Below are 230,686 nucleotides of genomic sequence, written 5' to 3' on the forward strand. Positions count from 1 at the left end.
AGAGATGGCGTCAGCCTCTGCGTCGGGGGTGGGAAGGTCGTCGGCGTTCATATCGTGCACTCTCCTCTACTGGGCGGTGATACAAAAATATTTGCATAGTAGTTCTAAAACTGCACAATACAGCACCAGGCAAGAAACGAACTGATCTCCGTGCGTGCGTACCCTATAGAAGACGCAAATCAGACCAGAGGCGCAGAAGTGGTTGAAAGAGATCTACTCCACTACGACGTTGGAGACCGGTATTCTTTTAATTGTGGCTCCAATATTGTAGAGTAGCTCCAATACGAATCACGGAGCGGATACCCAATGAGTGTTGAATTCGATATCGCGGAGACGCTGGACGTGAAAGGTGCATCGTGCCCAATGCCTGTTGTGCAGACGAAGTCTACCATCGACGACCTCGCAGAAGGTGAGGTGCTCGAAGTACTCGCGACCGACCCCGGCAGTATGAGCGACCTCGACGGCTGGGCGGACGGAACAGACGGCGTCGAGATGCTCGACCAGGTCGAGGGCGACGACGTCTACAAGCACTACGTCCGCAAGACGGAGTAATAGGGATTCTCGTAATTCTTCATAGATTCTCGCCGCATCGTCCGGCGAGAAATCTATGAACGGTTACGACACCCCTATAAACAGTTGACTGCGACTTCCCGTACTCTCCCCCTAAGGTAGCGTTTCCCCGCCTTCGTCGTGCGACCGCCCACAGTGTCCGCTCGCCGAACGACGGCGGGAAACGCTGCCTCCCGGCCCACGCCTGCTGTGGTGCCCCCGTGGCGCGCCGTTGTGCCCGTCCGGCTACCGCAGCGTTTCGATTTTACTGCCACTTTTCGGTCGACGCGGGATCGGTACTGTGCGAACTGAGTCCGTCCGCGGGCCGCTGCCGCTCAGTCGAACCACTCTATATAGCGCCGCTGCCGTTCGCGAGGATGTGGCTACGACCGTCTTTATCCTCGCTTTAGCTCTCCCAATTTTTTGTGTCTCGCACACGCGAAGCGGGATGTATGGTTGACAAAAGTTTTCGGATTCAACAAATTACTTCGCCTATCGCCAATACACACTTAGCTACTTAGGCAATATTTATATGCGAAAGCAACAACTACCAATTGATGATACGCTCCAACCAAGACTGGTGGCCGGACCAGTTGCAGGTAGAGATCCTCGACCAGAACGCGCAGCAGGTCGATCCGATGGGGGAGGAGTTCGACTACGCCGAAGAGTTCCAGAAGCTCGACTTCGAGGCGGTAAAAGCGGATATCGAGGAGGTAATGACGTCGTCGCAGGACTGGTGGCCGGCAGATTACGGCACCTACGGGCCGCTCTTTATTCGGATGGCGTGGCACAGCGCCGGCACGTACCGCACCTTCGACGGCCGCGGTGGCGCATCCGGCGGTCACCAGCGCCTCCCGCCGGTCGACAGTTGGCCGGACAACGCGAACCTCGACAAGGCTCGCCGACTGCTCTGGCCCGTCAAGCAGAAGTACGGCCGCCAGCTCTCGTGGGGCGACCTGATCGTCCTGGCCGGAAACGTCGCCCTCGAATCGATGGGCTTCGAGACGTTCGGCTTCGGCGGCGGACGCGAGGACGACTACACGCCTGACGCGGCGGTCGACTGGGGTCCCGAAGACGAGTTCGAGATGTCCTCCGAGGAGCGCTTCGACGAGGAGGGGAACCTCAAGTGGCCGCTCGGCAACACCGTGATGGGGCTCATCTACGTGAACCCCGAGGGTCCGAACGGCGAGCCGGACCTCGAAGGCTCGGCGAAGAACATCCGAGAGTCGTTCGGCCAGATGGCGATGAACGACGAGGAGACGGTCGCGCTCATCGCTGGCGGACACACCTTCGGGAAGGTCCACGGCGCCGACGACCCCGACGAGCACGTCGACTCCGAGCCCGCAGCAGCACCCATCGAGGAGCAGGGTCTCGGCTGGGAGAGCGACTTCGGTGAGGGCAAGGGCCCCGACACCATCACGAGCGGTATCGAAGGTCCGTGGAACACCACGCCGACCCAGTGGGATATGAGCTACGTCGACAACCTGCTCGACCACGAGTGGGTGGCGGAGAAAGGCCCCGGCGGAGCGTGGCAGTGGACAACGGAAGAGGGCGAACTCGACAACGCCGCACCAGGCGTCCAGGACCCGTCGGACAAAGAAGACGTGATGATGCTGACGACGGACGTCGCGCTCAAGCGCGACCCGGACTACCGCGAGGTCCTCGAGCACTTCCAGGAGAACCCGAGAGACTTCCAAGAGGCCTTCGCGAAAGCGTGGTACAAACTCATCCACCGCGATATGGGCCCGCCGGAGCGGTTCCTCGGCCCCGAGGTTCCGGACGAGGTTATGATCTGGCAGGACCCCGTCCCCGACGCCGACTACGACCTGATCGGCGAGGCGGAGATCGCCGAACTCAAAGAGGAGGTCCTCGCCTCGGAGCTGTCCATCTCTCAGTTGGTCAAGACCGCCTGGGCGTCGGCGTCGACCTACCGCGACAGCGACAAACGCGGTGGCGCCAACGGCGCTCGGCTTCGTCTCGAACCGCAGAAGAGCTGGGAAATGAACGAGCCGGCGGAACTGGAGTCGGTGCTGTCGACGCTCGAAGAGATCCGCGAGGAGTTCAACGGTTCGCGATCCGACGACGTTCGGGTCTCGCTCGCTGATCTCATCGTGCTGGGCGGCAATGCGGCCGTCGAGCAGGCGGCGGCGGACGCCGGCTACGACGTCACCATCCCGTTCGAGCCCGGACGGACGGACGCCACGCAGGAACAGACCGACGTCGAGTCCTTCGAGGCGCTCAAGCCGAACGCCGACGGGTTCCGGAACTACCTCGGAGACGGAGCCGAACGTCGGCCGGAAGAACTGCTGGTAGACAAGGCCGAACTCCTGAACCTGACGGCTAACGAGATGACGGTTATGGTCGGCGGAATGCGCGCTCTCGGCGCGAATTACCAGGACTCCGACCTCGGCGTCTTCACCGACCAGCCGGAGACGTTGACCAACGACTTCTTCGTGAACCTGCTCGATATGGACTACGAGTGGGAACCGGTCTCTGACTCGAACGAGGTCTTCGAGGTGCGTGACCGCGAGACGGGTGCGGTCGAGTGGGAGGCCTCCCGCGTGGACCTGATCTTCGGCTCGAACTCCCGACTGCGGACGATCTCGGAAGTCTACGGCAGCGACGACGCCGAGGAGAAGTTCGTGCAGGACTTCGCGGACACGTGGAACAAAGTGATGATGCTCGACCGCTTCGACCTCGAGTAACCTCGGCAGCGAATCCCCGGACGGCCGTGGAAACGACTGCTGGCCCCCACGGCCGTAGTCCGATTCCACAACTAACTCGTGGCGACGTCACGAACGCCGCGGACTGAGGTGTGTCCGATATCTGTCGGTTCTCTCAGTTCACTATCTTTCTGATACTAGGAGACGTCTCGCCCGGTCGTTGCGCGCGACGGCTGAGTGGACAGAGCGTGACAGAAAACGCCAACCGTTGTACACTGACCGCCCGCCGACCGCCTCCCTACTGTCGCTTTCGCAGATCCTCGGTGCGTAGTTCGCCTTTCGCGTGCCAGGTCCGCGATCGAAGGGCCACGAGGACTGCGCCAACGTAGAAGAGCGTGACCACTCCGACGACGACTGTGCCGGGGATCATCCCGATGGCGGCGGTCTCGATCCAGGAACTCGGCGAGAATGCCGTGATGCGGACGAACCACGCTGCGAGCAGCACGGCGAACAGCGGCAGGTACACCCGCCGTAGCCGGTGGGCGATGGCCTCCTCGGTGCTGATCTTCAGCGTCGGCGTCCGGTAATCGTCGCCGAGCCGTTTGCGCCAGTTCTCGTCGACGAGACCACCTTCCGGGTCGAGGCCGTACGCCCAGACGTTCTCCTGAAGCGTCCGGACGCGCGTTCGCCAGATGTCGTAGCCGCGATAGCGACGGGCTTCGATCGTCAGGAAGACGGTCAACGTCGCGACGCCGATGAGGATAATATAGTGTGGGTTCCCTGGGCTAGAGAACGCCCAGGTGACGATCGCCGCGATGACGACGACAGCCCAGTTGGTCGTCTTGTCGAGGCGCTCGCGCCAGAGCTTCATCCGGTGCAGTTCGCCGCGATAGAGGTGAGCCATCGCGGAACTCGGCCCCATATTCTCGTCGAGAAGGCCTTTCCCGACGTACGGTGAAGCGTCGGCGGTCGGGTCGGGCTCTTCCTCGTGGTCCTCGGTTCCTGTCTGGTGATCGTCCGCTGTAGAGGTTGTCATCGTCGTAACCGAAGGTGAACTGACGTGCTGTTCGATCGCCCCGCTTTCCTCACGCCGAGGAAACTCGTCGCAACTCGTCGCATCGGCTAGCGGCGTCGCCTCCTGTCGTCGATTCTGAGCGCTCCGTCGGTCATTACTGTTTCATCACTACTGAACGTCTTAGGAGTTGTGCCACGAGGGAGACCGTGAATACATCATACAAAATTTATTCAGAATTTATACATCCCTGAAATATTATCTTAAAATAAACAATGCTCTTTTTAGGACAATAGAGAGGATATAATCCGAGTCTAACGAAACTAAAGTAGTATAATAAATATTATACTATCCAGTAATATACTAAATCAATCACTTTCTGATGCGTCCCGCTACCGACGCGGGCCGCTGATGTAGTTCGTTCCGTGCTCGTCGTCGTCGGTTTCCGGCACGCATATAGTTTTTTTATGTCGGGTTCCTAGGTCCACATCAGATGAAATCAGACGATTTCGATCTCAAAGCAGATCTGGAATACGGTGCCGAACCGGGTGTGAACTCGTTCCGGAACAACCGGATGCTTATCTTCAACGCGAAATCAATGGGGCTCCTCCGCCAGCAGTTGATCGACACGCTAGGACTTGAAGAAGCCCGGAAGACGCTGTTCCGATTCGGATTCCAGTCGGGGTACTCGGACTTTTTATCTATCGACAAGAACTACGATTTCGACAGCGAGAAAGAACTACTCGAAGCCGGGCCCAAGATCCATACAGACAAGGGACTCGTCAGCGTCGAAACGACCGAATACGAGTACGACGAGGATGCCGGCGAGTTCCGATATGGGGGCCTCTGGCACAACTCCTACGAAGCAGAGCAGCACGTGATTTACAACGGCGAGGCCGAAGAGCCGGTCTGCTGGAGCCTGACTGGATACGCGTCAGCGTGGTGCAGCGGATTTGCAGAGATTCCCGTTTTGGCGATGGAATCGAAGTGTGCCGGGATGGGACACGACGACTGCGAGTGGCGGGTGAAACCGATCGACGAGTGGGGGGAAGAGGCCGCTCCCTACATCCGCGCGATTATGGACTTCTTCCGCGGTGATAAGCTGATGGAGTACTACAGTTATATGGAGGATCAGGAGGGTCTCGAAGGGAAGATCGAGCTCGCTAAAGAGACGAACCTTCCCGAGACCAAAGCGTCGACCGCTGTGGACTCGAAAGAGAACATCGAGATGTTCCGCGAGGCGATCGAAGATATTCTCGGCGAGCGGCCGCCGAAACTGTAGCGTGAGTTAGGAGTTTCCGATTTGCGACTCTCTTTTTCGCACGCTGATTCACACTCTCGGACACGAGTCTGTACAGCACTTCGTTGCGTCGAGTGACTGATCACCTGGCGCAATTGTGTTCGACAGTATTACGAAACTAACTGCTGTTCGAGGTCACGCATCGATTGCGCTCGAACCTCAGAGTAGATGGGACAGTTCGTGGACGTCTCGTCTGTGAGTTCCTTGATGATTGCTTGTCGTAGACTGTGTGTACACGCTCGCCCGAACTCATCGAAATGTGGGCACTTGACACAGCACTCTGATGGGTGAAACTGCTCGTCGGCCATAGTAGCACGTTCGAAAGAATATTATAAATAACTTTTGGGTGAGTTACAACGTTTGACTGCGGACCCCTCGCTGACTTGTCGGGGTCCACTGTCGGTTCCGTCGCTCACTACGCTAGTCTGTTTTTTCGACCTCGAGATTCGACACCCTGATAGAGTGGGGCGTCCCTTCTAAGTCCTCGAAGACCGCTCGATGCTCGTCGGTCGGATCGGTGCCGTCGTAATTCGGACATCGAACGGTTGGTTCGCCGTACAGCGGCGGTGGACCATCGAGGATGTCGTCCTCGGTAAATTCGTATCCACATGCCGGGCACTCGCCTAGGGACTCTTGCTCTTGACTCGTGGGAGCCATTGACACTCAATACTATCTAATAGTAATTAAATATATCGCAACCACCGGTCAAAAAGTACCGGAAGCGATCGAATCCTGCGGTCTCGACGCGTATCGCTCCGTTCCACCGTTGCTTCTCGCCGTGTCTGCGGAACGCCTCTGTTTAGGTGTTAGCTGGATAAAGGCGCTAAGCCCCCGTCCTCAACGAGCAACGCAGGGCGAAGCCCGAGTAGCACAGTAGGGCGGGGAGACAGTGCCGTCATCGTTTTCCATACACTGTTTTGTTGCAGACTCACAGGCCTATGTCTACCGTAGCTATTATACGTGTGACGTGCACACCGCGCATTACAGTGAAACGGAAGACAATCACCATCCGGGAAGACCAAGACGAGTGGATTGAGGACCAACACCTCAATCTCTCCTCGTTCGTCCGTGAGCAGTTGGACGAGTTAATCGAGGAACGAGAGTAGCGGATGTACTACACCTACAAGTACCGTCTCAAGCCGTCCGACGCCCACCGCGAGGAGTTGGACCGCCACCGAGACATTTGTAGGCAACTGTACAACCACACGCTCTACCGCCTCAACGAGTACCAAGACGAACACGGCGAACTGCCGTCTATGACCACGCTTCGGTCGGAGCTCCCCGACCTCAAGAAGTGGTGGGAGGACCTCTCAGACGTGTACTCGAAGGTTCTCCAAACCGTCGTCGAACGCCTGTTCGACAACCTCAACGGACTCTCCAAGCTCAAGGAGAACGGCTACGGCGTCGGCCAACTCAAGTGGAAGCCACCACGGGAGTTCCGCAGTTTCACGTACAGTCAGTCTGGCTTCAAGCTCGACAAGAAGGGCGGTCAGACTGTCCTGTCACTCTCGAAACTTGCGGACATACCGATTCGGCTCCACCGCGCCATCCCTGACGACGCGAAACTCAAGCAGGTCACGGTCAAGAAGGAACCGACGGGCGAATGGTTCGCCACCTTCGGCGTCCAAATGGACCACGAACCGCCCGAACCCCCCGAGAACCCCGAGAAGTATGTTGGTATCGACGTAGGGATTCTGAAGTACGCACACGACACCGACGGAACCGCAGTGGGGTCGCTTGACCTCTCCGCCGAGCGGGAGCGACTGGAACGCGAGCAACGGAAGCTCTCGCGGAAGCAACACGGTTCTGCGAACTACGAGAAGCAACGGCGACGGGTCGCGGAGTGTCACGCCGGTCTCCGACGGAAGCGCCGCGACTTCCTCCACAAGCTCTCGAACTACTACGCTCGGGAGTACGACCTCGTGGCGGTCAAAGACCTGAACGTGAAGGGGATGCTGGAATCGCCATCGAACAGCCGCAACACCGCCTCCGCCGCGTGGCGGACGTTCCTCTCGTTACTCGAATACAAGTGCGAGCGCGAAGGGACGCACTTCGTGGCGGTCAACCCGAGAGGGACGACCAAAGAGTGCGCGGCGTGTGGCGTCTCGACAGAGAAGCCGCTATGGGTCCGTGAACACTCTTGCCCGGCGTGTGGGTTCGAGGCGGATAGGGACGCGAATGCGGCGTGGAACATTCTTTCTCGCGGTCTCGAAGACGTAGGAGTGGGACACTCCGAACGAACGTCCCCAGAAATCGAAGATTTCTGGTGTGCGAACGAATCGCGCAGCGATTCGTTAACGCCTGTGGAGACTGCGCTCCCTACAGACACCACTCAGGTGTCTGCAAAGCGCGTCGTGGAAGCAGGAAGCCCTACCCTCAAGGAGCGAACGGCGTCAGCCGTGAGCGAGTAGGGTAGTTCACGTGTTAGTCGTCGCTGGCGGCACTAGTCGGCTCTGCGGACGGTGGATTCCAGTCGGCCCAGTCGTCTCCCCACTCGGGCGCGCGGAAGTCGATGCCGCGCTCGTGGACGTTCTCCTCGCCCATACCCATATGCTCGAGCGCCCCTTCGAGCGTCTGCGGCTGGATGTCGCCAGCCAGGAAGCGGCGCAGGATGGATTTGTGCTCCGCGTAGCGCTCGGGTTCGTTCTCGAAGATCCACTGACACGGCTCCGAGCAGAAGTAGTACGTCTCGCCGTCGTGCTCGTGAGAGTGGAGGCGGTTATTCTCGCGGTCGGGGTCCGCGTGAATCGCGGGAAGTTGACAGAGGTCACACAGCACGATGAGGTCGTCGGCGACCGTCTTTTTGAGGTTGTCGTTCCGCATCGCCTCTGCGTGTCGATCCCACTTTTCGCCCCAGCGGTCCTCCCAGCCGGGGTATTTCTCTTCGAGCCACTCGCGGTCTTCCTCGGTGACACCCGGCGGCGCGATGGGCAGCGTCGGCCGCCAGTGGTAGTGTCCGCCCGCCATGTAGTGGCTGGTGCCACCCTCTCGTACCAGCTCGATGAACTGCTCCCAGTACCACGGTTTTTCGAGACCGGTGCTCTCGATATTCTCGAGGAACTGGTCGACGATCCACTCTTCCATAAATTCGCCCCAGGACATCTCACGGTCCTCGACGGGCGTGTAGTAGTCCATACTTGGCCCCGTCAGCGCCGAGAACAGTTTGTAACAGCGCCAGAACGACTTATCGACCAGATACTGTGCACGGTCGAGGTCGTCGTACTCGTCGAGGATCTCGATGATCGCATTGCCCTGCTGGGCGTGTCGGGCCTCGTCGGTCTGGATCGACGAGATGGCCTCCGCAAACTCGATGTCACCGACGTCCGCGGCGTCGGAGGCCAGCGCGAGGAACTGCATATTCGTGAATCCGGTCTCGAACGCGAATGTGACCTGTAGCGCGGAGTCGATCGCGTTAGAGGCTTTGAAGTCGTCAAACAGGTGGCGTGCCGCGACCGACGCCCAGTCTTCGGTGTGATAGAGCTTCTTACTCCAGTCGTACTGGGCGTCCTCCTTGACGAAACTGTGAGGGATCCGCAGCTGCAGTTCGGTGTGTCGCAGTTCGTCCATCGCGCCGAACTGCGCCATATGTCGCCACGCGCTATCCGGCGCGAAACGAGCGTACTGCGACTCACTGGTCACGGCGGCGCGTTCCAGCAGCGGGACCGACGCAAAGTGGAACTTCAAGACGTCTTCCCAACCCATCCCGAGGGAGTGTGGAAGCCCCGACTGCTCCATCGCCGAACTGACCGAGTAGACGCTCCCGTCTTTCTCGTGTTGAGTCTCGTAGTACTCTCGAGCCGTCTGTTTGTAGGTCTCCTCCCAGGCTTCCCAACCGCCTTCGGGAATGTCGTACGCGTCCTGCCCCGTCATCTCCGGTGGGAAGGCCTCCTCTTCGTCGACGTAGGACAGATCCCAGTTCGTGTTCGTCGCCGTCTGGTACCAGTCCTCACGCCTCACGTTTGGTAGCATATGCACTGGAGTAGTTTAACCGAACTATATTAAAATTTGTCCCGAAACGCCACAAAACAGCCGATAGAAGGCCTGTACCTGCAGCTACGCGCGACGCGAAAGCGGCGTCGGCGAGGTGGATCTCGAGTTAGGCGGGGCGCGACACGGGGAGGTCCGCGAGCATCGCGTCGTACTTCCTGCGGATGTCGTCCAGTACGTCGTCGAAAGCTATCGTCTCCGGCGGCATCGACTCGAACGCCGGTCGGAACGCCTCGACTGCCTCCTCACTGGCCGGGTAGTACTCGTCGACAGTCTCCTGTACGACGGCCTCGTTCGACTCGTCGATCTCGATGACGTGATCTGCAACCGAGGCGGCGACCTCCTGGCTCCGGTCCGCGTCGAGATAGAAGTTGTCGAGGACCTGTGCGTAGAGGTTCGAGTCGTTCTTGTCGAAGAGTTCCGAGTAGTGTGCCAAGAAGAGTTCGTCGAGCAGCGGCTTCAGGACGAGGTTCGTGCCGACGAACGACTTGCCCCAGTCGTACTCGACGAGGAGTTCTTCGAGGACCTTCCGCAACGGCTGCCACATCTCGTCTTCTTCCCAGATTTCGCGCTCCTTCTCGGTGAACCCTTTCTCCGGGAACTCCTTGTGCAGCTGGGTCGCTCGACGCGCGAGACGCTCTTGTCGTCTGATCTCGTCCGTCGCTTGGAACGTCATCGCCGTGCTGATGGTACTGGACGGCGCGAACATCGTGAGATACGACGCGATCATCTGTAGCCCGTGACACGGGTATCGAAGCGGTAGGAACGCCCGTTCTTGGAAGTCGAGCCACGGATCGTCGCTCCGCTCGGTTCCGCGTTCGAGTACTTCCGCCTGCTCGTACAACGTTTCGATCGTGCTCTCCCGCTTGTCCATCAACTCGTTATACTTCTCGTAGGTAAGCTCGCGGGGGTCTCGCCACGAGTCGAAGTCGTCGGGGTACTCTCCAGTGATGGCGCTTCCTTCTCGGTACTGTTTATACCACTGGGGGAGCGCCTCGTCCGAGGAGACAGCCAGCCGGGGAACCGTGCCGTCGTATCGCTCGCCGATGTCGTAGTTCGTCCGGTGGGCGGCGATGTCGTACGTCGTCGGGACACGCCGCTGGTTCCAAGTGCTGTACGTCCGATACGTCTCTTGCTTCATCGGGTAGTCCTTTTCGCTCATCGATCTATTGGTCTGAGTGGGTCTCTTTGATGTCGCTGACGAACTCGATTCGATCCGACTGGGGCTTGATGTACCCCTTGAACGAGGAGATCTGCTCTTCGATCCCACCAGGGACTTGGATTGCCCCTCTTCCGAGGATCTCGTCCAGCGTCTCCTTCGTCACGACGCACCTGTCTTCGGCCTCGACACGGAGGTACGCGCGCCGGTCGGTGACTTCGACCTCTCCGTCGGTATCACGCCTCAGCGCCTCGATGATCGCTTCGGTCTCTCTGTTGTTCCGGAGGACGGGTCCAACTTTCCCCATCTTCAGCTCCCCTCCGGAATCACGACGTAAATCTCGCCGCCGTCGACGCCCGCTTCGTACTCGTTCAGGCCGTTTCCGGTGGGGTTTAGCCCCTCGCCCGACTTCAGGTCGAACTCCCAGGTGTGGGCCCTACAGGTGAGTGTCGTGTCGTCGTCGTGCGGTCCGCACACGCATCCTCGGTCACCGGTCTCCTCTAGATCTCGGTCCTGATGGGGACAGATCGCGTCGTAGGCGTGAATCCGCTCTTCGAGGTCTCGCCAGATCAGGACTTTCCGGTCGCCGACCTCAAAGAACGTCACCTCGTCGGCCCAGATGTCGTGGTCGTCGCAGATGTAGTGCTTTTCTCCGTCGCGCGTGTTCGCAGTTTCTCTTGGCATACTTACTCTTGAGGTTTCGCGTGTTCGGGGTGTGCTTCGAGCATACTTTCATCGTTCCACGCAGGATGTGACTCGCCGAATCCTTCGGGGATCTCCTCGCCCTCGTATTGGATCTCGACGTACTCTACGGGTTCGAGGGCCTCCGAGACGCGCTCGTCGCCTGGAACGACGTCCCCTTCGTAGATCATCTCCAGCGGTCGATCGTGGTCGATGTGGACCCGACTGTCCACGATATGTGAGATCTTGTTCGCCGCCTCCTCGACCGTGTCTTCGGAATCGACGGGCACGAGAGTCGGATAGTCGTCCGTACGGAACCGTACGAGTAACGGAAACTCTGCCATGGGAATCCAAGTCACGATATAATAGCATACAATAAATAATTACCGATGGTGGCTATCGTGTTATCTGCACAGTACGCTGTTCGGGGCTGTTCAGCCTTGACAGGCACGACGTCGACCGCGCTACCTACCAGCGGCCGACGTCAGGGGGGAACCAGATCTGTTATGCTACGGTTGCTCGTGTACGGACGTTTCAGTCGTCGGCTTCAGCAGGTGGTTCCTTCGCTTCGTGCCGTTCCCGAAGCGGCCGACAGCTATGTTCGCTTCCTTGGTCGCTCCAGTCTGTCTCGTCGGTGGGGACGAAGTCGTACTGGCGGCGGGCGTGTGAGCCGGCTTTGCCGCCCCACCAGACGAACGTGTCCGAGCCGTCTTCGGGCGTCCAGGTGATCGTCTCCCAGTCAGGATCGAAGATGAGGTACCCGCCTGCAAAGATCTCGATCTTGTTGCCAGAGGGTTCGACGTAGTAGTTGAAGTGCGCTTGACTCACGCCGTGGCGGGCGGGGCCGCCCACCATCTCGATGCCGCGCTCGCGAAGCAGGTCCGCCGCGCGTTCGAGTTCGCCCGACTGGCCGCCGTCCATATAGTAGGCCACGTGGTCGATCTTGTCGTTGACGTTCGCGTCCGGTGGCGCGTTCACGAACGCGATCTCGTGGACGAGCGGGGAGACGCTGAGCCACGCGCCGACCTGGTTGCCATCGGGATCGACGCCCTCCTCGCGGAGGTTGAATCCCAGGACGTCCTCGAACCACTCGACGCACTCGGGGACGTTGGTGACGTTGAAGTTTACGTGGTCGATGCGTCGGAGTCCGGCACCGCGTTCGGGTTTGCGCGCGGGTTGGTTTTTGAGTCGGGCGCGGTTTTCTTCTTTGACCGTGTCGAAGGCGCGGTCGACGTCGTAGACGAGTTCGAAGTACTCGGGGGTCTCGCCGGGGTAGTCGAACTTGAGCGCGCGGCCCTGGCCGGGTTCTTTGTCCTCGTCGGCCCACTCGGTCTCGTAGCCGGAGTCTTCGATGCGCTGTTGTAGTACCTCGAAGTCGTCTTCGTCTTCGAGCATCCAGGCAACGTGGTTGCAGCCCCACTCGTCGCCCTCGCGAAGGATGAGCGTGTAGTCCTGCCAGTCGCCGTAGGCGGCGAGGTAGTAGGCGTCGTCCTCCTCGTGGCGGACGTACATTCCCATCGTGTCGCGGAAGTGTTCGAGCGACGCTTCGAGGTCTGGACAGTACAACTCGGCATGTGCAAGGGTTGCAATACCCATATATCGGGAAAATTTATCATCGGTAATAAAGTTTTGGTTAAATTGTGACAGATATCGGTCAGCGCCGAGAGGAACGCACCGCTGCGAGCAGTTGTGTGTTGGACGCTGAGGTGAGGGGACGACCGGTGATTGCACTCACGAGAGTTTCGCGTTTACCTCGATCACGTTGGTCGACTGCAACAGTTGATCGCGGAGTTCGTTCTCGATCCGATCATCGCTCATCCGGCGAACTGGCCCCGAAATGCTGATCGAACCCAGCACGCGACCCGTGTCGTTTCGGATCGGCGTCGCGATACACCGGACGCCACGCAGACGTTCCTCGTTGCCCATCGCGTACCCACGCTCGCGTACCGTATCGAGATTTTGCTTGAACGTCTTGCGGTCGGTGATCGTGTTTTCGGTCTGCTTTGGCAGCCCGTGTTTGTCGATGATCTCGTCTACGCGATGATCTGGGAGATACGCCAGGATCGCCTTCCCGGAAGCGACGCTGTGCGGATAGACGTACTGCCCGATCGAGAGCGTCGTCGGAATCGCGTTTTCGCCTTTCGACCGATAGATGTAGATCACGCTGTCGTCTTCTAACATCGCAAACTGCGCGCGTTCTTTGGTCTTTTCGGCCAGCTCGTCTACTTCCTGCGTTACGAAATCGTAGATACCGATCCGGTTTTTCACCCGTTCAGAGAGGCTGAGATACCGAAGGCTCAGCCGATAGCCGTCGTTGTGCTTGGTGATCAGTCCTTCCTGTGAGAGGGTATAGAGGTACGTGTGGACCGTACTCTTCGATATATCGAGATCGTTCGAGATCTCCGAGAGGGTCATTGCCCCCTCGTTTTCGAGTTCCTCGATTATCCGAGACGCCCGCTCGACGGCCCGAATCGTGCGGGGTTTATTGTTATCATTCATACTCTCAGGTAAGACTCATCGACTATAAGCGTTCACACCGATCGGCCGCCGGTATATCAAATAACAGAACGCAACTTTCCCGCGACCTCGGCCAGTAGCTTTAACGAAAATATCGTGGCTACTTCCAATCCATCTTTTTATCTGCAACATTTGTGTACAGATACAGGTCCGGCGGTATCACCGACGGCATTCACATATATCACATTGGGTCCCGCCGGAGACTTCGTAGTTAGTGAGCAACCACGGAGACCGGGTCGCTACGGGTAGTGTATGTTGGCGAACGGTCGTTTTCCCGCGTCGAATCCGCTGACAGCGGCGGGGTCGACGGCATATAACAGGCGTACTATTGTTACCTCCGGCCGCTCCGGATCGAGAACAGCGTTGTGCTATTTTCAGAGGGAATAGATGCCAAGGCCGTCAGAAACTTTTGGCCACCAGTCTAACATTAGGAGGAAAATTCACTACTACTTCTGTCAGCACTCCCGTCGACGAATCGATTTCAAGAATAGGTTTTGTCCTTGATGGTTTGTCGATGACTTACATCAGTATCCGTCTTTATCAAAAATGTACGATTTTGTTTGATTATGAAGAATTCCTCCTCAGCGCGTTCAGTCACTGCATTACAGTACGTTTAGGACGCCTAATAATAATACGTTACGCTGAAATCTGTCGGTGGCTATCGTCGCTGTTGTATACCCTCGCGCGCCCGAGCGCGCGATAGCGTGGAATCAGCTGCGTGAAGACGTGCAACCCCTACCGTCGACGTTCACGGTGTGTTCGGACCGAAGCGATCAGGTATAAGACGGTTGAAGCCAACGCTCCCGTATGGACCGAGCTGATCCTCCGAACCGAGCTATCAATTCGGCGGTGCGGGCGTTCACGATCGTGGAGACGATCCAGGAACTGGACAGCGCGACCTTCACCGAACTCTCTACGAAAATTGACGTCTCCGACAGCACGCTCTACGATTACTTGGAGACACTCACCTATCTCGGTTATCTCTCGAACGACGACGGCACCTACCGGCTCTCGCTGCAGTTCTTCGATCTCGGTATCTCCGCCCGCAAGCAGTTCCCCGTCTTCGAGAAGTCCCAGTCGGCACTCAAACAGGTCGCAAACGAGAGCGGTGCGGCGGTGTGGCTGATGGTCGAAGAAGCAGGCAAGGCGGTCTATCTCGCCCGGGAGATGGGCGAACAGTCGATCGAGACGCACGAACGGCTCGGGAAACACGAGTATATGCACTGTCTGGCGTCGGGAAAGGCGATGCTGGCGTTCGCCCCCGAGGAACACGTCGACAACGTCGTCGAGCGATACGGGCTGCCGGAGAAGACGCCCGCATCGATTACGACGCGTGCGAAACTCGACGCGGAACTCGCCGAAATCCGCGAACAGGGGTACGCGATCAACGAACACGAGACCGCCGAAGGGGTCTCGGCGGTCGCCGCGCCGATCGTCGCGAACGACCGTGTCTACGGTGCGATCGCCGTCGCGGAACCCGTCGCTCGGATGCGCAACGAGACTCGGCGACAGAAACTGATCGAACTGGTCACGACGGCGACGAACGAAATCGAACTCAAACTGACCTACGAGTAATTGGAACCCCTAATACTGATTCGGACTGGCTGGGTCCCGTGAGTTCTATTTCTCGGCTCCTTTCGATAACATAGGTACGATTGTTATCCTATGCCGTTATTCACACCTATTTCGGATATGACGAAGTAGACCCGTACTCGACGACGTCGGGCTGCGCCGGTCTGTATCCAAACGGAAGTTGTCCACCCTACCGGATCGACTGACGCGCACGCGACTCGCGGCGCTCCTTGCGTTCGAGTGTCGAATAGATCTCAGTATAGAATTTCGGATATAACGAAATTCGACTAGAAACGAGAACAGATTCGAGAGTGGGCCTGCAGGGTGGTGTGCGTCAGATACTGACGTACACGTCGCCGTCGGCGACCTCGACGTCGAAGGTGCTGATGCACTTGCCGGTCACTTCGTGTTCACCGGTTTCGAGGTCCCACTCCCAGAGGTGCCACGGACAGCTGACGGTGGCGTTCTCCGCGTCGACGCCGCCGCGTGTGTCTGTCCACGTGTCCTCGGCGTTGATCTTCTCTTCGCCTGCCTTGTACAGCGGTGCCTGCTGGTGGGCACACCGGTTGAGAATCGCATAGAAGTCGTCGCCGGTGTTGAAGACGGCGACCTCGATGCCTTTGACGTCCACGGCGATTCCAGTTCCCTGTTCGATCTCGTCGGCGGCTGCAACCTTGGTGAAGTTGTCGCCGACTGGGGATTCAGTGCTCATTGTTCTGTTATAGTCGCAGGATGTCCTCTGCGTTTTCGTGGAGGACGGCCTGTCGGGTATCGTCGTCGAACGCGCGCGAGGTGTAGAACCACGTCGGCGGGTCAAGCGTCTGGTGCGGCCAGTCACTGGAGTAAATGAACATATCCTCCGCGAGGCTTAGATTGAGCATTCCTTCGGCTTCGCCTGCGTTGCGAGGCATCGCGAACGGTTGCGTGCAGAGATAGAAGTTGTCGCGCAGGTACTCACTCGGGGTGCGGTCGAGATACCGCTCGCCTGCTTCGTGCTTCCGGGGCGTGATCTTCACGTCTTCGGGGTGCATCTCGTAGAACTCGTCCATTCGGTAGCGGAGGAACGGGACCCACCAGTGACCGGCCTCCTGCAGGACGACGTTGAGATCCGGGAAGCGGTCGAATACGCCGCGCATAATCATATTGACGACGTTGACCATTCCGTGGATCGGCCAGTCGAAGCCGAGCACCTCGGTCCAGGTCATCATCTCGTCGCCGATGTGGGTGTGCTGGGGCCAGTAGGCCAGCGACCCGTGGAGCAAGAGCGGGAGGTCGTGCTCGACGAGCGCCTCGAAGACGGGGTCGAACTGCTCTGCGCCCCACGGGACCTTCGGATCGAACCACGAGTACGCGGCCGCGATGTTGTCCTCGCTGCCGACGCGTTCGATCTCCTCGACGGCGTATTCGGGGTCCCACTTGGGGACCATCATCGAGGTGTACATCCCCTCGTCGGCGAAGTTGTCGAGCATATAGTCGTTTGCCGCCTGGGTGACGCCGTTCTTCAGCAGCGGATGGTGCTGCTGATTCAGATTGTTGATCCCCGGGTTGACGATCGGCTCGTCGATCGCGAACTTGTTGCAGGCCTCTCGCACGTCCTCGGCGTACTCGGCGCGTCCCTGTGTGAACAACCCTTCCGTGCCTTCCTTGATCGCGTAGGCTGCGTCCCACTTCCCGACGACGGGCGTCGGGCCGAATTCGGTCGTGAGTTTGTCTCGAATGACGTCGTCTTCCACGTACGACATCAGTTCGTCTGTCATCGGGTTGACGTGGAAGTCCAGGTCGATGATGTAATCCTCGAAGGCTTGCTCCGGTACTTCTGCCTCAGGATCTAGCTGCTCTGTTGACGATCCCATACGTGATCTATTGTGAGATACTATATAAAATACTTTGCTGTATTCCCGTGGCAACTGACCCCTGAAACACCGTTGAACGGCGTGCACGAGCCCTCAAGCGAACGATTGATGCTTCGGTTTCTTGCGCAAACAACTTCGACATATCCGAAACAGTCCTTCCTTCGTCGTTCGTACACGCACGGCACGAGTTGGGAACACGGAAAGTCCCCGCTATGTTTCGCGGTGTCGACGATAGACCTCGCCGTTCGGCCGTATCTATCTCTCGGAGTCGCCTCCGGTCGTGTCGAACAGACGACCGATAATGTATTGCCTACCGAAGTATCCTCTTAGTAACAATATTCAAAAGTAACCACCTTCCGATATGGTAATTCAAAATACCATAACTGTATTACAGATTGGCAGCGCAGTCGAACAGGCAGTCGCGGACGCTATCGCCTATCTCCCAACGGTCGTGGCCGCGCTCGTCATCCTCCTGGTGGGGTATCTCATCGGACGAATCCTCGGTGGCCTCGTGACTCGCATCGTTCGCCGACTCGGGGTAGACCGGTACACCGATGGCACGGCGATGGGGGAAGTGAGTGATGGTGATGGCATTGCTCGTGCGCTGGGAGCCATCGTCGCGTACTACGTCTACTTCGTCGCGATCCTCGCGGCCGCGGACGTGCTACGCATCCCGCAACTCACGCAACTCCTGTCGGAACTCGGTGCATTCCTCCCGGTAGTCCTCGGTGCACTCGTCGTCTTGGTCATCGGCTTTGTCGCCGGTCGGGTCATCGGCGACATCGTCGCTGACGTCGTTGGCGGATTCGGTATCGGGTCGTACCTCGACGAAACGCCGCTCGAACAACTCGGCGACACCGAGGGCGAGTTCGGCCGCATCGTCGGTCAGTTGGTCACGTACTACATTTACTTGCTCACTCTGCTCGCAGTCGCTGATATCCTCGCGATCGACGCGCTCTCGTCGCTGTTAGATCTCTTCGCCAGCTACCTCCCGGCGCTGATCGGTGGCCTGCTGGTGCTTCTGGTCGGTATTTGGATCGCCGAACGAGTCGCCGATCTGGTCCGTGGAATGGGCGATGGGCGCACCATTCACGCAGTGAGCCTCGTGGTGAAGGTTTTCATCTACTACATTACCGTCACGATCGCCGTGGCGACGATCGGCTTCGACGTGTCCGTACTGACGAACCTCTTTACCGCCTTTGTGGCGGCGTTCTTCGGCGCACTGGCGATCGCGCTGGCAATCGGTATCGGTCTCGCTGTCGGCCTTGGCGGGCAGGACTACGTCGCCGAGAACATCGATGGCTGGGTCGACGCAGTTCGTGAAACGACCGCAAGCGACAGCTCGGACACGGAAGAGGGAGACACCGACGTCTAACACCTCTGCCTGCCGGAGGGTAGACCTATCTTACAACCTTCGTTCGTTGTGTTCCGGTGCGCGTCTTCGTGTTCGAGGCCGGATACTGGTTGACCTGTCCTGGCAGTGACACACTCGTTACGGCGGCGAAACTATGAGTACTAATCCCGTCATTTCTGAGCAATTGTATCGAGTGCGGAAGATCTATGCCCTCGATCGTAGACGTAGTCCAGTCTCCAGAACGGCATCGACTTCCGTCAGCACTCGTCAGTCAGTGTCGCAGCCGTTCGGACGTCAGTCCCGGCGCTCGAACTGGTAGGTCAGTACTTCGTCGCTGTCGTCCCACTCGAAGTCGCCAGGATGGACTCGCTTCATTCGCTGTTTGTAGGCTTCCAGCGACTCTGAGCCTTCTCGCTGGGCGTCGGCGTCGGTGAAGTCGCCCAACGTCCGCCGTTCGACACTTGTCACCTCGAAGGTATCGCCCTCGCTGGCGTAGCGGTTGCTCGCGCCACGAGTCAGCTGCGTCACGTCGCCGTTCAGCACGGACTGCTGTACACGGTCGTTGGGTAGTAGGTCGCCGGCGTCGATTTCCGACATAACTCCTCTTTCGGCCGCGGCCGTCAAAATCCCATCGCGTCGATATCGCTCGCTGACAGGGCTGTTTCGCCCGGCGACGAGACTGCACCACTGCGCCTAGCGACAGCGCAGCGGCTCGGATGGATGGCCGGTCGGCACCTTACCGATGTGCTGGATCACCGGAGTGAGAACTCGTGGCTTCGATTGAACGACTCGACGGGCTCGTTTCGGATATCTATTGTACTACTATATCTGACAAATGCGCGAATACAGTGCCCACAGCACAGTGCGACTCTGGCAGAACTGCTCTTCCTGCTTACTCGAATGTCATCCCGTATCCCCACTCCTCCAGTTTGGCCTCGACCTCGTCGAGGTGGTCGAGTCCAACCATCACGAGTGCCTCGCGGAGGTCCGTCAGCGAGACGTCGTCGTCGAAGTGGTCCTCCAGGTCGCGAAGCGTATCGCGCTCTGCGGTTTTCGTCTCCGGTTGGAGAAAGAGCGGGACGCGGTTCCGACCGTCCTGAACGCCATCGCGACGGAATTTGTACGGAATCTGCATCGACCGCTGCGACGAGGTGTCTCGGCCTTCGGACGCAGGCGACGATTCCTCGCTCGCTGCGGACTCCGATGATCCGCTGGCTTCCGGCTCGGCAGCTTGATCGGTCGTGGCGTCGTCGCCGCCGTCGTCGGCGAAGGGGTCTTCCCCGGCTCCGCGCTTCATTCCCGTCATACGGTCATCACCTCGTGGTCGACGTCACCGGGCTCTGGTGGGTTCGGCGCGTCGATGCCGACTTCCGCTTCGAGGTGTCGCGCCAGCCGATCGAACTTTGCGAGCGTCTCGATCTCGTAGTCGCGGCGCCGGTCGCGGTGTTCGCGGATGTACTCGAAGGCCGAACACTGCTGCATCCAACAGCCTTCCATCAACGACGCGCGCTCGCCGACGACTTCCGGCACCGGGTAGTCGATACCCTCGAGGATCGACCGCTGATCGCGCGTGTTCTTGAATCCGATCGGGATCGCAGCCAGCACTCCGACTTGGACGTCCAGTTGCTCTTCGAATCCAGAAACGAGCTCTTCGAGACCCTCGACAGCGGCCTCGCCTTTCGCGCTCGGCTCGACCGGGATGACGAGCGATCGCGTCGCGTTGATCGCGTTGTAGAGGTGCGGCCCCTCCGTCGCCGGCGGGTCACAAATGAGGACGTCGTACTCGTCTGGAACGCCTGCCTCTCGCAGCACCCGAAGAAGTTGCGCGTGGATCCCGAACGCTTCGCCCATCGCTTCCGATTGGTCTTTTTCTCGCTGGAGGTACTCCGCGAGGTCCGAGAGCATATTGTGCTCTGGGACGATGTCGACGCCTTCGACGGTCCGGATCAGTTCTCCGAACTCGCCCTTCGGCCGCCGGATCATATGCCGAACGATGTTGTCTACCGACTCGGTACGCTGATCGTCGACGCCGAAGAGGCGCGAGAGGTCGCCGTCCTGGGGGTCGAGTGGCACGACGAGAGGCTTTAGTCCCGCCCGTGCGTGCGCGACGGCGAGGTTCGCGGCCGTCGTCGTCTTGCCGACCCCGCCAGCCTCGCTATACGTCGAATACGCGAGCATATCGTGTTCATTGTGTGGCCTCGTCTTGAATGTTCGTCAGACGCGTTCCAGAATGTAGTTACTGAATACACGTCTTCCTTGTATTTGATGAACGTAGACACTGAACTGCATTCGAGAATGTGTTCAATGAAATTCAGTAGTGAACACATACAATGAATTAACACAGTGAACATCAACAATGGATGTTGTTTCTGGATGTCTGTTATGGGTTCTCTCACTGAATGCATACGACGACTGCAGGTCGTGAACTGTTTCGCTGACTGTGAATCGTTACGGACTGTAATTGTTGCACCCGACGTGTTCACGTCGTGACTGCGTACGACGAGTGAGCAGGGAGACGTTCATTCACTGTTGGGGGTTACATTGTCTCCCCCACGTTCCGAATCGGAGGCCGTGTCCACCGCCGCCGATCACTGGCCAGGAAAACACAACAGTCGCCCCACAACGAAGGCGAAGTACAGACCTAACAGATAGCCGCTTCGGTCCGCGTGAGGTCGCCGCCTGGTCGGTAGATCTTCCTCCCGAGCAGTCCCACCCAGGCGGCGATCTTGAACGGCAGGTCCCACAGGACGACCGCCGAGGTGACCTGATAGTCGAGCACACCCGAGAGAATCCCCCGCGAGGCGATGAGGTGTGCACTGATCTCCGGTAGGCTCGTTCCGAGTGCGAGAATAGTCAGCCCCACGAGAACCTCGTCGACGTCGTAGTATTCGGCGAGCGCGAGTAATCGGTCGATCGCGCGACTCGCTGCCGTCACGAGCGTGTACAGCGCGACCGCCCCGATCGAGACCTGCGTCAGGAGGTCGCCTGCGACTGCCATCTCAACGCTCGGCCAGCCAGGTGTCTACCCAGGGCGTTTCGTGGTCGGGGTCGAACGGCTCGACCGACCACGCTGGACACCGTTCGCACTTCCACACCCTGCCGATCGACCCCTCGCGGTTTACCACTCCGACCGAGGCCCAGGCGTGCGTTTCGCAGGTCTCGTCCGCGGTCATACGTACCGACCGACGGTCGCCGCGGTGAAAAGTTTACTCTCGATAACAGAACTGCCACTACGCGGACGAACCTCTCGAGCGGGAGATCAGATACTCCCGAAAGGGTAATCTGATACACCAATTAGCGATTTATCATCTCGCTTGGAGACATTCCGATCGAGACGCGGGAGCCCCACGCTATTACAGTCCGGTACGCAAATTGGGGGTATGGAACTCACCGCCGACGAAATCGACATCGGCACGCGGTCTCCCACGGTCTTGCTCAACTCGATCGACGCGAGCGAACTGGGTGTGCACCCGCTCGATCGGATCCGAATCCGACACGACGGGCGGGTCACGACCGGAATCGTCGAGGTCACTGACGAACTCGTCGATCCGGGATCGCTCGGTGTGACGCGCCCGCTCGGCCACATTACCGGCGCCGTGGAAGTGTCGATCGCGCCGCGGCCGGACTCCGTTGCGTACCTGATGAAGAAACTCGACGACGTCGAACTCGAGATGGGCGAACTCGACGCTGTCGTCCGCGACATCAACAACGACCGCCTGAACGACGTCGAACTGAGCGCGTTCGTCTCGGCAGTCTACACCCACGGCCTCTCTCGCGAGGAGACGATGTGTCTCACGAATGCGATGGTTGACGTCGGCGAGACGATCGAGTGGAACCGCGACCTGGTCGTCGACAAGCACTCGATCGGCGGCGTGGCGGGGAATCGGGTCACGCCCATCGTCGTCGCGATCGTCGCCGCTGCGGGGCTCACGATCCCGAAGACCTCCTCTCGGGCGGTGACGTCAGCGGCGGGAACCGCCGACACGATGGAGGTGTTCTGCGACGTCGACTTTTCGGTCACAGAGATCAAGTCGATCGTCGGCGAGACGAACGGCTGTGTCGTCTGGGGCGGCGCGGTCAACCTCTCGCCCGTCGACGACAAGATCATCCGCGCGGAGACGCCGCTGTCGCTCGATCCCCCGGGACAGGTCATCGCTTCCGTCCTCTCGAAGAAGAAGAGCGCCGGCGCGACGAACGTCGTCATCGACATCCCGTACGGTGAAGGCGCAAAAGTCGAGAGCCTCTCGGAGGCGCGCGAGATGGCCGAGGACTTCAGTCACGTGGGCACGAACCTCGGGATGGAGATCGACTGTACGATCACGCGCGGCGAACAGCCGATCGGGCGCGGGATCGGGCCCACGCTCGAAGCCCGCGACGTCCTGTCGGTACTCGAAGGCTCCGGCCCGCCGGACCTCCGCGTGAAGAGCGAGCGCCTCGCACAGGTCCTCCTCGACGCGGCAAGCCTCGACGAGACGGCGGTCGACATCGTCGAGTCGGGACGGGCGGCCGCGAAGTTCCGCGAGATCGTCGCCGCACAGAACGGCGATCCCGACGTCGCAGTCGAGGACCTCGAACCGGGGGCACACGATTCGACGGTCCTCGCCGGTCGGAGCGGCGTCATCACGCACGTCGACAACCGCCACGTGAACGAACTCGCGCGGCGGGCCGGGGCCCCGAAAGACCACCGCGCCGGTGTGCGTCTCGAGCACCGCGTCGGCGACGAGGTCCAGGAGGGGGATCCGCTCTTGACGGTTTACGCCGAGAAAGAGGAGAAACTCGACCAGGCGCTGTCGTTCGCAACCCAGCGGAAGCCAGTCCGTGTGCTCCCGCCCGACGAGGCGCTCATCGAACAGATGTAGCGCCCCCGGTCGCGATCTCGGTACGAGCGCTTTTATCCGCCGCACCGCAATCATCGTCGGGTATGAGTGCTCTCGAAGACATCGACCTGGATTTCGTCCCACTCGGCGACACCGGCTTGCAGACGAGCGAACTCCAGTTCGGCACGTGGCGCTTCGGCAAAGAGACCGAAGAAGGGAACGTCGAAATCGACGCGGACCGCGCGCACGAACTACTGGACGCCTACGAAGCCGCCGGCGGGCGATTCATCGACACCGCGGACGTCTACGGCGGTGGCGCGAGCGAGCGGTGGATCGGCGACTGGCTCGCCGAACGGGACCGCGAACGCTTCACTATCGCCTCGAAGATCTACTGGCAGATCCGCGCGGGTGACCCCAACAGCCGGGGGACGAACCGTAAAAACGTCCGCCACCGGATCGACGCCCTCCTCGACCGACTCGACACCGACTACGTCGACGTGCTGTACATCCACCGCTGGGACGACGACACGCCGACCCGAGAGCTGCTGAAGACGCTGAACGGTCTCGTCGAGGATGGCAAAGTCCACTACCTCGGCGCGTCGACGATGCGACCGAACGCCTGGAAGGTCTCGAAGGCGAACGAGATCGCCCGCGCGGAGGGTTGGGAGCCGTTCACCGTCCTTCAGCCGCGGTACAACCTCGTCGACCGCGAGATCGAGGGTGACTACCTGGAGATGGCGCGCTCTTACGGCGCGGCGATCTGTCCGTGGAGTCCGCTCGGGCAGGGCTTCCTGACGGGCAAGTACACCCGAGAAGAGGGGCTCACAGGCGAGTCGCGGTCGGCCGAATCGAGCCGATTCCGCCAGACGTACCTCACCGAGACGAACTTCGACGTGCACGACGAACTCGACGCCGTCGCCGAGGAGATCGGCGCGACGCCGGCACAGACGGCACTCGCGTGGCTGATGCACCGCGACGGCGTCACCGCGCCCATCGTCGGGGCGCGGACGGTCGAGCAACTCACCGAGAACCTCGCCGCCGCGTCGATCGATCTCTCGCCCGACCAGGTCGATCGACTGACCACGGCGAAACCCGGCCCGTACGCTGGCCTGTGAGCGGACCTACCAGGTCGTGATGTAGAAGACGATCAGCCCGAGACTCGACAGGAGTCCGCCGACGGCGGTCAACGACAGCTTTCCGACGTTGAACGGCGTCCGAAATCCCCGTTCGGCCTCGGGCCGCGAATACCGAAGTTTCAGCAGCGCCGCGTTCACGATCACGAAGACGACGAGCAGCATCACGTTCGCCAGTCCCGCAACGAGGCCGATGTCGCCGAGGAAGACGAACGGGATCGTGCCGAGGCCGACCACTCCGACCGCGTAGTGGGGCGTCTGCCGGTCGGGATGAACGCGCGAGAAGACCTCGGGGAACACTTGATACTCGGACTTCGAGACGCCGTAGAGCAGCCGCGACGTCGATATTTGGAGGATCAACACCGTGTTCGTCGTCGAAAAGAGCGCGATGACCGCAAGCACCGTCGAGCCGACAGGTCCCCAGCCGGCCTGAGCGACCTCCGCGAGCGGCGACGTAGAGCGGCCGAGCACCTGCCAGTCGACCAGGGAGACGGCCGACAGGCCGACAAGGACGTAGAGTACCGTCGTGATGCCGATCGCGAGGACGATCGCGCGCGGAATAGTCACCGTCGCGTTCTCGGTCTCCTCAGAGAGGTTCACGATCGAGCCGAAGCCGAGATACGCGAAGAATATCAGGAACGACGCCTGGACGACGCCGAACAGCCCGTTAGGCGCCTGAAACACCTGCGCATCTCCCCAAGAGCCCCGCGCGATCCAGATGATGATCAGCAGCCCCAGCACCTCGATGCCGGTGAAGACGACGTTGATCTTCGTCGAGAGTTCGATCCCCCAGTAGTTGACCGCGGCCATCACGAGGACCAAGAGTACGGCAACTGGCACTGCCGGGATTTCGACGAAACTCGAGAGATAGCCCGAGAACGCCAGCGCGACCGCCGCCGAGGAGATGACGCCCATAAACAGCCGCCCTGCCGCCGTGACGTCGGAGACGAACTCGCGATCGAACGCTTCACGGGCGTAGATGTAGTCGCCTTCGGCCTTCGGAAAGAGCGAGGCGAGTTCGGCGTAACTCAATCCCGTCAGCGCGGCGATCACGGCAGCGAGCAAGAACGAGAAGACGATCGACCCGCCGGTCACGCCCGTCGCTTCGCCGAGAATCGCGTAGATCCCGGCGCCGAGGATCAACCCGACGCCGTACACGACCGTCTCCGAGAGGCCGAGTTCCCGACGTAGCTCTGACATCGGTTGTTATGTCATTCCCCCAATGTATAAAACACGCTGCCGCACCACGCCGTTTCCGTCGCTTCCCCCGATTTCCCGTACCTTCTTTTGCCATCGAGTCAACATCGAACCTGAGCCGCCCTGAACTCGGCTCAGTGATTCGATGAACGTCGAACAATTCAAATCCGAACACGTCCCCGAAACGTCCGACGAACGGTTCCAACTCGAAAACAGCTACACGCTCGATGTCACCGTCGACGACGACGTGATGGCGAAAGCCGGATCGATGGTCGCCTACACTGGCGATCTCTCGTTCACCGGCCGCGCCTCCGCCGAGGGCGGCATCACGGGCTTCCTCAAGGAGGCCGCGTCCGGCGAAGGTACGCCCGTGATGACCGTCGAGGGCGACGGCCACGTCTACCTCGCAGACAGCCAGAAGAAGGTCCAGGTACTCGAACTGGACGACGACGACGCGATCACTGTGAACGGCGAGGACGTCCTCGCGTTCGAGTCGCGCGTCTCCTACGAGATCAGCACGATCGACAGCCTCGCCGGGTCGCTCGCTGGCGGTTTCACCAACGTCTTCCTCCAGGGACCGGGTTACGTCGCGATCACGACGCACGGTGACCCGATCGTGCTCGAACCGCCGGTCGCCACCGACCCGAGCGCGACGGTCGCGTGGAGCAAAACGTCCCCGAACGTGCAGGTGAACCGGAGCCTCTCGGATATGGTCGGGCAGGAATCGGGCGAACGGTATCAGATGAACTTCGAGGGGCCGGACGGCTTCGTCGTCGTCCAGCCGTACGAAGAACTGTAACGACTGCCCGAAGCCCCGGTCTCTCGCCCGCGATCGATTTCTCTTGTAGCACGCTTCGACTGCTTCGACAACCCCCTCTTGACTGCCGGGTCTGGCTATCGGAGTTGATTTCCTTCCGAGTCAGTCGTGAGATCCGTGTCCGCCTGCGCTTTCCATTGCCCTGAATATCGGGCCCTCCGACCTGTTGTGTCAGATTTCCGCACCACTCTCAAAATTATCAAAGTCTGTAACCAGGGATCAACTGATAAATAGAGGTACCTTTCCCTTCCTATTATCGTGTCTCGAAACGGCGACAGCGAGGTTTGGGGGAGCCATCCGGCCTGGTTCGACTTGCAGTCGGCGGCCGGCGACGTTGCAGGGGATGTCGTCGGTGCCAAGCCTCACAGTTCGAAAATGAATCGACGTGCAACCATCCAGAGCACAGCGCTCTTTCCGAGGAATCAGATAGAGAATGCGCGATAAGGTTCGCGGTATCACCAACCGATTCGAGTTCAAAATCGTTCTGGTCATCCTCGTCGCGAGTCTCCTTCCGCTGGGCGCGACGACTGCGATCGCTCACACGCAGGCATCGGACGCACTGGCGGAGAAATCCACGACTGCGCAGCAAAAGCAGTTAGAGGGCGTCTCGAACAACCTCCAGACGCGCTCTGAGTTCTACAAGCGACAGGTGCGGGTGGTCGCGACGAACCCGTACGTCCGGGAGTTGGCGCGGCATCGGTATCAGAATGACACTATCGACGGCCGCACTGACGCATTCGAACGGGGGGAAGTCTACCCACAGCTACTGGGCGATACGCAGTCGTATCAGAACACCCAGCAGTTCTTCGCGAAAGTCGCCTCACAGAACCCGAATATCGATATGATCCGCGTGTTCTGGAAGGACGGCAACGTCCTCTCGGGCTATAAACTCGGCGAGGAGGACGCGTCGGACTACAAAGGCGACAAACAGTGGTTCGAAGACATCGTCGTCGAGCAGACTGTCGAAAGCGACGGCGTGTACGTCTCGTCGATCAATATCGCCCGCGCGACGGACTCGCCGGCGATCCGGTATGCCACCCCGCTGGTTGTCGACGGCGAACGTGTCGGCCTCGTGATCATCAACTACGAGGCGACACAGATCACCCAACCCGTCCGTAGCCTCGGAACTAACGGCTCCGGGTACGGAATGATGGTCGACCCGGCGTACACGAACGCCGAGGGTGAGAACATCGGCGCGGCGTACGTCGCGAACGGCCGCGACTCCGAGCGCGCGTTCAACACGTCGATCGCGGGCAATCTGACGGTCCCGATGGACGCTGTGCAGGGTGCGTCCGGTTCGGTTAGCTTCGAGCGGAACGGCCACACTTGGATCGCGCAGTACCAGCGTGTCCAGCTCGCCAGCGGCATCGAGTACTACGTCCTGCAGGCCGTCCCGCAAGCGGAGATGGTCGCGGCCTCACGGACGCTCACGAAATCGATCCTCGGCATCGCCGGAATCGCCGCTCTCGGCGTACTCATCGGCGGCACCTTCATCTCTCGTCGCCTCTCCCGGCCGATAAAACGGCTCGCGACCGACGCGAACGCCGTGGCGGACGGCGATATGGACCGAGAGATCCGAATCTCCGAGTACAGCACGGAGACTCAGATGGCGACCGAGGCCGTCCAGTCGATGAAGACCAACGTGGTCGACGCGCTTGAGGACGCCGAATCGGCGCGTTCGCAGGCGAACGAACTCAACACGCACCTCGAAGCGAAAGCGACGGCGTACCAGCAGGTGATGGAGGACGCCGCCGAGGGCGATCTCACGCGACGAATGGACCCCCAGAGCCGCAACGAGTCGATGAGCGACATCGCAGAGACGTTCAACGCGATGATGGCGGATCTAGAAGACACCTTCGCACAGATTCGCTCGTTCGCCGACGCGGTTGCGACCTCCAGCGAGGAAGTCACCGCTGGCACCGAAGAGAGCCAGAGCGCCAGCGAACAGGTCAGTCAGTCGATTCAGGAGATCTCCGCAGACGCCGAGGCGCAGTCGGAGAATCTCAACGAAGTCGCGAGCGAGACCCAGAACCTCTCGGGGACGATCGAGGAGGTCGCCTCCTCGGCGAACGAAATCTCTGCGACGTCACAGCAGACGGCCGACCTCGGCCAGGAGGGCCAGGAGGCCGCCGTCGAAGCCGTCGAAGAGATGAGCGCGATCGAGTCCAAGTCCGAGGAGACGATCGAGGAGATCGAGTCGCTCGCCGACGAGATTGCGGAGATCAGCGACGTCGTCGAACTCATCACAGACATCGCAGAACAGACCAACCTGCTGGCGCTGAACGCGTCGATCGAGGCCGCGCGGGCCGGCGAGGCCGGCGAGGGCTTCGCCGTCGTCGCCGACGAGATCAAGCAGTTGGCCGGCGAGGTCGACGACGCCACTGACGAAGTCGAAACGCTCATCGACGGCATTCAGTCTTCGACCACGAATGCGGTGACGGACATCCAACAGATGGGTGAGCGCGTCACCTCGGGGACGGAGACGATCGAGGATGCGCTGGACTCTCTGGACGCCATCGCCGCGAACGTCGAGGAAGTGAACCGAAGCATCCAGGAGATCAGCGACGCCACCGACGACCAGGCGGCCTCGACAGAGGAAGTCGCGAGTATGATCGACGACGTCGCCGAGCGGGCCGAACAGGTGAGCGGAGAGTCCGCCAACGTCTCCGCGGCTGCCGAGGAGCAGGCTTCCTCGCTCACGCAGGTCGCACAGAGCACCCAGACGCTCGCACAGGAGGCCGACGAACTCCAGCACCTGCTCTCGCAGTTCACTATCGGTGACGAACGGGGCGACAGCAGCGCCGGGGACGCCGACGTCTCGGCTCGCATCACAGACGCGACGTCGGCCGGGACTGACGAGTCGGCGGGGGGTGGCGCCGATCCAGCGGTGTCCGACGGCGGGTTCGACTTCTCTGCCGGAGCGGTCGACGACCGGTAAGGTAGCTCATCCCACCCTGCAGTGTAGCACTTCGCACACTGGAACCGGTAATTTATCCGTCCTCCCGTCGTACCTCCGTTGTGACTGAAGAATCAGGGCGTCGCAACCTACGGATGCCCCACGGAGAGGAGCTGTTTGCTGTCGTCACCGAACACAACGGTGGCAACCACGTTCGCGTTCGCTGTGCCGACGGTGAGAATCGGATGGGCCGGATTCCCGGCCGAATGAAGTACCGAACGTGGATCAACGAGGGCGACGTCGTCCTCGTCGAACCCTGGGACTGGCAGGACGAGAAGGCCAACATCGAGTGGCGCTACTCCGAGCAGGACGCCGAGCAGCTCCGCGAAGAAGGCCACATCGAGTAGTTACCGCCCTGGCGCCGATTCCGGTCGGCGATACAGCACGACCAGGACGGCGATCAACAGTAACTGAACGACTTTATCGAACAGTCCCGGCGGTGAGAAGTCCGGGGCGTTGACGAAGTACCACGCGACGATCTGTCCTGCGGTGAACGGAATGCCGAGCAGATACATCTGCCGTCGATGGAAGTCCGTCAATACGGCCGCGATGCCGCCCGCGAAGCCGATGCCGGCGATGATGAACGACCAGGCGAGCGGATTCGTCAGCGAATCGGAGGCGAGGAACGCCACACCCAGCGCTAGGTGGAGCAGGCCGGTCACCGCAGCCAGTCCGATGCCGAGCCAGTGCATACCGGTGAGCGAGTCGGTGTGTAGTGAAGTCGCTCCCGCTGTTTGTGTTGCCATACCTTCACAATGGTCGCAGATGGACTTCAATGTAGGGCTCGGTCGACGACACGGCGGATTTCACCACGGAATCGGGCTGCAGCGAAGCGATCTGCTGGCAGCGCTGGCGGGTCGTCGACGTCGGCCGCGGCGACGAGCAGGTCGACTGCCTCAGTTTCCGACCCGAACAGCCGATCGTCGCGCTCGTCCAGGATCTCCCGCTGTCCGCCGCTATCGGGGGCGAACGCGACCATTCCGGCGGCGACGTACTCCGCGACGGACATCCCGAAGTGCTCCTCGGGTTTGAGGTTCAGCCCGTACTTGTGCGTCCCCAGCAACGATTCGAGCCGCTCTCTGGACGCGTCGCGTTCGACGGTGACGTACGGCCGCTCGGCCGCGGCGGCCGCGACCCGCCTGGCGTACTGCCGATAGGCGCGCGGTGCGGACCCAACAATGTGGAGATGCAGGTCGCGGCCCCGCTCGCGGACGCCGTCGACGACCCGAATTGCCGCCAACGCCCGCTTGTCGGGGGCGAGCCGGCCGACCACGACGACGCCGTCCTCCCGGCCGTGCCAGTCGCGGTCGGCGTCGATGGGATCGACCGGCGGGTGGAGGACGGTCGGCGTGACGCCGTAGCGATCGGCGACGACGTCGGCCGTCCACGCCGAGTTCGCGAGCAGCGTCACGTTGCCGGCGAACGCTGCACGCTCTCGGTCGACGAGCCCCGCGCGTTCGGGGCCGGCGAGATAGCTCCAGAGCCGGTCGAGCGGGCCCGCAGCCGCATCTCTCGATCGGTGTGCGCCGAACTGCGGGTAGTGTACGTACTGGACCGACGGGATCGACAGCGACAGTTCGTTCGCGGTGCTGACAGCGAGACCGAACTGCGCCGCGTCGCGCTCGAAGACCGCACGCAGCAGCACGCTCCGAAACGCGAGCTGTGGACCGATCGCCGGTGCGGCGGCCGATAGGGTGCGCGCGACGGTGACGCCCCCGCGCGGCACCCGCACGTCGAGCGCGTCCGCGTCGAGATCGATCTCGAACCGCTCTGCGAGCGCTCTCGGGGCCGTCTCCGAGAGCGTATACAGCGTGACGTCGTGATCGCGCTGGAGTGCCGCACAGACGGACAGACAGACGACGTCGGCACCGCCCTGGAAGTCGAGCGTGTTGTGCAGGACGGCGATCCGGGCCATAGGCCACCTTGGCTCGGCTTCCGTTATAATCCGTTGGGCCGAAGTACCGTTTCCGGCCGCCTGCTGGGCGGCCCAGTTCCCGCTGCCGCCCGTCGAATCGCCAGCGCGCTTTTGACCCCTCCCTCCGAACGGCCGTCGATGGAGTGCGCGTTCGTCGGCGCCGGCGCAGTCGCTCGAAAGTACGCCGCTGGTCTCGCGGAGTCGTCACTGGAGCTAGCCGCCGTCTGCGATCTCGATTACTCCCGGGCCGAAACGCTGGCGAGCGTCCACGGAGCCACGCCGTACGCCGACGTCGGAGAGTTGCTCGCCGCCGAGTCAGTGCCGCTCGTCGTGAACCTCACGAGCCACGCCGCCCACGCCGACGTGACGGAACACTGCCTCCGCGCAGATCGTCACGTCTTCAGCGAGAAACCGCTCGCACTCGACGCCGACCGCGCCGCCGACCTCGTGGCGATGGCCGCGGAGCGAGAGGTGGCGCTCGGCTGTGCGCCGATCAATCACCGCTGTGACGCCCAGCGTCACGCCCGGTCGCTCCTCGGCGACGGCCGTTTCGGGCCGATCCGACTGGGGTACGCCCACGCCCACGTCGGGCGCGTGACCGAGTGGCACGACTCGCCCGGTTCGTTTCTCGCTGTCGGCCCGCTGTACGACGGTGCCGTCTATCCGCTGTCGCTCCTGGTGTCCTGGTTCGGTCCAGTCGAGCGCGTTCGGCGCGCCGACGCACTCGACGTCTGGCCCGACCGTGAGGAGCGCGAACCCTCCCGACCGGCGCACGTCGAGGCGACGGTCGCCTTCGAGTCCGGTCCCGTGATCCGCCTCACTGCGAGCCTGTATGCGCCCCATCGAAGCCGCGAGTTCAACAGCCTCGAACTCCACGGCGACGACGGCTCGCTGTATCTCGCAGACAGCGGCGCGCTCGCCGCCGAGCGCGGCACCGTCTCCGTCGGTGGCGCGGGTCGCTCCTACGTCGCGGCCCCGCACCCGTCACCCCGTCGAGAACGGCGGTACCTCGCGGGGCCGGAACGGCTCGCTGCGGGTGTCGAACGCGGCGACCGCTCGACTGCAGGGGCCCGTCGTGCCGCTCACGTGGTGGCTGTCTGTAACGCCATCGAGCGCGCGGCCGAGGACGGCGGCCCGATTCCCGTCGCGGGCGAGTGGACCGCGCCTCCCGAGACCGAGGCACTCTCGGCTCCGCCGGTCCGGCCGATCGCGCGCCACGCGGGCGCTCTCGATTCAATGTCCGGGCCGCGACGCGCTGACGCTTCGACGTCTGGGACGCGGCGCACTGACGCTCTGACTCCCGGATTCCGACAGGCTGACTCCGACTCGTCCCCGACGACCCGTGACGCCGCGATTCGACTGCCGCCGGTCGGCTTCGGCTGTTCTCGCTACCGCGACGGCGAGTACGTCGATCGAATCGAGTCGATCGCGACCGCGCTTGATGCGGGCTACCGGCTGTTCGATTCGGCCGAGCTGTACGGCAACGAATCGCGGATCGGCGACCTTCTCGACTCGCCCGGCGCGCCCGACCGCGAGGGGCTCTTTCTCCTCAGCAAGGTCTGGAACACGAATCACGAGCACGTCGCGGAGGCCTGCGAGGGAACGCTCGCGGAACTCGGTATCGACGCACTTGACGCGTATCTGCTTCACTGGCCCGACGCGTGGGCCTATCAGGGGCCGCTCTCGGACCTCGCGTCGCTGCCGCCGGCCGAACAGGAAGCGCTGACGTTCCCGACCGACGCCGACGGGGCTCCCGAAACCGCCGACGTGTCGCTCACGGAGACGTGGGAACGGATGGAGGCCCTCTACGACCGTGGTCTCACCCGATCGCTCGGCGTCTGCAACGTTTCGCTCCCCCAACTGGAGACCATCCTCGGATTCGCGCGTGTGCCCCCAGCCATCGTACAGGTCGAATCGCACCCGTATCGCCCCCGCACCGACCTGATCGAGGCGTGTCACGCCCGCGGCATCCGGGTACTCGCGCACTCGCCGCTGTCCGCGCCGGGACTGCTCGACGAGCCCGTTCTCGCCGAAATTGCGGACGAACACGACGTCTCGCCCGCAGCAGTCGCCATCGCATACCACGTCGACCGCGGCGTCGTCCCGATCCCCGCCAGCAACGACCCCGACCACGTCGCCGCCAACCTCGCGGCCGCGCGGCTCCGGCTCACCGACGCCGACCGCGACCGCCTGGCGACGCTCGAAGATCCGGAGTTCGAACGGTGACTGACGCGCGGACGGTCCCGGCGGCGCTCCAGCGCGAGTGGGCTGCGGTCGCCGTGACGACCGTCGTCCTCACCGCCGGCGGCGCAGCGGCGCTCGCACTCGGTATCGAAGACGCGGCAGTGTTGTTGGCGGCGCCGCTCGCTGCGCTTCCGCCGGCCGCGATCCAGTGGGTCGTCCCCGCGTCGACCATCGCGGGCTTCGAACTGTGGTTCACTTACCGGCACCTGGACGCGAATCGACCTGACGAAACCGCAGGCAGGGAATCAGTGTACGAGTCGCTCGGTGCGCCGAACCTCGTGACGCTCGCCCGCGGCGTGCTGTTCGCGGCGCTCGCTGGCTTCGGCGCGGTCTCGTCCACGCCACAGGTCGCGTGGCTGCCGGCGCTCCTCTACGGCGCCGGCTGTGCGCTTGACTTCGTCGACGGCTTCCTCGCTCGGCGGACCGGCCGGACGACCCTGCTCGGCGCGAAACTCGATATGGCGTTCGACACGACGGGCTTCCTCGTCGCGCCCGTCGTCGCGGTACTGTGGGGACAACTCCCGATCTGGTACCTGTCGCTGTCGGCGGCGCGATATCTGTTCAAACTCGGTCGCGGACTGCGTCGTCGGCGCGGCCAGCCCGTTTACGACCTCCCCGACAGCGTCGTTCGCCGGCCGCTCGCGGGTCTCCAGATGGCGTTTATCACGCTCGCGCTCTCGCCGCTGCTCTCGTTCGCGCTCGTCCGTCCACTCGCGGCGGCCGTTCTCGCGCCCTCGCTCGCCGTCTTCGTCCGGGATTACCTGGTCGTTTCCGGGCGGCTGCCACGCGGCGCTATCTATAGTAGCGTTTGCAACTGATCACACAGCCAATCGCACGACTGCGTGCGATTCGGTGCGTGAAGACTTGCCAACGCTACTATAGCGATGCGGCGCTACGCTATCCGACGGCCCGGATGAGCACGAACAGCGAGCCGACCGACGCGAGCGTCGTGAGAAACACGTTCAGCGAGGCGAACTCCGCGTCGCCGCCGAGTTCCGTCGCGAACACGTACGTCGACACCGCGGTCGGGGTTCCGAGCATCACGATCGCGGCCGTGAACGTGGCGGCCTCGACCGGCAGCAGCGAGAAGACGAGCCAACCGAGCGCCGGCATCAGTGCGATCTTCAGTGCGACGACGCTCCCGGTCGCGCCGAGATCGACGTTGGGCATATCGATCTGCAGCGACGCACCGACACACAGGAGTGCGATCGGCAGCGCGAGCGTCCCGAGCACGTCGAGGCCGGCGGTGACGGTCGCTGGAACCGGCAGTCCGAGCGATCCGATCGTCAGCCCCGCGATGAGCGTCGCGAGGACGGGATTGCGGATGAGGCGGTTCAGTTCGTCGCCGAGGGAGGCGTCCGCCTCGTTGATCGCGGTGAGGACGACGACAGTGAGCGGCACCTGCGTCAGCGACATCACGCCGAGGACGACGCTCGCGATCGCGGTGACCTGTTCGTCGAACGTCGCCGCGACGAGCGGGAGTCCCAGATAGCCGATGTTCGAGTGATACGACTGCACGATGGCGACGCTCTGGCGGCCGCCTGCGGACCGCCTTCGGTGGAGCCCCCACGCGACCCCGGCGGTCGCGAAGAGTACTGCGAGCAAGCCGGCGACCAGTCCCGGCGTGAGCAGTTCGTCGATCGCGCGGTCGTACGTCGAGACGAAGATGAGCGCCGGCAACGCGACGTAGTAGGCGAGGTCGTTGAGACGCTGCGTCCGATGAGTGTCGAGGACGCCCGACAAACGCAGTCCGGTCCCGACCAGGAGGAGCGCGAGCAGTCCGAGCAGTCGGCCGAGGACCTCCATACGAAGGTCGAGTCCACAGAGCGTTTTACGCTGTTCGACTCGACCGTCCGTTGCCCTGTCAATCCCTTGCGTGCCTCGTTTGCAGACTCAGCACATTGCCGTACGCGATTTATGCCTCGTCCTCCGAACTGGCAGTATGGATCTGCCAGACTCTCCGACCACGCGGCGCGCCCTCCTCGGCGGGATCGGGACGATTCTCGCCGGCGGCGGCGTCGTCTACGGGGCGTCGCGTCTCGATTCGGCGTCGTCGCCGCCGCCCGACGTTCCGCTCTACAGTAGTTCAGAGACTACCGGATTCGGTATCGACCTCCAGGGGCACCCGGTGATGGGTGAGTCGAACGCGTCGGTCGATATGTACTACTGGAGCGACTACCAGTGCCCGTTCTGTCGGCGCTTCGAGCAAAATACGCTGCCGGATCTGATCGAGAACCACATCGAGACGGGCTCGATCCGGTTCGTGTTCATCGAGTATCCCTATCTCGGCGAGGCGTCGATGACGGCCGCCGTGATGGACCGCTGCGTCTGGCGAACCGTCCGCGAGGAGACGCCCGCCCGCTACTGGGAGTGGCACTCGGCCGTCTTCGACGCGCAGTCGTCTTCGAACTCCGAGTGGGCGTCGCGGGCGAACCTCCTCGACATCACCCGAGAGGTCGACGGGATCGACGCCGACGCCGTCGACGCGTGTATGCGCGAGCGCCGCGACGATATCGAGGCGTCCATCGAGACGGACGTCCAGCAGGCCAGACAGTACGGGATCCAGGGCTCGCCCGCGTTCATCGTCTACAACCGACAGACGAACGCGGCGGGACAGATGGTCGGCGCACAGCCGTACGAACGCTTCGACGAAGCCATCTCGAAGGTCAGAAACGCCTAACAAATGTCCGAGACACCACAAGACACGCATCTCGGCCGATTCGTCGCCGCGATGGCGTATCCGTTCACGTCCACCGCGCGAACGGTCGGGACGGTCGCCGTCGCGGCCGCGACGTACTGCCTGCTCGTGTTGAGTTCGTTTCCGACATATACGATGCAGATGCTCGGGGCCGACCTCGCGTACGCCGACGACGCGCTGCTCGCGCTCACCGCGAACACCTACCAAACGATCGGCGCGCTCGGACTCGGCTTGATCGTCGTCTACGCCGTCGTGACCGGGATCGCGCTCACGACTGCGATCGGGCGCGTTCGCTACGTCGGCGTCCGCGGCGCTCGCGGGCTGTCGAGCGTCCTCCCGGGGCTCGTCGCGTCGGGCTGTGCCAGCTGTGGGGCCGGCGTCCTCGGACTTCTCGGCTTCGTTGGCGCCCTCGCGACGTTGCCGTTTCACGGGAATCTGCTCCGTCTGGGCGGTCTCGTCCTCCTTCTCGGCTACCTCTCGCGGATCGGCGATCCGCGGCAGTGCTCGATCCCTGCTGCGTCGGGGTCAGAATAACGCGGGCGTCGGCCCCTGTACGACGCTGGGCTGTCGCGCACTCGTCACTCACCGCCGGCGTTCGGTCGTCACTCACCGCTGGCGTTCTGGTCGCACGCGCACGAGCCGCCTCGATACCGAAGGGCCAGCCCCAAGAGCCCGACCGTTAGCGCCGAGACGAGAATCCGAACGACGCCACCGCCGAGCGCGGCCGTCGCGCCGCCGGCGACCGTCCCGCCCACCGCGCCACCGGTCGCCGGTGCCGCGAAGAGACAACAGAGACTCACGGCGCCGCCGAGACCGAGGAGCGACCAGCGAGAGTCCGAATCGGCGCTCTCGTCTTCGCTGGCCTCACACGACGGCCCGGTCATTCCGAGGGCGACCCCGACGGTTGGTCGACGCAGACCTCACACGTCCGCTGGGAGCGGACGTACAGCAGCCCGCCGAAGAACGCGACGCTCACAACGCCCAGCAGTGGTCTGAGCGGATCCAAGTAGGTCATCAGCGCCGAACTGCTGAACAGCGCGAGCAGCAGGGCGTTGCAGATCGGACAGCCGAAGGCGAGAAACCCGAGGGCGGCGCTCGCGGTCGCGGCCCCGTCCTCGCGCTGGCTGGCGGGCGTCCGCTGGAACGTGTAGAGGCCGAGAAAGCCTGCGGTGAGGGCGAGAAACAGGTAATCGAGCGGCGTCCGCGGGACCATCCGTACGTAGAGCGGATTGGGGATCAGCCCGGTGACGACGCCGAAGAGGACGAACGAGCCGGCGCCGACCACCGCCGATTTGGCGATCCGCGTTCGCGATCGGTTCATATCACCCACTCTCCGATACGGACCACATAAAACGCCCCGGCTTTTTGCACCGCCGGAGAAAACGCCGCGGCCGACGTCTCCGTTCGTCACCGCCGACACGCCGAACCGTCGATGCTTTGCATCTGGCCGAAATACGGCCGATATGGAGTGGGGAAAGAGCGCGAACGCGCCCATCTTCGAGCTGCTTGCGGACGAGTACGCGCGGCGAATCCTCCTCGCGGCCGATCGGGAGCCGCGAACGGCCAAAGAACTCCGTGAGGTCTGTGACGCCTCCCTCTCGACGGTCTATCGCCGGCTCGAAACGCTCCAGGAACACGACCTCATCGACGAGCAGTCGACCGTCGGCGCGGACGGCTCACACCGACGCCGCTTCGAGACGACGCTCGAATCGATCCACGTCGAAGTCGTCGACGGCGACCTCTCGCTGTCGATCGAGACGCGTGACGACCTCGCGGACAACTTCACGTCGCTGTGGAACGACATCCGAGACAGCACATAATGATCGACCCGCCGATCTTGGTCGTCAAACTGATCACCCTCGTGCTCAGCCTGCTCGTCGCGTACCTGGCGTATCACGGTTATCAGCGCAGTTCGAGCAGTCCGATGCTCTACGTCTCGGCCGGCTTCGTGTTCATCGGGATCGGCGCGATCTGTGAGGGCCTCATCTATCGTATGTTCGACACGTCTCTCCTCTCGGCGGCCCTCGTGCAGGCGCTCATCGTCTCCAGTGGAATGCTACTAGTACTGGCGTCGCTGACGGTGGACACGGAGTGACGTGAGCCGTCTATTATACTGCCGGACAGCAGTTCGCGAATGCTGTTGGCACCCAGGGGTGCCGATAATTTCCACATCGTTCTATCCGGTAGTATACTACACCTTCGACTTGCTGGACCTGGATCTCGACCTCGGCCGCGACGCCGGCGCGGACGACCAGTTCGACTAGGTCTTTTTGCGCCCGCTGCGTACTCTCAAGCTATGAACGCAGCGGGATTCACGTTCGACTTTCGTCCGGGCCGAATCGTCACTGGCGCGGGTTGTGTCGACCAACTGGGAACGGAACTCGAACGCCAGGACCTCGACAGCGCGATGCTCGTCAGCGGACGGACCGTCGGGACGACGCCGGCCGTCGTCGATCCGATCCGGAAAGGTCTCGGCGACCGCCTGGTCGCGGAGTTCCCCGAGACGACGCCCGCGAAGACGCTCGGGACGGCGCTCGCGGGCCTCGAACGAGCCCGAACGGAGGGCGTCGACGCCGTCGTCGCCGTCGGCGGCGGGAGCACGCTCGACACGGCGAAAGTCCTCGCCGCGCTCTCGTCGCACGGGGACTCAGCGGCTGCCGTCGCTCGGGACGCCGTCGAGACCGGGGACTTGCCTGTCGCGACCGACGGTGATCCCCTCCCGATCGTCGCCGTCCCGACGACACTCGCCGGCGCGGACCTCTCAGATCTCGCTGGCGTGACGCTCACTCTGGATCGCGACGCCGACCTCGACGGTGAACAGGCGGACGACGGCCCTCCGAGTGGAGGCGTGCGCGACCCGCGGCTGATGCCCGACGCGCTGTTTTACGACGCCGATCTCTACCGGACGACCCCGCAGTCCGTCCTCGCCGCGTCGGCGATGAACGGCTTCGACAAAGGACTCGAAATGCTCTACTCCCCGCTTTCGACTCCGATCACCGACGGGACGGCCGCGCGCGGACTTCGATTGCTCCGCTCGGGTCTTGGGACAATCCGCGAGGACCCGATGGACGCTGACCGCCTTTCCGACGCTCTCGCCGGCATCGTGGCCGTCCAGTACGGTCTCGCCGGCGCTGAAGGCTACCGGGCGTCGATCGTCCACGCGTTCGGCCACGGCTTCTCGCACGGCTACGACGTTCACCAGGGCACGATCCACGGCATCGTCGCTCCCCACGTCCTGCGCTACGTCTTCAGCGAGGTCGACGGTCGCCGGGATCTCATCGCGGAGGCGCTCGGTCTCGACGTGGCCGGACGGCCGGCCGACGTCGTGGCCGAGGCGATCGTCGACGCCGTCGCGGCCGTTCGCGACGAACTCGGCCTGCCGGGCCGCCTCCGCGACGTCGAGGGCGTCGCGCAGGGGGACTTCCCCGAGATCGCCGACGCGATCCACGCCGACGACCTGCTGGGGGTCGCGCCCGACGGCGTCGACCCGAGCGTCGCTGAAATCGCAGCAATTCTCGAACGCGCGTGGTAGTCCACTGTCGTGCGCGTGGTCGCGCTCAACTGTCCTCAGTTCCGTGGGTGGCGTCGGATTCGATCTCGGCCTCGCGGAACGCGTCGGCCAGTCGCGACTCCGTCGGGACGGCCCGACGAAACGCGGGATCGTCGATCTCGACCTCGCCGTTGACCGAGAGGAATCCGAGGCCGCCCGTCTGGGCCGCGTCTAAGTTCACGAGAAACGCGACCTTCCGCTCGGCGGCGACGCCGTCGACGGCCAGGTCGGGATCGATCGAGCCGTAGAGCCGGCGGTTCTCGAAGACGTGCTCGACACACCGTTTCGTGGGGGCAAAGAGCAAAAGCAGGTGGAGGCCCGGACCGTCGCGACCGAGTCGCGTCCGGAGGTCGTGGGTCTCGTCGGCGTAGAAGTACCGCTCCATCCGGCGGTACTGTCTGAGGATCTCGTTTGCTCCCGACGCCATCCGGACTGCCGGATCGGCCTTCAACTCGGCGAGGTACGAGACGCGCTCGGGCGGCGACGTGCGGGCGTACACGTCCACGACGCCCCGGTTGCCGTAGTGGTCGTAGGGCTCTTCGAGGCGGACCTCGGGGTCGTCGAAGGCGGCCTCGAAGTGTTCGATCAGGGCCGTCGCCAGTTCGTCCTCCCGCATCGTCCGAGAGGACTTTCTGGGCGGATATATGCGCTCCGCTGTCGGTCTCCGGTCTGTCTTTGATGCTGTTTCCGCGCCACCTTCTTCAGTCCTGCCCGGATACTGCCGCGTATGCCCGCAGCACTCGTTCTCGCCGGCGGTCGCTCGACGCGGTTCGGCGACCGCGACAAGGCCGTTGCCGACCTCGCCGGGACGCCGATGATCCGCCGCGTCGTCGATCGGATCGCGCCGGTCGTCGACGAGGTGGTGATCAACTGCCGCGCCGAGCAGGTCGATCCGATCGCCGACGCGCTGGCCGGGAGCGACTTCGACGCGACGTTCGCGGTCGACCGCGACCCCGACGAGGGACCGATGGCCGGCATCGCGCGCGGTCTCGAAGCGGTCTCGGCCGAGTACGCGTTCGTCGTCGCCTGCGATATGCCGTTCGTCGATCCCGACTTCGCCGCGTACCTCTTCGAGCGGGCCGCAGGACGCGACGCCGCCGTCCCGCGTCCCGACGAGTGGTATCAGACGACCCAGGCTGTCTACCGGACCGAACCGATGGCCGCCGCCTGTCGACGCGCGCTCGACCGCGGCGAGCACCGCATCGTCGCGCCGCTCTCGGAACTCGACGACGCCGTCGTCGACGCGACCGAGATCGAACGGGTCGCGTCGCTCGACACCTTCGAGAACGTCAATACGCCCGAAGAGTTCGCGGCGGCGACCGAACGCCTGCGCGATGAGTGACCCCGAGGTCCCGGCTAACTCGGCGGAACGGTCTAACGATTTTCTCATAGGGACTATCGTAAGTCCTCATAGATTTCTCGCCGGACGGTACGGCGAGACTCTCCGAACAGTTACGATAATCCCTATCAGACGATGTCGACGAGGGGCTCGTCGGCGCGCATCTCCGCGAGTACGACGTGCGGGACGTCGACTCGTTCGTGGATCTCCGCGGCGATCTCGCGGGCCGTCGCTTCGAGACTCTCGTCATCGACCATATTGAGTAGCGGAATCATCGTCGCGCCGTCCGGAAGCCCCTTCCGTCCGCCCTCGTCGCTCGCGAGCACCGTCGCGACGTCGGCCGCGGTGATCTCATCGCCGGGCTCCAGTCCGGTGAGCCTGGCGACCTCGTCGACCCGGTGGACGATCTCCTCGGAGAGCGGTTCGCCAACGACGTGCGCGCTCGCGATCGACACCACCGTGTCCGCTGTTCTCGGCAGTCGCGGCTCGTGTTCGTCGGGCGCTTTGAACTTCCGCATCCGCGCGCCGTCGGCCTTGACGAACACGGGAAGGTCGAACTCGCTTAGGCGGTCGATTTCTTCCGGGTCGTAGCCGTAGTATCGGTCTTCGCGCTCCCGTTCGGGCACGACGCCGAGTGCCCACTCACCGTCACCCTCGCGTTCGATCTGCGATCGGACGGCGTCGACCGGATCAGGCGTGACCGCGACGCGGTCGACCCACTCGTCGAAAATCGGGATGCGAACCGTCGCGGTGACGATCGACCGGTCGAGCCGATCGGCGAGGGTCTTCATCGTCGTCTTCTTACCGCCTGCGCCGACGACGCAGGTCGTCCCCGTTGCCGCGTCGAGTGCCGTGACGATGTCCATACGTGGTTCTCTCGGTGTGGGATGATCAATCGTGCGCTTCGCTCGGTCGGCCGCGGGATCGACGGCTGGATTGTAGTGCTGCACGCCCCCACCCCAGCGACGCTTCGGCCGGTTACGAAAGCTGTGCGGCGATGTCCGTCGAGGAGACCATCCCAACGGGGTCGTCGTCGACGACCGGCAGGTGACTGATGCCGAAGTTCTCCATCATCGCCGCGGCCTCCGTCAGGCGAAGTTCCGGCGGTACCGTCTCGACGGACTCGGTCATCACCTCACGAACGGACGTTTCGGCGGGGTCGTGATCGTTGGCGATCGCATCCAGAACGTCGGTGCTCGTGACGATCGCGATTTCGGTCGTCGGGACGAGCAGCGCGTTGATATCCTTCTCGCGCATCGCTTTGGCCGCCTCGACCAGCGTCGCGTCCGGACTGATCGTCTCGATCGGTTTCGACATCACGTCTTCGACAAGCGTCTGCCCAGTTGCCATACCCTTCCAAACGACCACCGGGGATTTTGACCTTTCGTCACAGACGCGCCACGTTTTGGCGGTCTCTCATAGTGATTACTCTCACTGTGTACCGTCGAGCGCCACTCCCGGTGGCGATGGTCGGCGGTAAGAGACGAGAGTAATCATTATGACTCCTCGGTCGCGCTCAGGGCAACGCGTCCGAGAGCATATGCCGGAGCGGACCCTTGGCCGTCTCGTTCTGTAAATTCAGCGCCGGGCAGTCGGTGAGTTTCTCGACTAAGTTGATGCCTGCGGTCGTGTTCGTCGCGATGCCCGCCACGAGATCGGGCGAATGTCCGAACGCCTCCTCGATTCCGACGACGGCGTAGGGATCCGACGCACAGAGTAGCGTGAACGCGACCTGATCGTCGAGCAGATCGACCGCGGCCGCTCCGTTGTACGGTTCGAGCGGGCTCGCGCCGACCTCCGCGACGATCACGTCGGCCTGCCGCTCCTGGATGCGACTCAGCACCGACTGGATCGACTCCCGGAAGGTCTCCTCGGGGACGACCGTCGTCGGGAGGCCGGCGTCGACGAAGTCGTACACGGATTCCGCACCTGCGACGCTCATCGAGAGCGCGTCGTTGTACGTCCCCGCGCCCGTCAGTTTACAGCCTGCGACCTCGTATCCCTGCTCGATCAGGACGCGGATGATCACGCGGGCGCTCAGCGTCTTGCCCGCGGACATACTCGTCCCGAGGACGAGGATGACGGGCGTGTCGAGTTCGGCCTGCGGCGCGTCGATCCGGTAGTCCCGCATTCGTACGACCTCCTCGTCGATCGCGACGTGGCCCTCGTATTCGATTTCGATCGGCGTCGGGACGTACGCCGAGACGGACGTGGCACGCCCGAGGACGCCGCCGCCGGTCAAGATGTCCATCTGTCCGTCGTCGCCGACGTCCTCCCAGCCGCCGACGAACCCGCGGGTCGCCCGTCGCGTGCCGAGCGCGCCGACGATCGTCTCGCCTTCCATCAACTCGACGCGGCGACCCTGTGGATTCTCCAGTCGGGCCTCGGGCGCGGGCCGGCGGGTGACGCGCGCGAGCACGTAGTCGCCGGTCTCCCACGCTGACTGTGGCCGCTCTTCGACGTCGTACTCTCGGTCTTCGAGGTCCGCGATCCGCGTCACGGACGCGTGCACGTCTGCGTTCATCGGTTGCCCCCGTCGTCGCTCTCGCTGGCTCCTTTCGCGGCCCCTTCGTTCCCGTCTATGTACTCTGCAGGGTCGTCAGGAAGCGGCTCGTCGAGCAGGCAACTCGTCAGCAGCGCGACCCGATCCGCGAGCGCGTCGAGGTCGACGTACTCGAACGTCTGGTGGGCGCCGTCGCCGACGGCCCCGAAGCCGTCGATCGTCGGCGCGTACTGGCTGGCGTCGTTGCCGTCGCTGGCTCCGCCCGAGCGAGTTCCTTCCAGATCGAACCCGAACCGCCGCCCGATCGCCTGCACGCGCTCCCAGAGCAACCGGTTGCCCGGCGTCAACTCCATCGGCGGCCGCCCGAATCCGCCATCGATCGTGAGCGTGGTGCCGGGCGTCGACGCCTCCAGCGACCGTATCTGTTCCTCGACGGCCGTGGCGGCCTCCTCGGTCGGGGCGCGCACGTCGACCACGGCCTTCGCCCCCGGCGCGACGACGTTCGGGCGGAGTCCGGCCTCCACCTGCCCCACGTTCACGGTGACTCCGGAGTCGATATCGGTGAGTTCGTGGAGTCGTTGGATGACGCTCCCGAGTTCCTCGGTCGCGCTCGCGCCCTCCTCGGGTTCGATGCCGGCGTGCGCCGCTTTGCCCTCGATCGTCACCGTGAAGCGGCCGACTGCCTTCCGCGCGATCTTGATTTTGCCCTCGGGACCGCTCGCGGGTTCGAGCACGAAAACCCGGTTGGCCTGCTCTGCGAGTTCGCGGATGCGCGCTTTGGACTCGGGGCTGCCGATCTCCTCGTCGCTGGAGACGAGCACGTGCACCGGCAGCGACGGCTCCAGTGAGAGCGAATCGAGGGCGCGCAGCGCGAACACCGCCTGGGTCAGCCCGCCCTTCATATCCAGCGCGCCCGGACCTTCGAGCACGTCCGTTCGACGCTCCGGCGGGTCCTCGTCGATCGTCCCGAGCGGCCAGACCGTGTCCGCGTGCCCGAGCACGAGCTGGATCTCGTCGGCGGGCTCTCGGTCGGGCGTCCACGCCTCCAGTCGCCCGCCTGTCTCCCCGCCGGGGGAGCGCTCGGTCTCTAAGCCCGCCTCCCGGAAGTCGTCCCCGAGTCGGTCGAAAAACGCGTCGAACGTCTCGGGGTTCTCACTCGGCGTCTCGATCTCGACCAGGTCGAGGAGGTGCTCGGCGACGTCGTCGCGGTGGCCTCCTACCCAGTCTTCGATTCGTTGCTCGACGGGCCCGTCGTGGTTTGATGCAGATGCAGTCATTTCTCGAACCCCTCCGGGAACGGGAACGCCTGCGTCTCGCTGACGCTCGCGAAGCGGTCGGGATAGAGATACGTCATCACCGGCGCGCGTTCGAGCACCGATTCGGGCTCCTCGTCGGCGGCGTGGTAGGCGTCGCTGTGGACGTACTTACCGACGATCTCGCCGGCCACGAGCGCATTCTCACCGAACTCGTCGACGGTCTGCAGCAGCTCACACTCCAGTACCGCGTAAGCGTCTTTCACTGCGGGCGCGTCGACGGCGTCGGCGTCGACCGTCTCGATCTCGGTGAGCGAGGGCTTCGAGCCGTCGTCGTCCCGGGGTCCGGCAGCCAGACTGGCTTCGAGGACGTTCTCCGGTCTGGGATAGCTGACGGTGAACTCTCCCGTCCGCTTGGCGTTCTGGTACGTGCTGTGCGCGGGCGTACAGACGAACCCGAAGTAGTCCGACCACCCCAGCGGGAAGGCCATATGCTTCGGCGCGAGGTCGCCTGAACCATCGGGTTCGCGCGTGCCGACGATCACGAGGGGCGACGCTGTGTACACCGTCTCGAAGAACGGTTGGTCGGGCTGTAACGCGCGGAGGTCGGGATCGTCGGACAGAGTCATCGGCGGTCTGCCGTAATATGTCACTCACGGGAAAAACCGGTTTCGGTGATTCTTACCCACGTGGTTTCGCTGGCGTCGAGAACACTCTCCCTCCGCCAGCGGCGACGCCTCGGCGCCGCCACGTCAGTCGTCGTAGCTCTTGCGTTCCTGCGTCGGATGGTCTTTGATGTAGACCTTCGTCTGGTCGGGGATGTCCTCGGTGATCCAGGAGTTCGCGCCGATGCTGACGTGGTCGCCGACCTCGATCGCGCCGAGTACCTTGGTTCCGGCGCCGATGACGACGTGGTCACCGATGTCGGGATGTCGCTTGTAGCCCTTCTTCAGCGCGTGTTCGTCACCCTCTTCCTCCTCGAAGTGGAGCGCGCCGAGCGTGACGTCCTGATAGAGGCGGACCCACTCGCCGACGGTCACAGTCTCGCCGATGACGACGCCGGTGCCGTGGTCGATGAAGAAGTACTCGCCGATCTCCGCGCCGGGGTGGATGTCGATCCCCGTCTGGGTCTTCGCGTACTCGGTCAGTTCGCGGGCGTACTCGGCCGCGCCGATGTCGTAGAGCACGTGAGCGACCCGCTGGATCATAATCGCCTGGAATCCGGGGTACGACCGGATGATCTCCATATACGTCTTCGCTGCCGGGTCACCCTTGTACGCGGCCTCGACGTCCTTCTTCAGCAGTCGTCGGATCTCGGGGAGGCTGTCGAGCAGCGCCGCGACGGTCTCGTTCGGCCGGCCGTCCGAGTAAGGGCAGACGCCCGACTTCACGAGGCTCCCGAGTTCGTCGAGCCGATCGACGATCGCCAGTTCGTCGCGGACGAGTTCGGGCGCGTTCCAGGCGGTCGGAAAGAACAGTTCCTGCAGCAGCGAGATCTCCCGTCGGGAGTGATCGCGCTCCGGGAAGCACGCCGTCACGCTGGACGGGAACGGGTCCGTGTCGTCGTGATACGAGGCGAACAACCGCTCGTGGGCGTCGCCGGCGTACCGGTATTCCATAGTGCCGATTGTCGCCAGGTGCCTATTATAGTAGCGCTTGCCGACAGACAGACCGTTATTGGCGCTCGAAATCCAGTTCCTCGACGCGCTCGCGCGGGGAGTTGGTTTCGACGTCGCGGTCGTGTCATCTTTCGGCGTCGGGGTGTGTCCCACCCCTGTCCCACGGTCGTGCGTAGACGACCGCAGGCCGCACAAGTGTTTTTGTTCGGTGCACACAATATCGACGTGACTGCGCGACCGACCAACCCTCTCTCACTCAAATCAATGGACCCAGAAGACGAACGCGCGTGGAAGCAGGCCGTAGAGCAGAACCGAGAGCGGAAGGAGCGGTACTTCCGTGAGAATCAGCGCTCGCCGATTCCGCCGGAACTTCGCGGTGCGGACTTCCCCGGCCTCGATTACTACGAAGTCGATTCCGACTATCGGTACGAACTGGAACTCGAACGCTACGACGACCCCGAGACGGTCACCGTCGAGACCACGGCCGACGGCGAGCAGACGTACCGCCGCGTCGGCCAGTTCCGCTTCGAGGTCGACGGCAACGAGGTATCGCTCGACGCCTTCGAGCCGACAGACGGGAGCGACCGACTGTGGGTGCCGTTCCGCGATGCGACGAGCGGCGACGAGACCTACGGCGCCGGCCGGTACATCGATCTCGAACCGGAGGAGAACAAGATCGGCGACGACACCTGGGTGCTGGACCTGAACCGGGCGTACAACCCGACGTGCGCGTACAACCCGGCGTACGAGTGCCCGCTCGTGCCGTCGTCGAACTGGCTCGACGTGCCGGTCGAGGCCGGCGAACGCGACTTCCCGGCCGATATCTACGGCGATCACTGAGGCACTGCGGCCACCGCTGACGGCTCTTTTCGAGGGCGAATTACGCGCCCTTCGACCACTACGCGCTCGCTGACCGGTCGTCGTCGCGGGCGCGTCGCGCTCGACCCGTGAGCGCCGTCGCCGCGAGGAGGAGACACGCCGTCGGGAGGACGAAGTACCAGCCGATGCTCATCAGTCCGATGACCGAGACGACCGTCCCGACGAGGGCGGTGCCCCAGAGCAGGCGACGACGGCCGGTCCAAACCGCTCCGACGCCGACGACTACAACCGCGAGGAGCACCATCGCCCACGCGAAGAACGTGGCGGCGTTGCCGCCGCCGTTTCCGAGCAGGTAGTCGATCCCGGAGCCACAGGTGCGACTGACGGCGCTCGTCCCGTCGCTCGATGCCATTCGTTCGGTCCGGCAGTAGATCGGACCGAACGCGCCGAGCATACTGAGTACGCCAGCGAGACCGCTGAGGGCGGCGGCGACGCCCGCACCGCGGGCGACGCCCTGGAGGGAGGGGCGGAGACCCATAGCCGGAAATTCTCAAACGAGAGATAAATACGTTCGCCCCAGCGGCAGATTGATATCTGGATTACACGAAGTCTCTACTTCTTGAGTAGCACCGCGGCGAGGACCGCGCCACTGACGAGGAACGCGCCGCTGACGATGGCGCCCATCGCGATGGAGCCGAAGCCGGTGCCGGTCGTTCCGGTCGCGGCCGGCGTCTGCGTCGCGGGCGAGGCGTCCGCGGTGTCTGCTGCCGACGTCGTCGGTGTGTCGGCCGCCTGAACGACGAGACTCCCCACGTCGGCGGGCCGGGCGGTCCGTTCGCCGCCGGCGTACAGGGATACGTCGTACGTCGCCGGGTCGAGCATCGAATCGAGCGACGTCTCCGAGCGCACCTCCACGCTATCGCCGCCGGAGGTGCTGAGCGTCTCGCCGCCGCGCCCGGCGAGCGAGGTGTCGACGTAGAGGACGGCCTGTCCGTCGCCGTCCTCGTCGCGGACGAGCGCTTCGAGTTCGTAGTTGGATTTGGTCTCGTTCCCGAGCACCACGACCGCTTCGTCGCGCTCGTCGAAGGTGAGCGGGATCGCTGCCACGCCGCCAGCGTCGACGACGAAGATGTTCTCACCGAACGCGACCGGAGCCGTCGCCTGGGCCGTCTGCGTCGGCGTCGGCGTCTGTTCGGGAATCGGCGTCGGCGTTCCGCTCGGCGGGGTCTCGGCGCAGTCACCCTCGCAGGCGACCACCTCGCCGTCGACCGCTGCCTCGGCGGAGCCGTCCTCGAAGGCGGCGCGCAGCGCGAAGGTGTTGCCGGCGTACTGTTCCGAGAAGTCGAACGCGACCGCCCACGTCCCGTTCTCGGTCACGACACCGGTCGCCGTCTTCAGGAATCGCGGCGTGGTGTCGCCGGACGAGCGGACGCGAACGAGCACTTCGGTCCCCACCGGGGCGTCCGCTGTTCCGCGCACAACCTGTGACGTTCCGTTCGCGACGGTCACGCGGTCGCCGTCGTGCTCGACAGTGATCGCCGAGTCCGCGGTGGCAGACGCCGTCGCGGTCGACTCCGCGGCGGCCGGCGACGCGAGGACCGCGGGTCCGAGTGCCGCTGTCAGAACGACGAGCGCGAGCAGTATCGGCCGGGTGCTACGCATCTGTTACCTCCGCTGGTCGGGCCGTCTCGCCGCTCGACGGTTCAATCGACTGCACTGCAACGTCCGTTCGAACTGGTCTGGAGGGCATACAGGCACACTGACGTGTGCATCCGATTAAGAACGCCCGATTGCTTCGAGAGCTATTTACGCTACCCGTGGTTCCGGGAGATTCAAACGTCAGCGGACTGGAGTATCGACGTCGTGACGAGTGACCGACGGGACGGATCCGGGTTTCGCGTCAGCCGCCGCCGCGCGCTGACGGTCGGCGGTGCGGCGGCGTTGAGCGTGTTGAGCGCGCGCGGACTGTCCGTCGCCACAAGTTCAGCGAACCGTTCGGATGACCGCCCAGAGCGCGGTGCGCCCGGGGACGACGCCGACCCGATCCGCCGCGTTCACGACGCTGGCGTCACCGGTTCGGGGGTTCGCGTCGCCGTTCTCGATCCGACCGGATTCGACCCTACGCACGCGGCGCTCGCTGGCGCAGTCGCGGACATCAGACAGTTCAGCGCCGAACGCGCCGTCGTCGATCGGACGACACACGGCACTGCCGCGGCGGCGTCGGTTGCTCGCCTCGCGCCCGACGCGCGCGTCCTCCTCGCCTCGTTCCGCACGCCAGAGGAGTTCGTCGCGGCCATCGACTGGTGCCGCACGGGCGATGTCGATGTCGTACTTGCGCCGGTTGCGGCCCACGGAACCGCGGCGACGCCACAATCGGACGTGTACCGTGCGACGCGACGGGCGATCGACTCGGGAACCGTCGTCGTGGCTCCGACCGGAAACGCCGCGCTCGGACACTGGCGCGGGCCGTACGCCGCACTGGCCGGCGACGGCCCGGACAGCCGCCGGCGACTTCGAATCACGGCGCTGTCGGCCGCCGATTCTCTTTCCGGTCGTTTCCTCGCGTGGCTCGTCACCGATCCCTCGCTGGGCGTCGATCTGACGCTCGCACTCTTGCGCGCCGTCGACGGCGGCGAGCGCTGGAACCTCGTCGCCGTCTCCCAGCCCGTCGCGTCGCGGGCTGGGCAGCGACTCGTCGCCGACCTCTCGGACGCCGAGTACGCGCTCGTTGTCCGCCCGGCTGGCCGAGTGTCCTCGTTTTCGCCGTCTGCAGCGGGGGACTCGGCGGCCGGCACCGGTCGCGTCGAAGTGACGACGCCCACGCACGCGCTCTCCCGCGCGCGACCGCTCGGGAGCATCGCCGCCCCAGCGAGCGTCCCTGGCGTCGTTGGCGTCGGCGTCACTGAGACCGATCGCGACGCAGCGCCTCCGGGGCACGCGACCGCGACTGCCTCGGACGCCGCGCTTCCCGACCCCGTTTCGCCGTACAGCGGCCGTGGACCGACGCCCCAGGGTGGTGTCGGCGTCGACGTGGTTGCGCCGCCGCGCCCGTGGGTCGCTGACGGTCGCCCGGGAACGTCGGCGGCGGCGGCACGCGCCGCCGGCGTGGCGGCGCTGCTTCGCGGTATCGACCCGGCGCTCTCGCCCCGCGACGTCACCGAGGTGCTGCGTCGCTCGGCCGGGGATCTCGGCCGTTCAGGTCGGGACCTCTCCAGCGGCTGGGGCCGACTCGACGTCGTCGCCGCCGTCCAGCGGGTACGCGCTCGGTAACGGCGGGGACCGCATCGCTCGCCCCTGCTTTTCTACGACTCAAAGAGCCGCTTAAGTTACGCGGACATTGATGCACCCGGTCGCCGTACGTCTACTCAAGGATGTCCTCCCCGATCGCGCGACTGGGCGACCGGACTCGCTCGCCCGACGCCACGCCGGCCGTCGTCGACGTCGCCGACGAGGACGCCGGCGAACTCGTCGACGCACTGAGCTCAAAAACGGCACGCGAACTGTTCAGTGCGCTTCACGACGACCCCGCGCCACCGTCCGAACTGGCCCGTGACCTCGATACCTCCGTGCAGAACATTCACTACCACCTCTCGAAACTCCAGTCTGCAGGCGTCGTCGAGTCGGTCGGGACGCGTCTCTCGGAGAAAGGCAACGAGATGACCGTGTACGGGCCGGCGGCCGATCCGATCGTCTTCGTCGGGGACTCCTCGCCCGCACAGCGCGGGACGCTCAGACGCTCGCTCGCGGACTGGGCGACTGGAATCTCGGTTCTCGCGTTGACGAGCCTCGCCGTACAGATCGCTGCCGAACGCTTCCTCGGCGGCCCCGCTTCGTCGCTCTTCGAGCCCGCCAGCCTCGGTGTCGCCAACGGGAACGCGCTGCTCCGTGGCGTCCTCCTTCTCGCCGAACCGGGGCTGCTCTTTTTCCTCGGCGGTCTCGCCGTCTTCGTCGCTGTCGCGTTCACTCGGGCTTGAGGGAAGATGGGGCGGTCCGGGGACCGACGCGCGCTCACAGCGCAAGCGGTATGCTTTGGGGGTCCTGCGCGGCGTGCTCCCGAACGAAATCCCCGTCTCGGAGTTCACCCCCCCCGTCGCTCACTGCGGCGGTTCACTTTCTGCCCGTGCTCGTGGTGCTCGGCGGCGTCGCCCGCAAGAAGATCCAGTCGACGGCCGACGCGTAGCGTCCGCCTGCTTGTCTCACGCTTTCGCGTCGCGTCCGTCGTTCCAGACCTCACTCCGCGCGTGCGTCTGCGATCGCCTCACGGAATGCCGCAGCGCGTTCGGTGATCGCCTCGTAGTCGCCCGCCGCGACGGCATTTGAATCGACGAGGGAACTGCCGACCCCGACGCCGTCGGCGCCGGCCTCGATGAAGTCCGCGACGTTGTCAAGCGAGACGCCGCCGGTCGGCAGCAGCGGCAGGTGTGTGAGTGGCCCCTTGAGACTGCTGACGTGGCCGGGCCCGAGCGTCGACGCGGGGAAGATCTTCAGCAGGTCAGCGCCCGCCTCGTAGGCGTCGACGGCTTCTGTCGGCGTCATCACGCCAGGCGCGACGACGGCACCGTACCGATTGCAGGTCGCTACGACCTCCGGATCGAAACTGGGCGTGACGACGAACTCCGCCCCCGCCCGGAGCGCCGCGCCCGCCGTTTCGGCGTCGAGAACGGTCCCTGCTCCGACGAGCACCTCAGACCGGTCGAAAGCGTCGCTCACACGGCTGATCGTCTCCAGTGCGCCGTCCGTGTCGGCGGTCACTTCCACCACGTCGACGCCGCCAGCGACGAGCGCGTCGACCACGTCGACCGTCTTCGGCGCCGGCACGCCCCGGAGAATCCCCACGGTTCCGGTGTCGAGCAGGCGCGCGAGGTCGGTATGTCGGTGTCGGCTCATACGCCTCCCTGTCGAGTGACGGTGATAAATCGACCGACGAACGGCGCGTCCAGTTCGCTCTCTGTTCGGCTTTAGTGAACAAAAATTGAAAGCCAATCTTTGTTCAGCATTACTGAATATCCTAGTCAGCGAGATCGAGCTCGACCCGTTTGGCCGCGCTGAGGACGAGTCCGGGAAGGTCCTCTTCGAGGCGCTTGCCAGAGAGCCGCTCGGCGGGGCCGAGGACCGCCACTGCGCCGGCGAGTGCGTCACCACGTTCCCCCTGTCGAATCGGTGCGGCGACAGAGCGCATATCCTCCCAGACCTCGCCGCGGTCGAACGCGAGCCCGCGGTCGGCGATCGACCGCAGTTCGTCGCGCAAGTCCGACGGCGACTGGACCGTCCGGTCGGTCAGTCTGTCGAGCCCGTGCGTCTCCACGTACGCCTCGACCTCGTCCCGCGATCGGTACGCGAGGATCAGCTTTCCGGCGGCGGTCGCGTGGAGCGGGAGTCGGCTCCCCAATTTGATCCGGCGATCGTTGCGTTCGGCGTCTTCGACGGCCGCGTGGACGGCCTCTCCGTGTTCAGGAACGACGAGTGCCGTCGACTCGCCGGTGGATTCGGCGAGCCCGTTCACTTCCGGATATGCCGTCTGGTACAGTGTCATCCCGTCTCGGACACCGATCCCGAGGTCCAGAAATCGCAGTCCGAGTCGGTACCGACCGTTCGATGAAAGCACGACACCCAGCCGTTCCAGCGTGACGAGGTGGTTGTGCACCGACGCTTTCGAGACCGACAATTCTTCTGCGAGTTCCGTTACCCCGGCCTCCCGCCCGCCGGCGAGTGCGCTCACGATCCGAGCTGTGGTGTGCGTTGCGCCGACTGGATACTCGGTCACGAATCCGTCTCAGTTCCGGAACTACTTAAATACTGTTCAGCAATGGAAAACAAAACGAGCGAATTTATGATAGATTGTGAAGGTTAATCGGGCGGCAGAATTTGCGATATCGACCGGGTAGAGCGCCTCAAACAACCGTAATTCGACTTCGGTTCCTTTCGCTACCGTTCACTATTAACAAACAAGTTTGTTATGAATACATACTTCCACCTATGTAAAAACAGCTTTAGAAGCCTCCTAACGGGGTTTCTCAGACCAATATACCAAACTTTTAAGTATATAATCTCCTATGTGTGATGTGAGACTCAGTATGACAAATGATGACAGAAGATCGGTCGGTCGTCGTAACGTCCTCAAGGGTGCTGGCCTCGCGGGCCTCGCGGGTCTGGCGGGCTGTGTCGGCACGGGCGATCCCTCGTCCGACTCGACGGCGACGCAGGCGAGCGGCGGCAGCACGGACGCGGGCGGGTCGACGACGACGGCCGCCCAGGCGGCGATGGCGCAGTCGGCCGAGGTGTGGGGCTGGGACGTCGCGGCGAAGGCCCTGAACCTCCTCGATGAACCCTACGAGGAAGCCAACGGCGGCGACGTCTCGATCAACCAGATCGGTCGGTCCGACCTGAAAGACAAGTTCAAATCGACGCTTCTCTCCGGCTCTGGCGCGCCGGCAGCCTCGATGATGGAGAGCGTCGACGCCGCTTCGTGGGTCGACACGGGCGGCCTGCGCGACATCTCCGGTTGGCTCGACGAGGCGGGTATCAAGGGCGACTTCGTCTCCGGGAAGTGGGGCCCGCTGGAGAAGGACGGCGGCACCTACGCGCTCCCGTGGGACATCGGCCCGGTCGGGACGTTCTACCGCCGCGACGTGATGAACGAGTACGACATCGACGTCGAGAGCGTCGAGACGTGGGACCAGTACATCGAGGAGGGCAAGAAGCTCCCGGACGATCAGTATCTGCTCAACCTCCCGTCGAACGACTACGACGGCCTCTGGCGGATGATGTTCCGGCAGATCGGCGGCCAGCCGTTCACGCAGAACGGCGCGGTCAACATCGCCTCCGATAAGAGCCTGCAGGTGGCCCGCATCCTCAAGCGCATCCGCGACTCGGGCGTCGCAAACGACCTCGCCTCGTGGTCGTCGTCGTGGTTCACGGCGTTCGGCGACGGGACGACTGCGAGCCTGACCGCCGGTGCGTGGATGGAGGGCACGCTGAAGGCCGAACTCGGCGACACGTCCGGAAACTGGGGCGTCTTCAAGCCGCCGGCGGTCGAATCCGGTGGCTCCCGCGCGACCAACTGGGGCGGCTCGAACCTCACGATTCCCGCGCAGGTCTCAGAAGAGAAGGCCAAGCGCGCGTGGGACTATATGGCCTACGCCCTCGGTCGCGAGGAGAGCCAGCTCACGATGTACCGCGAGTACGGTCTCTTCCCGGCACTGGAGACGACCTACGAATCCGAGGCCTACGACGACCCGCACGCGTTCCTCGACGGACAGCCTGCGGGCCGTATGTTCGCGGAGATCGCGCCGAACATCAAACCCTACCGCTACACGATCGACACGCCCGAAGTCACCAAGGCGATCAACACGCACTTCCGAGATATGATGGCCGGCGACAAGACGCCCAAAGAGGCCGTCGACGCCGCGGCGTCACAGGTGGCTGACCGAACTGATCGCGACCTCGCCTGAGGACGACCGATGGCCACTCGCGACTCTCTCTCGGGGACGGAGCCGTCGTTACGCGACCGCTTGCGGTTCGCCCGCCAGTCGGTCGGCGAGCGACTGCCAACGCCGGGTGAGGGGATCGTCGGGTATCTGTTCTTGCTCCCGGCGTTTCTCCTCTTCGGGATCTTCCTCGCGTTCCCGATCGTCTACACGTTCTACCTCTCGTTCTTCCGTTTCGAGGGGGTCGGCAACGACACGCTCCTGTGGATCGATACCGGCTTTTTCAGCTACCGGTTGACGAGCATCGCGGACCTGCGATTCATCGGCCTGGAGAACTACATCGCGATGTTTTCGGACACGCTGTTCCACCAGGCGCTTTTCAATACGACGTTCATTCTCGTCGTCCAGGTCCCGCTGATGGTGGCGCTCGCGCTGCTTTTCGCCGTCGCGCTAGACGCCTCGTTCGTCCGACTCCGCGGCGTCTTCCGGACCGTGCTCGCGCTGCCGGTCTCGGCCAACCTCGTCGCGTACTCGACGGTGTTCCTCCTGATGATGCAGGATGCGGGACTCATCAACTACGTCCTGACGTCGATCGGCCTCCCGGCGATCCCGTGGCTGACCAGTTCGTTCTGGTCGCGAATGACGATCGTCGGCGCGGTCACGTGGCGCTGGACCGGCTACAATATGATCATCCTGCTCGCGGGGCTGCAGAACATCCCCCAGCAGCTCTACGAGGCGGCCGAAATCGACGGCGCGACCCGGATCCAGAAGTTCCGGTACGTCACCGTCCCGCAACTGCGCCCCGTCCTGCTTTTCGTCTTCGTGACGTCGACGATCGGGACGTTCAAACTGTTCAGCGAACCGGTCATCATCAACGGCGGCGGCGCGCCGCTGGACTCGACGATCACCATCGTCCAGTACATCTACCAGACGGCGTTCATCGACTTCCGTCTCGGGTACGCCAGCGCGCTCACGTACGTCCTCATCGGCGTGGTGAGCGTCCTCTCGGCGATCCAGCTCAACGTCGGAGGTGAGAGCGATGCGTGAAGAGACTCGCCGCGAGGCGGTCTGGCAGTTCCTCACGTACGCGTTCATCCTCCTCGGTGCGATCCTGACGCTCGTGCCGCTGTACTGGATCTTCGTCGCGTCGACGCTCAAGGAGTCGCAGTTCCTCTCGTCGACGTCGCCGCGGCTCGCCCCGGGCGATAGCTTCTTCGCGAACTTCCAGTCGTTGCAGGCGCGCGAGAACGTTCAGTTCGTCGGCCACGTCGGCGAGATGACCCACTATATCGATCTGGGACCGTTCTACATCGCCTACGACTTCTGGAACCTCTGGAATATGGGTGCGATCGAGAGCAGTATCTTCGTCGCGGGCGTCTACACGCTGCTGTCGCTCTTGCTCTGTTCGATGGCCGGTTTCGCCTTCGCGAAGTACGAGTTCCGGTTCAAGAAGCCGATCTTCTACGCCATCCTGGCGACCCTGATCCTCCCGATTCAGTTGCTCGTCATCCCGCTGTTCCTGCTTATGAGCCAACTCGGGCTGACGAACAACTACTGGGCGATCATCCTCCCGTGGGCGGCGAACCCGCTCGGGATCTTCCTGATGCGCCAGAATATGCGCTCGATCCCCGATGCCCTCTTGGAGTCCGCGCGAATGGACGGCGCGACCGAGTTCCAACTGTTCTACAAGATCGCGCTGCCGACGATGAAGTCGTCGCTGGCGGCCCTGTCGATCATTCTGTTCTTGTTCCAGTGGAACCTCTTTCTGTTCCCGCTCGTCATCCTCGATCAGGGCAAGTACACGATCCCGGTCGCGATCAATCAGCTCGTCGGCGCCCAGCGCGTCTACTACGACCAGATTATGGTCGCTGCAACGCTTTCGATCATCCCGATCTTCATACTGTTCCTGTTCCTACAGAAACAGTTCGTCAGCGGGATCCTCGCAGGATCTGTCAAGGAGTAAACTATGTCAGGCATCACATTAGATACGGTACGGAAGGAGTTCGGTTCCGGCGAGGAGGCCGTCCTCGCGGTCGAGGACGTCGATCTAGAGATCGAGGACGGCGAGTTCCTCGTCCTCGTGGGGCCGTCCGGCTGCGGGAAGACCACCACACTGCGCTGTATCGCGGGGCTCGAAGACGTCACGAGCGGTCGGATTCTGTTCGGCGACCGCGACGTGACCGAGTTCAGAGCCCGCGAACGCGACGTGGCGATGGTCTTCCAGAACTACGCGCTCTACCCCCATATGGACGTCCGAGACAACATCGGCTTCGGGCTGAAACTGTCGACCCAGCAGTCGGCGGCCGAGATCGACCAACAGGTCGAAGACGTCGCCGCGATGCTCGGTATCGAGGACTTGTTGGACGACAAGCCGAAGGAACTCTCCGGCGGCCAGCAGCAGCGAGTCGCGCTCGGCCGCGCGATCGTCCGTGATCCGGCGGCGTTCCTGATGGACGAACCGCTCTCGAACTTGGACGCGAAGCTCCGTTCGCAGATGCGGACGGAACTGCAGACGCTGCAGCACGATCTCGACGTGACGACGGTGTACGTGACGCACGACCAGACCGAAGCGATGGCGATGGGCGATCGGATCGCGGTGATGAACGATGGCCGACTCCAGCAGGTCGGGACCGCCGAAGAGGTCTACCGGTCCCCGGTCAACGAGTTCGTCGCGGACTTCATCGGCTCGCCGAGCATCAACGTCTTCGACGCCACCGTCGACGGCTCGCGCCTCGACGGTCCGGGAGGGTTCACCTACCACCTCTCGGACGCCTCGCCAGTCGAGGGCCTCGATACGGTCCGCGTGGGAATCCGTCCCGAGGACATCACCCTCGTTGACGACGGTATTCCGATGGTCGCGAACGTTCTGGAACCGATGGGCAACGAGAACTTCCTCTACACCACGCTCGGTGATCACGATATCACGGCCCGTATCGACCCCACGAAGCGTCCGCAACCCGACGAGACGGTCGAGTTCGCCTTCGAGGAATCGGCGCTGTATCTGTTCGATCCCGACACCGGCGATGCCTTGAAGACGAAAGACGACGGCGAGATTCCAGACCGGGGAGCCGACACGGACGCCCGGCCGAGTGAGACCGACGAGGCGCTCGAGGAGGCGGTCGAATGACCCGCATCGTCGACTACGATCTCTATCAGGTCCCGCCGCGGTGGCTCTTCCTCCGTCTGGAGACCAGCGACGGCCGCGTCGGCTGGGGCGAACCCGTCGTCGAGGGCCGCGCGCGAACGGTCGAGACGGCCGTCGAGGAACTCCTCGACACCTACCTCCTCGGTGAAGACCCCGCGCCGATCGAGGACCACTGGCAAACGATGTACCGCGGCGGGTTCTACCGCGGCGGGCCGGTCCTGATGTCCGCCATCGCGGGCATCGACCAGGCGCTGTGGGACCTCAAGGGCAAGGAGTTCGGTGCGCCCGTCTACGACTTGCTCGGCGGTCGCGCACGCAATCGCGTACGCGTCTACCAGTGGGTCGGCGGCGACCGGCCCGAAGGCGTCGCACAGGCCGCCCAGGAGAAGGTCGACGAGGGGTTCAGCGCGCTCAAGATGAACGCGACGGCGGAACTTCGCCGGATCGACACCCCCGGCGCGATCGACGCCGCGCGCGAACGGATCGCCACCGTCCGCGAGACCGTCGGCCCCGAGGTCGACATCGGCGTCGACTTCCACGGTCGCGTCTCGAAGTCGATGGCCAAGCGTCTCGCGAAGGCGCTTGAGCCGTACGATCCGATGTTCATCGAGGAGCCGGTACTGCCCGAACACAACGACTGTCTACCGGAGCTCGCCGAGCACACGACGACGCCCATCGCGACCGGCGAGCGGATGTACTCCCGCTGGGACTTCAAGGAGATCTTCGAGGACGGCGCAGTCGACGTGATCCAGCCGGATCTCTCACACGCCGGCGGCATCACCGAAGTGAAGAAGATCGTCGGGATGGCCGAGGCCTACGACGTGGCGATGGCCCCGCACTGCCCGCTCGGACCGATCGCGCTCGCGGCCTGCGTGCAGGTCGACGCCTGCTCGCCGAACGTGCTCATCCAAGAGCAGAGCCTCGACATCCACTACAACGAGCAGAGCGACGTCCTCGATTACCTCGCGGACCCCTCGGTGTTCGAGTACCGCGACGGCTACGTCGAACTGCCGACCGATCCCGGCCTCGGGATCGAGATCGACGAGCGGCGCGTCCGCGACCTCGCCGACGAGGTCGACTGGCACAACCCCGTCTGGCGGCACGAGGACGGCAGCGTCGCGGAGTGGTGACTGTGGGGATGGAACGATTCACCGACCGCGTCGCCGTCGTCACTGGCTCGACCCGCGGCATCGGCGCGGGCGTCGCGAAGCGACTCGCCAGCGAAGGCGCGAAGGTCGTCGTCACGGGCCGCACCCGTGACGCCGGCGAGGCGACGGTCGCCGAAATCGAGGCCGACGGCGGCGAGGCGGCGTTCGTCCGCGCCGATATGCGCGACCCCGACGACATCGCCGCGCTGTTCGATGCGACGGTCGACACCTACGGCGGCCTCGACGTGCTCGTGAACAACGCCGGCGTCGAGACGAACACCGGCGTCACGGAGGCGACGCGCGAGGACTGGGAGTTCGTCGTCGAGACGGACTTCCGGTCGTTCTGGCTGTGTGCCAAGGAAGCGGCCGCGCGGATGGACGAGGGAGCGATCGTCAACACCTCCTCGAATCACGCGTTCCTGACGATGCCCGGGATGTTCCCGTACAACGCCGTGAAAGCGGGCATTAACGGAATGACGCGCGCGATGGCGCTCGATCTCGGCCCGCACATCCGGGTCAACACCGTCAACCCCGGTTGGGTCGCCATCGAGCGGACGCTCGCGGAGATGGACGACGCCGACCGCCGCGAGATCGAGTCGATCCACCCCGTGGGCCGAATCGGTACACCCGAAGACGTCGCCGCCGCGGTGGCGTTCCTCGCGAGCGAGGAGGCCGGCTTCGTCACCGGCGCGAACCTCTTGGTCGACGGCGGTCGCACGGCCGTGATGCAGGACAATACGTTACCTGATTATCGCGCTCGCCGGGAGGGACAGGAGTGACGCGGGTCGACCTCGGACACTCCGCGGTCGCGTACGATCCCGACACTGGTCGGCTCACGATCGAAGCTGGTGCCGATGCCCTGGATTCGGACGTAACTCCGAAAACGCTCTTTTCGGGGTCCCTCGGGATCCGACTCGCCGACAACGAGGACGCCCACAGCGACGGCGACCGCGATGGACTCGTCGTCGACGTGTCGGTCGAAGCCGCGGATCGAGATCGTGGCGATCACGGCGGCGATGCTATCGACCTGACTGTCGCGGTCGAGAACCGCACGAGAGAGCCCGTTCGCCTCGACGCGATCGAGGTGCTCGACGGGACCGTTCCGTTCGGCCCCGCCGACCGCGTTTTCGTCCACGGCTACCAGTCGTGGTCGCCGACGGCGACGCTCCGGATCGACGAGCGGTTCCCCGCGGAGACTCCAAAGAGCCGCCCGCAAATGGTCGATCTCGCCGCGCCGGACGACGCGCTGACGAGCCACGCCGTCACGGCGCTGACTGGCGATCCGGGGACGCTGACGCTCGGCTTCCTCGATCACGACGCGTCGCTGACGCGGTTCGACCTTTGCGCCGACCGCGACGCAGACCAGACTGCGCTCACGGCGCTCTGCCCGCTAGACGGGGTCGCGATCCGCCCCGGTGAGCGACGCGAGAGTGCGACGCTCCGGATCGACGCGGGTCAGTCGCTCTCGGCGGGGCTCGAATCGCTCGCGGCCGACGTCGGCGAGCGGATGGACGCGCGCGTCCCCGAGACGGTACCCACTGGCTGGTGCTCGTGGTACCACTATTTCACCGACGTGACTGCAGACGACGTCCGAACGAACGTCGCGGACCTCGACGAGTGGGACGTCGACCTCGACGTCGTCCAACTCGACGACGGCTACGAGACCGCCTTCGGCGACTGGCGGACGCTCGCCGACGGCTTCGAGTCGATGCGCGACCTGCGCGACGACGTCGCGGCCGCGGGCTACGAACCCGGACTGTGGCTCGCACCGTTCTACGTCCAGGCCGACTCACGACTGGCACGCGAACATCCCGAGTGGCTGCTGACCGACGAGGGTGACCCCGTCGACGCCGGCGCGCGCCACGGCCCGATGTACGCACTGGATACGACGCACCCCGAGGTGACCGCCTGGCTCCGCGAGACCTTCGCGACCGTCGTCGAAGAGTGGGGCTTCGAGTACCTCAAACTCGACTTCCTCTACGCCGCGGCCCTTCCCGGCGACAGACACGGCGACGTGACGCGAGCCGAAGCGTATCGGCACGGTCTGGGGACGATTCGCGAGGCCGTCGGCGACGCCTTCATCCTCGGCTGCGGGGCACCCGGCTTCCCCAGCGTCGGCCTCGCCGACGCGATGCGGATCGGGCCGGACACCGCGCCCTACTGGCGGCGCGAGGGCGACAGCGCGAGCCAACCCGCCCACGAGAACGCCGTCCGCAACGTCCTCAATCGGCAGTTCTGTCACCGCCGGCTGTGGGTGAACGATCCCGACTGCCAGCTCGTGCGCGAAACCACGGAACTCACCGTTCCCGAACAGGAATCCTTCGCCGCGCTCGTCGCACTCACGGGCGGGTCGAACTTCCTCAGCGACGCCGTCGCGGAGATCGACGACGCAGGCCGGCGGCTGTTCGAGCGCACGCTCCCACCAGTCGAGGACGGCCGCGTCCACGGCGTCGGCGACGGTGAGTTCCCCGACCGCGTCGTCTGCGAGCGCCCCGCTGACGGGGCGGTCGCCGTCGCGGCGTTCAACTGGAGCGACGAGCCGCGTCGGGTTCGCGTCGACCCTTCAGCGTACGTCGATTCCGGTGACTCACAGGACTCGGACCGACCGGCGTTCACCTGGACGGCGCTTGGACCGACCGACTCGCCGAACGGTCTCGCCCGTGGGCCAGTCGAGCGCGAGGTCGCCCCGCACGGCTGCCTGCTCGTCCACTGTACGGCTGCCCCAACCGATCCTCGCCCGACGGTCGTCGGCGCGGATCACCTCGCGAACGCCGGATCGCAAGTGACCGACGTCACCTGGGCCGACGGCACGCTGTCGGTGCGGCTCGACGCCGACAGGCCGATGGAGTTGGTCGTTGCTGTACCGGAGCCGTGGCGACTGTGTGAGTCCGACCGGAACGACTCCGACAGTGAGCGCACCAGCGCCGGCGCCGCTGGCGGCGTCGATACCATCACATTCACCGCCGCACCGGGCACAAACGAGTTCGAATTCGAGACACGAGAATGACTGACGACACAGACGGAGATTCCGAGGAGCACAGCGACGAGGCCGCCCGCCCGACACCCGCACTCACTGCGTCGGACGCGTCGGCGACGGCGACGCCCCGCATCGGCGTCTGTTACTTCCCGGAGCACTGGCCGCGCGAGCGCTGGGAGACGGACGTCGAACAGATGGCCGAGGCCGGCATCGAAGTCGTGCGGATGGCCGAGTTCTCGTGGGGGCGGCTCGAACCCGAACGCGGCGCGTTCGACTTCGAGTGGCTCGACACCGCCGTCTCGCTGCTCGGCGACGCCGGCATCGATGTCGTCCTCTGTACGCCGACGGCGACGCCGCCGAAGTGGCTGATCGACGAGTATCCCGAGATCCTGCAGGAAGAGCCCGACGGGACGACCCGCGAGTTCGGCAGTCGCCGTCACTACTGCTTCAACTCGCCGGTGTATCGCGAGGAGAGCAAACGGGTCGCTCGGCGGATGGCCGAGCACTATGCGGACGTCGACGCGGTGGTCGGCTGGCAGACTGACAACGAGTACGGCTGTCACCACACCGTCCGCTGCTACTGCGACGACTGCGCCGCGGCGTTCCGCGAGTGGTGTCGCGACCGCTACGAGAGCGTCGACGACCTCAACGAGACGTGGGGCACGACCTTCTGGAGCCAGCAGTACGGCTCCTTCGCAGCACTCCAGCCGCCGCGACACACCGCGGCCGAACACCACCCCTCGCGACTGCTCGACTACGCGCGCTTCGCCAACGCGAGCGTCGTCGACTACAACGAGATGCAGGCGGACGTCCTCCGTGAGGCGAACGACGAGTGGTTCGTGACGCACAACTTTATGGGTCACTTCGACACCCTCGACGCCTTCAGCGTCTCTGAATCGCTAGATTTCGCCACCTGGGACTCCTATCCGACTGGCTTCGCACAGGACCGAAATACCGAATCAGTCACCGAGGACCGCCTCCGCGCGGGCGACCCCGACCAGGTGAGCCTCAACCACGACCTCTACCGCGGCCCGGCCGGCTTCTGGGTGATGGAACAACAGCCCGGCGACGTCAACTGGCCGCCGCGCTGCCCGCAACCCGGCGAGGGCGCGATGCGCCTGTGGGCCCACCAAGCGGTCGCCCACGGCGCGAACGTCGTCTCGTACTTCCGGTGGCGTCGCTGTCGGCAGGGCCAAGAGCAGTACCACGCCGGCCTGCGGAAACACGACGGCTCGCCCGATCGGGGCTACGAGGACGCCACCCGCGCGGCCACGGAGTTCGAGTCGCTCGGCGACCTCGACGGTGTCGACGCGCCCGTGGCACTCACGTTCTCCTACGACGACCTGTGGGCGCTCGCCGAGCAACCCCACGCCCCCGACTTCGACTACTGGGGGCTCGTCGGCGCGTTCTACCGCGCCCTCCGAGCGCGAGGCGTACAGGTCGACGTCGTCGAGGCCGCGACTGACCTCGACGGCTACGAGGCCGTCGTCGCCCCGACGCTCCACCTCGCGGACGAGTCGCTTGCGGCCCGACTCGAATCGTACGTCGACGACGGCGGACACCTGCTTCTGGGGCCGCGCTCGGGGTACAAACTGCCGGGCAACCGACTCCAGTCCGACCTCGCACCCGGTCCGCTCGCGTCGCTCGTCGGCGGCCACGTCGACCAACACGAGAGTCTCCCCGAGTCGGTCGACACCACGCTGACCTACCGCGGCGACGCGTACGACTACCGGACGTGGGCCGAGTGGCTCCGCCCGGAGACAGCGGATGCGGTCGGTGAGTACACCTCCGGAACGGCCGGTGGGCGTCCAGCCGTACTCGACCACGTCGTCGGCGACGGCTCGGTCACCTACTGCGGCGTCTGGCCCGAGTCGGATCTGGCGGACGCGCTCGTCACCGACCTCCTCGACCGCGGCGGCGTCGCTTACAGCGACCGGCTCCCGGAGACTGTCCGCGCCGCCGAGCGCGACGGCCACACGTGGGTGCTCAACTTCGGCGGCGACCCCATCGAGGTGGACGCCCCCGACGACGCCGAATGGCAGGTCGGCGATGCGTCGATCCCCGGCTACGGCGTCGGCGTCGTCGGTGCTGCAGTGACCGAACTGTCGGTCCAGTAGCGGCCGCGCACGGCCCTCCTCGGGAGCCCGAGCCCTCCGTTTTCAGCGCCGGAGAACGACCACTCGCCTTATGCCTCCGTATCGCTGAGATACGACAATCAGTATGCAGCGACGGACCTACCTTCGCGGCGCGGCCACCGCCGGCGTGCTTGGCACAGCGGGCTGTCTCGGATTGGGGGACTCGAACCCCGACGTCGCCCTGCCTGAACCGGACCGCGAGTACACGAGCGAGGAACTCCCGTACCCTGCGTGGGGGCAGCGCATCCCGGACGCGACGCTTCCGAACCCAATCGACGGTGGCGAAGTTTCCGTTCGGTCCGTCGGGAAACCTCAACTGCTGACGTTCTTCTACAGCCACTGCAACACGGTCTGTCCGGTGTTGATCCAGTCGATGCGGAACGTCCAGGCGCACTCTCTCGAACAGGAGTACGCCGACGCAGTCGCGTTCTTCCCGGTGACGTTCGACCCGCAGCGTGACGACGCAGAACGCCTCCGAACCTACGGCGAGGAGATGAACGTCGCGCTCGACGCTGGCAACTGGCACTTCCTCAGGCCCGAGTCGAAAGCGCGGGCGAAAGCCGTGGTGCAGGAGCAGTTCGGCGTGAACTTCCAGCGGACACACCCCGATAATATGGATATGTATATGTTCGCGCACTCGGCGATGACCTACCTCGTGAACAGCGACGGCTACGTCGAGCGGGCCTACCGAACCGACTCGCCGGACCCCGAACAGATCATCGACGACCTCGAAACCGTCAGAAACCGATGAACCGCCGACAGCTCCTGACCGCGCTCGGCGGGCTCGGGCTCACGGGAGCCAGCGTCGCGGCGCTCCGCGGCGACCTGCCGGGCACAGGCGGCGACGAGTCGGGGCTCCCGATGCGCCTCGAGACGCTCGACGCTCGCGGATCAGAGGCCGGCGAGACGGCGATTCCCGTCCCCGAGACGCCGACGGTAATCGACCTGTTCGCGACGTGGTGTGCGCCCTGTAAAGAGCAGATGAACGAACTCTCGACCGTCTACGAGGAGTACGGCGACAGCGTCGCGTTCGTCTCCGTCACCAACGAGCGGATCGGCGGGACACTGTCGGCCGACGATATCCGGGCGTGGTGGCGACGACACCACGGCGAGTGGACCGTCGCTCTCGACCCCGACAGTGACCTGATGGCGGCACTCGGTGCCGGCGGGATCCCGTATCTCGTCGTCACCGACGCCACAGGCACCATTCGCTGGCAGGACGCCGGTCTGACCCGCGCACCGGACCTCCGAACCGAACTCGACGCCGTCCTCGCAGAGACGTGACGTCGGCTGCCTTCCTCGGAACCGTTGCGTTCGCCGCCGGCACGGGCGTGACGACGTTCTTCGCGCCCTGTGCCTTCCCGCTGCTGCCCGGATACGTCGGGTACTACGTCCGCCGGAACGACGACACGCCCGGGCTCGTCTCGGGACTCGCGGCCGCTGCGGGCGCAATCGTCGCGCTCGGCGTTATCGCGTCGCTCGCGTTCGCCCTCGGCCAGCGACTCACCTCGTTGTTGCCGCTGTTCGAACCGCTGATCGGCGCGATGCTGGTCGTCTTCGGTCTGTTGGTCCTTTCGGGGTGGACGCCGCCGACGATCCCACTCCCGAAGCGCCCGGAATCGCTGCTCGGATTCGGTGTTTTCGGTGCGGTCTACGCGGTCGCCGCGGCGGGGTGCGTCGTTCCGCTGTTCCTCGGCGTGATCGCGCAGGCGTCGGCACTCTCACCCGCGCGCGGCCTCGTCGTCCTCGGAGCCTACGCCGGGGGCGTCTCGATCCCGCTCGTCGGCGTGACGCTGCTCACCGACGCCGGCGTGACCGCCTGGCGCGGGGCGGGCCGGTACGCGGGCTATCTGAAGCAGGCCGCCGGGGTACTCCTCGTCCTTGCCGGTCTCGGGCAGTTGTACCTCTCTATCGTCGTCCTCGACGTGCTCTGAAGTTGGCGGTCACGCCACTTCTCACTTCGTGTCTCACACCGTGACGTCTTGCTTCGGAACTCACAACCGCTGTGCGAGCGCCTCGAGCGCGTCGCTGCCGCCGTTCCGGAGCGGCGTTCCGTGTCCCATACACGCGACCTCGAACGGCGGTGCGTCCGCTGCAAGCCGTCGGATGCTCTCGCGGACCTGGGCCGTGTCGTAACTCATCGCCCAGCCGGACGCTTCGAGCGCGCCGTCGGATTCCGCGACCAGATCGCCGAGCAATCCCACGTCGAGCTCGGTGCTCACGTACGCCACGTGTCCCGGCGTGTGACCGGGCGTGTGGTAGGCGGTGAACGTCCCGACCTCCTCGCCGTCGTCGACGGCGGCGACGTCGAGTGACGGATGGGTCGTGAAAACGCTGGCGAGCCGCTGGAACGCGCCCTTGTGATTCGTGACGGGCGGCGACCGCCGGTTCGTCAGAATGTCTGCGTCGAACGGTCCCGCGTGCACAGTCGCGTCTAACTCCGGCGTCAACGCGGCGAGCGCCCCGATGTGGTCGAGGTCGTAGTGGGTGAGTAGCACTCGTTCGATATCGCTCACCTCGACGCCAGCCGAATCGAGTCCGTTCTGGATCGCGGACCCGTCTAAGGGCGTCCCCGCGTCCACCAGCGTGGGCACGTCGTCGAAGACGAGATATGCGTTGACGCCGCGCAACGCGAACTGCCACACGTCGTCGGTCAACTGCGTCGCCATACTCGGTGTAGGCCCCCTGATGGTTTGAACGCTGGTGTGACGGCGCACGCGGTTGCACGTATCGCTCGTCCCGGCACGAAACTTCTCGGGTGGTGTCGCCGACACCGAAACGCTTCAAGCGCCACATCTTCGACGTACTGATACCGAATGACGAACACCGCCTCACCCACACCTCTCCCGGACGCGACCCGACTCGGCCGATCCGCACTTCGCGTCGCCGACCTCGACGAGATGATCGAGTTCTATCGGACAGTCGTCGGTCTCTCCGTCCAGTCCCGCGGCGAGACGCGCGCAACCCTCGGCGCCGACGACACGCCGCTTTTGGTGTTGCTCCGCGACGCCGACGCCGCGCCGCGAACTGACCGGCAGGCCGGCCTCTTTCACACCGCGTTCAGAGTCCCATCGCGCACAGCGCTGGGTGCGGCTCTCGAACGGGTCCGCGACCACTGGACGCTGGAGGGCGCGTCGGATCATCTGGTGAGCGAGGCGCTCTACCTCAGTGATCCGGACGGCAACGGGGTCGAAATCTACTGTGACCGTCCGCGCGAGGAGTGGCCGCGTTCGGACGACGGTACGGTCGAGATGTCGACGCTGCCTCTCGACGTCGACGCCATCGTCACCCAGTCCGACAGCGCTGCGGACGCACCCGCCGGAACCGATCTCGGCCACGTGCACCTGGAGACAACGTCACTCTCGGCCGCCCGCGAGTTCTACGTCGAGACGCTCGGCCTCGGCGTCCAGATCGACAGCGACGCCGCGCTCTTTCTCGCCGCCGGCGACTACCACCACCACGTCGGGATCAACACGTGGAACGGACGGTCCGAGCCAGCGGGCGGCCGCGGACTGGCGTGGTTCGAGATCGTGGTTCCGAGTAGTGACGCGCTTGCGGCCCTTCGAGAGCGTCTCGCGGACGCAGGTGTCGCCGTCACCGACCGCTCTGACGGTGTCGAAATCGCCGACACTGATGGGATCGGCATCCGTCTCCGCGTGGAATAGCGATCCGAGCGGTGTTCGCCGCCAGGGAGCATCTTACTCGCCCTCGGGCCGCAACCGCGCGAGCCGCATCGCGTTGCTGGTCACGCCGACAGTCATCCCGGCGTCGCCCGCCAGCACTGCCAACCAGATCGGAACGTAGCCGAACGGCACGGCGACCGCCAGGAGCGCCTTGATGCCGAGGCTGGCCCAGATGTTCTGTCGAATGACGCCGTTCGCGTCGTTCGCGAGTTCGTAGAGGTACGGAAGTTTCGCGAGGTCGTCGGCCATCAGCGCGATGTCGGCGGTTTCTAGCGCCGTGTCCGTCCCCGCTGCGCCCATCGCGATTCCCACCGTGGCCGTCGCCAGCGCCGGCGCGTCGTTGATGCCGTCGCCGATCATCGCGACGCCGCCGTCCTCGGAGGTGTCGATGAGTTCCCGGACCGAATCCACCTTCTCCTCGGGCAGGAGTTCGGCGCGGTACTCGTCGACGCCGACCCGCTCGGCGATCGCGCGCGCAGTCCGCTCGTTGTCGCCGGTCAGCATCACCGTCCGTGAGACGCCGAGTTCTTTCAGTCGGGCGACGGCGCGCTCGGCTTCGGGTCGGACCTCGTCGGCAACGGCGATGACCCCCTCCAGTTCGTCCGCTGTTCCGACGAGAACGACGGTCTTTCCTTCAGACTGGAGTTCGGGGACGGTGCCGTGGAGGAGGTCGACGCAGTCGTTGCGCTCGCAGATCTCCTGGGCCGTCTGGGTCACGACGCCGCCGTCCGTGGTCGCGTGGACGTGTTCGAGGTCGAAGCCGAGTTCCTCGAACAGCCCCGGTTTGCCGGCGATGTGGGGCGTTCCGTCGAGCGTCGCGCGGACGCCTTTTCCAGTGAGACTCTCGAAGTCGTCGACCGTGCGCCCGTCGACGCCAGCCGAGTTCGCTGCGGCGACGATGGCTTCCCCGACCGGGTGTTCGCTGCGCTCTTCGAGTCCGCGAGCGCACCGGAGGACCTCCGCCTCGGAGTTCCCGTTCAGCGGGACGACGTCGGTGACGGTGAGTTCGCCGCTCGTGAGCGTCCCCGTCTTGTCGAACGCGACGACGTCGACCGCGCCCATCGCTTCGAGGTGTGACCCGCCCTTGATGAGCACGCCGTTTTTCGCCGCGCTCGTGATTCCAGACACGACGGAGACAGGCGTCGAGATGACGAACGCACAGGGACAGGCGAGTACGAGCAGCGTCAGGCCGTAGACGACGGCCGTCGGCCAGCCGACGCCGAAGACGAACGGCGTCCCGAGCGTGACGACGACCGCGAACGCGACCACGACCGGAGTGTAGTACGCCGAGAAGCGCTCGACGAACTGCTCGCGCTCGGTCTTCTTCGACTGGGCGTCCTCGACCATCTCGACGATGCGCGAGAGCGTGTTGTCGCTCGCCGCCGCCGTGACGCGGATCTCCAGGTAGCCGTCTTCGTTGATCGACCCGGCGTACACGTCGTCGCCGACGGTCTTGTCTACCGGCACGCTCTCGCCCGTGATCGGGGCCTGATTGACGGCGCTTCCGCCGGTCTCTACCGTGCCGTCCATCGGGATCTTCTCGCCCGGGCGTACGACGACGACGTCGCCGGGTTCGACGGCCTCGACGGGCACCGTCTCGGTGCCGTCCCCACGCTTCACCGTGGCTTCGTCCGGCGAGAGGTCCATCAGTTCTCTGAGCGAGTTGCGGGCGCGATCCATCGAGTACCGCTCCAGCAACTCGGCGACGCTGAAGAGGAACGCGAGCGTCGCCGCCTCGAAGTACAGCGCCTCGCCGAACGCCAGACTCGCCAGCAGCGCGCCGACGATCGCCACCGACATCAGGAAGTCGATGTCGAGATTCAGGTTCCGCGCGGAGTAGTAGCCGTTTCGGAGGATCGCCTGCCCGCCGGTGGCGACGGCCAGGAGAAAGAGCACGTCCGCGAGCAGCAACTCCGTTCCCAGCGCGCTCGCGACTTGCGCGTTCGATCCCGGGAGGAAGAACTCGAAGGCGAGGCCGATCGTCAGGAAGACGCCGCTGATCCACGTTTTCACCGCGCGTGAACTCGTCCAGATCGAGTCTCGACCGCGCTCGTCGCCGCTCACGCTACCGTCAGTATCTCCGCCCTGTCCCTTCGCGTCAGTGACCTCGTAGCCAGCACCCTCGACCGCGCTCACGAGGTCGTCCGGCGACACCGCGCGCTCGTCGTAGGCGACGCTCACGCTCCCGGTCGTCGGTCGGGTTTCGTGTGTTTCGACTCCTTCGACGCGGTCGAGCGCGCTTTCGACCTTTCCGGCGCAGGAGGCGCAGTCCATACCCGGAACCGAGAGGCTGACTGTCGCCTCGCTGCGTCCTTCGACGCGGTAGCCCGCTTTCTCGATCCGGTCTTCGATGTCGTCTGCGGTCGTCGCGCCCGCATCGTAGGTGACGGTGAGGCGTCCGCTCGCGATACGGGGGTCTACGTCCTCGATCCCGTCGAGTTTCGATACGCTACGCTTGACCTTTCCCGCACAGGAGGGACAGTCCATATCGGGGACGTCGAACGTCGCGGCCGCACCGTCGCTGCCCGCGGACGCCCCACCCTCTCGTCCGCCGCCTTCGTCCTGCGAATTCGGACGACCGGCGTCCCGGCCGCCGCGCGCCGAACCTGTCATTACTAGATCGGTGGGATCCACGTCTTATTAATTCATCTGCTATTTACACGGGTAAAATTCACAGTGATTATTAAAAAATAAGAGATGGATTAACACTTCTGCACAGCAGCTTCGATATCTCGTTTCGGTACTGCATCGACATAGGCGTCTCGGATTCCGTCCGGCGGTCTTCGACGATCCTACCACATCGGCTTTCAGGGCAGCGACGCTACGTTCGTCTATGTCAGATTCACACGACAACGACGGACTGACTCGTCGCCGCGCGCTCGGTGCGGGCGGGGCGGTACTCACACTCGCGCTTGCAGGCTGTAGCGGCACCGGCGACGGCGGGACGACGGAGACTGAGACGGCCACCTCGACGCAGACGGACACGGCGACGCCGACCGCGGAACCGACGACGACCGAGACCGGCGAAGCCTCACTCAGCGCGCTCGAAGTCCCCGAGGACGCAAACTGTGCGGTCTGTAATATGAAGCCCGCGAAGTTCCCGGACTACAACGCCCAACTCCAGTACGAGTCCTCCGAGCCGAAATTCTTCTGCTCGAACGGCTGTATGGCGTCGTTCGCGGCCGATCCGGGGCACTTCGAGGAGGCGTACGCCGATGCGTCGATCGCGGCGGCGTTCGTCCACGACCACGACACCACCGACTGGATCGACGGTCTCGCGGCCTCTTACGTCTTGGAGATGGACTCAGAGCGAGTCGACGACCCGATGCGGATCAATCCGCTGGCGTTCGATACTGAGGCTGACGCGACGGCGTACGTCGAGCAGTACGACGACTTGACGGCCGAGGACGTCGTCGGCTTCGACGCCTTCGACCGCGACCTCGCCGAGCAGTACCGCGCGAGTTTCTTCGAGTAAACTGATGCGTCGGGACGCCGCCCTCGCCGCCGCCGTGCTCCTCCTTGTGACCGCGTACGGCGGCGCGTTCGTGGCGGACGCGACCCACGACCCCGAGCCCGTCTCGTTCGGCACCACAGCTAGCTCCGGTCTGACGGCGGAGACTGTCCGTGAGACACAGGCTGCGGGGGCTGTCGTCCCGAAAGCGCAGGTCTCCTACGCCCAGTTCGAGACGGTCGTCGGCTACTACGGTATCGGCTCGCTCGTCGCCGCGCTCGGTCGCGAGGGCCACACTCAGCGGTTCGGTCCGCCGCTCGGCGTCTTCGTCAGCGACTTCGCCGGGACGTCGCCGACGGTGAGCGACGCCGGGTATCCGGTCCCCACTGCGGGCCGCCCGGGGTGGACCACAGCGGCCGATGCACACTACGTGATCGTCCCCGAGCGCTCCGATTCGGCCGGGCAGTCGCGTGGGCGTGCCATCGTCCCGTTCAGCGACGCGGCGGGCGCCCGGCAGTTCGCCGAGCGCGTCGGTTCCGACGCGACAGTCTGGTCGTGGGCGACCGTCCGCGAGCGAATCGACGGCCCGTCTCGCACACGTTCGTGGCCCGAGACCGTCGAATCCAGGGACCAGGCGGCGAATCGGACCGCTGCGGAGGTCAGGTCACTCGCAGACCGCCCCGTCTCGCAGGTCGTCGGTGAGGACGCACCCAGCATCCAGCGCGCCGTCGACGCCGCGCCACCGAATACGACCGTCTACGTCCCACCCGGAACGTATCGAGAACGCGTTCGGATCGACCACCCCATAACGCTCCGCGGGGCGGGCCCAGAAACCGTTGTCTCGGCCGGGTCGAACGGGACCGGCGTTACAGTGACGAGCGACCGCGTCGCCGTCGTCGGCCTCGCGGTGACAGAGGTCGGGACGGAGACTATCGACGTCGGTAACGGGAGCGAGGCGTGGGACACGCACGTCAGGCAGACGTACGGCCGCGGCGACGCCGGCGTCGCGTTCGTGAACACTTCCGGGGCTCTGGTCGCCGACGTCACGGTGCGGACGCCGTCGAACGGCGTCTTGCTCCGGCAGACGAACGAGACGCTCGTCGAGGACGTCACCGTTCACGGAACCGCGACCGACGGCGCGGGCTATATGGGCGTGATGGCGATGGAAGCGACGTCGGCGGTCGTACAGCACTCGACGTTCAGCGGGACGCTCGACGGCGTCTATTCCCACCGGTCGAACGGCCTCGTCGTCCGTGACAGCCGTATGCGGGACGTCCGCTTCGGGACGCACCTGATGTTCACCTCCGGGACGCTGCTCGCCGAGAACGTCGCCCGCGACACCGACACTGGTCTCGTCGTGATGACCCGTCCCTCGGGGAACGCGCTCGTCGGCAACGACGTTCGCGAATCGGGTCGGGGGATCGTCACGGCCGGCAGCGACTCCTACGTCGCGCGAAACCGACTCGTCGGTAACGAGGTCGGCCTGGAGATCGGAACGCGGCGCTCGCTGTACGAACACAACGTCCTCCTGCGGAACGGCGTCGGGGCCGACGCGACCGGGATCGTCGCCTCCAACCGCGTCCTCGCCAACGACTTCGTGGACAACGACCGGCCCGCGGATGCAACCGGTGGCGCAACGCGCGTCTGGTCGAGCGCCGGGGGCGGGAACTACTGGGCGCGAGCGGCGGGCGGCCCAGTCGACGCCGTCGATCGCTCGTATCGCCCGACGAGCGCCGTCGACGCACGGTACGGTGCGCCGGGAACTCGTCTCCTCTCGGAGTCGCCCGGTCTCGTCGCCCTCCGCGAACTTCGCGGCACCGTCCCCGGGATGCGCAGCGGCGGCATTGTCGACCAGCGGCCGGCCGCCACGCCCGTGAACCCCGACCTGCTGGCGGGCGCGCGAAACGACTCTCAACGTATGATGAACGACTCACTCGTGACCACGAACTTCGATAGATGACGGACAACCCAGTCGTGACCGCCTCGAACGTCGCCTGCGAGTACGGCCCTGTCTCGGCACTCGCCGGCGTCTCCGCGTCGATCCATCCGGGATCGGTGACGGCTGTCGTCGGCCCGAACGGCGGCGGCAAGTCGACCTTCTTACGGACGCTCGCGGGCGTCGCGACCCCGACGAGCGGCACGGTCGCGTATCCGGTGACGGAGGGAACGCACGCGGTCGGCTACCTCCCGCAGTCGTTCCGCCCTCGGGACGACCTGACGGTCGGCGAGACGGTCCGGTACTACGACGCGCTCGTCGGTGACGGGCCGACGCCCGAGGAACTGCTCGATCGGGTCGGCTTGGCGCACGTCGCCGACCGACGCGTCGGCGCGCTCTCCGGCGGTATGTTGCGCTTACTCGGCGTCGCGGTCGCGGGCGTCGGCGACCCCGATCTCGTCGTCCTCGACGAACCCACGAGCGGCCTCGATCGCACGATGACCAGACGGGTCTTCGAGAGCTGTGCGACGCTCGCCGGCGAGGACTGCGGCGTCGTCGTCGCCACACACGACTTGCCGACCGTAGAGCGCGTCGCCGACCGCGCGCTGCTCCTCGACCGCGGGCGGTTGCAGGCCGACCGAACACTCCCGATCGAGGGAACGGCGTTCGCGACGGCCTACGACGACGCTGTCGACGGCGAGACGACCGTTCGGAGCGGTCGAGAGACGGCTGACCCCGGTCGCGCCTCTGGTGGTGAACCCGTATGAGCGCGGTCGACCCGCTACGCGCAATCGCCCTCGACCGGGGCCACGTCGCCGCCATCGCCCGTCGCGAGGTCAAGACTGTCACGCGAAACCGGGGCACGCTCGTCCTCTTCGTCGGCTTTTCGCTCCTCCTGCTCGGATTCACGTGGGCCGGCGGCGGCCACGCGTCCGGCTACGTCCCGACCGTCGTCGACCTCCTCACGCCGGTCGAACTGCTGGTCCCCGTCCTCGCATTCGCGATCGGCTATCGCGTGTTCGTCTCCGATCGGGAACGCGGAGAACTGGCCGTTCACGCCACGCTCCCACCGTCGCGGTCGTCGATCGTTTTGGGGACGTTTCTCGGCCGTGGCGTGATCCTCGCGCTCGGCGTCGCCGCCGCAGCGCTCCCCGCGCTCGTCTTCGTCGTGCTCTCGGGTGACGGCACGTCGCCGATCTACGCCGCCCAGCGCGGTGCGGACTCGCCGCTGTTGTTCGCTCGGTTCGTCGCCGTCGCGACGCTTCTGGGCCTCGCCGCGCTGGCCGGTGCACTCGCCGTCTCTGCAGTCGCTCGCAGTGCCAAGAGCGCCGTCGGCCTGGCGCTCGGTCTCTGGGCGGTCCTGGCAGTCGGCGCTGACGTCGGGGCGCTTGCGGCCCTGCAGCGGGGCTTTCTCGACGTTGGCGGCCTGCCGACGGCCGTCGCACTCGGTCCTGGCGGCGCGTATCGCGGACTCGTCTTCGCGACCGTCCTCGACGCGGCGACGGTCGAGGCGACCGCCGCGGTCGCACCGGCTGTCGGAGTGCTCTCACTCGTCGGCTGGACCGTCGTTGCTCTCGCTGTCGCTGCCTACGCGCTCTGGTGAGTTTTCGGACGCGGTCGTCACGGAACGCCTGTTACGGCGTCCCTTTCGCGGCCTGAGTATGCGGAGCAACCACTAGAGCGAGCGTGCTGATTGGTGAATTGCCCGGGAGTCAATCCCCGTGGCATTCGCCTTGGCGGCCTGTAAAGGGACGATTCGTGTGCTATGACGTATTGGCCAGCGGCAATTCGACGGCAAACACAGCACCTTCTGGATTATTGTCTTCGACCCAGACCTCACCGCCGTAGTGAGTGACTAGCTCTTGGACGAGGTAAAGGCCAAGCCCCGTTCCAGAGCTGTCGAGCCCTTTCTCACCCTCCCCGAAGATTTCTTGTTTCTGGCTGTCAGGCACCCCAGGGCCGTTGTCTGCAATGCGGACGACAGCTCTCATATCGTGGGTCGTTGCCGACACCGAGACCTCTGGTACTTCTTTATCGTTGTGCTGGACAGCATTCGACAGGAGATTCCGGAATACTGAGTCTAACATCTGGTTGGCTTGGATCTGCACTGCGGGCAGTGCCCCTTCGACCACGATGTGTGCGTCTGGATACTCAGATTCGATCTTCTCAAGTTCCTGCTCAAGTGTGTTGCGGAGGTTGACCTGACCCTGCGGCTGTGCATCCTCCCGTGAGAGCATCACGTCGGCCATATCTCGTGCTGTCTTGGTCAACTCAACTGAATGGTTCGCGCTCTCCCGTAGCGTGGTGAGATATTCAGCTCCGTCCTCATCAACATAGTCCGTCAGAAGGTCGCCATACCCAGCCACTACCTGCAGGTCATTCCGGATGTCGTGTCGCAAAACCTGATTTAGCAACTCGAGGTTGTTGCGTTGCTCTTCCAATTGCTGTTGGGCCTGTTTGCGTGTCGTGATATCCTGGATTACCAATAATGTACCCAGTGTCTGGTCAGTCTGAGTGGTGAAATTAGAGGAAGAGATCTCAAGGGTTCGTGTTTCGGTTCCCGTCTCGACCTGCGTTTCAAACGATGGGGTGGTCTCTACTTCCCCCAGCACCTGTCCGTCTCTTGTAGGGATCAGATCGGAGAGTTGCATCCCAGTAAGTGGGCTCTCAACGCCAAGCAATGACCGAGCACTCTGATTGGCATCGATAATTCTCCCAGTGGTGTCGACAAGTAAATACCCCTCGCGCATATTCTCGATTGTTCGGGAGCGAGCTAGTGCCTTCGTGTCGAAGGTCTCGTAGCGGAACGCTGCGTAGCCAACTCCTGCCATCCCCACAGAAAATGAGGTAGGTGTCAAAATCGTTCCTGGCGTCTCGAACGGAAGGAGTGAGAACGTATGTGCGACGGACAACAGCATTGGAGCAAAGATGGCGGAGACAAGAATCGCAGTCTGACTCGGACTGAGACTCTGGTCAGACCACGTCTGGTAGACGATATAGGAGAGTCCGATTGTCGCGATGATGTAGAACGCGGATAAATACGAAATATACAGGAGGCTGTTCCCGTGGTCAATGACCGAGAACGCACCAAACGACATAAGATGGGGATTTTCAAAAAGGGCGGGCGTCGGATCGGTGAACAACAAGACAAAGACCGGTGATAACAATAATACGATAACAGCGGTCGTCTTCCAATTCACCCATCTGCGTGCATTTCCCATCGAAAGCCCGTACAAGAGCACCGCAGGTGCAGTGGTGAACGACCCGAAGTGGAGCATTTTGTACGCCCAATAAGACTGACCGTAGGTAGTTGCAGTCAACTGTAATAGGGCGAAAAATGTCCATATCGTTATCGTTGTTGCTAAGACAGTAAACGTCACCACCTGTTTAGTCCGCTCATATCTGTTGAGATAATACGCGGCATAGACTGTTGTCAGTACCCCCACTGAGGTTGCCAACACAATGAGAATAAGAGGCAGATGGAATTGAAAACCATCCATACGTTAGTTCAACTATCGGCACACATATAAAATGAAACCACTATTCTAGATTTGATAGAGATACGAGCGCACACCCCCGTCTTCCCGTGAGTGACGAGTGTTCCGACGTGCTGTCGGAACCGAGGAGCGAACAGGCGGGGGTCAAGCGGACACTCTGTGGGAAAAACCACCGGACTGTGGTCGGACTGGGTGACCGACCGAAAGTTTTTGCCGTGGCCCAACCTACCAGAAACTGCTACGGAATCGGTGAGATGCTGGCCCCCAACAGACAAGGGGCGGTGACGAACGCGGTCTGTTCGTCACACGGCAATGACATCGATTCCGATGGGGTCGTCCGAGAGACTCCGTCTCTCGTGATCACGAAAATCTCCGATTTTCGAACGACCTGCGTGACCGGGCCACAGCCCTATAACGAGGGCGAAAACGAGAGTTCCGCCGGTATGCTGCCGGTTCCCTCTGAGTGCGGGTTGGAACCAGAACGGTCTGTTTCGGCAGGCCGGTCATCCGGTGGCCGGATGCCACGGCCTTCAGGCCGTGGAGGAGGTCACTTTCTAGTCTGCTGTGAGCTCTGACCGCCTTCTTCGCGATACTAGGTGGGATCGCGCTCATCGTCCTCGGCCTCCTCGGATTCGGTCCCTGAGGTGCGATTTCGTCGACGTCTCTTTGCTTCACAATCCGCCCGTCATTCCTGCTGGAGTACGCGGTACTGTGCGTACACGGGTACGGTCATCTGGTATTCTTCGGCGTCCAAGCGGTACGTCACGCGGACGTTCGCGGGCGTTGCTGCGACGAGTGCATCGAACGTAACTGCGGTCTCACTGACTGGGTCGCCGTCTCGATCGAGGATCGTCTGGACCGAGACGACCGCGACGAGGTCTTTACCCTCCACGGCGCTCGTGATGCCGCCGCCGACCTCGTCGGTGTCGAGTTGCTCGTTGACGTGTTCGGCGGCCGTTCGTGCGGCGGCACTGGTACACTGCGTCTTCGCCCACTGTTCGAACGGCGTCGTCTCGTAGACGGGTTCACGCTCGGGCGGCTCGCCTTCGTCGACTTCGTCGTGATTCGTATGTCGCCACGCGGCGACGTACCGGACGGCGTGTTCGTCCTCGACGTACGTCACCTCCTCGTCGTCTTCGACTTCCTCGACCTCGAGTTCGACGTCGCTCTCGCCACGGGCCGGACCCTGTCCCTCCATAATCGGTGGCGGCTCCTCGTCCGTCGTGTCCGCGGACGACGTAGCCAAGCGAGCGGTTCCAGTGGGCGCTTCGGATGAATCGGACTGCCGAGAACTGCCGGGACTCCTCGCGATGCACCCTGAGAGAAAGAGCCAGGAGATCCCTGCCGTGGTCAGAACGCTCCGACGTTTCATACCTTTGCCATTTCCAGACCAACGTAAGTGCCTTCTGTCAGGTCTGGCCCGCTTCGACAGGCCCAGTGATATCGTGTCACAGCGACTCTCTCCGGTATTCGAGGAACGTACCAGACGGCCTTTCATCGGACAGTACGTGGTAGCATCCAATGCGACGACGCACATTTCTTGCGACGGCAGGCGGGGCCGGCCTCGCTGCGAGCGCTGGTTGTCTCGGCGGGGTTTCAAGCGTCTTCGGCGGCGGTGGGAACACCGTCCTCGGAAAGCCTGACGACCAGACTATCCGCAGTGCGAACCTCCCGTATCCGGCCTACGGCCAGGAACTCCCGGACGTCACCCTCCCGGCGGCCACTACCGATCAAAGCGTCTCGGTTGGCGACCTCGACACCGCCGTCGTAATGACGTTCTTCTACAGCCACTGCAACACGGTCTGCCCGTTCCTCATCTCCTCGATGCGAAAAGTCCAGACGAACGCCATCGAAGCCGGCTACGGCGACGACGTCACGTTCCTCCCTGTCACCTTCGATCCGAAGCGCGACGACGAGGCGCGGCTCGAAGAGTACGCCGAGATGATGAACGTCGATCTCGACGCCGGCAACTGGCACTTCCTCCGCCCCGACGATCACGACCACGCAAAGGAGGTGGTCCAGGAGACCTACGGCGTCACCTTCGAGAAGACGAGCGAGACCGAGAGCAGTATGTATATGTACAACCACCTCGGCCTCCTGCTCTTGGCGAACGCCGACGGCTACGTCGAACGGGCCTACACCGGCAACGACCCGGCGGGCGACCGCGTGTGGTCGGATCTGGAGACCGTTCTGCAAGCGTGATCGTCGACGCGCTCCTGCAGACCGGGGGGACGTGCGTCGCCCCGGGGGCCCAACCGCCGACGACGCGCACGGTCGAACTCGGCCTGTTCGTGCTCGTCGGCCTGTTCGGAACCGGCCACTGTCTCGGGATGTGCGGACCGCTCGTGTCGATGTACGCCGATCGGATGGACGGAGGCGGCGCTGGCGGTTCTGGCGGACCCACTAGCGCCCGCGACGACGACTTCCTCTCGCTGTATGCGGTCCGACAGCACCTGCTTTTCAACGCAGGGCGCGTCACGATCTACACGATCCTGGGTGCGGCGTTTGGACTGCTCGGGAGTCTACTGTTCGCGTCGGCCGCGACGACGGTACCCTTCGGCGACGAGATCCGGGCGGTCGCGGGCGTCGCTGTCGGACTCACAATCGTCGCCGCGGGGGTCGGCTATCTTACTGGGAGTGGCACGGCGATCGTCGATCACCTCCCGCTCGTCGACCGACTGTTTCGACGGATTCACGCGTTCTTGTCTCCCCGCATCGACCGGTGGGTCGGCTCCGAACGCATCTTCGCGTTGGGATTCGTCCACGGATTTCTCCCGTGCCCGCTGCTCTATCCCGCGTTCCTCTATGCGTTCAGCCAGGCCGACCCCGCCTTCGGCGCGATTTCGCTCGCTGCACTCGGGATCGGAACCTTCCCCGCGCTGTTCCTCTACGGGACGTTGTTCCAGTCTATCGGCTCGCGCCGCCGACGCCTCGTCCACCGGCTCTTGGGGGCCGTTTTCCTGCTGTTGGGCGCACACACGCTCCTCGCGGGATTACGTCTGTTCGGCATCGCGGTCCCGCATCTGTTCAGCCTCCCGCACTATCAGCCATTGTAGTGGGTCGCGATCGCTCGCGAGAATCGGAGCCCCCTTCGCCCCCGCTTACTCACCGAAGATGTCGTCGAGGAGGACGACGAACCGATCGACCAGCCGATCGGGGAGCGACGGCTCGATCGCGACGAGCAAGTCCGCTGTCGCTTCGGGATCGACGACCGAGAGCGTCACGCGGTTGTTTCGGCCGTACTCCTTCTCGACGATTTCCTGCTCAGTGAGGTGGTCGACGTGGTGTTCGAGCGTCGCTCTCGCGACGCCGACGGCCGCAGCTACCTCGTCGGGATGGGACGGCCCGCGTTCTAACAGTGTGACGAGGATCTCCCGCGCCGTCTCGCGCCGGAGGAGCGCGAGCGCGCTCTGTTCCCACTCGTCGTACGTCGGTGGGTAGTAGTGCGTCCGGCCGTACAGTTGCTTCTGCACGAGTGTGTTGCGTTTCAGCAGTTTCCGGACGTGATACTGGACTTGCCCTGCTGCCAGGTCGAGTTCGCGGCTGAGTTCGCTGAAGTGGGTCCCGGGATGATCCGTAACGTAGCGTTCGATCCGCTGGCGTTGGTGTTGCATAGGTAGTGAGTCGAGATGGCCGTCGTCGGATACCGATTACTGGACGTCGTAGCTATCGAATCGACGTACAAAACGCAGTCGCCGAATCTCACTCTCTGGGATTCGTCGGTCGCTCCGCTCACCGCGTGCTGTAGACGGCGTACAGCACGAGCGCGGAGACGAGAAAGTCGAGCGCGTGGCCGAGCAGGTGATGCATCGTCATCGGCACAAGTCCGTACACCGTCGCGAGACCGATTCCCGTCCGGACGACGAGCGCACCGAGCGCCAGCGTGATGAGCAGGTAGTGAAACTCTCGGCGGCGCGCGTAGGCGGCGACGCCCAGGGCGAACACCACGACTGTGCCGATCCCGGCCAGGAGAATGCCTGCGAAGAGGAAGACAGCGTACTGCCGGTCGACCCACTCTGCCGGCACGAGTGCGAGTGTTCGAATCACCGACTCGGAAACACCCAGGACCACGTCACAGTGTACAGAAAGCTCGGTCTAAACCGTTCTGGTTGGATCGGCGAAGGCTACGGTACGGTTTGCTTATACGCCCGGCTCGATAGCGCCGTAATCGGCTCCATCGGCGGCCGAAAGCGCCGTCTTCTGGTATCCTCCCTGGAACGAACTACGTTCCATTTAACAATGCCATTCCGTGAGGTACGTCCCCTTCTGGGAGGCCCTGTGGAACCGTCCGACGCCACAGGCACGTTCATATGACCAACTCAAACAGTAACTCACGCGCGACCGGATCACACAGAACACGTCGATATTACGACTTTTTCGGCGACCTGCTGGTAGCCGTCGTCGGCGACGGTGGACGTACATCGACCCAGTACCGCCAGATGTACGACCAGTTCCTGACCGATTCGCCGTCCCGTGACCCCGACCTCGTCATCGAAGAGGCACCCGGGGAGGTCGACTCCGAAACCGTTCTCGGCGATCCGACGGATCACTACGGGTGGACCGGCGAGGAGTTCCTCGTCTACAACCGCGGTGACTATATGGCGGTCGAACCGGGCTGGGAGCACATCCGCGTGACGCCCGGGTTCGAGCCGTTCTACTCGATCTATCCGATGGAGTTCGAGATTCGCCGGCGACGCATCGAACAGGGACAGGCGCTGATTCACGCCTCCGGCGTCACACTGGACGGTCAGACCACGCTGTTCCCGGCCTGGCGCGGCGCTGGCAAGACGAACACGCTCTTGGCGTTGCTCCGCAACGGGGCGGACTTCCTCTCGGACGACCGCCTCTGGGTCGGCGCGGATGGTTCAGCCCGCGGGTACCCTCTGGGCGTGAATCTCCAGCCCTACAATCTCGACTCGTTCACCGAGATCGAGCCCGAGTACGACACGTTCCAGGACCGGCTCCGCCACGACGTCCACGCGTTCATCGACAAGCGTGTCAGCCGTGGTCATTCGCTCCCGCATACTGCTATCGGGTATCTGAACAACGCGTATCTCGCCGATAACGACCGGGACTTCGTCGACGTCACGACGCTGTACTCCGCTGCGAACGACGTCGAGCGAGCGAGTGTGGACAACGTGCTGTTTCTGGAGGCGGCGCCGAACGCCGAGACGGTCTCCGCCGCGCGGATTTCGACCGAGGCGGCGATGGCCGCGACGTCGGCCATCTGCAACTACGAGTGGGACGGCCGGCTCCGAGAGTACTTCCACGCGTACGATTCGCTCGTCGAGGGCGGCACGATGGTAGAAACGCTCGACGAGGTCGTCCGCAGCGAGCGCGACATCTTCCGTGAACTGTTCGACGACGTGGTGACGTACCGGGCACAGATCCCACGAGAACGGGACTGGACCGAACACGGGCTGGACCGGGCTATCGTCGAGACTGTCCGATCGCTCGAATCCGCCCGGACGGTCGAGGCAACCGACTGAACGCGCAGTTCCGTCTGCCCTCACGCGGGACACGAGCCACACCACCGGTAACGTCTCCGTTCCTCGATAACGCGTTACTACTGGGCACACAACTGGTCTATACTTATTTGCGAAGCGACGGGTTTCTCTCTCGTTTGGTGGCGACAGTATGTCCCATTTTGATCCCCCCGTAGACGGTCCGGACGTTCGCCCGGGCGTCGTCTCGAACGCGTCCGATCGGTTCAGCATCTCGCGACGGACGCTTCTCGGCGCTCTCGGGGGTGGCGTACTCGCGGCCCTCCAGCCGACGCCAGCCGCGGGACAGACAGACGACTACTGGACCGTCGTTGCGATCCCCGACACCCAGAAGTACGCCGAGAAAGAGCGGCTGATCTCGTATGCGATCGACCAGACGGACTGGATCGCCGACAACGTCGACAGCGAGTCCATCCGCTTTGTCACACACGAGGGCGATCTGGTGGAAAACGGCTCCAAGGAGGACGAGTGGGACCGCATCGACGGGACGATGTCGACACTCGATGGCGTCGTCCCGTACTCGACGCTGCCTGGCAACCACGACTGGGCCGATACGAACGACAAATCCTCCTCGGTCGAGAACTACGCCGCGTACTTCGGCCCGGAACGGTTCGACGACTATTCGTGGTACGGTGGATCGGGGCCGCGAGCGGAGGGCCTCAACTCCTATCAACTGTTTTCCGCCGGTGACTACGACTTCCTCCATCTCGCCCTGGAGTGGGAGCCCTCGGGCACTGTCGACGACGACGCCACGCCGCTGGGGTGGGCACAGTCTGTCCTCGAGGACTACCCCGACCGGCCGACGATCCTCACGACGCACTCGTACCTCCGCGACGACGGTAGCCGCGCGAGCAACTCCCAGGACGACAGCGACGAAGGGAACCCGGGCGAGGTGGTGTGGCAGGACCTGATCGAGCCGAATCCCCAGATATTCCTCGTACTGAACGGCCACTGGCACGAAGAAGACGGGGAGTACCACCAGGTCTCCGAGAACGCGGCCGGCGAACCTGTCTACGAAGTCGTCGCGGACTACCAGGATCGAAGCGACGGCGGCAACGGGTGGCTCCGGCTCGTGCAGTTTCATCCCGGAGGCGGCGATGAGGCACCCGACCGAATTCAGTTCCGCACCTATTCGCCGAGCCTTGGCGGGTACGAGAACGGCGGCGACAGCGAGTTCGCGTTCGACCTCGATTTTGACGCTCGGTTCGATCCGGCTGCCAGCGAGGGCACGCGCACGTCGTTCCAGCAGGGCGTCGACGGCTACGACGGCACGGTCGATACGAACCTCCGTGAAGCCGACCCTGAGAGCAGCGATCGGACTGCGTCAACGGTCACTGTCGACACCAACGACCCGCAGAACTCGGAGAATCGAGCGCAGGCACTCCTTCGATTCGACGACATCGTCGGCGACGCTGACGGACAGATTTCGTCTCAGGCGACTGTCCAATCAGCAACGCTGACCGTCGAGACGATCGACGAGGGTGACGGCGCAGCGGTCCATCGGATGCTCTCGGAGTGGCGTGCAGACGACACGTGGACTTCGATGGATGGCGGCATACAGGCGGACGGAAGCGAGGCCGCGACGACGCCCGATGCGAAAACTGGTAGCGTCGCGTCCGGCTCGACACGGATCGACGTCACCGACAGCGTCAAGCGCTGGGCCGACGGGGCCGCCAACTACGGCTGGGCGTTCCTCCCGCTCGGCGACGACGGCTGGGACTTCGAGACGGCGGAGGGCGAGACGCCGCCGACACTGACTGTCCGGTACGTAGACGACGCCGACGGGTCGCCCGCCGACGGCTCCGACGAATCGCTCGCAGGTGATGCCGACGGCGACGGGGACGTCGACGGCGACGACGTCGAACAGATGCAGCGCTACGTCAACGGCGACGACGTCACTATCGACCGAGACGCGGCCGACGTCGACGACGACGGTGACGTGGACATTGGGGACATCGTTACCGTTGCCGACAGCGCCGGAGGGAGCTGATCGCGGATGCGTGACTCGCTCTCTGTGTCGGTTGTCGTCGTGTGCGTCGCTGGGCTCCTGGTCGTCGCGGCGGGCGTCACCCCCGCCGCATCGGGTGCCGACTCGTCGGTGACGCTCAGTCAGGAAGCGGGCGATGCGCCCGCCGACTCGATCACGGGTGAGCCCGGCGAGACGGTCACGCTCACTGTGTGGGCCTCCGCCTCCGACGTTCGAGGTTACCAGACGAACCTCACCTACGACCCTGCGGTGCTCCAGGTCCAAGACGTTGCGGGCACGTCCGACTTCGAAGATCCCGTCTCGACCGTGAACGACGAGCAAGGCTGGGTCGCGTTCAATCAGTACCGGTCGGCGGCGACCGACGATCCGATCCTCGCGACCATCACGTTCGAATTCACCGAGAACGCCGACACCGAGGGCGAGGTCGCCTTCGTCGCGGCCGATACGAAATTCGCGGACGGGGACGGAGGCACCTTCTCACCGGCCACGTACCGGTCGCCGTCAGCTGTGCAGATCGTCGAGGATTCGACAGGGACGCCGACTCAGACTGCAACACCAACGTCGACGGAGACGGCCACCTCTACACCGAATTCGACCACGACAGCGGCCCCTACGCCGAATTCGACCACGACAGCGACCTCCACGCCGACTCCTGACTCCTCGGACGGTGACGACGATAACGACGATAGCAGCGGTGGCAGTAGCAGTGGCGGTGGCGGCGGTGGCAGTTCCTCCGATTCGTCGCGAGCGGATATCACGTTCATCAACGCCAGTGTGTCGAATGGCTCAGTGGCGCCGAACGCGAGCGTCGATGTGACCTCCACGATCGAGAACCGCGGCCGCGCGACGGGCAGTACGTCGCTCGAACTCTTGGTCAACGGATCACGGACCGCCGACGGGCCGACTGTCACGCTCGATCCGGGAGAGACGGAGCACGTCACGATGACCGTCTCGTTGGAGCAGTCCGGGAGCTACGAACTCAGCGTCGGCGACGCACTGGGTACCAAAGAGACGGTCGCCGGACTGGTCGTCGTCGAGCAATCCCAGATGACTCCCTCCGGTACCTCTGACCCTCGCTCTAGGACCCCGACGACAGCCCCACGCCTCACCACCGAGACCACGCCGGCAATCGAGGCAGCCGATGGCGGGAGCGACGTCCTCGGTGCTGACGGAGACGACCGAACTGGAGCCACGACCGGCGGGTCGGACGCTTTCGGCGACGGCTTCGGTGCCGTTCCTGGACTGCTGGCTGTTCTCCTCGTAGCTTCCGCTCTCCTGGCCCTGACGAGTGCCCGCCGCGGGTGATTCGCTACGGCTCGTCCGGTGTGTGACGCGATTCTCCCCGGCCGATAGTATGATAATCGTATAGCTCGCATCTGCTGGTATCACCCCACTCGATCTCTCCCGACGGCCCGGCTGTCGGGCGGCTTCCCGGACCTCTGACAGGGTTGTGAGCCGGCGATGCGGCGTGTCCTCTCTGCTCGCTCAACGATGAACCGACGCTCTCTCTACTTCACCGGCCCGTTCGAGACGGCGATTGAGGAGACGTCCGTCGAGATGGCCGCCGACGAAGTGCTAGTCGAAACGCGCGTTTCGGGCGTCAGTGCCGGAACGGAACTGCTCATCTATCGGGGCGAAGCCCCCGAAGAACTCCCTGCCGACGAAACGCTCGAAACGATCGACGGCGACCTCTCGTTCCCGCTGCGGTACGGGTACGCCTCCGTCGGAGACGTCGTATCGATCGGCGAGGCGGTCGACGACGACTGGCTCGGGCGAACGGTTTTCGCGTTCGACCCCCACGAGACGCACTTCTCGATCGCGCCCGAGCAACTCATCGAAGTCCCCGAGGACGTGTCCGTCGAGGAAATGGTGCTGTTTCCCTCCGTCGAGACGGCAACGTCGCTGGTTCTCGACGGACGACCGCGGGTCGGTGAGGACGTCGTCGTCTTCGGTGCGGGCGTCGTCGGCCTCTGTACGATCGGCGTGCTGGCGTCGTTCCCACTCGGGCGACTCGTTGCCGTCGAACCGATCCCGGGCCGGCGAGAGCGGGCCCGACACCTGGGGGCTGACGTCGCAGTCGCGCCCGACGAACTCGACGACGTCCTCGATCGTGGGCCCGACTGCGACGGTGCTGACCTGGTCTATGAACTCTCCGGACACCCGGAGACGCTCGACGACGCGGTCGGGGCTGCCGGCTACGACAGCCGCGTTATCGTCGGTTCCTGGTACGGTGACAAGCCGGCGACGGTCGACCTCGGAGCGTCGTTCCACCGCGATCGGATCTCGGTCGAATCGAGCCAGGTGAGCACGCTCGCACCGGAAACCCGCGGTCGCTGGACGCGCGCTCGACGGGCGGAGACGGCGCTGTCCCGGCTTCGCGACCTCGACGTCGGATCGCTCATCACACACCGGATCCCGTTCTCCGACGCGCCGGACGCGTATCGCCTCCTCGACGAGCGCGCCGACGGCGTCCTCCAGGTACTGCTCACGTATCCGTGAACAGCTTTCAGTAACAACCGCAGCTCTCACTTCCACGAATGGCCCCACCCACCGACGACACGTACGAACTGACTGTCACGCGGGAGTTCATCGCACAGCACTATCTCACCGTCCCGGACCCCGGCCCCGAAGGCGAGATCAACAGTCACCACTTCACGGTCGAACTCCGGTTCGCAGGCCCGGAACTCGGCGCCTACGGGTACCTGGTCGACATCGACGCCGTCGAGGCCATCCTCGACGACCTCGAAGACCGGTATGGGGACGCGCTTCTCAACGACCTCCCCGAGTTCGAGGGCCTGAACCCGAGCATCGAGCACTTCGCGCGCCTGTTTGGCGACCGCGTCGCGGCGGCGCTCGACGATCCCACGCCAACGAGTCTGACTGTGCGGATCTGGGAAGACGACGTCTCGTGGGCGAGTCACAGCCGCGTCCTCGAGGAATGACGCACGCGCTTCCCCGGTATCTCGAATCGAAGCGGTCCGTCGACGAGCGGGCGCTATCTCGGTATGTCCGCGACCGGTTACTGGACGCGCTTCCTGCGGAGCCGCGGATCCTCGAAGCCGGGTGTGGAACGGGCGTCACCGTCCCACGCCTGCTCTCGTGGGGGCTCGACTCCGGCCGGTATCGCGGCGTCGACAGCGACGAGTGCATCGTCGCCTTCGCCCGTCGGGTCCGCCCGGCCGCGCTCCAGCGGGCGGGCTATGAAACTGTCACTGGCCCGTCACCGGTGTCGTCGGTGTCCGAGCGCGACGAGATGACCGCTGCGGCCGACTTCACCGTCTCGGATCTCGCCGTCTCCTTCGAGACCGGCGACGCGCTCGACGCACTCGACAGCGCGTCGGATCTGGACCTCGTCATCGCCCAGGCGTTCGCCGACCTGGTTCCACTACCGCGTCTCGTCTCAGCCGTCGAGTCGGCGCTCACCCCGGGGGGACTCGCCTACTTCCCAATCACGTTCGACGGCGGCACGATCTTCCAGCCGGACCACCTCGCCGACGACGCGGTCGAACGCGCGTACCACGCTGCGATCGACGAGCGATCCGGACGTGATGTCCGGGCCGGTCGCCACCTCGCGGATCTGCTCCGCCGACGGGACGGTGATCTGCTCGCGATCGAAAGCTCCGACTGGATCGTTCGCCCCGTCGACGCCGTGTACCCGGCCGACGAGCGGTACTTCCTCTCGCGGATCCTCCGGTTCGTCGAGGAGACGATCTCTGATTCGGACCAGACCGTGCCCGCCCTCGACGTCTGGCTCGACGCGCGGCGCGACCAGCTTGCGGCTGGAGAGTTGATCTACGTCGCCCACCAGTACGACTTGCTCTATCGCGCCCCATAGAGCGGGACTCCCTGCGGAGGGGCGCCCACCGCGGACCGATACGTTCACGTCGCTCTCTCGAGAATTCGTTCGGACGCTATGGCACTGTTCGGTCTCCTCCCTCACACGCCGGTCGTGGATGTCTTCGTCGTCTTCGTCGCGACTGGGCTCATCTGGATGGGTAGCGGCTGGCTCGAGGGGTCGGCTGAGCAGCTCTCGATGTACTACGGGCTTCCGGCGGTCGTTCAGGGATCGATCGTCGTCGCTGTCGGATCGAGCTTCCCCGAACTTTCGAGCGTCGTCTTCGCTGCCCTTTCGGGCGTTTTCGATATCGGTGTCGGCGCAATCGTCGGCTCTGCGATCTTCAACATCCTTGCGATCCCTGCTTTTTCGGCGCTCGTGTCGGACGAACCGCTCGAAACGAACCGGACGCTCGTCTACAAGGAAGCGCAGTTCTATATGATCGCCGTGTCGGTGCTCGTGGTCACGTTCGCATTCGCTGTTATCTACGCTCCCGTTCCCGATGGCCCGCCGCTCCTCGGACGGATCACGAGACCGCTCGCGATGCTCCCGCTGCTCCTGTACGGCCTGTACCTGTTCATCCAGTGGCAAGACGTCAACGACCACGATGTCGAACGTCTCACGGATGACATTCAGATCGAACGACAGTGGCTCACGCTGGTCGCCGGTCTCGCCGTCATCCTCGTCGCCGTCGAACAGTTAGTCGGTAGCGTCGAGTCGTTATCGACCACGTTCGGGATTCCGGAACTGCTCGCCGGGGTGACGATCGTCGCTGCGGCGACCAGCCTGCCGGACCTCCTCGTGAGTGTTCGCGCCGCCCGCAGGGGGAAGAGCGTCACGAGCCTCGCGAACGTATTAGGTTCGAACACGTTCGATCTGCTCGTCGCGATCCCGCTCGGAGTGCTCATCGCGGGCAGCGTCGTCATCGATTTCGCGACGGCCGTCCCGATGATGGGCGTGCTCACCCTCGCGACCGTGCTGCTCTTTGCGGCCCTTCGAACTGACCTCTCGCTGACGAAATACGAAGCGTACGCGCTGATCGTCAGTTATCTGTTCTTCGTCGCCTGGATCGTCGCAGAGGTGCTTGGGGTGACTGGCGCTCTCCGCTGAGGCTGTTTCCCAAACACCTCGTGCTATAGGCCTTGACGCTGGACTCCGGAGATGCCCCATCCGCATTCGTTCTTTCGGGCGAATGGTTTTCGTTATGACTTCTTCCAGTTCGGGTCCACGCCGTCGGACATCAGCCCGCGAGCTACCGAAAAGCAGTGATTGTTGTGACGGTACTGGCTGAGTCGTCTCCACAGCCCCGACCCCGGCGGTTACCAATTGCACTGATTCCTTCATATGATCGCCCGCCGGTGTGCGATCGACTGCGCACGCAGCTGCAAACGCTGTTCTAGGTGCGATATACCTCTCTTGGGTAACGAATATTACACCCCGCCGTATTGGTTTTCATAAGACAGTTTATGGCCAATGAGCCGGAAGACGATGTTCTAAGTCTCTACGAACTCGTCCGCGACGGAAAGACGAAAACCCTCATCAGGTACCTGAAGCGATCCAACAGCCCACAAACCAGAGAGACAGCGGCGGAGCGACTCGGCGACTTCGCGGACATCGCTCGGAGCGGTGATGAGACGCTGATCATTCGGGCGCTCATCACCGCTGTCCTCGAGGACGAATCGTCGGACGTCCGCGCCCGCGCGGTCGACTCCCTGGATCGGCACGGTCGGGAGGCGATCGATCAGTTGATCACCGAGATCGCCGACTTCGACGCGGGACAGGCGCCGGACTGGCTGACGAGCAAAAAGCTCGTCGAGTGGCTCGACTCGGAGCAAGTGGAGTTCCAGCTGGTCGCCGCGTCGGCACTGGGGCGCATCGGTGACGAGCACGTGGTCCCGTACCTGGTCGAGGCATTCGACGATCTAGATCCCCGTGTCCGGAAACGGGCGGTCAGTGCCTGCGGACTCATCGGCGATCCACGGGCGATCGACGCGCTCGCGGACCGACTCGACGACAGCGAGCGGATCGTACAACGGGCGGCGGCCGAGGCACTCACGATGATCGGCACTCAAGCGGCGCTCGAGCGACTGATTCCGGCCGCCCAGTCGAACAACAAACGCGTCCGCTACATCGCCGTCTCCGAACTGAGCCAACTCCGGAACGCCAAGCCGCTGACCGTCCTCGTCGAACGGCTCACGGACGAGTCCTCGGACGTCCGGCAAGCGGCGACGTTGTCGCTGATCGAACTCATCGCTGCCGACACCGATGCCGACGACGAGGTCCGCCAGGCCGTGACAGATCAAATGCGCACGATCGACGACGCGGAACTGATCCCGCGGTTGCTCGATATCCTCTCCGACACTTCGCGGACGTCGATCAAACGAACTGTCGTCTGGCTACTCGGACGCGTCGTCGATCCCACGGCGGCGGACATCGATGCGGTCCACGAGGCCCTCTTGGGCCTGCTCGATGCGGAAGCGTTCGCCGATGAGGCTGCAGACAGCCTCGCAGAACTCGAGAGTAAACCCCTCGAGAACCGCCTGCTGGCGTTCATTCGGCAACAAGACGGATCGACGGAGGCAAAAGAACGCGCCCAAGAACTCCTTGAACGGATCGATGTCGACAGAGTAGACGACTCCGTCCGCGACTCCGTCGAGTACACCTACGTTCGGGACCCCGCAGACTACACCCGACAGAAAGAACAGGAAAAGAAAAACGAAGGGAACTGAGACGGCCCGTCCCGCACGCACAGTTCAGCCTTCTGACTCGAACACCAGGCCTTTCGCTTCGACTTGCAGATCGAATAGCTGTTCGAAGACGTTCATCACCGACTCCGACTGTGCCTTCGGGTTGACGTAATAGTGTGATAGTGCGTCTGATCGATCACATCGAGCGGTGAACCCACGGAGGAACTGGAGCACGTCCTGAACCTCGAACTTCTTGATGATCTCCGAGAGGATGTCGAACTCGAGTGAGATCTTCCCCGTCGATTCGTGTTCACTGAGGACGCGTGAGACGGTTTCGCCCAGGCTGGAGAGGCCGAGACCTTTGTTCAAGTGAACGATCTCGAGGGGAATCGTTTCGAGGTCGATGCCGTCGACTCCCGAGAACGGTTGTGATTTGGTCGTGATGACGATCGTCGACGCCGGCCACTCTGCAAACTGGTCCCGTATGAGTTCGATCCGCTGCTTCGGATCCCGCGTGACGAATATGTAGATGTTCGCCGGCGTGAGCAAGTGGATCCGAGCGCCGTTCGCTCCGGTGCTTTCCAGTGGTGCCTTGACCAAGATGCTCCCAGTTCTGTCGATCCCGTCCGCGAGGTGGACGTCGGGCTTGAGGTGTGGTTCGACGTGGTCGAAGAGGTGGTCTTTGAATTCGGTTACTGCTTCATCGCGTTCGTGATGGTGATTTTCCGCCTCACAGTACGGACACGACCATCTGTAACTGAAATCCTCCTGCCCGATGTTTCCGTGGTAGTGGCTGAGGAGATGTGATTTGACTGACTCGGCCGCTTGCTCCCGACTCGCTGCCCACGACGAGAAGTCGCAGTGTGGACACCGCCAGCGATATACCATACGGTGTCATTCCGCTGAGTTGATATAAGCGGTGGGAATCACTTGTCGTCGTTCAACAGTTTCGTCCGCCGAGGCGAGAGACATCTCGCGTCTCATATATCACTCAGCACAACTATGTGTACATAGACTTGGTTTTTAAAATATGATTTCTACTATCAGGATACGCGAGATTTGGCAACAACCGAAGTTCCACGAACAGTCTCCAGAACAGGTATTACGGTGACAGAGCTGTCTGTCTTCCGGCTGCGACTGGAAATCCAAGTACGAACGTCTAATAATATCATATTATAAAACTATATTGAGAAAAGATAATTTAGCGTACTACAGCCCCTGACTCCGCTCAGATGCCACACCACTGCCGCGTTCGACCACTTCGCTTCGGCTTGGGCGTGTTATTGCAAGGTGTGCGGTTCCGCTCGAGCGCCCGCAAGCAGCTACAATTATATAAATGCCACCCTTAATGTTAAGTATTGCCGTGAGTAGTTGTAGCACGGAGGTACGAGAGATGTCAGGTGACGATACCTTATTCGTCCGAGAAGCGACAGGATTGGTCAGAGACTGGTCATCGTACGACGCAGGAATCTACGCGTTCCTGTCGGTGAACATCGTCACGTTGGGCTTCTACATCTGGACGTTCAACGCGTTCATTCCCCAGGGAAGCCCGATACTGGCGACGCTCATCGCCGTCGTCGCGCTCACGCTTCAGAACCTCGTGTACGCGACGCTCGTCGCGTCGATGCCCCGTGTCGGTGGCGACTACGTCTGGCAGAGTCGCCTGTTGAGCGGCTTTTGGGGGTTCTTCCTCTCGTGGCCCGGCTGGGTATTCATTCTGTGGCTGTGGGTCCCGATCTACGGATCGATCCTCTCGTGGCTCGTGTTGGGTCCGGTTTCGGCGCTGTTCGGATTCGTCGAACTGGCGAACTTCTGGAACTCCAGTCTCGGTCTGTTCGTCTCCTCGATGATCGTCGTCGCGTTCGTGTTCGTCTACGTCAGCCTCGGAATGAAGTGGTACGCGCGCATCCAACAGGCGCTGTTCTACGTCGGCGTCCTCGGGTTGCTCATCTTCATCGGCGGGTTACTCACCACGTCGCCCTCGCAGTTCCAGACTGCATTCAACACCCAGATGGACGCGTGGGGAATGGCAGGCACCAGTTACAACGGCATCATCCAGGGGACCTCTGTGAGCTTTGCCCCGCTGTGGAATCTCAACTGGGGGGCATCGTACAAGCTCTTCCCGATGTTACTGTTCTGGATTATGTGGACGGTATGGGGCTCCACGCTGTTCGGTGAGGTTCGCGAAGCCGGTGAGGTCAAGAAGATGTTCGGCGTTTTCGAGGGCGCGCTCCTCGCCGCCGCTGGCCTCGCGATCGTCCTCTGGCCGCTGTTCGACGCGGCCGTCGGCTACACGTTCTATCAGGCGCTGAATTACAACTACTTCGTCGGCGCCGGCGCACAGCAGTGGCTGTCCGCCCCGACGACGATCGCGGCGATCGCGATGGGCAACGGCGTCCTCGCGAAACTGATGGCGATTCTGATGGGCGGCTGGTTCTTCGCGTGGTCCGGAACGGTCTTCCTCTCGTCGACGCGGGTCATCTTCGCGACGGCGTTCGACCGGACGATCCCCGAGGTGTTCTCCGAAGTCCGAGGGCGCTACAACACGCCGCTCAACGCCATCCTGCTGATGGCGATCCCCGCCGCGATCCTCACGGTGATTTACTTCTTCGCGCCCGGCTTCCAGACGCTGACGCTCGCGGCCACCTTCGCGATCGCCGTCACCTTCTTCGGGACGACGATCGCGTGTATGCTGTTCCCGTGGCGTCGACCCGAGCTGTTCTCGAAAAACCCCGTCTCGAAGTACGAGGTCGCCGGCGTTCCAGTCATCTCGATCGTCGCCGGCGTGTATGCGGCCATCCTGTTGTCGGTGTTCTACCTCTGGGCGACCGAGAGCGTCTACGGCCTCAACAATCTACGATCGATGGGCTTCCTCGGCGTGCTTTATCTGCTTTCTGCGATCCTCTACGTCGGGATGAAGTACTACCGCGCACAGGAGGGCGTCGACCTCGACACCCTCCACGCGGAGATCCCCAAAGACTGATAGGGAGTATCGTCACTGTTCGGAGATTCTCGCCGTACCGTCCGGCGAGACATCTAGGAGGACTTACGACAATCCCTATGACGCCACTGAAAACTCGTGTCTTCTCTTTTTGACGACGCCTCACGGTGACCGGCGTTTCTCGAATCGTGCCGGTCACCCGAGCTCTGGGCGCTTGTACCACTGCTTGTGTTCGCCGACGACCGAACGGAGCTTCCATCGAAGCGTCTTCGGCCGGTCGTCGATCGCGTCTCGCAGTGCTTCGACCCGCGAGAGCACTTCGCGTTCGTCGATCGGCAGGTCGTTTGTCTCGACGTATTCGCTGACCCGATCGAGGCTCAGCGTCACCGTACGCCACAGTCCCCAGTCGCTGCTGCAGAGTTCAGCGACGTAGGTCGGGTCGATAGCTTCGTTGTCCCCGGTCGAATCGACCGGGTGATCTGTGAGCATCGCGAGGATGTCACGGATGTCGCGGTCGCTCACTTCGACGATCTGGAGCTTCGAAAGCAGGAGGTCTTCGATCGGAACCGTCGGGTAGTCCTGATCGATCCGGTCGCGGAGGCTCCAGGCGTGACAGAAGTCGAATCTGTCGATGATGTAATCCGCCTTGCGCTCGTTGACAGGATCGAAGAACTCGAGCCGGAACCGCCGCATCGTGTTGAAGCGCTCGTTCGCCTCGTAGCCGAGATCGAGCATCATCTCGACGATCTCCGGTTCCTCCTCGCGCGTTCCGACGAAGTCGACGTCCCTGTATCCCCGCTTGAACGGTTCCTCACGTGCGGCTTCGGCGTGGCGATTGATCGCCGTTCCGCCGATCAACCTGACCGTCAGATCCCGCTCGTCGGCCGTTTCGACGACGCGCTTTCCCTCCTCGATCGGATCGGGCCGCGGTTCGGGCTCGTTCACGGGGCTTTCACCTCTCGGTGTGATAACACTCATCAAGCAACGTAAACTTATCCCCGAACGAGCCCGACGACGTCGACGTCCGAACCCAAATCGACGACGGCCCCCTGGAGCGAGCCTTCGGAGTAGACGCTCCCCGGGTTGATCGCCGTCGTCTCGCCGATTTCGGTCTGTCCGCGTGACTCGTGGATGTGCCCGTGTAGCGACAGCGGCGGCTGGTACTCCTCGATGACTTCGCGGACGGCTTCGCTCCCGACCGGCTCGGTCGACTGTGCACCGAACTTCGGCCGGAGGTCCTCGTCTAACTCTGGTGCCTCGTCTAACTGTGAATCGTACGGGGGCTCGTGGAAGTTGAAAATCGCGTGCTCGTAGTCGTCGACCTGCCCCACGACGGCCTCTAAGCGCTCGCGGAGTTCGTCTTCGGATTCCTCTCGGTCGGTGTCCCAAGGCGTCGGATGGGTCCACCCGGAACTGGCCATCTCGTATCGGTCCCCGATCTCGACGACGTCGCCCTCGACGAGTTCGATACAGCTCGCGGATTCCCACACCTGATCGATCTCGATGGGGTCGTCGTTGCCCGGACAGGCGTACACAGGTGTGTCGTCCAATCGTGCCTCCGCGAAGTCGATCCACTCTTCGATTCGCGCTTTCATCTCCGAGAGGAAGATCTCGTTTTGTCGCTCGTCATCGTCGGCGCTCTGGAGCTGTTCATACTCCGCTTGATCCATCACATACGGATAATAGCCCGTGTTCTCAAGCGACTCCAATAGATCTTCGAGTTCGCTCTCCTCGGTGATCGTGTGCTCGTCACCCTGTCGCGTGTAGGTGTAGCGGTCGCCCTCGTCGACGATCGGGAAAATCGCCTTCCCGGTCGTGTCGCCACCGAGGACCAGCACGTCCGCGTCGTAAAAATCCGCGCTGTTGATGAATTTCTTCCAGCACGCGGTCGATCCGTGGACGTCTGTCGCGAAGAACAGCCTGGTCACACCCTGCGGCTTTTCCATTCCTGCGTCCTCGTCCGTGGATGTCTCTTGATTGAGCTTCTCTTTGAGCGTGTTAATGACACTCATTGTCGATCCCATCGAATTATCTCCCTTCTCACAGAAAAAATTGCTGGGGATTAGACCGCTTCGTTGCGACAGGCCTCGTTACTTTGCCATCAGACCAGCGTCGACCGCCAGCGCCGTCCCCGTGACGTAGCGTGCGGCGTCGCTAGAGAGCCACAGATAGGCTTCGGTCACGTCTTGGGGCGTGACCGGCCCGTCGTCCATCACGTTCCAACTGCCGGTGTACTCGTTCAATTCTCCGATCGCTTCCTCGCCGTACTTCTCGATCAGGCCGTTCGTCATCGGGGAGTCGATCCCGGTCGGTGAGACGCAGTTGACGTTGATGCCGTACTCGCCGAGTTCGATAGCGAACGACCGCGTCAGGCCGACCACACCGTGTTTCGCGGCCGTGTAGTGACCGCCGCGATAGCTCGCGCCGTGTCCAGCCGTCGAGGCGGTGCTTACGATCTTCCCGCCCTCGCCACGCTCGATCATATGCTGGGCGACGTGCTTCGAGCAGAGCCAGACGCCTTTCAGATCCGTATCGATCATCTCGTCCCACGTCTGTTCGCTCATCTCGTGGAGATATTCGAGATTCCAGATCCCCGCGTTGTTCGCGAGGATGTCGATCCGGCCGAACTCCTCGAGCGTCTGTTCGACGGCGGCCTGTACCTGCGCCTCGTCGCGGACGTCCATCTCGATTCTGAGCGCGTCCTGTCCGGTCTCTTCGACCAGTTCGGCCGTCTTGTCGAGATCGCCTCTGGACGCGAGTTCGTAGTCTGATGTTTCGAGGGTTTCACAGATGTCCGTGACAACGATGTCTGCGCCGTGTTCTGCGTACGCGACTGCGTGTGAGCGTCCCTGTCCACGGGCCGCACCCGTGACGAACGCGACCTGTCCGCTGAAATCGTAGTCTAGCATTGTTGGTATCTTGTTTCGGCGGTCACCGCGACGGATCGTCGAGATTGACGTACACCGTCTTGGTCTGCCGGTAATGTTCGATCGCCTCTTCTCCCAGGTCTCTGCCGATTCCGGACCGCTTGAACCCGCCGTATGGTCCCTCGGGTCGGATCGGACCGTAGCCGTTGACGTAGACGACGCCCGCATCGACGTCTGCGGCCGCCGCGTGGACGCGGTCGGTCGACTCCGTTGCGATTCCGGCGGCGAGTCCATACTCGGTGTCGTTGGCGAGGTCGATGGCCTCCTCGTAGGTCTCGAACGACTGGACGGTCTGTACGGGGCCGAAAATCTCCTCGCGTGCGATTTGCATCCCGTTGTCGACGTCCGTGAACGCCGTCGGTTCGACGTAGTGTCCGTCCCCAAGCGCCGGATCGTCGGGCTGTCCGCCACCGACCGCGAGGGATGCGCCTTCGGTTTTTCCCGTCTCGATGTACTCCACGACCGTCTCGAACTGCTCGGCGGTCGTCAGCGGCCCCATCGTCGTGGACTCCTCTAAGGGATCGCCCAGAACGTAATCCTGCGATCGCTCGACGAACCGGCCGACGAACTCGTCGTGGATCTCCTCGTGGACGAGCACCCGCGAGAGCGCGTCACAGATCTCGCCGCTACTGTAGTAGACGCCGTCGGCGGCGGCGTCGACGGCCGTTTCGAGGTCGGCGTCGGGGAAGACGACGAGCGGCGACTTCCCGCCGAGTTCGAGAGTCACCGGTGCGATCCGTCCGGCGGCAGCACGCATCACCTCGGCTCCGATCCCTTCGCTCCCCGTGAAAGAGACCTTTCGAACGTCGCCGTGCTCGACGAGGTGAGAACCGGTCGTCGACCCCCGCCCGGTGACGACGTTCACCACCCCGTCGGGGAGAATTCCCTTCGAGAGTTGCACCATTCGAAGGGTGCTCAGCGGGGCGTGCACCGATGGTTTGAGAACGGCACAGTTGCCCGCAGCGAGCGCCGGGGCGAATTTCCAGGCCGCGGCCCACGCCGGGAAGTTCCACGGCGTCACCTGCCCGACGACCCCGTACGGTTCGCTGCGAGTGTACAGGTGTAACTGTCGATCGACAGGGATCTGCTCGCCGGTCTGAGCCCTGACGACGGAGGCGTAGTATCGTATCGTGTCTATGGCGCCCTCGACTTCGCTCCTCGCGTCGGCCAGCGGTTTTCCCGTATCGAGCGATTCGAGCCGCGTCAGCTCGTCGAGTCGGTCGTCCAGCACGTCGGCCCACTCGGAGAGTCGCCGAGAGCGCTCCGAAGGTGTGCTCTCACTCCACTCGCGTTCGTAGGCCTGCCACGCCGCGTCGACCGCGTGGTCGACGGTCTCCGCATCACAGGCCGGCACGTCGACGATCGCCTCGTCGATCACTGGATCGCGTGTCGCCACGCGCTCGTCGCGTTCTCTCGTCTCCCCGTCGATCCACGGCCCGATTTCGACCGTGAGGAGCGCTTCGGTGTGCGCCTCCCGGTGTCGCTGTCGGATGGCGCGCTGTTCTTCACTTTCAGACATACTCACGAGAGCGCACGGGGGAGAGATACTCGGCGTCGGAGCGCGGGCCGCTGACAGTCCGTCCGCAACATAGGTACCCTCGATCCTTGCGGGGTCTCCGTCGATTTCGGTCCCTCCCGCCGACACGTGACAGTGTGAGTCAAATCGGCTTTCGGCCGCTCGGTGCTCTCAACGCTGCATCGATTTCCGGATTGTGCACGTACAGCTACATACATACGATCGAAACGTGTGTGATCACATACCAAAAGCTTTCGGCCGAGCCGTTCCGGTCCGACTCTTCCCGATGAGTTTCCGTGCGCGGTATGTTAGGGGACCGTTTCCGCCAGTTCCGATTCGAGAGAGTCCACGACGGTCGCGAGTGCACGGGGAATCTCCGTATCGAGTACCGAGCCGTCGATCCGATACGTCGGGCCCGACACGCTGAGTGCGCCCAAAACGGTGCCGTCTGCACCGGTGACTGCCTTCCCGACGCTCCTGAGCCCCTCGGCGTAGTACCGATCCCCGATCGAGTAGCCGCGCTCTTGGATTCGGTCGAGTTCGGCGAATAGTTCGCGTCGGGAGGTGATCGTGTGCTCTGTGGGTGCCGACAAACCCCACTCGTCGATGATCGTCTCAACTCGCTCCCGCGGGTAGGAGGCGAGGATCGCGAGTCCTGATCCCGTCGCGTGCATCGGATAGTACGTGCCGATGTTCGCCCGGTAGCGTTTCGATCCGTCCCCGGCCCCGTATTTCGCCCACTTGTGGTAGGACTCCGAGATTGTGATGACGCGCCCGTGATCGTCGACGACGAAGTCACACTCCTCTTCGGTCCGATCTGCCAACTCCTCGACGGCTGCTTTGACCGGCGCGAACCACGACCACCGCTCGCGGGCGTACTCGCCGAGGTTCAGGAACTTGAATCCGATGTGATAGATCTCGCCGTCCTTGCGGAGATAGCCGGCGCGCTCTAATGTGGTCAGGTGTTTGTGTGCCGTACTCTTGGCAACGTCGTGTTCAGCGACGATGTCGGTCGTTCGCGCCCCGTCCAACTCCTGGATCGTCGAGAGGATATCTAACGACGTCTGCGTCGTCTGCACTGTTGGGTGGTCGCGCTGTGACATTGGTTACATTTCTCACGACGACCTCTTAATAGTTTGGCACAATCGAACGTTCTGTGTTCGCCAGTCGCGTTCCAGATCCGATCGAAATCGCCGTCTGTCGCGCTATCCGCCGCTATTGGCCTATAATGGAATATTATATGAGCATCTGTGCTAATATCACCGATTTTTGTAAATATCTTGTATTTTTGCTCACTCGTCTTCTCCGAGGTGACGGCGTGCAAACCGCAGTCCTACGGCAACTTCGCGACCGGAGTTCGCTTATTCGATTCTTTTTTAATGAATATGCGGTCTGTATAACAGTCGTACGGTCGTTATTCTGCTTTGGCCAGATCGCTCGGGCGGTTTCTCCCGTCTCGCAAAACGTATCAAATAAATATACTTATTGGCGTCAAATACAAAAATACAACAACTATAAAATTAATAAAATTGCTGTTACTATCGGTATAATATATCTGTATGTACTGCTAAAATGTTGTGAGAGAAGTCGATTGTGACCTCAAAGTGCGCAAAAAATTATTTGATCTAGCTATTTACAATATCTCCCCTTAGAATTTTTCATTACAAAATAAGTTTACTATTGCATCAAATATATATTTTTATAGTAATTTCTTTTCTCACATAAGGCGTATCGAATAACTCGTACAGATAGTTGCCACTCGCCGAGTGTGAGACGACTATCGTAGCGTTTGCAACTGATCGCGCACCGATCGCACGCCGTCGTTCGATTGAGTGCGTGAAGACCTGCAACCGCTACAATAGTTTGATCGATTCGAGATCACCAGTCGTCGGGGAGCTCGTCGCTGTATTCGTCGAGTCGCTCGATGAACGGTCTGACTCTCTCGAAGTTAGATCCCCGTGTGATCGACCCGGACTTCTCGTCCCACTCGATGATGTTTTGATCCGCTAATCGAGGAAGGTGATTGTGTCGTAACTCGACTTCCAGTCGCTCGATATCGACGTTGGCGTTCGCGCCGGTGTCTGCCGTCTCTCTCCTCGTCTGCTCGGCGATCTCACGAAGCGTCTCCGCTTCCAGGAGGTCCACTCTCTCGCCGGGACCACGTTCTAGGAGTTCCTTGAGGATGTGGCGCCGTTCGTCGCCCGCCAGCAGTCTGAGGGCTTCGGCGGTCCCGAACCCGCCCTCGTCGTCGTCAGGGTTCATCCTTGGTCCCACCGTGGACGGGTCCGAAGTTGTCTCCGGGCACCGTGCCTTTCGATTCGAGTCGTTGGATGCCGCCGATTCGCTCCGAGAAACACGTTGTCGGGTACATATCCTCGCTACGTTCTTTTCGATTGAACGTCATTAGTAGGCGCAATCTACGCGCAACAAACTCTCTCCAAGCCGACTCATATGGTTGATTAACACCGCGTAGGTACCATTTACGACCGGATCGTTTGTTTTCACAGAGTTGCCACAGTTGGCAGAGACGGCTACTGTGGCTTTCCGATACGACACCGCGGATGTCACGCTGCGGCTTTCTCATATTTTGGTTTTGTGACTATCTCTTCGGCTCAAAACCGCAACTGCAAACAACGAGAACGACGAACTGCCGTGATGATGATCTACCTCGCCAACTCTTCCCGCCACTGCACGACTCACTACCGCCCCTCAGAGAGGTGGTCCCGATGACCGACGATCAGGAGCGGGCCGTCTACCAGCACGAGTGGAGCCACGTCTCGCCGTCTATCGCTGTCGTGGAATCTCTCAGTGATGCGATCCGCTGCGAACCGACAGATCTCCCCGCACTAGGGGACGCGGTCGACGCCGACGCCCTCGACCGACTCTTTTCGGGACCGGGAGCTGATCAGCCGGTCCGCATCTCGTTCACCTACGCCGGACATCCAGTGACTGTCAGCAGCGACGGCACCGTAACCGTCGATCGACTGACCGGCGACTCGGTGTAACCGGCTAATTGATAGAGATTATCGTACGTCCGCATATAGTAGCGTTTGCAAGTCTTCACGCATCTAATCGCACGCAGTCGTGCGATTGGCTGTGTAATCAGTTGCAAACGCTACTATAGATGTCTCGCCGGACAGTACGGGGAGAATCTCCGAACAGTTGCGATAATCCCTATGAGTGTACTGTCCGCTAGATCGTGTAAAAATCGCCCGAGACCCGACGTCTGTGTGGGGGCCAGTGAAGGGGGGTGGGGGCAACCGTCGGGTGTCCGGGCACTTGGAGGTGGACTCGCCAACCCCTTCGTTATGATCCTGTTAGCACGGGTTTGTCGCTTACTACACCCCACGACGACATCGACGTGCATATTGGCCTGATATACTGTCCGGTCCCGAGTGATTATCTCCCATATAACCAAGATGATGTTAGGCAATCCCAGCCTGTATGTCAGAACGGACCACCTCGACGAACTCGAATCGGCGCTGTGAACGCTGCGGTGCGGCTGTCAGCAAACAGTTCGTACGCGTGTTCGGTTTCGATAACACCGTTCACGGGTGTCTGAACTGCCTCACGCGGACGCAGTTGGCCGTCGGCGAGGCGGCGCTGCGCGAGGAGAGCGACGAGACCGGCGCCACTCGGGTCAAGTGGCCTGCCCGCGGGTCGCCCTAACTTCCCGCTGCACACACGTCCGCTATTCGGCCCTCCAGCGCGACACGCCCGCAGGCACCGACTCTGATCCTCTCACTTTCCAATCCCTGATCGACGTCGAGCGACAGCAACTGCATAGCGCTTGCGAGTCTTTACTCACCCGAACGCACGAAGTCGTGCGATCGGCTCTGTATTCTGTGCGCACGCTACTCTCGTATAGAAACAGCACGCGTTGGATGGATCCCACCCGACCGACAGATTCGGTCTGTTACTCTACGGTGACGCTCTTGGCCAGGTTCCGTGGTTTGTCGATCGCCCGATCACGGATCTCGGCGGCGTGATAGGCGAGCAACTGGAGGTGCACGTTCGCCAGGACGCCGGCGAGGTTCGGATTCACGTCGGGGAACTCGAGGTAGTCGTCGACGGTCTGTCGCACCTCGGTCGCCGACGCGGGGCCGACTCCGATCACCGGCGCGCCACGGCTCTGGGCCTCCCGGATGTTGTGTAGCGTTCGCTCGTCGTTCCGGCCGGTTAACACGGCCACGACGACGGTAGCCGGCGTCACGAGCGCGAGCGGGCCGTGTTTCAGTTCGCCCGCCGCGAACCCCTCGGCGTGCTCGTAGGTGATCTCTTTGAACTTGAGTGCGCCTTCGAGCGCGACGGGGTAGCCGACACCGCGACCGATGAAGAAGTACGACTCCGCCTCCGCGTACTGGGTAGCCAACCGCGCTGCACTTCCGTCGCTGACGACGGTCTCGACTGCGTCCGGGAGCGTCCCGAGTTCGTCGATTTGAGTTCCCTCCACGCCGCCGTCAGCTGTCGCTTCGGTCGTATCCGGCCACATCTCGCGGTCCTCAGACTGGGCCGTCCGCCCGGTTTCGAGGTGGTCTGCGAGAAGTGCGAGTGCAGCGACCTGCGAGGAGAACGTCTTGGTCGCGGCGACGCCGATCTCCGGACCGGCCCGGATGAACAGCGCGTCGTCGGCCTCGCGTGCAGCGCTCGATCCGACGACGTTCGTGACCGCCAGCGTCCGCGCCGGCGACTCCTTCGCCGCACGCAACGACGCCAGCGTGTCCGCCGTTTCACCGCTCTGGGTCACGGCGACCACGAGGGTCCGATCTGTCACCGGCATCGGATCGTGGGCGAACTCGTTGGCGCGCAGCGCGGTCGCCTGGATCCCGCGTCGGCGAAGCAGCGTGCTCCCGTACATCGCAGCGTGATATGAGGTCCCGCAGGCAACGAAGACGACGTCGGATACATCGTCGAGGTACTCCGGCGGGAACTCTTCGAGCACGCTCCGGCCGTCTTCGATCCGCCCGTCGACGGTCTGTCGGAGCGAGACCGGCTGCTCGTCGATCTCCTTTCGCATAAAGTGACTGTACACGCCTTTACGAGCGTCGCCGGCGCTCCACTCGACAGTCTCGACCGTTCGATCGACGGGCGTTCCGTCTTGGTCGGTGATCTGATAACCGTCGGCATCGAGCGCGACCACGTCGTCGTCTTCGAGGTAGACCACGCGGTCTGTGAATTCGAGGAACGCGGGAACGTCGCTGGCGAGGTAGTTCGCGTTCTCGCCGATGCCGAGAACGAGCGGGGACCCGTTGCGGGTTGCGTAGATGGTGTCCTCGCCGTCGACGACCATTGCGATCGCGTAGCTTCCCGCCAGCCGCTCCGTCGCCTCGTGGAACGCCGCTTCCGGGCCGGCGCCGTCTTCGAGCGCCGCCGCGACGAGGTGGGGAATGACCTCTGTATCGGTCTCGCTCGTGAACTCGTGTCCGGCATCGCGGAGTTCGCTTCGGAGGGCGTCGTGGTTCCGAATGATACCGTTGTGGACGATTGCGACGCGGTTCGTGTCGTCGGTGTGCGGGTGCGCGTTGGCATCGGACGGCGCACCGTGGGTACTCCAGCGCGTGTGACCGATGCCGACAGCGCCGCCGAGTCGACGATCCTCGAGGGCGGCTTCCAGGGCGTCAGTCTCGCCTTCGCGCTTGCACACGGAGATCCCGCCGCTCTCGTCTCGGACGGCGACACCCGCGGAGTCGTACCCCCGGTACTCCAGGTTCTGGAGGCCGGCGAGGAGCTCGTCGATGGCGTCACCGAAGCCGGCGCGGGCGACGATCCCACACATCGCTACCGCCTCGCTCGATCGGGTATATCGGCGCGGTACGATCGCGGCTCCTCGGATCTATTTCGTCGAGTCATAAGTGATCAGAGCCGTCCCGAGCGGGGCCGGAACGACCTGCCCTATCTCACACCCCTCTGTGCTTTGTTATGATGACACAACCGTTGCAGAAACTGACTAACGGCTGGCAGTGCAGGGTTCGAGGTACCTCCGTACGTCCCGTTTTCCGGCGTCAGAAGGCGCCTAGCGTACTGCGATAGAGTGTCACTCGGACGAACTGGACCAGTGGTACGCTGCGAGTGCACCGATGAGCACCAGCGCCCCCATCGCGACGATCGGTTGCGGGCCGGCAAGGATGACGACAGCGGCGTAGGAAACGGCTGCCACCGCGGAGACGCCACCGTAGTAAATCGGCCAGCCGGACTTGGCGTCGACATCTCGTTGCAGGTACTCGTGATATCTGTCCCCCATCTCGCCGCGTTCGACCGTTCCGCGGTTCTTGTCGAACTCGATCGCGTCGGCGTCGTCCATCTTGGGGAGGTGGCACTGATACAGGCCGACGTAGACGCGTTTTCGTTCCTGGGCGTTGAGTGCCTGCGGCGGCTTGTCGTTCTCGATGCCCCCGATGTGTTCGGCGAGATCGCTGAGAGTCGTCGAGCCGTCGCGTTCCTCGAGTGCTTTCATCACGAGCCGTCGGCGACGATTTCGGAGCACGTCGAAGACGACGTCCAGCGATGGTTCGGGCGGCTGGGACTCCTCCGTGTCGGTGGTCTGCGACGATTCTGTGTCGGAACTCGATTGCTCTTTGTGGTCTTGTTTGGACACGCTCATGGTTTGTTCGGTAGTCGCGACGGATGCCCAGAGAGCGCATCGCACTCTGTGGCGCTGTCAGATCTGGTATCTTCGGATGTTGTCTCGTTCAAGCTCGGCGTAACTGCCTCGCTGCGATACGGGCTGTCTTTATTCGGGCCAGCGTCCCTCGGCGGGCCACCCCAGATTCGGGAACTGCACTGCGTCACGACTGGCGTTCCTCGCGCTAGTAGCTCATCACCGCACGAGCGCGCCCCGTCTCCCCTGGTAAATCCTTGCATAGCCTCGGTATGTCTTATTTGTGACCGGATGCCGCGGGCGGTAGGCCCCGACTCATCCGGTCACAATCAGTTGCTGTTTGTCGTATGACAGGCTCATAATTTAGAAGGAGGATATTAAAACCATACGACGCTTTTGGCGAATTATCCTGTATTATGACGTTCCTAAGACTGCTATATGGTTTCATAAACTGCCCTCAGTGTGGCAATTAGGGTATTCTGCGGAACTGATCGGTATGACCCGCGTTGTTCGAGTCGGCGAACGATCCCGTCGATCGCGCACGTCCGATGATACGTACTTGCCTACCGGCCACGCGGCCCCATCGTAGCCGTGACCCTGGATCGGTGCTGCGTTACCTCTCTCATATCGAGATACGTCCGGACAAAAACTCTCTGCGCTGTCGAAACCGGCCGTTAGTCAGGCGCGGTTGCGGACGCCACCGGTTTCAACGCAGCCCCGAGCGGATCGACGGCGTCCAAATCAGTGTGACGTCAGTGCACCGAACACTTCGCGGACGCCAGGTGCCCCGTCGAGGAGCCAGACGACGAAACACCCTGTGAGGGTGATGAATCCGATGAGCGTCGCCGTTTCGGGGGTTCCGGCGAGAATCTCGCCGACGTAGCCGCTGAGATACTCCTGGAACGTCGTGATGAATCCGCCTTCCGGGGTCTCCCCCACCGGGTCAGCGATGCGAACCGGCCAGAGGACGTTCTCGATGGGAATTCGTCCCTGGTTCAGGTACCCGAGGAGGAGATCTCCCGGTAGGTGACACAGATAGCCGATCGCGAACGCCGCCCCGAGATGGCCGCGGTCGTAGACGTGGGCCACGTAGACGGCGCCAATCGACAACGGAACCGCGAAGAGAACCGAGTGGGCAGCGCCGTAGCCGGTGCTCACGATGCCGAGCTCCCAACTGAGCGGCTTGTCGACGACGTCGGGAAACTGCGACGCGAGCGCGACGACGATCGCTTCGCGTCCCGTCGGTGAACGGCCGCGGAGGACGTGAACCACGATCGAGTAGACGAGATAGCCGACGGCGGCGTGTTCCCACGGCCACATCGTTACGTCTGCTCCCGTCGGTCCCTGACCTTCCAGTTCCGGTTCCGCTGCCCGCTGCTCTGGTCGTTCTTCGCACAGTGCCGAGAGTCCTCCTCCGAACAGGATTCGACTCGTCGTCGATGTGTCGGTTCGACTCGTCGCCACGGATTCTTTCGCCAGCGCGGACGACCGACCAGTTGGTGGCACCCCTGTTGCATTCGGTGAAGGTGGCCCACACACGAGCAAAGTAATGTCCAGACTACGAGGGGTAGGATCATCCAACCGTCGCATAACATACACCTAACAAAGCAGATACCTCCGGAAAGAAATACCACCTCCCCGTCGTCGCGAGATTCTGATGTCACCCAACGAACCCCACACGCTGTCGCAGGACACCGCGTTCGACCTGCTGAGCAACGCCCGCCGGCGGTTCGTGCTTCGCCGGCTCCAGAGCGATCGCGAGGGAATCGAGCTGAGCGACCTCGCCGAGGAACTCGCCGCCGAGGAGAACGAGATCCGACCCGACGAGTTGTCCGCACAGCAGCGAAAGCGAACCTACGTTTCATTGTACCAGACACATATCCCGAAACTCTCGGAGGCCGGTGTCGTAGAGTACGACTCGGAAACGGGCATCGTCTCGCCCACACGGCACGTCGACGAACTTGCACAGTACTTCGAGGAAGAAAGCGAACCATTCCCGTGGCAACTCGTGTACGCGGGCGTCGCTTTGGTTGGACTTCTCGTATACGTTTTCTCGATTGCCGTCGACATACCCTTCTTGTCGCCACAGTACGTCGGCATTGCTATCTTGATCGGTCTCGTGGTCGTCAGCGGAGTCCACTACGTGTACAACGAGCGAGCGATGACCAACGGCGCGCGCATCCCGGTCGAATATGAATGAGCAACGATGACAGACACGTGGGACCACATCGGATTCGTGATCAGTTCACAGTACCGCGTCGCGGTGCTGTCCCGGCTCGCCGAGGGGCCAGCGACGCCTTCACAGATCGCCGACGACGAGGACATCGGTATCGCTTCGGTCTCTCACGCGCTGACGAGTCTCCGTGAGCGCGGTTTCGTCGATCTGTTAGTCTCCGAAGAGCGCCGCAAAGGGCGCGTGTACGGTATTACCGACGACGGCCAGGCACTCTGGGACGAGATCGAAGAGCAAGGGCTGCTCGACGAGTAGCCAACGCGTGCGGACCGAGGGCTTCGACGCGCGTGGTGAGAAATATTCTCAGTCGAGCCGAGGAATGCCCTCGTTACTCGCTTGTCGCGTTCGTGTCGTGACCGTGACCCGATGGCTCACTACTCTTGTTGTTCGCCGTCTTCGTCCGATTCAGCCTCTTCCGGGAGCAGCATCGTCGGATCACGAGCGTAGCCCGACGACTGTGCGAATCGAGCCATTCGGTCCATCTCCTCTTCAGTAAACCAGTCTGACATTCGTAACTACGTTGCAAGAAGATGGTAATAAATATACCGCTGGTTACAGGTCTGCGACTTCGATCTCCCCGCGCCCTCGGACAGTAACCTGATACTCACCTAACTCGAACGACACGCTAACCCCGTCGCCGCCTGATTGGATTAATCGTGTAAGAGCGTCGGGGTCGATTGCCTCGTACAATCGCGGTTCGAACTGTTGTGCCTCTACACCTGCGATCGCCGAAACCGCCTCGACGACGTCGACGACGATGGTTTCCCGTCCTGGATCGAAATCGAACGTCGTACCGCTACTCGCCGTCGCAGAGTCAGAAATACCGTCTGGTTGTGCTCGTTTCATCCAATCGTCATCGATGCTTGCGTGACCTAGTTTATATATTTCCCGTTATTCCGCGATTCGTGTCACACGTGTGACGCAGCTTCCTCCTCCGCGTTTCGTAGCCGCCGTTCGGCTTCAGCCCGATCTTCGGGGTAGCCCACGTCGATCCGCCATCCTTCGAGTTCGACCGCGTCGATCGTCCGTCCGGACTGTATGAGCAAGTCGATCGCGTCCGAGAGTTCGTACTCGCCGCGATCGGAGGGCTGGACGAGTCGCGTCGCGTGGAAGATCGCCGGCGAGAAGGTATAGAACCCTGTCATTACCAGGTTCGTCGGCGGATCGTCCGGTTTCTCGACGACCTCGACGATCTTTCCGTAGTCGTTCGTGTTGCAGACGCCGTAGCGGGATGCCTCCTCTTGGGGCACTTCTTCGACGAGGAAGGCGGCGTCGACGCGGCTCTCGCGCTGCCGGCGAACCACGTCTTCGAGGTTGGCTCGGAAGACGTTGTCACCGAGCATCAGCATAAAGTCGTCCGTGATCTGGTCTTCGACCGTATTGAGCGCGTGTGCGAGTCCGAGTTGTTGTTCTTGGTGTGCGTACTGGATCGGCACGTCGGCGAACTCCTCGCCGTAGTAGTCGACGATGTCCTCGGCGCGATAGCCGACCACGACGAGCAGTTCCTTTGCGCCCAGGTCGGTCAGCTGTTCGAAACAGTGGGTCAGAATCGGTTTCCCGTCGACTTCGACGAGTCCTTTCGGTTTGTTCTCCGTCAGTGGACGGAGGCGGGTCCCTCTTCCGGCCGCGAGCACGACTGCTTGCATACCTGATTCGGGGCTCTGACGTCCTTTTGTTATGCTCCGGTTTCGGTTCTGGTGGCCCCCGGAGACGCTCTGGACGTCGCGTGCGGCACGTCCCACGGCCGCCGTATGGTGGGGAGCGCGCACCTGCCTGATACTGTCGGACAGAAGTTCGTGAACTATGTTGGTGCCCACGGGGTGCCGAGACTCTTCACACAGTTCTGTCCGACAGTATGAGCGGGAGCAGTGACTCCCTTCCACGTTTTGCGGGCGCTCTGTCCTGCGTTCGAACCTGCAAGTTCTGCATAACAAAGCCCGTATCCGCACAGGTGGGGAGTATGAATCTCTGTGTACACGGTCTCGGCTACGTCGGTTTGGCGACGGCTTCTCTCTTTGCGAACAACGGACACGACGTGACCGGCTACGACGTCGACGACGGCGTCATCGAGGCGATTCGAACCGGCGAGCCGTCGATATCGGACCCCGAGTTCGAGACGTACGTGCTGGACGCCCTCTCGTCCGGCCTGACGGCCAGCGACCGGCCGGTCTCTGCGGACGTTCACTTCATTTGTGTGCCGACCCCCTACGACTACGAGGCGGACCGGGCGAACCTGACGTACGTCGAGCAGGCCAGCGCGGCGATCGCGGACGTGCTCGAACCCGACGACGTCGTCGTACTCGAATCGACCGTCCCGCCGGGGACGACCCAGAAGACGCTTGCCCCGATCCTCTCTGACTCGGATCTCTCTCCCGGGGTCGACTTCGACCTCGGGTACACGCCGGAGACTGTGATGCCGGGGAACACGGTGACGGAGATTCGGACGAACGACCGTATCGTCGGCGGCGTCGACGACGACTCGACCGCCACTATCGCTGCACTGTACGAGGACATCATCGACGGTGCGGTCCACACCGCACCGGACGCCACGACCGCGGAGTTCGTCAAACTCGTACAGAACGCCCACCGGGACGTGAACATCGCCTACGCCAATATGCTCGCGCTCGTCGCCGCGGACTACGGCGTCGACGTGCGGACCGCGATCGACCTCTCGAACAACCACCCCCGCGTCGACATCCTCGACCCCGGCCCCGGCGTCGGCGGGCACTGTCTCCCGGTCGATCCGCTCTTCCTCGGGCAGGACTCAGAGGAGACGACGCTCATCGACTGCGCCCGACGCGTCAACGACCGGATGCCCGACTACGTCATCACTCGTCTGGAAGACGCACTCGGCACCGTCCGGGGAGCGACGATCGCCGTCCTGGGCGTGACGTACAAGGGGAACGTCAGTGACACGCGAAATAGCCCGGGGCTGGCCATCGCTCGCCGACTCGCCGGCCACACGCGCTCGGAGCGGCCTCTCCCGGACGGCGGCGACAACCTCGACGTACGCCTCCACGACCCGGTCGCGACGGACCCGACGCTCGCGCTGCAGTCACAGACGGAGGCACTCGACGGCGCTGACGCCGCGGTGATCGCAGCATCACACGACCAGTTCACCGATCTAGATCCCGAACGAGTCGGGGAGCTCCTCGAAAAACGGCTCGTCGTCGACCCGCTCGCTCTGCTGGACGCCGATCGGTGGGTCGACGCCGGGTTCGAGGTCGTCGGACTCTAGCGCGCGGATTCGATCTCGTATTGTCGGACAAAACGATGTGCAACGCATCGGCACCCCGTGGATGCCAACATCATTCACGAACTGTCGCCCGACAGTATCAGTCCGTCGCCGACTGCCGAGACGTCGAATCTGCCCGCTCTGTCTCCTCGACGTCCGCTTCGACCGGATTCAGCCACGCGTCGACCCGAGCGTTCGGTTCGTAGGACTTCCCGACGACGTCCACCCGTCCGTCGCCGTCGAGGTCGACGGCCTTCGCCTCGTGGGTCGGAATCCCCTGGGAAACAGTCTGGCTCTCGAACTTCCCGTCGCCGACGTGGCTGAACACGTAATGCGTCGGCAAGTCGTTCTCGCTGAGGCCCATCTCGCCGACGAAAATATCCTGGGTGCCGTCACCGGTAAAGTCCGCGAGCTGAAGACTGTGCGGGCAGTAGAGCCCCTCGGCGACGACGTGCTCCTCCCAGGTGTGCGGGTCGAACCACCCCACACGCCCAGGGTGGGTCCCGTACTTCGGCGAGTCGCCCTCGCTGAGGACGACCTCCGGACGTCCGTCGCCGTCGACGTCGCCGACGGCGACGCGCACGTCGTCCCAGCCGGCGGCGAACTGTTCGCGCGTCCAGCGTCCGTCTTCTAGCCGATAGAGCGAGGTTCCAGCGAGGAGTTCGTTCGCGCCGTCGCCGTCGACGTCGCCGATGTAGATCCCTTCGACCGCGTTGTCGTCGTCGACGACCGTACAGTGGTCGTCCGGCCACGGCTCGACCGTCGGATCGTCCGGGATGTCGTAGTAGAACACCGACGCGGATCTCTGTGAGAGTCCGACGAGTTCGGGCGCTCCGTCGTTGTCCACGTCGCCGACGGCGAGGTCGTGGTACTTCTGGAAGCGGTCCGTGACGAGGCGTTTCGTCCACTCGTCTCGGGGATCGGCGGGCTGTTGAAACCAGTAGACGTCGTTGTGTGCGTACCCCTGACCCGCAAGGAGGTCCGTCCGACCGTCGCCGTCGATGTCGTAGAGCGTCGCCCCCACGTCGAGGTGGAGATTCGACTCCGAGGTGATGTCGTGACGCTCCCATCCCGGGTTCTCGTACCAGAACGCGTACGTCTCTGTGCGCGCGTACAATTCACCGAGTACCGGCAGTTTCCGGACGTTGATCTCTTTGTCAGCGATAGATATGGTCGGAACCGCGCCCATTCCGGTCACGACCACGTCCGGACGACCGTTTCCTGTGAGATCTGTCACTTCACACGATCCCAGGCGGCCGCACGGCGGGTCGGCGTCGATCGTCTGATGGTGGAAGCCCATACCAGAGACGCCCTTCGAAAGCACTTCGTTATATCCGCGATACTATCTGTGAACGGCGACGAGGGGGGACTGATAGGGATTATCGTACGTCGCCATAGATGTCTCGCCGGACGGTACGGCGAGAATCTCCGAACAGTTACGATAAGCCCTATGAGCTGTGCCCGTCCCGTCGCTGTCGACAGTAAGCGGATAACTACTTTAGCCGACGGCCCACGTTGTCCGTCATAGGAGTCTGTGAAAGGCTAGTATGGCCCACCCTGAACCCCCCGGGGAGTCGACCACCGCGTCGGCCGCCCGTTCGAGTGCTGACACAGCTGCGCTCGCAGACGAGAATCGTTCCGAGTTGTCGGTGTTGATGTATCCCGATTCGACCGATTCGAACCCATACCAACGGGAGTTACGTGACGGCCTCCAGTCTCACAATGTCGCTGTCGAGATGTCGGGCTACGGGCGCTATGTCTCGCTTCTCCCGGCGGTACGCGAACACGGTCGCCCCGACGTCGTTCATCTTCACTGGCTGAGCAAATCTTTCGTGACGGAGCAGTCCTGGCTCACCGCGCTGTTGGGCCTGCGGCTCCTCGTCGAACTCCTCGTCCTTCGGCTGTCGGGCGTCCGGGTAGTGTGGACAGTCCACAACCTAGGCGAACACGCCCGACGCTCGCCGCGCGTCGAACTACTCACGAAACGACTTGCCACGCGGCTCATCGATGGGATCATCGTCCACTGTGACGCCGCCCGCGACACCGTGATGGAATTGTTCGACCTCTCGGCAGACGAGCGGCCGGACGTCCGGACGGTCCCACACGGCAATTACCTCGACAGTTACCCGAACGAGATAGACCGCGCGTCCGCGCGAGCAGATCTCGGCTATGGACCCGAGGAAACAGTCTTCCTGTACTTCGGGCTCATCCGGCCGTACAAGAACGTCCCGGAACTCGTCGATACGTTCCGCGAACTCGACGCCCCGGACGCCCGGCTGTTAGTGGTCGGCAATCCCTGGAGTGACGAGCTGGCTGCCACGGTCCGCGACCGCGTCGCGGCCGACGACCGGGCACGTGCGGTTCTGGAATTCGTCCCCGACGACGAGATCCAGCTGTATATGAACGCGGCGGACGCCGTGGTTCTCCCCTACGAAGAGGTGCTCACCTCCGGGGCGGCCATCCTCGCGATGTCGTTCGGAAACCCGGTCGTCGCACCGAACCGCGGTTGCGTCGGCGAGCGACTCGACCCGCGGTGGAACGTCCGCTACGATCCCGACGAAACTGATGGGCTGCGGGCGGCGCTCGCTGACGCTCTGGATGCCGATCTCCGAACGATGGGCGAGGGGAATTACGAGGCGAGCACGCGGCTCGATTGGTCCGATCTGTCGTTGCGTACCCGGCGGCTCTACAGTAGCATTTGCAACTGATAGGGATTATCGTACGTCCGCATAGATGTCTCGCCGGACAGTACGGCGAGAATCTCCGAACAGTGACGATAATCCCTATGAGTGCACACTCGATCGTACGACGGCGTGTGATCGGGTGCGTGATGACTTGCAAATCTACTGTACAAGTCGACGATGGACCATCAGGTGTCGCGGTAACCGATGGGCCAGGTCCGGTCCTCGTACTCGAACGACCGTAGGCGACCCATAACGCACGGTACGGAGAGTATAGTATTGACGCGGCCAGCGAAATCCCATCTCGTATGGTACTCAACGCCGCCGTCATCGGGACCGGCGAGGACCCCGAACAGCGGGATCGGACCGGGTACGCGATGGCGTATCGACACGCGCCTGGATACGAGCGACGCGACGACGTCGAACTCGTGGCCTGTGCGGACATCGTCCCAGAGAATGCCCTGGCGTTCGCCAATCGGTTCGACGTTCCGAAAGGCAACGTCTACGAGGACTACGAGACGATGCTGGAAGAACTCGGAATCGACGTCGTGAGCGTCTGTACGCCCCCCTCAGTACACGCCGACATCGTCGTCGGCTGCGCCGAGAGCGGGACGCCGGACGCCGTCCACTGCGAGAAGCCGATGGCAACGACCTGGGGCGACTGCCAGCGGATGGTCGAGGCCTGTGACCGAAACGACGTTCAGTTCACGATCAACCACCAGCGTCGGTTCGGGGGGCCGTTCCTGAAAGCGAAGGCACTGCTCGACCGCGGTGAGATCGGCGACCTCGAACGGTTGGAGTGGGGCGAAGCGAACCTCCTCGACGCCGGCGTGCACCTGTTCGACCTCTGTGGCTTCTACACCGACGGGACGCCCGTGAAGTGGGTCCTAGCCAACGTCGATTACCGCGAGGAGAACCTGTGGTTCGGGACGCACAACGAGAACCAGGGGCTCGCGCAGTGGCAGTACGAGGACGGCGTTACCGGACTCGCTATCACGGGCGAAGCCGACGGGCTCGGTGCCGACGTCGTCGGGTGCTACCTCCGTCTCGTTGGGAGTGACGGCGTCATCGAACTCGGCGTCGAAGACGGGCCCGACTTGCGGTACCGGACCGGCGACTCGGCGTGGAAAACCGTCGACACCTCCGAGACGATCTACGGCCCCCAGACCGGGCTTGCGAGGGCTGGCGTGCAGAAACTCTTCGAGCGGGTACCGGTCGTCGACGAGAGTCGACTCGACAAACCCAGTTTCCACGAGCGGTCGATCGACGAGGTGATCGAGTCCCTTCTCGAAGGCAGGGAGCCGTCGATCCGAGGTGCCGTCTCGCTCAGAGCGACGGAACTGGCCTTCGCGTCGTGGGAGTCGGCCCGTCGACAGGGACGCGTCGACCTCCCGCTGGACATCGACGACAATCCGCTCGAAGCGATGGTCGAAGCGGGCGTGTACGACGTTGGGGTCGAGGCCGAGTAGTCGTTTTTCCCGTTCCGATCGCCAACGCCGCACTCAGAGCGTCGACATCAGTTCTCGCACGTTCTTATCGATGTCCCAGCCGAACTGCTGGGTGAAGATGAGCGTCACGACTCCGTAGATTATCGCGCCGAGACTGACGAGCACGACGAACTCGGCGATCGGCGGTATCTCGAGCACGAGATTCACGTACCAGACGATCGCACCCATTATCGCGCTGGCGGCCAGCGGGTAGACCAACTCGGAGAGGAGCGCGGAGTAGCTCGTTCCAACCGACCGGGTGATGATGTAGAGGTCGATCGGCATCATCGGGAAGACGAAGATGCCGGTGGTGAGAAGCGCCGTTCCGGTGATCCCCAGCGTCGACGTCGCCGGATAAATGAGAAGAGCGAGCAACGCGACGCGGAGCACCGAGAGTTTCGTGATGTAGTCGGGGCGCCCGATCGCCTTCCAGAAGGCGCCGAACACCTTCCCAAGCGAGCGAAACAGGCCGAACAGCGTGAGTATCTGCATCGCCGTTATCATACCCGTCCAGTCGCTGCCGAGGAAGCCCCGAACGAAGGTCGGAGTGACGACCGCGATCCCGATCGCCATCGGGAACGTCACGAGCGAGACCAGTTGCACCGTCTTGAGGAAACTGCTCCGCAAGCGTTCGGGATTGTCCTGATACTCCGAGAAAGCCGGAAACATCACTGAGGAGACGACCTGCGAGATCTCTGTCGCCGGCGCGTTCGAGAATCGGTAGGCGTACTGGTACCACCCGAGCGCGACGGGGCCGAGCAGCCAGCCGACGAACGCGTCGTCGCCCTCGCTGTAGATGAAGTACAGAATCGACGAACCAGTTATCCACTTCCCGTAGTTGATGAGCTCGCCGGCGACCTCACGATCGAACTGCGGTCGCGGTCGGTAGTCGTGGATCACATACGAGACGACGAGTCGAATGACGTCTGCGGTCAGAAACCCCGCGACGTAGGCCCACGCGGTCGGCCAGACGAGTGCGTACCCGACGGCGACGATAAATGATCCGATCGAGCCGGAGATTCGGTAGACGAACTGCTTGTGAAACTCCAGGTTCTTCTGGAAGTAGACGACGCCCGGGTTCCGCAGTCCCAGAATGAGTGGCGAGAACCCGATCGCCTGTAGTAAGGGCTCTGCACGCGGCGTATCGAATAGCGACGCGATCAGCGGCGCGCTGGCGAACAGCACGACCGTGATGAGGGCGCCGCGTCCGATCTCGAGCAGCCAGTTCGTGTTGAGGTAGCCGTCGACGTTCGACTCCTTCCGCTGGACGATCGCCGCGTTCAGACCGATGTTCGTGAACTTCCGTGACGCGCTCAACGCCAACAGTGCGATTCCAACCAACCCGATCTCGCGGGGCCCGATCAGCCGAGCCAACACGAGTAACATTGCGAGCTGGATGAGGCGGCCGATCACGTTCTGGCCGGTCACCCAGATGACGCTCTTGACGATACGCTCTGTCGTTCCGCCTGTCGGGGTTAACCGCTGAACCGCTTGTTTGAGTCTATCTAGGTCCATCGTGCGCTATCGAGAGTGCGCCCAGTGTACGAAAACGGACACACGATCCGGTATGTCTCTCTTTGGTTTAGTTATGTGAGTACTACGCGCGTGACTGCGTGACCGTAAGAACAGTCTACTTCGGGCTGGTGACAGTCTGGGACGGCGACCCGCCGGTTCGACCCGCTCCGGGTTGTGACCGTGGCCGAAGCCGCTCGTACAACTCCTGGAGTTCGCGGCTGATCCGCGTCCACGTGTACTGCTCGCGTACGAGCTCACGGTTCGTCTCGCCCATCTCCCGCCGCAACTGGCCGTCAGTGCGAAGCGTATCCAGCGCGTCGACGAGCGCATCGACGTCGACCGGCGGGATCAGGATGCCGTTCTCGGAGCCGACAACCTCCGGGATCGCCCCGACCTCCGTCGACACGACGGCGTTGCCGCCGGCCATCCCTTCCAAGAGCGAGATCGGTAACCCTTCAGCGTACGTGGGCAGCACGTAGATCGATCCGTCGGTCAACAGCCCGTACTTCCGACTCTCCGAGACGTACCCGTAGTACTCCACGAATTCGTACTCGGCCGCGAGTGCTCGCATCTGCTCGGACTCCGGACCGTCCCCAGCGATGCTCACTCGAAACTCGGGTCCGTCGCGTGCGCTTAAGCGTCGGATCGCGTCGGCGAACTCGGCGACCCCCTTCCGCTCTATGAGGTTGGAGACGTAGACGATGTGTGGATCTTCTGCACGCCCATCCTCGGAGAACGACGACACGTCGATGGGATTTGGCAGCACCATCGCCTCGTCCAAGTCGGTCTCCGCACAGAGCACCTGCTCCCAGTACGAGGAGAGGACGATCACTTCCGCGGACAGATTCAGCACCCACCCGACGTACCACGAGCGGAGCAGACCAGACGTGCGGAGGAACTCGTCGAAGTCGGAGCCGTGAATGTGGACCACAATCGGTCGCCTCCAGACCAGCGCGCCGAAGACGACGAACACCGATTCTCGGTAAAACGAGAGGTACGACGACGCGTGTACGTGGACGACATCGGGCCGCTCGTAGAACGGAAACTCCAGTACCCTCCTGACGGCCGAAAGCACCGCGAGGAGCAGCCAGCGGTACTTGGCGACGCCACCCTCCGAGAGCGCCGCCTTCCCTGGCGGCGAACTCGTGCTGTGCGTCGTGACGTCGACCGAGTCAGCGATGTGCTGGGACTGCCCCCGGATGTACTGAGCGATGCCGCCGGTATCCCGACTGCAGGCCCCGACGACGAGGAGATTAGTTGACACTGCGTCACTCATCGTGCGCTTCTATCTTTTGAGGACGCATTGTTAGCAGGGTCGTACCGGCGGACGCGTCTGCTGATGCTGTCTGCTCACGCCACTGTCGCGCCGCTTTCACGACCGGCCGCCCGAGACCGACAAACCGGATTTCGACATTGTCTCGCTTTGCACTTCCCGGTAGTATATACCCCCATCGCCGTGAGAAGGCGCAGTATTACAATCACCGATGCTACTGATAAGACGACAACAAAATGACAGACGAGACGAAAGAGCGGGTGCGCCGTGCGGGGGCACAGTTGGAGCGGTCGCGCGGGACCATCTCTCGCCGCGCGCTTCTCACGACGGTCGCGGGGAGTTCGCTGCTCGGGGCTGCCGGGTGTGTCGGCCGCAAAGAGTCGCCCCAGGTGGAGCGCGGCGCAGACCACGACGGTGCCGACGCGTCGGACTCGACTCTGACGCCGGAACCTCCCCGCGTGGGACTCGGCTCCGACGCTTTCGAGCGACTGTCCGACCTCGAGGTCACGGATGGCGAACTGTACGCCAACAGCGAGCGGCACGTTACGGGCACACAGTGTGCCGAACTCCACACTGGAGCGGACGGAGCCTGGCTCCACGTTCCACTGGACGAACCGATGGACTTTCGCAACGCTCGCCCCGCGTGCTACGTCGCGATCGACGGCAGCGCTCCGGGGACGTATCCGTACATCGACCTTCAGGACCGCGAGGGCAACCGCCTCCGGACGCGCGCCGTCTCTCGCAGTCGCGGCGCGTTGGTTCGGCTCGACTTCGGGCTGTTGGATCCGCAGGTCGACGACGCCCCCGTCGATCTGGCGCACATTACCCGTGTCTCGTTTCGAATGGCACCGGGCGATGAGTCCGGAACCGAGAAGCTCTTTCTCGACTGTCCTGTCCGCGTCTCCGCCCCGGAGACTCCAAAGGTCGCGTTTATGTTCGACGACGGCAACGAAACCGACTACACGAAAGCGCTTCCGTATCTCGCACAGCACGACTACCCGGCGATCACGTACGTCAATCCCAGCACGATCGGAACCGAAGGTAAACTGACCGAATCACAGCTACGAGAACTACAGGCAGAGGGGTGGCTCGTCGGTTCGCACACGACGGACCACCTGAACCTCCGTGAGCTATCCGATCCGGCAGAGGTCGAAGCGCAGGTCCGGAGCGCGAAGCAGTGGCTCCTCGAACGGGGGTTCACCGAAGGCGCTCGACACTTCGCGTACCCCTACGGCGGCGTCGACGAACAGGCGCTCGAAATAGTCTCTACGGTCCACGACAGCGGACGGGTCGGCGGGTGGCAGCCCATCGCGCGCCCGTCGAACCCGCAGTTGATCCCCGGTGAGGGTGAGCCGACTCCGACAGAAGCCCGGCAGCTCTTAGATCAGACGATCGCGTACGGTGGCGTTCTCTCGCTGTTTTTCCACGGGCTCTCGACTGACGCGGGGCTCGACGAGTTCCAAGGCGTCGTCGACGAGGTTCACCGGCGAGAGCAGGCCGGTGAGATCGAGGTGGTCCGCGTGGACGAACTCGTTGCGGCGGCCGAGAACGGGTGACGTCGCCGCTGGAAGCCGCACCGCACGATCACACTGCAACCGCTCTGTTCGCCGACTAACCACGGTTCTCCAACGTAGCCCACTCGCCGAGTAACTATGCCTCGCCGACTACTCACGCCTCGCCGACTTACCACGCTACTCCTGTGCGACCGGTGTCACGGTCGCGCCCGCCCGCTCCCCGCCGAGTGAGAGCGTCAGATATCGGTACGCGTTGTCCATTCTCGGCTGTGCCGGTGGTTCGCCGCGGTAGATTAGGTAGACGACTCGCGTCCGCTCGCCGGCGTACCCTGGCGGCGGGGCGATCTCGTGCTCGTACTCCCACGTCTCGCCGTCGGCCAGTTGCTCCTGTGCGGTCAGATGCTGCTCGCGAGCCAGGACGGACGGGTCGTCGCCGGCGGTGAGCCGCTGTAACTGCACGACGACGGAGTACTCGACGGTCGCCTCCTCGTCGTTGCTCACGGCGAGTACCAACTGCTCTCGCTGTCCTGGCTCGATCGTCGCCGGATAGCCGCTCGCGACTAACTCTCCCGACGGTGCCCGCGTGAGTAGCGACGCTTCCGTCGATTCGGACTCAGCACTCGGCGCCGTTACGGCCAGCGCGAAACTGCCCACTGCGGCAGCGACCACGATGACCAACGCCGCTGAGAGTGCAACGCTTCTCGTCGACTGTGTACCAGTGTTCCGTCCCCCGTCGACGAACGCCGCCACCGAGGGTATTGGCGGCTGGTATCGGACCGATTGTGGGTACTGCCACCGTCGTCCGATACCGGCACCGAGGGTAACCAATGTGAGGACGGCGACGGCACCGAGAGCCGTCACGGCAGTGATTTCGACCCCGAGTGACGACAGCAGCAGCCCGAGGAGGGGCAAGAGCGTCACGCTCACGCCGAACGACAACCCGGCCCGCTCCCAGTGTCCGATACCGCTGGTCCCGTCGTGCTCACCGGTGCCGTTGGCCGCCGAGAGTTGCGTTGTGGGGCCCGACGGCGGTTCGGAACGCGTCGGAAACAGCAGCGTCGTGAGCGCGTACCCCGGGAGCAGAAACAGCGTCGGCAACGCGATGAGCAGCCGGACTCGATCAGGGACGGGCGCGACGACACCCACGCCCGCGACGACGAGCAGCGCGAGCGCTACGTAGACGTCGACGAGCTGTCGGGTGCCGGAGCGTCGCTCCGCGTTCATCGCCGTTCCCCCTTCGTGTTCTGATACCGTCGGACGTACGTTCGGGCCTGATCTCGGCCCCCGTGAGCGCCGAATATCGGCACGGAGCGACGTCCGACAGTATGCCTCCCATCGGATCGAAGTAGATCGACCATCGACTCGCGGGCTCTTACCCGCGTACGTGTATTGTTATAGCTCTCCTACGGTGGTCTCCCCACGTCGCACGCGGCGTCGCCGTCAGATCCTCTTGTGTCGTTATCGCCGTGTTCGCCGCCTTCGACTCCCGAAATACGATGTATAACAAAGACGGTTCTGGCCGAGAAGTCGACGATGGTCCTCGCTGAAACGACCCCGCTGGTGAGCGTCGTCATTCCGACGTACGGTCGCCCCGACTACCTCCCCGAGGCCGTCCGATGCGTCGCCGAACAGACGCACGAACGCGTCGAACTGGTGGTCGTCGACGATCACTCCCCGGAGCCGATCGAACCCGCCGTGGCCGATGTCGACGTCGACGGGCTCGCGCGTGCGGAGGTCGTTCGCCACGAGGAAAACAGGGGTGCGAATGCCGCCCGATGTACCGGAATCTCCCGGTCTGTGGGCGAGTTCGTCGCGTTCCTCGACGACGACGACCTCTGGGATCCGAGATACCTCGAACGGGTCGCAGACAGGTTCGAAGAGGGCGGCTCCGACGTCGGTGTCGTACTCGTCGGGGCCCGCGTCGTCGACGACGACGGTGAGCGAATTGGATCAGTCACGCCGGCCGCCGACGGTCGCGTGACCGAAGCGATCCTCCGGGGGACGGTTCAGGCGGGGTCGTTCTCGCGGTTCGTCGTCCGGCGCTCGATAGTCGATGCGGCCGGGGTCCCCGACGACCGGCTCCCGAGTTTACAGGACAAAGAGTGGCACATCCGATTGTCGACGCAGTGCCGCTACGCGTCAGTCCCCGAGCCGCTCGTCACTCGTCGGTACACGTCACACGATCAGATCACCGACGACTACGAAGCCAAGCGTGACGTTTCGGTACCACTCCTCCTCCGGAAACACCGTGATCTCGCAGCGGAGTACGGGCGCGATACCGAACGGCGGTTCGTCGCGTCGCTCACCCGTACCCTGGGCTTCTCTGCGCTCCGAAACGGCTACTACAGATCCGCTCTCAAACACTTCCTCGCGGCGCTCGGACGCGACCCGACCGATGCGACGTCGTATCTGTATCTGCTCGTCGCACTGGGTGGGCCGATGACGTACAAACCGGCGCGGCACGTTCGGCGAGCCGTTCGTAATTCCCGGACGTAGCCGCTATTCGAGGTGTTGCTGTAGCCAGGACTCCACAGTGCTCACAGCCGCGAGCGGGCCGAGGTTGTTGGCTTCTCCAGCGTCGTGGGCTCGTCGCAGCGTCTGGAGAGTATCGGCGTCGAAAACCGGCCGTGTCGCGGCGTCGTCTAAGAGTCCGTCGACGAGGGCCCGTAGCCGATCGTTGCTCTCGTACCAGCGGCTCTGCATCCGTCGCCCCCCGTAGGCCGTCTTACCGAGGAGCCGTTTTGACCCCGTGTCGGCGACGAATCCCACGGTGTGCAGCCAGTGTGGATACGACGGCGGGAACTTCGTCCGCTCGTAGGGGATGTCCGAAAGGCCGTCGTCAAGCGCCCGCGTGAACTCGAACTTCCCCTTCGCCGCCCCTGCCGGAATCTTCCCGCCGGTGAAGGGGATCGCCCGCTCCCGGTACGACAGCGGGAGGTCCGTCGCTGCCGTCAGGAACTCACCGTCGACCAGCGGGACGCGACTTCCCACTTGGCTCCGGGCGATGCGGTTGCTCGCGAATTCCCCACGAGCGACGTAGTTACGGTAGTACGCAGTGAGCGCTGTCTCGGCTGGGTCGGTCGACGGCGCGTCCGCGACGACCGTGCGGTAGGTCGCCATCGGATCGACATCGGGTGCGAGCACCGACTGTACTGTCGCCCGGTCCGTCTGGTGCTTCGCGTGGTAGAGCACCTCCTCGGGCATCTCGTGCTGTCCGAGGAGCGTCTGGCCGATCCCGGCACCCATCAGCGTCCCTTGGCCGCAGCCTTCGAGGATCAGATCCGTCGGCTCGTCGATGTTGAACACGGCCGTCAGGTTGAGAAACGTCCGCCACGTGAGCATCCCGCCCGTCAGCGAGACGGCCGTCTCGAACACGTCGACGAACCGATCCGGAGTGAGCGGGACGAGCTCGTTCTCGGCGCCGACCCGCTCGGCTATCCGTTTCGCGATTTCGATGTTGCCGCCGCCGGCGGGGTTCGCGTCGTAGGTGTAGGTGACCAGTGAACTGAGGTTCCGTGAGAGTTCGCTCGCCATCGTCCGACTGTCGAGTCCGCCTGACAACCAGAGCCCGACGGACCCGTCCATCGTGGCCGACGTGTCCGCCATCGCGCGCCGGTAGGCGTTCACGATCGGCGTGAACGGGTCCTTCTTCGGGCTGACGTCGACGTCCAACTGCCAGTACGCTTCGGTGGAGACGCTCCCCTCTTGGGACTCGAGGACCGTCGCCGGTGGAAGTGTTGAGACCTCCTCGACGAGCGTCTTCTCGCCCCAGACCTGACCCAGCATCACCATATCGCTCACGCCTTGGACGTCTACCGTTGGATCTTCAACGCCGGCGAGCGGGGATGCGGCGTTCGATCCGAACGCGAAGCCGTCTTCGGCTGCGTAATAGCAGGGCCGCGCCCCGAGTTTGTCGGTCGCGACGAGTAATCGCTCTGCTCTGTCGTCGACGGCGGCCAGCAGGAACGGCCCGTCGAGTCGACGGAGCGTTTCGGCGGGCGCCTCGAACACGCGCGCGAACAGGCGTTCGTACCGGCCGTCGAACGCGTCCAGGTTCGTGATCGCACCGTGGATCACGCCAGCGCGTCGACCGTCCTGCCAGCAGTGCCAGCCGCCGGGGTCCTTCGTGCCGTGATGGACGATCGCGAGCCCGTAGTCTCCGGCTTCCGCTCGGTCCGTCTCGTACCACGGCTCCTGGTGAACCGGTGCGAGAAGCGCTGAGAGCGACGGGCCATCCGGACCGACCCCGACGATCCCGGTCATCGATCCTCCTCTGCGGGTACACACTGCAAACTGTCCGGCACGATACCCATAGCTGTGTCTCTAAAGCCGACCGACGAGGATTGTTATATCCTGGCTACATTCTGTCTCCTCCCACAGCGGTCCCCGCTACCGTGGGTATAACAATATCCAGCAGACACCACAAGCGGGTATGTACGGACTGCACCAGGTCCGCCAGGTGATTCGGGAGCCGTCGCTCGCCGTCCGTGAGGCAAACCGGCTGTATCACACTCGTTTGGGACGGCGGCGAGGACCGCCTGGAGGCGTCGATATCTTCGAGGAAGACTGGGATAGTCTCGTCATTCTCGACGCGTGCCGCTACGACATTTTCGCTCAGCGTTCACTCCCGGGTCGCCTCGAATCGCGGATCTCGAAGGGCTCTCACACGAGCGAGTTTCTGGCTGCCAACTTCGCCGGGCGGGACCTTCGAGACACGGTCTATGTGACCGCGAGCCCGATGTATTACCGCAAGCGGGACGCGCTCCAGACGAGGTTTCACGACGTGGTGAACGTCTGGCGCGACGTCGGCTGGCACGAGGACTTTCGAACGGTGCTCCCGGAGACGATGGCCGACTACACCGTCCAGGCCGCCGAGACGTACCCGAACAAACGAATCGTCGCGCATTTTCTCCAGCCGCACTATCCATTCATCGGGTCGACAGGACGCAAACACTTCGACCTCGATAAACTGAATTTCGCCTGGAGTGACGTCAAGCGCGGCACGTTCGGTGTCTCTGACGACGTCCTCTGGGAGGCGTTTCGAGAAAACCTAGACGTCGCCCTTCCGCACGTCCGACAACTCCTCGGGGATCTCTCCGGTCGAACGGTCGTGACCGCGGACCACGGACAGATGATCGGCGAGCGAGCCTCACCCCTGCCGATCCGCGAGTACGGGCACCCGCCGGGCATCTACACGGACGAACTCGTGCGCGTACCCTGGCTCGTCTCCGACAACGGCGAGCGGAAGACGATCGTTGACGGTGGCGCTACCGCAGCCGACGCAGACGTTAGCGAAGAGGTCGTCCGGGACCGACTGGAGAGTCTCGGATACGTTCATACTGTCGGACAGAAGTTCGTGAACCATTCTGGCACCCACGGGGTGCCGACACTTTTCACATAGCTCTGTCCGACAGTATCAGTAGCGGGCGCGCACCGCGACCGTCGGACTATCCGTCGTTGTCCGAGATGGAGACCGACGCGTCGCCGTTGATCGATAGGCTAGTGATCTCCCCGGAGTACCGATAGCCGTCGACGCCCTGGGAGATGTATCCGTTGACCGTTCCATCGGAGGTCGAGTCGGTCAGCGAGTCGATCGTGGTCGAACCCGTTCCCGAACTCAGCTTGTCGCTCCGAACCACGTCGCCCGAGACGCTGAAACTGTAGGTGGTCGCCCCGGCGCCGTCCCCGTCGATCGTGATCGTGTTCGGGAGCTTCGTGGCGTCGTCGGTCGACTCGTCGGTTTGTTCGTCCGTCTCTTTGTCTGTCTGCTCGTCCGTTTCCTCGTCGGTCTGCTCGGTCGCCGGATCGTAGGTTGCCGGATCGATCTGCTTCCCGTTGAGGTACATCGAGCCGTCGCCTTCGAGCAGCTCGATCGATTCGACCGATCCAGAGAACTGGATGGCGTCCATCTCGTCTGTGGCCCACCCTTCGAGCGTCCCGTCGGAGATGGTGTCGTACTCGCTCAGCGACGTCCCGAGGGCGGGGTGGTCGGCGATTTCGCCGGTCACGCTGACCCGGTAGTTCTTCGTGCTCCCGTTGCCCGGAATCTGTAGGGTCGAGGGGAACTCGCCGCTCGTGCTCAGCGTCGCAGGATCGATCTGCTGACCGTTGACAGACACTTTTGCCTCTCCTTCGAGGAACTCGATGCGCTGGAGCGGCCCGGAGAACTGGTAGGTGTCTGCTACTCCTTCGGAGGTGATCCAGCCATTGACGGAGGACTCGGAGACTTCATCCCACGCTTCGACGTCGTCCGTCGCTTCGAGTTGGCCGCCGACGGCGAACTCGTAGTTCGTCTTCGTGCCGGTTCCGGTGACGGTCAGCTCGTTCGTCAGCGTCGTGGTGGTCGTGTCGCTCTCCGTTTCCTCTTCTTCGGTCGACTCCGCCGGTGCGTCGGTGTCGGGGATCGTACAGCTGTCCCGGGAGACGCTCTCGTCGACGTCGACGCCGGAGACGGGACTGGAGATACAGCCGCTTTGCATCGTGGCCGGCCGGTCGTTGACCGTAACCTCGCCGCTGCCGGAGAACTGGCTCTTGCGGATGTCGATCGACTGGTCGGGTGCGGCCTTCCACCAGCGGGGTTCGCCGCGTGCGAAGATGGGCTCGACTTCGCTATTCTCCGAGCGGAACCGGCTGTTGACGATTTCGATCGGTCCGGCGTTGCCGTCGGCAAACAGGAGCCGACCGCGGTCGGGGCCGGACTTGTACATAAACTCACAGTCCTCGATGCGAATCGGCCCGGGCGTCGTCTCGTTCGTCTCACAGACCACGCCGTGGGGGTTGATGAACTCGCCCCCGTTGTCCGGGTCCGCGTTCTCGGTGTCGACGACGAACGTACAGTTCTGAATGGTGTTTTGGTTCCCGTCGCCGCCGCCGATCCGGATCGACGTCTGATTGTTATTCCTGAACAGACAGTTCTCGTAGTGGACCGTCCCGGAAGTCCGGGAGGCGTATACGGCGTTCGTGCCGGTGTTTTCGATGTGGGAGTTCCGGATGACGAGCTCGCCTTCGTGACGGTCGCCGAGCCAGATACAGCTATCGTTGGAGTTGCCGTCGAGGTGGCCGTGCGAGACGATGTCCGTCGGGCCCGTTCGCACCAGACCATCGATGACCGCGCGGCCGTTCGGATCCAGCGCCATCGGCACGACGTTGATCTTCGAGCCATCCGCGTGAACGGGGTTGAACCCGACGAACTCTACGTCCTGGACGCGGATCTTGTCCTCGCCACGGAGGACGATTCCGAGCCCGCCGTCGTCTTCAGCGCTGTAGTCGAAGGTGACGTTCTCGACGAGCTGTCCGGAGCCGCCGTTGGTCTTTGTCAGATACCGTCCTTCACCAGGCGTCGTCACGAACCGCACGTCCGAGGGACTGCTTCCCAGACCACGGATGCCCCAGTTGTCCGGCGAGCCGAAGTCCAGCTGGCCGTCGAAGTAGTAGGTCCCAGCCGGGAACTCCACGAGCGTGTCGCCGCTCGCCAGCGCGTCTTCCAACGTCGAGTCGATCGGATCGTTGCCGTTCGGATCCAGGCCGAGGTCGTCGACTGCATCGACGACAGTACTGAATTGGATCCCGTACCGTTCCGTCGCTGCTGCCGCGCCGCCAACGAACGCCGACGACCCCGCGGCGAGCATCGCCGCCCCCGCTTTGAGGCAATTACGCCGATTAAGGAGTCCCTTACTAGAGGTTTCAGACCCCATACTCGGCGTTTCGTCATCTGAGCCGGCCGATTCTTCCTGCTCCGCAAATTCACTCGTAGATGCCACAGTAGGATCTTCCTTCTCACCACTAGTGTCGTCCATTGCTTCGTCGGGATCAGTAGGAGATATCTAATTAACCGTACCGACCAGTAGGATTCTCTTAGCAACCGTATGATTGTTCTTTACCTAGGTCTCACTTTGTTTGGTTACGTTTTGAGTATACACCAAGAGATCTCAGCCAGAAATGAGGCGTTTTGCTGGCCTGCGCGCCACTCTTAGCAGGTGTGGTAATAGTTACCTACTATGTCGGCTACGATTGTAGTACAATCCTGCTAGTAGTAGTGTAGTATTACTAACTGATGTGGGAGAAAACAGACGTTCCGACTGGATGTCGAGACCTATCGGGCCGCTACGCTTCGGTACTTCCCCCGCTCGAACGGCTAGAAGTATCCGAGATCTTCCAGTTGCCGTCGCATCTGCGCTGAGAACTCTGCGCGGTCTGTACTCTCCTCACGCGCGTGTTCGGCGAGCCACTCGTCTGTCACCCGACGGAAGCGCTCGGTGATCGCCGGTTCGCTCTCTGCACGATCGACAGTCTCGTCAGGGAGGACGAACAGGTCTTCCTGACCGTTGCACCGCTGATATCGATAGTCGGCCGTCCGAACGCTCGTGAGGTTGCCCGGACAGAAGTGCGATCCACTCTCGGGATCGTGATCCCGGATCTGGTCGATCTTCTTCCGGGCCCGCTTCCCGCCGCGCTGGGTGACGGCGACGGCCCGTTCGCCAGCCGAAACGTCCTGTCCTGCCGGCACGGAAAGCGAGAGTTCACACCGATTCGAAATCGTCTTCAGAACGTCGGCGGGCTGTACGAGGCAGTTCCCACCGTCGAGCCCCTCGATGCCGGAAATTACCAGCGGAACGTTCGTCACGGCAGTGTTCGCGACGAGCATATGTGCGAGACACCCTTCTTCCCCGAGCAACTCGCCGTGGTCGGCCGTGACGACGACGATGGGATCGTCGAGATACGATCGCGCGGTGTCGACGATCGTGCCAGCGAGGGAGTCTACGTACCGGATCGCGGTGTCGTAGAGGACTTCGATCGCATTCCACTCGGCGTCGGAGAACGGCAGTCCGGCCGCCATCTGTTCGATCAGCCGGTCCGACATCTCCATCGCGACCGACAGGGCCGCAGCGAGATCTAACTGGAGGTCGTCGACGAACGCTTCCCGCCACCCTTTCGGCGGATAGTAGGGATGGTGGCTGTCTCCGATGTGCACGTACAGAAAGAGGGGGTCATCCTCGTCAGCCCGCTGTCGTATGTGTCGGGTCGCGATCTCGGCGACGAGATACCCGATACTGTGCTTTTTGGTGTCCATCGTCAGGCCGGCGGAGTGGTGACGAATCTGTCGCAGATACCGGACCATCGACCGCAGTCCCGCTTCTTCGAGTAGCGTGCCCCGCGTGAGGTAGTGGAAGTCGTCGAACCCGCGGTCGAGACCGGTCGCCTCGCTCACCTGCGCGATCGGCGACACGGCTGCCGTCCGGTACCCTCGTTCGGAAAGCTGTTCGGGGACGGTCTCGATGTCCGCTGGTAGCTTCGAGTCGAACGACAGCACGCCGTGGCTGGCGGGTGCGCTGCCAGTGAGCATCGATGCGCTGGACGTTCGCGTCCAGATCCCGTGAGCGAAGCAGTTCGAGAACGCCGCACTGTCGCTCCGCGCTGCGAGCCGGCGCACGTTCGGCGTCGTGTCGCGCTCGTGGCCGCTGAGGGAGGTGTGATCCTGACGGACACTCTCCAAGGTGATCCAGATGATATCCCGGCGCGGCATCGTGTGGGCGCACGCGATCTATACGGTTAATTCATTACCAATTACCCCCGATTGCGCCCGATTACAGAGGCTACTATTCGCCGGTATCGACCGCTGATTTGGCCGCTGCCGGGTAATCTCGGCATAACAAAGTCGATACGCTGGGCTGTATCGATTCACCTGTAATGAACACGATCAGTCGCCCCGAGAGCCTGGATCGAACGCGCGCCACGGTTCCCGTCTGGGTCGATCTGGTGAGCCCTTCGCACCCCTTCTTCTTCGCCGCGCTGATGGATCGCCTCGACGGCGTCGCTCTCGACGTCACCGTTCGTGAGAAGGGCGAGACGGTCCCGCTGGCCCGGGAGGTCGGATTCGACTTCCGGGTCGTCGGTCGAGATTTCGACCACGAGACCCTGCGAAAGGTCGGGATTCCGCTTCGAACGGGACAACTCGGCCTCGAAGCCCCTGACGCCGCCGTCGCGCTTTCGGCTCGGAACGCGATGTCCGTGCTCGCTGCCAGGGCCAACGGCATCCCGAGCATCCACTACACCGACAACGACATCACCGCCTACGTCGACGGCCTGTGGGCCGAACAGCTCTACAACCGCCTGGAGGCGCTGGCGACCCACAACGTCGTACCGGCCGCGTTCGAACGCGACGAACTCGAACGGTGGCCTGCGAGCGGGGCCGTACACACCTACGACGGGATCAAAGAGGACGTCTACGTCGCCGACTTCGAACCAGAGCCGGATTTCACTGACAGATTCCCGTTCGAGACGTTCGTCGTGATCAGACCCGAGGCTCTCACGGCCGCGTACGTCGACGTCGAAGCGTCGATCGTTCCCGACCTGCTAGAGGGGTTCGTAGACCGTGACATCCCGGTCGTCTATCTCCCTCGCGGCCGCGGCGACGAGGAATTCGCGGACCCCTACGACCGAAGCGAGGTGTTCGTCCCCGAGAATCCGCTCAACGGCCTCGATCTGGCCTGGAACGCTCGGTGTATGCTGACCGGCTCCGGCACGATGGCCCGCGAGGCCGCCAGTCTCGGCACGCCGGCGGTCTCGTTCTTCCCGAACGAACTGCTCTCTGTCGACCGTCACCTCGTCGAGGAGGGCCGGATCTTCCACTCGCGGCACCCCGACGACATCGTCGCGTACGTCACCGGCCTCGACGCTGCCGACGCGGTGCCCGATACGAGCCGCGCCGAGCGCGTTCAAGAGGAGGTCGCCCGACTGACGGCTCGGCTCATTAACTCGGAGGTCGACGCCTGATGAGCGAACCATTGCACGCGGACTCGCGGATCGAGGCTCGGCCGGCCGAAGGGGACCTCTCTGACCGGGACGCGTATCTCCAACAGGTGATGCTCGACGCACTCTCGTATGCCCGCCAGCGCAACTACACCGGCTACGACTACTTCGACGGGATGAGCAGCCGCCTTCTCCGGGCGCTTCCTGTCGAGAACAAGTGGCTCAACATCGCCGTCCAAGAGAACATCAAACGCGCCCCAGTAAACGTTCGGCCGCTGTTCCTCGTCGAACAGCGTCGCAATTTCAAGGGGTCTGCGTTGTTTACGATGGCCAACGAGACCGCCTACCAGCTCACCGGAGACCGGACGTATCTCGATCAGGCCCGTCACCTCGCCGACTGGCTCGTCGACGAGCAAAGCGAGGACTTCGCCGGGTTCTGCGGCGGGCACCGCCACCAGATGCAACAGCTCCGGGAACTGCGTCCGGCGAACACGCCGAACGTAGTCCCTACCTCCTACGGCGTGAAGTCGTTGCTCCGGATGGCGACCTACGACGACGACTACGGTGAGACCGCACACACCGCCGAACGCTTTGTGGTAGACGAACTGGACTACACGGAACTCGACGGCGGGGCGCGGATCGTCTACCAACCGCTGTTCGACGGCGACTTCTACACGCTCAACGGGGGGGCGGTGGGTGCTCGCTTGCTCGTGGATCTGTACGACCACTTCGGGGCGGACCGACACCTCGATCGGGCGCGCCAGTTACTGGACTACATCGCGACAAAGCAGGCCGCTGTCGGCGGCTGGGCCTACCGCGACCCCCCGTCCGCGTCGCATCTCTCGATGGACAACCACCACAACGGCTTCATCGTCGAGTCTTACCAGCGGTATCACGAAGTCGCTGGCGACCAACGGTACGAGGAGACGCTCGACCGCGCACTGTCTTTCTACCGCGACCAGCTGTTCGAGGCCGACGGCGCGCCGAACTGGGACGAGCGGAGCTCCTATCCACGGGACATTCACGCCGCGACGCAGGGGATCATCGTCTTCTCGAAGGCCGGCGACTTCGAGTTCGTCCGCCGAATCGTCGACTGGGTGCTCGCGAACCTCTACGCCGGTGAGGGGCAGTTTTACTACCAGCAGCGGCGCTTCTACACCAAGCGCTTCACGCTGATGCGGTGGTGTCAAGCGTGGATGGCGTACGCGCTGTCTGTGTACTTCGAGGAGCGATACGGCGGAGGGGGGACGTAATATGGATCGCTCAGTACTCCTGCGGAACCTCCGAAAGCACTGGAACGACGCTGGCTGGTGGCGCGACGTTGCTGTCCCCTTTGCGGTGCGAACCGCCTTCGTTCAGCCATACTTCAGATACGTCGCCGACGACAGGGGAACCGACGTGATGGCCGAGGACTGGGACACGCTGGTCATCCTCGATGCCTGTCGGTACGATATGTTCGCAGCGACGAACCCGCTGGAGGGCGATCTGCAGACCCGCCGTTCCCGAGGCTCCAACACCGCGGAATTCCTCCGACGCAACTTCGAGGGCCACTCGTTCGAGGACACAGTCTACGTCACCGCGAACCCGCAGGTGAACGTCAACCTCGACGACCCCTTCTACGAGACGATTTCGGTGTGGCAACGCGCGTGGGACGACGACCTGAACACCGTGTTACCGGAGACGATGGTCGAGGCAACTATCGAGGCCCACGAGACGTACCCGAAAAAGCGCATCATCAGCCACTTCGTCCAACCACATTATCCGTTCGTCGGCGAACTGGGTCAGTCGCTCTTAGACGAGCAGGCCGGCATCGAGTTCTCGAAGCGGCAGGCGACGGGCGAGGCCGCCGAGAGCGACCACTACAACGTCTGGGATCTGCTGAAACGCGGTGTCGTCGACGAGACAGCGATCTGGGACGCGTATCGGGAGAACCTCGAACTCACCTTCCCACATATCGAGCGCCTCCTCGCGGCGGTCTCGGGACGGACGGTCGTGACCGCCGACCACGGCAATCTCGTGGGCGAAGTCCCCGAACCCTTCCCGATTCCATTCCGGATGTACGGCCACCCGCCCGGGGTGTACGCCGACGCGCTCGTCACAGTGCCGTGGCTAGTCGTCGAAGCCGACGTGCGCCGAGACATCGTTGCCGGCGACGCGAGCGGGACTGCCGAGGATGCGCCTGAAACTGACGGAGACGACGAGGAAGCCGAAGACCGGCTTCGAGCCCTCGGGTATCTCTCGTAACCGCCGCCCGATCGGCCGTCTCATAATGATTACTCTCGTCTCTTACCGCCGACCATCGCCACCGGGAGTGGCGCTCGGCGGTACACAGTGAGAGTAATCACTATCAGAGTGTGACGAGATAGTACGGATCGTCCCGCAGTTTGTCTCCGATCACGTCTTCGACGTCCCCCAGAGTGAAGAACAGCACCTGGAGCCCGTTCAGATCGTAGGCGTCCAGTACGCCGGCGTCGGCCAGTTCTCGTTGTATCTTCGGTTTGTTCCACGAATAGTACTTCGAGACGTACTGCCCACAGGTCTGGTTGATCGGCTCGCACGCCGACTCGGGGCCGCACTGCACTCCTTCGTACGTTCTGTCGGTCATATAAGGGACGTCGAACTCGTGCTCGAAGTAGTGCAGATGCGAGCACGTGATCCAGGGCACGCCGACGTCCATCACGAGGACGTCGTCGTCGACGAGCTTCGCGAAGCACCCATCGGGATGATACGAGTCGTCGTGGACGCACTCCTCGAATCGGTACGGTCCGTCGACGAGGATCGACTTGATGGCGTCGTCCGTTCGGTACTCGGCGTCCCTCAAGAACAGCCTGCTGAACATCCCGTGCTTGGGCCGCGAGTGTTCCTTGTGATAGACTCCGGACATTTTGAAATAGTCGGTGAACCCGGGAGCGAGGACGCTCTCGAAATTCGCTTCGACCTTCGAGAGAAGGAACTCGTACGGGTTCGTGTCGAACGCACACTTGATGTCGCTCAATCCGACGTGGAGAAAGACCTGATTCTCACCGCTGGCGTGAGTCCGCAGAATCTCCTCGAACGTCCTCTCTGACACCGCCGAGACTGACCGGCGCTGATTCCGTTGTTTCAGCACCTGATGCTTGATGAGGTTCGCAGCCCAGCTTGTCGTTCGTAGCGGATCAGAGCGCATACTCTGTCACCTCCGTTTCGAACCACGACGGCGGGATGCTGAGAATCGCTCCGTGGTCGCGTGTCGTATTGAACGGATTGAGCAACAGTCCGAGATCGGGGTCCCAGCTGATGAACACGTAGGCGTTCGTCGTCGGGATCGACGACACGTATTCACCGATCGGCGTCGACCGCTCGAACTGCGCGATCCGGTGCCAACGTCCGTACCCCGTGCGATCGGACGCAGCGAGTACTTCGACGGTCTTCGGATTCTGCCGTCGCGCGCCCGGCGGTGCGGTGCTATCGAGCCCAGTCGTGGCTGCTGTCGAGAGCACGACCCAGGTCTCTTTACCCCGCTCGACGGTTTCAGCGTAGAACACCGGCGCGTCAACGGTCGCCACGACGTCTGGCTCCGGTGTGCCGTCCGATTCTGTGGCCCGTATTGCGTCACGATCCAAGCGCAGGATTTCGACGCGATCGGTGTAGGGACAGTCCATCCCCCAGAATACCGCGTCCGGAGTGAACGCGAGCTCGACGGCGCGCCACCGCTGACTCCCACGACCGACGGGCCGGAACTCCTCGCTCTCGAATCTCCCGATCGCGCTTTCGCCGTCCGTGTCGCCGGTCGTCCCCCACAGGTCGCCGGAATAGGGGTCACGAAACACGCCGTGGAAGTGTCGCACGTCGGTTCGGCTCACGAACGGCGACCATGTAGCCCCATCTTCGCTGACCAGCACGCGAGCAGGTTCCCCACCGAGTGGATACTCAGCGAGATATACGCGGCCGTTGTGTCGGCACACAGACGTCGGTAGCACTCCCATCGGCCCCGCAGAGGCCGGCAACGAGTGGACCCGACTCCAGGACTGTCCACGGTCGGTCGACAGATAGACGCCGTCGCTATTCGTGGCGAGCAACCGACCAGCGCCGATCGGCCACAGATTCGCGAGTGTCACGTGACCAGTGACGTGACTCAGGAGTCGCCTCGTCGGCCGCGCATTCAGCAGTACCTGCGCGGGTGATTGACTTCCGGGGACACGTCCCCGACGGTCGAACCCACTCTGTGGACGCCACTGGCCGACGTCGAGTCCAGCAGTGACGTACACTCGACCGTCGTCTACGCCGCCGAGTTTCATCGCGCCACGATTGCGGACACGCCGTATTAAGTACCGACTGGATAACTGGCGCGCCGCTCACGTCCGGTCGCTGCTGCGGTCGTTTACGCGATTGCAGGTCGTCGGACAGTCGCGGACGACGAGGCGTAACCACTCCTCTACTAGCGTTCTGTCTCCGACGACGACGGAAGTACCCTGGTTATAACTAAACCCGTCGAACTGGAACGGAGGAAGCATATGGGTACGAGCGGAGGGCCAGACGCGGCAATACGTCGTAAGATCGCCTTACTGATCGGCTACCTTGGGCTCACGGGCGCACTCGTCGGTGTCTCTTTGGACCGCGCCACCCAGTACGAAGTGTCGATCTACGCGGCGACGACGCCGCTGTTCTGGGCCGGTGTCGCTGTCGCAACTGTCGTTGGCGTCGCCGTCTCGATCGTCTCCTACCGCGACCGGTACGGCGGCTTTGCCCTGTTTCTCGTGAGTCTCGCGATGGTGAGCGTCTTCGCGTTGCCGTCGCTCCGTGGGTACTACTTCTTCGGACACGGCGACTCACTGATCCATCTCGGGTGGGCGAAAGACATCGCCGACGGGCTGTTAGTCCCGACCGACCTGTTGTACCCCGCGTCGCACCTGATTTCGGTCCTGTTGAGTGCGGCGACAGGGATCGAGATCCGGCAGTCGATGCTGCTCGTAACGCTCGTGTTCAAGCTCCTGTTCGTCGTGTTCGTCCCGCTGAGTCTCTACGTCCTGTATCGTGACCGACGGATCGTGTTCTTCGGCGTCGTTTCGGCGCTGTTGCTCCTTCCAGTCAATCAGGTCAGTGTGCACGAACACTTCCATCCGTTCTCGATGACGGTGTTCTTCACACCGTTCTTCTACTACCTGGTCTTCGCTCACATCACGGGACACCACACCGACAGCGTCCTGCCCGATCGACTCTCTCCGACGGCGCTCGTCCTCCCGCTGGTCTCGACGACGCTCGTCCTCTTGCACCCCCAGGCCGCATTCGACGTGCTCTTGGTCTTGGCTACGATCGTCGGCGTTCGGTTCGTCTACCGACGATGGAAACCCGAACACTCGGTCAGTGAGTTCCGTGGGGTGTACGGACAACTGCTCGTGCTCGCTCTCGTGTTCGCCTTCTGGGCCAGTCAGTTCGAGAACACTGTCCGGGTTTTCGAGAGTATGGTGACCGGGATCCAAAATGCGATCGCCGGAACGGGTGAGACGGCCGAGATCGTTCAACAGCGGGGAGAGTCATCTTCGGCAGTCGGCGCGAGCCTCTTCGAGCTGTTCGTGAAACTGTTCGGCGTTTCGCTGGTGTACTCGCTTCTCACCGTCGGCCTCGTTTTGACCCGGTTCTGGGGAAACCTCACTGAACCAGTCCGCCGTGGCGACGGCGTCGTCGTCTACTTCGCGTACAGCGGCCTCGTCTTCTCGCCGTACCTCGCGGTCCACTTCCTCGGCGACATCGACGCGTATCTCTTCCGGCAGGTCGGGTTCGCGATGGCAGTCGTCACGCTCCTCGGTGCACTCGCGCTGTTCTTGCTATCGAACGACGACCTCGGCTCTGTCGTCCCGTTCGACCTTCGTCCCGTTCTCGGGACGGCGACCGTCATCGCGCTGGTCCTCTCGCTGTTAGTCGTCTTCTCGTCGCCGTACATCTTCCTCCCGAACAGCCAGGTCACCGAAACAGAGATGGAGGGGTATCAGACGCTGATCGAACACCAAGACGACGACGTCCCGATTCTGGGCGTCCGCGTCGGCCCGTACCGGTTCGTCGAAGCGCTCCAGTATGAGGAGGGCGGCGTCCCACTCGGTGATTCGCCCAACGGCACCGTGTTCGGCGGGCAGTTGGGAGGATACTACGACGGTGACCGGTATCTCGCGTACAGCGCGTACGACCGGCAGAGCGAGACGGAGGTGTATCACGGGCTCCGATACTCCAGCACGGAGTTTCGGCAGGTGGGAGCCGCCCCCACCACGCACCGGATCCAGACGAACGGTGACGTCACCGTGTACTACCTCGATTGACCCGATCACAGACCGATAGGACACTCATAACGTTAAGATCACAATATGGAGGAAGTAGTACGGTGAACCGTCGTAACCTCATCAAACGGAGCGCGGCCCTGGCGGGCATCGGATCGCTCGCCGGCTGTAACTTCGGGGCTGGCCAATCGGACAGGAAGCCAGCGGACGACGGATCAGAGACTCCTGCCGGGACTTCCACGACCCCAGACGGGGCGGAGCCGTCACGCTATGGAATCTCGTTCGGGAACGTCGTCGATGCGGTCGCGGACCTCGGGATGGACCCCGAAGGTAACGAACCGATCGACGACGCCCTCGCGTCGACGCTCGATCGGGGTGACACGCTCGTCGAATTCCCACCGGGGACCTACTACTTCGCCGAGGAACACCGCGTCGACTCGGTGACGAACTGGGGCATCCGCGGCCTCGGAGACGAGCCCGGGGACGTACGATTCGTCACGACGCCCGGCGAGGGGCGATATCTCGTCCGGACCGACGGGGGACTCGGCCAACTGGTCGAGAACATCACCCTCGACTACAGTGCCGAACGGAAGGGGAGCACGGGCCTCGTGCTCCGTGCGGACGACAAGATCCGCGTGCAAGACGTCGAATACGTTGGGTACAACCCTCAACACGGCGACGGATCGAAGATCAGCCTCGTACCGATGGCCCTCAAACCGGATGGGAAAGCCGTCGTGGACGGACTGGTCCGGACGGGCCCGACGGACATCGTCTCGCACGGCCACCTCGACGGCAACTCCAACGACAGCTGCATCTGGCTGGGGAACCGACATAAGGGCGAGCTCGTCATCCGGAACTCCCACATCGAAAACACTGGCACGAACGCCATCTACGCCTCCCGAACCCCCGGACCAGTGAAGATACTCGACAGCACATTCCGCAACAACAACCAGACATCGCTTCGTATCGGCGGTAGCGGGGCACTCGTTCGCAACTGTCAGTTCGTCATCGATATCGAGAACGCTCACCCCGACAGCAGCGACTTCATCAATCCCCACTCGATTGTCTGGGAGACCGGTGAACTCGGCCAGGCTGGCGGTCGAATCGAACAGTGCTCGTTCACCTGCCGGAGCGCGCCACAGCAGACGATGGCGGCCGTGTGGGTCGACGGCTCTGCGGGCGCGTTCGAGATTCGCGATTGCGAGTTCGACATTCAGGCCGACGGCGTTCAGGCGATCCGTATCGACGATCCGCGGGATCCCCGACTCGGCGCAGTCCCCGAAAAACCGTGGCGTGCGACGCTTCGAAACGTCACCGCGATCGGTTCTTCCTACGCCGAACCGGCTATTCAACTGACGGGCCGCCCCCAATCGAAGTTCGTGGGGCTCTACGTCGACTGGTCGCCGTACCCGCACGGCATTCTCCTCTTGAACACCGAGGAGATCCTCTTCGAGAACAGTACGATCCAGACGATGGGCTCCGAGATCATCACGATGGACGCGACCTGTCACGCCCCCAAGGGAACGTCCCTGAGCACGTGCTCGGTCGCGAGTCGCGACTCCTCGTAGCGTCCGGACGGTGGTTTCTCACCCGACGGATTCGTATAGAAGCCCCTTCCGGCCACAAGGACTCAATAACGAAACCGGTTCACGGGTATCGTCGGCTATGGCACGGACGACCACGAGCGCGACGCAACCGATGACGCGGCGTGAGGTGGCGCGATGACCGACACGGAACTCGCGTTCGTTCTCGGGACCAGACCTGAGATCATCAAACTCGCCCCGGTTCTGAAAGAGTGTGACCGGCGCGGGCTGTCGACGCACGTCGTCCACACCGGACAGCACTACTCCGACTCTCTAGACGAGATCTTCTTCGAACAATTGGAGCTTGATCCCCCTGACGTGAATTTGGCCGTCGGCTCCGGCACGCACGGCGAACAGACCGGTGAGATGCTTGCAGCCGTCGAAGCGGAACTGCTCGAACACGAGCCCTCGGTCGTCTTAGTGCAAGGAGACACGAACTCGACGCTGGCGGGCGCACTCGCCGGCGCGAAGCTGAATATCAAGGTTGGCCACATCGAGGCCGGCCTCCGGAGTTTCGATCGGGAGATGCCCGAGGAGACGAATCGGATCGTCGTCGATCACGTCTCGGATCACCTCTTTCCCCCAACGACGGAGATGGCCGCGTTGCTTCGGAAGGAGGGGCTCCCCGACAGTCGCATCACCGTCACCGGGAACACCGTCGTCGACGCGATCACGGCGTACGACGGCGTCGCAGCCGAGACGAGCGAGGTGCTCTCGGAACTCGATCTCCAACCGGGTGGGTTCGCGCTGCTGACAGCGCACCGCGCCGAGACGGTCGACGACCGCGAGAGTTTCGCGAACGTCCTCGACGGTGTCGCCCGTGCGGCCGATCGACTCGACTTAGACGTCGTCTACCCGATTCACCCACGGGCCCGGGAACGACTCGAGACGTTCGGGATCACGGTCCCGGACGCCGTTCACACGGTCGATCCGCTCGGCTTCATCGATTTCCTCCGTCTGGAGAGCACGGCTGCTCTCGCATTCACGGACTCCGGGGGTGTCCAGGAGGAGACGTGCGTCCTCGGGACGCCGTGCGTAACGCTCCGATACGGCACCGAGCGGCCCGAGACGGCGTTTGCGGGGGCCAACGTCATCGCGGGTCACGACCCCGCCGACATCGTCGACGCCGCGTCGCTGATGCACGGGAGAGTCGGCTCCTGGGACCCACCCTTCGGCGACGGACAGGCGTCCGGGCGCATCGTCGACGCGCTGTCGCTGGCACGACCTGCTCGGGTCGCCGACGAGGCCGACTGACCATAGCAGCATTTGCACCTGACACCCTCTGAGCGCGAGGCAGACTTCGGTCGGGTGTGTGAAGACTCGTAGCGATTCTATCCTCGCAGACGTTTCCATCAGTCAGATACTAGAGCAGTCTGAACCAACTTGACGTGTTTGGCGCTCTATACTCACGTTCCCTGCGTCGATAGGAAGTAGCTATACGTTACCGCGGGTGTCTCGCGTGTTCCCAAGCGGCACACGCTCAACATAACAAAACCCGAACGGTGTGTGACTCCGTCTGCGATGGGACACTATTCCTCTCTCACGAGTGGTCGGCGGGCGCAATCCGCTGTGGATACTAGTCCTAACTCGGGGCTCATCTGACGATGTACAAGCAACACTCCGTCGGCGTCGTCGTGCCCGCCTACAACGAAGAAGGGCTCGTCGGCGACGTCCTCGAGACGATGCCGGCAATCGTCGATCGGGTCTACGTGTTCGACGACTGTTCGAGCGACGGCACGTGGGCGGAGATCCAGCGGGCGCGTGCTCGCCTGAACGCGTCGCGATCGAGCCACATCGACGACGGCCGCGAGGAGTTCGTGATCGCCGAACGTCACGAGGAGAACCAGGGGCGCGGCAGGTGTGTCAAGGAAGGCTACCGTCGCGCGCTGGCGGACGGTCTCGACGTCGTTGCCGTTGTCGACGGGGACGGGCAGATGGATCCCGACGAACTCCATCGCATCCTCGACCCCGTCGTCGACGGCCGCGCCGACTACGCGAAAGGGACCCGCCTGAAGAACCGCGGCGACACGAACGGAATGTCTCGCTGGCGCCTGTTCGGGAACGTGGTGCTGTCCTTCCTGACGAACCTCTCCAGCGGATACTGGGGTCTCGTCGACTCACAGAACGGCTATACGGCGATCTCGCGGCAGGTGCTCCGCGAGCTTCCGATCGAGAAGCTCTACGACAGATACGGGTTCCTCAACGACATCCTCACCGAACTCAACGTCCACGGATTCACGATCGCCGAGGTCCCGCACCCCGCCGTCTACGGTGACGAGGAGAGCAACATCCGGTATACGACGTTCGTGCCCTTCGTCTCGCTTCTCTTGCTCTGGAACTTCCTCTATCGGATCCAGAAACGGTATCTAGTCCGGAACTTCCACCCGGTCGTCCTCTGCTATACGGTCGGCATCACCGGCCTTATGCTCGGTGCGGTTGGCGGAATCATAGGGTTGCTCACGCAGACTCCTGCCGTCTCTCCGGTTACTGTTCCTGCCGCCGGAGGGTTCGGTATTTTGCTGTTCCTGCTGGCTATCGTGCTGGACATTCAGCAGAACTCGCGGCTCACCTACCAATCCGAACCGCACCCGGAACCGAACCGCCAGCGTCAGTGAGGCTCCCGCTGGCGCGTGGTGGTCGGTGAGACACCACCACGACACCGGATCCCGCTGATACTGTCGGACAGCAGTTCGTGAATGATGTTGGCCCCCACGGGGTGTCGATGATTTTCACATCGTTCTGTCCGACAGTATGAAACGCCTGCGGCGGCCTCACCGGCCGTTCGTCGAGATTACGTTTCGCTCGTGAGGCCGGCCGTGTTGATAGTGCTCCAGGTCTGTTCCCCTTTGTCGGTGAGGTCGTACTGCCGATTCTTCCGTTGTTCTTCGGGCACGATCAACTCGACGAGCGACCGGCTTCGGAGACGACCGAGTGCCCGCGAGACGTGCGACGGCGAGAGCCCCTCGGCCTCGGCGATCTCGGTCGTCGTCGCCGGCCCCTCAGTGAGGACTGTGAAGACGGCGATGCGGTACTTCGAGGAGATTACGAATCCGATGGCGTCCCACTCTGACATTGCGAGGTGATTACTGCAGTGTGACCTTTGGTATACGCTTGCTATCCGTCCGTATGGTCACGATTGGAACCGACGCGGTAGGTACGTCCGCGCTTATCGAGTGAACGTTCGAGGAGTGGCGGGAAAGCCGTTCCGCTCTCTCCTTTCGATGACGTTGCTATCTGTATCGATGCCGAAATCACCGAGTGAATCCCGCGCTCGCGTCTCAGGCCTGACCAGATCGAACGCGACGCGCTACCCGCTGTTGTGGCGAACAGCCCTAGCCGCAGCCACCGACCTAGCGTCGATCAGTCGCCACTATCTACCTGCGACGTTATACTGGCTGTATATCTCACAAATATCCTTTACCACTCAGATCTCTCAAACCGGGGCTCAGAGCGTATTTCGCACTCAGCGACAGAGAGTTTTTACCTAGATCACCGGGTGTCTTTGTGAAATATACGAGATTACTACGAAATTTCTGTGGTGTGGATAACAATATACTGACAATAGGGAAGAAATAGTGGGTGCAGACCCGCAATGAAACGACATAGGTTAACACAGTTGATGGTCATCGTCGTCGTTCTCTCGCTCACATTGAGCGGGATCGGCGCAGCACAGTCGTCGAACGCCTGTGCTGTGAACGAGAACAATGACCGCACACAAGACCAAGCGTTCGAGCGCGATCAATCACAATCGCAGACCGGTGATAATAATTCCCAAAGCCAGAGCCAAGTCGCGGTGATGGTCGCCGGTGGCGATCAATGTGGTGAAGACAACACAGCCGATCAAGAGCAGTTCTTAGAACAGCTCCAAGAGGAGATTCAGGAGGGCCAAGCGAACGCCCAGTCCCAGAACCAAGATTCGGGACAGTCTGAGTCTGCCACTCAGGCTGGTGAAGACAACGAACAGAACCAGGGTCAAGAAGTTGCACAGGACCAGTACCACAGCCAGGTCGCTGAAGAAAGCGAACAAGAGAGCGACCAGGACGCGGGACAGTCCCAGATGCAGACCCAAGACGGAGCCGACAGCCGACAGTCCGTCTACCAGTACCTGACGCAGATCCAAGTGCAGGTGCAACAGGCCATCGAGAACGGCTTCCAGGACATCTCCCAGGCTGGCGAGCAGACGCAGACCGCCAACCAGGACGGAGATGAGAGCACGCAGGACGTCACCCAGAGCCTCGATCAGGATCAGTACCAAGAGCAGTGGGCTGACGACAGCGATCAGACGGGCGACCAGGAAGCGAATCAGAACGATACCGTCAATCAGAACGCAGACGAGAGCTCCCAGGACGTCCTCCAGGAGATCGACCAGGATCAAGAACAGTACCAGTACGGCACTAACGTGGTCCAGGACTACTACCAGTGGGCCAGCCAGCAGGCGGACGTCCACCAGCAGGGCCTGGACAACAGCCAGACCGTCGAAGAAGAGATCAGCCAAGGTCAAGATCAGTTCCAGGACGCCGAAGATAGCGAGCAGTACCAAGAGCAGTGGGCGCGTCAGCACTCGGACGTGCGCCAGTACGGCGAGGACAACGACCAAGACCTCGGCGAAGAGGTGACCCAAGGTCAGTCCCAGACCCAACTCGCGAACGACAGCGAGCAGGATCAAGATCAGTGGACGCGTCAGCGGTTGTACGTTCGTCAGTACGGCGAGGACAACGACCAAGATTACTACGTGACCAGCATCCAGGGTCAGTCGCAGTCGCAGGTCGGTGACGAAAACGACCAAGAGCAGTCCCAGGAAGCTCGTCAGTACCGTGGTAACCAGCGTCAGAGCGGCGAGGACAACGTCCAGTCGCGCGACCGGTCTTCCAGCCAAGATCAGTCGCAGTCGCAGGACGGTGAGATGAACGAGCAGGCGCAGATGCAGGACAGCGACCAGCGTGGTCAACAGATGCAGGACGGCGAGGACAACGAACAGACTCGCACGCAGGACGCCGCGCAAGACCAGGGACAGACCCAACTCGGCGAGGACAACTCGCAGGACCAGGTCCAGTCTAACGAGCAGAGTGGAGACATAGAGCAGTCCGGCGAGGACAACGTTCAGACCCAGGACCAATCCAGCGACCAGACCGAGAATCAGAACCAGGCTGGCGACGATAACTCCCAGGAGCAGACGCAGGACAGCGACCAGAGTACGAACGCACAGCAGTCCGGCGAGGAAAGCACGCAGTCGCAGGACCAGACCTCGACGCAGGGTCAGGGTGAAGACCAGGCTGGCGAGGACAACGATCAGGACCAAGACCAAGAGAGCAGCCAGGACAGCAGTCAGACGCAGACTGGTGACGACAGCGACCAGTCCGGCACGCAGACCTCCGGTCAGGAGCAGGCCCAGACCCAGGACGCCGAGGACAGCGACCAGGACAGCAGCCAGGACAGCAGTCAGTCCCAGGACGCGACGCAGTCTGCAGACGACAGTAGTCAGTCCCAGGACCAGACTTCGACGCAGTCCGAATCGCAGTCGCAGACTGGTGAAGACAACGAACAGGAACAGACGCAGGACAGCGACCAGGACCAGAGCGCGACGCAGTCTGGCGAGGACAACACTCAGTCCCAGAGCCAGGCCTCCGGTCAGGGTCAGTCACAGTCGCAGTCCGGCGAGGACAACGACCAGACGCAGTCCCAAGAGAGCGACCAGGAGCAGTCCCAGACTCAGTCAGGTGAAGACAACGACCAAAGCCAGAGTCAAACGATCAGTCAGACCCAATCGCAGGATCAGTAACTGAACGAAGCGCTTGCCGCCTGACGGCGGCCAGTTTTTTCTTCGATAATGAATACACAGCTCAACCGTAGCTCGCTGGTAATTGTTGCCATAGCGATTGCTGTTGTTCTCGGAACGTCGGGAATGGCGGTCTCGCTGCAGGGCTCAGGGAGTGCCCTCCTGGATGGCAGCACCCAACAGTCGAGCATAGACATAGTTGGATCGGGCGCCGACGCCGGCGGAGGTTCCTCCGCAGCAGTCGGTGAGAACGACGGTGATACCGGGTCAAATTCAAATGGCGAGTCGGGCCCGTCGACGACCGAGGATTCCAGTGATTCCTCCGACGGTGCTTCCGACGCGGCAAGCGATAACGGAAGCACGCAGACACAGAACAGTTCGCTGATCGTCTCGGGCGACGACGAAGACGAAGAGGAGAGTTCGGACGGCGACGATAGCTCAGACGACAGCTCAGACGACAACGATGACAGCTCGGACGGCGACGACAGCGATAGCGACAGCAACGATAACGACAGCGACGATGGTGAAGACGGCGCCAACGACGAGAGTGACGCCAACCAGAGCGGCGACGACGACGGTGAAAGCGACGGCGACGACACGTCCAGCGACCACCACTCCGCCGACAACGATGTCGACGACGCGGACGGTGCCGATGGGAACGTCGACGCCGGTGACGACCCGGTGAGCGAGGACAACACCCAATCGAGTAGTCAATCCGCCGACCAATCACAGGACCAATCGCAGTCCGCCACGGACAGCGACCAGGGTCAGGATCAGGCCATCGCTCGCGGACAGACCCAAGAGCAGACCGGTCAGGACAACGACCAAGACCAGAGCCAAGACGCTGGCCAGAGACAGGCGCAGAACCAGGCTGGCGAGAACAACACCCAAGCGCAGGGCCAGGAATCGACGGCCTCTCAGCAGCAGGATCAGGCCGGCGAAGACAACCGCCAGAACGAAGAACAGAGCAGTTCCGATCGGCAGGGACAGGTCCAAGGCGGTACGGAGAACGCCCAGGCACAGAACCAGACCTCAGAGCAGGCAGCAGAACAGGCCCAGTCCGGTACGGATAGCCAGCAGAACCAGGGTCAGAACTCGGACCAGGACCAACAGCAGGCCCAAACTGGGACCGACAACACCCAGGCGCAGTCGCAAGCGGACGGGCAGTCGCAGGACCAGACGCAGTCCGCCGCGGACAGCGATCAGGAACAGCGGCAGTCCGACGCACAGTCGCAGAGTCAGACGCAGTCGGGAGCAGACAACGCTCAAGCGCAGAACGCAACGAGCGAGCAGACGCAAGACCAGACGCAGTCTGGTGACGGCGCTGATCAGGACCAGAGCCAAGACGTCGGCCAGTCCCAGGATCAGACGCAGTCCGGTGACGACAACGAGGAGACGCAGGATCAGAACGCAGAGCAGAGCCAGAGTCAGAGCCAGTCGAGTGCGGACGGCCAGCAGGGCCAGTCTCAAGACACCGATCAGTCGCAGGATCAAGAGCAGACCGGCGAAGACAACGAGCAGGACCAGACGCAGAACAGCGATCAGTCACAGGCTCAATCGCAGTCCGGTGACGGCGCTGATCAGGGTCAACAGCAGACGGTCGATCAGGACCAGGCACAGGCGCAGTCGGGTGACGACAACGACCAAGACCAGAGCCAGAGCGCAGACCAGGATCAGACGCAGGATCAGAGCGACGGCGACGGCGAACAGCAGCAGTCCGTCGATCAGTCGCAGAACCAAGAGCAGTCGGTGTCTGAAGGCTCCGGTCAAGGACAGGGTCAATCCCAGGGCACGACGACCTCCTCAGACGGTCAGATCTCCACCAGTGTGCAGGTGACGATCGAGACGACCGTGAACGGGCAGTCATTCCAGGACCAGACGCAGGTGTCCAGTCAGACGCAGACCCAGCAGACCGGTGAGGTGATGACCGACGGCGGGCAGTCCCAGAGCCAGGTCGTCATCCAGAATCAGGTTCAGGTCCAGGTCGGCGACAACAACGAGCAGAGCCAGAGTCAAAGCGCAGACCAAGACCAGAGTCAGAGTAGCGGTGACTCTTCGGACGGCGGTGACGCCCAGCAGCAAGAGCAATCCACCGTCCAGAACCAGGGTCAGACGCAGGTCGGCGACGACAACGAGCAGAGTCAATCGCAAAGCACCTCCGGAAGCCAGCAGCAGAACACCGGATCTGACGGCGACGGTGCCGACAGTTCCAGTGACAGCAACTCCGAAGACTCGGATGGCGACGATGCCAGTACGTCCAGCGACAGTAGCTCCGGGGACGACGACGACAGCGATACCAACACGTCCAGCGACAGCAGCTCCGAAAGCTCGGACGGCGACGATTCCAGTGAGTCCGGTGACAGCAGCTCCGAAAGCTCGGACGGCGACGATTCCAGTGAGTCCAGCGGTAGCGACTCGACGCAGAGCAGCGACTCGTAACGCCGAGACACCGACCATTCGGTCGGTCTTCGGACGCCATTTTTTGCGGTCTCCATCAGGAGCCTCTGCCGTCGCACCCACAGCGCCGCTCGTAGTAGCCGCTGGTGAGGATGTCGAATGCCTCCGGGGAGCGACGAGAAACAGAGCCACACCCAGTTTCCAGTTTCGAGTGCTCTCCTCTCAGGCCTCCTGCGGGTTTCGACTGTCTCCTCAGCGAGAACGTGACTGTGCTATTGGCCGAGATCGCCTTGACCTGACCCGCTTCGATTAGAATTTGGGCGTCGCGTCTCGGTCCTCGACTGCCGACTCTCGGGGTGATCGGAGAGGTCCCTGCTCCTCCGCTGGCCGTTCGTTACTCTTCGGGTGCCTCGGTTGCATCGGATTCCTCGCCCGACTGGTCTCCGTCGGGTTCGGCCGGCGGCCGATACGTGTAGAGGTAGCCGTCGTGGACCACGTAGTAGGCCTCCTCGTCGGGGTCTTCGACGACGCCGTTGTCGGTGTCGATGGCGAAATCCACGAGCGCGCTCAGCGATTGCGCCTCCGCTCGCGGCAGGTCGAACGCGTCCGCGGGGAGTTGGATCTCGGAGATCCACTCGTCGAAGTCGTTGCGGTCGTCCTCGAAGGCGAGACGTTCTCGCTCTGCCGGGGTGAGCTCGATCCGATCCTGGCTTCGCACGTACGCTAGCCCGCCCAGCGCGACCAGTGACCCGAGGAGAAGGGCGGGGCCGCCGAAGCTCCGAAGTGGCCCGTAGGTTCGGTCGACCCTCACCGTCTGCGTCGACTCGTACCGGTCGGTCATACTCCCCATCTCGGTGGGTCGGTAGGTGCCGCCCTGGAGTCCGACTGCGAGCGTGTAATTCCGAACGTCCTCGACCTGCTGGTTGTTCACCGATCCCTGGAGGTCGACGACTGCGCGGACGAGCACCTGAGTCTCGCCGGGAGGATTCCCGAGTCGTTCGGTGATCTGTTCGGTCCGGTTCGCGGTCGCGTTCATATCTAACTCGAACGGCACGCGCATTCGTTCACCCGGCGCGAGCGACTCCGCCGATGCCGTCTCCAAGTCTTTGGAGGTCTGCCAGACGACGGTCGTGTTCTCCTGGCCTTCTTCGATCCCCCGCTGGATGAGTTTGAGCGAGACCGTTCCATCCAGGTCTCCGCTCTCGCTCGCCTCGTAGGTGAAGACGTACTCCCCTGTGAGCACGGGCGTGACTTCGGTGAAGTAGATCGACCGATCGCGGAGCGTCGTGCCCTCGGGATACACCGGGTTGTCCGCAGTAACTGTCGCGGAGTGGTTGAACCACGCGGCCGTTCGCCAGGATGGCCCCGGGCGCTCTTCGGTGGTCGTCCCGGGATCGACGTGCGTCGTGTAGGTGACCCAGCCACCGAGTCCGGCGAGTAGCACGAGCGCGACGACGACCACGAGAAACTGCTGGTCGAGAAACGCCCGCACCCGAAGCGATCGTTCACTCATTAAACATTTCTCCCGGTGTCTCCCCCTTCGTTATGGCGCTCGTGAACGTCCCAAACGGTCTTTACTGGCTGATTAGCGGACCCAAAGAGCGCGACGAAACGCCGCGTCTCTCGATAGCACTACGCTATCCGAATCGCCCAGTGTCTTTACCGAACAGCCTCGAACCGCCGTTTCGAGCGACGCCGTGCTTACTTCGAGCGACCCTCTCTTGCGGGCGTATTCGCTGTTCATAACCTTATCCCTGGATCCCGAACCCGTCGCACGGAGGCGAACTGATGAAACCGATTACGAAACTTCCGAGTCGACCCCTTCGACCCCCGGATCTCGCGGTACTGGAAGACGAACAGATCGAGGTCGTGCCCTACGGCGGCGTCCCCGCGAAGAACGATATGGGCATCTACGCGCTGAAACTGCTCGTCGGGGAGACGGCGCACGCACTCGGGTACGACGACGAAAAAGCGGAGTGGCAACACCTCGCGATCAGCGACGGCACGAAGCTCGCCGCCGCGGACCGCCGCCTGGACGCGGTCCTCGACGACTGGGTGCAGGACATCTACGGCGACCAGTTCCAGGTACTGAAGAAAACGTGAGCGGCGCGGCGGGACAGTTCCCTTTGGCTAGTAGAGGTTCCTGATCGCGCGCCGGATGCGAGTGAGCGTCGAGAGATCACGGCTGCGCGAGCGGTTCCGGATTCGTCCGGTGCCGAGGAGCGTGATGCCGAAGATGTAGAACGGGATCCCGATGAGGGCGTCGATGGCGACGATCGGTGCCCAGGGATGGATGCGGTACAGTGAGTCGATGACGCTGGGCGGGAGGATCGCGAGATAGCGGTGTTCGGTGACGAAACGGCGGTAGTAGCCCGTTTCGTCGGGTGCGTGCAATGTTACTATTGCATTCGCTACACTCTGTCCCTCTACGTACAGCTCGTGGGGCCGAATCTCAACACCCTCGCTCGCGGGCTCAAGATACGTCACAACTGGGAGGAACCCACTGTTCCCGACCGTATACCGCTGACTCTTCGACTCGCCCATCGGAATGACGTTCGGACGCTCGGACGTGAACTCTGCGCTCACGACCCCGTACTGCTGGGTACCCGCAGGTACGACCATTGCTGCTGTCACCCCAACCACAAGCATCGCTGCGAACGCACCCATCACGAGTCGGCTGTCGATGCCTGTCATCCGCGACGTGACGCGGTCGGGTCTCTTGCCGTCCTTGGCACGCCACTCTCCCACAACGTACCAGAGCACCGCTCCCGCGAAGATCAGATACGCGAGGCCCTTGGTTCCAAGGAGCGCGGATATACCTAGGAGGATAGCAATCTTGCGCTGGACGACTGAAAGGACTGACTGTGTTCCCTCCACGACTGTCCCGAGATACGGGATGACGACCACGTGGCCGTTCACTTGGAGAGCCTGCGCCACGACCTGCGCGCGCTTCACCGGTGGTTCTTCGTCGCTCTGGTCCGTGAACGGATTCGCGTCCCCCTTCGTGATGAACCCGTGCTCTGTATTGTCAACAATTCGGTGAGTAGTCAGGCCTCCCCCGTTAAGTTCCTCCGCCCGGAACACCACGACGTCACCCTCCTCCGCCGAGGAATCGACCTGCGCCGGCACGGCGATGAACCCGTCCCCCGGTTCGAGCGTCGGAGACATACTTCCAGTTTCGACGTAACTCAGGAATATCGGCTGACCGAAAACGGAACCGAGTACGAGGGAGAGGGCGGCGAGCACGACCACGAGTTGGACTGCGACCATCCCGAAATTACGGAGTCCCATTAGTCGCAGGAGATACCTATTAGAGTTTTGTTATACAGATATTGAATCGAATGTTCACCAGTTGTTGCGAGTTCTCGCTGCAATAACTAGTTATGTCCAGACGGAATTTAGCGGTGATAACGGAGCTTGATGTGATCGACGACTCCAAACCGTTCAAGTCGTTATATGCGACCGTCGCCAAACGGACTCGTTGTGTCGGACAAGAGGTTCGAGATATCTCCTTTGGCGGTAGCGACAATCATCGCCGTCGCTAAGTGTACTTCCGACCCAGATTCGTAGTAGGTAGAGTTGGTAAACTTTCTTATTGCTGAGATCTGAAATCTACTCGATTATTTACACGAGGCCAGGAGCGGACTGTAGCGGTGGGGTTAATTAAAGATACGTATTAATAATCCACAGAAAATAAAATATTATTAATAATGTGGAGTATATTTATTGACACATCCCGGTACCAGCCTATTTGTCTTTCTTTTTAATCGACGGGTTACACTGCGTTGGCGTCAGCTCTCACTTCCATATTCCCGATGAGTCGCTCAATACCATTTGGCATATCCGAATGGGACAACCCCATAGTATCAATATACATACTCACATCAACGGCGTTTCCAACACCTAATTCGACGTATCGGGATGAACCGACATTAGAATCGTTAGGTCCTACGTCGATTCTAGTAACGTTTGATTGACTATCGTCGTAGGGGTCTGTAACTGGAGTATCTGCAATTGGAGACGCGTAGAACTCCACGCGTTCGTGCAAGCCGGCAGATTGAGCCGTTCCGGAGGTAGGAATCTTTCGGATGTCAACACCAACTGCTTGCGTACCCTTGTTCGTAATCTTGAACAGATAGTCGACAGTTGATTCTGCGTTGAACGGGAACCCATTTCCATCAGGCTTTGAATTCCCGTTCATATCAATCAATAGCTCTCCATCTCCGGTACCGTCATCTTTGATGTATCCCGAATTACCTCCACTATTCCCCTCAAGCGCAAGAAATGCCTGGGCGTCACCAGACGTACCGACTGAGGTATATCTCTCTGATTCTACGGTAGTAAACGCACCTGTACCCATTGCAGCCGCCCCACCGGCGGCGAGCGATCCGAGTCCGACTACGAATTTGCGTCGTTGCATTGGTTTTCGACCTCGTTTGCACGCGCCCACCTGCAGACGTCGACGACGTCGGCACCGCCCGTCACACTGTCGTCCGCCGCGGCGCGTATCCAATCCATCAGGTGCTACCCACTTTGGAATATACGACCAGTGGATCCGGGAAAGAGACCCCGCGGATTTCGAGGAGAGTGTTTGACACTTTCTGGGGGTCTCTTTGTGGGCTGTTCAGCCGTGATTTCGACGCTGAACGCTATTGAGCGTGTAATCACCTAATTATGTCAATTTAGTATCTATTATAGCTCTCCCGATTATGGTGGACGTACGGGGGACGCAGCCACGACTCCGGGATTTGTCCCGCTATTAACTATCGAATGTATGATTAGTTTAGTAGACACTGCATAGAGCCTTTGCTATGGTATGTGGAGTCTATACTAAAGTGAAAGTCAGTTGACCCGAAGGATGGATCGGCAATGGGAGGATACGTGTTGCGGCTCGGGACGGAAGGATGAGTAAGGCACAACGAAGCAACGGGCAGTTGTCGTCGGTTGGGGGACCGGAGTTCTCGAACGACGAGCTGCTCGAAATGCTCAGTAATCAACGCCGTCGATTCACGATTCACTATCTCAAACAACGGGAGGGAGAACACGTCTCAGTTTCCGAACTCACCGACTGGGTCGCGAGCTGGGAGAACGACACGGAGATCGAGGCGCTCACACATCAGGAACGAAAGCGCGTCCGCAACGCGCTGCGGCAGTTCCACCTGCCGAAGATGGACGACTACGGGTTCATCGAGTACGATGCGCGACGCGGGACGGTCACGCTCACAGACGAGGCCGCCGACGCGAATTTCTACGTCGACTCGCTCACCGGCGGCGACATTCCCTGGGGGATCTACTATCTGGGCCTCTCGGCTTTCTGTGGGCTCTGTCTGCTCGGCTACTGGGCCGGGCTGTTCCCGTTCACGCTAGTCGAACCGTTCACCTGGAGCGTGTTCGTCCTGACCGCGCTGACCATCTCGTCGGTCGGCCACTTCTACGACAACTACTACCGGATGCGACTGGGCGCACGCGAGAAGCCGCCGGAGGTGGACGAGGGATGATCGACCGTCGCCAGGTAGTGCTCGTGGCCGCGCTGCTCGCCTCGCTCGCGCTCGTTTCCAACACCGCGGCGTACAGCTCGGTACACGCAGACCGGGGTGTTCAGGTCCAGGTCGTCGACGACGAGGACGCCTACCTCGGCCTCCAGCGCACGACCACAAATGCGAGCAACGGTACCGCTGATCTCGAAGTGACGGTCGCAAATCAGTTCGCTGCGGGGACTGATCTCACGGAAGTCGAGACCACCGTCGATGGCACCGCGGTCGACCTCGCCAGCAGCGGCTCGCTCGCCCCGGGCGAAACCAGCTCCCACACGTTCGCGAACGTCTCCTGCGGCGACGCCGTCGCGATCGACGCCTCCGGAAGCGGCGTGCGCGTGTCTCTGAACCGAAGCGTCCCCTGCAGTAATACGAGCTTAACGACTGAAGAGCCGACGAACGAAACGACGTGAATTCAGTAATATGACCTTACCAACCGCAGGCGCGTCCGGTTCCAATGCGATCCGGAAACGCTATGATCAGGCGTTGAAAACCCAGAATATTCGGATTGTAAGCAACTGAGAACGGTCTTGATGTAGTCCCTCCTTCGATAGGCGGGCAGTATTACAAGTATACTACTGTAAAGGAAACCAAAACGGAGCAGGCTGTCACCACGCTCCGACGAGTAGCCGCTCCCGTATGAGGGTATGCGACATATTACAAGGTCCTGTCACCACGGATGAACCGACGAGATGTCATCGAAAGGGGACCTCGATGAGGGGCTCACTCCTCTCCGTGCGACGGTGGTCGAATACGAACACAAGCCGAGCGAGTGCACGATCCACCCGGTCGACCCCCCCGAAGGTGGCCAGACCACGGCCTGGATCACGGCCGAGGAAGGGTCCTACGTCGCGTTGGCGACCACGCGGTGAGCGCGCCGCGCGAAGCTCCTACCCCGGCGATGAGACGGCGACTCACCTGAGCTGTTCCGAGAGCACTTTTTGTATCCCTCGCCGCAGGCGCTGGGAGGCGGCCGTATCTGAGATGCCCAGTCGGTCCGCCAGCGTCTGAAGCGTCGCGCCCCGCGGGACGTCGAAGTATCCGCAGGCGAGCGCCTCGTTCAGGGCCTCGCGCTGTGGTTCGGTGAGCATCGATTCGACGCCGTAGTCGGCGATGCCGGCGGAACTCCGGACGCTCTCGACGGAGAACTCGATGTCCTCGTCGCTACAGCGGTGATACGAGGCGGTGAACGCCTCGTGAGTCGGGTAACGGAGCGTCAGCGACCAGCCGTCTGCGGTGCCGATCCCCTTGAGACACGTCGCGTCCGCCTCGGCGATCACGTCGAGAAACGGTGTCGAAGTCGCGGCCCAGTCCACTTGGAGTACTAACCCCTCGTCGACTGCATCGAGGACTTCGACTTCGTCAACGGTTTCGTCGCCGCCGACGGCCTGCGTTACCCACGGCGCGTCCTGGCTAGCGATCCAAAGCGTGGGCGTCGTCCGTTCGCGAAACGGCACCACCCGTTCGAGTTCGATTCGGACGTCGGGCCGTTCGCTCAGTGCGTCGGCGAGGAGGAACTCGTCGGGCGGGACCCGCACTCTCGTACAGACGACCATACTGATAGATGAACCTTCGCACACTCCTCGTCTTGTTATAATTCCAGTTCTCTCGGTAGTCGTCCGTTACGCCGCTCCGACGTCCTCTTCGATCAATCGGACGCTTGGCGAACCGGACGTCTCCGGCAACTGTCGGAGGCTCTCGAAATACGTCCCATCTGGGAGTCATACAGTAGCGTCTGCACGTCTTCACGCCCCCGTCTCAACGCCGTCGTGCGAGGTGCGTTATCAGTTGCAAACGCTGTCCGTCTCAACGCTGATTTATGTACTGCTTCGCCCATTCGGACAGATACTATTGTATTCTAGTATATAACAAATATATTATCTGAGTCTACTCGTCCGCCTCGTTGACGTAGAGCCCGTATCGGAACAGCGCCTCGTCGTACCACAACAACTGTCCGTTCGCGGCGCGGTCTACGGCCCCGAGTTCGAGGGCATCCAACAGTGTCTCGAAGTCCGCCGAGAGCGGAGTTGTCTCTTCGTGTCTCCCCCGTTCAATTGCCTGATCGAGCAGGTCTCGGACGCCTTCAGCGAGCGCGTCTTCCGTCAACTCGGCGTCGATTCGGGAGCCGAACACGACGTCACGAAACGCCGCCCGTGAATCGGCTACGTCGATTGCCAGCGCCGTGTATGCGGTCTCCATAATGCGCTCACGGCTCACGTGCACGCGGTAGGCCCACGTCCCGCTCTCGGTCATCGTGACGACCTGGCCGTCCAACGCTCCCGTCGCGAGCCGGCTCTCCAGTTCGGCTGGTCGGCGAAGCACGTAGGCGTCGTCGCGCAGTAACTCCGCCGTGCTGGTCTCGCCGCCGGTCTGTGTGTAACTGTGGAGGATCTTGAGCACCCGCGCGCTGGGCTGTTCGAGCGAGTCGATCAGGATTGCGCTTTCGGGGACGTCTTCGGACGGTACGGACTCGACGCGCACGAGCGGGCGGGACAGTTCTTTGCGCCCGGTCACGACCTGTTCCGTCTGATAGTACGATCCGTCGTACTCCACGTAGGCGTCGTCCGGGAGCGGTTCGTACCCGTAGGTCGTATAGCGGCCGTCCGGGAGGATACGATCTAGTGCGGCCCGTGCCGGATCGCCGAACAACGCCCCGTCGTCGGGCTCGTAGAGCGCATATTCCGTAGGGGTGGCTTCGACACGGTCGACGTCGAGCGTGTACGTTCGTGCCGGGTCGTCGGCGCCGATCGAGTCTGCCGTCGAACAGCCTGCGAGGGCGCCCACTGAAACTGCACCGGCGGTCTGGAGGAGCGTCCGTCGGGTAGGGACCATAGGGAACGAACGCGGCGCGACGGATTTGAGTCCATCGAACTTACGATCTACTGATGCTAGTCTAGAATGGTCTGGTTAATTATATGATTCTGAAGCACTCGCTTGAAGTATAAATAGATCGGCTGACAGCCGTACGAGGAGAGCCGCCTCGGCAACAGAGAAAGCGGAGACACGGAAAGCGTCGTTACAGTCGCGAAGGTAGTCCCTCAGCGGGACGTCGACACGTGGGTCGATCGCCCCGCAGTCGGTGAGCCGACGCCACCGACGTGACGAGTGCGTCCCTGTCGACCGACCCCGGTGAGGGGACCGACCACGTCGAGAAGGCCGTGGCCGCGGGGCCCAAGAGCCTAGCGGATCGAGTCGACGAGGACCGACGTGGCGTACGCACCGCGTTCGGGGGCGTCGAACGTCGGGATGCCGAGGTCTTCCATCCGCTTGCGGTCAGGTTCGAGCGCGTCGTACGGTCCAGCGACCGTGAAGACGATCGGCTTGTCGAGGTCTTCTCTGAGCTGTTCGAGTTCTTCGACCGGATAGCCGAGCGAGTGCTCGAAGATCTCGTATACGAGGACGATGTCGACGTTGTCGTCGCGGGCGACCGCGTCGATGACCTCGCCGAACTGCGGCATCGGACGCCCCGTGTCGACGGGGTTCTGATCGTAGGTGAATCCGAGGAGCAGATCGTCGAGTTTCTCGTGGGTCTCGTCGGTCAGTTCCGGGAAGTTGACGCCTTGGTCGGCGAGGTAGTCGGCCATCATAATCCCGGGGCCGGCCTGCGCCGTGACGATCCCGACGTTCGGGCCGTCCGGAACGGGCGACTTTCCCAGGACGCGGCTCGCGTCGAGGAGTTCGGTCACGGAGTCGGCCATCACGCCGCCGTTGTTGGTGAGGATCTCCTCGTAACGCTCGTAGTCCTGGTTCGGGGCCGCCGTGTGCGACTGGACGAACTCGTGCATCCGGTTGCCCGACTTGAGCGCGACGATCGGCGTATCGGCGTCTTCCACGACGGTCTCGAACTGATCGATCTCGGAGGTCCCCTCGATGTGGAGGCCGATCGCCTTCGTCTGGGGGTCCTCGTCGAGCATCGGAATGATATCGTCGAAGTCGGTGTTCACGCGGTTCCCGAGACCGTACATCCCGGAGATGCCGTAGCCCTCCCGCTCGAGCTGGAACGTCGAGGTCACGCCCACGCCGCCACTCTGGGCGACGATGGCGACCTCGCCCGTCTCGATCTCGTCGAAGCCGGGGACGAACGAACTGAAGATGTTCTTGTGCGGAATGATGTGGCCGGCCGTGTTGGGGCCGAGAACCGCGATGTCGTACTCCTCGGCGATCTGGCGGATCTCCTCTTGTCGCTGCTTGCCGGCCTCGTCGGCTTCGGCGAACCCACCGGCGAAGACGACCGCGGCACCGACGCCCGCCTTTCCACAGTCCTCGATGACGCCGGGTGTGGCGGGCGCGGGGACACAGCAGAGCGCCAGATCTGCATCAGTATCTGCGACCGAGTCGACGAACTCGTACCCGTAGACCTCACCCTCACCTTTCGGATTGACCGGGTAGACCGGGCCGTCGAACTCCTTCGCGTTCGCCATCGCGTCGTTACCCAGTTTGCCTGGCGTCGCAGACGCGCCGATGACCGCGATGCCGGACGGATCGAGTAAGTCTGAGATTCCCATACCTACACACGAGTCTAAGATTGAGATATAAATTTCGAAAAGACCGTAATTGATTTTTAGTGATTATTCGATGGAGTTTCACGTCGGCGCGGTCTGCCGACTTTTCGAGTGGACGTCGTGGAGAGCACAACAACAAGCTCGCGTCGGCCGACCACCATACGTTTTTTATCCAGAGGCTACTGAGGTTAGGTATCTCTTATTTGTGAAATGAACTCCTCGAAGGCTTCCGGGCTCCACACGACGCTGACTGCTCTCCTCGCTGCGGCACTGGTCGCTTCTCTTATAGTCGGACCCGTAGGTGCTACAACACCCGAGGAAGACGTGACGTTCGTCGAATCGACGATCACGACGGACACGACGTGGACTCCCGAGGGGGGTCCCTACCGAATTATCCAGGATATTCGCGTCGAACCCGGCGCGACGTTGACGCTGGAACCGGGGACGAGGGTACAGCTCGCTGAACAGATTACACTCACCGTGAGCGGGTCGCTCAACGCGACCGGAACGGAAGCGCGCCCCGTGACCATCTCCAGAAGTGAAGGGGCGTCTCCCGACCGCCGGTGGGAGAGCATCCGGTACAACGGCAGCGACGACTCCCGATTCGTGGTCCGCAACGCGACGCTCACTGGCGGAGTGCACGGCGTCACCGTCGCGAGCAGTGCGGGATCGATCAAAATCGTGGATTCGACGATGCGGGACTTCGAGACGGCGGCCGTTTCGGTCGGTGAGATAGGGGCAACACCGGAGGTCACGATCCACCGTTCGACCTTCGAGGACGTAGAGGGCCACGCGATCAGTGCCAGTCCGTCGTTCGGCGCGACCGACCGCGCCTCGCTCACTGCCGTCCCGGACGAGCGGACGGAACAGTCGGATCACACGCTATCGCTCCACCCGGGAGTCGGCGTCGCGTTCGACACCATCCGACTCGAGTATTCGTCCGCCGACACCGTTGCGGGAGTCGAGCGAGAGACGCTCGACCGAATCGGCCTCGACCGTAACCGCAACGGGACGATCGATCGATCGTACATCGACTACGTGCAGAACGTCTCGACGACCGGCGGCGACGTTCGGATCGCGCTCAACCGCACGTTCCGAATCCCGAGTGATGGACGTCTCACGGTCGAATACGGCGGCGCCGTGAATCCGCAGACGCGTGGTATCTATCCCGTCGACGTCCGGCTCTTTCACGATGGCGTCTCTCAGCTCTCGGATGGCGTGCAGGCCGCATACGTCGTTGGCGGGGTGACGTCGCCCGTTCGGTCTTCGGGATCGGCGACGACGCACGTTCGTCGCCTCACCGTCCGACAGTCGCAGTTCCGCGATATCGCGGGCACGGGTCTGTTTGTCGCCGCCGATCGCGTCACGAGACTGCGGGCCGTCGACAACGACGTCGCACAGGTAGGCGGCGACGGGATCGCGGTCCGGGCGAAAGACAGCGAGAGCGCCTTCTGGTACAACGACATTGCGGCGTCCGCCGACGGGATCTACGTCGAAACGTTATCGCGAGCGAAGGTTACGGGCTACGAGAACCACATCAGCGGCAGCGAAACCGGCATCAAAATCCGGCAGTCGGGTACGCGAATCCGCAGGGAGGCGAACGTCACGCTTCGACGCAACCACCTCACGGACAACGACCGCCACGGCATCGACGTCACGACGCGAACGCTCGAAGTGCGGCTTCACCTCGCGAACAACACCGTCCGCGCGAACGGTCGTGACGGGATCCACCTCTCGAATTGGATCGTCCGACGGGGGGACATCTTAGACAATCGGATCGCGGCCAACGGCGACGACGGACTGGCGCTCGATGGCACGCTCGCCGCAGATCTGCGAATCGCCCGCAACGACGTCAGATCGAGCGGCGGCGACGGTGTCACGCTTCGAACCCAGGCCGCCGTCCGCGACCTCACGGTCCGCAACAACACACTCGTCGACGGTGATGGCCACGGGCTCGCGGTCCAAAGTAACCTCCTCGTACACGACGTCGACATCGACGAGAACCGACTCGCGAACAACGGCGGCGCCGGTCTCCTCGTATCGAGTCCGATCACCCACCGGGGCGCTCTCACGCTCACGGACAACGTCGTGGGTGCCAACACGTACGGCATCGTGGTCCGGGGACTGGTCCGGACGACCATCCGAGACAACGATGTCGTCTTCAACACGAATGCGTTCACCGACGCCGTCCCTCTCCGAGGAGTCACCCCGGGGACGGGAGTGTACGTCACCGAAGGCGCCAGCGGCGTCGTCGTGAATCAGGCGAACGCGGAGATATCGCTCTCGGACCTCGTCGCCAACCCGACGTTGAATCAGGAACTCACGATCGCTCGGCTCTGGGACGACACTGTCGTCGTCCTGCGGAGCGACGGCGAGAGCGAAGCGCGCGCTGCGGAAGCGAGCGCGGTGACAATTCGGCGGGTCGGTGACTCGCTCCCTACCGGCATCGCGGTCCCGAAGACGGGGACGGCGAACGAAACGTTTCGGGTCGTCGGAAACGACGTGTACGGGCAGCGGCGCGGGCTGACCGTCGATATCGCGCCGCTGATCGCCGCGAACACGACGGCACGCATCGTCACCGAACCGGTCCGAACCGTGCACGCGGAATCCAACTACTGGGGCTCCGACCGCGGGCCGTATCACTCCTCGATTCTCCCCGAAGGCGAGGGGAACGCCGTCGTGACGGAACGGGGCTGGGCCGACTTCGTGCCGTTCCGAACCGAGCCCACTGGGACACGATATGCGCGGCCGACGCCCCGGATCGACGCCCCCGCAGGTGCTATCCCCGACCGGCGGGTCCGGGTCTCTGGTGGGGGATCGACGAGCGGCACCGACCGCTTCCCTGTGGACCGCTATCACTTCGTCGTCAACGGGACTGAACGAGCTGCCCAGTCGGCACCGGATTGGAGTCTCGTGATGCCCACAGAGCGGCTCCGCATCGAATTGGCTGTCGAAGACGCTCTCGGCATCGATAGCGCCAACGCGACAGCCGTCACGGTTGAACCGCAGTCGGAGACGACACCGACAGCAACGTCGACAGCAGTCGGCGGGACGCCGTCGCCGACGCCGTCCGACGTGACGCTCCTCGGCAGTCTCGGGTCGCTCTGGGGACTGCTCGGATCGCTGCTGTACCTGTCTGCGCTGCTCCTCGGTGGCGTCGGGATGGCGTATACGTTCCGGAATCGGTCGCCGCCGGTCGGTGGACTGCAGGTCCAGGGTCTCGCCGCCACCGGCGTTCTCGTCTGGCTCGTCAGCGGCCTGCTGGGCCCTGGACCGCTTGTCAGTGTCGGGCTTGCTGCTGGCCTCGTGTGGGGTCTCCTAACTGGTGTCGCATACGTGTTAGCGGTTCGGTGATAGAGATACGAGCGCATACCCCCGCCTTCCCGTGAGTGACGAGTGTTCCGACGCTCTGTCGGAACCGAGGAGCGAACAGGCGGGGGTCGAGCGGACAGCATAGTGTGACAGTCCACCGTTCTATTGCAGGGCTGGGTTCCCCACCGTTTCCACAAAATATTTGCTATGATATAACCATAGTGTGTAGCACGGATGAAGACCACACGGCACGCAACCTACAACCTCAACTACCACATAGTGTGGCTCCCGAAGTACCGCAACGCGGTACTGACGGGAGAGGTTGCCGACCGTGTGGAATCCATCCTCCACGAAATTGCCGACGAGAAAGGCTTGGACATTCAAAACCTGACTGTTCAGCCCGACCACGTTCACCTGTTCGTCAGTAGCCCGCCCAAACACAGCCCATCACTGCTCGCCAACTGGTTCAAGGGCATTTCCTCGCGGAAGTACAACCACCGCCACGCCGACCACGACGGCGAGAAAATCCGGTGGGCACGCGGCTACTACGCCGGAACAGCCGGCCACGTCTCCAGCGAAACTGTCGAGAACTACATCAACCGACACAAGGAGGCCCAAGCGTGACCGAACTCACGAAAACGCTCGAACTGAAGCTTGTGGACCCGAACGTCCACAAGCGACAGAAGCTTCGTGAGACGCGGGACGCCTACCAGCAGGCGCTTCAGGCCGCCTTCGCCGCTGACTGTGACACACAGTCAGCCGCCAACGACGTGGTTGTCGAGTACGACCTGAGCGGCTACGCCAAAAACGCCCTCAAGAAGTACGTCCCACAGCTCTGTGGGAACAGCTACAACGCCGACGAACTGCACGATGACCACCCGGTACGGTTCACCAACGAGGGACTGCAACTCGACCACCAGCCACAGAACGCTATCGAGTGGTACGTCAAAGTCCCGCACCACGAGGATTACCACCTCTGGATTCCGGCACGCGCCAATCCCGACCAGCGGGAGTGGCTTGAAGCGTTGTACGCAGACGACGCCGAAATGGGTGAGAGTCGGCTCTTCGAGCGGAACGGAACGTGGTATCTCCACGTCACCGCTACCCGCGACGTGGCCGAGCAATCTGAGGCGTCCGCCGACGAGCGGACGCCGCCAGACGAGTCTGGCGAGCCCTGTCTCGCTGGGCTCGACAGGACGCCGATAGGCGTGGACATTGGAGAAGCGAGTCTTGTCACGGTGTGTCACCGTGACAGGTACGGTTCTCCGACCGCTCCCGAACTGTGGGCCGACGAGGGCAAGACTGTTCGTCGGCTTCGCAAGACCTACTTCACCGCCAGGAGGCGACTTCAGACTCGCGGAAGCGAGCGTATCGCGGAGTCCTTCGGTGACGACCTGTGGAACCAGATAGACGACGTGTTCCACCGCGTCACCCGCGAAGTCGTGGAGTACGCCGAGTCCGTTGAGAATCCCGTTCTTGTTCTGGAAGACCTGACGTACATACGGGAGAATATGGACTACGGCGCGTATATGAACCGTCGTCTCCACGGATGGGGATTCGCCAAACTCCACGCGCAGATACGCTACAAGGCCGTCGAGAAGGGTATCCCCGTCGAGACGGTGAACCCGCGAAACACCTCGAAAGAGTGCCATGCGTGCGGTGGGGTAGGATACCGCCCACAACAGGCGACGTTCAAGTGTACGAACGATGCGTGCTGGATGGGCGAGTACCAAGCGGACGTGAACGGAGCGGTGAACATCGCAGACCGCTACCTCAGCGGAGAGAGTCGTTTCAAAGAACACGAGAACGACGATGACTCGGCTGAGGATGGGGGGCGTTTGACCGCCCCACAAGACAGCCACACGGATGCTGAAACCCAGCAAGTGAAGCGTGGAACGTATGCGTCTTGAAACCGTAGGGCCACGCTCGGCCTGAAATCCCGTGGTGGAATTCCTCCGCGTTCACGCGGAGGAGGAGGTCAAGCTCGCTCGACTCGCTCCGATCTTTGCGATGCCGGCGAAGAAGGTGAGGACTGGCACGACCGTCGCGAGGATCGCGATCGCCAACACGGACCCCCAGGCCGTGGCTCCGACCGGCATCGCAAACCGCCCCGTTCCGATGCCGAATACAAAGAAGCTCGTGGCGGCCGCAGGTAACACGAACGCCGTCAGCGTCTCGGCGTCGACCGTCGTGAGTGCTCGCTGGCTCACGATGATGTACAGCGAATACGCGAACGCGGCTCCGAGAACGACGAGGACGCCACGCGGGTCGACGCCGACTGGATCGACGCCGGTAACGAGGGCGACGCCGGTAACGAGGGCGACCCCGCCGATCGAGAGTCCCAGTGCACCCATCAGTGTCGGTGTCACCCGTTCAGGGTGGAGAAGCGCAGTCAAACAGACGACGAACGCCGGATAGGTGTAGAGGACGATCGCGACCATTCCCGCGGTCATAAATTCGAGGCCGAAGAAATACAGGGCGCTCTGCGTCGCGTATCCACCGGCTCCGAGAGCGAACGCGATCGCGAGAATTCGGCCGCTGGGCAGTCGGAGCGTGCCACGGTGCCAAAGCACCGCCCAGACGACGACCGATGCGAGGCCGAACCGGAGCGCGAGAACGGTCGGGATTGTGAGTCCCGCATCGGCGGCGATGACACCGAATATCCCGAGTGTTCCGAAACCGACGGCAGAGGCGACCACCAGTGCGATGCCGACTGTCTCGTCGTTCATACTCCTCTGCTGAGTCAGTCTCTCAAAATACTATTGGATCGGATATATTTCGCTTCGAAATCTGAGTTATGCGAGGTACTACGTCTCGGGCGTAGCACAATATATAATTTGAACAGAATATATTAGAATAAAATTATTTCTATTCTTAGTTTCTAATTTGAATAGTATAAGGGGCTGAAACCTATAAAATAAGGAATCTGAGGTACAAATAACAGACTGATTAATATATAAATATTATTTTACTATACTAATTAGTATAGATTAATTTACTGTATGTGGTCTATCCCCGGAAAAGTGCACTCGTAGTTATCTTTTGAGTGTGATTTCACGACTATGCTGCCAACTCCGGACTGTCACTCGTAGACGATGGACGACACTCGAAAGACGAGAAAGAACGGGACTCTTTCCAAGGTCTTCCGTGTTCGAAAGCCGACTGCCTCAGCTACGCAGCGCTGACTCGAATGCGAACTCGCGAATGTCGGAGGACCGCGCCTGTTGAGCCCGATGGAAGGACTCCGCGATCGAGATGTCGAGCGAACCTAATCCGATCGGCACGAAGATCGTTCGGTCGTCCTCGGAGATCTCCTCGTGGTAGCCGCCGGTGAGGATCTCCCCGACAGTCGCATCCAGGTCCGACAGCGTCAGTTCGCCTCGATCGGCCGCATCGGACAGTGCGCCCCGCTGGAGACATTGCTCGGGGTGATCGACGACGAGGTGATCCGAAGCGCGGATCGTCTCGTCGGTCAGCTCCTGATAGGAACCCAGCGCGATGATGAACGCCGAATCGTCGAGCCACCGTTCGGCTAAGACCGGCGTTTTCGAATCGGTGACCGTGACGATCGCGTCGGCGTTCGATGCTGTTTTCGGGGAGTCGGCGACGAGCAATTCGGCGTCGGTCTGAGAATTCAGATCCGCAACGAGGGTCTCTGCGGCCTCCTCGTCGACGTCGAAAACGCTGATCTCGTCGACGTCGAGTAGGCTGTCGATCACGGATACCTGAAACTCTGCCTGGAATCCCGCTCCGAACAGCCCGACCGTCTTCGGCTCGGATGGATAGACGTGCTTCAGCCCGACGACGGACTGCAGTGCAGTGCGCACGCCTGTGATGTACATCCCCTCCATCACCGAGGTAAACTCGCCGCGGTCGAGGTCGAACAGGAGGATCTGAGAACTGATCGGAATCTCTTTGTCGGCGTCCCAGGTCGCGACCGCCCACTTCACGCCGGCGACGTCGAGCCAGCCGACGTACGCCGGCATATCGATCGCAAAGGCGTTCATATCCGGCCACTCGCCGTCGTCGCCGAGGTGCATCGTCAGTTTCGCCGGATTCAACACGCGATCGTTCGCGGTCTCGACGTACGTCTTCTCGACAATCTCTAGCGCAGAATCGTACTCCAGATGCTGCTGAATGTCGCGCTTCGAATACAGTTTGGTAGGCATTCTCAGTCGGTACCAGTGCTTCCGAATATTTACGTATAATTCTTTTGCTCTTTCGAATACAGGAACGGGGTAATATGGGACGACGCTCCTGTTCATTCCGACAGCAATTGGCTATGTACTGGGTAGCTGTCGGAACCGTTGCTCGCGAATCGTCGTTCGACGTCAGGGATCCGATCGGTAGACGGATTTCTTGTGCGTGTAGAACTCGTAGGCCTCCTGTCCCATCTCCTTCTTGGTTTCCGACGACGACGCCTTCATTCCGCCGAACGGCACTTGCACCTGTGATCCGGAGGTCGTCCCGTTTACTTTGACGACGCCGGCCTCGACGCGATGGGTGAACGCCCGGGACTGTGCCATATCAGAGGTGAAAATGCTGGCCGACAGCCCGTACTCGATGTCGTTGGCGACCTCGACGGCCTCGTCGAAGTCGGAGACTTCCAGAATGGAGAGAACCGGTCCGAACACTTCTTCCTGTGCGATCCGCATTTCGGAGTCCACACCGCCGAAGACGGTTGGCTCGATGAAGTATCCCGATTCCGCGTCGTCTGGACGGCCCCCACCGGTGAGCAGTGTCGCGCCCTCGTCCTTCGCGATGTCGACGTATTCGAAGTTCGTCTCGTCTTGTCCGGCTGATACGGCTGGCCCCATATCCGGGTCCTCCATACCAGGTCCGAGCGACATCGACTCGGCACGCTCGACGACGGCCTCGGTCAGTTCCGCCGCGACGTCCTCGTGGACGAGGAGGCGACTCGTCGCCGTGCAGGCCTGTCCGGTCAGGCCGAACGCGCCAGCGACAGCGGCGTCCGCGGCGGCATCGAGGTCCGCGTCGGGCAGTACGACCAGTGGGTTCTTCCCGCCCATCTCGGTCTGCACGGGAATGCCTCGGTCGACCACCGACTTCGCGATGTGCTGGCCCGTGCTCGTCGATCCAGTAAAGGAGACGCCGTCGATTCGCTCGTTGGTCGTGATCTCGTCACCGACTGTCGATCCGGCGCCCACGACGAGGTTCACGACGCCGTCGGGGACGCCGGCCGCTTCGAGGATTTCGACGAGTCGCTTCGCGATCATCGGCGTCTCGGAGGACGGCTTGAAGACGACCGTGTTCCCGGTCGCGAGGGCGGTCGCGAGCTTCCAGGCGGGCGTTCCGATCGGGAAGTTCCACGGCGTCACGAGCGCGACGACGCCGAGCGGTTCACGGAACGTGTAGGTGAACGTCTCCGGATCGTTGGAGGGGATCGTATCCCCGGTGGCAGTCCGCGCGTAACTGGCGCAGAAGCGGAACAGTTCGGCCGCGCGGGCAACCTCGCCGCGACTCGACGAGATTGGCTTGCCTTCCTCTCGTGTAAGCGTTTCAGCGAGGTCGTCGAGTTCGTCTTCGATGAGATCGGCGACCTCGTACATAATCGTGTCGCGCTCGTCTGGCGCCGTCGAGCCCCAGCTCTCGCTGGCCCGGTCAGCCGCCTGGACTGCCTGTCTTGCTTGTTCTTCGCTGCCGCCTGGGAAAGAGACGATCGGTTCGTCGGGATCTGCGGGATTCCGAACCTCCATCTCGCGGTCGCTTTCGCCTTCGATCCACTCGCCGTCGATGTACTGATATCGTGTGTCTGTCATTGCTGGAGTCGGTCTACGGTAGAGAGATGCGTTCAAACGCTCGGGCCGTCTCGGCGCTGGCCCACGCGCTGGCCAGCCATCGAACGCCCCACACCTTCGTCAGTGCGCCACGCCCGACGGACGACCGCGTCGTCACTACGGACAGTAGTCGCTGGACGAGGGGCAGTTGCTGGCACTGAAATTCGGTACTGTGCATAGCCTGGTAAAAATTTCGGTGATTGATTCGAGCAGACCGGACCGAGTTTAGTCGTTCAGTCCGAATCCGGCGTCCTGTCTGGACCCCTCGAAGGGGGGCGCGAGGATCCCGCTACTGTACTCGAAGATGTCCCGCCAGACTTCGTCGGCGACCACGACGCCATCGTGAATCAGCGTCTCGATTTGCTCCTCCATTTCCGTCGGCACGTACACGTCTGTGAACGCCTCCTGTTGCCGGTCGACGAACCGTCGCATCACTCGCTGCAGGTCGTCCGGCTGTCCGGGATGCCGCGGGTCGAGACAGACCAGGACGAAACTCGGATCGACGGTGGCGTTCGACTCTTCTTCCGTCGACTGTTCGAGGAGTCGATGGAACATACACGTCTCTGCCGTGGCGTACTCGTCGTCCCCGTCTCGCTCGAAGAACGCCTGTATCAGCGGTGAATCCGCTGCGTCGTGTAGGTCACTCCGGACCAGGTCTGCGATCTTCTGATGGCTGACTGCGGGGGCGTCGAGGTTGGCTTCTGCGACGAGAGGGCGTGACGCTGCGGGCATCCCGACTGTGACACCCGCATCCGCGTTTCCGTCTGTCTGCAGGACGACCGAGACGAACCCGCGTTCGGCCGCCTTGTGGGCGAGGTATCCGAGCGTTCCTCGCGTGTCGTCTGCCTCGTCGATCGTTGCGTAGGCGAATCCGCTGCCATCGTGGTTTGCCTTCGAGCAGCAGAGATCTAAGACCGGGGTTCCGGCGACGAGACTCGGTTGCTCACCACAGTCGACGGCGGCGGCCATCGAACGCTGCTTACGGAGCGTCAACGCTTCCGTCTCGCAGTTTTCCAAGTCGTCCAACAGGCTGTGAAGCGTTGTGAGGCCTGCCTGTTTGTACGCTTCTGTCCACCAGACTGCTTCGGCGGAGGCTGTCGCCATCCCCGCAGAGAAGTCTGCAGCCGAGAAGCACCGGTCTGCTAGCTGACAGATCTCGCGTGCGCTCAGACGCATCAGTCCGCCCTCCAATGCGCTGCCCGATCCGGTTTCGACGGGTACAGCCAGTACGACTCGGGCCCGTCCGTCAGATCTTCCGCCAGGGGTGCCCCCTGGAAGAACGTTCCCTTGACCCAGCCCTTCGATTTGGGATGTTTCTTCTGGACGCCCCAGATCGCTTTGAGACTGGAAATAAACGAGAGCGGAACGAAATCCGCGTCGAGCGGGTTCGCTCGAACCTCCGCGTAGGACAGTCCGTGCACCGTCTGCACGCGTTCGACGACGTCCCGATGTTCGGGGTGCTCGAAGAGGAACTCAGCGACGGTCTGTGTGGCGCCGTACTCGTCGAGGTCGTCTTCGAGTTGCTGTACCTGATTCGCGATGCCGATCGGGAGGCCGTACTCCTCGTAGTCCTGTTCGCCCCGGACCCCGATCCGCGGCTCCTCTTCCTCGATTGACCGATACCAGAAGAATCGGCGGGCATCGGGATCACTCATATCGATGTCGAGTGCCCACTGGTACTCCGACGTGAGAAGCGACTGTAGCTCTCCCAGCGACATCTCCGGTGCGACATCGCTTCGCTCCGAGGCAGTCAGCGACGAGACGAGTCCCTCACACGTCTCCGGATACACGTCGAGTAGGAGCGAGTGTAACACTTCCTGGGTCTCTTTTTCGAGGTGACGCTCTGCCCAGTCGCACAGGTCCGTCCAGAACGATGCTCCCATTTCCTCGGTTCGTACCGTCTCTACTCTGTCTGCAATCTCCTGCAACTCGCGAGCGATCCGGTCTTTCGAGACGAAGAACTCCTCGGTGTCGCTGTCGTCTTCGGCGAACCACGTCGTCGCCTTGTCGAGTACTGCCCTGAACCGTTCGACGTCTTCGGGCGACGGCTTGACTGACTTCGCCCGGGCGAGCGCGACTTCCCGCGCACGGAGCCACGCGTGCATCAGTTGCGGATGGTTGACGACGTAGTGGATGATTCCGACGCCAGAGGAGTTTCCGGTGCCGAGATATCGTTTGATGTCGTAATCCAGCGTCGCGGCGTCGGAGTCCCTGGCTTCGGCCATTCGCTCTGCGAGATCGTAGCCGAACACTCGTAGCATATACACTGCCAGCATCTGGGCCATATACGGGCCCTTCAGCGGGTGGTCGCCGTCCATCGCGCGGAACTCTTTGGTGCCGTTGAGCCCGTTCCCGTAATATCCCGAAGAGCGCATCAGATAGCCACCAGTAGAGAGAAAGTCGATGTCGGGCTGGTGGCCGGCCGCCAGAGAGTCGACGATGTGGCCGAAGAAGCGCCTGCTCCGGTTCGCCCGTGTCCAGATCAGTATCTCGGGCGTGGCTCGACCCTCTCTTACGTGCGGGAGTTCCTCGAACTGGTCGTCCATTAGGTCGTCTGTGATCTCGCCTTCACAGAGGAACGCCCACAGGTCCCAGTCGTTCGCGATGATCCGATCCGTGTTCTCCCCCTCTCCGGAGTTGTGTGAGAAGACGCCGAACGAAAGCAGTTGCGACGGGGTTTCGATGGTGTACACTGCCCGGCCAACGCCATCTCGGTCCAAATCAGCCCGGTCGAGCGTGATGTCCCACTCCTCCGCCGTCATTTTCTCCATCAGCAACCGGGCGAAACTCAGTCGCGTCTGCTTCAGCGACCCGAGACGCTCGGGTTGCATCAGGTCCGATGGATCGCGGAGGGAATCCACGTCGAACCGATATTCTCCACTGTTGGCTGGCATTACATAGCAATCTGTACGTTCTGCAAATTAAAATCTTTGGTTATAATTCATAGACGATACCGCACGCCCCGTAATCGAGTCGTTGCCAGACACGGAACTGCGGCTATAGAGTCGACGGAGAGAGTTGCAGGTGCTCAATCGTCACCGTGCGTTCTCGCGGCCTCGTCACTGGCGGACTGGCCTGGTTTGCTCGCTACCTCTGGACTCCGGAACATCGAACGGCTTTCGTCGACGATCATTCCCGTGTGGTCCGCACCGAGTTTCTTGATGAACACGACGAGCGAGATCACACAGACGATCGCGAAGGGTGCACCGGTGATAATCACTGAGGACCGAAGCGCGCTCGCGCCGCCCAGAACGACGAGGATCGACGCGATGAGTCCCTGCAGGACGCCCCAGAAGACACGATTGAGGCTCGAAGGGCTCGCTTTCCCGCCGGTGGTCAGCATTGCGACCGCCAGCGTCGAGGAGTCCGCGGAGGTCGCGAAGAACGTGACGACCAACACGAGAAAGAGCGGCTGCCACAACTCTCCGAGCGGCAGTGCGCCGAACAGTGCGTACCCAGCGACGCCGTCGCCGAACTGGGAGACGGCCCCCAGAATGTCGACGAGACCTGACTGCTGGAGCCACATCGACGTGCCACCGACGACGGTAAACCACACGACGGAGACGGCAGTCATCGAAACGAGAGCGGTAAAGAGAACCTCCCGAATCGTCCGACCTTCAGATATGCGGGCCAGGAACAGGCCGACGAACGGCGCCCACGCGATCCACCACGACCAGTAGAAAACTGTCCAAAACGACGACCAGGCTGCGCCGCCTTCGGTTCCGACGCCCGTGAATAAACTCATCGCGAAGAAGTTCTGAACGTACGTGCCGACGGCGAGCGCACCCGTATTCAGCACGGCGAGTTCGGAGATCCCCGAGAGGAGAATGCCGCCGACGAACGTCGCCAACAGGAGGACCGCCATAATCGCGATATTGAAATCCGAGAGCCGCCGAATCCCGCGGTCGACACCGGCGACCAGCGAGAGCGTGAAGATGATGGTGATTCCGGTGATCGCTAGCACAGTCTCTGCGTCTCCGAACTGGATCCCGGTTCGGTACGTGATTCCCGTCAGGATCTGCGTCGCGATGAAACCAAGTCCCGTCGCGATTCCGCCCAGGGTAGCGATCACAGCGAGCGTATCGATCGTCCGTCCGATGATTCCGTTGAGATTATCCATACCCAGAACGGGCATCAGCACGGTCGACGTGCGGAACGGTGCGCCGTGTTCGTAGACGTAGTACGCGACCGGAATTCCGATCGCGAGATAACCGCCCCACGCGGACACGCCGTAGTGGAAGATCGAATACGCAAGTGCCGGTACCATCGCACTCGCCGTTTCGGCTTCGGCCCCGCTACTGAACAACGGAGGGACCGTGCTATAGTGCGTCAAAGCCTCGACGGGGCCGAAGAAGACGATTCCGGCCGAGAGACCTGCCGAGAAGAACATCGCGAGGTAGGAGAAGTTACTGTACTCCGGGGTCCCCTCGCCGAGTTTGATGCGTCCATAGGGGCTGACCATCAGGTACACACAGACCACGAGCATCAACAGCATCGTCAGGAGGTACATCCACGCAAGTCCTTGCCCGAAGACGCTGAACGCGGTCGTAATCTGGTTCGAGACCCACTCCGTTCGGAACGCCGCCAGTCCGATAAACACGAACGTGACGAGCGCGCCGAAGATGAACGGAATCGGGTCGAGTTCATCTACGAACTCCGTAAGCACACTTGAGCCGCTTGATTGAGCCATTGTATCGCTCCATTGTTCACGTTTTATTCTATGTAAATATATGTTGTGGTTATGATTACCAAGGTAGGTAGTACCGTCGATCCGAGTGCAGTCGGGCGAATGTACGCAATCGTGTCCGATCACAACATAGAATGAGTTGCTGAGCTCCTTGCCAGCGACCCGCCCATTCCAGCACGAATGCCGCTGTACCAAACACTTAAAATCTGTTGCACCAACGCAAACGTATGGCCGACGACCGACCGGTATTCGATTATACATCGTCAGCACCGTGGGCGCAAGCGATCAAATCGTACGGGAGCACCGAGGACGTGAACCGAGCCATCCGGGAGATGGTCTCGGATGGGAAGACGAAAGACGAAGCCTGGGAAGCCATCTGGGACCACGAGGTACGTCGGTTCGAAGCCGACAGCGAGTTCCGGGAGGGCGTCCGGGAAATCTACGAGGAGGCCGGCGTCAATCTGCTGAGTGTCACTCCGTGGACGCACGAGTCGGGCGTCTCCGAACGCGCTGGTCAGCGGCGTGACCTCGCACGGTGGCAGTCTAGATTCGACTCGGCTGATTGGCTGCACAAAGTGACCTCGCCAACAGAGGCGCGACGTGTCGCTGCCGACGGCGACACTGGAATTATTCTCAACACCCAGAACGTCGGGGCCGCGATCGAAGGCTCGCTCGACAGGATCGACGTACTGTACAACGAGGGTGTGCGACTGTTCCAACTCACGTACAACTACCAGAATTTGCTCGGGACCGGTTGTAACGATCCGTCTGAGGGTGGTCTTTCAACGTTCGGACGGTCGGCAATCGACCGCATCAACGAACTCGGCGGTGTCGTCGACGTTTCTCACTGTGGAAAGCAAACGACGCTCGACGCGATCGAATATTCCAGCAAGCCTGTCGCCGTGACGCACGCGACCTGCCAATCGGTCTCGCAGCATTATCGTGGCAAATCCGACGAGGAGATCGAGGCACTTGCCGACGCAGACGGCTATATGGGCATCGTGACGCTGCCGTGGTTCATTGCACCCGACAGAGAGGATCCGACGCTCGACGTCTTGATCGAGCACCTGGACCACGCGAGTGCTATTCTCGGACCCGACAACGTCGGCCTCGGGACAGACTTCTACCCGGCAGACGAACTGTTCCCCCAGGAACTTCTGGAGTACTACAAAGAGCACATCGTCAGGCTTGGATTCGATCGCGAAAAGGTGGAAGCACGAGACATCGCAGCTGGACTCGGTGATTTCAAAACGTATCAGGACTGGCCGCTCCTTCGTGCGAGACTCGAAGAGCACTTCTCCGACGTCGTGGTAGACGGCGTCCTCGGCGAGAACTTCCTCCGGTTCTGGGAGCGCTCGATCTGAGGGACTGCTGAAACCACGGGCTCGCGCCGTCGCTGTGTTGTACTCTTTCCGGGCCCGACGGGTAATCGGTCCTACGTCGTTGGTGTCTGAACGGATTATACTGATGCCGAACACACCTTCATCAGAGCCGAAAGTTTGAACGAAGTTTTATTACATCTATCCCTGTAGGACATCAGTATGAACGGTGATCAAGAAAGCGAGTCTGCAACGGTCGGAGCGACCGAAACCACGTTCGCTATCATTGAGCAGTTACGCGACGACGGGACAAGCGTTACTGACCTGGCTCACGCGCTCGATCTATCTAAGAGCACGATCCACAATCACCTGCGGACGCTGACCCAGTTGGGTTACGTGGTCAAAGAGGGACACACCTACCACCTGGGGTTGCAGTTCCTGGATCTGGGAGATGCCGCGCGCGATCGGTGGAATCTCTACGAGGTGGCCAAGCAGGAACTCGACGGACTCGTATCGAGTATCGGTGAACACGGATACGTGATGGTCGAAGAGGAAGGAAGGGGGATCTACATCTACCAGTCCAAGACCGAACAAGCCGTACAGACCGACTCTCACATCGGAACTGCGGTCGATCTCCACGCCACGGCAGTTGGAAAGGCCTATCTCGCGTACCTTGACGACGAGCGACGGGACGAATTACTCACTCAGCTCGATTTGGAAGAACTAACCGAGTCGACGTACTCGGACAGAGAAGCGCTCGAGGCGGAGTTGGATTCGATCAACGAGCAGGGATACGCGTTCAACGACGAGGAACGCTTCGTCGGTATGCGTGCAGTCGGTGCACCAGTGCTCGGACCCGACGGACAGGTTCTAGCCGCAATCAGCGTCTCAGGCCCCACGACTCGGATGAAGGGAGAGCGGTACCGGAGCGAAATCCCGGAGATGGTTATGCAGGCCGCTCGGATTATCGGGATCAGAGTGACTTACTCGTAACGAGGCAGTGTACCGATAATGACGGCCTGTTCTGTATTACTCCAAACGTCAGTTCGTCTCATTTTTGCGGTACAACCTCTTGCTACACGATTCGCTCGGTATAAAATAACACCTGTACATATGTTATGGTGACAGATCCAGGCGAGATCGAACGGTCGGAGTGCGTCTCCGACCAACAGGCCCCCACTGAATTATCTATATTTGATTATATAACATTTGAATTAGTATTTGGTCTAAAATCTAACCGTATTGAATTTCATTTATTCCCTCTGAGTCCCATTACAGGGCTTGAAAATGCAGTATATAAATCTATTACATAAATACTTATATTATAAATTAATTGGTGGTTTTTATATTATATTCTATCGCCGGACCCTCCCCGGTGTGCAAAAATGTTATTTGGATGTATTTTATGATGGTATATTGCAATGCTACGGATTGGTTCCCCACACGCGACCTCCAACGATAGAGGCGGGCCACGCCATCAACCGAGACACGTCCCGGTAGACCGACCGACGCCGACGCACGAACGGCACAAACCAGGACAAACGTCCGAGCCGGATGCGCTCTTGGCGCGGAGGCAGCGACGATGACGCTCTACGCTGTCGAAGCGATCGACGACGCGATCAAAGCGACGCGAGCCTTTCTCTGGCCGTTCGACCGAGGCCGGTGGCTGCGGTTGGCAGTGGTCATCTTCTTCGTCGGCGGTACCGGCGGGTTCGCACCGTTTCAGTTCACTGGTAGCGCGCCGACCGGCCCCGGTCCCGGTTCCGAAGCCCCGCTCCCCTCGGGGGCACCGTCGCCGGAGTTCGCTGCTCCCGGCGGCGTCGAACTGCTCGTGATCGCGGTCATCTTCGCGCTTATCGCTTCGATCCTCCTCGGATTCCTGTTCGTGGGATCGGTGATGGAGTTCGTCTTCGTCGAATCTCTCCGCCGAGAGGCAGTGTCGATTCGAAGTTACTGGCGCGACCGCTGGCGGTTGGGCGCCCGACTGTTCGGATTCCGACTTTTATTCGGCCTACTCACGCTGGCCGTCATCGTCGCCATCCTCGCGGCGATCCTGTGGCCGCTTCTCGTCGGAGACGGCGGCTTCGCACTCGGGTTGGTGTTTCTCGCGATTCCGGTTTTCGTCGTCGTTGGAATCGTCAGCGGTCTCGTCGGTGGGTTCACGACGAACTTCGTCGTCCCGATTATGCTCCTCGAGGACCGAGCGTTGCTCGCTTCGTGGCGGCGATTTTGGCCTACGCTGACCGGGCAGTGGAAGCAGTATCTCGCCTACGCAGTCGTCTCGTTTATCCTTCAGATCGCGGCAGGTATCCTCGCGAGCATCGCGACAGTTCTGGGCGCCCTCGTGGCCGCGATCCCGCTCGGAATCGTGGGTCTCGTGGGCGTCGCGCTCCTCTCCGTGGCCGAAATTGTCGGGTGGATTCTGATCGCCGTTGCGGCCCTGATCTTCCTCCTCGCGATCTTCGTCCTCGGTCTGCTCGTCGCCGTCCCCGTGCAGACGTACCTCCGGTACTACGCGCTGTTCGTTCTGGGCGATACCGAGGGCGACTTCGATCTGATCGCCGAGCGCCGGGAGGCAGTCAGAGAGTAGCTCTCCCCGCTCGGGCGACGCACGCTGCGCTGTGTTGGACGTTCCGTGTCCGACGACGAGACGAGTGGACTGTACCGCGATCAGCCTGATTTAATATGGCATTCGTTGCCAAAGATATAATTCTCTCCGGGTTGAGACCCGGATAAATGAGCGACGTATACGATTCCATAGAGACCGAACCGTGGACAGAGATTCAAGAGCGTCACAGCGAACTCCTCGATCAGCAAGTCGACTACCTCGCCGCGGAGTCCGAATACTACCAGCGGAAATTCGACGAGTGGGGTATCGATCCGGACGACATCGCCTCGATCGAAGCGCTTCGTGCTGTGCCGTTCACGACGAAGGACGACGAACGGGCCTGTCAGGTCGAAACCGACCCTGAGAGACCGCTCGGCGAGCACCAAGCCGTGGCGACAGAGCGACTGAACCGGACGATCTCTTCGTCTGGGACGACGGGTAAGCCGACGTACTTCGGCCTCACCGAGCAAGACCGAAAGAAGTGGAACCAGGTCCTCAAGCGGTGTTTCTACGCTGCGGGCATCCGACCGGACGACACCCTCATCTTCGGCGTCGGCCAGACGATGGTCCCCGGCGGCACGCCCTACTTCGAGGGGCTGACGAAACTCGGCAGCAACGTCGTCCCAGCGGGCGGTGGGACGACGGAGCGACTCCTTTCTGCCACGACCGACCTCGACGGCGACGTCCTCTTCACGACGACGTCGCATCTCCGATACCTCTCCGAGCGCGCCCCCGAACTGCTCGATCACGACGTCGACGAACTCCCTGTCACAAAGCTCATCGGCGGTGGCGGCCCCGGTATCGCGAACCCCGAGATTCGCGAGGAACTGTACGACGTCTGGGACGCCACAGACGTCCGTGAAATAATGGGTCTGGGGGACGTCGTGGCGTGTCTGTGGTCCGAGTGCGAGGCCGAGAACGGGATGCACTTCCACGGACAGGAACACGCCCACGTGGAACTCGTCGATCCCGAGACCGAGGAGGTGGTCCCCTTCGAGGACGGTGCCGAGGGCGAACTCGTCTACACGCCGCTCCAGCGCGAAGCGACGCCGCTGCTCCGGTTCCGCTCTGGCGACGTCGCCCGGGTCACCGGAACCGAATGCGAGTGCGGGCGGACCTCCCCGAAGATCCAGTGCATCGGTCGCACCGACGATATGCTGATCTACAAGGGGATGAACGTCTTCCCCTCCGCGGTCCGCGACATCGTCTCCGACGTCGACGGCGCCCAGCCGCACGTCCGCGTGGTCGTCCCCGATTCCGACAAGGTCCACTTCGAGAAGCCGATTCCACTGGAGGTCGTTGTCGACCCAGACAGCGCACGGAGCGAAGACGAGATCGCCGGCGACGTCGTCGATGCCGTCCGATCGCACCTGAAAGTCCGCGTCGAACCGCGACTGGTCGATCTCGACGACATCGAGCTCTCGGAGTACAAAGCCGACCTGGTGGTGATCGAAGACTAACGGCGACAGAAAGTAGAAAACCACAGAGGAAAACAGAAAGCCAGAGGCGCGGCGTTACTGCCGCAGTACGGGCGCTTCCTTCTCGCCGTCCGGCCAGGAGCCGTAGTGGTTGAGAATCTCCTCGGGCGGTTTCTTCTCCTCCCACTCGTCGATGAATGCGTCGAACGACTGCGCCTCCTCGAGGCGTTGCTCGCGGAACGCCTCGCGCCGCTGTTCGGTCGCGTCTTCGTCGACGGTTAGCGTGTCCTCGTCGTACTCGATCTGGTAGAGTTCGTCGGCCGAACGGTGCGTCACGCGGTTGTCTTCGATGTCTTTCATCACGTCCTCGGGATCGCGTTCGAGGACGTCACCGTAGCCACACCCGCCGCCGGAGTGCCCGATGAACAGGTCCCCGTTCTCGTAGGGCTGGGACTCCCGCACGTGGCTAGTGATGTTGTAGTCAGCGTCAAGGGTCCGTTCCTGGAGCAGTTCGATGAGGTCGTCGGGGACGTACTCCCCGTTTTTCATCCGGTCTTTCAGGTCGGAGTTGGTGATGGTGATACCGGGAATCGTCCGGGGTGCGTACCCGCCGAAGAGCCCCTGGCCCGTCACGAGTTTCGAGTTGTGACAGATCGAGAGCCACTCGACGACGGGGACGTGATGCATCATATAGCCGATCTGCATCCCGATCCCACCCCGGTGCTTACCGTGCCCGCAGGAGTCGGTGCCGTGCCGGAAGAATTGATGCGTGAACGGGTACTCGTTCTCGACAAACTCCATATTCGAGGCGTGGCCGAAGGGACACCACGGGAAGATCGCCTCGTCCTCGCCGTCGCGGCGGGCCTGTCCGCCCGTCCCGTCGGTATTAAGCCCGTGTGACATCAGGTCGGCAACCGGTTCGCCGTGCTGGCTCACACCGCCGAAGGCGTACCCCGGGCCGGTGTTGGCCATCGGCGCAGTGACGTGTTCGTTCTCGGTCTCGTCGTCGTACATCGATCGCGAGAACATCGTCGTCGTCGAGTCCATAATCACCTGATTCACCATCACGGCTTGGACTGTCGACGCCTCGGCGTCCGGGTAGAGAATCGTCCCTTTCGGAATCTCGAAGTCGATCAGGTCGTAGGTCCCGTTGCTTTTCGGGAGGTCGTGGAAGGGGACACTGAACAGGTAGTTTGCGGTGTGTGCGATCGAAGCGACCGGCTGTGAGTTGTACGCCCCGTCGTTCTCCGGCGACGTGCCGGTGTAGTCGATGAGGATTTCGGGGCCGTCTTTCTCCATCTCGGCGTTGAGACGCCAGAGGCCGTCCTCGTATCCGACCGAGTCAGCGAAGTGAACGGTCCGGAAGGTGCCATCGTTCCACTCGTCGACGCGCTTTTTCGCGCCCTCCCGAGACTCCTTGATGTTTCGACGGAGCAGTCCTTTGAAGAAGTCCGGACCCTGTTTGTCGATGATAAGTTCCTTAATGCGCCGGCGGACCCGGTCGCAGGTCGTGACGCGGGCCCGCAGGTCGATCTCGTGCATCCGGGGCGCACGGGAGATGAAGTTCTTCTGCATCTCTACCATATCGCTCTTTAGCTGGTAGTTCTCTCCGATCTTGATCGGCGAGAGCTTCATTCCCTCGTCGTGGCGGGTCCGCGCGGAGATCGGCATCCCGCCCGGTTCGATCGCGCCGGTTTCTGTGGTGTGGGCTGCAGCCGACACCCACGCCATAATCTCGCCGTCGTCGAAGACGGGCATAAACGCGATCTGGTCGGGGTTGTGAATCCCCCCGTACAGGGCGTCGTTCGCGTAGAAGACGTCACCGGGTTCGACGCCGACGGTCTCGTCGTCGGCGAAGTTGTTGATGACGTACTTCAGCGGCGGGATGCCCGTGACGACGTGGAGGTACGCCCCTGCCGCCGAGTCGACGAGGTCCCCCTCCGGAGTGTAGATCGCGACCGCGAGGTCGCGGGCGGCGATGAACTGCGAGACGCCCGAGCGGACGAAGACGTCCATCCCCTCGTCGAGGATGAGCCGCAGTCGCTCGGAGTAGATCTCGTAGTCGCCGTGCTCCAGTTCGTCCATACAGGCCAGTTCCTCCGCGGACGGTTCTTCGAGGTCGAGCCAGTCGATCAGCTGATCGCGATTGACAGTCATTGGGTGCCTCCGTTTTCGAGGATGCCGTTCCGATATTCGTCGAGTCGGTACTCCCAGCCCTCCGGCACTGCCGTCGTGGTGTAATCGGCGTCGACGACGGCGGGCCCGTCGATCTCCATCCCGGCGCGCAGGTCCTCGTACTCGAAGACCGGCGTCGAGACGAAGCCGTCGGCACCACTCCAGCGGATGTCGCGGGACCCCGCCCGCGCGGGCGACGGATCGGGCTGCTGCATCGACGCAGTCGGCAGTTGGATGTCGGGACTCTCGACCCGGGCGCGGAGCGCGAAGTTCTCCACGGTGATGCCGTGACTCGGCGTGACCGAGTACGGGGAGAATCGATCTTTGTACTGGTCAATGAAGTGATCACAGACGGCTTCGACGTCTGATTCGTCCGTGAGTTCGATCCGCGGCGACCGGATGCGGGCCACGTGGATCTGCCCGCCGAACCGCATATCGAGTTCGAGATCGTAGACGATCTCGTCGGGGTCGTAACCCTCACTCTTGATGTCGCGACGACCCTTTGCCTTCAGTTCTGCGACGACCTCGTTGAACGTCTCGTAGTCCGTGCCGTACTCCGCTTCCTCGCCGGAGTCGCGGAGGTACATCGATTCGGACTGCTCGTAGATGTGAAGCGTGTCCATCGTCGCCGACCCCATCGCGCAGAACACCGGCGAGTACGGCGTCGTGACGACGGTGTCGATGTCGAGATACGAGGAGTACGAGGCGGCGTGCAGCGGGCCAGCCCCGCCGAAACTGTAGAGGGCGAACTCGCGGGGGTCGTGCCCCCGGAGCATCGTCTCCTTCCGTACGGTGTTCCCCATATTCCCGTCGGTGATCCGGCGGATGTTCGAGGCCGCTTCGGCGATGTCCATTCCGGCCGGGTCGGCGACGTGGGTCTCGATCGCTTCCTCGGCTCTATCGACCGCCAGGCGCTGATTGCCCGCGTAGAACTTCTCGGGATCGATGAATCCGAGCACGACGTCGGCATCGGTCACCGTCGGCTGCGTCCCGCCGCGGTTGTAGCAGGCCGGGCCCGGGTCGGCGCCCGCGCTCTCGGGACCAACTTCGATCCGACCGCCCAGCTCGTCGTTGACGGAGGCGATCGATCCGCCACCGGCCCCGATCGACTTCGACTCGATCATCGTGCCAGAGACGCGCCAGCGGTCGATGACTGGCTCGAACTCGTAGGACTGCACGCCGCCGCGGGTGAGGATGCCGATGTCGAAGCTCGTCCCGCCCATATCGGTCACGACGGCTTTGTCGTAATCGAGCACGTCACAGAGGTACTCGCCGCCCTTCAGGCCGGCCACCGGGCCGCCGTTGAACGTCTCGACGGCGGTCGTCTTGTAAGATTCGGCCATTCCGCCGGTGTTGTGGAGCATCTGGATGTCGCCTTCGTAGCCGTGGGCCTCCAGGCGGTCTTTGATGTCCGCGATGTGCTCCTGCATCAGCTCGGAGAGGTACGCGTCGAGCAGCGTCGTGTTCGTGCGCTCGTACTCCTGTTTCGTCGGCATCACCTCCGAGGAGAGGAACACAGGGATGCTCCCGAGATACGACGGTGGGTACTCCTCGCGGACGAGTTCGCGGAGGCGCTGCTCGTGGTCGGGATAGGCGTACGACCACAGCAAATTCACCACGATAGCGCGTGCCCCCTTGTCGACGAGGTCGCGGATCTGCTCGCGTGCGTGTTCTTCGTCTAACGGCCGGAGGACGTTGCCCTCACTATCGACGCGCTCGCGGATCCCGTTCGTGCGGGAGTCGGGCACGAGGTACTCCGGCTTCTTCGCGTCCGAGATGTTCCGCTGTTCGCTGTCAGTCAGCCCGTCTGCCCAGCGCGGTCCGCGGCCGATCTGTGGGTAGTCCTGCACGCCGGCGGTCGTGAGCAATCCGAGTTTCGGTCCCTTGCGCTCGATAAGACGGTTCATCGCCGTCGTCGTGGAGTACCGAATCGAGTCCACATCGCCGATGAGGTCCTCGAGCGACAGATCGAGCTGGCGGGCGCACTTGTCGATCCCCTGGAAGAAGCACTCCGACATATCGTGCTCCGTCGTCGGCGTCTTCGCGGAGACGACGTCACCGTCGTGGAGCGTGAAGCAGTCGGTGAACGTGCCGCCCGCGTCGATGTTGATTCGCGTCGTCATTTGACGTCCTCCTTCAGGCTCTCTAAGTCCAGTTCGGTATCGTGCGTGATCGGGTGTCCCGGCGGGAGATACTCGTTCTCGATCATTGTGCCACATCCGGGGCAGTAGAACTCCACGATCCGGACCCAGTCGGGATCGGGCGCGAACGTATACTCTTCGCCCTCGATCAGCGGCGGGTGGACCTCGCGCGGATCGCGTTCGTTCACGAGACAGTGCCGCTTGTAATTCTCCGCTGCCGGCCCCAACGCCTCACCGCAGTTGTGACACTGCCACTGTTCGGCGTCGAGGTCGACTGCGAGGTACTCTGCGACTCGTTTGGTCGTTCCGGTACCGGTGTCTGATTCTACCATCGTCGTTCCTGTCGTGTGTTCGATCGCTGTCGCGTCGTCGTTCGACCGTCGTACGCACCCGTGTGAGGGGGCACGTGTTCGTTTCGCGAGCTATGCATCCGCGTATCCCTCCCGAACCGCGTGGACCGCAGTCGGATGGACGTCGGCTGGGAGTTCCCGACCGCTGGCGAGGAACGCAGACTCCGGCAACGCTCGACAGCGGGCTTCGACCTGGGCAGTGATCTCTGCGGGCCCCGAAGAAAGCAGATCGGCTGTGATGCCGCCCCCGACGCGGACGTCCGGGTGCGCGTCGGCCGTCGCGGTTGGGTCGTCAGTGTCCAAGAGCAGCGCGGCTGGCTCAGCACGGTCGAGTACGGCGTCCACCATCGCTTCGGAGTACCCGTTCGGGGCCAACGCGAGCGGCGTATCGTAGAAGCCGGTGATGTTCCCCAGCACTTCGAGCGTCTCGGCAGTCACGGCTGCCGCCGTCTCGCCGTCGAACGCCGCAGCCTCCTCGTATACGAGGAGGGCGTCGACTCCGGACTTGCCGAATTCGCGACCGAGTTCGCCGATAGCCGTACGGACTGGCTTGGCGTACGTCTGATCGAGCGCGGCGGCGTCGCCGAACGTCGCTTCGAGCGTCGTGAGTGGTCCGGGGACGACGCCCACGACCGCCGCCTCGTCGAGGCCCGACACGAGCCGTTCACCGACATCGACCACGGTCGGGAGCCGACCGCGGTCGGTGGCCGTCGTCGGATCGACAACGTCTTTGGGCGAGTCAAGCGCCCGTTCGATCTCGAAGCGCGTGTCGGCGTCGTCCCACGCGACGTCCGCGCCGAGCGCTTCGGCGACGAGTGTCGTGTCGATACCCGTGCAGACCGCGTCGGTCTCGAACAGCCGATAGGCGGACTGGATCGCGTTCGCCTGCTGGGTCGCGTTCGAGAGGAAGATATCGGCCGGGACCTGGTTGACCGCCGCGGCCAACCGCCCGACGAGCGGGACGTACGGCTTCGGCTCCGCGCGGCGTCCGCTGAGGTACTCGACAGCCGATGGGGGCCCGAAGCTCATCGTTCGATGATTCCGTGACCGTACTCGTCTACCTCGAACGTCCAGGACGCCGGAATCACGTACGTCGTGTCCTCGGCCTCGATGATAGCACGCCCGGCGACGACGTTCCCCGGCTCCAGTGATTCGCGCTGGTAGACGTCCGTCGATACCCAGCCGTCTTCGGGCCAGTACGCGTCGCGTTCGCCCTTGCGCGCGTGGCTCGGGTCCTCGACTTGGAGTTCTTGCTCGCTGAACCCCTCGGTAGCGACCGGTCCGACGGCCGTGAGAACCATCGTGTCCAGGTCGATCCGCTCTTCCGGATCCGTCGCGACAGCTTCGAGCGTGTCCGTGAGATCTGCCGCCTCGTCGAGGCGTGTCGGAACGGAAACTTCCTCGACGCCGGTGTCCGAGCGGACGAGCATCGTGAGGTCGAACGCGATTTCGTCGGCCTCGAAGCCCTCACCGCGCATATCTTGCGTGGCCTCTGCCTCTAAGTCTTCAACGAGGTTGTTGTACTGTCGGACGTCTACGTCGGGTTGATCGACCGACGCTCGCCCGCCGAACGCAGCGGTGTATCGGTGCTCGACATCGAGTGTCGCACCGCCGAACGCACTGAACTCCGCGGCGGCCGGCGCCGTGATGACGCGCTCGATTCCCGCTTTCTCCGCGAAGTCACAGCAGTGCATCGGACCAGCACCGCCGTAGGCGACGAGCGTGGCGTCGCTGGGTTCGGTGTCACCGAGTTGGTCGGTGATCGAATCTGCGATGTTCTGATCAACTCGCTCTCGAATGCGAAGGGCAGCATCGGCGACCGATGTGTCCAGGGGATCGGCGACAGCCCGCTCGATGGCGTCGTCGGCGCGGTCGGCGTTCAACTGCTGGTCGCCGCCGAGGAAGTACTCGGGGTCGATGTATCCGAGTGCGACGTCGGCGTCGGTCGTCGTCGGTTCGAAGCCACCGAGGTCGTAGCAGGCCGGTCCCGGTTCTGCACCCGCGCTTTCGGGGCCGACCGTGAGTTCCCCACCGTCGACGGAGGCGATCGATCCGCCGCCCGCGCCCGCGGTGTGGACGTCGACCATCGGGATGTGGACCGGCATCTCCGCGACTTCGGGGTCGAGGTCGCGTTCGACCGTTCCGGCGCTGATCTGTCCGATGTCGATGCTCGTCCCACCCATATCGGTACTCAGGGCCGCGTCGAGGTCGTACAGGTCGCTGAACGCCTTCGTTCCGAGAACGCCGGCGACCGGCCCGGAGTTGTAGGTGTGGAGCGCGACGGTCTTCGAGACGCCCGCGACGCCGCCGGCTGACTGGCCAATGAGAAGCGGATTGCCGTACCCGCTGTCGCGGACGTCGTCCTCGGCTTTGTACAGTGATCGCGCCATCGGCCGGTGGATGTAAGCGTTGGTCAGGGCCGTGTACGAGCGGGCGAGATAGCCCGGACGGCTACTCACTTCGTTCGCTGTGAGGACCTGATTCGGCCCCAGGTAGTGCGGTGGATACTCGGACTCGATTATGTGGCGCGCCTGTTCCTCGTTGGCCGCGTTGTGAAAGGAGTTCGAGAGGCTGATGACGAGGAGTTTCGCACCGCGGTTCATCAGCGTCTTCGCCGCCTCGAGGACGTCTTCCCGCTCGACAGGGTTGACGATGTTCCCGTCGGCGTCGATCCGTTCGTCGATGCCGGCGACGAGACTCTCGTCAGTGAGCGCTGTGATGCCACTGTTACCGTCGACGGCCGTCTCGAAGAGGTCGTCTTTGCGGCCCGATGTCACGATCATCCCGATCTGTGGCCCAGATCGCTCGATGATGGTATTCGTGCCGATAGTTGTCGAAAAGCGAATGACGTCGGTGTCGACGAGGAACTCCTCGGTCGATTGATCGAGGCTATCGGCCGCTTTGTCGATGCAGTTCCTGAAACAGACGGTCAGGTCGTGGTCTGTCGTCGGTACCTTGACTGTCGTGGACCCGCCCGGATACGAGACGTATCCGTCGGTGAAGGTCCCGCCAGTGTCGATACTGACGTAGTAATTGGTTTGGCTTGACATACCACGTGACCTTCATCGTTAATGCTCATAATAAATGTTCTGTGCAGAAGCATATTTGCCATTGTCAAAAATTTCTCCCTGAAAAGGTGGAAATAAAATACGATCGCCGAGGTCGAGATAGCAGAGAACAATTGGTATGCATTAGAACAGTGTATGGGTGAGTAGGCATCGAAGGACCGCAGTTTGCAGTGTGTCGATATCGAACGCTCTGAAGCCGCGAATTGCGTCTGACCTTCTTTTTGGTATCATCAAAACGAATAAAATCGTGGCTATCACTCACAGTCACTGCCTTGTCGGACCCGACTGGAGTGCAATTTCCGCGTTGTGGGCGGATCTCGTCACCAGTTCCGGAAGTTCGTCACGGAAGTACGACCCACGCCAATTACTCGCCGGTCCCGACACGCTCAGTGCGCCGATGAGTCCGTTCTTGCTGTCGACGACAGGCGCGCCGACAGCGCGGATTCCTCGCATCTGCTCTTGATCGTTCAGTGCGTAGCCCTGGTCTCGCACCGTCTCTAGTTCGTCCAACAACTCCTCGCGCTCGGAGATCGTCTGTTCTGTGATCGCCGGCAGCCCGTGTGCCTCGATTACTTCCTGGACTCGCTCGGGCGGTAGTCTCGCCAGCATAGCCTTCCCGCCCGCCGTACAGTGAATGTGCTCTTGTGGCTGATCGCGTTTCGCCGCGTGAAAATCTTTTCCGATGGCTTTCTCACCGAACACCTCATAGAGGACTAACAGTTTCCCTTCGTACTCGATCAGAAGATGTGCGACGCCGTTGCTCGCGTGTGCGAGTCGGTCGACCTCGTCTCTTGCCACCTGATAGAGTGGATTCTGGCTCCGAACACGCTCACCCAGCGGGAGGAGTTCGAGGCTCAAACCGTACGCACCGTCCCGCTGTTCGACGAATCCGGCTTCCTGCAGCGTTGCCAGATAGGTGTGCACCGTCCCAGGAGAGAGACCCAACTCCGCGGCGAGTCCGGATACCGTGCTCGGCCCTTCCCTCCGGAGGTAGATCAACAGCCGACACGCTCGCTGTACCGACTTGATCCGCCGCGGCGCGGTATCTGTTCCCATACAAGAACGACACTCACGATCTTACTTAATTTTTTGTGATTATCAAAATGCTTTGCGAGAGCCGTAAGTACGGATCCGTGATCGCCCGCCCGCCACGGTACCTGAATCAGGGCCATAGATAAATAACAAATGTACCGGTGTTATCGGGCCACATACCTCGCCTGCAGGAGATGGGTTAGCTCAGGTCGAGATACGCCATTTGGATAGTCAGTTCCAAGTATATTAAATAAATACTTTCAAATAAGTATAGTATATCTACATACCCAGAACCAGTTCCAAAACAGATCTAGAAGCAGCTCTAAGCCAAATCCAGACTAACCAACAGATAATTTTATATAAATGTTATCTGGTAATTATGGTGCCGAACGAGAACGGAGAAACACAGAAAGACTCAAGGGACCAGTTATTGGTTATCAGAGATGAGATAGATGACCTCGGAGCAGCTTACAGCGGGAGTCACACTCAACGAACAGGACGGGAAAGCGGAATTACAGCAGAAGCTGGACTTCTGGCGGCAGATGTTCGATACCGTCGTCAACGCGTTTCCGGAACCGGTCGTTGTCGTCGATGATAATGGAGTTATCACTCACTGGAACGATCGGATGGAGTCGCTCATCGGTTACACGGCCGAGGAGGCGATCGGCCAACAGGCCTACGACGTGTTCCAGACCGAGGGCGAGAGCGAAATACTCGCAGAGAAGGTCGCCAGAACGGGCAAGACCATTCGCGAAGACGACATCCGGACCGGCACGAACGCCGATGGAGACACGTGGCACATCCGAGCAGCCGCCTTTCCACTGACAGATTCGGACGGGACCGTGATCGGCGCGTTCGAGGTCACGCCGCAGGTCACCGAACTCGTCGAGCAGCGACTGTTGCTCGAAGACCTCCAAGCGCAGATGTCCGACGAAGTCGGGGCCGCAGTTGCGGAGTTACAGGACTCCGCCGAAAATGTCGCTGCAAGTTCCGAGGAGATCAGCGAGTACACGCAGGCGCAGGTGGACGACCTCGAAGAGGTCTCAAGCGAGATTGCGACGTTCAGCGCGACCATCGAGGAGATCGCTTCGAGCGCCGAGGAGGTGAACACCCAGAGCGACGAAGCACGGAAACTGGCCGAGGAGTCTCAAGAGGCCGGACAGGCTGTGTTGGACGTCACACAGCAAGTCGCGGAGGCCGGCGAAAACGTCGGCAGAAGTACCCAAAGTCTCGTCGCAAAGCTCGACGAGATCGACCAGCTCGTCGAGGTCATCACCGACATCGCAAACCAGACCAATCTCCTCGCGCTCAACGCGAACATCGAGGCCGCGCGCGCCGACAAGGACGGCAACGGGTTCGCCGTGGTCGCGAACGAGATCAAGGAACTCGCTGAACAGTCGAAGTCCGAGGTCGACGAAATCGAGCGAATCGTCTCGGAAATCCGCCAGTCGACAGACGAAGTGACGACGCACGTCGGGACGGCGAACACGCACGTTCAGGACGCCGTCGAGCACACCGAATCCCTCGTCGAGAACCAGGTCGCGATCGTCGAGACGATCCAAGAGACGGCTTCGGGGATGGACGAGATCGCCGACGCAACCGACGAACAAGCGGCGAGTGCCGAGGAACTCGCCGCCACGGTCGACACGGCGGTCGGTCGTGCGGAGACGATCTCGACAGAGATCGAAGACGTCGCTGCGGCCAACGAAGAGCAGACGGCGATGGTACAGGAGATCCGCGAGAGCATCGATCGGGTCGAACGCCAGCTCGATTCGAACTGATAGGGGTTATCGTAAGTCTCCATAGATTTCTCGCCGGACGGGACGGCGAGAATCTCCGAACAGTTACGATAACCCCTATGAGTCGCAAGCCCGTTCGTTTGCGGCGTCGCCGGACGCGTAGGTCATCGACGCTGATCTGTATCCCGCCAATTATTTCCGCTATCTCTGACACGGTAGAGATACCTGTAAGCGATGTCGAACGAAGACTCCTCGAACACGGCGGCCGGACCGGACCCGATCGATCTGGCGTTCGACCGGTGGACGGCACTGGATCGTGACTGGAAAGCAGTGATCCTTGGAACTCTCGTGCTCTCGGTCGTCCTTGTCTCGTAGCCAGGAATATAACTGATCTGACTGTACACAACCAATCCTCTCAATGATAGCTCGAAACACGGCGCGAGTGGTCCCCGGAGTGGCAGTTCTCGTTGCTGGGGCGGCCGTCGCACACGTTCTCTCGACGGTCGTCGGCGTCAACAGACTGATTTTGGCCGTCGGGCTGGGCGTCGTCGTCGCCAACTCTGTCGGGACCCCCGAGTGGGCCGAAGACGGCCTCGCGACGCACAAACTCTGGCTGGAGACCGGCATCGTGCTGATGGGTGCGCGGATCGCGGTCGACCAGCTGCTCTCGGTCGGTCTCTCCCTACTGGTGCTCGTCGTGGGCTTCCTCGGCTTCAGTCTCCTGTTCGTCGAACTGCTAGCGCGGAACGTCTTCGAGATCCCGGACCGGTTGGGGTCGCTGCTGGCCGCCGGATACTCCATCTGTGGCGTCTCTGCGATCGTCGCCGTCTCCAGCGGCGTCCGCGCGAAGAGCGAGCAGATCGCCTACGCGGTGGCGACGATTCTCCTGTTCGACGCGGTCACGCTGGCGGCGTATCCGGCGATCGGTCGCCTGCTGGATCTCCCGGACATCGTCTTCGGTATCTGGGCCGGGATCAGTATGGTGAGTACGGGGCCGGTCGTCGCGGCCGGATTCGCGTACTCGCCGACGGCCGGCCAGTGGGCGACGGTCACGAAACTCGGACGGAACGTCTTCATCGGCGTCGTCGCGATCCTCTATGCGGTCTACTACGCCCGGCAGAACGGCGGCGACGGCGAGACGTCGGTAGCGAGTTGGCGGTACTTCTGGGGCCAGTTCCCGAAGTTCGTCCTGGGATTCGTGCTCGTGGCCGGCGTCGCCAGCGCCGGTCTCCTCTCGGACGCGGAGGTTGCCCTGCTGGAACGCGGCTACCAACTGCTGTTCCTCGTCGCGTTCGTCGGTCTCGGAACGAGCATCGAAATTCAGGGGATGCGGCGAACCGGTATCAAACCGCTCTTGGTCGTCCTGAGCGCGCTCGTGACCGTCAGTGTGCTGTCGCTCGGCGCGACGATGCTCGTCTTCGCGTAAATTGCCTCGGTGCCACCTCACGCGCTCGTTGCGATCCGCCCCCTACGAGAGTTTCCAGATGAGCGAGCGGAGCTTGTAGCCCAGGGAGCCCTTCTGATAGCCGTTCCACCCGCCCATCCCGCCGAGGAGCGTCATCGCGTCGTACCCCTCCTCACGGAGGATGCTCGTCGCCCGTTTCGCGACCATCCCCTGCTTGCACACGACGACGACGTCCTTGTCGGCGGGGATCTCGTCGAGGCGACCGCGTAGCGTGGAGTCGTCACCACTCCGCAGGTCCTCGTAGACCGGGACGTTCCGACTCCCGTCGATCGAACCTGCCCGATAGGCAGACGTCGGGCGGATGTCCACCATCAAAAGGTCCTCTGTCGACCCGGAGTCGAGTCGTTCGTCGAGTTCGGCCGGTCGGATCGTACTCATTGGATGTATATTGCGCTCAGAGTACAAAACTAATCTGCTTCGGTAGATCGACAGTCCGCGTCGGCGGCGAGTCACCCGCTCGCGAGGATTAACAGTAAGCACGGGCTAACAAAACGACTTCCCCGCCTCTCGTCAGCCAGCGATGCGACCATCCCAGCCGGCGAACCGACGGCAGCACCCAGCGCGTGGGCAGTCTTCCTAGCCCGTAATCACGCAGGTCCATCTATGTACGACGACATCCTCATCCCGACCGACGGAAGCACTGGCGCAGAAAACGCAATCGCCCGGGCTCTGGACTTGGCACGGACGAGCGAGGCCACAGTCCATATCTTGCACGCCGTCGACACCGGTGCGGAGCCGGCAGGGCTGGAAGCAGCCGCTCGCGAGAAACTCCGGGGACGGGTCGAGAAACGCGGGCGGGACGCGGCCGTTCGAATCCAAGAGCGAGCCGACGACCTCGGACTCGAAACGGTCCGGGTCGTCGAAACCGGGCGTCCGCACCGGGTAATCCGCCACTACGTCGACGAGAACGGGATCGACCTGGTCGTGATGGGAACGCACGGCCGCGCGGGTGCCGAACGGTCCCGGCTCGGGAGTACGACCGAGCGCGTGGTGACGGCCGCCAGCGTCCCGGTGATGGCCGTCCGGCTCTCTGGGGAACCGGCTCCGGAGTCGGGCTACACGATGTACGACCACGTCGTGATCCCCACCGACGGCAGCGACGCCGCCGAGCGGGCGGCGGAACACGGTCTCGGCATCGCCGAGCGGTACGGTGCCGACGTCCACGTCGTCTACGTCGTCGACACGACGACCTACGATTTCGACGACGTTCCGCAGAGCATCGTCGGGATGCTCAAGCAGGGTGGCGAGAACGCGGTCGAATCGATCGCCGCAGCGGCGCGTGATCGAAACCTTCCCGTGACGTCGAACGTGCTTCGCGGGGTCCCCCACGAAGAACTCCTCGACTACGCCGACGGGGTCGACGCCGACCTGGTCACGATGGGAACGCGCGGCCACGGGGAGGCCGACAGGTACCTCGGCAGTACGACCGCCCGCGTGCTCAGACGCTCGGAGATGCCGATCCTGACCAGCAATTGAACGATGAGCGTCGAAGGCCTCTGTCAGATCTGCGAGTCGGCTCCGGCCGAACACCAGTGTCGCCGGTGCGGCGCGCTCGTCTGTGATACGCATCACGACGCGGAGACAGGACTGTGCACGGACTGTGCGGCGGCAGTCGACGGTGGCGAGTCCGACTCGATCAGGTGATGTGGACGACACCGTCTCAGGCACTGGGACATTGATTAGCACGGCGCGCGTCTGTAACGGTATGGCGACTGTCTACTTCCGTGACGACGCCGAACCGGTCGAGAGCGAGCGCGTGTTCGTCGCCGAGAACGGTTGGGTCGCGGTGACCGACGAGGGTCGGGAACCAGTGATGTATCCGGCGGACCGAGTCGCGCGGATCGAAGGAACCGACGACATCTACTACGACACAGCCGTCCTCACCGAGGAGGTCGGGTCCAGAACCGTCGACGACGAGGGACACGTGCTGCAGGAACCGACTGTCGTCCGGCGAATGGTGACCGAAATCGAGATTTACTGAGCCCAACCGGACACTCCTCGACGACGTCAGCGATCCGGCGGTTCGAGGTACGCCATCGCCTCCTCGTCCGACACCTGGCTGAAGTTCTCGTAGAAGCCGCCGACGCCGATGCACCGACTCGGCGTTTCGAGACAGACGACCTCGTCGGCCATCGACTCTAACTCTCGGACCGTTTCGGGCGGTCCGACTGGAACCGCCAGCACGATCCGCGCTGCGTCTCCGTCTCGTAGCATCTGGAGGCAGGCTTTGGCGGTCGAGCCGGTGGCGACGCCGTCGTCGACGACCGCGACGGTCTTCCCCGCGAGATCGGGAGCCGGCCGGTCGCCCCGGTAGCGCTCGGCCTTCTGCTCGGCTTCCTCGGCGATTCGCTCGCGCTCGCGCTGGAAGTACTCTTCGTCGTACCGGTGGCGCGCGTCCTCGTTCCGCCAGACGGAGCCGTCGCTGGCGACGGCGCCGACCGCGAACTCCGGATTTCCCGGTGCTCCGATCTTCTTCGCGACGACGATGTCTAGGGGTGCACCGACCGCGTCGGCGACGGCCCGTCCGAGCGGGAGGCCACCGCGGGGGATGGCGAGCACGAGGTCGACGTCGATGTCGCGCTCTTCGAGCGCCTCACCGAGCAGTTCTCCGGCCTCGGTGCGGTCTGCGAATCGACGGGTGGACGTCATAGCTATGTTCGAACTACGAACTCCACCAACCTGTAATGTGTGGGTAAATTCACAGGATCGGGATCCGGATGGAGACTAGTGCCGGAAGCCCGGCTACCCGCCGTTACGACAGGCGGTTCTCGGCTTCGCTGACCTTCTGGATCGTTTCGAGCGCGACGTCGGGCGTGACAGAGATCGAATCGACGTCGGCCTCCAGTAGGAGGTCGACGAAGCCGGGAACGGTCGAGGGAGCGTCGCCGCAGATACCGACGGGTCGGTCGTGCTCGTGCGCCTCCTTGACCAGCGACTCGATCGACCGCGCGACCGCCTCATCGCGCTCGTCGAACAGCGAGGCGAGTTTCTCGGAGTTGCGGTCGACGCCCAAGAGGAGTTGCGTGAGGTCGTTCGAGCCGATCGAGAAGCCGTCGAACAGCTCCGAAAAACGATCGGCGAGCACGACGTTCGACGGCACCTCGGCCATCACGAAGACGTCAAGGTCGGTCTGAGAGAGGCCGTGCCCGTCCATCATATCGAGGACGCGCTGTCCCTCCTCCGGCGTCCGGCAGAAGGGCACCATTACCGTCACGTTGTCGAGGCCGACTTCCTCGCGGACGCGTCGCAGCGCCTCGCATTCGAGGCGGAACGCCTTCCGGAAATCCTCGTCGTAGTACCGCGAGGCACCACGCCAACCCAGCATCGGGTTCGCCTCGTCGAACTCGTACTTCCAGCCGCCTTCGAGCCGCTGATACTCGTCCGTCTTGAAGTCACTCAGTCGGACGACGACCCGATCGGGGTAGAATGCCGCCGCGATCTTCGCGATCCCGGTCTGGAGCGCGGTGATGTACTGCTCGCCCTCGCCGCGTTCGAGCATCGCGAGCGGGTGCGTGCCGACGTGCGAGGTGATGATGAACTCCTCTCGGACGAGTCCGACCCCGTCGACCGGCAGGCTGGCGAGCGAGAAGGCGCGACTGGGATCGCCCAGGATGAGCATCACGTCGGTCTCCGTCTCCGGCACGTCGGTGAGCGTTTCCTCGCGGGTCTCGAATTCGAGTTCGCCGTCGTACACGTACCCCGTTTCGCTGGTACAGTCCACCGTGACCGCGTCGCCGTCCCGGAGGACTTTCGTGGCGCGCTGGGTCCCGACGACCGCGGGCACGCCCAACTCCCGCGAGACGATCGCCGCGTGGGAGGTCTTTCCGCCACGTTCGGTCACGATCGCGCTCGCCTTCTTCATAATCGGAACCCAGTCGGGAGCGGTCATCTCGGTGACGAGGACGTCGCCCGCCTGGAAGCGGTCCATCTGGCTGACGTCGTCGAGCAGTCTGACCCGGCCGGTGGCGATCGCACTGCCGATCGCGACGCCGTCGAGGAGCGTCTCGCCCTCCTCGAGGAGTCGATACGACCGGATCACGTTCCCTTCAGCCGCGCCGTGGACGGTCTCGGGACGAGCCTGCACGACGAACAGTTGCCCGAGGTCGCCGTCCAAGAGCCACTCGACGTCCATCGGACGATCGAAGTGGTCCTCGATTCGCTCGGCGTACGCCGCCAGCGTCCGTATCTGGTCGTCCGAGAGCGCGTACTGGTTTCGTTCTGGCACAGGAACGTCTTCGACCACTGTGTCGCCGTTCTGCCGGACCATTCGCTGTGCTTTCCCCCCGAGCCGTTTTTCGAGAATCCCGCTCGTCGGCTTGAAGACGACGTACCGATCGGGATCGACCTCTCCCTGGACGATCAGTTCTCCGAAACCGTACGCGGCTTCGACGACGACGACGTTCTCGAAGCCCGAGTCGGGGTCCAGCGTGAACAGCACGCCCGAGGAGCCGAGGTCCGCCTGACCCATCTTCTGTACCACACAGGCGAGTCGTACGTCGAAGTGGTCGAAACCCTTGTTCTCCCGATAGACGATCGCCCGATCGGTAAAGAGCGAGGCGTAACAGCCCTTGACAGCGTCGAGTAACTCCTCCCGGCCAGTCACGTCCAGAAAGGTGTCCTGTTGGCCAGCGAACGATGCGGTCGGCAGGTCCTCTGCCGTCGCCGAGGACCGAACGGCGACCGCAGGATCGCGTGTGTCGAGTTCTCGCGCGACGGCCTCGTACTGTTCGACGATTTGAGTTTCGAGGTCTGGCGGCATCGTCGCCTCCCGGATCAGCCGTCTGACCCGCTCGCCGCGCGACTGGAGGTCACTCACGTCGTCCACGTCCAGGCCATCGAGCGCCGATTCGATGTCCGAGCGGATGCCCGTCTCGTCGACGTAGTACTCGTAGGCCGCCGCAGTCGTCGTAAAGCCCGGCAGAACGGGGACGTCGAGGCCTGCGAGCTCGCCGAGGTTCGCGGCCTTCCCGCCGACTGAGCCCACGTCGTCGCCGCCGACGTCCTCAAGTGACCGAACGAATGGTTGGCTAGTCATCACTTGAGACTACGTGGTCATCCGTGTTAACGTTCGGCAGGAATCAACAGGAGCGTCGCCGAGGCCACAGCGGACGAGACACGGACTGTCGTTACTGATTTGTCACAACGGACGAAACACAGAACCAATATGCCCCCGCAAGACGACCTCGACGCCGACCTCAGCGCACTCCGTGACCTGCCGGTCTTTCTCGCGTACAACGCGAACGTCGACGCGGTCGTCGATGTCGGCCCGGCCCTCGAAGCCGAACTCCCGCGGCCTGACGAACCGGGCACGGCGGCCCCGCCCGCCCGCCTCGCTTCGGCGTCGGACCTCGCGACGGCGATCACACACACGATGGCGACGGGGGAAGGCGACGAAGTCGCGATGACGTCCGAACTCGCGGCCGAACTGGAGACGCGACTGGAACCGGATGCGATGCAGATGGGCGGACAGGCGGGGATTATGACGAATCTCCTCTCGACGCTCGACGCCGCCCCGATACTGTACACGTATCTCCTGTCTGAGACCCAGCAGTCGATGTTCGAGCGGCCCGAGCGCGTCAGATATCCACGCGTCGAAGACGGAACGGTCTCGTTCGTCCCGGTCGCCGAGGCGACGAACACCGAACGGACCAAGATCAACTGGATCTTCGAGTTCCGGGAGGGAGCAGAGTTGTTCGGCGTCCGCGCGACCGGCGACACCCGATTCATCGCGGCGTCGCGACCGCCGGAGTTCGACTTGCACGCCGGCGGCCTAGATCCGGTCGTCGACCAGGTGGGTGCTGAGATCGACGGAGCCCTACTGGCGGGCTATCACAACCTGACGCCTGAGAACATCGACGACGGCTACGTGGAGACGCTGCGACACGCCCGCGAGACCCTGGCTCGACTACGGTCCGGCGGCGACTTTCCGGTCCACGTCGAGTACGCCGTGACCCACGACGACGACCTCCGCGCGGCGATCACCGAGATAATCCTCCCGGAGGCGAACGTCATCGGTCTCGATCCGAACGAACTGGGGTTGTTGCGGGGTGACGTCGACCGCGACGGTGCGACGACGGACTCGCCGCCCTCGGGTGGGGATCTGCCGGGTCGGGACTCGCCTGCGGCGGAGATCCTCGAACACTACCGAGTCCTGCACTCCCTCGTCGACCACCTCGGCGTCGACTGCATCCGACTGCACGCGATGGACTACCATCTCGCGGTGATGGACGAGTACCTCTCTCCGGAGGCCGTCCGCCGGGGGCTCGAATTCGCCGCGATCAACGCGGCGACGAAGGCGGCCACCGGCCGTATCAGCGCCCCGGAAGATCTCGAAGCGGGGCTCGACTACGACCCCTCAGAGTCGGGAAAGCACGCGATCGAGACGCTCGCCGACGCTGTCGGTGCCAGCGCCGAAGACGGCGTGTTAACGACGCCGAGGGTTGTGGCCGCCCCCAACCGAGTCGTCGCAGATCCCGCGAGCACGGTCGGCATCGGCGACATCGTCTCCGCGGCCAGTTTCGCGCTCGAAGTGGCCGTCACAGGTGAGAAGAGGTGATTCGAGGTCGCTAGCTCGCCTGGGCGGTGGAGTTGTTCGCCGTCCGATCTTGGACATTGACCGAGACGCCACCGCCCTCGGGGACAGTGACGTTCCGCGTGCCCACGATCTCGCCGTCGGCGTTCGTCACCACGACTGTGACTGTGGTCCCACCGGCCCGGTCGTCAGTCTCGTCCTGGACGTTCTCGAACTCCGACTGCGTCAGGAAGGCGTAGATCGGTTCCGTGTCTTCGACGAGCGTGACGTCGCCGCTCTCGGCGTTCACGAACGCCGTGTACACGACGCCGGAGCGGCTTCGCGGCACGACCTTGACGTGCCAGTAGAGAGTCTCTCCCTTCACGACTGGCACGGGCGCAATCGCGTCGGCGTTCGAGAGGCGATTGACCTGCGGCCGACGCTCGACGAAGTCGACTGCCTTCTGTGGTCCGATCTGGGACTCGTCGTAGCCCTGCACGCCGATCGCTCCGGTCTGGCCGTCGATCGTCCAGACCTCGTACACGCCGTTGCCGCTCCCGGTGGGTTCGGTGGCGACGAAGTACGTCAATTCGGGGTCGTCTCCGTCGGTCGGGACGACGATCGGCCACCGGTTGCCCGCTTCGGGGAGATCGGCGATCGCCAACACGTCCTCCTTCCAGAACCACTTGTTGAGGGCGCCGTTGACGTACTGCATCGACTCGACTTTGAACATCGTGAGTTCGTAGGGGTAGAAGTTCTGCCCGCGGAGGAGCGGGGACGACCGAGCCTCCCCGGGTGACAGGCTCTCGATCGACCCGTCGGAGCGCATTAGCTCGACGGACCCGTGTCGGGGGATCGCATAGAGCTGCGGGATGGGTGCGAGCCGGAACTTCCAGTCGTAGACGGTCGTCGAGTGCGCGATGTAGGAGGTCCCGTTCGCCCGGGCGTTGAACGTCGTCTCCCAGTTGTGGCGCTTCAGCGGGGAGTGCAGCACCTGTTGGTACTGATAGGAGTCGAAAAAGAGCTGGCCGCGGCCGTGGGTGAACGTCCGCTCTTCCACTTGGACCCGCTTCTGCGTCGTCGTCATATCGACGTACAGCGCGCCTCTCTGTGTGCCGAACCACGCCACCATAAAGTTGTCAGGCGCGAGTCCGTGCGACCACGCGTACGAACCGTTGTGGTAGGCGATGTCCGAGCCCGTGAGCCGGTACTGCGGATACTGCATCGACGATTGCGCGTAGTTGTCGGAGACGCTCCGGGGCAGCACACGCACGTTCTCCGTGGACGTATTTGGCAACGTGTCCAACCGCGTCGCGTCCTGCTGCACCTGCGTCGCCATATCGGTGTGCGCGTAGACGCCGCCCACGACCGGGCCGACGAAGACGCCGAGGACGACGAAGACGACGACGCCGAGCAGCAGCAGTTCCTGCCGCTCACGCACCACCCCGACGGCAGCGATCACTGCCGACACTATGCCCCACTGGAGAATGCTGGGCGTGCCGACGAGAGCACCATAGAGTACGGACTGTACTGCTGGGAGGGTGAGTACCGCGCCGACGAGGGCGACGACCGCAGCGAGCCCCAACTGGGCCCGCGTCAGGTCGGAATCGAAGGTATCGGGGACACTCATACCCACGCCTCGGAGTGCCAGTTTTGAGTGCTTACTGGTATCGCGATCCATCAACCCGAGGCGAACGTCTGTCTGAGGGGCACCGCGCTCGCCCCTATGAGAACACGGTATTATGCTTCCTGACGTAATCAACGTATGGGTACTTCCCGTGCCGCAGGAACTGCCCGCAGCGGTAAGCCGATTCCAGCCTTCTGTGTGAGTATGGCAGACGGAAACGGTAACTCACGTCGACGGTTCTTGCAACTGACCGGCACGACAGCAGTGGTTGGTCTCGCTGGGTGTTCCGGTAACGGCGGCGGCGACGGAGGCGGCGAGGAAACGACCGAAGCACCGACGACGACGGCGCCGCCGTCTGACGACGACACCGTGCCCGAGCAGTACGCCACGGCAACGTCGCTGGGCGGGCAAGAGCGCGACCCCGACAGCCTGTCGGCTAAATCGGACGTACAGTACCAAGAGGAACCGAAAGAGGGCCAGCAGTGTTCCGGCTGTACGTTCTACATCGAGGACAAGAACGACGACGGATTAGGGGCCTGTGCCATCGTCGAGGGGACGATCGACCCCGAGGCGTGGTGTATAAGCTACGCACCGTACCAGGAGTAGTAGCTACGCCGGCGACACGACGAACCCCACGTCGGTCTTTCCGCGCCGACACGTCGAGAGCCGCTTGAATTCGGCCCCGCACCTTCCAGCAGGACCGCTCAGTGGGACAACGGACGATCGCGGGGCGACCGAGAACACCCGCAATGCTATTTCCGGCCCGGACTGTACCTCAGTTCGATGACTGCCGATCCACGCGTCGAATTGTACGAGGCACTGGCGGCGACGGCCGAACTTCCGGTCGACCGGACACCCAGTCGTGTGCTGGGTGAAGCTGAAGCTATCGCGTCGGACCTCCGTGACATAGACGATCCGACCGTCGCCGCCGACCGGGCACAGACCATCGTCGATCTCTTAGCTGAAATCGACGAAACGGGCAATTCAGAAGCGGACGCACACGTCGACCGGGCTCGTGAACTGGCCATCCAACTGTCCGACCAGTGACCTCGTCGATTCGAGAAAACACGCCGGGGCAACCCATCAGCCCGTACGGGACGGTCAGATCCGGCGTCTGCGTCGAGTGAGAGGTTCGACCCGTCTATAGGGTGCGTCTCGACAGGGCCGGGAGTCGAGAGGCACCGCGAGCAGGTCGGCGAATTCGCTCTGTGCGACGCCGATCACTCCCGAGCGCCCCTCACGTGCGTCCGACTCTGTTCGCGCATAAACTGCGGGAGGTACCAGTAGCCGCCGGCGAACTTCCCGGTCGTCCCCGAGAACTTCCAACCGCCGAAGGGCTGGGCCTGGACGAGCGCGCCGGTCGTCGCGCTCTGGGCGCGATTGACGTAACACATCCCGGAGTCGATCCGATCGAACCACGTCTCGATCTCGCTCTCGTCCTCGGAGAAGAGGCCGGCACAGAGGCCGTAGTCGCTGTCGTTGGCCTTGTCGATTGCCTCCGCTAAGTCCGTGACCGGATGAACCGTCACGAACGGGAGGAAGTGTTCTTCACGCGCCAGCGCGTGGTCGTGCGGGACGTCGCTGACGACGGTCGGTTCGACGTATCGTCCGTCGGGGAGGTCGGAGGCGTCGACGACGTCGCCGCCCGTGTGGATCGTGCCCTCGGACGCCGCCTGCTCGCAGATGTCGGCGTACCGTTCCAGTGCCCGGTCGTCGATGACCGGGGAGACGACTGTCTCCTCGGCCTCGGCGGGTCCGATCCCGAGCGACTCCGTTTTCTCGACTAGTCGGGAGAGGAACTGATCGAACACGTCTTCGTGGACGTAGACGCGGGAAGTCGCCGAACACTTCTGCCCGCTGAACGAGAACGCACCCATCGCCACGCCGGAGACGGCCTCCTGTATATCTGCCGCGGTGGTCACGATCACGGAGTTCTTCCCGCCGAGTTCGGCGATGACGGGGCCGCGCTTGCCGAGGTCTTGGAACGCCCGCTCGATCGAGAGCCCGACCTCTCGCGAGCCGGTGAAGACGATGCCTGCGACGTCCTCGTGTTCGACGAGGGGTTGGCCGACGGTGCTGCCGCCCCCGGTGACGAGATTGATGACGCCGTCGGGCAGGCCGGCGTCGGTCAGGATCTCGACGAATTTGTGCGCGATCAACGGTGTCGCACTCGCGGGTTTGACCACGGCGGTGTTGCCGGTGATGACTGCCCCCGTCGTCATCCCGGCGAGGATCGCGATCGGGAAGTTGAACGGCGCGATGACGCCGAACACGCCGTACGGTCGCAAGAGGTTGCGACAGTGCTGTCCCGGCGTCGGTTCGCCGGTATCGAACTCGTAGCCGTCGTGTCGTTCGAGTTCGCGGCTGTAGAACCGGAGGAAGTCGATCGCCTCGTCGACGTCCGCGATGGATTCGGTGCGGTTCTTGCCGTTTTCGAGCGAGACCGTCGCAGCGAGTTCGAACTTCCGTTCACGGAGCTCCTCGACAGCGTCGCGGAAGATCTCGACGCGCTCCTCGACAGCGGTGTGCCGCCACTCGTCGAACGCGGCGGCCGCCGCTCGGACCGCGCGATCGACGTCGTCGGGGGTCCCCGCAGCGAACTCCCCGATCGTGACGTCGAAGTCGCCCGGACTCGTGACTGTGAACTGCTCGTCGGCGTCGACGGGACCGCCGTCGACCCACAGCGGATGTGATTTCCCGAGCGTGGCTCGGACGTCCGTGACTGCGTCCTCGTACGACTGGTGGAACTCCTCGACGGTGTCGTTCTGGCGGTGTGTCTCGAACGTGAGCTCGTTCTCGAAGGGGACGGGGTCCATACGTTACGTTTCGCTCCGGAAGCTAATATTATTGCGCAGTCATATCATATATTATCTATTTTCGAGACAGGAGCCCCGTTTCCGACTCGAAGCCGCGGTCGCAGGCGTCCGCGGGCATCTATAGGAGAGCGATTATATAGTACTGAAGAAATAAAACGAATTTTATTATTTGATACACGGCATTCAACAATCTTATGAGAGCAAATCGCGGATCGTACCCTATATGGCAAATTCGACCCGCTGGCCGACAGTCGCCGACTTTCCTGATCCGGTGGCGGCGGACCACGTCACGTACAACCCCTCGTTTGCGGACCTTCGGGAGTTCTCCGCGCCCCTCGAAACGACGACCGAGTTCGGAGCACCCTCCTACGTGAGTGAGTACCGCTCCCGGAGCGCAGACCGGACGGTAAACAACGTCGACGGGTCGTTCGATGCCGAGGACATCGACGTCTTCGAGGAGGGCATCGACTGGGTCAACGATGCCTCCAACGACGTCCTCTGTGTCGACCGGGTCGTCGGCCGACACGAGGAGGTCGCCGCCGTGTGTCGCCTCTTCGTCCCCAAGGAGTACGGTCGAATCGCGCTGGCGTGGGCGAAACTCCTCGAACCGGCCCCGGAGGGCGCGGCGCCGGACTTCGTCACCGTCCAACTACCTGACGCGACCGACGAGCCACGCATCCGCGTACTTCCCGACGAGGGGTTGACGACGGTGCTCGGAAGCGACTACACGGGCGAGGCGAAGAAGTCGTTCCTGCGGCTCTTTATGCGCCGCGCGAAGCAGGCGGGCGGTCTCGGACTGCACGCCGGCAGCAAGCGCGTCACCCTCGACGACGAGGACGGCGGGCGGGAGGTCGGGCAGTTGTTCCTCGGACTGTCCGGGACGGGCAAGTCCACGCTGACAAGTCACGGACTCTGGCTCGACGATCCCGAAGGTGCCGAGATGCTGCAGGACGACGTCTGTGCGCTGCTGCCCTCGGGCACCGTCGCGGGGAGTGAAGGGAGCGGGCTCTACATCAAGACCCTCGGCCTCGACGCCGACGAACAGCCCGAACTCCACAGCGCGGCGACCGACGAGAGCGCCGTCCTCGAAAACGTCGCCGTCGACGACGACGGAACGGTCCACTTCGACGAACCGCGGCACGGCCGCAACGCCCGCGCGGTGATCCGTCGCGACTACCTCGAAAGCTCCGCGGACGACATCGATCTTCAGGAGGTCGATCAGGTGTTCTTCATCACCCGCAACCCGCTGATGCCGCCGATCGCGAAACTCTCGGACGCGCAGGCGGCTGTCGCGTTTATGCTCGGCGAATCCGTCGAGACGAGCGCTGGCGACCCCTCGCGCATCGGCGAGTCGATCCGCGTCGTCGGAACGAACCCGTTCATCATCGGATCGGAGGGCGAAGAGGGCAACCGCTTCCGCGACCTGATCGCCGACCTCGATCTCGACTGTTTCGTCATCAACACCGGCGTCGTCGGGACCGACGACCCCGTCGACGTCGGCGTCGAAGAGACTGTCGCCATCCTCGAAGGCGTCGCGCGCGACACGATCGAATGGGCGGCCGACGACTCTCTCGGGCTGACCGTCCCCACAGAGGTCCCCGGCATCGACATCGACCGGTACGTCGTCGCCGATCACGTCGAGGACTTCGCGGACGCACACAGCGCGCTGCGCACGGAACGGCAGGAGTACCTCGCGCAGTTCGAGGCCCTCGACGACGATATCGTCGACGCGACGTACTGAACGGCGCACGGTTTCCACCCGCCGGAATCGGATCGTCGCGCCGACGATCAGATGGGCTGCCGGTCTGATGTGCTCTCTCAGCATTCTATCTACCTGCGCTCGCAGTCGCTAATCGCGTCACAGGACTCGTTCGAGCGCCCGTCGATGAAATTCGACGGCGGCCGCCCGCCCGACCGGCGGATACTGCGGGTTCGTGACGACGCCGCGTGAGTCCACCGCAGCGCTCGCGATCGCACAGACGCGGTGTGCCGGTCTGATCTCCGGGATGTCGCGGACGGACGTATACCCTTCACGAAACGCCGCGCGGAGCCGATCGGCCCGCACTTCGGACACATACCAGTCCGCGACGAGGTACTCCGCCTTCGCTACCGACAGCGCAGGGTCGGCGGCGAGGGGATACTCCCAGTCGAGTACGGCCGTGACAGTGCCGTCGGCGACCAGTGCGTTCCCGGGTCGAAAGTCCCACGGGAACAACCGCGGTGCCGGTCCCGTCGTCGCCGGGAGGCTCGCGACCACATCGAAGAGCCCCGATCGGAGGTCGTCGAACTCAGAGGGCAGTCGAGCGACGTTCGCCCGTCCGTATGTGACCAGCCACTCGCGCCACTCCGCCGGCGTGGCGGCGGCGACACCGCCAGAAATCCCGTCCTCCAGATCGAACTCGTCGCCAATCGGCGTGGATCGAGGGGATCGGAATTCGGTGACGAGATCGCCATTGTCGACCGCGAGCGGACCGTACCGGCCGAACTGGAAAACCTCGTGGAGTTCCGCGAGGAAGCGACCGAACGCGCCGGCGATAGACTGCTGCGTGGCTGCGTCGAGATCGACGAACGCCTCGTGGAGGTCGTCTCCGGCGAGGAGCGGCGTGACGAGCCACCCGTCGTCGCCGGTGTCGCCGCTGTCGATGGGGCGTGCGACCGGGACCGACGTCCGCTCGTCGATCGCCGCGAGCAGGCGTGCTTCGACCCGAGCACTCCTCGGGGTCGGCGTCTGCTGGACGACGATCGGGTCGGCGCCTGCGAACCGGACGACTGCGGTCCGTTTGCGGTTCCCTCGCTCGATCGGTTTCACGGAAGTGACGCTCTGACCGGGGGCGACTGCGGAGAGGACACTTCGGAGTGAGGGGTCGGGTCGCTCCGTCATTCTGCTGTGAGCACGTCGTGTAGCTCGGTCAGCGAATCGAGTTCGTACTCCGGGCGGTAGCGTCCGGCGTCCTCGCCGTCGGGGCGGAGCCAGGCGGCCTGGAGTCCGGCGTTGTGGGCGCCAGCGACGTCGTACTCCAGTGAGTCGCCGACGTAAACCGATCGTCCGGCACGGACGCCGAGTTCCTCGAGGACGATCTCGAATGGATCGACGTGCGGCTTTCGCCGCGGAAGGTCCCCAGCATAGACGATCGCGTCGACGGCGTCTTCGAGGTCGAGCGCCCGGATCTTCGCTCGCTGTCGACGCCGCGGCCCGTTCGTGAGGATCGCGACCGGACCGTGGGATCGGGCGGTCTCGAGTACTCGCTCGGCACCCGGGAGGAAGGCTACTGCCGACGTGTCGATACCGTCGAGGAGCGCGCTCGCCAGGGCGATCGGATCGACGTCTCTCCGGTCGTACTGTGCGGCGACGCGGGCGAAGCCGGCACCCAGGTAGCCGATGCGGTCGTTCGGATCGGGGGAGCCATCGAGTGCACTCCACAGGTCTGCGGGCTCGCCAAACGGCTCGGTCCCGACCTGTTCGAACGCCTGCCTGTAGGCCGCCCCCACGTCACCGTCCTGCCGACAGAGCGTGTTGTCAAGGTCGAAGACGACTGCGTCGAACGCCATCAGAGACGTAACTACGGGACGAGAACAGAAAACCTCACGCCTCGATCTGGAATCCGGACCGCGAGTGTCAGACGCCCCCCGGTGATAACGGAGCGTGGAACTTACGACGGAACGCTCGCGACCTGCTTCCAACTCCGCATTCCGCCCTGTAAGTTCTCGACGTCGAGCCCGGCCTGATCTAAGATTCGCGTCGCGAAACTGCTCCGGTTACCCGAGCGGCAGACGGCGACGATCCGGTCGTCGGAGACGCTGTCGGGGAGTTGGTCCGGTCCCAGCGTCTGGAGTTCGTTCAGCGGGACGTTGATCGTCTCGACGTTCTCGGCTTCGATGTGGTTGTCTTCGAACTCGTGGGGTTGGCGCACGTCGAGAATCGTCAGTTCCTCGCCGTCCGCGATGGCTTCCTTCAGTTCCTGGGGTGTCGTGGCCGGGATCTGTGACATCGTGTAGGACAGAATACGGGATCCAGAGTACATTAGAATTCGATTACGATACAATATTGCGAGGGTTTTCAAGAGTTCCAGTGGATTAGAACCAAATTTGCTGCATCAGCGCCGTAGCGTGTTCAGCCACAGTCAAAGAGACCAGTCGAGCGGTCGCAGCGGCAAGAACAACTATGTATGAACGGACCAATATACAGGTATGGAAACTAACGTCGGTCAGACAGACAGTCTCGTTCGAATCGTCCTCGGCGCATTCGCGGGAGTCATCTCGCTCGGCCTCCTTGGAAATCTCGTTCCGGGGCCGATGATCCTCTCTCCCATCCTCGGCGTAATCGCGCTGGTCCTCGTCGGGACCGCCGTGACCGGTTTCTGCGGGCTCTACTCGCTCATCGGCGTCGACACCTGTAGCGCGCGCTGAGTCACGCTCCTGCTGTATCGTCGAGGACGCCGCAACTGATAGGGACTATCGTAAGTCCTCGTAGATGTCTCGCCGGACGGTACGGCGAAAACCTCCGAACAGTTACGAGAATCCCTGTGACGTCCTCTCGCTTCCGTTTTCGTTTAGGTATTCCAGATTTACCATTCCAAAATCTGCTGCCACGCGACGACTGCGTTGGGGGTGCAGATTCACTCGCCATCCACCATAACCAGTGAACACAATCGGAGAACACATTTAGTGAACACAACTAATGAATGAATATATTGGATAATAGTTTTGAATACCGAGACGGAGGGCGTACTCACGTCTGGAGAGAGAATCGTTGTGAGGTAGATCGGATTCGCTAGCAAACCGTGGTCAGTATACGGCTGACCGAGCAGTTCGCGCTCTGTTTCGCGGATGATCGCCCGCGTGTGCGCCAAAGACAACATCGCTAGGAACCGATCGGAAACCAAAGTTCGTATATCGGCGGCCCCGTCTATAGAGTCACAAGATGATCGACGTCAGCGTAATCGGCTGCGGCAATATGGGGAGCGCTCTGATCACGGGCCTCTCTCAGGCCGACGGCTACACCATCACGGCCTACGACGTAGCGCCCGAGGCTCTCGAAGCGATCGAACAGTACGCCGACCGAACGACGACCGACATCGCAGACGTTCACGACTCCGAAGTCGTCGTCCTCGCGGTGAAGCCCGACATCGTCCCGCTCGTGCTCGACGACCTGGAACTCGACGCCGACACGACGCTCGTGACGATCGCCGCCGGCGTCTCGACGGACGTCGTCCAGCCGCAGACCGACGCCACCGTCGTGCGTGTGATGCCGAATCTGGCCGCGGAGACGCGCGATATGGCTGCCGCCGTCTCCTGGGACGAGCCCGACGAGAACGTCGCACAGATGCTCTCGGACCTCGGCGAGTACGTCGAGATCGACGAGGATCTGATGGACGTCGCGACGGCACTGAACGGCAGCGGTCCCGCCTTCGTGTTCTATCTCCTCGGGGCGATGCAAAAGCGGGCCGTCGAGGAGGGACTCGACGAGGAGGACGCGGAAGTCCTCGCCGCACAGACGTTCAAGGGCGCCGCCGAGACGGTGCTCCGCTCCGACAAAGAGGTCGACGAACTGATCGACGCCGTCTGCTCGCCGAACGGGACGACGATCGAAGGGATGGAAGTCCTCTGGGACAGCGACGTCGAGGAAGTCGTCGGCGACGCGCTGAGCGCCGCGAGCCAGCGCTCCGCCGAGTTGGCCGAGGAGGCCGCGAAGGACGCCGAACAATGAGCGGCGCCGTCGAAGCGGCGGAAGTGGCTAAAGCACGCTCGCTCGCCGCGAACGCCGGACGCGTGGTCGTGAAGGCCGGCACCAACTCGCTCACCGACGACGAATCGAACCTCGACGACGGGAAACTCGACAAACTCGTCGACGACGTCGCCGGACTCGTCGAGCGCGACAAAGAGGTCATCCTCGTCTCCTCGGGGGCGATCGGGGCCGGGAAGGGCCGCATCGGCTTCGCGAGCGACGACACCGTCGAGGAGTCCCAGGCGCTCTCGACCATCGGGCAGAGTCACCTGATGCGGCGCTACACCGAGAGCTTCGAGCGCTACGGACTGACCGTCGCGCAGATTCTCGTGACCGAGCACGACCTCGAGAACCCCGAGCGGTTCACCAACTTCAAGAACACGATCGAGACGCTCCTAGAGTGGGGCGTCGTCCCGATCGTCAACGAGAACGACGCCGTCGCGACCGAGGAGATCCGGATCGGCGACAACGATATGATCTCCGCGTCGATCGCGATCGGCGTCGACGCCGACCTGCTCGTCACGCTCACCGACGTCGGCGGCGTCTACACCGGCAACCCCAAGGAGGACGCGGACGCCGAACTGATCGAAGCGGTCGGTCGCAACTACGACGAAGTCGAGCAGATCGTCGATTCGAGTGCGAGCGGCTCCTTCGGCGGCATCCGCACGAAGGTTCAGGGCGCGCGGTCCGTGAGCGAACACGGCATTCCCGCGGTCATCGCCCGCTCGACGGAGGAAGACGTCCTCGAAAAGGTCGCCACCGAACAGCCCGTCGGAACCATCTTCACCCCTATCAACGATCACTGATGAGCCAGAAAGAAACTGAGGCGAAAGTCACCGAAGCACAGTCCGCAGCGTTAGAGCTGGCGAACCTCTCGGAATCGGCTCGCGACGACGCTCTGCACGCGATCGCAGACGCCATCGAGGAAAACAGCGAGACAATTCTCGAAGCCAACGCGATCGACGTCGAAGAGGGCAAAGAGATGCTCGAAGCCGGGGAGTACACCCAGGCGTTCGTCGACCGCCTGAAACTCTCGGAGTCGAAGCTCGAAAGCATCGCCGAGATGGTCCGCAGCGTCGCCGGACAGGAAGATCCCCTCGGGAAGACGCTCGCGGCCCGACGGCTCGACGAAGACCTGGAACTCTACAAACTGTCGGTCCCGATCGGCGTCATCGGCACGGTCTTCGAGTCGCGTCCCGACGCGCTGGTGCAGATCGCTGCACTGAGCCTCAAATCGGGCAACGCCGTCATTCTCAAGGGTGGCAGCGAAGCGACGCACTCGAACCGCGTTCTCTACGAGACAATCATTGAGGCCGCCGCCGAAGTCCCCGACGGCTGGGCGCAGCACATCGAAGCCCGCGAAGACGTCGACACGATGCTCGGGATGGACGACGCCATCGACCTCCTGATGCCCCGCGGGAGTTCTGCCTTCGTGAGCTACGTCCAGGACAACACGAGCATCCCCGTTCTGGGTCACACGGAAGGTGTCTGCCACGTGTACGCCGACTCCGAGGCGGACCTCTCGATGGCGGCCGACATCGCCTTCGACGCGAAGGTCCAGTACCCCGCGGTCTGCAACGCCGTCGAGACGCTCTTAGTCGACGAGTCCGTCGCCGAAGACCTGCTACCCGACCTCGTCGAGCGCTACCGCGAGGCGGGCGTCGAACTCCGCGGTGACGAACGCACGCGCGACATCGTCGAGATGGACGCTGCCAGTGAGGAAGACTGGTCGACAGAGTACGGCGATCTGATCCTGTCGGTGAAAGTCGTCGACTCGCTGGAGCACGCCATCGACCACATCAACACCTACGGCTCGAAGCACACCGAGTCGATCGTAACCGAGGAGGCAGACCGCGCCGCCGAATTTATGCAGCGGATCGACGCGGCGAGCGTCTTCCACAACGCGTCGACGCGCTTCAGCGACGGCTACCGGTTCGGACTCGGGGCGGAGGTCGGGATCAGCACGGGCAAGATCCACGCCCGCGGGCCCGTCGGTCTGGAGGGACTGACGACCTACAAGTACCATCTGGAAGGCGACGGCCAGCTCGTGGCGACGTACGCCGGCGAGAACGCGACGCCCTTCCTCCACGAGGACTTCGATGGCGAGTGGGTCCCCGGCCACCTGAGCGGTAGCGAGGAGTAACGGCACTCGCACCGCCGCCGGAGCGTCCGGCGTCTGCCCGCGGTGGCGTCTCCCCGCTGTGGCATCTCCGAATCCGTCGCTGCGGCGAGTCCAACCGGAGTACAGACGACGCGAAGCCGTTATTGCGTTACCTTCGACGCGAACCGTTCGCGTACCTTCTCGACCTTCGGTTGCGCGTGCATCCGACAGTACGCGTCGTTGGGGTTCTTCTCGAAGTAGTCCTGGTGGTACTCCTCTGCGGGCCAGAAGCGTTCGAGCGACTCGATTTCCGTCACGACGTCGTCGTCGTACTCCTCGTCGAGGGCCTCGACGTAGGCCTCGGCCTGCCGACGCTGTTCGTCGTCGTGATAGAGGACGATCGAGCGGTACTGCGAGCCGACGTCGGGGCCCTGACGGTTCAGTTGCGTCGGGTCGTGCGTCGCGAAGAACACCTCCAAGAGGTCGTCGTAGCCGATGACGTCGGGATCGTACTCGATTTGGACGACTTCCGCGTGGCCGGTGCTCCCCGAGCAGACTTCCCGGTACGTCGGATTCTCGGTGTGGCCGCCGGCGTACCCGGACGTGACCGACTCGACGCCGTCGAGTTCCTGCATCGCCGCCTCGGTACACCAGAAGCAGCCGCCACCGAACGTCGCTGTCGCGGACATTGGCTATTGATTAGGTCCCCGGCAGTATGTAACTGACGCGGGGAGCGGTGTGGAGAACGACCGGGATGCGGTGGGCGGCGAGGATCGATGTGGAGAGCGGCGGGGCGGTGCAGAGAGCGACGGGCACCGCTCGGATGGCCGGACGCGTTCAGTCCACGCGCTTCCGCCTGACCCACTCTTCGAGCGTGAAACCGTCCTCGTCCGACGTCGACGCGAGTTCCCACTCCTCCTTGTCCCACACCGGGTAGTGGACGTCGCCCTCGTACTCACCGGGCACGCGACTCAGATACATCCGGGAGACGTGCGGCTGGAAGAGGGCGTAGATCTCGGCCCCACCGAGCACGTAGACAGTCTCCAAACCCAGCGATTCGGCGATTTCGACCGCCTCGTCGACGTCGCTTGCGTGCGTCGCCGTCGCGACGTCGTACTCGCGTTCCGTCCGGCTCAGCACGATCTGGTGGGTCCCGGGGAGGTGATCGCGCATCGACTCGAACGTCTCGCGGCCGAGAACGACCGCGGAATCGGAGACGCGAGCGCGATACTGCCGTTTGTCCGCGGGAATGCTTTCCCACGGGAGTTCGCCGTCGAGGCCGATGACGTTGTTCTCGGCGACGGCGGCGACTGCGACGAGTTCCATCACCGGAGTGTAAGAACGGCGGCTACAAAAAGAGGCGAGGGAGCCGCCGCTCCGAAATGAGTTTGTTCCGGGAGGCAGTATATCACGAGGACGATGACACTTCAGCGACCGGGCAAACGCCCCGGAACGGACGCATTACCGACGTCCGACGCCGACTCTCGACGGGTGATCGCCCGATGACAGTCGAGGAGATCAGCACCGAAGAACTCAAGCGGAAACTCGATGCGGGCGAGAACGTACAGATCATCGACATCCGTTCGCCGTCGTCGTTCGATCAGGGTCACATCCCGGGCGCGGAGAACGTCCCGATGGCCGAACTCCACACCCGGATCGACGAGATCGAGTGGGGCGAGGACGTCGTCGTCGCGTGCCCGATCGGGCAGTCGTCGGTTCAGGCGGCCCGCCTCATCAGCAGCTACGAGGGCGTCGGCGCGGAGACGTCCGTCAGGAGTATGGCAGGCGGCTACAACGCCTGGGAGTACGAACTCGAAACGGACGCCGACAGCGACGCGTAACCTGAGGCGAGAGTTTTTGCGGCGAGCGTCCCTAGAACGCACGTGCTCACCATTCGCCGCGACGCCTACGACGAGATCGTCCACCACGGGTACGCCGGCGACGACGAGGAAGTCTGTGGCGTCCTCGCCGGGGAACACGGAGCCGACGCGAGTCGCGTCACAGACGTTTCCCGCGTCGAGAACGTCGCGGACGCGCCACAGATTCGCTACGCGATGGACCCCGAAGCGCAACTAGAACAGATCGACGAGATCGAATCCCGAGGACTCGACGTAGTCGGGTTCTATCACACGCACCCGACGGGGCCGGCGCGTCCGAGCGCCGTCGACGCCGAGCGTGCAACGTGGCCCGGCTACTCCTACGTGATCTGTGCGTTCGACGGCCACCCGTATCTCGGCTCGTGGCGGTGGGATGGCGAGGAATTCGAACAGGAGACCGTCGCGATCGCCGAGGAGTAACTACGGCGTCGTGATATAGTAGGGAAACTGATTGGTTGTGGATGCTACGGTCGTGAAGTAACAATGTCCCGGCAGACGGAGCCGACACCACTGCTTTCTATACAACTGACGAACACGTCCGGGCACTGATGGCTACCGAACGGAGTGACGACCGACCAGACCGAGATCGGTCGGGGCGAGCGTCGGGACGGGACTGGACGACGTACGGTCTCGTCGCGGGCGCGAGCCTGACGTCGGTGGGACTGGCGGCCTACGAGATCGTCCCAGCGAGCGTCACTCCGCTGATCCGTGAGTCCCTGAACATCGGGCCGGCGATCGCCGGGCTCCTGGTGAGCGTAATGTTCGGGACCGCCGTGGTTGCGAGTCTGCCAGCCGGCGCCCTCTTGGATCGAACGGACTCTCGACGCGTGATGGTGATCGCCGTGTTCGTGTTGTTCGCAGCCGGCATCTGGGGATGGATTGGGGGACGAGGAGGGAGCTACCAGTCGGTGATCGCCTCGCGCGCAGTCGGTGGCATCGCGTACGTGGTCGTCTGGAACGCGGGCATCGACATCGTGAGCCGCGCAGTGACCGGCGACCACCGCGCGACGGCAGTCGGTATCTTCACCGCGAGCGGTCCGGTCGGCTTCGCGATCGGGCAGGGAACGGGGCCGATCATCGCCGCGCGATTCGGCTGGCCGGCGATCTTCATCGCGTTCACGGGCGTCGCGCTCGTCGGCCTGCTCATATTTTGGCCGACGAGTCGCGGACTCGGCGGTCGCGACGGTGACGCCCCCACGCTGGGGGAGTTCGGGACCGTTCTCCGCGACGAGACCGTCTGGCTCGTCGCGACGCTCGGGTTTCTCAGCTACGCGCTGTATCTCTTCATCAACAGTTGGGGGTCGTCGTATCTCACCCAGGAAATCGGACTCTCGCTGGCGGTGAGTGGTATCCTCCTGGCCGTGTTCCCCGGCATTGGCGTCGTTTCGCGAATCAGCAGCGGTCTCCTCTCGGATCGCGTCTTCGACGGGCGGCGACAGCCGGTTCTGCTGGGCTCGTTCGGCCTCGCTGCGCCGCTCGTGTTGCTCTTTGCGTACCTGGGCTCGGTCCCACTGCTCGTCGGCGTCCTGCTGCTTTCGGGCTTTGCGATCCAGCTCACGCTCGGGCTCTCGTTTACATACGTGCGCGAGGTGGTCGATCCGCGCGTTGCCGCGACGGCCGTCGCATTTCAGACGAGCGTCGGTCTCGCTGGGGCGTTTCTGGCTCCGATCGTCGGTGGCGCCGTCGTCGACGCCGCGGGCTTCGACGCGGCGTTCCTTCTTGCGGGCGCACTCGCGGGAGTCGGGACCGTGCTCGCGTGGCGTGCACCCGAGCCGCACGCGACGTGATTCGCTGGCGACGAACGTACTGCGCCGCCTGTGTTGTATCCCGTCGATAGAATATTGTGGCCTCGTATCTCACATCGAAAAAAGATGCTTAAAAATGAAATTTACATCGTAACAGGGAGCACGGGCGGTCTCGGGCGGGCGACCGCGCGAGAGTTAGCCTCTCACGGCGCGACCGTCGTCCTCAACGACCTAGGGGAAGAGGGTGAATCCGATGCCGTCACTCTGCAGGAGGAGATGGAAGAGAGAACAGGATCCGCGACGGTCCACCTCGGGGACGTCACGGAGATGGAATACGCCGAGGAGTTGATCGACGACACCGTCACCAAGCACGGTCGACTCGACGGCGTCGTCAACTTCGCCGGCATCCTCCGTGATTCGTATCTCACCGAGATGACCGAATCCGAGTGGGACCAGGTGATCGACGTCCACCTCCGCGGTCACTTCAATCTCCTCCGGAGTGCCGCGCGCCGGTGGAAAGAGACGGCCGAGGCCCGATCAGCGGGTCGCTCGTTTCTGACAGTGGCGAGCCCGTCAGCGTTCGGTAACAGCGGACAGGCGAACTACTCGGCGGCGAAAGCAGGGGTGCTCGGACTGACCCGCACGGCCGCGATCGAACTACAGCGGTACGACGTTCGCGTGAACGCGTTGGTTCCGATCGCGCATACGCAGATGACCGAAGCGTTTCTCGACGCGGCGGAGTACCCGCCGGAGAACGTCGCGCCGGTCGCGGCGTTTCTACTGAGTGAGGCGGCCGCGGGCGTCACCGGCCGTACCGTCGAAGCGGCGGGTGACGGCGTCGGGCTGCGCTCGAACCCGGAGATCGAGCGGATCGCGTTCGAGGACGGCGGCTGGTCCCTCGAAGACCTCGCAGACAGATTCGAGGCGACGTTGGGGAGACAGACCAGCCTCGACCGGAGCGAGACACAAACCTGACGCGGGCGAGTCGAGTCAGCGTCTGGAATCGACGGACGGGAGCGGCGGGCGGCCAGCGGCGGGTGAGGTGCGGCAGGCATCGAGAGACCGACCCGGAGTTGATAACCAAGTTGTCTCCATTCACTGATTTCGTATATAATGGTAATTTTTGGGGAACTATTATATACTAATGTAAATTATTGATCTGTGATGCCATACCAGGGCGGTCGTCGGGTGCGCGGACCGCAAGACGAACGGAGTCTCCCCGCCAGCGACGCACTGGTGTGACCTGCTAAATGGAACGAGACCAATGCACAGGCCACTACTCACGACTGACTTCTTGGACAGAGCGACGGAACTCTACGGCGACGATGTCGGGGTCATCGCAGACGACGGGACCGAGTTCACTTACGGCGAACTCGGAGAGCGAGTCAATCGGCTCTCGAACGCGCTCCGCGAGTGGGGCGTCGAAAAGGGGGATCGAGTCGCGTTGCTCTCGCCCAACTCGCATTACTTCATCGAGACGCTCTACGCGACGATGCAACTGGGCGCGCTGTTCGTCCCGCTGAACTTCCGCCTCCAACCCGGAGAGTACGATTACCTACTGGGCGACTGCGAACCGAGCGTGCTGATCGCCGATTACGAGTACGCCGAAAAGCTCCAGCACCTGAAAGAGGGCGGCGAGACCGGCGTCTCCCAGTGGGTCGCATACGACGCCGACCGCGTCGAGGGCGACTGGGACGACTACGAGACCGTCCTCGATGACGCGTCTCCCGAGCAACCCGAACGGCCGGACATCAGTGAGGACGACGACGCGACGATCCTCTATACGAGCGGGACGACCGGCGATCCGAAGGGCGTCGTCCACACCCACCGCATCCAGCACTACCACGCGATGATTCACGCCCATCACGTGGAGTTCGAGGACAACGACACGCTGCTTTGGACCTCGCCGATGTTCCACATCAACGGCTGGGGCCACATCTACGGGCTGACCGGCATCGGTGGAAAGCACGTGATACTCCGGGACTTCGACCCCGCGACCGTGTTCGAGCGGATCTACGACTACGACGTCTCGTATCTCGGCGGTGCGCCGACGGTCCTCAATATGCTGCTCGAATACCACGAGGAAGCTGACGTCCCGACGACCGGCGAGATGCCCGTCCGCGTCGAAACCGCCGCCAGTCCCCCGCCGAAACGGACGATCAAGCGGACCGAAGACGAACTCGGCTGGCGGATCATCCACGCCTACGGGGCGACCGAGACGGGGCCGCTCATCACCACGAGTAACTCGAAGCGGAAGATCGAACAGGGGAACAAGTACGACATCATCAACAAACCCGGGTTCGCGACGCTCAACACGGAGATCCGTGTCGTCGACGAGGACGGCGAAGACGTCCCCCTCGACGACCAGACCAAAGGCGAGGTCGTCGCCCGCGGGAATCAGGTCCTTGATCGTTACTGGAACAAACCCGAACAGACAGAGCAGGCCTTCCACGACCGGGTCGACGGCTGGTTCCACACGGGCGACATCGCCACGATGGACGAAAACCGGATGCTCACGATCGTCGATCGAAAGAAGGACATTATCATCTCGGGTGGCGAGAACATCTCCAGCATCGAGGTGCAAGACACCATCTTCGATCACCCCGACGTGAAGGTCGCCGCTGTCATCGGCGTCCCACACGAGAAGTGGGGCGAGACGCCGAAGGCGCTCGTCGTCACGCGCGAGGGGTCAGACCTCACGGAGGAGGGGTTGATCGAGTTCTGCCGCGAGAAGTTGGCCCACTACAAGTGCCCGACGAGCGTCGAGTTCCGCGAAGAGCTCCCGCAGACCTCGACGGGGAAGATCCAGAAGTACGAACTGCGAGCGGAACACTGGGACGACGCCGAGCGCGACGTCAACTGATAGCCGTCTCGAACTGTTTTCAGAGAGGCTCGAACCGGTAGAAGACGCGGTCCTGCTCGGTCGGTCCGTCGATGTCCATCACCTTCAGTTGGACGGCATCACCCGTCTCCAGTTCGTCGTAGGTGGCGTCGTCGACCCGCGCAGAGAGCCTGACAGGTCCCAGATCGACCACGCCGACGACGAACGGCGGGTCGTCGCTCATCCCGATAGCCGCGGTCCCTCGGACCTCGGTGAACGAGGTGAGCGTCCCCTCGTGCGGCAGGTCAGTGTACGTGAGGTCGTCGCTCAGACACTCCGGACAGACGACGCGCGGCGGGAAGTGAATCGCGTCGCAGTCGGTGCACCGTGTCGTCGTGAGCGATCCCGCACGGAGGTTGTCGTAGAACTCGTGGATCCGGGTGTGTTCTGGGTCCTGGAGATCGTAGAAGTCGAGCAGCCGCGGGAGTTCGACTTCGTCCGGAAGGGTGATCGTTCCGCGTGACGGGTCGCTGTGCTCACCGCCGTCCGTACGGAGGAGGTCGTCGGTCGGGGCGTCTGCGTCTTTCGAGCCGGTGTGGTGTGGTCGAGTCATTGGGGGTCCCTCGCGAGCGTCATCACGCTGTGCACTGAGGCGCTGCCGCTCAGATTGTGAATGAGTCCGGTCTCCGGATCGTCGGGCACCTGCCGGGCACTGGACACGTCGCCGGCGAACTGTCGGTACACCTCCAGCGCCTGGCAGACACCGGTCGCACCGAGCGGATGTCCGCACCCGAGCAGACCGCCGCGCGGATTGACCGCGACGTCGCCGTCGAGTTCGCTGCGCCCGTCCTCGATGAACTGTCCGCCTTCACCCTCCTCGGCGAACCCGAGTTGTTCGTACTCGATGATCTCACTGATCGAGAAGCAGTCGTGGACCTCCGCGACGTCGATCTCCTCAAGCGGGTCCTCGATCCCGGCCTGCTCGTAGGCCTGCTGGGAGGCCTCTCGAGCCTGCGGCCACGTCGTCATCGACGGGATGTTGTTGACGGAGTTGCTCGCCATACACGACTGACCGCTGCCGGTGATGTAGGCAGCCGTCTCGGCGCCCAGTTCCGCGGCCTTCTCCTCGCTGACGACGAGCACGCCCGCAGCGCCGTCGGTGATACCGCTGCAGTCGAGCAGTCGGAGCGGCGGGGCGATGGGGTACGAATCCAAGACGTCGTCGACGTCCACGTGCTCTCGGTAGTGCGCGAAGTCGGTCTCCGCGGCGAGGCTCTTGTTCTTCGCGCTCACCATCGCGAGTTGTTCCGGGGTCGTCCCGTGTTCTTCCATATGCCGCTGGGCGTACTGGGCGAAGTACGACGGTCCGTTGAGGCCGTTGACGCCGTCGAACTCCCGGTCGAGCACGTTCGTCATATTCGACTGAATCTCCGGCATATGCTCGCGGTCGATGTTCATCTTCTCGACGCCGAGCACGAGCGCGACGTCGAGTTGGCCGGCGGCGATAGCCAGCCAGGCGTAGCGGAGTGCGGCCTGCCCGCTCGCGCACGCGAGTTCGGTGCGGGCTAACATTCCGTTCACATCGATACCGAGTAGTTCGGCGACCATCGGCGCGACGTGGCTCTGGAACGCGAACCGTTCGGGTTGCACCGCTCCGACGAACAGCCCCTCGACGTCTTCGGGCTCAATCCCGTCGACGTCGTCGAACGTCGCTTTGCCGGCTTCCTGTGCGAGATCCTTCCACGTGGCGTCGCGCTCGCCCCATTCGGTGAGCCCGCCGCCGACGATGGCTGCATTGTGTGGCATTTCTCAGTCCTCGAAGTTCGGTTCGCGGTCGTTTCTGAACGCCTGGACGCCTTCGAGCATATCGTCGGTCGTCGTCAGCAAACCGAAGCCCTGGCTCTCCATCTTCAGCCCGGCGTCGAGACTGGCGTCGTCGCCCTCGTTGATGACCTGCTTTGCGACTTTCAGCGCCGTCTTGGGCCCCGAGGCGACGTCGCCGACGAACTCCTCGACGGTCTCGTCGAACTCGTCTGTCGGAACAGCACGGTTGATGATTCCCCACTCCTCGGCACGCTCGGCGCCGAAGTGGTTTCCGCGGAAGATGATCTCCTTCGCGCGTGGCTTGCCGACGAGGCGGGTGAGACGTTGGGTGCCGCCGCCGCCCGGGATCAGCCCCAGATCGACTTCGGGACTGCCGAACGTGGAGTTCTCGGTCGCGAGCCGGAGGTCGCAGGCGAGCATCAACTCGAAACCGCCGCCGAGACAGAATCCGTCGATCGCGGCGATCGTGGGTCGATCGAAGTCGTAGATCCGCTCGATGGATTCCTCGACGTCCATAATCTCGGTCGGCGCGTTGGCGGTGAAGCCCGTGATGTCCGCACCGGCGGAGAACGCGCGGTCGCCGGCGCCCTCGAAGACCACGCAAGACACTTCGTCCGTGTCGGCGTCCTCGAGCGCGTGGCCGACTTCTGCGAACATCTCCTCACTGAAGGCGTTGAGCCGCTCGGTGCGGTCGAACTCGATCGAGAGGACGCCCCGCTCGTCGAGCTCGACGTTCAGGAACTGATAGGGGTACTCGCCCGTGTAGTCGTAGAACCCCGCACCCGCGTCGACGCCAGTCTCGCCCGCCTCGACCAGTTCGATCAAGTAGTCAGCGGGTTCGTATCGCGCGGCACCGGTCTCCTCGTAGAGCGCTTGGAGTTTGTCGAGGACGGTATCGAGCCCGATCGAGTCGCCGACGCGACAGGTCCCCAGCGGGAACCGGCCGCCGAGACGAACGCCGAGGTCGATGTCTTCGGGCGTCGCCACCTCGTCGCCGACCAACTTCGCCGCCTCGTTGATCATCCGGGCTTCAATGCGGAGCGTGTCGAAGCCTTCGCCGTCGCCGGGTTCGTAGTCGACGCCGTCGCCGTCCTCGTAGTCGTAGAAGCCCTTGCCTGTCTTGCGGCCGAGCGTCTCGTCGTCCACCATCGCGGCGATCGACGGCGGCACGTCGTACGCGGAAGCTTCGAGGAAGTCGTAGGCGATATCGATGCCGCCGTAGTCGTTGAGTTCGAAGGGCCCCATCGGGTACCCGCGGTTGAACACCATCCCAGCGTCGGCCTCCTGGATCGTGCACTCCTCGCGGTCGAGCATCCACGCGGCCTCGCCCATAAACGGCACGAGGACGTTGTTCACGACGAAGCCGTGGACGTCCTTCTTGACGTCGATGCCCGTCTTGCCGATGGAGTCGACGTAAGCGTGTGCGCGCTCGATGGTCTCGTCGCTGGTCGCGTCGCCGTGGACGACTTCGACGAGGTCCATCCGCACGGGCGGATTGAAGTAATGCGTCCCGACGACCTGTTCGGGTCGGTCGGTGGCCTTAGCCATCTCGGTGATCGAAAGTCCCGAAGTGTTGCTCGCGAGGATTGCTCCCTCGGGGGCGTACTCGTCGACTTCGGCGAAGGTGTCCTTCTTGAGTTCCATCCGTTCGGGCACCGCCTCGACGACGAGATCGGCGTTCTCGACCGCCGCTTCGAGGTCGGTGAAGCCCTCGACTCGGTCGAAGACGTCCTCAGCGGATTCGTCGATCTGTCCTTTCTCCGCGAGTTTGCCGAGGCTCCACTCGATGTTGTCGAGACCGTCGTCGACGAACTCCTGCTCGATATCTCGAATAGAGACAGTGTAGCCCGCAATCGCAGCAACCTCGGCAATGCCGTGGCCCATACTTCCGGCGCCGAGTACCGCGACGTGTTGGATGTTCGCTTCCTGCATCGCTTACCCAAGCGTTAACGTTGCTATTCAATCTTCTGGTGTTTTAGACACAGTGTTTAGAATTAGCTAGTATAGAGACATTGTGGTGAAATTGTAGGCAGATAAGACACCATCTGTAATTTCAGTCGCCGGGGCTGTGCCTGGAGAGCTATAGGGGATCAGACGTGTAGTACGTCCTCCCACTGCGTACAGAGCGGGCCGCTATCGTGAAGTATGGTAACATACGCGTTCTAACAAGATTTCTGAATGGGCGCTGCTTCGTTTACTATTTCACCACAATCGATCGCAATACTTAACGAAAGTATTATCAAGTTCGGCTCTAAGGTGTGGAGCGAGCTATGAGATCACCTACCAGACGCAAGGTGCTGAAGACGGGCGGCGCAGCCTCAGTAATCGCAATGTCCGGACTCGCCGGTTGTTCAGGTAGCGGCGGAGGCGACGGAGACAACAGTGGTGGGGACGGCGGTGGCGACTCGGGGACGACGGGTGGCTCGACGAGCCAGGACACAGGTCCGAGTTCGTTCCACGTCGGCGTTTTCAACCCCCAGAGCGGTCCGTTCGCGCCGTGGGGACCCGCACTCCGAACGGGCGCCGAACTCGCAGCGGAGGACCTCGAAAGCGAACTCGGCGTCGACATCGAGATCAGCACCTACGACACCGAAGTCAATCCCAGCGCGTCGCTGGAGCGAATGAAACGAGCCGTGACGGCGGATGGCATCGACTTCGCGCAGGGCGCGCTCTCGTCGGCCGTCTGTACGAAGATCGGGACGTGGGCCTCCGACAACGGCGTCTCCTACATCGCAGACGGCGCGTCTGACACGCTGACGGGATCGAGCTGTCAGCCGCATATGTTCAGCACGTACTCTTCGAACACGATGCTGGTCAAGTCCATCGGGGCACGGATGGCCGACATCGCCGACAAGTGGTACCTGCTGTACTCCGATTACATCTGGGGGCAGAACGCCCAGGAGCTCTACATCGAAGAAATCGAGGCCAACGGCGGCACCGTGGTGGAGTCGGAAGCGACGCCGTTCCCCAACGACGACTACACGTCGTACCTCAACAACGTCGCTAACTCCGACGCGACCGGGCTCGGTCTCGTCCTCCCCGCGCTCGACAAGCGACTGGCGATGAAACAGCTCCGGAACAAAGGAATGCACGAGAACTTCAAACTGATGGGTCACCAGGCCGAAGACATCGCGTTCTGGGGGCTCAGCCAGGAGTCCGCGGCGATGATGGACATCGCCTCGACCGGCTGGACGAACGCGATCGACAGCGCAGAGGAGTTCAAGATGCGGGTCGCAGACCGCGATCAGAACCCGTACGTACGCCACGCCAACGCGTACATCGCGATGGATCAGCAGGTCCGCGCGGCCGTCCGCGCCGGCTCGACAGACGGGGAAGCGATCCGCGGCGAACTCGAGGGCCACACCGTCGAGAGCGAGAAGGCGCTGAGCATTATGCCGGGCGACCTCGAATGGCGAGCCTGCGACCACCAACTCGTGCACCCGACCTGGGCGATCTCGGGGCGCTCGATGGGCGATATGCAGACCGACCCCTACAACGCGTGGTTCCAGGTCGAGGGATCGAGCGCCGGGAAAGACGTAATGCGTAGCTGCGACGCGACGGGCTGCTCGCTGTGAACTCACGTATGAACGCCATTCCCATTCCGGGAACGCAGCGCAGCATCACGCCCGCTGGAGGTGTCGTCTGGGGCGTCCTGGTGCTGTTGACGGTGATGAGTGCCATCGTTCGCCCCGGCCTGTTCATCGATCAGGTCATCGGCGGCCTCGTGTACGGACTCGTCTTGGTGCTGATCGCGCTCGGCCTGTCAATCGTCCTGGGGCTGCTCGGCATCGTGAACTTCGCCCACGGCGCCCTGTTCATGCTGGGCGCGTACTTCACCTTCCAGCTGATGGAAGTCTGGGGAGTCTCGTTCTGGGTGACGCTGATCGTCGCACCGCTCGGAGTCGGACTCGTCGGCGTCGCCATCGAACGCGGTGTGCTTCGCCACCTCTACGACAAGAACCCGTTGAACGGGTTGCTCGCGACGTTCGGCATCGCGTTGATGCTCGGCGAGGCGACGCGCGCGATCTGGGGCGGCACTCCGCGCAGCGTCGTGGCTCCGCAAGTCCTCTCGATGGGCTTCGATCTGGGCGTCACAACCGTCTCGCGGATCCGCCTGTTCACCGTCGCCGTGGCGGTCATCGTCATCGCGGCCGTCTACCTGCTCATCGAGCGCACCGACTTCGGTCTCTCCGTTCGCGCGGGCGTTCTCGATCGCGAGATGGCCGAGTTCCTCGGCGTGAATATGAACGTCCGATTCATCTCGATGTTCGTGCTCGGCGCGGCCATCGCGGGTCTCGGCGGCGTCCTCCGGGGTGCCGCAGTCGGAATGGACGTCGGGATGGCGAATCAGTTCATCATCCTCGCGTTCGTCGTCGTCGTCGTCGGCGGGATCGGAAGCCTGTTCGGGAGTGTCGTCGCCGGCCTCCTGATCGGTGGCGCGAGCTATCTGACGCCACTGTACCTCTCGACGCTGGCCGAGGTGACGACGCTGGAGTTCATCAATATTCCCGGGATCGGCGGACTGGTCCCGTATCTGGTGATGATCGTCGTGCTGCTCGCACGGCCACGCGGGCTGTTCGGACAGGAGGGCTTCCTCGAATGAGCGACGAATCCGCCACGAACCGGACCGGAGAGAGCCTCGTCTCGGGGCTCCCGCTCGGGGCGCTGAACCGGTACAAGGTTCCAATCGGGTCGGTCCTGTTGGTCATCTTGCTCCGTCCACTAGTGTCGATGGAGTTCCTCCTCGGATACGGGTCGGTGGCGAACACCATCCTCATCTGGATGCTGTTTGCGGCCTCGTTCAACCTCCTCTTGGGATACACGGGGCTGCTGTCGTTCGGCCACGCGATGTTCCTCGGGATCGGGGCGTACGTCACGGCGATCGGGCTGTCACGGTTCAGTTCGTCGTTCGTCCTGTCAGCGGTCGTCGCGCTCGCGCTCGCTGGGGTCGTCGCCTATCTCATCGGCCGGATCACCGTCCAGAAAGGGGAGATTTACTTCGCGATGCTCACGCTCGCGTTCGGGACGACCGCGCACTTCATCGCCAACTACAACCCTGCCGGACTGACCGGCGGGACGACCGGCATCGCGGGCGGTGCAGTCCCGGCGTGGATCGAGACAGAACGCGGTCTCAAGTACGTGAACCTCGGCGGCTTCCAGTTCGACTGGTACTGGCTCGTCGCGGCGGCGGTCCTCGTCGGCCTCGTGGTTCTCTGGCAAATCGTCCGCTCGCCGTTCGGTCGGACGCTCATCGCAATCCGCGAAAACAAAGAGCTGGCCCGCGCGATGGGGATCAACACCTACCGGTACAAGGTGTGGGCGTTCACCCTGAGCGGGGTCGTCGCCGCCTACGCCGGCACGATCCTCGAAATCAACGAACAGGGCGCGACGCTCTCGCTCCTGACCGTCGAGACCAGCGGCGACGTCATCCTGATGACGGTGCTCGGCGGTGCGAACTACTTCTTCGGCCCCGTTGCCGGCGCGTTCGTCTGGCTGTTCGCCGAAGATTACCTGACCGACTTCGAGATGCTCGTCCTGCCGCTGAAAGAGGTCCCGATCGTCAGTCTCGAACTCGCGGGCGTGTTGGCGTACTGGCAGTTCTTCCTCGGACTGCTGTTCGTCATCGCGGTGCTGATCGCGCCACGCGAGGGGATCTGGGGACTCCTCAGAGACAGTATCGAAACGCTCTACGACCGACTGCGGACCGGTGAAGAAGATGTCTGAAACAGATACGTCTACGACCGAGCGAACGGACACAGGCGACGCCCAGACGGCAGCGCTTGGCTCGACGGGCCTCACGAAGCGGTTCGGCGGCATCGTCGCCGTCGACGACGTCGATCTGGCCGTTCCCGAGGGCGAACTGCGAGCGATCATCGGCCCGAACGGGGCCGGCAAGACGACGCTTTTCAACGTGCTCACGCACGCGCTCGCCCCGACCGACGGGACGGTGTATCTCCACGGCGAGGAGATCACGGACCTCTCACAGGAACAGCGTCCCCACCGCGGCCTCGCCCGCTCGTTTCAGTCGAATCAGTTGTTCAACGAGTTGAGCGTCCTCGAAAACGTCCGGGTGGTCGTCCAGACGATCGAATCAGGACCGTTCTCGTTCGATCTTCTCGGCGAGGGGCGGTCCCAGCACCGCGAGCAAGCGCTGGACATTCTGGACTCTGTCGGGCTGACTGACAAACGCGAAGTCACTGCGAAGAACCTCTCGCACGGCGACCAGCGTCGCCTGGGTATCGCGATGGCGCTGGCGACGGATCCTTCGGTACTCCTGCTCGACGAGCCGACGAGTGGTCTCGGAACGAACGAGACGGGACTCGTCACCGACCTCATCGAATCGGTGCATCAGGACCTCGGCCTGACGCTGCTCTTGATCGAACACGATATGGATATCGTCCTCTCGATAAGCGACCGCGTCACCGTCCTCGATCAGGGGCGCGTCCTCGCGACGGGCACGCCCGACGAGGTCAGAGGCGACGAGGAGGTCCAGGAAGCGTACCTCGGCGGAATGCGGGAGGAACTATGAGCCTCCTCGACGTCTCCGAACTGGAAGCCGGATACGAGACCGGACAGGTGCTGTTCGGCGTCGATCTCTCGGTCGACGAGAACGAGGTCGTCTCGCTGCTCGGCCGCAACGGCGCGGGCAAGACGACGACGATGCACGCACTCGTCGGTGCAGACGTGCCCCGGGTGTTCGGTGGGTCGATGACGTTCAACGGCGAAGACCTCCGTGCGTACCGAAATTACCAGATCTCTGACCTCGGGCTGTCTCTCGTTCCCGAAGGACGCCGGTGCTTCCGAGACCTCACGGTCAAAGAGAATCTCCGGCTCGCGGCGAATCACGCCGGCGATCCGCTGCCCGTCGAAGAGGTGCTGGATCAGTTCCCCGAACTCGACGATATGCGGGATCGCCCCTCGAAGAATATGAGCGGCGGCGAACAGCAGATGCTGGCGATCGCGCGAAGCCTCGTCACGAACCCGAAGCTGATGCTCCTCGACGAGCCCTGCGAGGGGCTGGCTCCGTACATCGTCCGACGGATCGAGTCGATCATCCAAGAGATCAACGAGAAACAGGACGTGAGCGTCCTCCTGGTAGAGCAGAACGTCGCCGTGGCGGTCGCTGTCGCCGAACGGCACTACATTCTCGACGAGGGCGAAATCGTCGAGGAAGTCTCGACGGCGCAACTCCGCGCGGACGACGAGCTCAGACAGGAGTACCTGGGCGTGTAATCCGATTCGTAAGTCGCCGACCGTCGGCTGTCGTCGAACCGTCCCCTGTCGAAGGAAACGGTCGCATACGTGTCCTGTCGCTCAGAGCTGAATCACTCACCGCCGTCTGATTCGAGGTGATCGAAGAGTCCCGGCGTCGTCCCGAACTTCAGCACGTTCGTCATCGTGGAGCTACGGACGTTGCTGACGGCTTGCCCGTGCTCTTTGTAGAACTCGTGGAGCCACTTCGACTCCGCCTCCTGGCTGGGGAACATCATCACCGATTTCCACTGGTACTCCCCGTCCGAGAGGAAGTAGAAGATGGAGTACTGACTCGATCTGATGTGTTCCATCGTGTCACGCCAGTGCTCTTTGAAATTCTCGGGGTTGAATTTGAACTCCATCAGCGCGAACGTGAAGTACGACTCGTTCGGGATGATCGCTTCGCGGAAGACGCCCGCTTCACGCATATTCCGGATCGCTTTGCTCACCGTGACGTGGCTGACGTCGATTCCGTGTTCTTCTTCCAAGACGTCGGTGAGTTCACGGGCGGAGAGCTGTGGGTCCCGCGCGAGCTCTCTGAGGATGACGACGTCTCGCTCTTTGAAGTCCCACGCTGGTCTGCTGTCGCTCATTCTGCGTTCTGCCTCGAAGCCGGTTGTCGGGGAGAACGTTTCGATAGGACGGCCCGCCAGCGACGGTCTCGCCGCAACTCAAACATTTGGTAACACACTCACCGCTAATAGAAAATGTGTGGTAAAATAATTACCGTGTGACGGAGTTGGTGTTAATTGGCGCTGAAATACGGTGTCGTCTGTCGAGGAACAACGATTGGCTGTCGAGACACACCGATTGGCGCGGGTCCCAGCCCTGTGGCGCAGTTATCGATTACGGAACAGCAGCCACGCCGCGACGAGCAGACAGGCGACGAATCCGCCGAACGCGAGGTCGTAGCTGCCGTAGGTGGCGACGATCCCGACGTACGCCGGGCCGACCGCGTTCGCGCCGAGAAAGAGCGCCCGCGCTGCACCGAGGTCGGCACCCATCCCGCCGTCGGGCGCGTCGTCGACGATGATCGCGTCGGCGAGTGGGAAGCCCGCCTTGTACCCGAGCGCGAGGAACGCCACTGTGAACCAAATCGCGACGGTCGCGGACGCGACGACGAGAGCCGTCAGGCCCGTCGCGGCGACGAGCAGCCCGGCGACAGCGATCCCACGCCGCGAGAACCGATCGCCAAGCGACCCAGCCAGCGGCTTCACTGCGAGTCCGATCGCGAAGACGATCGCGAACGTCAGGCCCGCAAGGCTCTGGGAGAATCCCTTCGTCTGGGCGAGGTACGTCGGAATGAAGTTGATGATCCCGCCGACCATAAAGTAAAACAGCGAAAAGGCGACGAGCGTCTCCCGCTGCTGGGGACTCTCGACGAGTCGACCGACAGTACCGGAGACGTCGAGTGAGGTCTCGCCGACGTGGTAGCCGTCTCTCGTGGTCGCGGCGTAGGCGGCCGTGAGCAGCCCGAGGCCGATCGCGACAGGGAAGAAGGGCGTCCGCCAACTCGCGTACGTCAGCGCGAGGATCGCCACGCCGGAGGAAATCAGTCCCCCGGCGTCGGTGCCGGCGGCGTAGATGCCGAGCGCGCGACCGCGCTGCTTCGTGAAGAGATCCGAGAGCAGCGCTCGCGACGGGATCGCAAAGAGCCCTTTCCCGATGCCGACGACCGTCGCGGCGACGAAAAACAGCACGACACCGTTCGTCAGCCCGAACAGTGCGAATCCGACGGCGAGGACGACCAATCCGGGGACGATGAGCGTCGCCCGGTTCCAGCGATCGGAGTACTCGCCGCTCGGATACTGGACGAGCGCGTACGACCCCCCGAAGATAGAGAGCGCGATGCCAGCAGTCGCCTCGGTGATCCCGAGGTCCGCGATGATCGTCGGCAAGAGCGGTGAGATGAGAAACCGACCGGTCTGGAGTATCGCCCACCCAAGCGAGACGGCCACCAGCATCCGCCGCGCGTAGCCGGTCATCTCGGTCGTCGTGTCGGTCACGGTGCCGACTCGGACGCGGAGCGTGACGTGGGTTCCGATTCGGCTCGGAGGGACGAATCAGCAGACTGGGGCCGGCTGCTACAGATTCGAGGCGCTTTCGCCGCCGTCGATCGGGAGCGCGACACCCGAGAGATAACTCGACTGTGGTGAAGAGAGGAACGCGACGGTTCGTCCCAGGTCCATCGGGTCGCCGAGATGTTCGACGGGGATCTCTCGGGCCCAGTCTTCGAGGCCCTCATCGTAAGAGTCGTACTCGCCGTCTTCGATGCCCTCCTCGACGAGGGCCTCGACTCGCGGCGTCTCGTGGGTTCCGGGGAGTACCGCGTTCGCGCGGACCTCCGGGGCGAGTTCCTTCGAGAGCGTCTTCTCGAGGCCGACGACGCCCATCCGGACCGAGTTCGAGAGCACGAGGTCGTCGACGGCTTCCTTGACGCTGATCGACGCGATAGTGACGATCGTTCCGCCGCCGTCGGCGCGGAGATGCGGTGCGGCCGCCCGGACCGCCCGGACGACACTCATCACGAGGAGGTCGAACGCCTCGTACCACTCCTCGTCGGTCGTTTCGAGGAACGATTCGGCCGGCGGGCCGCCGGCGGAGGTCACGAGGTGATCGAGACCGCCGAACTCCTCGATGGGGCGTCGGACGAGCGCGTCGACGTCGTCGGGGTCGGTCAGATCCGCGGCGTGCCCGACGACAGTCGCCTCGGCCGCCGCGTCAGCCCGGACGTCAGCGACGGCTTCTTCGAGCCGGTCTTCGTCGCGTCCGTTGAGCACGACGTTCGCGCCCTCTGCAGCGAGCGCCCGTGCAGACGCCTTCCCGAGGCCGCTACTCGATGCCGTCACGAGTGCCGAATCGCCCGCAATTTCGAGATCCATAGCTGTTCGACAGACCCCGAAACCAAAAGCGTTCAGCAGACCGGGAGGCGGTGCCGAGACGATCTCCCGACGGCGGCCTCACTCGGCCAGTGTCCAGTACGGCGCGGTGTCGAGCCGTGAGGTCGCGGTCTGGACTTCCGAACGTGTCGTTCCGTAGAATCGCTCGCGACCGACCGGCGTGCGCAAACACAAGATCACGGTGTTGCTCGTCACCTCGAAGACCGAGAGCGTCCAGGGGCTTCCAGCGTGTTCCCATCGGCTTCGGAGCGTAGCCTCCTCGTCGTCGACGACGCGCGTTCCCAGCTCCCAGCTCAGTCGTGTGAGGTAGGTGAGGTCGAACGGCACGACGTCGGGAAGATCGGTCGTCGGCTCCCCGTCCTTCTGAGTGCTATGAGCCGCCATACCAATCCGAACTCCATCTTTGATTAAAAACGCAACTATTTCGCTGTCGGATAGGACGAGTCAGCCGCGTCGGGGTCGCGAGACCGGTGCGCGGCAGTCAGTGGGAGTCACTCGTCGCTGGAGACGCGGAGGTGCGGAACGACGAGCGACTCCGCGAGTCGTATCGTTCCCTCGCGCCACTGGATCCATCCGACGGTGAGGACGAGGCCGACGACGGAGGCAGCGAGGCCGAGCAGTCCCGCTTCCGGGCCGAACGCGCCGCCGGTGAGGAGACGAGGGCCGGACTGCGTGGTCGCGATCAGCGATACGCCGTTCGAGGTGCCGCTGACGGGGAAGCCGTAGACGACGCCCTGAAAGAAGTTCCAGGTCGTATGCAGGCCAATCGGAATCGCCAGTTCGCCGGTCAGTATGTAACCCGCCGCGAGCATCACGGCAGCGAGCACGATTCCGACCGTGCTGGCGGGCGTCACGTTCGGGTTGGTCGCGTGCGCGACGCCGAAGAGGACCGAGGTTACGAGGACAGCCAGCGCGATCGCACCGCGGGTTCCAATCCGGTCGAACCACGTGAACCCCTCCGAGAGGTTGGTTACGAGGTAGCCCCGAAACAGGAGTTCCTCGTAGACACCCACGGCGACGAACGTGAGAAGACCCCAGAAGAACCACGGCCAGAAGTCGAACCCCGAGCGAGCGACGTAAAAGACGTCTCTAATGGAGATCCACCCAGCCAGCAGTTCGACGGTGAAGATCACCGTCATCAACGCGCCCCCGAGCGCGAGTCCGAAGCCGAGGTCCGCCCACCACGAGCGGTCGACGCGAAAGCCGAAGTCGCGGAACCAACGACGGTCTGCGAACCGGCCGGCCAGATAGACACCGCCGACGATCACGACGATCTGGGTCGAAACGAAGAGCAGATTTCGGATTGCGACAGCCGTCTGCTCGGCCGACTGCGACTGCGTGAGTGCGAGGAACGCCCGCGACGGCCGCGTCGCGAGCGCCGTGACGACGAGCGAAGTGAGAAGTCCCAACACCGCAAGGAGGACCACGAGCGCGATAAGTCGCCACGGCAGTCGCAGTCGGTGCGCACTGTCGTTCCACAGGAAGGCTTTGACGCGAGGGAACATCGCGTGTAACTGTCGGAGAGACGAACGTTAACTCTATCTCTGCGTGCCGGCGAGCCGCCGGAGCAACCCGACCGGATCCTCGATCTGCGAGAGGAGGACGCCGACGACGACGAGAAGTCCGCCAAGGGCCGTCTCAACCGTCAGCGACTCGCCGAGCAGGAGCACGCCCAGCGTGACGGTCGTCACCGGCTCGGCCGTCCCGAGGACGCTCGCGCGGTTCGCTTGCAGGAACCCGAGGCCCTCGTAGAGTAACACCAGCGGGACGCCCGTGCCGAGGACGCCGATCCCGACGACGACCCCCCACTGGGCCGGACTGGTCGGGAGCGTCGCCCCCTCGGCGTACCACCGGAGACCCAGCAGAGCGGTCGCAACCGTCAGTACGTGGGCCGTGAGCACGCTCGCTTTCGCGCTCGTCGACAGCACGCGACCGCCGACGATGTAGACGGCGTATCCAATCGCCGCCGCGAGGAGCAGCACGACGCCCAGCGGCGTCGCACCCCGCGTGTCGGCGCCGAGGATGAGACCGAGGCCCGCCAACGCGAGGACGAGCGAGACGACGAGTCGAAGTGTGACCCGCTCGTCGAGGAAGGCTGCAGAGAGCACCAGCACGTACACGGGGTACGTGAAGAACACCACCGCCGAGAGCCCCGCCGTAAGGTGAGTGAGCCCCGTGAAGTACGCGATCGTCAGGACGGCGTACATCGTTCCGAGTCCGGCCGCAGACCAGGCCGGCCGCCCGGAGAGAAGCCTCACGTCGCCGCGGAGGGCGAGAAACGCCCAGACGAGCACGCCGCCGCCGAGGAAGCGAAAGAAGAGCAAGGGCGGCCGCCCGAGTCCCGCCGCTTCCGCGAACTTCCCGAAGATTGCCAGCGTCCCGAATCCGACCGCCGACCCCATCACGAGAAGTGCGCCGACGGTTTCCTCACGCATCGTATGCAGATTTGCCGGTCCGTTTTTTAACGGTTGTGGACCGGCCACGTGGTCGAGAAGTCACAGCTACGGAGTGACAGCCGGACGCACCCGGCCGACAGGGCCACGCGCGGAAGACCGACGAACGGGCGAGCAGCTACGAGGAACTCATCTGACGATCAGCACCGGCATCGGGGCGCGCTGGAGGACCGTCTGGGCGACCGAGCCGAGGAGGACGCGGGTGAGCAGTGCGCGCCCGTGGCTGCCGAGTACGATCGTATCGGCGTCGTGTTCTTCTGCGTACGCGACGATTTCGCGGCCCGGCTTGCCGAGCCTCGTCGCTGTCGACACCGTTCGGCCGTGATCGGCGGCGATAGCCTCGGCCGCGGCGAGTAATTCCGTCGAACGGGCGTGCGCGCGCTCACGGAGTTCTTCGGCACCGACCAACGCCTCCGCGCTGTATCCCTCGTCGAGATAGTCGATCACGTGAATGACGGTCACCTCCGTTTCCGGGTACGTCGTGAGCGCGTATTCGAGGGCTCGCTCCGCGAGCGGGGTCCCGTCGAACGCGACGAGGAGTCGCTCGACTTCGGGCACGGTGGGACATCGGGCTACTGGGAGAAATAAGACCGGGGCAGATCGCTGGCGGGTCGTCCCGAGACCCGGGCCAATCAACGCGGTAGCAGCGCCAGCGCGACGGGGACCGCGATCAGGAGGACGACGAACCCGACGAAGTACCGCAGGTCCTCGACGAGCCGTCTGTGTGCGGCCTCGACGGTCCGAAAGTACGGATCGAACCACACCGTGGCCCCCAGTGTGAGGAGCGTGCTCACGAGGAGGAGTGCCAGGACGAGCGCGACGCCGACAGGCGATTGCAGCACCACGGCGATGAGGACCGTATCGAACAGCGTTCCGAGGTTCGCGCCGAGGACGTAGGGGACGACCTCACGGCGTTTGAGGTATCCCCGGTTGTAGAGCGGCACGATCACTCCCAGCGAGAACGCGACGCTCGTCGTGATTCCGGTGAGTAAGACGCCAAGCGCGAGAGCGACCCAGGTACGTTGGAATCGTCGAAAGAAGCGCGCTCGGAGCCACGCGGTGTCGACCCGCTTGAGCACCCGATCGAAAAGATTGAGGCTAGCGAAGAGGACAGCGATCGCCAGCACGAATCCGAGTTCGGCTCCGACTGCGTCGACGACGGCTGTCGTTACCGATTCGAGGGGTGAGAACTGCGACGAAACGTTCGTCCGCGTCCCGACGGATTCGAGGGGGTGCTGGAGCCACGGTAAGGCGAGATAGCCCACGACGGTCGCAGGGAGATACACCGAGTGCGTCAACAGAAACGCGAGGAGTCCGAGGCTGGTCGCCTCACCGAGCGAGTACCGACGCTTCTGGAGGTAATCGAGAGCCCCGATGAGAACGACGATGGCGGCCGCACCGAGGCGAGAACCGGCGACCATCAAAAACAGTTGTGCGTCGGTGACGATCCCGTTTCCGAATAACGACACCGACAGCGCAGCGACGATCGAACCGTTCGTCAGCACGTACGTGGCGAGCCAGCTCACGCCCAGCGCTTGGGCATCGCCGGAGACGTGATGAGCAAAGAACTGCCGGAGCGGCACGGCCGCCGCTTCAGTGGCGGTGCCGAGCAACTGAACCGCGAACAGAAACAGCGCTACGGACGCGAGGGCACCGATCCAGAGCGGGGCCGAGGCGCGAACCCGCGCGAAGGCGTGGTCCACGGTGCACGTAGACTCACGCCGACGACACAAACATTACGCCGGCAGCGCGTTAGCTCTCCTCTCCCCCGTCGTCCGGTCCGCTCTGTTGGTTCGATTCGAGCATCTCCCAAGGGACGGTTCCCTCGCTGACGATGTTCGATGGTTCGAGCGCCGGATCAGTCAGTGTGACCCTGGCCAGTCCGACCGGTCCCGCCCGTGGTTCGGGGAGGTTCGCGGGATTCGAGGTCTCGAATTCCGTCTCCGTGACGTCGCCCACGACGACTCGCATCGCCATTCCGTATCCCTCGTGCGGCGAGCAGAGGAGGTCGTAGACGCCCGGTGTCTCGAAGGCGTGGAGCCACGTATCCGGAACGGGCCCTTCGCCGTCGCTGTCGTCTCCGTCGTCCCCATCGTCGTCGGTACCGTTGCTTCCGTCGTCACTCTCGTCATCGGTGCCGTCATCAGCGTCGTCATCCCCCTCATCGCTGCCGTCAGCGTCGTCATCTTCCTCCTCGCCACCCATCTCGGCTGGCGGTTCGATCTGATCGCCGGGGATAGACTCCGGCCGCCAACCGAGGAGTGGAGAGGAGAACGCGGTGACGCCGATCGGGACGCGCCGCCGCATCCCGAATGCCGGGTGGTAGGCGACGACGTTGTGATCGGGTGTTCGGAACACGAACTTCACCACGTCCCCCGGTTCGATGTGGAGCCCAGTGGGCTGAAAGAAGAAGTCCACTGGTCGGTTTGGATTCGTCGGCGGGGCGCGAATCAGCGTCTCGACAGTATGGACCGTGCCTGTGCCATCCATCGCTTCGTCGTCGCTACTCTCCTCGTCGTCCATCTCGTCATCTTCTTGGGCGACGGTCGAGCCGCCGAGCACCGAGATGGCCGCACCGGCACCGAACGCCTTCATCAGGGGCCGTCGGTGCAAACTGAGTGTGTCGTTTCGGGACATACCGTGCAAACGTATGACACGATCTCGAATTGTTATTCGCGTTCTATCTGAGTGATAACTCGTTCTCCCGTCGTGACCGTATCGAACGCCCGTCGTATCCGTCCGTTGGATAGGAATACCCAGATTGTGTGTCACATTACTGCAATACGTCTCCGATGCCAAGAGCGTGCCAGAGACGACAGTAAGGGCGGCGAATAGCGAGCGCGGCAGTCGTCAAGGGAAACTTACCGCAACCGGAAACAATGTGCGCGAGAGTGAGCGCGCCGAGCGACTCGAAGAACCGGAGCGGGCATCGCAGGCGAGACTTCCGACGCGAGCAGGTCGCGCGAGACCTCACTGGTCCAGTGCTGGCGGCTCCTCCGTTTCCGACGCGCCCAGGAGACGCGGCAGCGCCGTATTCGCGAACGTCAGCGCGACGACGAGCAGGATCGGCGCGAAAAACAGGCCGTAGAATCCCAGTACGACCGGACCCAGCGTGTACGCGAGCATCAGGAGACCGACGTGGGTTTCCTCGCCGCTGAGAAGCGGCCGAAGCACCACGTCGGGGATCGTGTCGACGACGACGACGGCGACAGCGAAGAACCCCCCCACGTACACCAGACTCGACAGCGTCCCACCGAGGACGATCGGGAGCGCGGTGAGGAGTGTCAGCGGGACGTAGACGATTTTCATTCCGACGACCGGAATCAGACTCGCGATCCCAGTGAGCGCACCGGCGAGCGCGGGATAGGGAACCTCCGCGGCGGGCGGTACGAACGCGTTATACGTGCTGAACGACCCGATAGCGATCAGCGAGACCGCGAGGACGTTCAGGAGATTTCCAAACAGCACCGCTTCGAGTTCTCTGTCGACGGCTTCGAGGTACTCTCGAATGATGGCCTCGTCGTCGAAGTTGAGCAGCCACTGACTGATGCGGTTGCCGTCGACTAAGAGGTAGTACGTGACGATGACGACGACGAACAGATTCAACATAAACTCCGAGACGAGCGTCGTGAAGAACGTGGCGTGCTGGGTCGCAAAGTCGATGAACGGGGCCAGATCGCCGGATTGGTACGCTCCGTAGAGCCCCTCGATGGTGAACTTGGGGATCTCGTTGATGCCACCGAACCACTCGAAGTTCTCGTTTGCGACGTCGACGAGCGCGTACTGGTCGATGAAGCGGCGGGCCTCGATTGCCAAGAGCACTGTAGCGTAACTGATCAGTAAGATGAGTGGGACGGCGAGCGAGAACATCACGACCACCGCTCTGGCGTTCGCTGGAAGGTGGAACCGTCGGAGCATCCGGTGGTAGCGGCGCGTCGAGTAGTACAGGAAGACAGAGATGGTCAACGGAGCGATAAATTGGTACGCGAGTGCACCGATGACGACCGAGACGATGATCCCAAACAACGCCACGGCGAAGCGGTTCCCATCCATACAAACCGACCTTTCGCCACAGTAACACAAAAATATGGCCTTGTACGGGCGTCTTGTGGGCGGTGAGTTCACTCAAACGGAGGAACGATGGACGCTCAACAGAGTGCCGGTACGATAGGGTCAGTGCAGCCACAGACGGCTGGCGAATACCACTATGGCGAGTACGGCTATACCCGGACCAAATCCGGGTGTGTTGGTCGGGGTGGTCTCCTCCGTGACAGTCACGGTGGCTGTCGAGG

207 protein-coding genes (1 of these 207 cut by a window edge) are annotated in these 230,686 nt (G+C 62.8%); 102 read left to right on the forward strand and 105 right to left on the reverse strand.

Going from position 1 to position 230,686, the window contains the following annotated elements; all coding sequences use genetic code 11:
• Window positions 1-306: 306 nt before the first annotated feature.
• Both RBH22_RS06900 and katG read left to right on the forward strand, forming a co-directional pair.
• A complete protein-coding gene (locus RBH22_RS06900; RefSeq protein ID WP_306676975.1) occupies window positions 307-552 on the forward strand; it encodes a sulfurtransferase TusA family protein in 246 nt (81 codons plus the stop codon).
• Between the two features lie 554 nt (window positions 553-1,106).
• On the forward strand, window positions 1,107-3,254 hold the full coding sequence (gene katG / locus RBH22_RS06905; RefSeq protein WP_306676976.1) for a catalase/peroxidase HPI: 2,148 nt from the start codon (window positions 1,107-1,109) through the stop codon (window positions 3,252-3,254).
• A gap of 256 nt (window positions 3,255-3,510) precedes the next feature.
• Here the strand turns inward: katG and RBH22_RS06910 are convergent, their stop codons facing one another.
• Entirely contained in the window at window positions 3,511-4,134 is a 624-nt protein-coding gene (locus RBH22_RS06910; RefSeq protein WP_306677229.1) for a DUF2270 domain-containing protein, read from the reverse strand.
• Window positions 4,135-4,717: 583 nt separating this feature from the next.
• Here RBH22_RS06910 and RBH22_RS06915 point away from each other — a divergent pair.
• Window positions 4,718-5,506 (forward strand): XylR N-terminal domain-containing protein, encoded by a 789-nt coding sequence (locus RBH22_RS06915; RefSeq protein WP_121570086.1) that lies wholly within the window; start codon window positions 4,718-4,720, stop codon window positions 5,504-5,506.
• A gap of 438 nt (window positions 5,507-5,944) precedes the next feature.
• Here RBH22_RS06915 and RBH22_RS06920 read toward each other — a convergent pair whose 3' ends face one another.
• Complete coding sequence (locus RBH22_RS06920) at window positions 5,945-6,181, reverse strand: hypothetical protein (protein WP_306676977.1); 237 nt, start codon at window positions 6,179-6,181, stop codon at window positions 5,945-5,947.
• Window positions 6,182-6,633: 452 nt separating this feature from the next.
• Between RBH22_RS06920 and RBH22_RS06925 the strand changes: the two genes are divergently transcribed.
• Window positions 6,634-7,935 (forward strand): transposase, encoded by a 1,302-nt coding sequence (locus RBH22_RS06925; protein WP_306676978.1) that lies wholly within the window; start codon window positions 6,634-6,636, stop codon window positions 7,933-7,935.
• Between the two features lie 13 nt (window positions 7,936-7,948).
• Here the strand turns inward: RBH22_RS06925 and RBH22_RS06930 are convergent, their stop codons facing one another.
• The 7 genes from RBH22_RS06930 to RBH22_RS06960 all read right to left on the reverse strand — a co-directional run bounded on the left by RBH22_RS06930 (window position 7,949) and on the right by RBH22_RS06960 (window position 13,850).
• Entirely contained in the window at window positions 7,949-9,493 is a 1,545-nt protein-coding gene (locus tag RBH22_RS06930; protein ID WP_306676979.1) for a YHS domain-containing protein, read from the reverse strand.
• A gap of 127 nt (window positions 9,494-9,620) precedes the next feature.
• On the reverse strand, window positions 9,621-10,673 hold the full coding sequence (locus RBH22_RS06935) for a hypothetical protein (protein ID WP_306676980.1): 1,053 nt from the start codon (window positions 10,671-10,673) through the stop codon (window positions 9,621-9,623).
• A 4-nt stretch (window positions 10,674-10,677) separates the two neighbouring features.
• Window positions 10,678-10,977 (reverse strand): MmoB/DmpM family protein, encoded by a 300-nt coding sequence (locus RBH22_RS06940; protein ID WP_306676981.1) that lies wholly within the window; start codon window positions 10,975-10,977, stop codon window positions 10,678-10,680.
• A gap of 2 nt (window positions 10,978-10,979) precedes the next feature.
• Window positions 10,980-11,354 (reverse strand): Rieske 2Fe-2S domain-containing protein, encoded by a 375-nt coding sequence (locus tag RBH22_RS06945; RefSeq protein WP_256290897.1) that lies wholly within the window; start codon window positions 11,352-11,354, stop codon window positions 10,980-10,982.
• A 2-nt stretch (window positions 11,355-11,356) separates the two neighbouring features.
• Entirely contained in the window at window positions 11,357-11,695 is a 339-nt protein-coding gene (locus RBH22_RS06950; protein WP_256290898.1) for a toluene-4-monooxygenase system B family protein, read from the reverse strand.
• 190 nt (window positions 11,696-11,885) lie between these two features.
• Entirely contained in the window at window positions 11,886-12,947 is a 1,062-nt protein-coding gene (locus tag RBH22_RS06955) for a VOC family protein (protein WP_306676982.1), read from the reverse strand.
• Window positions 12,948-13,082: 135 nt separating this feature from the next.
• Complete coding sequence (locus RBH22_RS06960) at window positions 13,083-13,850, reverse strand: IclR family transcriptional regulator (protein ID WP_306676983.1); 768 nt, start codon at window positions 13,848-13,850, stop codon at window positions 13,083-13,085.
• Window positions 13,851-14,675: 825 nt separating this feature from the next.
• Here RBH22_RS06960 and RBH22_RS06965 point away from each other — a divergent pair.
• Entirely contained in the window at window positions 14,676-15,443 is a 768-nt protein-coding gene (locus tag RBH22_RS06965; protein WP_306676984.1) for an IclR family transcriptional regulator, read from the forward strand.
• Between the two features lie 331 nt (window positions 15,444-15,774).
• On the opposite strand, the gene RBH22_RS06970 is transcribed toward RBH22_RS06965, so the two are convergent.
• Both RBH22_RS06970 and RBH22_RS06975 read right to left on the reverse strand, forming a co-directional pair.
• Window positions 15,775-16,152 carry a Rieske 2Fe-2S domain-containing protein gene (locus RBH22_RS06970; RefSeq protein WP_121570097.1) on the reverse strand — a complete coding sequence of 126 codons (378 nt, stop codon included), beginning with the start codon at window positions 16,150-16,152 and terminating at the stop codon, window positions 15,775-15,777.
• A gap of 7 nt (window positions 16,153-16,159) precedes the next feature.
• Window positions 16,160-17,293 (reverse strand): amidohydrolase family protein, encoded by a 1,134-nt coding sequence (locus RBH22_RS06975; protein WP_121570098.1) that lies wholly within the window; start codon window positions 17,291-17,293, stop codon window positions 16,160-16,162.
• A gap of 361 nt (window positions 17,294-17,654) precedes the next feature.
• Here RBH22_RS06975 and RBH22_RS06980 point away from each other — a divergent pair, with 361 nt between their 5' ends.
• A complete protein-coding gene (locus RBH22_RS06980) occupies window positions 17,655-18,668 on the forward strand; it encodes a hypothetical protein (RefSeq protein WP_306676985.1) in 1,014 nt (337 codons plus the stop codon).
• A gap of 273 nt (window positions 18,669-18,941) precedes the next feature.
• On the opposite strand, the gene RBH22_RS06985 is transcribed toward RBH22_RS06980, so the two are convergent.
• The 5 genes from RBH22_RS06985 to RBH22_RS07005 all read right to left on the reverse strand — a co-directional run bounded on the left by RBH22_RS06985 (window position 18,942) and on the right by RBH22_RS07005 (window position 21,820).
• The gene (locus RBH22_RS06985; protein WP_306676986.1) at window positions 18,942-19,244 is read right to left on the reverse strand and encodes an ASCH domain-containing protein; all 303 of its coding nucleotides are present in this window, start codon (window positions 19,242-19,244) and stop codon (window positions 18,942-18,944) included.
• Window positions 19,245-19,539: 295 nt separating this feature from the next.
• Entirely contained in the window at window positions 19,540-19,953 is a 414-nt protein-coding gene (locus RBH22_RS06990) for a hypothetical protein (protein ID WP_306676987.1), read from the reverse strand.
• A complete protein-coding gene (locus tag RBH22_RS06995; protein ID WP_306676988.1) occupies window positions 19,950-20,825 on the reverse strand; it encodes a ParA family protein in 876 nt (291 codons plus the stop codon). The genes RBH22_RS06990 and RBH22_RS06995 overlap by 4 nt, the downstream gene beginning before the upstream one ends.
• 463 nt (window positions 20,826-21,288) lie before the next feature.
• Complete coding sequence (locus RBH22_RS07000) at window positions 21,289-21,645, reverse strand: hypothetical protein (protein WP_306676989.1); 357 nt, start codon at window positions 21,643-21,645, stop codon at window positions 21,289-21,291.
• Window position 21,646: 1 nt separating this feature from the next.
• Window positions 21,647-21,820 carry a hypothetical protein gene (locus RBH22_RS07005; RefSeq protein WP_158599357.1) on the reverse strand — a complete coding sequence of 58 codons (174 nt, stop codon included), beginning with the start codon at window positions 21,818-21,820 and terminating at the stop codon, window positions 21,647-21,649.
• Between the two features lie 207 nt (window positions 21,821-22,027).
• Between RBH22_RS07005 and RBH22_RS07010 the strand changes: the two genes are divergently transcribed.
• A complete protein-coding gene (locus RBH22_RS07010) occupies window positions 22,028-23,506 on the forward strand; it encodes an AMP phosphorylase (protein ID WP_306676990.1) in 1,479 nt (492 codons plus the stop codon).
• Window positions 23,507-23,568: 62 nt separating this feature from the next.
• Window positions 23,569-24,579 (forward strand): aldo/keto reductase, encoded by a 1,011-nt coding sequence (locus tag RBH22_RS07015; RefSeq protein WP_306676991.1) that lies wholly within the window; start codon window positions 23,569-23,571, stop codon window positions 24,577-24,579.
• A 6-nt stretch (window positions 24,580-24,585) separates the two neighbouring features.
• Here the strand turns inward: RBH22_RS07015 and RBH22_RS07020 are convergent, their stop codons facing one another.
• Window positions 24,586-25,797: an amino acid permease gene (locus tag RBH22_RS07020; protein WP_306676992.1), complete on the reverse strand. Its 1,212-nt coding sequence runs from the start codon at window positions 25,795-25,797 to the stop codon at window positions 24,586-24,588.
• Between the two features lie 142 nt (window positions 25,798-25,939).
• Here RBH22_RS07020 and RBH22_RS07025 point away from each other — a divergent pair, with 142 nt between their 5' ends.
• The 3 genes from RBH22_RS07025 (at window position 25,940) to eif1A (ending at window position 29,914) form a co-directional block, all read left to right on the forward strand.
• A complete protein-coding gene (locus tag RBH22_RS07025) occupies window positions 25,940-26,593 on the forward strand; it encodes an AIM24 family protein (protein WP_121570107.1) in 654 nt (217 codons plus the stop codon).
• A 451-nt stretch (window positions 26,594-27,044) separates the two neighbouring features.
• Window positions 27,045-29,549, forward strand: coding sequence for a methyl-accepting chemotaxis protein (locus RBH22_RS07030; RefSeq protein WP_306676993.1), 2,505 nt, complete (start codon window positions 27,045-27,047; stop codon window positions 29,547-29,549).
• Between the two features lie 80 nt (window positions 29,550-29,629).
• Entirely contained in the window at window positions 29,630-29,914 is a 285-nt protein-coding gene (gene eif1A, locus RBH22_RS07035; protein ID WP_121570109.1) for a translation initiation factor eIF-1A, read from the forward strand.
• Here the strand turns inward: eif1A and RBH22_RS07040 are convergent, their stop codons facing one another.
• Window positions 29,915-30,313 carry a hypothetical protein gene (locus RBH22_RS07040; protein WP_121570110.1) on the reverse strand — a complete coding sequence of 133 codons (399 nt, stop codon included), beginning with the start codon at window positions 30,311-30,313 and terminating at the stop codon, window positions 29,915-29,917.
• A gap of 26 nt (window positions 30,314-30,339) precedes the next feature.
• The gene (locus RBH22_RS07045; protein ID WP_256290778.1) at window positions 30,340-31,482 is read right to left on the reverse strand and encodes a glycosyltransferase; all 1,143 of its coding nucleotides are present in this window, start codon (window positions 31,480-31,482) and stop codon (window positions 30,340-30,342) included.
• Between the two features lie 138 nt (window positions 31,483-31,620).
• On the opposite strand from RBH22_RS07045, the gene RBH22_RS07050 reads away from it, so the two are divergent.
• Both RBH22_RS07050 and RBH22_RS07055 read left to right on the forward strand, forming a co-directional pair.
• Window positions 31,621-33,708 (forward strand): aldo/keto reductase, encoded by a 2,088-nt coding sequence (locus RBH22_RS07050; RefSeq protein ID WP_306676994.1) that lies wholly within the window; start codon window positions 31,621-31,623, stop codon window positions 33,706-33,708.
• A complete protein-coding gene (locus tag RBH22_RS07055) occupies window positions 33,705-34,544 on the forward strand; it encodes a CDP-alcohol phosphatidyltransferase family protein (protein WP_306676995.1) in 840 nt (279 codons plus the stop codon). The genes RBH22_RS07050 and RBH22_RS07055 overlap by 4 nt, the downstream gene beginning before the upstream one ends.
• Before the next feature lie 79 nt (window positions 34,545-34,623).
• On the opposite strand, the gene RBH22_RS07060 is transcribed toward RBH22_RS07055, so the two are convergent.
• Window positions 34,624-35,532: an AEC family transporter gene (locus tag RBH22_RS07060; RefSeq protein WP_306676996.1), complete on the reverse strand. Its 909-nt coding sequence runs from the start codon at window positions 35,530-35,532 to the stop codon at window positions 34,624-34,626.
• Window positions 35,533-35,668: 136 nt separating this feature from the next.
• Between RBH22_RS07060 and RBH22_RS07065 the strand changes: the two genes are divergently transcribed.
• Entirely contained in the window at window positions 35,669-36,406 is a 738-nt protein-coding gene (locus RBH22_RS07065; RefSeq protein ID WP_199723068.1) for a thioredoxin domain-containing protein, read from the forward strand.
• 3 nt (window positions 36,407-36,409) lie between these two features.
• Entirely contained in the window at window positions 36,410-36,958 is a 549-nt protein-coding gene (locus RBH22_RS07070) for a hypothetical protein (RefSeq protein WP_306676997.1), read from the forward strand.
• A 68-nt stretch (window positions 36,959-37,026) separates the two neighbouring features.
• Here RBH22_RS07070 and RBH22_RS07075 read toward each other — a convergent pair whose 3' ends face one another.
• Both RBH22_RS07075 and RBH22_RS07080 read right to left on the reverse strand, forming a co-directional pair.
• Entirely contained in the window at window positions 37,027-37,308 is a 282-nt protein-coding gene (locus tag RBH22_RS07075; protein WP_306676998.1) for a hypothetical protein, read from the reverse strand.
• Entirely contained in the window at window positions 37,305-37,745 is a 441-nt protein-coding gene (locus tag RBH22_RS07080) for a hypothetical protein (protein ID WP_121570117.1), read from the reverse strand. The genes RBH22_RS07075 and RBH22_RS07080 overlap by 4 nt, the downstream gene beginning before the upstream one ends.
• Before the next feature lie 142 nt (window positions 37,746-37,887).
• Between RBH22_RS07080 and RBH22_RS07085 the strand changes: the two genes are divergently transcribed.
• From RBH22_RS07085 to RBH22_RS07095, 3 genes are all read left to right on the forward strand, one after another.
• A complete protein-coding gene (locus RBH22_RS07085; protein ID WP_121570118.1) occupies window positions 37,888-38,244 on the forward strand; it encodes a helix-turn-helix domain-containing protein in 357 nt (118 codons plus the stop codon).
• Complete coding sequence (locus RBH22_RS07090) at window positions 38,244-38,519, forward strand: hypothetical protein (RefSeq protein ID WP_199723069.1); 276 nt, start codon at window positions 38,244-38,246, stop codon at window positions 38,517-38,519. Before RBH22_RS07085 ends, RBH22_RS07090 begins: the two co-directional genes overlap by 1 nt.
• Before the next feature lie 201 nt (window positions 38,520-38,720).
• The gene (locus tag RBH22_RS07095; RefSeq protein WP_306676999.1) at window positions 38,721-39,956 is read left to right on the forward strand and encodes an iron-containing alcohol dehydrogenase family protein; all 1,236 of its coding nucleotides are present in this window, start codon (window positions 38,721-38,723) and stop codon (window positions 39,954-39,956) included.
• 25 nt (window positions 39,957-39,981) lie between these two features.
• Here the strand turns inward: RBH22_RS07095 and RBH22_RS07100 are convergent, their stop codons facing one another.
• Entirely contained in the window at window positions 39,982-40,590 is a 609-nt protein-coding gene (locus RBH22_RS07100) for a hypothetical protein (protein WP_306677000.1), read from the reverse strand.
• A gap of 111 nt (window positions 40,591-40,701) precedes the next feature.
• On the opposite strand from RBH22_RS07100, the gene RBH22_RS07105 reads away from it, so the two are divergent.
• Entirely contained in the window at window positions 40,702-41,316 is a 615-nt protein-coding gene (locus tag RBH22_RS07105) for a molybdenum cofactor guanylyltransferase (protein WP_306677001.1), read from the forward strand.
• A gap of 125 nt (window positions 41,317-41,441) precedes the next feature.
• Here RBH22_RS07105 and yqeC read toward each other — a convergent pair whose 3' ends face one another.
• The 6 genes from yqeC to epsC all read right to left on the reverse strand — a co-directional run bounded on the left by yqeC (window position 41,442) and on the right by epsC (window position 46,688).
• Complete coding sequence (gene yqeC, locus RBH22_RS07110; RefSeq protein WP_256290762.1) at window positions 41,442-42,179, reverse strand: selenium cofactor biosynthesis protein YqeC; 738 nt, start codon at window positions 42,177-42,179, stop codon at window positions 41,442-41,444.
• Between the two features lie 112 nt (window positions 42,180-42,291).
• Window positions 42,292-42,663: a CBS domain-containing protein gene (locus tag RBH22_RS07115; protein ID WP_199723070.1), complete on the reverse strand. Its 372-nt coding sequence runs from the start codon at window positions 42,661-42,663 to the stop codon at window positions 42,292-42,294.
• 166 nt (window positions 42,664-42,829) lie between these two features.
• Window positions 42,830-43,837, reverse strand: coding sequence for a hypothetical protein (locus RBH22_RS07120; RefSeq protein ID WP_306677002.1), 1,008 nt, complete (start codon window positions 43,835-43,837; stop codon window positions 42,830-42,832).
• Complete coding sequence (locus tag RBH22_RS07125; protein ID WP_306677003.1) at window positions 43,834-45,093, reverse strand: M20 family metallopeptidase; 1,260 nt, start codon at window positions 45,091-45,093, stop codon at window positions 43,834-43,836. The genes RBH22_RS07120 and RBH22_RS07125 overlap by 4 nt, the downstream gene beginning before the upstream one ends.
• Window positions 45,090-45,698 carry a flavin reductase gene (locus RBH22_RS07130; RefSeq protein WP_256290755.1) on the reverse strand — a complete coding sequence of 203 codons (609 nt, stop codon included), beginning with the start codon at window positions 45,696-45,698 and terminating at the stop codon, window positions 45,090-45,092. The genes RBH22_RS07125 and RBH22_RS07130 overlap by 4 nt, the downstream gene beginning before the upstream one ends.
• A gap of 123 nt (window positions 45,699-45,821) precedes the next feature.
• The gene (gene epsC, locus RBH22_RS07135) at window positions 45,822-46,688 is read right to left on the reverse strand and encodes a serine O-acetyltransferase EpsC (protein ID WP_306677004.1); all 867 of its coding nucleotides are present in this window, start codon (window positions 46,686-46,688) and stop codon (window positions 45,822-45,824) included.
• 264 nt (window positions 46,689-46,952) lie between these two features.
• Between epsC and RBH22_RS07140 the strand changes: the two genes are divergently transcribed.
• Entirely contained in the window at window positions 46,953-47,528 is a 576-nt protein-coding gene (locus tag RBH22_RS07140) for a DUF1684 domain-containing protein (RefSeq protein ID WP_256290797.1), read from the forward strand.
• Window positions 47,529-47,586: 58 nt separating this feature from the next.
• On the opposite strand, the gene RBH22_RS07145 is transcribed toward RBH22_RS07140, so the two are convergent.
• Entirely contained in the window at window positions 47,587-48,045 is a 459-nt protein-coding gene (locus tag RBH22_RS07145) for a hypothetical protein (protein WP_306677005.1), read from the reverse strand.
• Window positions 48,046-48,119: 74 nt separating this feature from the next.
• Window positions 48,120-49,169: a BGTF surface domain-containing protein gene (locus tag RBH22_RS07150; protein ID WP_306677006.1), complete on the reverse strand. Its 1,050-nt coding sequence runs from the start codon at window positions 49,167-49,169 to the stop codon at window positions 48,120-48,122.
• Window positions 49,170-49,370: 201 nt separating this feature from the next.
• Between RBH22_RS07150 and RBH22_RS07155 the strand changes: the two genes are divergently transcribed.
• Window positions 49,371-50,777, forward strand: a complete 1,407-nt coding sequence (locus RBH22_RS07155; protein ID WP_306677007.1) for a S8 family serine peptidase — start codon at window positions 49,371-49,373, stop codon at window positions 50,775-50,777.
• Window positions 50,778-50,878: 101 nt separating this feature from the next.
• The gene (locus RBH22_RS07160) at window positions 50,879-51,481 is read left to right on the forward strand and encodes a helix-turn-helix domain-containing protein (RefSeq protein ID WP_306677008.1); all 603 of its coding nucleotides are present in this window, start codon (window positions 50,879-50,881) and stop codon (window positions 51,479-51,481) included.
• A gap of 256 nt (window positions 51,482-51,737) precedes the next feature.
• Here the strand turns inward: RBH22_RS07160 and eda are convergent, their stop codons facing one another.
• Together eda and RBH22_RS07170 are read right to left on the reverse strand one after the other, a co-directional pair.
• Window positions 51,738-52,394 (reverse strand): bifunctional 4-hydroxy-2-oxoglutarate aldolase/2-dehydro-3-deoxy-phosphogluconate aldolase, encoded by a 657-nt coding sequence (gene eda / locus RBH22_RS07165; protein ID WP_306677009.1) that lies wholly within the window; start codon window positions 52,392-52,394, stop codon window positions 51,738-51,740.
• Window positions 52,395-52,515: 121 nt separating this feature from the next.
• Window positions 52,516-53,271 carry an IclR family transcriptional regulator gene (locus tag RBH22_RS07170; RefSeq protein ID WP_121570135.1) on the reverse strand — a complete coding sequence of 252 codons (756 nt, stop codon included), beginning with the start codon at window positions 53,269-53,271 and terminating at the stop codon, window positions 52,516-52,518.
• Between the two features lie 310 nt (window positions 53,272-53,581).
• On the opposite strand from RBH22_RS07170, the gene RBH22_RS07175 reads away from it, so the two are divergent.
• From RBH22_RS07175 to RBH22_RS07225, 11 genes are all read left to right on the forward strand, one after another.
• Entirely contained in the window at window positions 53,582-54,958 is a 1,377-nt protein-coding gene (locus RBH22_RS07175; RefSeq protein ID WP_121570190.1) for an extracellular solute-binding protein, read from the forward strand.
• Between the two features lie 9 nt (window positions 54,959-54,967).
• The gene (locus tag RBH22_RS07180) at window positions 54,968-55,981 is read left to right on the forward strand and encodes a sugar ABC transporter permease (RefSeq protein ID WP_121570136.1); all 1,014 of its coding nucleotides are present in this window, start codon (window positions 54,968-54,970) and stop codon (window positions 55,979-55,981) included.
• Window positions 55,974-56,897, forward strand: coding sequence for a carbohydrate ABC transporter permease (locus RBH22_RS07185; RefSeq protein WP_121570137.1), 924 nt, complete (start codon window positions 55,974-55,976; stop codon window positions 56,895-56,897). Before RBH22_RS07180 ends, RBH22_RS07185 begins: the two co-directional genes overlap by 8 nt.
• Window positions 56,898-56,900: 3 nt before the next feature.
• The gene (locus RBH22_RS07190; protein WP_306677010.1) at window positions 56,901-58,061 is read left to right on the forward strand and encodes an ABC transporter ATP-binding protein; all 1,161 of its coding nucleotides are present in this window, start codon (window positions 56,901-56,903) and stop codon (window positions 58,059-58,061) included.
• A complete protein-coding gene (gene dgoD / locus RBH22_RS07195) occupies window positions 58,058-59,209 on the forward strand; it encodes a galactonate dehydratase (RefSeq protein WP_306677011.1) in 1,152 nt (383 codons plus the stop codon). Before RBH22_RS07190 ends, dgoD begins: the two co-directional genes overlap by 4 nt.
• Before the next feature lie 8 nt (window positions 59,210-59,217).
• Window positions 59,218-60,006, forward strand: coding sequence for an SDR family oxidoreductase (locus RBH22_RS07200; RefSeq protein WP_306677230.1), 789 nt, complete (start codon window positions 59,218-59,220; stop codon window positions 60,004-60,006).
• Window positions 60,003-62,234 carry a glycoside hydrolase family 36 protein gene (locus tag RBH22_RS07205; protein WP_306677012.1) on the forward strand — a complete coding sequence of 744 codons (2,232 nt, stop codon included), beginning with the start codon at window positions 60,003-60,005 and terminating at the stop codon, window positions 62,232-62,234. The genes RBH22_RS07200 and RBH22_RS07205 overlap by 4 nt, the downstream gene beginning before the upstream one ends.
• Window positions 62,231-64,321 (forward strand): beta-galactosidase, encoded by a 2,091-nt coding sequence (locus RBH22_RS07210; RefSeq protein ID WP_306677013.1) that lies wholly within the window; start codon window positions 62,231-62,233, stop codon window positions 64,319-64,321. Before RBH22_RS07205 ends, RBH22_RS07210 begins: the two co-directional genes overlap by 4 nt.
• 103 nt (window positions 64,322-64,424) lie before the next feature.
• Window positions 64,425-65,090 carry an SCO family protein gene (locus RBH22_RS07215; protein WP_121570142.1) on the forward strand — a complete coding sequence of 222 codons (666 nt, stop codon included), beginning with the start codon at window positions 64,425-64,427 and terminating at the stop codon, window positions 65,088-65,090.
• Complete coding sequence (locus RBH22_RS07220) at window positions 65,087-65,623, forward strand: TlpA disulfide reductase family protein (protein ID WP_306677014.1); 537 nt, start codon at window positions 65,087-65,089, stop codon at window positions 65,621-65,623. The genes RBH22_RS07215 and RBH22_RS07220 overlap by 4 nt, the downstream gene beginning before the upstream one ends.
• A complete protein-coding gene (locus RBH22_RS07225; RefSeq protein WP_306677015.1) occupies window positions 65,620-66,273 on the forward strand; it encodes a cytochrome c biogenesis protein CcdA in 654 nt (217 codons plus the stop codon). Before RBH22_RS07220 ends, RBH22_RS07225 begins: the two co-directional genes overlap by 4 nt.
• A 60-nt stretch (window positions 66,274-66,333) precedes the next feature.
• Here the strand turns inward: RBH22_RS07225 and RBH22_RS07230 are convergent, their stop codons facing one another.
• Entirely contained in the window at window positions 66,334-67,008 is a 675-nt protein-coding gene (locus RBH22_RS07230; protein WP_306677016.1) for an MBL fold metallo-hydrolase, read from the reverse strand.
• 147 nt (window positions 67,009-67,155) lie between these two features.
• On the opposite strand from RBH22_RS07230, the gene RBH22_RS07235 reads away from it, so the two are divergent.
• Window positions 67,156-68,004 (forward strand): VOC family protein, encoded by an 849-nt coding sequence (locus RBH22_RS07235; RefSeq protein ID WP_306677017.1) that lies wholly within the window; start codon window positions 67,156-67,158, stop codon window positions 68,002-68,004.
• 33 nt (window positions 68,005-68,037) lie between these two features.
• On the opposite strand, the gene RBH22_RS07240 is transcribed toward RBH22_RS07235, so the two are convergent.
• On the reverse strand, window positions 68,038-70,635 hold the full coding sequence (locus RBH22_RS07240; RefSeq protein WP_306677018.1) for a heavy metal translocating P-type ATPase: 2,598 nt from the start codon (window positions 70,633-70,635) through the stop codon (window positions 68,038-68,040).
• A gap of 220 nt (window positions 70,636-70,855) precedes the next feature.
• Between RBH22_RS07240 and RBH22_RS07245 the strand changes: the two genes are divergently transcribed.
• From RBH22_RS07245 to RBH22_RS07260, 4 genes are read left to right on the forward strand one after another with little or no spacing between them, the layout of a single operon-like run.
• Entirely contained in the window at window positions 70,856-71,497 is a 642-nt protein-coding gene (locus RBH22_RS07245; protein WP_121570148.1) for a nitrous oxide reductase accessory protein NosL, read from the forward strand.
• Window positions 71,498-71,501: 4 nt separating this feature from the next.
• Entirely contained in the window at window positions 71,502-73,433 is a 1,932-nt protein-coding gene (locus RBH22_RS07250) for a NosD domain-containing protein (RefSeq protein WP_306677019.1), read from the forward strand.
• Window positions 73,430-74,176 carry an ABC transporter ATP-binding protein gene (locus RBH22_RS07255; RefSeq protein WP_121570150.1) on the forward strand — a complete coding sequence of 249 codons (747 nt, stop codon included), beginning with the start codon at window positions 73,430-73,432 and terminating at the stop codon, window positions 74,174-74,176. Before RBH22_RS07250 ends, RBH22_RS07255 begins: the two co-directional genes overlap by 4 nt.
• Entirely contained in the window at window positions 74,173-75,012 is an 840-nt protein-coding gene (locus tag RBH22_RS07260; RefSeq protein ID WP_306677020.1) for an ABC transporter permease subunit, read from the forward strand. Before RBH22_RS07255 ends, RBH22_RS07260 begins: the two co-directional genes overlap by 4 nt.
• 160 nt (window positions 75,013-75,172) lie before the next feature.
• Here RBH22_RS07260 and RBH22_RS07265 read toward each other — a convergent pair whose 3' ends face one another.
• The gene (locus RBH22_RS07265; RefSeq protein WP_306677021.1) at window positions 75,173-76,909 is read right to left on the reverse strand and encodes a histidine kinase N-terminal 7TM domain-containing protein; all 1,737 of its coding nucleotides are present in this window, start codon (window positions 76,907-76,909) and stop codon (window positions 75,173-75,175) included.
• Between the two features lie 682 nt (window positions 76,910-77,591).
• Window positions 77,592-78,278, reverse strand: coding sequence for a hypothetical protein (locus RBH22_RS07270; RefSeq protein WP_306677022.1), 687 nt, complete (start codon window positions 78,276-78,278; stop codon window positions 77,592-77,594).
• A 149-nt stretch (window positions 78,279-78,427) separates the two neighbouring features.
• On the opposite strand from RBH22_RS07270, the gene RBH22_RS07275 reads away from it, so the two are divergent.
• Both RBH22_RS07275 and RBH22_RS07280 read left to right on the forward strand, forming a co-directional pair.
• On the forward strand, window positions 78,428-79,108 hold the full coding sequence (locus RBH22_RS07275; RefSeq protein WP_121570156.1) for an SCO family protein: 681 nt from the start codon (window positions 78,428-78,430) through the stop codon (window positions 79,106-79,108).
• Window positions 79,075-79,962, forward strand: coding sequence for a sulfite exporter TauE/SafE family protein (locus RBH22_RS07280; RefSeq protein WP_306677023.1), 888 nt, complete (start codon window positions 79,075-79,077; stop codon window positions 79,960-79,962). The genes RBH22_RS07275 and RBH22_RS07280 overlap by 34 nt, the downstream gene beginning before the upstream one ends.
• A gap of 45 nt (window positions 79,963-80,007) precedes the next feature.
• Here RBH22_RS07280 and RBH22_RS07285 read toward each other — a convergent pair whose 3' ends face one another.
• Window positions 80,008-80,520, reverse strand: a complete 513-nt coding sequence (locus RBH22_RS07285; protein ID WP_121570157.1) for a winged helix-turn-helix transcriptional regulator — start codon at window positions 80,518-80,520, stop codon at window positions 80,008-80,010.
• A gap of 118 nt (window positions 80,521-80,638) precedes the next feature.
• Window positions 80,639-80,977, reverse strand: coding sequence for a hypothetical protein (locus tag RBH22_RS07290; RefSeq protein ID WP_233560640.1), 339 nt, complete (start codon window positions 80,975-80,977; stop codon window positions 80,639-80,641).
• Window positions 80,978-81,216: 239 nt separating this feature from the next.
• Between RBH22_RS07290 and RBH22_RS07295 the strand changes: the two genes are divergently transcribed.
• From RBH22_RS07295 to RBH22_RS07330, 8 genes are all read left to right on the forward strand, one after another.
• Entirely contained in the window at window positions 81,217-82,395 is a 1,179-nt protein-coding gene (locus RBH22_RS07295) for a hypothetical protein (RefSeq protein WP_306677024.1), read from the forward strand.
• A gap of 148 nt (window positions 82,396-82,543) precedes the next feature.
• A complete protein-coding gene (locus RBH22_RS07300; protein WP_121570159.1) occupies window positions 82,544-84,400 on the forward strand; it encodes a DNRLRE domain-containing protein in 1,857 nt (618 codons plus the stop codon).
• 6 nt (window positions 84,401-84,406) lie between these two features.
• Window positions 84,407-85,702, forward strand: a complete 1,296-nt coding sequence (locus RBH22_RS07305) for a cohesin domain-containing protein (protein WP_121570160.1) — start codon at window positions 84,407-84,409, stop codon at window positions 85,700-85,702.
• A gap of 186 nt (window positions 85,703-85,888) precedes the next feature.
• A complete protein-coding gene (locus RBH22_RS07310; RefSeq protein ID WP_306677025.1) occupies window positions 85,889-86,896 on the forward strand; it encodes a zinc-binding alcohol dehydrogenase in 1,008 nt (335 codons plus the stop codon).
• A 38-nt stretch (window positions 86,897-86,934) separates the two neighbouring features.
• Entirely contained in the window at window positions 86,935-87,339 is a 405-nt protein-coding gene (locus RBH22_RS07315; RefSeq protein ID WP_121570162.1) for a 6-carboxytetrahydropterin synthase, read from the forward strand.
• Window positions 87,336-88,232 carry a class I SAM-dependent methyltransferase gene (locus tag RBH22_RS07320; RefSeq protein WP_306677026.1) on the forward strand — a complete coding sequence of 299 codons (897 nt, stop codon included), beginning with the start codon at window positions 87,336-87,338 and terminating at the stop codon, window positions 88,230-88,232. The genes RBH22_RS07315 and RBH22_RS07320 overlap by 4 nt, the downstream gene beginning before the upstream one ends.
• 78 nt (window positions 88,233-88,310) lie before the next feature.
• Window positions 88,311-89,342 carry a sodium:calcium antiporter gene (locus tag RBH22_RS07325; protein WP_306677027.1) on the forward strand — a complete coding sequence of 344 codons (1,032 nt, stop codon included), beginning with the start codon at window positions 88,311-88,313 and terminating at the stop codon, window positions 89,340-89,342.
• A gap of 356 nt (window positions 89,343-89,698) precedes the next feature.
• The gene (locus tag RBH22_RS07330; protein ID WP_306677028.1) at window positions 89,699-90,961 is read left to right on the forward strand and encodes a HEAT repeat domain-containing protein; all 1,263 of its coding nucleotides are present in this window, start codon (window positions 89,699-89,701) and stop codon (window positions 90,959-90,961) included.
• A 24-nt stretch (window positions 90,962-90,985) separates the two neighbouring features.
• On the opposite strand, the gene RBH22_RS07335 is transcribed toward RBH22_RS07330, so the two are convergent.
• Window positions 90,986-91,807: a hypothetical protein gene (locus RBH22_RS07335; protein ID WP_306677029.1), complete on the reverse strand. Its 822-nt coding sequence runs from the start codon at window positions 91,805-91,807 to the stop codon at window positions 90,986-90,988.
• Between the two features lie 505 nt (window positions 91,808-92,312).
• On the opposite strand from RBH22_RS07335, the gene RBH22_RS07340 reads away from it, so the two are divergent.
• The gene (locus RBH22_RS07340) at window positions 92,313-93,902 is read left to right on the forward strand and encodes an APC family permease (RefSeq protein WP_158599332.1); all 1,590 of its coding nucleotides are present in this window, start codon (window positions 92,313-92,315) and stop codon (window positions 93,900-93,902) included.
• Between the two features lie 153 nt (window positions 93,903-94,055).
• Here RBH22_RS07340 and RBH22_RS07345 read toward each other — a convergent pair whose 3' ends face one another.
• The 7 genes from RBH22_RS07345 to RBH22_RS07375 form a co-directional block, all read right to left on the reverse strand.
• Window positions 94,056-94,805: a hypothetical protein gene (locus RBH22_RS07345; RefSeq protein WP_306677030.1), complete on the reverse strand. Its 750-nt coding sequence runs from the start codon at window positions 94,803-94,805 to the stop codon at window positions 94,056-94,058.
• 47 nt (window positions 94,806-94,852) lie between these two features.
• The gene (locus RBH22_RS07350; RefSeq protein ID WP_158599333.1) at window positions 94,853-95,872 is read right to left on the reverse strand and encodes a metallophosphoesterase; all 1,020 of its coding nucleotides are present in this window, start codon (window positions 95,870-95,872) and stop codon (window positions 94,853-94,855) included.
• Between the two features lie 78 nt (window positions 95,873-95,950).
• The gene (locus tag RBH22_RS07355) at window positions 95,951-96,769 is read right to left on the reverse strand and encodes a mycofactocin-coupled SDR family oxidoreductase (RefSeq protein ID WP_306677031.1); all 819 of its coding nucleotides are present in this window, start codon (window positions 96,767-96,769) and stop codon (window positions 95,951-95,953) included.
• A 22-nt stretch (window positions 96,770-96,791) separates the two neighbouring features.
• On the reverse strand, window positions 96,792-98,306 hold the full coding sequence (locus RBH22_RS07360) for an aldehyde dehydrogenase family protein (protein WP_306677032.1): 1,515 nt from the start codon (window positions 98,304-98,306) through the stop codon (window positions 96,792-96,794).
• 305 nt (window positions 98,307-98,611) lie between these two features.
• Window positions 98,612-99,406: an IclR family transcriptional regulator gene (locus tag RBH22_RS07365; RefSeq protein WP_121569576.1), complete on the reverse strand. Its 795-nt coding sequence runs from the start codon at window positions 99,404-99,406 to the stop codon at window positions 98,612-98,614.
• A 775-nt stretch (window positions 99,407-100,181) separates the two neighbouring features.
• The gene (locus tag RBH22_RS07370; protein WP_306677033.1) at window positions 100,182-100,565 is read right to left on the reverse strand and encodes a hypothetical protein; all 384 of its coding nucleotides are present in this window, start codon (window positions 100,563-100,565) and stop codon (window positions 100,182-100,184) included.
• The gene (locus tag RBH22_RS07375; RefSeq protein ID WP_306677034.1) at window positions 100,555-100,707 is read right to left on the reverse strand and encodes a hypothetical protein; all 153 of its coding nucleotides are present in this window, start codon (window positions 100,705-100,707) and stop codon (window positions 100,555-100,557) included. The genes RBH22_RS07370 and RBH22_RS07375 overlap by 11 nt, the downstream gene beginning before the upstream one ends.
• 322 nt (window positions 100,708-101,029) lie before the next feature.
• Here RBH22_RS07375 and RBH22_RS07380 point away from each other — a divergent pair, with 322 nt between their 5' ends.
• Together RBH22_RS07380 and RBH22_RS07385 are read left to right on the forward strand one after the other, a co-directional pair.
• Window positions 101,030-101,308 carry a HalOD1 output domain-containing protein gene (locus RBH22_RS07380; protein WP_121569782.1) on the forward strand — a complete coding sequence of 93 codons (279 nt, stop codon included), beginning with the start codon at window positions 101,030-101,032 and terminating at the stop codon, window positions 101,306-101,308.
• Between the two features lie 439 nt (window positions 101,309-101,747).
• Window positions 101,748-101,972 carry a hypothetical protein gene (locus RBH22_RS07385; protein WP_121569578.1) on the forward strand — a complete coding sequence of 75 codons (225 nt, stop codon included), beginning with the start codon at window positions 101,748-101,750 and terminating at the stop codon, window positions 101,970-101,972.
• A 247-nt stretch (window positions 101,973-102,219) separates the two neighbouring features.
• Here RBH22_RS07385 and glmS read toward each other — a convergent pair whose 3' ends face one another.
• The 3 genes from glmS to RBH22_RS07400 form a co-directional block, all read right to left on the reverse strand.
• Window positions 102,220-104,079 carry a glutamine--fructose-6-phosphate transaminase (isomerizing) gene (gene glmS / locus RBH22_RS07390; RefSeq protein ID WP_306677035.1) on the reverse strand — a complete coding sequence of 620 codons (1,860 nt, stop codon included), beginning with the start codon at window positions 104,077-104,079 and terminating at the stop codon, window positions 102,220-102,222.
• 258 nt (window positions 104,080-104,337) lie between these two features.
• Window positions 104,338-104,904, reverse strand: coding sequence for a hypothetical protein (locus RBH22_RS07395; protein ID WP_306677036.1), 567 nt, complete (start codon window positions 104,902-104,904; stop codon window positions 104,338-104,340).
• Window positions 104,905-105,642: 738 nt separating this feature from the next.
• Window positions 105,643-106,365, reverse strand: coding sequence for a metal-dependent hydrolase (locus RBH22_RS07400; protein ID WP_306677037.1), 723 nt, complete (start codon window positions 106,363-106,365; stop codon window positions 105,643-105,645).
• Window positions 106,366-106,558: 193 nt separating this feature from the next.
• On the opposite strand from RBH22_RS07400, the gene RBH22_RS07405 reads away from it, so the two are divergent.
• Together RBH22_RS07405 and RBH22_RS07410 are read left to right on the forward strand one after the other, a co-directional pair.
• Complete coding sequence (locus RBH22_RS07405; protein ID WP_121569582.1) at window positions 106,559-107,101, forward strand: hypothetical protein; 543 nt, start codon at window positions 106,559-106,561, stop codon at window positions 107,099-107,101.
• A 6-nt stretch (window positions 107,102-107,107) separates the two neighbouring features.
• A complete protein-coding gene (locus tag RBH22_RS07410; RefSeq protein ID WP_121569583.1) occupies window positions 107,108-107,389 on the forward strand; it encodes a winged helix-turn-helix domain-containing protein in 282 nt (93 codons plus the stop codon).
• Between the two features lie 119 nt (window positions 107,390-107,508).
• Here the strand turns inward: RBH22_RS07410 and RBH22_RS07415 are convergent, their stop codons facing one another.
• The 3 genes from RBH22_RS07415 to aglF all read right to left on the reverse strand — a co-directional run bounded on the left by RBH22_RS07415 (window position 107,509) and on the right by aglF (window position 108,780).
• A complete protein-coding gene (locus RBH22_RS07415) occupies window positions 107,509-107,643 on the reverse strand; it encodes a hypothetical protein (RefSeq protein WP_255410154.1) in 135 nt (44 codons plus the stop codon).
• Between the two features lie 43 nt (window positions 107,644-107,686).
• Window positions 107,687-107,980, reverse strand: coding sequence for a HalOD1 output domain-containing protein (locus RBH22_RS07420; protein ID WP_158547651.1), 294 nt, complete (start codon window positions 107,978-107,980; stop codon window positions 107,687-107,689).
• A 62-nt stretch (window positions 107,981-108,042) separates the two neighbouring features.
• Window positions 108,043-108,780: a UTP--glucose-1-phosphate uridylyltransferase AglF gene (gene aglF, locus RBH22_RS07425; RefSeq protein WP_306677038.1), complete on the reverse strand. Its 738-nt coding sequence runs from the start codon at window positions 108,778-108,780 to the stop codon at window positions 108,043-108,045.
• 314 nt (window positions 108,781-109,094) lie between these two features.
• On the opposite strand from aglF, the gene RBH22_RS07430 reads away from it, so the two are divergent.
• Window positions 109,095-110,372, forward strand: a complete 1,278-nt coding sequence (locus RBH22_RS07430) for a nucleotide sugar dehydrogenase (protein WP_306677039.1) — start codon at window positions 109,095-109,097, stop codon at window positions 110,370-110,372.
• 97 nt (window positions 110,373-110,469) lie between these two features.
• Here RBH22_RS07430 and RBH22_RS07435 read toward each other — a convergent pair whose 3' ends face one another.
• Window positions 110,470-111,669: a VCBS repeat-containing protein gene (locus tag RBH22_RS07435; RefSeq protein WP_306677040.1), complete on the reverse strand. Its 1,200-nt coding sequence runs from the start codon at window positions 111,667-111,669 to the stop codon at window positions 110,470-110,472.
• A 247-nt stretch (window positions 111,670-111,916) separates the two neighbouring features.
• Here RBH22_RS07435 and RBH22_RS07440 point away from each other — a divergent pair, with 247 nt between their 5' ends.
• Together RBH22_RS07440 and RBH22_RS07445 are read left to right on the forward strand one after the other, a co-directional pair.
• On the forward strand, window positions 111,917-113,077 hold the full coding sequence (locus RBH22_RS07440) for a glycosyltransferase (protein WP_306677041.1): 1,161 nt from the start codon (window positions 111,917-111,919) through the stop codon (window positions 113,075-113,077).
• A 281-nt stretch (window positions 113,078-113,358) separates the two neighbouring features.
• Entirely contained in the window at window positions 113,359-114,519 is a 1,161-nt protein-coding gene (locus tag RBH22_RS07445; RefSeq protein ID WP_306677042.1) for a Gfo/Idh/MocA family oxidoreductase, read from the forward strand.
• Between the two features lie 33 nt (window positions 114,520-114,552).
• On the opposite strand, the gene RBH22_RS07450 is transcribed toward RBH22_RS07445, so the two are convergent.
• Complete coding sequence (locus RBH22_RS07450; protein WP_306677043.1) at window positions 114,553-116,052, reverse strand: lipopolysaccharide biosynthesis protein; 1,500 nt, start codon at window positions 116,050-116,052, stop codon at window positions 114,553-114,555.
• Window positions 116,053-116,167: 115 nt separating this feature from the next.
• Window positions 116,168-117,316 (reverse strand): glycosyltransferase family 4 protein, encoded by a 1,149-nt coding sequence (locus RBH22_RS07455; RefSeq protein WP_306677044.1) that lies wholly within the window; start codon window positions 117,314-117,316, stop codon window positions 116,168-116,170.
• 245 nt (window positions 117,317-117,561) lie between these two features.
• Between RBH22_RS07455 and RBH22_RS07460 the strand changes: the two genes are divergently transcribed.
• The gene (locus tag RBH22_RS07460; protein WP_306677045.1) at window positions 117,562-118,881 is read left to right on the forward strand and encodes a polysaccharide deacetylase family protein; all 1,320 of its coding nucleotides are present in this window, start codon (window positions 117,562-117,564) and stop codon (window positions 118,879-118,881) included.
• A 135-nt stretch (window positions 118,882-119,016) separates the two neighbouring features.
• Here the strand turns inward: RBH22_RS07460 and RBH22_RS07465 are convergent, their stop codons facing one another.
• Complete coding sequence (locus RBH22_RS07465) at window positions 119,017-120,063, reverse strand: DUF1616 domain-containing protein (RefSeq protein ID WP_306677046.1); 1,047 nt, start codon at window positions 120,061-120,063, stop codon at window positions 119,017-119,019.
• 309 nt (window positions 120,064-120,372) lie between these two features.
• Between RBH22_RS07465 and RBH22_RS07470 the strand changes: the two genes are divergently transcribed.
• On the forward strand, window positions 120,373-121,335 hold the full coding sequence (locus tag RBH22_RS07470) for a glycosyltransferase family 2 protein (protein WP_306677047.1): 963 nt from the start codon (window positions 120,373-120,375) through the stop codon (window positions 121,333-121,335).
• A 3-nt stretch (window positions 121,336-121,338) separates the two neighbouring features.
• On the opposite strand, the gene RBH22_RS07475 is transcribed toward RBH22_RS07470, so the two are convergent.
• The gene (locus RBH22_RS07475) at window positions 121,339-123,102 is read right to left on the reverse strand and encodes an asparagine synthase-related protein (protein WP_306677048.1); all 1,764 of its coding nucleotides are present in this window, start codon (window positions 123,100-123,102) and stop codon (window positions 121,339-121,341) included.
• Window positions 123,103-123,271: 169 nt separating this feature from the next.
• On the opposite strand from RBH22_RS07475, the gene RBH22_RS07480 reads away from it, so the two are divergent.
• Window positions 123,272-124,240, forward strand: coding sequence for a hypothetical protein (locus RBH22_RS07480; RefSeq protein WP_306677049.1), 969 nt, complete (start codon window positions 123,272-123,274; stop codon window positions 124,238-124,240).
• A gap of 46 nt (window positions 124,241-124,286) precedes the next feature.
• On the opposite strand, the gene RBH22_RS07485 is transcribed toward RBH22_RS07480, so the two are convergent.
• Window positions 124,287-126,635 carry a right-handed parallel beta-helix repeat-containing protein gene (locus tag RBH22_RS07485; protein ID WP_306677050.1) on the reverse strand — a complete coding sequence of 783 codons (2,349 nt, stop codon included), beginning with the start codon at window positions 126,633-126,635 and terminating at the stop codon, window positions 124,287-124,289.
• 338 nt (window positions 126,636-126,973) lie between these two features.
• On the reverse strand, window positions 126,974-128,362 hold the full coding sequence (locus RBH22_RS07490; RefSeq protein ID WP_256290503.1) for a sulfatase: 1,389 nt from the start codon (window positions 128,360-128,362) through the stop codon (window positions 126,974-126,976).
• A 164-nt stretch (window positions 128,363-128,526) separates the two neighbouring features.
• On the opposite strand from RBH22_RS07490, the gene RBH22_RS07495 reads away from it, so the two are divergent.
• The 3 genes from RBH22_RS07495 to RBH22_RS07505 are packed head-to-tail and all read left to right on the forward strand — an operon-like array spanning window position 128,527 to window position 131,832.
• Window positions 128,527-129,612 (forward strand): DUF354 domain-containing protein, encoded by a 1,086-nt coding sequence (locus RBH22_RS07495; protein ID WP_306677051.1) that lies wholly within the window; start codon window positions 128,527-128,529, stop codon window positions 129,610-129,612.
• Complete coding sequence (locus RBH22_RS07500; protein ID WP_306677052.1) at window positions 129,612-130,841, forward strand: antibiotic ABC transporter permease; 1,230 nt, start codon at window positions 129,612-129,614, stop codon at window positions 130,839-130,841. The genes RBH22_RS07495 and RBH22_RS07500 overlap by 1 nt, the downstream gene beginning before the upstream one ends.
• Before the next feature lies 1 nt (window position 130,842).
• Window positions 130,843-131,832, forward strand: a complete 990-nt coding sequence (locus RBH22_RS07505; RefSeq protein WP_306677053.1) for a hypothetical protein — start codon at window positions 130,843-130,845, stop codon at window positions 131,830-131,832.
• A gap of 103 nt (window positions 131,833-131,935) precedes the next feature.
• Here RBH22_RS07505 and RBH22_RS07510 read toward each other — a convergent pair whose 3' ends face one another.
• Both RBH22_RS07510 and RBH22_RS07515 read right to left on the reverse strand, forming a co-directional pair.
• On the reverse strand, window positions 131,936-132,754 hold the full coding sequence (locus tag RBH22_RS07510) for an AAC(3) family N-acetyltransferase (protein ID WP_306677054.1): 819 nt from the start codon (window positions 132,752-132,754) through the stop codon (window positions 131,936-131,938).
• Entirely contained in the window at window positions 132,744-133,430 is a 687-nt protein-coding gene (locus tag RBH22_RS07515) for a hypothetical protein (RefSeq protein ID WP_306677055.1), read from the reverse strand. The genes RBH22_RS07510 and RBH22_RS07515 overlap by 11 nt, the downstream gene beginning before the upstream one ends.
• 651 nt (window positions 133,431-134,081) lie before the next feature.
• On the opposite strand from RBH22_RS07515, the gene RBH22_RS07520 reads away from it, so the two are divergent.
• The 4 genes from RBH22_RS07520 to RBH22_RS07535 all read left to right on the forward strand — a co-directional run bounded on the left by RBH22_RS07520 (window position 134,082) and on the right by RBH22_RS07535 (window position 140,034).
• Window positions 134,082-135,878, forward strand: a complete 1,797-nt coding sequence (locus RBH22_RS07520; protein WP_306677056.1) for a hypothetical protein — start codon at window positions 134,082-134,084, stop codon at window positions 135,876-135,878.
• 62 nt (window positions 135,879-135,940) lie between these two features.
• Window positions 135,941-137,404, forward strand: coding sequence for a right-handed parallel beta-helix repeat-containing protein (locus tag RBH22_RS07525; RefSeq protein ID WP_306677057.1), 1,464 nt, complete (start codon window positions 135,941-135,943; stop codon window positions 137,402-137,404).
• 153 nt (window positions 137,405-137,557) lie between these two features.
• Window positions 137,558-138,673, forward strand: coding sequence for a UDP-N-acetylglucosamine 2-epimerase (non-hydrolyzing) (gene wecB / locus RBH22_RS07530; RefSeq protein ID WP_306677058.1), 1,116 nt, complete (start codon window positions 137,558-137,560; stop codon window positions 138,671-138,673).
• Between the two features lie 350 nt (window positions 138,674-139,023).
• The gene (locus tag RBH22_RS07535) at window positions 139,024-140,034 is read left to right on the forward strand and encodes a glycosyltransferase family 2 protein (protein WP_306677059.1); all 1,011 of its coding nucleotides are present in this window, start codon (window positions 139,024-139,026) and stop codon (window positions 140,032-140,034) included.
• Window positions 140,035-140,210: 176 nt separating this feature from the next.
• Here RBH22_RS07535 and RBH22_RS07540 read toward each other — a convergent pair whose 3' ends face one another.
• Window positions 140,211-140,492, reverse strand: coding sequence for a winged helix-turn-helix domain-containing protein (locus RBH22_RS07540; RefSeq protein ID WP_306677060.1), 282 nt, complete (start codon window positions 140,490-140,492; stop codon window positions 140,211-140,213).
• A 546-nt stretch (window positions 140,493-141,038) separates the two neighbouring features.
• Here RBH22_RS07540 and RBH22_RS07545 point away from each other — a divergent pair.
• Window positions 141,039-143,198: a hypothetical protein gene (locus RBH22_RS07545; RefSeq protein ID WP_306677061.1), complete on the forward strand. Its 2,160-nt coding sequence runs from the start codon at window positions 141,039-141,041 to the stop codon at window positions 143,196-143,198.
• A 48-nt stretch (window positions 143,199-143,246) separates the two neighbouring features.
• Entirely contained in the window at window positions 143,247-145,634 is a 2,388-nt protein-coding gene (locus RBH22_RS07550) for a hypothetical protein (RefSeq protein ID WP_306677062.1), read from the forward strand.
• Window positions 145,635-145,986: 352 nt separating this feature from the next.
• Here RBH22_RS07550 and RBH22_RS07555 read toward each other — a convergent pair whose 3' ends face one another.
• Window positions 145,987-147,105 (reverse strand): DUF5305 domain-containing protein, encoded by a 1,119-nt coding sequence (locus RBH22_RS07555; RefSeq protein ID WP_306677063.1) that lies wholly within the window; start codon window positions 147,103-147,105, stop codon window positions 145,987-145,989.
• 275 nt (window positions 147,106-147,380) lie between these two features.
• Here RBH22_RS07555 and RBH22_RS07560 point away from each other — a divergent pair, with 275 nt between their 5' ends.
• Window positions 147,381-147,695, forward strand: a complete 315-nt coding sequence (locus tag RBH22_RS07560) for a hypothetical protein (RefSeq protein WP_121569607.1) — start codon at window positions 147,381-147,383, stop codon at window positions 147,693-147,695.
• A gap of 27 nt (window positions 147,696-147,722) precedes the next feature.
• Here RBH22_RS07560 and RBH22_RS07565 read toward each other — a convergent pair whose 3' ends face one another.
• Together RBH22_RS07565 and RBH22_RS07570 are read right to left on the reverse strand one after the other, a co-directional pair.
• Window positions 147,723-148,883, reverse strand: coding sequence for a signal peptidase I (locus RBH22_RS07565; protein ID WP_306677064.1), 1,161 nt, complete (start codon window positions 148,881-148,883; stop codon window positions 147,723-147,725).
• Between the two features lie 484 nt (window positions 148,884-149,367).
• The gene (locus RBH22_RS07570) at window positions 149,368-150,012 is read right to left on the reverse strand and encodes a hypothetical protein (RefSeq protein WP_306677065.1); all 645 of its coding nucleotides are present in this window, start codon (window positions 150,010-150,012) and stop codon (window positions 149,368-149,370) included.
• Between the two features lie 484 nt (window positions 150,013-150,496).
• Here RBH22_RS07570 and RBH22_RS07575 point away from each other — a divergent pair, with 484 nt between their 5' ends.
• The 3 genes from RBH22_RS07575 to RBH22_RS07585 all read left to right on the forward strand — a co-directional run bounded on the left by RBH22_RS07575 (window position 150,497) and on the right by RBH22_RS07585 (window position 151,998).
• Window positions 150,497-151,090, forward strand: a complete 594-nt coding sequence (locus RBH22_RS07575) for a hypothetical protein (protein WP_306677066.1) — start codon at window positions 150,497-150,499, stop codon at window positions 151,088-151,090.
• Window positions 151,087-151,539: a hypothetical protein gene (locus RBH22_RS07580; protein WP_306677067.1), complete on the forward strand. Its 453-nt coding sequence runs from the start codon at window positions 151,087-151,089 to the stop codon at window positions 151,537-151,539. Before RBH22_RS07575 ends, RBH22_RS07580 begins: the two co-directional genes overlap by 4 nt.
• Window positions 151,540-151,818: 279 nt before the next feature.
• Window positions 151,819-151,998 (forward strand): hypothetical protein, encoded by a 180-nt coding sequence (locus RBH22_RS07585; RefSeq protein ID WP_121569611.1) that lies wholly within the window; start codon window positions 151,819-151,821, stop codon window positions 151,996-151,998.
• 42 nt (window positions 151,999-152,040) lie between these two features.
• Here RBH22_RS07585 and RBH22_RS07590 read toward each other — a convergent pair whose 3' ends face one another.
• The 3 genes from RBH22_RS07590 to RBH22_RS07600 all read right to left on the reverse strand — a co-directional run bounded on the left by RBH22_RS07590 (window position 152,041) and on the right by RBH22_RS07600 (window position 155,631).
• Complete coding sequence (locus tag RBH22_RS07590) at window positions 152,041-152,664, reverse strand: helix-turn-helix domain-containing protein (protein WP_306677068.1); 624 nt, start codon at window positions 152,662-152,664, stop codon at window positions 152,041-152,043.
• 349 nt (window positions 152,665-153,013) lie between these two features.
• A complete protein-coding gene (locus RBH22_RS07595; RefSeq protein WP_306677069.1) occupies window positions 153,014-153,958 on the reverse strand; it encodes a hypothetical protein in 945 nt (314 codons plus the stop codon).
• 347 nt (window positions 153,959-154,305) lie between these two features.
• Complete coding sequence (locus tag RBH22_RS07600; protein ID WP_306677070.1) at window positions 154,306-155,631, reverse strand: CoA-binding protein; 1,326 nt, start codon at window positions 155,629-155,631, stop codon at window positions 154,306-154,308.
• A 207-nt stretch (window positions 155,632-155,838) separates the two neighbouring features.
• On the opposite strand from RBH22_RS07600, the gene RBH22_RS07605 reads away from it, so the two are divergent.
• The 3 genes from RBH22_RS07605 to RBH22_RS07615 all read left to right on the forward strand — a co-directional run bounded on the left by RBH22_RS07605 (window position 155,839) and on the right by RBH22_RS07615 (window position 160,850).
• Window positions 155,839-158,982, forward strand: coding sequence for a right-handed parallel beta-helix repeat-containing protein (locus tag RBH22_RS07605; RefSeq protein WP_306677071.1), 3,144 nt, complete (start codon window positions 155,839-155,841; stop codon window positions 158,980-158,982).
• 192 nt (window positions 158,983-159,174) lie between these two features.
• On the forward strand, window positions 159,175-159,564 hold the full coding sequence (gene tnpA, locus RBH22_RS07610) for an IS200/IS605 family transposase (protein WP_256290162.1): 390 nt from the start codon (window positions 159,175-159,177) through the stop codon (window positions 159,562-159,564).
• Window positions 159,561-160,850 (forward strand): transposase, encoded by a 1,290-nt coding sequence (locus tag RBH22_RS07615; protein ID WP_306677072.1) that lies wholly within the window; start codon window positions 159,561-159,563, stop codon window positions 160,848-160,850. Before tnpA ends, RBH22_RS07615 begins: the two co-directional genes overlap by 4 nt.
• Window positions 160,851-160,901: 51 nt before the next feature.
• On the opposite strand, the gene RBH22_RS07620 is transcribed toward RBH22_RS07615, so the two are convergent.
• From RBH22_RS07620 to RBH22_RS07645, 6 genes are all read right to left on the reverse strand, one after another.
• Window positions 160,902-161,669, reverse strand: a complete 768-nt coding sequence (locus RBH22_RS07620; protein WP_306677073.1) for a DMT family transporter — start codon at window positions 161,667-161,669, stop codon at window positions 160,902-160,904.
• 438 nt (window positions 161,670-162,107) lie between these two features.
• Window positions 162,108-163,109 carry an ornithine cyclodeaminase family protein gene (locus RBH22_RS07625; protein WP_306677074.1) on the reverse strand — a complete coding sequence of 334 codons (1,002 nt, stop codon included), beginning with the start codon at window positions 163,107-163,109 and terminating at the stop codon, window positions 162,108-162,110.
• Window positions 163,110-163,271: 162 nt separating this feature from the next.
• The gene (locus RBH22_RS07630) at window positions 163,272-164,720 is read right to left on the reverse strand and encodes an aldehyde dehydrogenase family protein (RefSeq protein ID WP_306677075.1); all 1,449 of its coding nucleotides are present in this window, start codon (window positions 164,718-164,720) and stop codon (window positions 163,272-163,274) included.
• A gap of 243 nt (window positions 164,721-164,963) precedes the next feature.
• A complete protein-coding gene (locus RBH22_RS07635) occupies window positions 164,964-165,914 on the reverse strand; it encodes a DUF3726 domain-containing protein (protein WP_306677076.1) in 951 nt (316 codons plus the stop codon).
• The gene (locus RBH22_RS07640) at window positions 165,914-167,632 is read right to left on the reverse strand and encodes a hypothetical protein (protein WP_306677077.1); all 1,719 of its coding nucleotides are present in this window, start codon (window positions 167,630-167,632) and stop codon (window positions 165,914-165,916) included. The genes RBH22_RS07635 and RBH22_RS07640 overlap by 1 nt, the downstream gene beginning before the upstream one ends.
• A gap of 134 nt (window positions 167,633-167,766) precedes the next feature.
• The gene (locus tag RBH22_RS07645) at window positions 167,767-169,428 is read right to left on the reverse strand and encodes a BCCT family transporter (protein WP_306677078.1); all 1,662 of its coding nucleotides are present in this window, start codon (window positions 169,426-169,428) and stop codon (window positions 167,767-167,769) included.
• A 224-nt stretch (window positions 169,429-169,652) separates the two neighbouring features.
• Between RBH22_RS07645 and RBH22_RS07650 the strand changes: the two genes are divergently transcribed.
• The 4 genes from RBH22_RS07650 (at window position 169,653) to RBH22_RS07665 (ending at window position 174,812) form a co-directional block, all read left to right on the forward strand.
• Complete coding sequence (locus tag RBH22_RS07650) at window positions 169,653-170,789, forward strand: membrane dipeptidase (protein ID WP_306677079.1); 1,137 nt, start codon at window positions 169,653-169,655, stop codon at window positions 170,787-170,789.
• A 177-nt stretch (window positions 170,790-170,966) separates the two neighbouring features.
• Entirely contained in the window at window positions 170,967-171,737 is a 771-nt protein-coding gene (locus tag RBH22_RS07655) for an IclR family transcriptional regulator (protein WP_306677080.1), read from the forward strand.
• A gap of 589 nt (window positions 171,738-172,326) precedes the next feature.
• The gene (locus tag RBH22_RS07660) at window positions 172,327-173,334 is read left to right on the forward strand and encodes a hypothetical protein (RefSeq protein WP_306677081.1); all 1,008 of its coding nucleotides are present in this window, start codon (window positions 172,327-172,329) and stop codon (window positions 173,332-173,334) included.
• A gap of 146 nt (window positions 173,335-173,480) precedes the next feature.
• A complete protein-coding gene (locus tag RBH22_RS07665; RefSeq protein WP_306677082.1) occupies window positions 173,481-174,812 on the forward strand; it encodes a hypothetical protein in 1,332 nt (443 codons plus the stop codon).
• 54 nt (window positions 174,813-174,866) lie between these two features.
• Here the strand turns inward: RBH22_RS07665 and RBH22_RS07670 are convergent, their stop codons facing one another.
• From RBH22_RS07670 to RBH22_RS07695, 6 genes are all read right to left on the reverse strand, one after another.
• Window positions 174,867-176,927 (reverse strand): hydantoinase B/oxoprolinase family protein, encoded by a 2,061-nt coding sequence (locus RBH22_RS07670; RefSeq protein ID WP_306677083.1) that lies wholly within the window; start codon window positions 176,925-176,927, stop codon window positions 174,867-174,869.
• On the reverse strand, window positions 176,924-179,068 hold the full coding sequence (locus RBH22_RS07675; RefSeq protein WP_158599337.1) for a hydantoinase/oxoprolinase family protein: 2,145 nt from the start codon (window positions 179,066-179,068) through the stop codon (window positions 176,924-176,926). The genes RBH22_RS07670 and RBH22_RS07675 overlap by 4 nt, the downstream gene beginning before the upstream one ends.
• Entirely contained in the window at window positions 179,065-179,418 is a 354-nt protein-coding gene (locus RBH22_RS07680) for an acetone carboxylase subunit gamma (RefSeq protein WP_121569621.1), read from the reverse strand. The genes RBH22_RS07675 and RBH22_RS07680 overlap by 4 nt, the downstream gene beginning before the upstream one ends.
• Window positions 179,419-179,508: 90 nt before the next feature.
• A complete protein-coding gene (locus RBH22_RS07685) occupies window positions 179,509-180,465 on the reverse strand; it encodes a uroporphyrinogen decarboxylase family protein (RefSeq protein WP_121569622.1) in 957 nt (318 codons plus the stop codon).
• Window positions 180,462-182,486, reverse strand: a complete 2,025-nt coding sequence (locus RBH22_RS07690; protein ID WP_306677084.1) for a hydantoinase/oxoprolinase family protein — start codon at window positions 182,484-182,486, stop codon at window positions 180,462-180,464. Before RBH22_RS07690 ends, RBH22_RS07685 begins: the two co-directional genes overlap by 4 nt.
• 282 nt (window positions 182,487-182,768) lie before the next feature.
• Window positions 182,769-183,560 carry an IclR family transcriptional regulator gene (locus RBH22_RS07695; RefSeq protein ID WP_306677085.1) on the reverse strand — a complete coding sequence of 264 codons (792 nt, stop codon included), beginning with the start codon at window positions 183,558-183,560 and terminating at the stop codon, window positions 182,769-182,771.
• Between the two features lie 428 nt (window positions 183,561-183,988).
• Between RBH22_RS07695 and RBH22_RS07700 the strand changes: the two genes are divergently transcribed.
• From RBH22_RS07700 to RBH22_RS07710, 3 genes are all read left to right on the forward strand, one after another.
• Window positions 183,989-185,317: a methyl-accepting chemotaxis protein gene (locus RBH22_RS07700; RefSeq protein ID WP_306677086.1), complete on the forward strand. Its 1,329-nt coding sequence runs from the start codon at window positions 183,989-183,991 to the stop codon at window positions 185,315-185,317.
• 192 nt (window positions 185,318-185,509) lie between these two features.
• Window positions 185,510-185,650 (forward strand): hypothetical protein, encoded by a 141-nt coding sequence (locus RBH22_RS07705; protein ID WP_256290148.1) that lies wholly within the window; start codon window positions 185,510-185,512, stop codon window positions 185,648-185,650.
• A gap of 43 nt (window positions 185,651-185,693) precedes the next feature.
• Window positions 185,694-186,701 (forward strand): putative sulfate exporter family transporter, encoded by a 1,008-nt coding sequence (locus RBH22_RS07710; RefSeq protein ID WP_306677087.1) that lies wholly within the window; start codon window positions 185,694-185,696, stop codon window positions 186,699-186,701.
• A gap of 42 nt (window positions 186,702-186,743) precedes the next feature.
• Here RBH22_RS07710 and RBH22_RS07715 read toward each other — a convergent pair whose 3' ends face one another.
• Window positions 186,744-187,118, reverse strand: a complete 375-nt coding sequence (locus tag RBH22_RS07715; protein WP_306677088.1) for a rhodanese-like domain-containing protein — start codon at window positions 187,116-187,118, stop codon at window positions 186,744-186,746.
• Between the two features lie 225 nt (window positions 187,119-187,343).
• On the opposite strand from RBH22_RS07715, the gene RBH22_RS07720 reads away from it, so the two are divergent.
• Window positions 187,344-188,216 (forward strand): universal stress protein, encoded by an 873-nt coding sequence (locus RBH22_RS07720; RefSeq protein WP_121569628.1) that lies wholly within the window; start codon window positions 187,344-187,346, stop codon window positions 188,214-188,216.
• A 229-nt stretch (window positions 188,217-188,445) separates the two neighbouring features.
• On the forward strand, window positions 188,446-188,721 hold the full coding sequence (locus RBH22_RS07725) for a hypothetical protein (protein WP_121569629.1): 276 nt from the start codon (window positions 188,446-188,448) through the stop codon (window positions 188,719-188,721).
• Window positions 188,722-188,747: 26 nt separating this feature from the next.
• Here the strand turns inward: RBH22_RS07725 and RBH22_RS07730 are convergent, their stop codons facing one another.
• Together RBH22_RS07730 and ppsA are read right to left on the reverse strand one after the other, a co-directional pair.
• Window positions 188,748-189,389, reverse strand: coding sequence for a phosphoribosyltransferase family protein (locus RBH22_RS07730; protein ID WP_306677089.1), 642 nt, complete (start codon window positions 189,387-189,389; stop codon window positions 188,748-188,750).
• A gap of 103 nt (window positions 189,390-189,492) precedes the next feature.
• Window positions 189,493-191,775 (reverse strand): pyruvate, water dikinase, encoded by a 2,283-nt coding sequence (ppsA, locus tag RBH22_RS07735; RefSeq protein WP_306677090.1) that lies wholly within the window; start codon window positions 191,773-191,775, stop codon window positions 189,493-189,495.
• Between the two features lie 129 nt (window positions 191,776-191,904).
• Here ppsA and RBH22_RS07740 point away from each other — a divergent pair, with 129 nt between their 5' ends.
• Window positions 191,905-193,296 carry an ADP-dependent glucokinase/phosphofructokinase gene (locus RBH22_RS07740; protein WP_306677091.1) on the forward strand — a complete coding sequence of 464 codons (1,392 nt, stop codon included), beginning with the start codon at window positions 191,905-191,907 and terminating at the stop codon, window positions 193,294-193,296.
• A gap of 10 nt (window positions 193,297-193,306) precedes the next feature.
• Here RBH22_RS07740 and RBH22_RS07745 read toward each other — a convergent pair whose 3' ends face one another.
• On the reverse strand, window positions 193,307-194,881 hold the full coding sequence (locus tag RBH22_RS07745; RefSeq protein WP_306677092.1) for a hypothetical protein: 1,575 nt from the start codon (window positions 194,879-194,881) through the stop codon (window positions 193,307-193,309).
• Between the two features lie 201 nt (window positions 194,882-195,082).
• Between RBH22_RS07745 and RBH22_RS07750 the strand changes: the two genes are divergently transcribed.
• Window positions 195,083-195,484, forward strand: coding sequence for a high-potential iron-sulfur protein (locus RBH22_RS07750; protein ID WP_121569634.1), 402 nt, complete (start codon window positions 195,083-195,085; stop codon window positions 195,482-195,484).
• 177 nt (window positions 195,485-195,661) lie between these two features.
• The gene (locus RBH22_RS07755; RefSeq protein WP_306677093.1) at window positions 195,662-195,925 is read left to right on the forward strand and encodes a hypothetical protein; all 264 of its coding nucleotides are present in this window, start codon (window positions 195,662-195,664) and stop codon (window positions 195,923-195,925) included.
• 173 nt (window positions 195,926-196,098) lie between these two features.
• Here the strand turns inward: RBH22_RS07755 and RBH22_RS07760 are convergent, their stop codons facing one another.
• Complete coding sequence (locus RBH22_RS07760; RefSeq protein ID WP_306677094.1) at window positions 196,099-197,694, reverse strand: aldehyde dehydrogenase family protein; 1,596 nt, start codon at window positions 197,692-197,694, stop codon at window positions 196,099-196,101.
• 223 nt (window positions 197,695-197,917) lie between these two features.
• On the opposite strand from RBH22_RS07760, the gene RBH22_RS07765 reads away from it, so the two are divergent.
• Window positions 197,918-199,435 (forward strand): phosphoenolpyruvate carboxykinase (ATP), encoded by a 1,518-nt coding sequence (locus RBH22_RS07765; RefSeq protein ID WP_306677095.1) that lies wholly within the window; start codon window positions 197,918-197,920, stop codon window positions 199,433-199,435.
• Window positions 199,436-199,552: 117 nt separating this feature from the next.
• On the opposite strand, the gene RBH22_RS07770 is transcribed toward RBH22_RS07765, so the two are convergent.
• The 3 genes from RBH22_RS07770 to RBH22_RS07780 all read right to left on the reverse strand — a co-directional run bounded on the left by RBH22_RS07770 (window position 199,553) and on the right by RBH22_RS07780 (window position 201,683).
• Window positions 199,553-200,575, reverse strand: a complete 1,023-nt coding sequence (locus RBH22_RS07770) for a phosphotransferase (protein WP_306677096.1) — start codon at window positions 200,573-200,575, stop codon at window positions 199,553-199,555.
• Window positions 200,572-201,243 (reverse strand): HAD family hydrolase, encoded by a 672-nt coding sequence (locus tag RBH22_RS07775; RefSeq protein WP_306677097.1) that lies wholly within the window; start codon window positions 201,241-201,243, stop codon window positions 200,572-200,574. The genes RBH22_RS07770 and RBH22_RS07775 overlap by 4 nt, the downstream gene beginning before the upstream one ends.
• Before the next feature lie 101 nt (window positions 201,244-201,344).
• Window positions 201,345-201,683, reverse strand: coding sequence for a rhodanese-like domain-containing protein (locus RBH22_RS07780; RefSeq protein WP_256290129.1), 339 nt, complete (start codon window positions 201,681-201,683; stop codon window positions 201,345-201,347).
• A gap of 199 nt (window positions 201,684-201,882) precedes the next feature.
• On the opposite strand from RBH22_RS07780, the gene RBH22_RS07785 reads away from it, so the two are divergent.
• The 4 genes from RBH22_RS07785 (at window position 201,883) to RBH22_RS07800 (ending at window position 205,562) form a co-directional block, all read left to right on the forward strand.
• Window positions 201,883-202,101 carry a DUF2892 domain-containing protein gene (locus RBH22_RS07785; RefSeq protein ID WP_256290128.1) on the forward strand — a complete coding sequence of 73 codons (219 nt, stop codon included), beginning with the start codon at window positions 201,883-201,885 and terminating at the stop codon, window positions 202,099-202,101.
• Window positions 202,102-202,615: 514 nt separating this feature from the next.
• Window positions 202,616-203,401 (forward strand): pyrroline-5-carboxylate reductase, encoded by a 786-nt coding sequence (gene proC, locus RBH22_RS07790; RefSeq protein WP_306677098.1) that lies wholly within the window; start codon window positions 202,616-202,618, stop codon window positions 203,399-203,401.
• A complete protein-coding gene (proB, locus tag RBH22_RS07795; protein ID WP_306677099.1) occupies window positions 203,398-204,225 on the forward strand; it encodes a glutamate 5-kinase in 828 nt (275 codons plus the stop codon). The genes proC and proB overlap by 4 nt, the downstream gene beginning before the upstream one ends.
• Window positions 204,225-205,562, forward strand: coding sequence for a glutamate-5-semialdehyde dehydrogenase (locus RBH22_RS07800; protein ID WP_306677100.1), 1,338 nt, complete (start codon window positions 204,225-204,227; stop codon window positions 205,560-205,562). Before proB ends, RBH22_RS07800 begins: the two co-directional genes overlap by 1 nt.
• Window positions 205,563-205,681: 119 nt before the next feature.
• Here RBH22_RS07800 and msrA read toward each other — a convergent pair whose 3' ends face one another.
• Window positions 205,682-206,209 (reverse strand): peptide-methionine (S)-S-oxide reductase MsrA, encoded by a 528-nt coding sequence (gene msrA, locus RBH22_RS07805; RefSeq protein WP_306677101.1) that lies wholly within the window; start codon window positions 206,207-206,209, stop codon window positions 205,682-205,684.
• A 148-nt stretch (window positions 206,210-206,357) separates the two neighbouring features.
• Window positions 206,358-206,846, reverse strand: coding sequence for a dihydrofolate reductase (locus tag RBH22_RS07810; RefSeq protein WP_306677102.1), 489 nt, complete (start codon window positions 206,844-206,846; stop codon window positions 206,358-206,360).
• 176 nt (window positions 206,847-207,022) lie between these two features.
• Here RBH22_RS07810 and RBH22_RS07815 point away from each other — a divergent pair, with 176 nt between their 5' ends.
• The 5 genes from RBH22_RS07815 to RBH22_RS07835 all read left to right on the forward strand — a co-directional run bounded on the left by RBH22_RS07815 (window position 207,023) and on the right by RBH22_RS07835 (window position 212,005).
• Window positions 207,023-207,361, forward strand: a complete 339-nt coding sequence (locus RBH22_RS07815) for a rhodanese-like domain-containing protein (RefSeq protein WP_306677103.1) — start codon at window positions 207,023-207,025, stop codon at window positions 207,359-207,361.
• 42 nt (window positions 207,362-207,403) lie between these two features.
• The gene (locus RBH22_RS07820) at window positions 207,404-207,817 is read left to right on the forward strand and encodes a desampylase (protein ID WP_306677104.1); all 414 of its coding nucleotides are present in this window, start codon (window positions 207,404-207,406) and stop codon (window positions 207,815-207,817) included.
• A 128-nt stretch (window positions 207,818-207,945) separates the two neighbouring features.
• Window positions 207,946-209,184: an MFS transporter gene (locus RBH22_RS07825; RefSeq protein WP_306677105.1), complete on the forward strand. Its 1,239-nt coding sequence runs from the start codon at window positions 207,946-207,948 to the stop codon at window positions 209,182-209,184.
• 84 nt (window positions 209,185-209,268) lie between these two features.
• Window positions 209,269-210,117, forward strand: a complete 849-nt coding sequence (locus tag RBH22_RS07830; protein WP_306677106.1) for an SDR family oxidoreductase — start codon at window positions 209,269-209,271, stop codon at window positions 210,115-210,117.
• Window positions 210,118-210,406: 289 nt separating this feature from the next.
• The gene (locus RBH22_RS07835; RefSeq protein WP_306677107.1) at window positions 210,407-212,005 is read left to right on the forward strand and encodes a long-chain-fatty-acid--CoA ligase; all 1,599 of its coding nucleotides are present in this window, start codon (window positions 210,407-210,409) and stop codon (window positions 212,003-212,005) included.
• Between the two features lie 19 nt (window positions 212,006-212,024).
• On the opposite strand, the gene RBH22_RS07840 is transcribed toward RBH22_RS07835, so the two are convergent.
• Genes RBH22_RS07840 through RBH22_RS07850 form a run of 3 tightly spaced genes read right to left on the reverse strand, consistent with a single transcriptional unit; the run spans window position 212,025 to window position 215,719 of the window.
• Complete coding sequence (locus RBH22_RS07840; RefSeq protein ID WP_306677108.1) at window positions 212,025-212,576, reverse strand: Zn-ribbon domain-containing OB-fold protein; 552 nt, start codon at window positions 212,574-212,576, stop codon at window positions 212,025-212,027.
• Complete coding sequence (locus tag RBH22_RS07845) at window positions 212,573-213,769, reverse strand: thiolase family protein (RefSeq protein ID WP_306677109.1); 1,197 nt, start codon at window positions 213,767-213,769, stop codon at window positions 212,573-212,575. Before RBH22_RS07845 ends, RBH22_RS07840 begins: the two co-directional genes overlap by 4 nt.
• A 3-nt stretch (window positions 213,770-213,772) precedes the next feature.
• Window positions 213,773-215,719 (reverse strand): 3-hydroxyacyl-CoA dehydrogenase NAD-binding domain-containing protein, encoded by a 1,947-nt coding sequence (locus tag RBH22_RS07850; protein WP_306677110.1) that lies wholly within the window; start codon window positions 215,717-215,719, stop codon window positions 213,773-213,775.
• Between the two features lie 338 nt (window positions 215,720-216,057).
• On the opposite strand from RBH22_RS07850, the gene RBH22_RS07855 reads away from it, so the two are divergent.
• The 5 genes from RBH22_RS07855 to RBH22_RS07875 are packed head-to-tail and all read left to right on the forward strand — an operon-like array spanning window position 216,058 to window position 221,020.
• A complete protein-coding gene (locus RBH22_RS07855) occupies window positions 216,058-217,362 on the forward strand; it encodes an ABC transporter substrate-binding protein (RefSeq protein ID WP_306677111.1) in 1,305 nt (434 codons plus the stop codon).
• An 8-nt stretch (window positions 217,363-217,370) separates the two neighbouring features.
• Window positions 217,371-218,390 (forward strand): branched-chain amino acid ABC transporter permease, encoded by a 1,020-nt coding sequence (locus RBH22_RS07860; protein ID WP_306677112.1) that lies wholly within the window; start codon window positions 217,371-217,373, stop codon window positions 218,388-218,390.
• A complete protein-coding gene (locus tag RBH22_RS07865) occupies window positions 218,387-219,511 on the forward strand; it encodes a branched-chain amino acid ABC transporter permease (RefSeq protein WP_306677113.1) in 1,125 nt (374 codons plus the stop codon). The genes RBH22_RS07860 and RBH22_RS07865 overlap by 4 nt, the downstream gene beginning before the upstream one ends.
• Complete coding sequence (locus RBH22_RS07870) at window positions 219,504-220,316, forward strand: ABC transporter ATP-binding protein (RefSeq protein ID WP_256290102.1); 813 nt, start codon at window positions 219,504-219,506, stop codon at window positions 220,314-220,316. The genes RBH22_RS07865 and RBH22_RS07870 overlap by 8 nt, the downstream gene beginning before the upstream one ends.
• A complete protein-coding gene (locus tag RBH22_RS07875) occupies window positions 220,313-221,020 on the forward strand; it encodes an ABC transporter ATP-binding protein (protein ID WP_306677114.1) in 708 nt (235 codons plus the stop codon). The genes RBH22_RS07870 and RBH22_RS07875 overlap by 4 nt, the downstream gene beginning before the upstream one ends.
• Window positions 221,021-221,112: 92 nt before the next feature.
• On the opposite strand, the gene RBH22_RS07880 is transcribed toward RBH22_RS07875, so the two are convergent.
• The 11 genes from RBH22_RS07880 to RBH22_RS07930 all read right to left on the reverse strand — a co-directional run.
• Window positions 221,113-221,634 (reverse strand): winged helix-turn-helix domain-containing protein, encoded by a 522-nt coding sequence (locus tag RBH22_RS07880; protein ID WP_256290098.1) that lies wholly within the window; start codon window positions 221,632-221,634, stop codon window positions 221,113-221,115.
• Window positions 221,635-221,880: 246 nt separating this feature from the next.
• Window positions 221,881-223,005 (reverse strand): MFS transporter, encoded by a 1,125-nt coding sequence (locus RBH22_RS07885; protein WP_306677231.1) that lies wholly within the window; start codon window positions 223,003-223,005, stop codon window positions 221,881-221,883.
• 120 nt (window positions 223,006-223,125) lie between these two features.
• Window positions 223,126-223,923 carry an SDR family oxidoreductase gene (locus tag RBH22_RS07890; RefSeq protein WP_306677115.1) on the reverse strand — a complete coding sequence of 266 codons (798 nt, stop codon included), beginning with the start codon at window positions 223,921-223,923 and terminating at the stop codon, window positions 223,126-223,128.
• A 78-nt stretch (window positions 223,924-224,001) separates the two neighbouring features.
• The gene (locus RBH22_RS07895) at window positions 224,002-224,325 is read right to left on the reverse strand and encodes a hypothetical protein (RefSeq protein ID WP_256290094.1); all 324 of its coding nucleotides are present in this window, start codon (window positions 224,323-224,325) and stop codon (window positions 224,002-224,004) included.
• Between the two features lie 107 nt (window positions 224,326-224,432).
• Window positions 224,433-225,446, reverse strand: coding sequence for a CPBP family intramembrane glutamic endopeptidase (locus RBH22_RS07900; protein ID WP_306677116.1), 1,014 nt, complete (start codon window positions 225,444-225,446; stop codon window positions 224,433-224,435).
• 33 nt (window positions 225,447-225,479) lie between these two features.
• Window positions 225,480-226,376 (reverse strand): DMT family transporter, encoded by an 897-nt coding sequence (locus RBH22_RS07905; RefSeq protein WP_306677117.1) that lies wholly within the window; start codon window positions 226,374-226,376, stop codon window positions 225,480-225,482.
• Between the two features lie 147 nt (window positions 226,377-226,523).
• Window positions 226,524-226,952, reverse strand: a complete 429-nt coding sequence (locus RBH22_RS07910) for a universal stress protein (protein ID WP_306677118.1) — start codon at window positions 226,950-226,952, stop codon at window positions 226,524-226,526.
• Window positions 226,953-227,026: 74 nt separating this feature from the next.
• Window positions 227,027-228,097, reverse strand: coding sequence for a sodium:phosphate symporter (locus tag RBH22_RS07915; RefSeq protein WP_306677119.1), 1,071 nt, complete (start codon window positions 228,095-228,097; stop codon window positions 227,027-227,029).
• 49 nt (window positions 228,098-228,146) lie between these two features.
• The gene (locus RBH22_RS07920; protein ID WP_306677120.1) at window positions 228,147-228,989 is read right to left on the reverse strand and encodes a plastocyanin/azurin family copper-binding protein; all 843 of its coding nucleotides are present in this window, start codon (window positions 228,987-228,989) and stop codon (window positions 228,147-228,149) included.
• A 375-nt stretch (window positions 228,990-229,364) separates the two neighbouring features.
• Window positions 229,365-230,447, reverse strand: coding sequence for an AI-2E family transporter (locus RBH22_RS07925; protein ID WP_306677121.1), 1,083 nt, complete (start codon window positions 230,445-230,447; stop codon window positions 229,365-229,367).
• A 120-nt stretch (window positions 230,448-230,567) separates the two neighbouring features.
• A protein-coding gene (locus RBH22_RS07930; protein WP_306677122.1) for a PGF-pre-PGF domain-containing protein crosses the window boundary here: on the reverse strand, window positions 230,568-230,686 show its final stretch. 631 nt of this gene lie beyond the right edge of the window; only the last 119 of its 750 coding nucleotides appear in the window; its start codon lies off the right edge, out of view; its stop codon occupies window positions 230,568-230,570.

Source organism: Halobellus sp. H-GB7, from assembly GCF_030848585.1.
Lineage (GTDB): Archaea > Halobacteriota > Halobacteria > Halobacteriales > Haloferacaceae > Haloquadratum > Haloquadratum inordinatus.

Coding starts and splice junctions, on each gene's coding strand:
- RBH22_RS07925 (WP_306677121.1), bottom strand. CDS start 230,447: ATGGATGGGAACCGCTTCGCCGTGGCGTTGTTTGGGATCATCGTCTCG.
- RBH22_RS07505 (WP_306677053.1), top strand. CDS start 130,843: ATGGATCGCTCAGTACTCCTGCGGAACCTCCGAAAGCACTGGAACGAC.
- glmS (WP_306677035.1), bottom strand. CDS start 104,079: ATGTGTGGGATCGTCGCCCGCGCCGGCTTCGGTGACGCCATCGACGAG.
- RBH22_RS07475 (WP_306677048.1), bottom strand. CDS start 123,102: ATGACCGGGATCGTCGGGGTCGGTCCGGATGGCCCGTCGCTCTCAGCG.
- RBH22_RS07920 (WP_306677120.1), bottom strand. CDS start 228,989: ATGAAGGCGTTCGGTGCCGGTGCGGCCATCTCGGTGCTCGGCGGCTCG.
- RBH22_RS07865 (WP_306677113.1), top strand. CDS start 218,387: ATGAGCGACGAATCCGCCACGAACCGGACCGGAGAGAGCCTCGTCTCG.
- RBH22_RS07580 (WP_306677067.1), top strand. CDS start 151,087: ATGATCGACCGTCGCCAGGTAGTGCTCGTGGCCGCGCTGCTCGCCTCG.
- RBH22_RS07670 (WP_306677083.1), bottom strand. CDS start 176,927: ATGACTGTCAATCGCGATCAGCTGATCGACTGGCTCGACCTCGAAGAA.
- RBH22_RS07725 (WP_121569629.1), top strand. CDS start 188,446: ATGGCGACTGTCTACTTCCGTGACGACGCCGAACCGGTCGAGAGCGAG.
- RBH22_RS07355 (WP_306677031.1), bottom strand. CDS start 96,769: ATGCTAGACTACGATTTCAGCGGACAGGTCGCGTTCGTCACGGGTGCG.
- RBH22_RS06990 (WP_306676987.1), bottom strand. CDS start 19,953: ATGACGGGAATGAAGCGCGGAGCCGGGGAAGACCCCTTCGCCGACGAC.
- RBH22_RS07845 (WP_306677109.1), bottom strand. CDS start 213,769: ATGCCACACAATGCAGCCATCGTCGGCGGCGGGCTCACCGAATGGGGC.
- RBH22_RS06955 (WP_306676982.1), bottom strand. CDS start 12,947: ATGGGTATTGCAACCCTTGCACATGCCGAGTTGTACTGTCCAGACCTC.
- RBH22_RS07090 (WP_199723069.1), top strand. CDS start 38,244: ATGATCGACCCGCCGATCTTGGTCGTCAAACTGATCACCCTCGTGCTC.
- epsC (WP_306677004.1), bottom strand. CDS start 46,688: ATGGAATACCGGTACGCCGGCGACGCCCACGAGCGGTTGTTCGCCTCG.
- RBH22_RS07005 (WP_158599357.1), bottom strand. CDS start 21,820: ATGACCGCGGACGAGACCTGCGAAACGCACGCCTGGGCCTCGGTCGGA.
- RBH22_RS07235 (WP_306677017.1), top strand. CDS start 67,156: ATGACGAACACCGCCTCACCCACACCTCTCCCGGACGCGACCCGACTC.
- RBH22_RS07310 (WP_306677025.1), top strand. CDS start 85,889: ATGAACCGACGCTCTCTCTACTTCACCGGCCCGTTCGAGACGGCGATT.
- RBH22_RS07105 (WP_306677001.1), top strand. CDS start 40,702: ATGCCCGCAGCACTCGTTCTCGCCGGCGGTCGCTCGACGCGGTTCGGC.
- RBH22_RS06975 (WP_121570098.1), bottom strand. CDS start 17,293: ATGGGATCGTCAACAGAGCAGCTAGATCCTGAGGCAGAAGTACCGGAG.
- RBH22_RS07450 (WP_306677043.1), bottom strand. CDS start 116,052: ATGGACCTAGATAGACTCAAACAAGCGGTTCAGCGGTTAACCCCGACA.
- RBH22_RS07410 (WP_121569583.1), top strand. CDS start 107,108: ATGACAGACACGTGGGACCACATCGGATTCGTGATCAGTTCACAGTAC.
- RBH22_RS07540 (WP_306677060.1), bottom strand. CDS start 140,492: ATGTCAGAGTGGGACGCCATCGGATTCGTAATCTCCTCGAAGTACCGC.
- tnpA (WP_256290162.1), top strand. CDS start 159,175: ATGAAGACCACACGGCACGCAACCTACAACCTCAACTACCACATAGTG.
- RBH22_RS07595 (WP_306677069.1), bottom strand. CDS start 153,958: ATGGTCCCTACCCGACGGACGCTCCTCCAGACCGCCGGTGCAGTTTCA.
- RBH22_RS07730 (WP_306677089.1), bottom strand. CDS start 189,389: ATGACGTCCACCCGTCGATTCGCAGACCGCACCGAGGCCGGAGAACTG.
- RBH22_RS07435 (WP_306677040.1), bottom strand. CDS start 111,669: ATGGGCTTCCACCATCAGACGATCGACGCCGACCCGCCGTGCGGCCGC.
- RBH22_RS07230 (WP_306677016.1), bottom strand. CDS start 67,008: ATGGCGACGCAGTTGACCGACGACGTGTGGCAGTTCGCGTTGCGCGGC.
- proC (WP_306677098.1), top strand. CDS start 202,616: ATGATCGACGTCAGCGTAATCGGCTGCGGCAATATGGGGAGCGCTCTG.
- RBH22_RS07605 (WP_306677071.1), top strand. CDS start 155,839: ATGAACTCCTCGAAGGCTTCCGGGCTCCACACGACGCTGACTGCTCTC.
- RBH22_RS07260 (WP_306677020.1), top strand. CDS start 74,173: ATGAGCGCGGTCGACCCGCTACGCGCAATCGCCCTCGACCGGGGCCAC.
- RBH22_RS07855 (WP_306677111.1), top strand. CDS start 216,058: ATGAGATCACCTACCAGACGCAAGGTGCTGAAGACGGGCGGCGCAGCC.
- RBH22_RS07440 (WP_306677041.1), top strand. CDS start 111,917: ATGGCCCACCCTGAACCCCCCGGGGAGTCGACCACCGCGTCGGCCGCC.
- RBH22_RS07430 (WP_306677039.1), top strand. CDS start 109,095: ATGAATCTCTGTGTACACGGTCTCGGCTACGTCGGTTTGGCGACGGCT.
- RBH22_RS07040 (WP_121570110.1), bottom strand. CDS start 30,313: ATGGCAACACAAACAGCGGGAGCGACTTCACTACACACCGACTCGCTC.
- RBH22_RS07870 (WP_256290102.1), top strand. CDS start 219,504: ATGTCTGAAACAGATACGTCTACGACCGAGCGAACGGACACAGGCGAC.
- RBH22_RS07760 (WP_306677094.1), bottom strand. CDS start 197,694: ATGGACCCCGTCCCCTTCGAGAACGAGCTCACGTTCGAGACACACCGC.
- RBH22_RS07010 (WP_306676990.1), top strand. CDS start 22,028: ATGGAACTCACCGCCGACGAAATCGACATCGGCACGCGGTCTCCCACG.
- eda (WP_306677009.1), bottom strand. CDS start 52,394: ATGAGCCGACACCGACATACCGACCTCGCGCGCCTGCTCGACACCGGA.
- RBH22_RS06910 (WP_306677229.1), bottom strand. CDS start 4,134: ATGGGGCCGAGTTCCGCGATGGCTCACCTCTATCGCGGCGAACTGCAC.
- RBH22_RS07770 (WP_306677096.1), bottom strand. CDS start 200,575: ATGACGGAGCGACCCGACCCCTCACTCCGAAGTGTCCTCTCCGCAGTC.
- RBH22_RS07050 (WP_306676994.1), top strand. CDS start 31,621: ATGGAGTGCGCGTTCGTCGGCGCCGGCGCAGTCGCTCGAAAGTACGCC.
- RBH22_RS07780 (WP_256290129.1), bottom strand. CDS start 201,683: ATGTCACAGATCCCGGCCACGACACCCCAGGAACTGAAGGAAGCCATC.
- RBH22_RS07265 (WP_306677021.1), bottom strand. CDS start 76,909: ATGGATGGTTTTCAATTCCATCTGCCTCTTATTCTCATTGTGTTGGCA.
- ppsA (WP_306677090.1), bottom strand. CDS start 191,775: ATGACTAGCCAACCATTCGTTCGGTCACTTGAGGACGTCGGCGGCGAC.
- RBH22_RS07340 (WP_158599332.1), top strand. CDS start 92,313: ATGTCAGGTGACGATACCTTATTCGTCCGAGAAGCGACAGGATTGGTC.
- RBH22_RS07030 (WP_306676993.1), top strand. CDS start 27,045: ATGCGCGATAAGGTTCGCGGTATCACCAACCGATTCGAGTTCAAAATC.
- RBH22_RS07240 (WP_306677018.1), bottom strand. CDS start 70,635: ATGACAGGTTCGGCGCGCGGCGGCCGGGACGCCGGTCGTCCGAATTCG.
- aglF (WP_306677038.1), bottom strand. CDS start 108,780: ATGCAAGCAGTCGTGCTCGCGGCCGGAAGAGGGACCCGCCTCCGTCCA.
- RBH22_RS07245 (WP_121570148.1), top strand. CDS start 70,856: ATGTCAGATTCACACGACAACGACGGACTGACTCGTCGCCGCGCGCTC.
- RBH22_RS07385 (WP_121569578.1), top strand. CDS start 101,748: ATGTCAGAACGGACCACCTCGACGAACTCGAATCGGCGCTGTGAACGC.
- RBH22_RS07680 (WP_121569621.1), bottom strand. CDS start 179,418: ATGGTAGAATCAGACACCGGTACCGGAACGACCAAACGAGTCGCAGAG.
- RBH22_RS07405 (WP_121569582.1), top strand. CDS start 106,559: ATGTCACCCAACGAACCCCACACGCTGTCGCAGGACACCGCGTTCGAC.
- RBH22_RS07150 (WP_306677006.1), bottom strand. CDS start 49,169: ATGCGTAGCACCCGGCCGATACTGCTCGCGCTCGTCGTTCTGACAGCG.
- RBH22_RS06980 (WP_306676985.1), top strand. CDS start 17,655: ATGGTAATTCAAAATACCATAACTGTATTACAGATTGGCAGCGCAGTC.
- RBH22_RS07875 (WP_306677114.1), top strand. CDS start 220,313: ATGAGCCTCCTCGACGTCTCCGAACTGGAAGCCGGATACGAGACCGGA.
- RBH22_RS07465 (WP_306677046.1), bottom strand. CDS start 120,063: ATGAACGCGGAGCGACGCTCCGGCACCCGACAGCTCGTCGACGTCTAC.
- RBH22_RS07315 (WP_121570162.1), top strand. CDS start 86,935: ATGGCCCCACCCACCGACGACACGTACGAACTGACTGTCACGCGGGAG.
- RBH22_RS07200 (WP_306677230.1), top strand. CDS start 59,218: ATGGAACGATTCACCGACCGCGTCGCCGTCGTCACTGGCTCGACCCGC.
- RBH22_RS07020 (WP_306676992.1), bottom strand. CDS start 25,797: ATGTCAGAGCTACGTCGGGAACTCGGCCTCTCGGAGACGGTCGTGTAC.
- RBH22_RS07250 (WP_306677019.1), top strand. CDS start 71,502: ATGCGTCGGGACGCCGCCCTCGCCGCCGCCGTGCTCCTCCTTGTGACC.
- RBH22_RS07115 (WP_199723070.1), bottom strand. CDS start 42,663: ATGGCAACTGGGCAGACGCTTGTCGAAGACGTGATGTCGAAACCGATC.
- RBH22_RS07420 (WP_158547651.1), bottom strand. CDS start 107,980: ATGAAACGAGCACAACCAGACGGTATTTCTGACTCTGCGACGGCGAGT.
- RBH22_RS07655 (WP_306677080.1), top strand. CDS start 170,967: ATGAACGGTGATCAAGAAAGCGAGTCTGCAACGGTCGGAGCGACCGAA.
- RBH22_RS06970 (WP_121570097.1), bottom strand. CDS start 16,152: ATGAGCACTGAATCCCCAGTCGGCGACAACTTCACCAAGGTTGCAGCC.
- RBH22_RS07775 (WP_306677097.1), bottom strand. CDS start 201,243: ATGGCGTTCGACGCAGTCGTCTTCGACCTTGACAACACGCTCTGTCGG.
- RBH22_RS07490 (WP_256290503.1), bottom strand. CDS start 128,362: ATGCCGCGCCGGGATATCATCTGGATCACCTTGGAGAGTGTCCGTCAG.
- RBH22_RS07645 (WP_306677078.1), bottom strand. CDS start 169,428: ATGGCTCAATCAAGCGGCTCAAGTGTGCTTACGGAGTTCGTAGATGAA.
- RBH22_RS07215 (WP_121570142.1), top strand. CDS start 64,425: ATGCAGCGACGGACCTACCTTCGCGGCGCGGCCACCGCCGGCGTGCTT.
- RBH22_RS07840 (WP_306677108.1), bottom strand. CDS start 212,576: ATGACTCGACCACACCACACCGGCTCGAAAGACGCAGACGCCCCGACC.
- RBH22_RS07555 (WP_306677063.1), bottom strand. CDS start 147,105: ATGAGTGAACGATCGCTTCGGGTGCGGGCGTTTCTCGACCAGCAGTTT.
- RBH22_RS07545 (WP_306677061.1), top strand. CDS start 141,039: ATGGTCATCGTCGTCGTTCTCTCGCTCACATTGAGCGGGATCGGCGCA.
- RBH22_RS07550 (WP_306677062.1), top strand. CDS start 143,247: ATGAATACACAGCTCAACCGTAGCTCGCTGGTAATTGTTGCCATAGCG.
- RBH22_RS07415 (WP_255410154.1), bottom strand. CDS start 107,643: ATGTCAGACTGGTTTACTGAAGAGGAGATGGACCGAATGGCTCGATTC.
- RBH22_RS06960 (WP_306676983.1), bottom strand. CDS start 13,850: ATGAATGATAACAATAAACCCCGCACGATTCGGGCCGTCGAGCGGGCG.
- RBH22_RS07835 (WP_306677107.1), top strand. CDS start 210,407: ATGCACAGGCCACTACTCACGACTGACTTCTTGGACAGAGCGACGGAA.
- RBH22_RS07255 (WP_121570150.1), top strand. CDS start 73,430: ATGACGGACAACCCAGTCGTGACCGCCTCGAACGTCGCCTGCGAGTAC.
- RBH22_RS07750 (WP_121569634.1), top strand. CDS start 195,083: ATGGCAGACGGAAACGGTAACTCACGTCGACGGTTCTTGCAACTGACC.
- RBH22_RS07690 (WP_306677084.1), bottom strand. CDS start 182,486: ATGTCAAGCCAAACCAATTACTACGTCAGTATCGACACTGGCGGGACC.
- RBH22_RS06935 (WP_306676980.1), bottom strand. CDS start 10,673: ATGAGCGAAAAGGACTACCCGATGAAGCAAGAGACGTATCGGACGTAC.
- RBH22_RS07085 (WP_121570118.1), top strand. CDS start 37,888: ATGGAGTGGGGAAAGAGCGCGAACGCGCCCATCTTCGAGCTGCTTGCG.
- RBH22_RS07625 (WP_306677074.1), bottom strand. CDS start 163,109: ATGCCTACCAAACTGTATTCGAAGCGCGACATTCAGCAGCATCTGGAG.
- RBH22_RS07395 (WP_306677036.1), bottom strand. CDS start 104,904: ATGAGCGTGTCCAAACAAGACCACAAAGAGCAATCGAGTTCCGACACA.
- RBH22_RS07370 (WP_306677033.1), bottom strand. CDS start 100,565: ATGAACCCTGACGACGACGAGGGCGGGTTCGGGACCGCCGAAGCCCTC.
- RBH22_RS07815 (WP_306677103.1), top strand. CDS start 207,023: ATGACAGTCGAGGAGATCAGCACCGAAGAACTCAAGCGGAAACTCGAT.
- RBH22_RS07330 (WP_306677028.1), top strand. CDS start 89,699: ATGGCCAATGAGCCGGAAGACGATGTTCTAAGTCTCTACGAACTCGTC.
- RBH22_RS07025 (WP_121570107.1), top strand. CDS start 25,940: ATGAACGTCGAACAATTCAAATCCGAACACGTCCCCGAAACGTCCGAC.
- RBH22_RS07285 (WP_121570157.1), bottom strand. CDS start 80,520: ATGCAACACCAACGCCAGCGGATCGAACGCTACGTTACGGATCATCCC.
- RBH22_RS07720 (WP_121569628.1), top strand. CDS start 187,344: ATGTACGACGACATCCTCATCCCGACCGACGGAAGCACTGGCGCAGAA.
- RBH22_RS07100 (WP_306677000.1), bottom strand. CDS start 40,590: ATGCGGGAGGACGAACTGGCGACGGCCCTGATCGAACACTTCGAGGCC.
- RBH22_RS07495 (WP_306677051.1), top strand. CDS start 128,527: ATGAACACGATCAGTCGCCCCGAGAGCCTGGATCGAACGCGCGCCACG.
- RBH22_RS07575 (WP_306677066.1), top strand. CDS start 150,497: ATGAGTAAGGCACAACGAAGCAACGGGCAGTTGTCGTCGGTTGGGGGA.
- RBH22_RS07070 (WP_306676997.1), top strand. CDS start 36,410: ATGTCCGAGACACCACAAGACACGCATCTCGGCCGATTCGTCGCCGCG.
- RBH22_RS06950 (WP_256290898.1), bottom strand. CDS start 11,695: ATGGCAGAGTTTCCGTTACTCGTACGGTTCCGTACGGACGACTATCCG.
- RBH22_RS07365 (WP_121569576.1), bottom strand. CDS start 99,406: ATGTCACAGCGCGACCACCCAACAGTGCAGACGACGCAGACGTCGTTA.
- RBH22_RS07620 (WP_306677073.1), bottom strand. CDS start 161,669: ATGAACGACGAGACAGTCGGCATCGCACTGGTGGTCGCCTCTGCCGTC.
- RBH22_RS07810 (WP_306677102.1), bottom strand. CDS start 206,846: ATGGAACTCGTCGCAGTCGCCGCCGTCGCCGAGAACAACGTCATCGGC.
- RBH22_RS07160 (WP_306677008.1), top strand. CDS start 50,879: ATGTCCTCCCCGATCGCGCGACTGGGCGACCGGACTCGCTCGCCCGAC.
- RBH22_RS07665 (WP_306677082.1), top strand. CDS start 173,481: ATGAGCGACGTATACGATTCCATAGAGACCGAACCGTGGACAGAGATT.
- RBH22_RS07830 (WP_306677106.1), top strand. CDS start 209,269: ATGCTTAAAAATGAAATTTACATCGTAACAGGGAGCACGGGCGGTCTC.
- RBH22_RS07060 (WP_306676996.1), bottom strand. CDS start 35,532: ATGGAGGTCCTCGGCCGACTGCTCGGACTGCTCGCGCTCCTCCTGGTC.
- RBH22_RS07895 (WP_256290094.1), bottom strand. CDS start 224,325: ATGGCGGCTCATAGCACTCAGAAGGACGGGGAGCCGACGACCGATCTT.
- RBH22_RS07270 (WP_306677022.1), bottom strand. CDS start 78,278: ATGAAACGTCGGAGCGTTCTGACCACGGCAGGGATCTCCTGGCTCTTT.
- RBH22_RS07460 (WP_306677045.1), top strand. CDS start 117,562: ATGACAGACGAGACGAAAGAGCGGGTGCGCCGTGCGGGGGCACAGTTG.
- RBH22_RS07140 (WP_256290797.1), top strand. CDS start 46,953: ATGGACCCAGAAGACGAACGCGCGTGGAAGCAGGCCGTAGAGCAGAAC.
- RBH22_RS07445 (WP_306677042.1), top strand. CDS start 113,359: ATGGTACTCAACGCCGCCGTCATCGGGACCGGCGAGGACCCCGAACAG.
- RBH22_RS07565 (WP_306677064.1), bottom strand. CDS start 148,883: ATGGGACTCCGTAATTTCGGGATGGTCGCAGTCCAACTCGTGGTCGTG.
- RBH22_RS07740 (WP_306677091.1), top strand. CDS start 191,905: ATGCCCCCGCAAGACGACCTCGACGCCGACCTCAGCGCACTCCGTGAC.
- RBH22_RS07095 (WP_306676999.1), top strand. CDS start 38,721: ATGAACGCAGCGGGATTCACGTTCGACTTTCGTCCGGGCCGAATCGTC.
- proB (WP_306677099.1), top strand. CDS start 203,398: ATGAGCGGCGCCGTCGAAGCGGCGGAAGTGGCTAAAGCACGCTCGCTC.
- RBH22_RS07650 (WP_306677079.1), top strand. CDS start 169,653: ATGGCCGACGACCGACCGGTATTCGATTATACATCGTCAGCACCGTGG.
- RBH22_RS07785 (WP_256290128.1), top strand. CDS start 201,883: ATGGAAACTAACGTCGGTCAGACAGACAGTCTCGTTCGAATCGTCCTC.
- RBH22_RS06985 (WP_306676986.1), bottom strand. CDS start 19,244: ATGTCGGAAATCGACGCCGGCGACCTACTACCCAACGACCGTGTACAG.
- RBH22_RS07320 (WP_306677026.1), top strand. CDS start 87,336: ATGACGCACGCGCTTCCCCGGTATCTCGAATCGAAGCGGTCCGTCGAC.
- RBH22_RS07000 (WP_306676989.1), bottom strand. CDS start 21,645: ATGGCAGTCGCAGGCGACCTCCTGACGCAGGTCTCGATCGGGGCGGTC.
- RBH22_RS07295 (WP_306677024.1), top strand. CDS start 81,217: ATGACCAACTCAAACAGTAACTCACGCGCGACCGGATCACACAGAACA.
- RBH22_RS07885 (WP_306677231.1), bottom strand. CDS start 223,005: ATGCTGGTGGCCGTCTCGCTTGGGTGGGCGATACTCCAGACCGGTCGG.
- RBH22_RS07015 (WP_306676991.1), top strand. CDS start 23,569: ATGAGTGCTCTCGAAGACATCGACCTGGATTTCGTCCCACTCGGCGAC.
- RBH22_RS07120 (WP_306677002.1), bottom strand. CDS start 43,837: ATGAACGCAGACGTGCACGCGTCCGTGACGCGGATCGCGGACCTCGAA.
- RBH22_RS07850 (WP_306677110.1), bottom strand. CDS start 215,719: ATGCAGGAAGCGAACATCCAACACGTCGCGGTACTCGGCGCCGGAAGT.
- RBH22_RS07300 (WP_121570159.1), top strand. CDS start 82,544: ATGTCCCATTTTGATCCCCCCGTAGACGGTCCGGACGTTCGCCCGGGC.
- RBH22_RS07800 (WP_306677100.1), top strand. CDS start 204,225: ATGAGCCAGAAAGAAACTGAGGCGAAAGTCACCGAAGCACAGTCCGCA.
- RBH22_RS07125 (WP_306677003.1), bottom strand. CDS start 45,093: ATGACTGCATCTGCATCAAACCACGACGGGCCCGTCGAGCAACGAATC.
- RBH22_RS07210 (WP_306677013.1), top strand. CDS start 62,231: ATGACTGACGACACAGACGGAGATTCCGAGGAGCACAGCGACGAGGCC.
- RBH22_RS06995 (WP_306676988.1), bottom strand. CDS start 20,825: ATGCTCGCGTATTCGACGTATAGCGAGGCTGGCGGGGTCGGCAAGACG.
- RBH22_RS07485 (WP_306677050.1), bottom strand. CDS start 126,635: ATGGACGACACTAGTGGTGAGAAGGAAGATCCTACTGTGGCATCTACG.
- RBH22_RS07630 (WP_306677075.1), bottom strand. CDS start 164,720: ATGACAGACACACGATATCAGTACATCGACGGCGAGTGGATCGAAGGC.
- RBH22_RS07145 (WP_306677005.1), bottom strand. CDS start 48,045: ATGGGTCTCCGCCCCTCCCTCCAGGGCGTCGCCCGCGGTGCGGGCGTC.
- RBH22_RS07180 (WP_121570136.1), top strand. CDS start 54,968: ATGGCCACTCGCGACTCTCTCTCGGGGACGGAGCCGTCGTTACGCGAC.
- RBH22_RS07080 (WP_121570117.1), bottom strand. CDS start 37,745: ATGAACCGATCGCGAACGCGGATCGCCAAATCGGCGGTGGTCGGCGCC.
- RBH22_RS07695 (WP_306677085.1), bottom strand. CDS start 183,560: ATGGGAACAGATACCGCGCCGCGGCGGATCAAGTCGGTACAGCGAGCG.
- RBH22_RS07350 (WP_158599333.1), bottom strand. CDS start 95,872: ATGAGTGTCATTAACACGCTCAAAGAGAAGCTCAATCAAGAGACATCC.
- RBH22_RS07045 (WP_256290778.1), bottom strand. CDS start 31,482: ATGGCCCGGATCGCCGTCCTGCACAACACGCTCGACTTCCAGGGCGGT.
- RBH22_RS06900 (WP_306676975.1), top strand. CDS start 307: ATGAGTGTTGAATTCGATATCGCGGAGACGCTGGACGTGAAAGGTGCA.
- RBH22_RS07065 (WP_199723068.1), top strand. CDS start 35,669: ATGGATCTGCCAGACTCTCCGACCACGCGGCGCGCCCTCCTCGGCGGG.
- RBH22_RS07520 (WP_306677056.1), top strand. CDS start 134,082: ATGGGTACGAGCGGAGGGCCAGACGCGGCAATACGTCGTAAGATCGCC.
- RBH22_RS07640 (WP_306677077.1), bottom strand. CDS start 167,632: ATGCCAGCCAACAGTGGAGAATATCGGTTCGACGTGGATTCCCTCCGC.
- RBH22_RS07560 (WP_121569607.1), top strand. CDS start 147,381: ATGAAACCGATTACGAAACTTCCGAGTCGACCCCTTCGACCCCCGGAT.
- RBH22_RS07905 (WP_306677117.1), bottom strand. CDS start 226,376: ATGCGTGAGGAAACCGTCGGCGCACTTCTCGTGATGGGGTCGGCGGTC.
- RBH22_RS06940 (WP_306676981.1), bottom strand. CDS start 10,977: ATGGGGAAAGTTGGACCCGTCCTCCGGAACAACAGAGAGACCGAAGCG.
- RBH22_RS07715 (WP_306677088.1), bottom strand. CDS start 187,118: ATGAGTACGATCCGACCGGCCGAACTCGACGAACGACTCGACTCCGGG.
- RBH22_RS07745 (WP_306677092.1), bottom strand. CDS start 194,881: ATGAGTGTCCCCGATACCTTCGATTCCGACCTGACGCGGGCCCAGTTG.
- RBH22_RS07685 (WP_121569622.1), bottom strand. CDS start 180,465: ATGAGCTTCGGGCCCCCATCGGCTGTCGAGTACCTCAGCGGACGCCGC.
- RBH22_RS06945 (WP_256290897.1), bottom strand. CDS start 11,354: ATGCCAAGAGAAACTGCGAACACGCGCGACGGAGAAAAGCACTACATC.
- RBH22_RS07305 (WP_121570160.1), top strand. CDS start 84,407: ATGCGTGACTCGCTCTCTGTGTCGGTTGTCGTCGTGTGCGTCGCTGGG.
- RBH22_RS07360 (WP_306677032.1), bottom strand. CDS start 98,306: ATGTCTGAAAGTGAAGAACAGCGCGCCATCCGACAGCGACACCGGGAG.
- RBH22_RS07635 (WP_306677076.1), bottom strand. CDS start 165,914: ATGCGTCTGAGCGCACGCGAGATCTGTCAGCTAGCAGACCGGTGCTTC.
- RBH22_RS07185 (WP_121570137.1), top strand. CDS start 55,974: ATGCGTGAAGAGACTCGCCGCGAGGCGGTCTGGCAGTTCCTCACGTAC.
- RBH22_RS07130 (WP_256290755.1), bottom strand. CDS start 45,698: ATGACTCTGTCCGACGATCCCGACCTCCGCGCGTTACAGCCCGACCAA.
- RBH22_RS06915 (WP_121570086.1), top strand. CDS start 4,718: ATGAAATCAGACGATTTCGATCTCAAAGCAGATCTGGAATACGGTGCC.
- RBH22_RS07220 (WP_306677014.1), top strand. CDS start 65,087: ATGAACCGCCGACAGCTCCTGACCGCGCTCGGCGGGCTCGGGCTCACG.
- RBH22_RS07825 (WP_306677105.1), top strand. CDS start 207,946: ATGGCTACCGAACGGAGTGACGACCGACCAGACCGAGATCGGTCGGGG.
- RBH22_RS07700 (WP_306677086.1), top strand. CDS start 183,989: ATGACCTCGGAGCAGCTTACAGCGGGAGTCACACTCAACGAACAGGAC.
- RBH22_RS07535 (WP_306677059.1), top strand. CDS start 139,024: ATGTACAAGCAACACTCCGTCGGCGTCGTCGTGCCCGCCTACAACGAA.
- yqeC (WP_256290762.1), bottom strand. CDS start 42,179: ATGGACATCGTCACGGCACTCGACGCGGCAACGGGGACGACCTGCGTC.
- wecB (WP_306677058.1), top strand. CDS start 137,558: ATGACCGACACGGAACTCGCGTTCGTTCTCGGGACCAGACCTGAGATC.
- RBH22_RS07765 (WP_306677095.1), top strand. CDS start 197,918: ATGGCAAATTCGACCCGCTGGCCGACAGTCGCCGACTTTCCTGATCCG.
- RBH22_RS07175 (WP_121570190.1), top strand. CDS start 53,582: ATGACAAATGATGACAGAAGATCGGTCGGTCGTCGTAACGTCCTCAAG.
- katG (WP_306676976.1), top strand. CDS start 1,107: ATGATACGCTCCAACCAAGACTGGTGGCCGGACCAGTTGCAGGTAGAG.
- RBH22_RS06920 (WP_306676977.1), bottom strand. CDS start 6,181: ATGGCTCCCACGAGTCAAGAGCAAGAGTCCCTAGGCGAGTGCCCGGCA.
- RBH22_RS07325 (WP_306677027.1), top strand. CDS start 88,311: ATGGCACTGTTCGGTCTCCTCCCTCACACGCCGGTCGTGGATGTCTTC.
- RBH22_RS07880 (WP_256290098.1), bottom strand. CDS start 221,634: ATGAGCGACAGCAGACCAGCGTGGGACTTCAAAGAGCGAGACGTCGTC.
- RBH22_RS07755 (WP_306677093.1), top strand. CDS start 195,662: ATGACTGCCGATCCACGCGTCGAATTGTACGAGGCACTGGCGGCGACG.
- RBH22_RS07585 (WP_121569611.1), top strand. CDS start 151,819: ATGTCATCGAAAGGGGACCTCGATGAGGGGCTCACTCCTCTCCGTGCG.
- RBH22_RS07480 (WP_306677049.1), top strand. CDS start 123,272: ATGTACGGACTGCACCAGGTCCGCCAGGTGATTCGGGAGCCGTCGCTC.
- RBH22_RS07660 (WP_306677081.1), top strand. CDS start 172,327: ATGACGCTCTACGCTGTCGAAGCGATCGACGACGCGATCAAAGCGACG.
- RBH22_RS07900 (WP_306677116.1), bottom strand. CDS start 225,446: ATGTTCCCTCGCGTCAAAGCCTTCCTGTGGAACGACAGTGCGCACCGA.
- RBH22_RS07890 (WP_306677115.1), bottom strand. CDS start 223,923: ATGGATCTCGAAATTGCGGGCGATTCGGCACTCGTGACGGCATCGAGT.
- dgoD (WP_306677011.1), top strand. CDS start 58,058: ATGACCCGCATCGTCGACTACGATCTCTATCAGGTCCCGCCGCGGTGG.
- RBH22_RS07470 (WP_306677047.1), top strand. CDS start 120,373: ATGGTCCTCGCTGAAACGACCCCGCTGGTGAGCGTCGTCATTCCGACG.
- RBH22_RS07510 (WP_306677054.1), bottom strand. CDS start 132,754: ATGCGCTCTGATCCGCTACGAACGACAAGCTGGGCTGCGAACCTCATC.
- RBH22_RS07375 (WP_306677034.1), bottom strand. CDS start 100,707: ATGACGTTCAATCGAAAAGAACGTAGCGAGGATATGTACCCGACAACG.
- RBH22_RS06930 (WP_306676979.1), bottom strand. CDS start 9,493: ATGCTACCAAACGTGAGGCGTGAGGACTGGTACCAGACGGCGACGAAC.
- RBH22_RS07190 (WP_306677010.1), top strand. CDS start 56,901: ATGTCAGGCATCACATTAGATACGGTACGGAAGGAGTTCGGTTCCGGC.
- RBH22_RS07710 (WP_306677087.1), top strand. CDS start 185,694: ATGATAGCTCGAAACACGGCGCGAGTGGTCCCCGGAGTGGCAGTTCTC.
- RBH22_RS07860 (WP_306677112.1), top strand. CDS start 217,371: ATGAACGCCATTCCCATTCCGGGAACGCAGCGCAGCATCACGCCCGCT.
- RBH22_RS07275 (WP_121570156.1), top strand. CDS start 78,428: ATGCGACGACGCACATTTCTTGCGACGGCAGGCGGGGCCGGCCTCGCT.
- RBH22_RS07500 (WP_306677052.1), top strand. CDS start 129,612: ATGAGCGAACCATTGCACGCGGACTCGCGGATCGAGGCTCGGCCGGCC.
- RBH22_RS07570 (WP_306677065.1), bottom strand. CDS start 150,012: ATGCAACGACGCAAATTCGTAGTCGGACTCGGATCGCTCGCCGCCGGT.
- RBH22_RS06925 (WP_306676978.1), top strand. CDS start 6,634: ATGTACTACACCTACAAGTACCGTCTCAAGCCGTCCGACGCCCACCGC.
- RBH22_RS07705 (WP_256290148.1), top strand. CDS start 185,510: ATGTCGAACGAAGACTCCTCGAACACGGCGGCCGGACCGGACCCGATC.
- RBH22_RS07380 (WP_121569782.1), top strand. CDS start 101,030: ATGACCGACGATCAGGAGCGGGCCGTCTACCAGCACGAGTGGAGCCAC.
- RBH22_RS07600 (WP_306677070.1), bottom strand. CDS start 155,631: ATGGGAATCTCAGACTTACTCGATCCGTCCGGCATCGCGGTCATCGGC.
- RBH22_RS07675 (WP_158599337.1), bottom strand. CDS start 179,068: ATGACGACGCGAATCAACATCGACGCGGGCGGCACGTTCACCGACTGC.
- RBH22_RS07075 (WP_306676998.1), bottom strand. CDS start 37,308: ATGACCGGGCCGTCGTGTGAGGCCAGCGAAGACGAGAGCGCCGATTCG.
- msrA (WP_306677101.1), bottom strand. CDS start 206,209: ATGTCCGCGACAGCGACGTTCGGTGGCGGCTGCTTCTGGTGTACCGAG.
- RBH22_RS07335 (WP_306677029.1), bottom strand. CDS start 91,807: ATGGTATATCGCTGGCGGTGTCCACACTGCGACTTCTCGTCGTGGGCA.
- RBH22_RS06965 (WP_306676984.1), top strand. CDS start 14,676: ATGGACCGAGCTGATCCTCCGAACCGAGCTATCAATTCGGCGGTGCGG.